The organism is Alkalimarinus alittae, from assembly GCF_026016465.1.
Lineage (GTDB): Bacteria > Pseudomonadota > Gammaproteobacteria > Pseudomonadales > Oleiphilaceae > Alkalimarinus > Alkalimarinus alittae.
In genome coordinates this window covers 2,830,172-3,060,857 of record NZ_CP100390.1, presented here as the reverse complement: position 1 = coordinate 3,060,857, position 230,686 = coordinate 2,830,172, and the positions used below count along the sequence as shown (strand labels likewise).

Annotated in this window: 197 protein-coding genes, 3 tRNA genes, 4 pseudogenes and 1 riboswitch (2 of these 205 cut by a window edge); of the genes and pseudogenes, 136 read left to right on the top strand and 68 right to left on the bottom strand. The window is 42.9% G+C overall.

Going from position 1 to position 230,686, the window contains the following annotated elements; all coding sequences use genetic code 11:
• A protein-coding gene (rfbD, locus tag NKI27_RS13855) for a dTDP-4-dehydrorhamnose reductase (protein ID WP_265046629.1) crosses the window boundary here: on the top strand, positions 1–291 show its end. Its footprint begins 594 nt before the window's first position; the window shows 291 of its 885 coding nt (coding positions 595–885); the start codon falls outside the window, past its left edge; the stop codon is at positions 289–291.
• A gap of 45 nt (positions 292–336) precedes the next feature.
• On the opposite strand, the gene NKI27_RS13850 is transcribed toward rfbD, so the two are convergent.
• From NKI27_RS13850 to NKI27_RS13810, 9 genes are all read right to left on the bottom strand, one after another.
• Entirely contained in the window at positions 337–1,734 is a 1,398-nt protein-coding gene (locus NKI27_RS13850; RefSeq protein ID WP_265046628.1) for a TolC family protein, read from the bottom strand.
• Positions 1,735–3,285 (bottom strand): HlyD family type I secretion periplasmic adaptor subunit, encoded by a 1,551-nt coding sequence (locus tag NKI27_RS13845; RefSeq protein ID WP_265046627.1) that lies wholly within the window; start codon positions 3,283–3,285, stop codon positions 1,735–1,737.
• A 100-nt stretch (positions 3,286–3,385) separates the two neighbouring features.
• The gene (locus NKI27_RS13840) at positions 3,386–5,107 is read right to left on the bottom strand and encodes a type I secretion system permease/ATPase (RefSeq protein WP_265046626.1); all 1,722 of its coding nucleotides are present in this window, start codon (positions 5,105–5,107) and stop codon (positions 3,386–3,388) included.
• 171 nt (positions 5,108–5,278) lie between these two features.
• Positions 5,279–6,100 carry a SapC family protein gene (locus NKI27_RS13835; protein ID WP_265046625.1) on the bottom strand — a complete coding sequence of 274 codons (822 nt, stop codon included), beginning with the start codon at positions 6,098–6,100 and terminating at the stop codon, positions 5,279–5,281.
• A 194-nt stretch (positions 6,101–6,294) separates the two neighbouring features.
• The gene (locus NKI27_RS13830; RefSeq protein WP_265046624.1) at positions 6,295–6,576 is read right to left on the bottom strand and encodes a DUF6447 family protein; all 282 of its coding nucleotides are present in this window, start codon (positions 6,574–6,576) and stop codon (positions 6,295–6,297) included.
• Positions 6,577–6,738: 162 nt separating this feature from the next.
• Complete coding sequence (locus NKI27_RS13825; RefSeq protein WP_265046623.1) at positions 6,739–10,044, bottom strand: beta strand repeat-containing protein; 3,306 nt, start codon at positions 10,042–10,044, stop codon at positions 6,739–6,741.
• Between the two features lie 452 nt (positions 10,045–10,496).
• Positions 10,497–11,486 (bottom strand): PIG-L deacetylase family protein, encoded by a 990-nt coding sequence (locus NKI27_RS13820; protein ID WP_265046622.1) that lies wholly within the window; start codon positions 11,484–11,486, stop codon positions 10,497–10,499.
• Positions 11,483–13,864 carry an ATP-binding cassette domain-containing protein gene (locus NKI27_RS13815; protein ID WP_265046621.1) on the bottom strand — a complete coding sequence of 794 codons (2,382 nt, stop codon included), beginning with the start codon at positions 13,862–13,864 and terminating at the stop codon, positions 11,483–11,485. Before NKI27_RS13815 ends, NKI27_RS13820 begins: the two co-directional genes overlap by 4 nt.
• Positions 13,854–14,669, bottom strand: a complete 816-nt coding sequence (locus NKI27_RS13810; protein WP_265046620.1) for an ABC transporter permease — start codon at positions 14,667–14,669, stop codon at positions 13,854–13,856. The genes NKI27_RS13815 and NKI27_RS13810 overlap by 11 nt, the downstream gene beginning before the upstream one ends.
• 359 nt (positions 14,670–15,028) lie before the next feature.
• Between NKI27_RS13810 and NKI27_RS13805 the strand changes: the two genes are divergently transcribed.
• The 4 genes from NKI27_RS13805 to NKI27_RS13790 all read left to right on the top strand — a co-directional run bounded on the left by NKI27_RS13805 (position 15,029) and on the right by NKI27_RS13790 (position 21,275).
• Positions 15,029–16,069, top strand: coding sequence for a glycosyltransferase family 2 protein (locus tag NKI27_RS13805; protein WP_265046619.1), 1,041 nt, complete (start codon positions 15,029–15,031; stop codon positions 16,067–16,069).
• A gap of 14 nt (positions 16,070–16,083) precedes the next feature.
• Positions 16,084–17,694 (top strand): hypothetical protein, encoded by a 1,611-nt coding sequence (locus NKI27_RS13800; RefSeq protein WP_265046618.1) that lies wholly within the window; start codon positions 16,084–16,086, stop codon positions 17,692–17,694.
• A gap of 129 nt (positions 17,695–17,823) precedes the next feature.
• Entirely contained in the window at positions 17,824–19,089 is a 1,266-nt protein-coding gene (locus NKI27_RS13795) for a glycosyltransferase (RefSeq protein ID WP_265046617.1), read from the top strand.
• 17 nt (positions 19,090–19,106) lie between these two features.
• A complete protein-coding gene (locus NKI27_RS13790) occupies positions 19,107–21,275 on the top strand; it encodes a glycosyltransferase (RefSeq protein WP_265046616.1) in 2,169 nt (722 codons plus the stop codon).
• 160 nt (positions 21,276–21,435) lie between these two features.
• Here NKI27_RS13790 and NKI27_RS13785 read toward each other — a convergent pair whose 3' ends face one another.
• Entirely contained in the window at positions 21,436–23,331 is a 1,896-nt protein-coding gene (locus NKI27_RS13785; RefSeq protein WP_265046615.1) for a beta-galactosidase, read from the bottom strand.
• A gap of 431 nt (positions 23,332–23,762) precedes the next feature.
• On the opposite strand from NKI27_RS13785, the gene NKI27_RS13780 reads away from it, so the two are divergent.
• Positions 23,763–24,143 (top strand): GtrA family protein, encoded by a 381-nt coding sequence (locus tag NKI27_RS13780; RefSeq protein ID WP_265046614.1) that lies wholly within the window; start codon positions 23,763–23,765, stop codon positions 24,141–24,143.
• Positions 24,144–24,198: 55 nt separating this feature from the next.
• Here the strand turns inward: NKI27_RS13780 and NKI27_RS13775 are convergent, their stop codons facing one another.
• The 3 genes and pseudogenes from NKI27_RS13775 to NKI27_RS19470 all read right to left on the bottom strand — a co-directional run bounded on the left by NKI27_RS13775 (position 24,199) and on the right by NKI27_RS19470 (position 25,298).
• Entirely contained in the window at positions 24,199–24,399 is a 201-nt protein-coding gene (locus tag NKI27_RS13775) for a hypothetical protein (protein WP_265046613.1), read from the bottom strand.
• A gap of 56 nt (positions 24,400–24,455) precedes the next feature.
• Positions 24,456–25,115: pseudogene (locus tag NKI27_RS13770) on the bottom strand (ISAs1 family transposase); the annotation flags it as partial.
• Positions 25,116–25,136: 21 nt separating this feature from the next.
• Positions 25,137–25,298, bottom strand: coding sequence for a transposase family protein (locus tag NKI27_RS19470; RefSeq protein ID WP_406802471.1), 162 nt, complete (start codon positions 25,296–25,298; stop codon positions 25,137–25,139).
• 245 nt (positions 25,299–25,543) lie between these two features.
• On the opposite strand from NKI27_RS19470, the gene NKI27_RS13765 reads away from it, so the two are divergent.
• The 23 genes from NKI27_RS13765 (at position 25,544) to tssH (ending at position 52,635) form a co-directional block, all read left to right on the top strand.
• Positions 25,544–26,353 (top strand): glycosyltransferase family 2 protein, encoded by an 810-nt coding sequence (locus tag NKI27_RS13765; protein ID WP_265046611.1) that lies wholly within the window; start codon positions 25,544–25,546, stop codon positions 26,351–26,353.
• Between the two features lie 47 nt (positions 26,354–26,400).
• Positions 26,401–27,084: a hypothetical protein gene (locus NKI27_RS13760; RefSeq protein WP_265046610.1), complete on the top strand. Its 684-nt coding sequence runs from the start codon at positions 26,401–26,403 to the stop codon at positions 27,082–27,084.
• Between the two features lie 81 nt (positions 27,085–27,165).
• On the top strand, positions 27,166–27,738 hold the full coding sequence (locus NKI27_RS13755; protein ID WP_265046609.1) for an acyltransferase: 573 nt from the start codon (positions 27,166–27,168) through the stop codon (positions 27,736–27,738).
• Complete coding sequence (gene rffA / locus NKI27_RS13750; protein WP_265046608.1) at positions 27,725–28,864, top strand: dTDP-4-amino-4,6-dideoxygalactose transaminase; 1,140 nt, start codon at positions 27,725–27,727, stop codon at positions 28,862–28,864. Before NKI27_RS13755 ends, rffA begins: the two co-directional genes overlap by 14 nt.
• Before the next feature lie 28 nt (positions 28,865–28,892).
• On the top strand, positions 28,893–30,140 hold the full coding sequence (locus NKI27_RS13745; RefSeq protein ID WP_265046607.1) for an O-antigen translocase: 1,248 nt from the start codon (positions 28,893–28,895) through the stop codon (positions 30,138–30,140).
• Complete coding sequence (locus NKI27_RS13740; RefSeq protein ID WP_265046606.1) at positions 30,140–31,246, top strand: EpsG family protein; 1,107 nt, start codon at positions 30,140–30,142, stop codon at positions 31,244–31,246. Before NKI27_RS13745 ends, NKI27_RS13740 begins: the two co-directional genes overlap by 1 nt.
• A 16-nt stretch (positions 31,247–31,262) precedes the next feature.
• Complete coding sequence (locus tag NKI27_RS13735; protein ID WP_265046605.1) at positions 31,263–32,483, top strand: glycosyltransferase family 4 protein; 1,221 nt, start codon at positions 31,263–31,265, stop codon at positions 32,481–32,483.
• 126 nt (positions 32,484–32,609) lie between these two features.
• Positions 32,610–33,647, top strand: a complete 1,038-nt coding sequence (locus NKI27_RS13730) for a polysaccharide biosynthesis protein (protein ID WP_265046604.1) — start codon at positions 32,610–32,612, stop codon at positions 33,645–33,647.
• Positions 33,648–34,520, top strand: a complete 873-nt coding sequence (locus NKI27_RS13725; RefSeq protein WP_265046603.1) for a dTDP-4-dehydrorhamnose reductase family protein — start codon at positions 33,648–33,650, stop codon at positions 34,518–34,520.
• Complete coding sequence (gene wecB / locus NKI27_RS13720; protein WP_265046602.1) at positions 34,517–35,647, top strand: non-hydrolyzing UDP-N-acetylglucosamine 2-epimerase; 1,131 nt, start codon at positions 34,517–34,519, stop codon at positions 35,645–35,647. The genes NKI27_RS13725 and wecB overlap by 4 nt, the downstream gene beginning before the upstream one ends.
• Entirely contained in the window at positions 35,647–36,867 is a 1,221-nt protein-coding gene (locus tag NKI27_RS13715) for a glycosyltransferase family 4 protein (protein ID WP_265046601.1), read from the top strand. Before wecB ends, NKI27_RS13715 begins: the two co-directional genes overlap by 1 nt.
• Positions 36,864–37,808, top strand: a complete 945-nt coding sequence (locus NKI27_RS13710; protein ID WP_265046600.1) for a UDP-glucose 4-epimerase family protein — start codon at positions 36,864–36,866, stop codon at positions 37,806–37,808. The genes NKI27_RS13715 and NKI27_RS13710 overlap by 4 nt, the downstream gene beginning before the upstream one ends.
• 33 nt (positions 37,809–37,841) lie before the next feature.
• The gene (locus NKI27_RS13705; RefSeq protein WP_265046599.1) at positions 37,842–38,402 is read left to right on the top strand and encodes a sugar transferase; all 561 of its coding nucleotides are present in this window, start codon (positions 37,842–37,844) and stop codon (positions 38,400–38,402) included.
• 134 nt (positions 38,403–38,536) lie between these two features.
• A complete protein-coding gene (locus tag NKI27_RS13700; protein ID WP_265046598.1) occupies positions 38,537–40,492 on the top strand; it encodes a nucleoside-diphosphate sugar epimerase/dehydratase in 1,956 nt (651 codons plus the stop codon).
• 82 nt (positions 40,493–40,574) lie between these two features.
• Positions 40,575–41,981, top strand: coding sequence for a mannose-1-phosphate guanylyltransferase/mannose-6-phosphate isomerase (locus NKI27_RS13695; protein ID WP_265049524.1), 1,407 nt, complete (start codon positions 40,575–40,577; stop codon positions 41,979–41,981).
• 186 nt (positions 41,982–42,167) lie between these two features.
• Entirely contained in the window at positions 42,168–42,455 is a 288-nt protein-coding gene (locus tag NKI27_RS13690) for a PAAR domain-containing protein (RefSeq protein WP_265046597.1), read from the top strand.
• A 257-nt stretch (positions 42,456–42,712) separates the two neighbouring features.
• On the top strand, positions 42,713–44,428 hold the full coding sequence (gene tssA, locus NKI27_RS13685; protein WP_265046596.1) for a type VI secretion system protein TssA: 1,716 nt from the start codon (positions 42,713–42,715) through the stop codon (positions 44,426–44,428).
• A 55-nt stretch (positions 44,429–44,483) separates the two neighbouring features.
• A complete protein-coding gene (gene tssB, locus NKI27_RS13680; protein ID WP_265046595.1) occupies positions 44,484–44,963 on the top strand; it encodes a type VI secretion system contractile sheath small subunit in 480 nt (159 codons plus the stop codon).
• 209 nt (positions 44,964–45,172) lie between these two features.
• Positions 45,173–46,660 carry a type VI secretion system contractile sheath large subunit gene (tssC, locus tag NKI27_RS13675; RefSeq protein ID WP_265046594.1) on the top strand — a complete coding sequence of 496 codons (1,488 nt, stop codon included), beginning with the start codon at positions 45,173–45,175 and terminating at the stop codon, positions 46,658–46,660.
• 20 nt (positions 46,661–46,680) lie between these two features.
• A complete protein-coding gene (tssE, locus tag NKI27_RS13670) occupies positions 46,681–47,100 on the top strand; it encodes a type VI secretion system baseplate subunit TssE (protein ID WP_265046593.1) in 420 nt (139 codons plus the stop codon).
• A 23-nt stretch (positions 47,101–47,123) separates the two neighbouring features.
• On the top strand, positions 47,124–48,944 hold the full coding sequence (tssF, locus tag NKI27_RS13665) for a type VI secretion system baseplate subunit TssF (protein WP_265046592.1): 1,821 nt from the start codon (positions 47,124–47,126) through the stop codon (positions 48,942–48,944).
• A complete protein-coding gene (tssG, locus tag NKI27_RS13660) occupies positions 48,929–49,954 on the top strand; it encodes a type VI secretion system baseplate subunit TssG (protein WP_265046591.1) in 1,026 nt (341 codons plus the stop codon). The genes tssF and tssG overlap by 16 nt, the downstream gene beginning before the upstream one ends.
• Positions 49,955–50,004: 50 nt before the next feature.
• Positions 50,005–52,635, top strand: a complete 2,631-nt coding sequence (tssH, locus tag NKI27_RS13655) for a type VI secretion system ATPase TssH (protein WP_265046590.1) — start codon at positions 50,005–50,007, stop codon at positions 52,633–52,635.
• A 77-nt stretch (positions 52,636–52,712) separates the two neighbouring features.
• On the opposite strand, the gene NKI27_RS13650 is transcribed toward tssH, so the two are convergent.
• Complete coding sequence (locus NKI27_RS13650) at positions 52,713–52,919, bottom strand: SlyX family protein (protein ID WP_265046589.1); 207 nt, start codon at positions 52,917–52,919, stop codon at positions 52,713–52,715.
• A gap of 763 nt (positions 52,920–53,682) precedes the next feature.
• Here NKI27_RS13650 and NKI27_RS13645 point away from each other — a divergent pair.
• Positions 53,683–53,877, top strand: a pseudogene (locus NKI27_RS13645) (cold-shock protein); the annotation flags it as partial.
• Between the two features lie 112 nt (positions 53,878–53,989).
• On the opposite strand, the gene NKI27_RS13640 reads toward NKI27_RS13645, so the two are convergent.
• The 9 genes from NKI27_RS13640 to map all read right to left on the bottom strand — a co-directional run bounded on the left by NKI27_RS13640 (position 53,990) and on the right by map (position 63,218).
• Complete coding sequence (locus tag NKI27_RS13640) at positions 53,990–54,400, bottom strand: hypothetical protein (RefSeq protein ID WP_265046588.1); 411 nt, start codon at positions 54,398–54,400, stop codon at positions 53,990–53,992.
• A gap of 14 nt (positions 54,401–54,414) precedes the next feature.
• A complete protein-coding gene (locus tag NKI27_RS13635; protein ID WP_265046587.1) occupies positions 54,415–54,687 on the bottom strand; it encodes a hypothetical protein in 273 nt (90 codons plus the stop codon).
• On the bottom strand, positions 54,678–55,562 hold the full coding sequence (locus NKI27_RS13630; RefSeq protein ID WP_265046586.1) for a putative RNA methyltransferase: 885 nt from the start codon (positions 55,560–55,562) through the stop codon (positions 54,678–54,680). The genes NKI27_RS13635 and NKI27_RS13630 overlap by 10 nt, the downstream gene beginning before the upstream one ends.
• Positions 55,559–56,704: a succinyl-diaminopimelate desuccinylase gene (gene dapE, locus NKI27_RS13625; protein ID WP_265046585.1), complete on the bottom strand. Its 1,146-nt coding sequence runs from the start codon at positions 56,702–56,704 to the stop codon at positions 55,559–55,561. Before dapE ends, NKI27_RS13630 begins: the two co-directional genes overlap by 4 nt.
• A 112-nt stretch (positions 56,705–56,816) precedes the next feature.
• On the bottom strand, positions 56,817–57,845 hold the full coding sequence (gene dapD, locus NKI27_RS13620) for a 2,3,4,5-tetrahydropyridine-2,6-dicarboxylate N-succinyltransferase (protein ID WP_265046584.1): 1,029 nt from the start codon (positions 57,843–57,845) through the stop codon (positions 56,817–56,819).
• Between the two features lie 181 nt (positions 57,846–58,026).
• Positions 58,027–58,362, bottom strand: coding sequence for an ArsC family reductase (locus NKI27_RS13615; RefSeq protein WP_406803163.1), 336 nt, complete (start codon positions 58,360–58,362; stop codon positions 58,027–58,029).
• A gap of 30 nt (positions 58,363–58,392) precedes the next feature.
• Positions 58,393–59,619: a succinyldiaminopimelate transaminase gene (gene dapC / locus NKI27_RS13610; protein WP_265046582.1), complete on the bottom strand. Its 1,227-nt coding sequence runs from the start codon at positions 59,617–59,619 to the stop codon at positions 58,393–58,395.
• Positions 59,620–59,658: 39 nt separating this feature from the next.
• Positions 59,659–62,361 carry a [protein-PII] uridylyltransferase gene (locus NKI27_RS13605; protein WP_265046581.1) on the bottom strand — a complete coding sequence of 901 codons (2,703 nt, stop codon included), beginning with the start codon at positions 62,359–62,361 and terminating at the stop codon, positions 59,659–59,661.
• A 38-nt stretch (positions 62,362–62,399) separates the two neighbouring features.
• On the bottom strand, positions 62,400–63,218 hold the full coding sequence (gene map, locus NKI27_RS13600) for a type I methionyl aminopeptidase (RefSeq protein WP_265049523.1): 819 nt from the start codon (positions 63,216–63,218) through the stop codon (positions 62,400–62,402).
• Positions 63,219–63,640: 422 nt separating this feature from the next.
• Between map and rpsB the strand changes: the two genes are divergently transcribed.
• The 15 genes from rpsB to rnhB all read left to right on the top strand — a co-directional run bounded on the left by rpsB (position 63,641) and on the right by rnhB (position 78,966).
• Positions 63,641–64,390 carry a 30S ribosomal protein S2 gene (gene rpsB, locus NKI27_RS13595; RefSeq protein ID WP_265046580.1) on the top strand — a complete coding sequence of 250 codons (750 nt, stop codon included), beginning with the start codon at positions 63,641–63,643 and terminating at the stop codon, positions 64,388–64,390.
• A gap of 171 nt (positions 64,391–64,561) precedes the next feature.
• Entirely contained in the window at positions 64,562–65,437 is an 876-nt protein-coding gene (gene tsf / locus NKI27_RS13590; protein WP_265046579.1) for a translation elongation factor Ts, read from the top strand.
• Positions 65,438–65,705: 268 nt separating this feature from the next.
• The gene (gene pyrH, locus NKI27_RS13585; protein ID WP_265046578.1) at positions 65,706–66,440 is read left to right on the top strand and encodes a UMP kinase; all 735 of its coding nucleotides are present in this window, start codon (positions 65,706–65,708) and stop codon (positions 66,438–66,440) included.
• A 154-nt stretch (positions 66,441–66,594) separates the two neighbouring features.
• On the top strand, positions 66,595–67,152 hold the full coding sequence (frr, locus tag NKI27_RS13580; protein WP_265046577.1) for a ribosome recycling factor: 558 nt from the start codon (positions 66,595–66,597) through the stop codon (positions 67,150–67,152).
• A gap of 135 nt (positions 67,153–67,287) precedes the next feature.
• Positions 67,288–68,046 (top strand): polyprenyl diphosphate synthase, encoded by a 759-nt coding sequence (gene uppS / locus NKI27_RS13575; RefSeq protein WP_265046576.1) that lies wholly within the window; start codon positions 67,288–67,290, stop codon positions 68,044–68,046.
• Positions 68,047–68,145: 99 nt separating this feature from the next.
• Positions 68,146–68,976: a phosphatidate cytidylyltransferase gene (locus NKI27_RS13570; RefSeq protein WP_265046575.1), complete on the top strand. Its 831-nt coding sequence runs from the start codon at positions 68,146–68,148 to the stop codon at positions 68,974–68,976.
• A 37-nt stretch (positions 68,977–69,013) separates the two neighbouring features.
• Positions 69,014–70,192 carry a 1-deoxy-D-xylulose-5-phosphate reductoisomerase gene (gene ispC / locus NKI27_RS13565; protein ID WP_265046574.1) on the top strand — a complete coding sequence of 393 codons (1,179 nt, stop codon included), beginning with the start codon at positions 69,014–69,016 and terminating at the stop codon, positions 70,190–70,192.
• Positions 70,193–70,195: 3 nt separating this feature from the next.
• Positions 70,196–71,551: an RIP metalloprotease RseP gene (gene rseP / locus NKI27_RS13560; RefSeq protein WP_265046573.1), complete on the top strand. Its 1,356-nt coding sequence runs from the start codon at positions 70,196–70,198 to the stop codon at positions 71,549–71,551.
• Positions 71,552–71,764: 213 nt separating this feature from the next.
• Entirely contained in the window at positions 71,765–74,026 is a 2,262-nt protein-coding gene (bamA, locus tag NKI27_RS13555; RefSeq protein ID WP_265046572.1) for an outer membrane protein assembly factor BamA, read from the top strand.
• A gap of 98 nt (positions 74,027–74,124) precedes the next feature.
• Positions 74,125–74,628 carry an OmpH family outer membrane protein gene (locus NKI27_RS13550; protein WP_265046571.1) on the top strand — a complete coding sequence of 168 codons (504 nt, stop codon included), beginning with the start codon at positions 74,125–74,127 and terminating at the stop codon, positions 74,626–74,628.
• A gap of 150 nt (positions 74,629–74,778) precedes the next feature.
• Positions 74,779–75,810 carry a UDP-3-O-(3-hydroxymyristoyl)glucosamine N-acyltransferase gene (gene lpxD / locus NKI27_RS13545; protein ID WP_265046570.1) on the top strand — a complete coding sequence of 344 codons (1,032 nt, stop codon included), beginning with the start codon at positions 74,779–74,781 and terminating at the stop codon, positions 75,808–75,810.
• 63 nt (positions 75,811–75,873) lie between these two features.
• Positions 75,874–76,311, top strand: coding sequence for a 3-hydroxyacyl-ACP dehydratase FabZ (gene fabZ / locus NKI27_RS13540; protein WP_265046569.1), 438 nt, complete (start codon positions 75,874–75,876; stop codon positions 76,309–76,311).
• Entirely contained in the window at positions 76,311–77,084 is a 774-nt protein-coding gene (gene lpxA, locus NKI27_RS13535; RefSeq protein WP_265046568.1) for an acyl-ACP--UDP-N-acetylglucosamine O-acyltransferase, read from the top strand. The genes fabZ and lpxA overlap by 1 nt, the downstream gene beginning before the upstream one ends.
• An 87-nt stretch (positions 77,085–77,171) precedes the next feature.
• The gene (gene lpxB, locus NKI27_RS13530; protein WP_265049522.1) at positions 77,172–78,344 is read left to right on the top strand and encodes a lipid-A-disaccharide synthase; all 1,173 of its coding nucleotides are present in this window, start codon (positions 77,172–77,174) and stop codon (positions 78,342–78,344) included.
• Positions 78,331–78,966, top strand: coding sequence for a ribonuclease HII (rnhB, locus tag NKI27_RS13525; RefSeq protein ID WP_265046567.1), 636 nt, complete (start codon positions 78,331–78,333; stop codon positions 78,964–78,966). The genes lpxB and rnhB overlap by 14 nt, the downstream gene beginning before the upstream one ends.
• A gap of 114 nt (positions 78,967–79,080) precedes the next feature.
• Here the strand turns inward: rnhB and fdxA are convergent, their stop codons facing one another.
• Together fdxA and mutS are read right to left on the bottom strand one after the other, a co-directional pair.
• Complete coding sequence (gene fdxA, locus NKI27_RS13520) at positions 79,081–79,404, bottom strand: ferredoxin FdxA (RefSeq protein ID WP_250657446.1); 324 nt, start codon at positions 79,402–79,404, stop codon at positions 79,081–79,083.
• A gap of 139 nt (positions 79,405–79,543) precedes the next feature.
• Positions 79,544–82,162: a DNA mismatch repair protein MutS gene (gene mutS / locus NKI27_RS13515; RefSeq protein ID WP_406803161.1), complete on the bottom strand. Its 2,619-nt coding sequence runs from the start codon at positions 82,160–82,162 to the stop codon at positions 79,544–79,546.
• A 197-nt stretch (positions 82,163–82,359) separates the two neighbouring features.
• Between mutS and recA the strand changes: the two genes are divergently transcribed.
• Both recA and NKI27_RS13505 read left to right on the top strand, forming a co-directional pair.
• Positions 82,360–83,397 carry a recombinase RecA gene (recA, locus tag NKI27_RS13510; protein WP_265046565.1) on the top strand — a complete coding sequence of 346 codons (1,038 nt, stop codon included), beginning with the start codon at positions 82,360–82,362 and terminating at the stop codon, positions 83,395–83,397.
• Between the two features lie 257 nt (positions 83,398–83,654).
• Positions 83,655–83,837 (top strand): hypothetical protein, encoded by a 183-nt coding sequence (locus tag NKI27_RS13505; protein WP_265046564.1) that lies wholly within the window; start codon positions 83,655–83,657, stop codon positions 83,835–83,837.
• Between the two features lie 18 nt (positions 83,838–83,855).
• Here the strand turns inward: NKI27_RS13505 and NKI27_RS13500 are convergent, their stop codons facing one another.
• Positions 83,856–85,061, bottom strand: coding sequence for a 1-acyl-sn-glycerol-3-phosphate acyltransferase (locus NKI27_RS13500; RefSeq protein ID WP_265046563.1), 1,206 nt, complete (start codon positions 85,059–85,061; stop codon positions 83,856–83,858).
• A gap of 360 nt (positions 85,062–85,421) precedes the next feature.
• Between NKI27_RS13500 and fabA the strand changes: the two genes are divergently transcribed.
• The 5 genes from fabA to NKI27_RS13475 all read left to right on the top strand — a co-directional run bounded on the left by fabA (position 85,422) and on the right by NKI27_RS13475 (position 93,382).
• Positions 85,422–85,940 carry a bifunctional 3-hydroxydecanoyl-ACP dehydratase/trans-2-decenoyl-ACP isomerase gene (gene fabA, locus NKI27_RS13495; RefSeq protein WP_265046562.1) on the top strand — a complete coding sequence of 173 codons (519 nt, stop codon included), beginning with the start codon at positions 85,422–85,424 and terminating at the stop codon, positions 85,938–85,940.
• 65 nt (positions 85,941–86,005) lie between these two features.
• Positions 86,006–87,217 (top strand): beta-ketoacyl synthase N-terminal-like domain-containing protein, encoded by a 1,212-nt coding sequence (locus NKI27_RS13490; protein WP_265046561.1) that lies wholly within the window; start codon positions 86,006–86,008, stop codon positions 87,215–87,217.
• Between the two features lie 57 nt (positions 87,218–87,274).
• On the top strand, positions 87,275–88,477 hold the full coding sequence (gene fabV, locus NKI27_RS13485; protein WP_265046560.1) for an enoyl-ACP reductase FabV: 1,203 nt from the start codon (positions 87,275–87,277) through the stop codon (positions 88,475–88,477).
• Positions 88,478–88,482: 5 nt separating this feature from the next.
• A complete protein-coding gene (locus tag NKI27_RS13480) occupies positions 88,483–93,057 on the top strand; it encodes an ATP-binding protein (RefSeq protein WP_265046559.1) in 4,575 nt (1,524 codons plus the stop codon).
• Between the two features lie 85 nt (positions 93,058–93,142).
• Positions 93,143–93,382 (top strand): acyl carrier protein, encoded by a 240-nt coding sequence (locus NKI27_RS13475; RefSeq protein WP_265046558.1) that lies wholly within the window; start codon positions 93,143–93,145, stop codon positions 93,380–93,382.
• A gap of 87 nt (positions 93,383–93,469) precedes the next feature.
• Here NKI27_RS13475 and NKI27_RS13470 read toward each other — a convergent pair whose 3' ends face one another.
• Positions 93,470–94,150: a Crp/Fnr family transcriptional regulator gene (locus tag NKI27_RS13470; RefSeq protein ID WP_265046557.1), complete on the bottom strand. Its 681-nt coding sequence runs from the start codon at positions 94,148–94,150 to the stop codon at positions 93,470–93,472.
• Between the two features lie 130 nt (positions 94,151–94,280).
• Positions 94,281–94,772 carry a ubiquinone anaerobic biosynthesis accessory factor UbiT gene (ubiT, locus tag NKI27_RS13465; RefSeq protein WP_265046556.1) on the bottom strand — a complete coding sequence of 164 codons (492 nt, stop codon included), beginning with the start codon at positions 94,770–94,772 and terminating at the stop codon, positions 94,281–94,283.
• 208 nt (positions 94,773–94,980) lie between these two features.
• Here ubiT and NKI27_RS13460 point away from each other — a divergent pair, with 208 nt between their 5' ends.
• From NKI27_RS13460 to NKI27_RS13450, 3 genes are read left to right on the top strand one after another with little or no spacing between them, the layout of a single operon-like run.
• Positions 94,981–95,880, top strand: a complete 900-nt coding sequence (locus tag NKI27_RS13460; protein ID WP_265046555.1) for a TIGR01212 family radical SAM protein — start codon at positions 94,981–94,983, stop codon at positions 95,878–95,880.
• A gap of 58 nt (positions 95,881–95,938) precedes the next feature.
• Positions 95,939–96,934, top strand: a complete 996-nt coding sequence (gene ubiU / locus NKI27_RS13455; RefSeq protein WP_265046554.1) for a ubiquinone anaerobic biosynthesis protein UbiU — start codon at positions 95,939–95,941, stop codon at positions 96,932–96,934.
• A 34-nt stretch (positions 96,935–96,968) separates the two neighbouring features.
• On the top strand, positions 96,969–97,859 hold the full coding sequence (locus NKI27_RS13450; RefSeq protein WP_265046553.1) for a U32 family peptidase: 891 nt from the start codon (positions 96,969–96,971) through the stop codon (positions 97,857–97,859).
• 7 nt (positions 97,860–97,866) lie between these two features.
• Here NKI27_RS13450 and NKI27_RS13445 read toward each other — a convergent pair whose 3' ends face one another.
• Complete coding sequence (locus tag NKI27_RS13445; RefSeq protein WP_265046552.1) at positions 97,867–98,244, bottom strand: SirB2 family protein; 378 nt, start codon at positions 98,242–98,244, stop codon at positions 97,867–97,869.
• Positions 98,245–98,704: 460 nt separating this feature from the next.
• Here NKI27_RS13445 and cas1f point away from each other — a divergent pair.
• A pseudogene (gene cas1f / locus NKI27_RS13440) lies at positions 98,705–99,479 on the top strand (type I-F CRISPR-associated endonuclease Cas1f); the annotation flags it as partial.
• Entirely contained in the window at positions 99,476–99,712 is a 237-nt protein-coding gene (locus NKI27_RS13435) for a hypothetical protein (RefSeq protein ID WP_406802458.1), read from the top strand. The pseudogene cas1f and the gene NKI27_RS13435, both read left to right, overlap by 4 nt.
• Positions 99,713–99,995: 283 nt before the next feature.
• Here NKI27_RS13435 and NKI27_RS13430 read toward each other — a convergent pair whose 3' ends face one another.
• Both NKI27_RS13430 and NKI27_RS13425 read right to left on the bottom strand, forming a co-directional pair.
• A complete protein-coding gene (locus NKI27_RS13430) occupies positions 99,996–100,403 on the bottom strand; it encodes a hypothetical protein (protein ID WP_265046551.1) in 408 nt (135 codons plus the stop codon).
• 132 nt (positions 100,404–100,535) lie between these two features.
• The gene (locus NKI27_RS13425) at positions 100,536–100,826 is read right to left on the bottom strand and encodes a hypothetical protein (protein ID WP_265046550.1); all 291 of its coding nucleotides are present in this window, start codon (positions 100,824–100,826) and stop codon (positions 100,536–100,538) included.
• Between the two features lie 273 nt (positions 100,827–101,099).
• On the opposite strand from NKI27_RS13425, the gene NKI27_RS13420 reads away from it, so the two are divergent.
• Positions 101,100–103,514, top strand: coding sequence for a Lon protease family protein (locus tag NKI27_RS13420; protein WP_265046549.1), 2,415 nt, complete (start codon positions 101,100–101,102; stop codon positions 103,512–103,514).
• Between the two features lie 85 nt (positions 103,515–103,599).
• Here the strand turns inward: NKI27_RS13420 and NKI27_RS13415 are convergent, their stop codons facing one another.
• Both NKI27_RS13415 and NKI27_RS13410 read right to left on the bottom strand, forming a co-directional pair.
• Positions 103,600–103,995 carry an RICIN domain-containing protein gene (locus NKI27_RS13415; RefSeq protein ID WP_265049521.1) on the bottom strand — a complete coding sequence of 132 codons (396 nt, stop codon included), beginning with the start codon at positions 103,993–103,995 and terminating at the stop codon, positions 103,600–103,602.
• Positions 103,996–104,136: 141 nt separating this feature from the next.
• Positions 104,137–106,545: pseudogene (locus NKI27_RS13410) on the bottom strand (ImpA family metalloprotease); the annotation flags it as partial.
• Between the two features lie 172 nt (positions 106,546–106,717).
• Positions 106,718–106,800, bottom strand: a riboswitch (cyclic di-GMP riboswitch).
• 204 nt (positions 106,801–107,004) lie between these two features.
• On the opposite strand from NKI27_RS13410, the gene NKI27_RS13405 reads away from it, so the two are divergent.
• From NKI27_RS13405 to NKI27_RS13395, 3 genes are all read left to right on the top strand, one after another.
• A complete protein-coding gene (locus tag NKI27_RS13405) occupies positions 107,005–107,850 on the top strand; it encodes a M23 family metallopeptidase (RefSeq protein WP_265046548.1) in 846 nt (281 codons plus the stop codon).
• 69 nt (positions 107,851–107,919) lie between these two features.
• Positions 107,920–108,531, top strand: a complete 612-nt coding sequence (locus tag NKI27_RS13400; RefSeq protein WP_265046547.1) for a response regulator transcription factor — start codon at positions 107,920–107,922, stop codon at positions 108,529–108,531.
• The gene (locus NKI27_RS13395) at positions 108,532–109,737 is read left to right on the top strand and encodes a sensor histidine kinase (protein ID WP_265046546.1); all 1,206 of its coding nucleotides are present in this window, start codon (positions 108,532–108,534) and stop codon (positions 109,735–109,737) included. It abuts the gene before it with no gap.
• Here NKI27_RS13395 and NKI27_RS13390 read toward each other — a convergent pair.
• Positions 109,717–110,733, bottom strand: a complete 1,017-nt coding sequence (locus NKI27_RS13390) for a nucleoside recognition domain-containing protein (protein ID WP_265046545.1) — start codon at positions 110,731–110,733, stop codon at positions 109,717–109,719. The genes NKI27_RS13395 and NKI27_RS13390 overlap by 21 nt on opposite strands.
• Before the next feature lie 139 nt (positions 110,734–110,872).
• On the opposite strand from NKI27_RS13390, the gene NKI27_RS13385 reads away from it, so the two are divergent.
• Positions 110,873–111,370 (top strand): L,D-transpeptidase family protein, encoded by a 498-nt coding sequence (locus NKI27_RS13385; RefSeq protein WP_265046544.1) that lies wholly within the window; start codon positions 110,873–110,875, stop codon positions 111,368–111,370.
• 64 nt (positions 111,371–111,434) lie between these two features.
• On the opposite strand, the gene NKI27_RS13380 is transcribed toward NKI27_RS13385, so the two are convergent.
• Positions 111,435–112,310 (bottom strand): MaoC/PaaZ C-terminal domain-containing protein, encoded by an 876-nt coding sequence (locus NKI27_RS13380; RefSeq protein ID WP_265046543.1) that lies wholly within the window; start codon positions 112,308–112,310, stop codon positions 111,435–111,437.
• Between the two features lie 284 nt (positions 112,311–112,594).
• Here NKI27_RS13380 and NKI27_RS13375 point away from each other — a divergent pair, with 284 nt between their 5' ends.
• Positions 112,595–113,599, top strand: coding sequence for an AraC family transcriptional regulator (locus tag NKI27_RS13375; RefSeq protein WP_265046542.1), 1,005 nt, complete (start codon positions 112,595–112,597; stop codon positions 113,597–113,599).
• A gap of 14 nt (positions 113,600–113,613) precedes the next feature.
• On the top strand, positions 113,614–114,288 hold the full coding sequence (locus NKI27_RS13370; protein ID WP_265046541.1) for a glutathione S-transferase: 675 nt from the start codon (positions 113,614–113,616) through the stop codon (positions 114,286–114,288).
• A 19-nt stretch (positions 114,289–114,307) separates the two neighbouring features.
• On the opposite strand, the gene NKI27_RS13365 is transcribed toward NKI27_RS13370, so the two are convergent.
• Positions 114,308–116,581: a peptidase U32 family protein gene (locus NKI27_RS13365; RefSeq protein ID WP_265046540.1), complete on the bottom strand. Its 2,274-nt coding sequence runs from the start codon at positions 116,579–116,581 to the stop codon at positions 114,308–114,310.
• A gap of 347 nt (positions 116,582–116,928) precedes the next feature.
• On the opposite strand from NKI27_RS13365, the gene NKI27_RS13360 reads away from it, so the two are divergent.
• The 6 genes from NKI27_RS13360 to NKI27_RS13335 all read left to right on the top strand — a co-directional run bounded on the left by NKI27_RS13360 (position 116,929) and on the right by NKI27_RS13335 (position 125,219).
• Positions 116,929–117,603 carry a GntR family transcriptional regulator gene (locus NKI27_RS13360; RefSeq protein WP_265046539.1) on the top strand — a complete coding sequence of 225 codons (675 nt, stop codon included), beginning with the start codon at positions 116,929–116,931 and terminating at the stop codon, positions 117,601–117,603.
• 36 nt (positions 117,604–117,639) lie between these two features.
• The gene (gene prpB, locus NKI27_RS13355; RefSeq protein ID WP_265046538.1) at positions 117,640–118,518 is read left to right on the top strand and encodes a methylisocitrate lyase; all 879 of its coding nucleotides are present in this window, start codon (positions 117,640–117,642) and stop codon (positions 118,516–118,518) included.
• Positions 118,519–118,586: 68 nt separating this feature from the next.
• A complete protein-coding gene (prpC, locus tag NKI27_RS13350; protein WP_265046537.1) occupies positions 118,587–119,711 on the top strand; it encodes a bifunctional 2-methylcitrate synthase/citrate synthase in 1,125 nt (374 codons plus the stop codon).
• A gap of 27 nt (positions 119,712–119,738) precedes the next feature.
• Positions 119,739–122,327 carry a Fe/S-dependent 2-methylisocitrate dehydratase AcnD gene (gene acnD, locus NKI27_RS13345; protein WP_265046536.1) on the top strand — a complete coding sequence of 863 codons (2,589 nt, stop codon included), beginning with the start codon at positions 119,739–119,741 and terminating at the stop codon, positions 122,325–122,327.
• Positions 122,328–122,404: 77 nt separating this feature from the next.
• Complete coding sequence (gene prpF / locus NKI27_RS13340; RefSeq protein WP_265046535.1) at positions 122,405–123,583, top strand: 2-methylaconitate cis-trans isomerase PrpF; 1,179 nt, start codon at positions 122,405–122,407, stop codon at positions 123,581–123,583.
• Positions 123,584–123,671: 88 nt separating this feature from the next.
• The gene (locus NKI27_RS13335; RefSeq protein WP_265046534.1) at positions 123,672–125,219 is read left to right on the top strand and encodes a bifunctional GNAT family N-acetyltransferase/carbon-nitrogen hydrolase family protein; all 1,548 of its coding nucleotides are present in this window, start codon (positions 123,672–123,674) and stop codon (positions 125,217–125,219) included.
• Between the two features lie 70 nt (positions 125,220–125,289).
• Here NKI27_RS13335 and NKI27_RS13330 read toward each other — a convergent pair whose 3' ends face one another.
• Entirely contained in the window at positions 125,290–125,685 is a 396-nt protein-coding gene (locus NKI27_RS13330; protein ID WP_265046533.1) for a hypothetical protein, read from the bottom strand.
• A 356-nt stretch (positions 125,686–126,041) separates the two neighbouring features.
• Between NKI27_RS13330 and NKI27_RS13325 the strand changes: the two genes are divergently transcribed.
• A complete protein-coding gene (locus NKI27_RS13325; RefSeq protein ID WP_265046532.1) occupies positions 126,042–127,163 on the top strand; it encodes a DUF6160 family protein in 1,122 nt (373 codons plus the stop codon).
• A gap of 96 nt (positions 127,164–127,259) precedes the next feature.
• On the opposite strand, the gene NKI27_RS13320 is transcribed toward NKI27_RS13325, so the two are convergent.
• Positions 127,260–128,675, bottom strand: coding sequence for a 3-oxoacyl-ACP reductase (locus NKI27_RS13320; RefSeq protein ID WP_265046531.1), 1,416 nt, complete (start codon positions 128,673–128,675; stop codon positions 127,260–127,262).
• A 281-nt stretch (positions 128,676–128,956) separates the two neighbouring features.
• Between NKI27_RS13320 and NKI27_RS13315 the strand changes: the two genes are divergently transcribed.
• The 4 genes from NKI27_RS13315 (at position 128,957) to NKI27_RS13300 (ending at position 132,944) form a co-directional block, all read left to right on the top strand.
• The gene (locus NKI27_RS13315) at positions 128,957–130,237 is read left to right on the top strand and encodes an acetyl-CoA C-acetyltransferase (RefSeq protein ID WP_265046530.1); all 1,281 of its coding nucleotides are present in this window, start codon (positions 128,957–128,959) and stop codon (positions 130,235–130,237) included.
• A 114-nt stretch (positions 130,238–130,351) separates the two neighbouring features.
• Positions 130,352–130,939 carry a uracil-DNA glycosylase family protein gene (locus tag NKI27_RS13310; RefSeq protein WP_265046529.1) on the top strand — a complete coding sequence of 196 codons (588 nt, stop codon included), beginning with the start codon at positions 130,352–130,354 and terminating at the stop codon, positions 130,937–130,939.
• Between the two features lie 124 nt (positions 130,940–131,063).
• A complete protein-coding gene (locus tag NKI27_RS13305) occupies positions 131,064–132,167 on the top strand; it encodes a hypothetical protein (RefSeq protein WP_265046528.1) in 1,104 nt (367 codons plus the stop codon).
• Positions 132,168–132,200: 33 nt separating this feature from the next.
• Positions 132,201–132,944, top strand: coding sequence for an SDR family oxidoreductase (locus tag NKI27_RS13300; protein WP_265046527.1), 744 nt, complete (start codon positions 132,201–132,203; stop codon positions 132,942–132,944).
• Here the strand turns inward: NKI27_RS13300 and NKI27_RS13295 are convergent.
• The 4 genes from NKI27_RS13295 to NKI27_RS13280 form a co-directional block, all read right to left on the bottom strand.
• The gene (locus NKI27_RS13295) at positions 132,941–134,962 is read right to left on the bottom strand and encodes a putative bifunctional diguanylate cyclase/phosphodiesterase (RefSeq protein WP_265046526.1); all 2,022 of its coding nucleotides are present in this window, start codon (positions 134,960–134,962) and stop codon (positions 132,941–132,943) included. The two genes, NKI27_RS13300 and NKI27_RS13295, sit on opposite strands and share 4 nt — an antisense overlap.
• Positions 134,963–134,969: 7 nt before the next feature.
• A complete protein-coding gene (locus NKI27_RS13290) occupies positions 134,970–135,521 on the bottom strand; it encodes a YfiR family protein (protein WP_265046525.1) in 552 nt (183 codons plus the stop codon).
• A 34-nt stretch (positions 135,522–135,555) separates the two neighbouring features.
• Positions 135,556–136,317 (bottom strand): PEP-CTERM/exosortase system-associated acyltransferase, encoded by a 762-nt coding sequence (locus NKI27_RS13285; RefSeq protein WP_265046524.1) that lies wholly within the window; start codon positions 136,315–136,317, stop codon positions 135,556–135,558.
• Between the two features lie 77 nt (positions 136,318–136,394).
• Positions 136,395–138,431 (bottom strand): TonB-dependent receptor plug domain-containing protein, encoded by a 2,037-nt coding sequence (locus NKI27_RS13280; protein ID WP_265046523.1) that lies wholly within the window; start codon positions 138,429–138,431, stop codon positions 136,395–136,397.
• Positions 138,432–138,777: 346 nt separating this feature from the next.
• Between NKI27_RS13280 and NKI27_RS13275 the strand changes: the two genes are divergently transcribed.
• The 8 genes from NKI27_RS13275 to brnQ all read left to right on the top strand — a co-directional run bounded on the left by NKI27_RS13275 (position 138,778) and on the right by brnQ (position 147,534).
• A complete protein-coding gene (locus NKI27_RS13275; protein ID WP_265046522.1) occupies positions 138,778–139,086 on the top strand; it encodes a DUF6172 family protein in 309 nt (102 codons plus the stop codon).
• A gap of 67 nt (positions 139,087–139,153) precedes the next feature.
• Entirely contained in the window at positions 139,154–139,801 is a 648-nt protein-coding gene (locus NKI27_RS13270; protein ID WP_265046521.1) for a hypothetical protein, read from the top strand.
• A 48-nt stretch (positions 139,802–139,849) separates the two neighbouring features.
• Positions 139,850–140,263, top strand: coding sequence for a nucleoside diphosphate kinase regulator (gene rnk, locus NKI27_RS13265; RefSeq protein ID WP_265046520.1), 414 nt, complete (start codon positions 139,850–139,852; stop codon positions 140,261–140,263).
• A 113-nt stretch (positions 140,264–140,376) separates the two neighbouring features.
• Positions 140,377–140,664 (top strand): hypothetical protein, encoded by a 288-nt coding sequence (locus NKI27_RS13260; RefSeq protein ID WP_265046519.1) that lies wholly within the window; start codon positions 140,377–140,379, stop codon positions 140,662–140,664.
• A 49-nt stretch (positions 140,665–140,713) separates the two neighbouring features.
• The gene (locus NKI27_RS13255) at positions 140,714–140,929 is read left to right on the top strand and encodes a DUF6500 family protein (RefSeq protein ID WP_265046518.1); all 216 of its coding nucleotides are present in this window, start codon (positions 140,714–140,716) and stop codon (positions 140,927–140,929) included.
• Positions 140,930–141,269: 340 nt separating this feature from the next.
• Entirely contained in the window at positions 141,270–143,444 is a 2,175-nt protein-coding gene (locus NKI27_RS13250) for a glutamine synthetase III family protein (protein WP_265046517.1), read from the top strand.
• A gap of 314 nt (positions 143,445–143,758) precedes the next feature.
• On the top strand, positions 143,759–145,927 hold the full coding sequence (locus NKI27_RS13245) for a transporter substrate-binding domain-containing diguanylate cyclase (RefSeq protein ID WP_265046516.1): 2,169 nt from the start codon (positions 143,759–143,761) through the stop codon (positions 145,925–145,927).
• Positions 145,928–146,211: 284 nt separating this feature from the next.
• Positions 146,212–147,534: a branched-chain amino acid transport system II carrier protein gene (brnQ, locus tag NKI27_RS13240; protein ID WP_265046515.1), complete on the top strand. Its 1,323-nt coding sequence runs from the start codon at positions 146,212–146,214 to the stop codon at positions 147,532–147,534.
• 245 nt (positions 147,535–147,779) lie between these two features.
• Here the strand turns inward: brnQ and NKI27_RS13235 are convergent, their stop codons facing one another.
• Positions 147,780–148,091: a hypothetical protein gene (locus NKI27_RS13235; protein WP_265046514.1), complete on the bottom strand. Its 312-nt coding sequence runs from the start codon at positions 148,089–148,091 to the stop codon at positions 147,780–147,782.
• Positions 148,092–148,236: 145 nt separating this feature from the next.
• Here NKI27_RS13235 and NKI27_RS13230 point away from each other — a divergent pair, with 145 nt between their 5' ends.
• The 3 genes from NKI27_RS13230 to NKI27_RS13220 all read left to right on the top strand — a co-directional run bounded on the left by NKI27_RS13230 (position 148,237) and on the right by NKI27_RS13220 (position 151,050).
• A complete protein-coding gene (locus tag NKI27_RS13230; RefSeq protein ID WP_265046513.1) occupies positions 148,237–149,886 on the top strand; it encodes an alkaline phosphatase in 1,650 nt (549 codons plus the stop codon).
• A 61-nt stretch (positions 149,887–149,947) separates the two neighbouring features.
• The gene (locus NKI27_RS13225; protein ID WP_265046512.1) at positions 149,948–150,679 is read left to right on the top strand and encodes a hypothetical protein; all 732 of its coding nucleotides are present in this window, start codon (positions 149,948–149,950) and stop codon (positions 150,677–150,679) included.
• A gap of 65 nt (positions 150,680–150,744) precedes the next feature.
• Positions 150,745–151,050 carry a DUF962 domain-containing protein gene (locus NKI27_RS13220; protein WP_265046511.1) on the top strand — a complete coding sequence of 102 codons (306 nt, stop codon included), beginning with the start codon at positions 150,745–150,747 and terminating at the stop codon, positions 151,048–151,050.
• A gap of 26 nt (positions 151,051–151,076) precedes the next feature.
• Here the strand turns inward: NKI27_RS13220 and NKI27_RS13215 are convergent, their stop codons facing one another.
• The gene (locus NKI27_RS13215; protein WP_265046510.1) at positions 151,077–152,015 is read right to left on the bottom strand and encodes a YbgA family protein; all 939 of its coding nucleotides are present in this window, start codon (positions 152,013–152,015) and stop codon (positions 151,077–151,079) included.
• A 175-nt stretch (positions 152,016–152,190) separates the two neighbouring features.
• On the opposite strand from NKI27_RS13215, the gene NKI27_RS13210 reads away from it, so the two are divergent.
• Complete coding sequence (locus NKI27_RS13210) at positions 152,191–153,099, top strand: DMT family transporter (RefSeq protein WP_265046509.1); 909 nt, start codon at positions 152,191–152,193, stop codon at positions 153,097–153,099.
• Between the two features lie 35 nt (positions 153,100–153,134).
• Here the strand turns inward: NKI27_RS13210 and NKI27_RS13205 are convergent, their stop codons facing one another.
• Positions 153,135–153,908: a substrate-binding periplasmic protein gene (locus NKI27_RS13205; protein ID WP_265046508.1), complete on the bottom strand. Its 774-nt coding sequence runs from the start codon at positions 153,906–153,908 to the stop codon at positions 153,135–153,137.
• 378 nt (positions 153,909–154,286) lie between these two features.
• Between NKI27_RS13205 and NKI27_RS13200 the strand changes: the two genes are divergently transcribed.
• Positions 154,287–155,183, top strand: a complete 897-nt coding sequence (locus NKI27_RS13200) for an acyltransferase (protein WP_265046507.1) — start codon at positions 154,287–154,289, stop codon at positions 155,181–155,183.
• A 93-nt stretch (positions 155,184–155,276) separates the two neighbouring features.
• Here NKI27_RS13200 and NKI27_RS13195 read toward each other — a convergent pair whose 3' ends face one another.
• A complete protein-coding gene (locus NKI27_RS13195) occupies positions 155,277–155,495 on the bottom strand; it encodes a hypothetical protein (protein WP_265046506.1) in 219 nt (72 codons plus the stop codon).
• Positions 155,496–155,645: 150 nt separating this feature from the next.
• Here NKI27_RS13195 and NKI27_RS13190 point away from each other — a divergent pair, with 150 nt between their 5' ends.
• Genes NKI27_RS13190 through NKI27_RS13180 form a run of 3 tightly spaced genes read left to right on the top strand, consistent with a single transcriptional unit; the run spans position 155,646 to position 158,225 of the window.
• Positions 155,646–156,521, top strand: a complete 876-nt coding sequence (locus NKI27_RS13190) for a hypothetical protein (protein ID WP_265046505.1) — start codon at positions 155,646–155,648, stop codon at positions 156,519–156,521.
• 15 nt (positions 156,522–156,536) lie between these two features.
• On the top strand, positions 156,537–157,538 hold the full coding sequence (locus NKI27_RS13185) for an ion transporter (protein ID WP_265046504.1): 1,002 nt from the start codon (positions 156,537–156,539) through the stop codon (positions 157,536–157,538).
• A gap of 51 nt (positions 157,539–157,589) precedes the next feature.
• Complete coding sequence (locus NKI27_RS13180; RefSeq protein WP_265046503.1) at positions 157,590–158,225, top strand: DUF502 domain-containing protein; 636 nt, start codon at positions 157,590–157,592, stop codon at positions 158,223–158,225.
• Positions 158,226–158,249: 24 nt separating this feature from the next.
• Here NKI27_RS13180 and NKI27_RS13175 read toward each other — a convergent pair whose 3' ends face one another.
• Together NKI27_RS13175 and NKI27_RS13170 are read right to left on the bottom strand one after the other, a co-directional pair.
• The gene (locus NKI27_RS13175) at positions 158,250–158,528 is read right to left on the bottom strand and encodes a peptidylprolyl isomerase (protein WP_265046502.1); all 279 of its coding nucleotides are present in this window, start codon (positions 158,526–158,528) and stop codon (positions 158,250–158,252) included.
• A 54-nt stretch (positions 158,529–158,582) separates the two neighbouring features.
• Positions 158,583–159,425: a CvfB family protein gene (locus NKI27_RS13170; RefSeq protein WP_265046501.1), complete on the bottom strand. Its 843-nt coding sequence runs from the start codon at positions 159,423–159,425 to the stop codon at positions 158,583–158,585.
• Between the two features lie 146 nt (positions 159,426–159,571).
• Between NKI27_RS13170 and NKI27_RS13165 the strand changes: the two genes are divergently transcribed.
• Together NKI27_RS13165 and hrpB are read left to right on the top strand one after the other, a co-directional pair.
• The gene (locus NKI27_RS13165) at positions 159,572–160,186 is read left to right on the top strand and encodes a hypothetical protein (protein WP_265046500.1); all 615 of its coding nucleotides are present in this window, start codon (positions 159,572–159,574) and stop codon (positions 160,184–160,186) included.
• A 6-nt stretch (positions 160,187–160,192) separates the two neighbouring features.
• On the top strand, positions 160,193–162,742 hold the full coding sequence (hrpB, locus tag NKI27_RS13160; protein ID WP_265046499.1) for an ATP-dependent helicase HrpB: 2,550 nt from the start codon (positions 160,193–160,195) through the stop codon (positions 162,740–162,742).
• Between the two features lie 10 nt (positions 162,743–162,752).
• Here the strand turns inward: hrpB and NKI27_RS13155 are convergent, their stop codons facing one another.
• From NKI27_RS13155 to purM, 3 genes are all read right to left on the bottom strand, one after another.
• The gene (locus NKI27_RS13155) at positions 162,753–163,469 is read right to left on the bottom strand and encodes a DUF3108 domain-containing protein (RefSeq protein ID WP_265046498.1); all 717 of its coding nucleotides are present in this window, start codon (positions 163,467–163,469) and stop codon (positions 162,753–162,755) included.
• A 186-nt stretch (positions 163,470–163,655) separates the two neighbouring features.
• Positions 163,656–164,321 (bottom strand): phosphoribosylglycinamide formyltransferase, encoded by a 666-nt coding sequence (gene purN / locus NKI27_RS13150; RefSeq protein ID WP_265046497.1) that lies wholly within the window; start codon positions 164,319–164,321, stop codon positions 163,656–163,658.
• A complete protein-coding gene (gene purM / locus NKI27_RS13145) occupies positions 164,321–165,379 on the bottom strand; it encodes a phosphoribosylformylglycinamidine cyclo-ligase (RefSeq protein WP_265046496.1) in 1,059 nt (352 codons plus the stop codon). Before purM ends, purN begins: the two co-directional genes overlap by 1 nt.
• A 144-nt stretch (positions 165,380–165,523) precedes the next feature.
• Here purM and NKI27_RS13140 point away from each other — a divergent pair, with 144 nt between their 5' ends.
• The 4 genes from NKI27_RS13140 to NKI27_RS13125 all read left to right on the top strand — a co-directional run bounded on the left by NKI27_RS13140 (position 165,524) and on the right by NKI27_RS13125 (position 168,981).
• The gene (locus NKI27_RS13140) at positions 165,524–166,675 is read left to right on the top strand and encodes a DUF2066 domain-containing protein (protein WP_265046495.1); all 1,152 of its coding nucleotides are present in this window, start codon (positions 165,524–165,526) and stop codon (positions 166,673–166,675) included.
• A 42-nt stretch (positions 166,676–166,717) separates the two neighbouring features.
• Positions 166,718–167,284, top strand: a complete 567-nt coding sequence (locus NKI27_RS13135) for a CDP-alcohol phosphatidyltransferase family protein (RefSeq protein ID WP_265046494.1) — start codon at positions 166,718–166,720, stop codon at positions 167,282–167,284.
• A 9-nt stretch (positions 167,285–167,293) separates the two neighbouring features.
• On the top strand, positions 167,294–168,007 hold the full coding sequence (gene hda / locus NKI27_RS13130; protein ID WP_265046493.1) for a DnaA regulatory inactivator Hda: 714 nt from the start codon (positions 167,294–167,296) through the stop codon (positions 168,005–168,007).
• A 182-nt stretch (positions 168,008–168,189) separates the two neighbouring features.
• Complete coding sequence (locus tag NKI27_RS13125) at positions 168,190–168,981, top strand: ParA family protein (RefSeq protein WP_265046492.1); 792 nt, start codon at positions 168,190–168,192, stop codon at positions 168,979–168,981.
• A 73-nt stretch (positions 168,982–169,054) separates the two neighbouring features.
• Here NKI27_RS13125 and NKI27_RS13120 read toward each other — a convergent pair whose 3' ends face one another.
• Positions 169,055–170,101 carry a DUF3549 family protein gene (locus NKI27_RS13120; protein WP_265046491.1) on the bottom strand — a complete coding sequence of 349 codons (1,047 nt, stop codon included), beginning with the start codon at positions 170,099–170,101 and terminating at the stop codon, positions 169,055–169,057.
• A 202-nt stretch (positions 170,102–170,303) separates the two neighbouring features.
• Between NKI27_RS13120 and NKI27_RS13115 the strand changes: the two genes are divergently transcribed.
• Positions 170,304–170,621, top strand: a complete 318-nt coding sequence (locus NKI27_RS13115) for a YqcC family protein (RefSeq protein ID WP_265046490.1) — start codon at positions 170,304–170,306, stop codon at positions 170,619–170,621.
• Between the two features lie 40 nt (positions 170,622–170,661).
• Here the strand turns inward: NKI27_RS13115 and NKI27_RS13110 are convergent, their stop codons facing one another.
• From NKI27_RS13110 to NKI27_RS13100, 3 genes are all read right to left on the bottom strand, one after another.
• Positions 170,662–173,415: a bifunctional diguanylate cyclase/phosphodiesterase gene (locus NKI27_RS13110; RefSeq protein ID WP_265046489.1), complete on the bottom strand. Its 2,754-nt coding sequence runs from the start codon at positions 173,413–173,415 to the stop codon at positions 170,662–170,664.
• A 192-nt stretch (positions 173,416–173,607) separates the two neighbouring features.
• The gene (gene nadC, locus NKI27_RS13105; protein ID WP_265046488.1) at positions 173,608–174,444 is read right to left on the bottom strand and encodes a carboxylating nicotinate-nucleotide diphosphorylase; all 837 of its coding nucleotides are present in this window, start codon (positions 174,442–174,444) and stop codon (positions 173,608–173,610) included.
• A 45-nt stretch (positions 174,445–174,489) separates the two neighbouring features.
• Positions 174,490–175,029, bottom strand: a complete 540-nt coding sequence (locus tag NKI27_RS13100) for a retropepsin-like aspartic protease family protein (protein ID WP_265046487.1) — start codon at positions 175,027–175,029, stop codon at positions 174,490–174,492.
• Between the two features lie 381 nt (positions 175,030–175,410).
• Here NKI27_RS13100 and NKI27_RS13095 point away from each other — a divergent pair, with 381 nt between their 5' ends.
• The 3 genes from NKI27_RS13095 (at position 175,411) to ampE (ending at position 179,699) form a co-directional block, all read left to right on the top strand.
• On the top strand, positions 175,411–178,011 hold the full coding sequence (locus NKI27_RS13095) for a DUF1631 domain-containing protein (RefSeq protein WP_265046486.1): 2,601 nt from the start codon (positions 175,411–175,413) through the stop codon (positions 178,009–178,011).
• 152 nt (positions 178,012–178,163) lie between these two features.
• Positions 178,164–178,778, top strand: a complete 615-nt coding sequence (gene ampD / locus NKI27_RS13090; protein WP_265046485.1) for a 1,6-anhydro-N-acetylmuramyl-L-alanine amidase AmpD — start codon at positions 178,164–178,166, stop codon at positions 178,776–178,778.
• A gap of 36 nt (positions 178,779–178,814) precedes the next feature.
• Positions 178,815–179,699, top strand: a complete 885-nt coding sequence (ampE, locus tag NKI27_RS13085; RefSeq protein WP_265046484.1) for a regulatory signaling modulator protein AmpE — start codon at positions 178,815–178,817, stop codon at positions 179,697–179,699.
• 23 nt (positions 179,700–179,722) lie between these two features.
• Here the strand turns inward: ampE and syd are convergent, their stop codons facing one another.
• Entirely contained in the window at positions 179,723–180,355 is a 633-nt protein-coding gene (gene syd, locus NKI27_RS13080; protein ID WP_265046483.1) for a SecY-interacting protein, read from the bottom strand.
• A 49-nt stretch (positions 180,356–180,404) separates the two neighbouring features.
• On the bottom strand, positions 180,405–181,304 hold the full coding sequence (locus NKI27_RS13075; protein ID WP_265046482.1) for an ROK family protein: 900 nt from the start codon (positions 181,302–181,304) through the stop codon (positions 180,405–180,407).
• Between the two features lie 425 nt (positions 181,305–181,729).
• On the opposite strand from NKI27_RS13075, the gene NKI27_RS13070 reads away from it, so the two are divergent.
• On the top strand, positions 181,730–183,760 hold the full coding sequence (locus tag NKI27_RS13070) for a methyl-accepting chemotaxis protein (RefSeq protein WP_265046481.1): 2,031 nt from the start codon (positions 181,730–181,732) through the stop codon (positions 183,758–183,760).
• On the opposite strand, the gene NKI27_RS13065 is transcribed toward NKI27_RS13070, so the two are convergent.
• The 8 genes from NKI27_RS13065 to NKI27_RS13030 all read right to left on the bottom strand — a co-directional run bounded on the left by NKI27_RS13065 (position 183,757) and on the right by NKI27_RS13030 (position 191,763).
• Positions 183,757–184,206 carry a polyamine aminopropyltransferase gene (locus NKI27_RS13065; RefSeq protein WP_265046480.1) on the bottom strand — a complete coding sequence of 150 codons (450 nt, stop codon included), beginning with the start codon at positions 184,204–184,206 and terminating at the stop codon, positions 183,757–183,759. The genes NKI27_RS13070 and NKI27_RS13065 overlap by 4 nt on opposite strands.
• Positions 184,207–184,253: 47 nt before the next feature.
• Positions 184,254–184,484, bottom strand: coding sequence for a hypothetical protein (locus NKI27_RS13060; protein ID WP_265046479.1), 231 nt, complete (start codon positions 184,482–184,484; stop codon positions 184,254–184,256).
• Between the two features lie 66 nt (positions 184,485–184,550).
• Complete coding sequence (locus NKI27_RS13055; RefSeq protein WP_265046478.1) at positions 184,551–185,030, bottom strand: hypothetical protein; 480 nt, start codon at positions 185,028–185,030, stop codon at positions 184,551–184,553.
• A gap of 74 nt (positions 185,031–185,104) precedes the next feature.
• The gene (locus tag NKI27_RS13050) at positions 185,105–186,040 is read right to left on the bottom strand and encodes a 2-dehydropantoate 2-reductase (RefSeq protein ID WP_265046477.1); all 936 of its coding nucleotides are present in this window, start codon (positions 186,038–186,040) and stop codon (positions 185,105–185,107) included.
• Between the two features lie 164 nt (positions 186,041–186,204).
• Positions 186,205–189,036 (bottom strand): valine--tRNA ligase, encoded by a 2,832-nt coding sequence (locus tag NKI27_RS13045; RefSeq protein WP_265046476.1) that lies wholly within the window; start codon positions 189,034–189,036, stop codon positions 186,205–186,207.
• 158 nt (positions 189,037–189,194) lie between these two features.
• A complete protein-coding gene (locus NKI27_RS13040; protein ID WP_265046475.1) occupies positions 189,195–189,683 on the bottom strand; it encodes a hypothetical protein in 489 nt (162 codons plus the stop codon).
• 72 nt (positions 189,684–189,755) lie between these two features.
• On the bottom strand, positions 189,756–190,205 hold the full coding sequence (locus NKI27_RS13035; RefSeq protein WP_265046474.1) for a DNA polymerase III subunit chi: 450 nt from the start codon (positions 190,203–190,205) through the stop codon (positions 189,756–189,758).
• A 70-nt stretch (positions 190,206–190,275) separates the two neighbouring features.
• Positions 190,276–191,763 (bottom strand): leucyl aminopeptidase, encoded by a 1,488-nt coding sequence (locus NKI27_RS13030; RefSeq protein ID WP_265046473.1) that lies wholly within the window; start codon positions 191,761–191,763, stop codon positions 190,276–190,278.
• A 297-nt stretch (positions 191,764–192,060) separates the two neighbouring features.
• Here NKI27_RS13030 and lptF point away from each other — a divergent pair, with 297 nt between their 5' ends.
• Both lptF and lptG read left to right on the top strand, forming a co-directional pair.
• A complete protein-coding gene (gene lptF / locus NKI27_RS13025) occupies positions 192,061–193,152 on the top strand; it encodes an LPS export ABC transporter permease LptF (RefSeq protein WP_265046472.1) in 1,092 nt (363 codons plus the stop codon).
• On the top strand, positions 193,145–194,206 hold the full coding sequence (gene lptG, locus NKI27_RS13020) for an LPS export ABC transporter permease LptG (protein WP_265046471.1): 1,062 nt from the start codon (positions 193,145–193,147) through the stop codon (positions 194,204–194,206). The genes lptF and lptG overlap by 8 nt, the downstream gene beginning before the upstream one ends.
• Positions 194,207–194,339: 133 nt before the next feature.
• Here the strand turns inward: lptG and NKI27_RS13015 are convergent, their stop codons facing one another.
• Together NKI27_RS13015 and NKI27_RS13010 are read right to left on the bottom strand one after the other, a co-directional pair.
• Positions 194,340–194,831, bottom strand: coding sequence for an RDD family protein (locus NKI27_RS13015; protein ID WP_265046470.1), 492 nt, complete (start codon positions 194,829–194,831; stop codon positions 194,340–194,342).
• 106 nt (positions 194,832–194,937) lie between these two features.
• Entirely contained in the window at positions 194,938–195,864 is a 927-nt protein-coding gene (locus tag NKI27_RS13010) for a prenyltransferase (RefSeq protein ID WP_265046469.1), read from the bottom strand.
• A 163-nt stretch (positions 195,865–196,027) separates the two neighbouring features.
• Here NKI27_RS13010 and NKI27_RS13005 point away from each other — a divergent pair, with 163 nt between their 5' ends.
• The 10 genes from NKI27_RS13005 (at position 196,028) to NKI27_RS12960 (ending at position 206,468) form a co-directional block, all read left to right on the top strand.
• The gene (locus NKI27_RS13005) at positions 196,028–197,446 is read left to right on the top strand and encodes a DUF5610 domain-containing protein (protein ID WP_265046468.1); all 1,419 of its coding nucleotides are present in this window, start codon (positions 196,028–196,030) and stop codon (positions 197,444–197,446) included.
• A gap of 368 nt (positions 197,447–197,814) precedes the next feature.
• A complete protein-coding gene (gene alaS / locus NKI27_RS13000) occupies positions 197,815–200,439 on the top strand; it encodes an alanine--tRNA ligase (RefSeq protein ID WP_265046467.1) in 2,625 nt (874 codons plus the stop codon).
• Between the two features lie 79 nt (positions 200,440–200,518).
• The gene (locus NKI27_RS12995; protein ID WP_265046466.1) at positions 200,519–201,751 is read left to right on the top strand and encodes an aspartate kinase; all 1,233 of its coding nucleotides are present in this window, start codon (positions 200,519–200,521) and stop codon (positions 201,749–201,751) included.
• Between the two features lie 278 nt (positions 201,752–202,029).
• A complete protein-coding gene (gene csrA / locus NKI27_RS12990) occupies positions 202,030–202,221 on the top strand; it encodes a carbon storage regulator CsrA (RefSeq protein WP_265046465.1) in 192 nt (63 codons plus the stop codon).
• A gap of 120 nt (positions 202,222–202,341) precedes the next feature.
• Positions 202,342–202,431 (top strand) — tRNA-Ser (locus tag NKI27_RS12985).
• A gap of 19 nt (positions 202,432–202,450) precedes the next feature.
• Positions 202,451–202,527 (top strand) — tRNA-Arg (locus NKI27_RS12980).
• 81 nt (positions 202,528–202,608) lie between these two features.
• Positions 202,609–202,685: transfer RNA gene (locus NKI27_RS12975), tRNA-Arg, on the top strand.
• A 356-nt stretch (positions 202,686–203,041) separates the two neighbouring features.
• Positions 203,042–203,281 (top strand): OadG family protein, encoded by a 240-nt coding sequence (locus NKI27_RS12970; RefSeq protein WP_265046464.1) that lies wholly within the window; start codon positions 203,042–203,044, stop codon positions 203,279–203,281.
• Positions 203,282–203,332: 51 nt separating this feature from the next.
• Positions 203,333–205,111, top strand: coding sequence for a sodium-extruding oxaloacetate decarboxylase subunit alpha (gene oadA, locus NKI27_RS12965; RefSeq protein WP_265046463.1), 1,779 nt, complete (start codon positions 203,333–203,335; stop codon positions 205,109–205,111).
• A 13-nt stretch (positions 205,112–205,124) separates the two neighbouring features.
• Complete coding sequence (locus tag NKI27_RS12960) at positions 205,125–206,468, top strand: sodium ion-translocating decarboxylase subunit beta (RefSeq protein WP_265046462.1); 1,344 nt, start codon at positions 205,125–205,127, stop codon at positions 206,466–206,468.
• Positions 206,469–206,553: 85 nt separating this feature from the next.
• Here the strand turns inward: NKI27_RS12960 and NKI27_RS12955 are convergent, their stop codons facing one another.
• A complete protein-coding gene (locus NKI27_RS12955) occupies positions 206,554–207,633 on the bottom strand; it encodes a mechanosensitive ion channel family protein (RefSeq protein WP_265046461.1) in 1,080 nt (359 codons plus the stop codon).
• 155 nt (positions 207,634–207,788) lie between these two features.
• On the opposite strand from NKI27_RS12955, the gene NKI27_RS12950 reads away from it, so the two are divergent.
• From NKI27_RS12950 to NKI27_RS12845, 22 genes are all read left to right on the top strand, one after another.
• Positions 207,789–208,097, top strand: a complete 309-nt coding sequence (locus tag NKI27_RS12950; protein ID WP_265046460.1) for a flagellar protein FliT — start codon at positions 207,789–207,791, stop codon at positions 208,095–208,097.
• A 314-nt stretch (positions 208,098–208,411) separates the two neighbouring features.
• Positions 208,412–209,848, top strand: coding sequence for a sigma-54-dependent transcriptional regulator (locus NKI27_RS12945; protein WP_455168455.1), 1,437 nt, complete (start codon positions 208,412–208,414; stop codon positions 209,846–209,848).
• A gap of 445 nt (positions 209,849–210,293) precedes the next feature.
• Positions 210,294–211,655, top strand: a complete 1,362-nt coding sequence (locus NKI27_RS12940) for a sensor histidine kinase (RefSeq protein ID WP_265046458.1) — start codon at positions 210,294–210,296, stop codon at positions 211,653–211,655.
• 12 nt (positions 211,656–211,667) lie between these two features.
• On the top strand, positions 211,668–213,113 hold the full coding sequence (locus NKI27_RS12935) for a sigma-54-dependent transcriptional regulator (RefSeq protein WP_265046457.1): 1,446 nt from the start codon (positions 211,668–211,670) through the stop codon (positions 213,111–213,113).
• A 208-nt stretch (positions 213,114–213,321) separates the two neighbouring features.
• The gene (gene fliE, locus NKI27_RS12930; RefSeq protein ID WP_265046456.1) at positions 213,322–213,696 is read left to right on the top strand and encodes a flagellar hook-basal body complex protein FliE; all 375 of its coding nucleotides are present in this window, start codon (positions 213,322–213,324) and stop codon (positions 213,694–213,696) included.
• Between the two features lie 71 nt (positions 213,697–213,767).
• Complete coding sequence (fliF, locus tag NKI27_RS12925; protein WP_265046455.1) at positions 213,768–215,492, top strand: flagellar basal-body MS-ring/collar protein FliF; 1,725 nt, start codon at positions 213,768–213,770, stop codon at positions 215,490–215,492.
• The gene (gene fliG / locus NKI27_RS12920) at positions 215,485–216,513 is read left to right on the top strand and encodes a flagellar motor switch protein FliG (protein WP_265046454.1); all 1,029 of its coding nucleotides are present in this window, start codon (positions 215,485–215,487) and stop codon (positions 216,511–216,513) included. The genes fliF and fliG overlap by 8 nt, the downstream gene beginning before the upstream one ends.
• Positions 216,514–216,537: 24 nt before the next feature.
• A complete protein-coding gene (locus tag NKI27_RS12915; protein ID WP_265046453.1) occupies positions 216,538–217,461 on the top strand; it encodes a flagellar assembly protein FliH in 924 nt (307 codons plus the stop codon).
• Positions 217,448–218,821, top strand: coding sequence for a flagellar protein export ATPase FliI (gene fliI / locus NKI27_RS12910; RefSeq protein ID WP_265046452.1), 1,374 nt, complete (start codon positions 217,448–217,450; stop codon positions 218,819–218,821). The genes NKI27_RS12915 and fliI overlap by 14 nt, the downstream gene beginning before the upstream one ends.
• Positions 218,822–218,959: 138 nt before the next feature.
• Positions 218,960–219,391, top strand: a complete 432-nt coding sequence (gene fliJ, locus NKI27_RS12905) for a flagellar export protein FliJ (protein ID WP_265046451.1) — start codon at positions 218,960–218,962, stop codon at positions 219,389–219,391.
• 269 nt (positions 219,392–219,660) lie between these two features.
• Positions 219,661–219,936: an STAS domain-containing protein gene (locus NKI27_RS12900; RefSeq protein ID WP_265046450.1), complete on the top strand. Its 276-nt coding sequence runs from the start codon at positions 219,661–219,663 to the stop codon at positions 219,934–219,936.
• 66 nt (positions 219,937–220,002) lie between these two features.
• Positions 220,003–220,365: a response regulator gene (locus NKI27_RS12895; protein WP_265046449.1), complete on the top strand. Its 363-nt coding sequence runs from the start codon at positions 220,003–220,005 to the stop codon at positions 220,363–220,365.
• A gap of 75 nt (positions 220,366–220,440) precedes the next feature.
• The gene (locus NKI27_RS12890; RefSeq protein WP_265046448.1) at positions 220,441–222,474 is read left to right on the top strand and encodes a chemotaxis protein CheA; all 2,034 of its coding nucleotides are present in this window, start codon (positions 220,441–220,443) and stop codon (positions 222,472–222,474) included.
• A gap of 49 nt (positions 222,475–222,523) precedes the next feature.
• The gene (locus NKI27_RS12885) at positions 222,524–223,072 is read left to right on the top strand and encodes a chemotaxis protein CheW (protein WP_265046447.1); all 549 of its coding nucleotides are present in this window, start codon (positions 222,524–222,526) and stop codon (positions 223,070–223,072) included.
• 139 nt (positions 223,073–223,211) lie between these two features.
• Positions 223,212–224,018 carry a CheR family methyltransferase gene (locus NKI27_RS12880; RefSeq protein WP_265049520.1) on the top strand — a complete coding sequence of 269 codons (807 nt, stop codon included), beginning with the start codon at positions 223,212–223,214 and terminating at the stop codon, positions 224,016–224,018.
• A 64-nt stretch (positions 224,019–224,082) separates the two neighbouring features.
• A complete protein-coding gene (gene cheD / locus NKI27_RS12875; RefSeq protein ID WP_265046446.1) occupies positions 224,083–224,718 on the top strand; it encodes a chemoreceptor glutamine deamidase CheD in 636 nt (211 codons plus the stop codon).
• A gap of 79 nt (positions 224,719–224,797) precedes the next feature.
• Positions 224,798–225,853, top strand: coding sequence for a protein-glutamate methylesterase/protein-glutamine glutaminase (locus NKI27_RS12870; RefSeq protein WP_265046445.1), 1,056 nt, complete (start codon positions 224,798–224,800; stop codon positions 225,851–225,853).
• 205 nt (positions 225,854–226,058) lie between these two features.
• Positions 226,059–226,361 carry an STAS domain-containing protein gene (locus NKI27_RS12865; RefSeq protein ID WP_265046444.1) on the top strand — a complete coding sequence of 101 codons (303 nt, stop codon included), beginning with the start codon at positions 226,059–226,061 and terminating at the stop codon, positions 226,359–226,361.
• A gap of 27 nt (positions 226,362–226,388) precedes the next feature.
• The gene (locus NKI27_RS12860; RefSeq protein ID WP_265046443.1) at positions 226,389–228,113 is read left to right on the top strand and encodes an ATP-binding SpoIIE family protein phosphatase; all 1,725 of its coding nucleotides are present in this window, start codon (positions 226,389–226,391) and stop codon (positions 228,111–228,113) included.
• Positions 228,114–228,180: 67 nt separating this feature from the next.
• The gene (locus NKI27_RS12855) at positions 228,181–228,522 is read left to right on the top strand and encodes an Hpt domain-containing protein (protein WP_265046442.1); all 342 of its coding nucleotides are present in this window, start codon (positions 228,181–228,183) and stop codon (positions 228,520–228,522) included.
• A 211-nt stretch (positions 228,523–228,733) separates the two neighbouring features.
• Positions 228,734–229,909, top strand: a complete 1,176-nt coding sequence (locus tag NKI27_RS12850) for a flagellar hook-length control protein FliK (RefSeq protein WP_265046441.1) — start codon at positions 228,734–228,736, stop codon at positions 229,907–229,909.
• A gap of 297 nt (positions 229,910–230,206) precedes the next feature.
• Positions 230,207–230,686 carry the 5' portion of a flagellar basal body-associated FliL family protein gene (locus tag NKI27_RS12845; protein WP_265046440.1) on the top strand. The gene runs 30 nt beyond the window's last position, so only the first 480 of its 510 coding nucleotides appear in the window; its start codon is at positions 230,207–230,209; the stop codon falls past the right edge of the window.

Here is a 230,686-nt window from a genome sequence, read left to right as displayed (position 1 = left end):
GTTGAGTGTGAGGGGTTTGGTGAGGCTGACTATCCTTGGGGGCTTTATCATTATCAAAGTGAGCCTGGTGTAACTTGGTATGACTTTGCTAATGAAATATTTTTGCAGGCAAATGCTTTGGGTAAATTGAGCAAACAAATGAGTGTAGCGCCTATTACTTCTGAGCAATTTCCGACGCCAGTGGCGCGCCCTGAAAACTCTAAGCTTGATGGTGAGCAACTTAAACAGGTCTTTGGTATACAGGCAGGTGACTGGAAGCGTCAGTTATCAGAAATGCTTAAGGCTATTTGAAAGTCGATGCAGCCCCCTTTGTTAAGGGGGCGTTGAACATCGCTATTAATTAGAACGGCTTTCTATGGCAGCGTTGAATAAATTATCGTAGTGTCTTAAATAGTCTTTATCGAGTTGACCTGCTTCAAGTCTGAGTAGCAGGTCTGACAGCAAGTACTCTTTTAGGGTTTCAGTGATTTTAAGCAGGGTATCGACCAGTGCCGTTTGGGCATCCAGTACATTGACCTGATCACTTAGGTTAAGGGCTACCTGACGTTCTGCTGCTTCTAAATAAACCTTGCCAGACTCTCTTGACTCAGCCAATGCAATCAGACGCTCTCTATAAGACAGCATACGGTTGTAGTTAAGCTTTATCTGCTGCTTTTTTTCGGTAATGGTATATTCTAGCTCGGCCTGACTTGCCTGTACCTTGGCGCGTGCTCTACGGGTCTTAGACTGAGTTTGACCGCCGGTATAGAGCGGAATGCTTAACTCAAGGGCTGCTACGGTATCTTTGCGTGTGCGGAAGTCATCGTCCGAATCGCGGTCAAGATAATGTAAGTTTAAGTCGAGAACAGGGTAGTGCTCTGCTTTACTGGCAGACAAGCCGTGTTGCTCTTGCTTAATTTGTGATCGTGCTACCCTAACGGCATAGTTGCTGTTAACACTGTTGAGCCAATCGGCTTGAGTGCCAGTGAGTAGGTTGGGGGTGATTGTTCTACTGCTACCAATCCAGCGCTCAGGAAACTGAACATCAAAGCCTGTTAGGTTGCTTAATAAGGTTCTAGCGTCTGCTAAATCACTTTTAGCTTGCAATAAGTCGACGTTTGCGAGGTCTCGTTCAGACTTAACGTAAAGCGTCTCAATTTTGTCACCTATGCCAAGCTCAAGTGCTCTTTCGACTTGGGTTTTTTTAAGGTTTAACGCGTCTAGTTTTTGTTGAGTCAAAAACACTCGCTGAGCCGACAATAATACCGTGACGTATCGCTCAGTGACTCGATAAATAAGTTCTTGTTCAGCGCGCTGATAACGATATTCAGCCGTTTGAGCGACCGACTTGCCTCTTTGATAGTTTTGGTAAGAGGCGTAGTTAATGAGTGGCTGTCTTAAACTGGCCCGCCAGTATGTATCGGTCAGTTCACCTGTAGAGCGTTTTTGCGAGGGGTCATAGAAGCCGCTACCGTCGTCGGTGTAAACGTTATCTGAGTCTTCATATTGGTGCCCCGCGTTTAAGCGAATATTAGGGAGTAAATTGCCAAAAGCGATATTCTCTTCTTCTTTTTCGGCTTGATAGCTCCAGTACGCCCTTTTTAATTGTGGGTCAAAGGCGAAAGCGGCTTCGAGTGTGTCGGCGAAGCCCAACTCTTTGTCTTGTATTACCGTGTCGTCATTAGCCTGAGCTGAATGTAGCCCCAGAGTGAGGCAAAAAATCAGGCTTGTTAGCGTGTAAATATTAGGGGTCATTTATTTCTCCTGTAGACTGCGTGCAAAGCTATCTGCAATGGGTTTAAGCAGGTAACTGAACAAGGTTCGTTCACCACGGAGGATCATGACTTCTGCGGGCATACCAGGCTTAAGCTCCATATCGCCTGTCATATCTTTTGCGCCTTGCTCTGTTATTCGAATGCGAGCCAGGTAATAGGGGGTGTCATCGCGTTTATTGAGTAGTCGGTCGGCAGAAATATTAATCACCTCACCTTCAATGACTTTGGTGATGTGAGAATTAAAGGCCGAAAAGCGAATATCGACTTTTTGCCCTATCGATACTTCGTTAATGTCTTGTGTCATTAACTTGCTTTCGATCACAAAGGTGTCATGTTCAGGCACGAGGTCAAGCAGGGTTTGCCCAGAAGGAGCTACGCTGCCAATTGTGTGAATTTGTAGATCGACTACGACACCCGCTTCGGGGGAACGAATGGTTGAGCGGTCAATGCGGTCAGTGGCTATTTGTAGAATTTCTTGATAGTCGTAGTAATCGTTTTGCGTTTTGCGTATTCGCTCACCCACTTCTTGTAGGTAGTCTTGTTTGCGAGTGGCAATTTGAAGGTCGGTTTCAGTAATTTGAATTTTTAAACGCGACACTTCAGATTCTAAACGAGCGCTTTCATTTTGAGTGGAATAAATAGATCGATCAAGCTCTCTTGCTCTTTGGCCATCGCCTAGGCCTTCTTTAAATAAAGTTGAGAAGGCGAGCTGTTCATTTTGCAGTGATGATATTTGTTTTTTGATTATATCAATCTGCTTATTAAGCCCCGTGATTTGTTGATTGATTTGTTGAATGCGTGATTTTAACGCATCGCGCTCCTGAAAAAAGGCTTTTAGTCTTGCGCTATGCAGTTGAAGCTGTCTATCGAGTGCGTTTTGTATGTCGATATCTTGTGCAGCTTCTGCAATTAAATTATCGCTGAAGATGAGTGCTTCTTCGAAATTTTGTTCGGTAAGCAGGCGTTCTAATTCAGCCTGAGCCGTTAATAGTCGTTTTTTGTTGCTGATTCTTTTGGCTTCAAATTGTACTGTGTCTAGCTGTATGAGAGGGTCGCCTTTAGAGACTTTATCGCCATTTTTAACAAATATATCTTTAACGACACCACCTTCGAAGTGCTGAATAGACTTACGATAGCTGTCTACCATCACTTCACCCGACGAAATCACCGCACTGCTTAATGGCGCAAAAAACGCCCAGAAAGAAAAGCCGCCTAAGGTGATCAGCAGGAATATAAACCCAAAGCGCACATAGCGGCCATCGTCTGTCGATACGGTTGACTGGAGAGGCGCAGGTACAGGTGAAGGGATGTCTTCGAGTGCCTGGGCGGAGTCAGATGCTGGTTCATTTTCATCTGCTGTTTCTTCTGTTACGCCTTCTTCTGTGTCTGTAGAGGTGCCTGTTTCTACTTCAGTGTTAGAAGTCTCTACCGGGTCTTCTGCGGTGTTGTGTTCTGCAGAGGTTAGTTCTTCAGGGTTGTTTAATTTAGGGCTTTCATCTAGAGCGCCTTGGGTATCTTTATCTATGCTCATTATTTATCTCAACTTCCCTAAGATGCAGTGTTGCGTAGCATCTTAGGGGTAAACGAATTAAAAAGTTAACGGTTTAACGTGTTTAGGGTGGCTCGCTTGTTTAAGCGCTCGCGCTCGCGTTCGCTATTTTGGCAAGCTCGGCTTTGACGGCGGCTAACTGTTTCATGACTTCATCGCGAGGGCCAAAGTGCTGCACCTTACCGTCTTTCATGACCAGTAATTTATCAATATGTCGCAAAATAGAGGTGCGATGGCTAATCACAAATACCGTGGCACCTTCTTGTTTTAAGATATCCATGGTATGGGTTAACGCTTGCTCGCCTTGTTCATCAAGGTTTGAGTTGGGTTCATCGAGCACCACAATTTTTGGTGAATCATACAATGCTCGCGCTAAGCCAATGCGCTGGCGTTGACCGCCCGATAGTGAGCCTATGTCTGCGCCAATCGGGGTGTCATAAGCTTCTGGTAAGCGTAGGATTAATTCATGTACGCCGGCTTTTTTAGCAGCAGCGACTACTTTTCCTGGATCGATTTCACCAAAGCGGGCGATGTTTTCACTGACGGTGCCGTTAAATAGCTCTATGTCTTGAGGTAAGTAACCAATATGAGGGCCTAGCTCGTCTGCGTTATAGTGCTGTATTTCAGCGCCATCAATGCGAACCGCACCAGCATAGGAGGGCCAAATACCCAGCATGGCTCGGGCCAGAGTTGATTTACCTGCAGCACTGGGGCCTACAATGCCGACATGCTGACCAGGCAGCACATTAATATTAATACCGCTGAGGGCGGGAGTTTTAGACCCAGGGGGGACCACTACCAAGTTTTCTATATTGACCTGCCCGGTAGGTGCAGGTAATTGCATGTTTCTTTCGTCTGCGGGGATGGCAGTTAACACCTCGGTTAAGCGGCCTCTTGCTGCGCGAGCGTTGTTGAAGCCAGACCAGCTGTTAATGAGCAGGTCGAGTGGGGCGAGTGCACGACCCATTAGGATTGAACCTGCGATCATCATACCGGGTGACATTTCATTAAGAACTACATAATAAGCACCTAAGCCGAGTATTAGCGACTGGAAAATCATGCGTAATACTTTACTTAAATTTGAATAAATACCTGCTTTGTCACTGGCTTGAGTTTGTTTCTCTAAAAAGGTTTGGTGCTGTTTAAACCAACGCCCCATGATGCTGGGTAACATGCCCATCGCGTGTAAGACTTCGGCGTTGCGTAAGTTACTGGTTGCTAGGTTTTGGGCTTTAATGTTCTCGCCATTCGCTTCGGAAAGTAGTTTTTTGGTGCTGCGCTCATTGAGCACAGCAACGCAGAATAAGATCACAGCTGCGGCCGTCGCAAACCAACCAAAAGCAGGGTGGAAGACAAACAATAAACCGATATAGATAGGCATCCAGGGTACGTCGAAAAAGGCAAACAAACCATTGCCTGTCATAAACTGGCGTATGCTGGTGAGGTCGCTTAGGGGTTGCGAGGTACGCTGATTGGGTGAACGAATACCAAGCTCAAACATCGCTGAATATACCCGCTGGCTAAGGCGCTGGTCTAACTGGTTGCCAATGCGCACTAAGATGCGTGACCTGACCCATTCAAGCACCCCGACAACGCCAAACATAAATATCATAATGAGTGTTAAGAATAGAAGGGTTTCGAGACTTCTAGAGGCTACCACCCGGTCGTAAACCTGAAGCATGTAGAGTGGGCCGGTTAGCATTAGCAAGTTGATAAACATGCTGAAAAAACCCGCAGCAAAAAAACCTTTTTTGCTGTACTTAAGCGCTGCTTTTATATCGTCGGTGGTGTGGACTGTGCTCATGGTTGTCTCATTAAGTCTAAAGAAAAGCAGCCAAAGGTTTGCAGTGTATTGCTCTAATGAGCTCAGTTGGCTGACTTAACTCTAAGGTAAAAATTTAGGTTGCTGGTTAAATGGGGTTTTAATTGTGAAAAACAAGCGTCTTGTTAAGATTAATTTGGCTTTATGGTTTGTTTAGTCAAAAGAGAATAGGTCGTCCTTATCGCCAAATAAGTCATCTAGGTCGGGTTCTGTTTGATCATTGGTTTCTGCCATTTGGTTCGCTAGTGTTTGTTGGGCTGTTTCAATTTCAGTGAGTGCTTTTAATCGCGACTCAGAGTGAAGTTGCCCGTAGGCCATACCAAGGGCACCACTACTGTTAAGTTCAGCTAGCTGTTCTGGAGGTAGGTTTTTAAGTGCTTCAAGATCGATATGATAAAGCCCTTGAAGTACTTTTTCTTGAGGTTGGCCGTTTTCAACTGCAATGTTGAAGTGAATATCCCAAGGCACGATTAAGTTGGCTTCATTGAGGGCTTTACACATGGCTAGTGTTGCTTGCCTGTTTTTCATGGACTCTGCCAAAAAATTGGATATTTCTTGTAAGCGTGGCGTTAAAGATTGGTCACTTTCAAAAAAGCGAGTGTCTTGCTCGGTCGGGGTGTCATTGATTGCACTACTGTGAATGCTGAGCTGCAATTGTTGTTTTTCGCTATTGGGTAATAAGGCAAATGGATACGCGCGATAAAATGCAGGCATGTAACCGCCTACCCAGAGTCCATCTGGCATAAGAAATGCGTTTTTTCCAGGTGATAGCGACTGTAAACCCACAAGATTAAATGTTTCACTTGAGCCTTGAGGTGTTATTTGGAAGGCAATGGGCATTTGTGCTATTGCATTGGGTATTTCGGCTTGTAGTAGCGGTACGGTTGCAATCGAGGTGGCGAAGCTGTAGTTGGATGATGGTGTGAAGCCTGCAGCTCGATGTAGTGAGCGTTGAATCGCTACGTAGTTTGTCATTATTTATCTCCAGTACGACTTTAAAATGGAGGGCATTATAGCATGAAAAGCTAATTTTGAGGTTGGTTTTCAGTGATATTTATAGTATCTATTTGTAGAGTGTGGGTGTTGGTTTGGTGTGTTTTGTGGGGATTTTAGTGCACCCTAGTCATTGGTTGATGTTATGAATAGGGTGAGTTTTTTCAGTTTAATGCTTAATTAATGGTGGTTTTAGACTTGCGAATTGCTGCCTTTTTAGGCATAGATGCAGGTTTTTTATTAGTCTTGTTTGCGGAGCTTGATGAAAGTGCGTCATCAGTCAGTAGTGAGGGTAGTGATTGTAGATAGGCTGCGCGCGCAGTGCGGGCTATTGCAATTTCTGCTTCTAGTTGTTCGATTTTTTGCTCGCAAAAACGTGCGGAATCTAATTTAGCTTTAGCCTCTGGGGGTAGCTTGTCAATCTCGTATTGTTTGTCGTCGATAGTTAGCTTGGCCATTATTTCTCCAATGGGTGTGCATATTACGTTTTGAGTGTTGATTTTAGCGTAAATTATAGGTTTTTTGTAGTTAGGTGTAAAACTAAAAAACCCCACTACCAAGGTAGTGGGGTTTTTAAAACTTAACTGATAAGCGGGCTTATCAGTTATAAGCCAGTTAGCTTAAGCGAAGTTTGTTCCAACAAGTGCTGTTGCATCAGAGCCTAGATCGATGGTGCCTAGTAATGAAACAGTAGCGAATTCCGCGCCAGTGTTATCATCAGTTAGGTGGAATACTTTGTATTCGCCAGCGTTCAGGTCATTCTCAATCATCACTATGTGGTCACGAGTGCTTCCAACTAAGTCTGCGTTAGCCCCAGTTGTATTTAGTGTAGCGTCTACGATGTTAGCGTGAGCAACGGTACCAGTTGTCTTAATTGCATCTTTAAGTGCAGAAGCAGTTAAGTTTGCAAACGTCTTGGTACCAGACTGAGCAAAATCATTAATAACAGTAATTGAGTTTCCGTCAAGTACTGCGCCGCCAGCTACACTTTCTATTCCAAACGTACCTGTAATAGCTACCTGTGACTCGCTGCTACCTGTTACGCTTTCTAGGTTATCAAGGTATGCAGTAAAGTCTAGGATGTCGCCGTTAAGTGCACCAGTAGTGAAGTTAGCGATGGTATTGCTGCCGATGTTTGTTTCTGTAAATACAATTGTTTCTACAGAGAGAGCAACAGTAGACAAAGCAATTACGTCATCGCCAGAGCCAACATTAATAATGTTGTCGTTTTGACCTTGATTGCTATCTGTACCAACTTCACCTGCTGATATAGTAACATCAACTGCAGCATTTGCAGCAATTACTGAATTGTCAAGAGTAGTTTGATCGATAACTGCTGTAGAGTCAGCAGCTAATGTTCTTCCGGCAGATATAACTCCAGCTTGCTCAGAGGCAGATAAATCTGCGAAACTTGCAGCGGTTATGCTTACATCTACGTCAGTTGATGCGTACACACCATCAACAAGAGATTTGATAACTAAAGAGTGATTCGGTCCATCTTCAGCTAACAAGAACTTGCTCAACACTGAGTCATTGTTAATTGCATCTTTAATGGCTTGGTTGATTGAAGCATCGTTACCCACGTAGTTTGTGGTTGGGATGGTTACAGTTGACTCAAAACCGTTTAAACCAGCTGCTGCAGCGGCAGTCGTGACACCACCACCTAAACCAACAGAACCAGCAGAGTAAGTTACAGTCAGCTGAGCTTTGTATAGCAATTGTGGTGCACCTGCACCGCTACCTTGGATATTCGTTTCATCTGTGTTGTCTGCATTAAATAACCAGATAGCTTTATCACCAGAGTTATCTGAATAAACAGTATCGTTACCAGTGCCTGTAGTGATAGTTGCTACACCATTACCTATAGTTCTTACAGTATCGTCACCTGCACCTGTAGAAATAACAATATTGTTTAAGGCTGCTTGGTCAGCTAACATTTCTGATGTTGCCGCGTCTACATTGATAGTAACCTGGTCATTACCTGCACCTGTATTTACCAATAGTTTAAAGTCTTCGTGAGCTGCAGCTTTTTCTGAAACTGTAAGGTTTATAGTGTCATCAGATGCCGCGGTAGTGTATTCAAACACAATGTTGTCAGATGCTACGTTGCTAGCTACGTCTTTTAGGTTGAAGTACTTAGTAATAACATTATCAGATAAATCTGCAGTTACAGCTACGCTATTCTTCATTCCTGTTGCGTCGAACACACGTACATCTTGAAGTGCGTCGATGCGGATGCTGCCTTCTGCACCAATGCTTTCAACGTACACTTCTTCTAACGTGTTGTTAGTTGAACGAATCTCGTTCACCCAGCTGTTACGGTCAACATCGATGTTGAACTGCTGAATGCCTCTTGAGTTAGATTCTAATCCAACGCTTGCATTCTGAGAGATGTTACCCGCAACAAAGTCTGCAGACTTAGAGCCACGACCTACGTTATCAAGAATTACATCAACCTGGGTTAATGTAGTTGATGTTAATGGTGCAGTGTCATCGATATCGGTGTGTACGTTGCTTGAAGCTGGTACGGTGCCGTTTGTGGTCCAGCCAATGCCTTCAAGAACTTCTGGGCCGCTGTTGGTTAATACGATGGTTGTTCCTTCGTATGTGACACCGTCAGTAGAGTTGATAGCGCCAAAGTCGCTACCCAAAGCAGCAGTTATTGCTGTGTAACCTTGTTCGATAAGTAGAGCGTTGATGCCGTCTGCAAGTTCTTGGTAAGTTGCACTTGGGCCACTCACGGGATTCTCTGCAGAAACAGTGATGACAGTTTCTGTACCGTCAGCTGCTTTCATCTTAAAAGAAACACCCGTGTAAGGGTTGTCTCGTAATGGTTCGTCATAGTTTTTCATGCCTGCCAAGTCTAACACTTCTAAGAAAAGCTGAGAGTTAGCTGTTGTTGCACCAGGCTTAGTGATGTGCTGAGTGTCGAAGTAAACTTCGTAGTTTACATTACCGGCGTCTGCACTTCTCCAGCCTAGAGTTGTCTCGTGGCTGTTGTTGCGAACGTCTTCGATGTGAAGGTTTGCACGGCTTTCAGTAGACCAGAACTGAGTTGTTCCGTTCATGTCTTGAGCGTCAACCTGTGCGAACTTGTCGATACCGCCAGCGCTGTTGTCGTTATCGCCGTTTGCGTCAACATTATTTGATGCTTGTGCACGGAAGTGAGCGACTTCTACAGAGTAAGTCTTAAGTGCGATAGCGAAACCTGCAGAGTTGCCAAGTTCAGCTACTAATGTATCTGTACCTTCGCCGCCATTGATCATGTCGCCAGATTGTGCAGAGTTTGAGTTGTTGAATATCCACGCTGCAAAAGAGTCATTACCAGCGGTGCCAGTAAGGTTATCTTGACCAGTTGTTAGCATCTGATCGAAATCTGCAGTGCTTGTTACACCTAAGTCGATTAGTGCTTTAACGTCGTCAACTGATTGTTGAGTTGCGTTTACGCTTGCAAGAACCGCTTGTAGGCTTGCTAGTGAAGAGTCGGCGTTAAGTAGTTGAGTTGCGTGATACGTTGCAACTTCAGTTTTGTTTTGTAATGCAAGACCTGCTTGACCGAAAACAACGTCAGTTGCATCGACAGCCATTAGGAAGTCAGTTGCAATTTTTGCTGTTTCGCCTTGAGAATAACCTGCGTTTAGTAGAGCAAGTACTTCGCTAGTGGCTACTGCTAGGCCTGCTGCGTCGGTATTGCCGTCCATGATAGTTTTAGTGAACTTGCTGGCAAAATCTTCGTTTGTGAACCAAGTTGGATACATTGACTGAAAAACTTCAGTGTCATCCAAGTTGTTAGCGATATCTGTAATTGAATCGCCCGCTTCGAAGTATGCAACAAATTCAGTTAAGATTTCTGCAGAGGGTGCTGCATCGAACATGCCTACAAGTAATGAGACAAGTTCTGTGCGTTGGATAGCTGTTATAGCCATTTAAAAACTCCTTGATCAAAGGTTATCTTCTTAAGTATTTATTAACTCACTAATGTGAACTAAAAAATTTTGGTGTTCTTTTCACGCTCTATTCGCTCTGTTTTTATTGCTGCGTTTTATAGTAGCTGTGAAATATTACGATTTGGTTACATACACAGATGCAAAACATGCCCTATCGTCAAATAGATGATAATTGGTGATTTAAGTATCGTCAATAGTTAATTTCTGTGAAATAAGGGCCTGTGTGCTTTGTTTAGTTGGATATGATATTTACATTGATTGTTTACATCCTTGTTAATTTTATAATGGTTTTAATTAACGTTTTAGTAGTGAGTGACTTTGTTGGAGGCATACTAGCCTCTATCTGCCAGCTTAGTATACATCTTTTTGTATATAATAAGGTTATTTTTTGTAAAATAAGTGTAATAATTTCAAGTCTGTGGGTTGACATTTTATTTTTCGCTATAATTTAGGTGGCGATAAAGTATTTTTAATGCGCGCAGGGGGGCGGTGATGCGCCAACTTAGTGTGTTTTGTAATGCAGTTGTGTGCTGTTGTGCTTGAATTAGTGCTTTTCGTAGCGCCTCTATTTCTGTTTTATCTTCTTTGTGTTTTTTGGGTTGCCTAGTCATGCTCGACACTTCAGCGGGTCGGGCTTTGAGGTTTTGTATTGTTTGCTCTGCTTCTATTAAGGCGAGTGTGCATTGGCTGGGTGCGTGCAGGGTTGCAAATAGTGTGGTGTGGCTATTAGAAACTAAGTGAAACGCTTCAGCAGTGGTTACGTCTGGCCCTAGGGTGTAGCTGCGAAACCGGTTTAGTCCGCGTATTTGATCGGCATATGCCTGTGTGGTTAGCTGTGACTGAAAGTGCTGCATGGCCTCATTTTTTTGAGGTTGGCTGTTACTTATATCGACCATGTAATTGGGGAGGAGGGGAACACCAACTTCGTAAAATGCAAGCTGGCAGTTATGGGGGGCTTCTTTTATAAGGGTGAGGGCGGCTTGTGCTACGGCCCGGTGGTCGCGGTGCATCTCCCATATTGATGGGGCTAATAGTAGGTCGTAAGGGGTGTTTGCCAGGTGTTTTTTGATGTCGTTTGCGAGATTACCGTTTTGTAATAGTTCGCCATCTTGCAGCCCTAAAAAAATAGGCGCTGGGTAATTAAGTGTTTTAGCCGCTTTTATTGACTCGTCATGGCGCTTTTTTGCTTGTGCTTTAAATTCGGCTATGGCGGCTGGTGTGTTTTGATGGGTGTGTTCACTGCGGAGCACGCCGTCGGTAACGATGAGTACGGTAATGTCTGCGCCTGCGTTGGCCATTTGGTTAAGCGTGCCACCACAGCCAAAGACTTCGTCGTCTGGGTGGGGGGCCAAAACGACTACTTTTTTGCCGGGTAGGGTATGGTGACTGTTATAGGGGGTTATGAGTTGTTCAAAGTTCATCGAAAGTCGCTGTCGCCTCCTAATAGCCACCATCGATCTTTTACGCGAAGCGCGTGTTGAGGGCTGTTTATGTTGCAGCCCGGTATAACGACTTCGGTTTTATGACTTTGGTAATCACTGCCTTTAAACCAGCTTAGTGCGCTGGGTGTGGCCCACGCAAATAGATGGGATGCTTTATAGTGGGCGGTGATTTGTCTGGCGGCTTCTATTAAGGTTAAGGCTGAGTCGCGTGAGCCGACGATATCGAGTAGCTCCATGGTGCCGTTTATATGGTGGTTTAATACTAATAGGCCCAGCGGCTGGTTGGGCTGTTCGCTATTGGCGACCATTGCAAGTAAGTAGTCGGCACCTGGTTTGTTGATGTAGCGGTGTTTAACCCACTGGCTGTCTCGGCAGCCGATGGCGACATCGTTAGTGTCTTGTTGCATGGCTTGCCAGAGTGTATCAACTTGTTGTTCCCATTGGTTGTTTTGGTGTGGGTCAATCATTTGTATTTGGGTGTTTGTGTGGTTGGCTTCTGTTAGAGGGGGCCAATGAGGCTCGACTATTTTATCGACGATGTTGTAGATGCCGCGTATAACGCCTACTTTACCTGCGCGTTCGTTGGGGAAGCCAAATGCTAATGAGTATTGTAACCCCGGGCCTACTCGAGGGCTTAGGTAGTGTTGTGAGGCTAGATAAAAAGGGCCTTTTTTGCCAAGTATGCCGCGCACGCCTTTGGTTACCATGACATCCCCCATTTGAATCATGCTTTCTGGCTGACCAAAGACCAGCCCTTTACGGGGGATACCGCCAGTGAATGCGACGATTTGTTTGTTTTCTAGCACTACTGAGCCGGGCGTGTCTGCAAAGCGGTATTTCCAGCGCCAAACTTGAGGGTCGAGTGTGTGCCCGAATACTTGCTCAAATAGCGCCAGTAAGGAGGTTTGAGAAACGTCATTTGCATTGATGGCCTGCCAGCGTTGTGTGGCGATGGCTTTTTTGGGCGCCTCTGGATTGGGTTGCTCTGGATTGGGTTGCTCAGGGTTAGATTGCGAGGCTAGCTGCCATTTATGAGGCAGGTAAACGAGGCCTCGTTCTTGATTGGGCTGGCTTATGTGCAATGTAATGGCGGGGTCTGCTTCGTCATGCAAGAAAATACCGCGCCGGCAAAATAGTAGTACCCCTAAATAGTAGGTGCCTTTAAGTAGAGGCAGTTGAGGGTGTATTAACTGAATACGGCCGTTACCTTCTGCGTCTATTTCTGGGCTTATGTTGTCTACCCAGCTGCCGCAACTGGTGATTAGCTGGCCGCCTGCGCTGTGAATGGCGATGGCGACCTGGGGTGTTTCATCTTTTAGTGTGCTATGAAACTCAATGTCTAAATGCAGGTTACTGCTTCGGCTTATTAAGTGTAGGGTGTTGCTGGTTACGCCATCTGCGGTGGCGGTTATGCGTGTTAAGCGGGCGCCAGTGTGTGAGTTTGCTTGAGTGAGCTCGGTGGTTGTGGGGGTGTCGGTTGGGGTGGCGTCAGTGGTAGCGCTGTCGTTTGCTGTGTCAGTTTGTCCAGCATCGCCTGGGGGGGGCGTGTTAGTTTGTGTTGTGCTGTCTTGAGGTGCATCCGGCTGAGGTGATCGGTTGTCAAGCTGATCTAAAAAACTCTGGTAGACGGGAATGACCGTGCTGGGCTTGCCTGTTGCTTTAATTTGCCCTTTTTCTAACCATAAGGCCTGAGTGCACAAGGCTTCTACCTGATACAGGGAGTGAGAGCAGAAGAGGATGGTTTTTCCTGCTTCTTTCATGGTCATGATGCGCTCAAATGAGCGTCTGGCGAAGTCACCGTCGCCGACTGAGAGGGCTTCGTCTATGATTAAAATATCGGGCTCGACACTGGTGGCAACCGAGAATGCCAGGCGGACGTACATGCCACTGGAGTAGGTGGTGACGGGTTGATCTATAAAGGGGCGAACGCCTGAAAAATCAATAATGTCTTCTATTTTCTTGTCGATATCTTTTTTGCTAATACCCATCACGGTGGCGGAAAGATAAATGTTTTCTCGCCCGGTAAATTGTGGGTTAAACCCTGCGCCTAGCTCTAACAGTGCGGCGATACGGCCATTAATGGTTAGCTTGCCCGATGTAGGTGTGAGTGTGCTGCAAAGCAGTTGTAGCAGGGTCGATTTACCCGCGCCATTGCGACCTACAACGCCGAGTACTTCTCCTTTTGGGAGTTGAAAGCTGACGTTGTTAAGGGCTGAGTACTCTTTAAAGTAGGTGCGTTTTCGGCCAAATAGTAGTTGTTTTAGCCGGTCTGACGGTGCGTTGTATAAATGGTACACCTTGCTGAGTTCGCTTGCCTCTATTGCATAATCGGTGTGAGCGTTGTTTTCAGAGGACATCGGCAAACCCTTTGCGTGTTTTGTGGAAGCATGCAGCACCCATTACGGCTATGGTGATAGAAAACATTAAATAAAGCCCTAGTGCATAAAAATTTGGCCATTCTGCATGGAGTACGACCAGCCTAACTGAATCGATAATGAGGGCTAAGGGGTTCCATATCATAAGCTCTTGTACTAAATCGGGCAGGGCAGTGATGGGGTAAAATATAGGGGATAAAAACATTAAAGGCGTCAGAATTAAGCCGACTATGTGGCCTAAGTCTCGCAGGTAAACCCCCAGGGATGATAACAACCAGCTAAGACCGAGCAAAATAGGGGCAAAAGCTATAACAATAAGTGGTAAGGCAGCTAGGTGGATGGTGAGTTCACCACGCGTGATCCATGAGGCGGCTATTAATACCAGTAAGCTGAGTAGTGCAAAAAAAGCGGATGCACTCACACTGACCCAGGGGAGGATGGGTAGGGGGAAGATTACTTTTTTGACCATATTGGGTTGATCAGAAATAAGCGTTGGAGCTCTGCCAATGACCTCGCTGAACAGTGTAAACACTAATAGGCCCGAGAATAGCTGTAGGGCAAACTCTGCATCAGAGTCGGTTGCGCTGCCGGGCCACTTCGCCTTGAGTACTGAGCGGAAGACAAAGGTGTAAACACCGAGCATGGCTATTGGGGTGAGTATTGCCCACCCTAGACCTAACCAAGAGCCTTGGAATTTTTGTTTGATCTCACGTTTTACAAGTTGGTAGAGCAACCCTTTTTGTTGAGAGGGAAAAAAATAACCTTTTAGCCATTTGATGCTAACCATGCAGCTCCCTTAATTTGCAGTAAATAAATCGGGCTCACCATACCATTAAGGCTTTTTTCACGCAATGTGCATTAATGGGTCAGTTTGACGGTTGCTTTAAGGTTGGGGGTGGTTTTTTAATTAAAGGGGGGTGGTGAGAGAGCGTGTAAGCCAGGTTAGATTGGCTCTAATTGTTTATATAAGGCAGTTTATACAGTAAAATAACCTGTTACAGATATATACCCTCTGACTGGATCTGTGCGTGTAACAAACGTAAGCAGGTTTACTGTAGTTTTTATAGCTTTTTGGCATTCATTACTTGCCATGATAAAGGTGCTTTTAGGGTTATATTGGTTTGGTTTTTCACGTTGGATTATATAATGGCGCTTACGGGTTCAAAACGGTGTATTTCTTTGGTGGTTCCTTGTTTTAATGAAGGGGGCAGCCTTGATGCGTTTTTCTTTAGATTAGAAACAACCCTAAATGCCCTTACTGAGTATGATTACGAAATACTTTGTATTGATGACGGAAGCCAGGATGATACGTTAACAAAGCTGCTTTGCCATGCAGAGCGTAACCCTTGTATTTCAGTGATTGAGTTGTCTAGGAATTTTGGAAAAGAAGCGGCTTTAACCGCCGGCATTGATGCGGCTAAAGGGCATGCTGTTATCCCTATGGATGCAGATCTTCAACACCCCCCTGAATTGATTGATGAGATGCTCAGCCATTGGGAGGCAGGTAGCGATGTTGTTTTAGCTCGGCGTTTATCGAGAGATACCGACCATTCGTTGCAGCGACTGGTGACGGGTTGGTTTTACCTTTTACATAACCGCATATCAGATTGCGAAATCCCGAGGGATGTGGGTGATTTTCGTTTAATGGATCGATGCGTTGTTGACGCGCTTAAAGCGCTGCCTGAAAGAAGGCGCTTTATGAAAGGGCTTTTTGCATGGGTGGGCTTTCGCCAAACGGTTGTTGAGTTTGAGGTTGAGTCGCGTCATTCAGGTGTTTCATCTTTTAATACTAAAAAACTTTGGGGGCTGGCGATTGAAGGTATAACCAGCTTTAGTGCTGTGCCCCTCTCTGTTTGGGTTTATGCGGGTGTCGTTATTTCTTTGGTCGCATTGGTTAGCGGTAGTTGGATTATTGTTAAAACGCTGGCGTTTGGTGTTGATGTACCTGGGTATGCCTCTATTTTGGTCGCGGTACTCTTTTTGGGCGGTGTTCAATTGATGGGGATTGGGGTGCTAGGCGCATATATTGGAAGAATTTATAGCGAAAGCAAGCAAAGGCCTATCTATATTGTTAGAAACCATCATACCTGTGTTAAAAGTGGCCCTGCTCATGAAATACCTGCTCATGAAATACCTGCTCATGCAGCAAGTGACCATTCCCCCGCTAGAAACAAAAATACCCGCTAAGAGTCTATAAATACATGCTATTAAAGCCCTTTAGGTTTTTAAATTACCCGCTGATCCATTTTGTAGTTATTAGCTTTGCTCTGCTGGGCGGTTTGTACTTGTTGCTGGGGTGGTCGTCTTTTTCTGAAGATGATGCTCACATCTTAGAAGTGGCTGCCAGGTATGGCTGGTTTGAGGTTTATTACAAGCCTGAAATTTATCAGCAACTCTCTGCGGCTCATTATACGCCTGTCGCGTTGAGCATTTATAAGTTTTTATGGATCTTTACAGGGCTAAACCCCAGTAGTTTTTTGGTTTTTCAGTTGTTATGTTTTGGGGTTGTGTCTGCGCTGTGTGCCCAGCTGTGTTTTAAAATCACAAAGGACTATTGGGCGTCTATTTTTGTGGTTGTTTTAATGTTTTCAAGTGAGGCAATACTCACTTTGATCTCGCGTTTTTATACCACACATTATCTGGTGGGGGGTATATTTAGTCTCATTGCTTTTTTGCTGTATTTTGGGGAGTGGGAGTGGGAGTGGGAAAGGGAGAGGGAGACTCAGTGGGTTAGGTTGTTATTTGTTGCTATTGCGCTGTTCTTATCTTTGCAGTCAAAAGAGGTTTACATTATCTCTGCCTTGGTACTGATGCTGTATGCTTTGAAGAAGCGTGACCTTTACGCACTCGGCGCTTTTGTGTTGACGGTGGCGCTGCATATTGCTTTACGTTGGCATGTTATCGGCCTTTCTCAAGACGGGCGTTCTGGTGATGGTTATGCAGTTGAGATTCTTGGCGTGAACGGGGCTCAATGGGGGGCGTTTTTTCTTTGGTATCTTAATGCAAAGTTTTTAATCATAGTCTTTGCTGTGATTGCAATGGTACTAGACCCTAAAAAATTCTTGAGTTTTTTTGCTGTGGCGCTGTTATTTTCGCTGCCTGCATTGGGGGCTGTTCATGGAATTATATATTCTGACCAGCATGCGGATAGAATATTCTTCGCTTTTGACTGTGCTTTAATTGTGGCTATATGTGTAGTGCTTTTTAATAAGGCTTCTGAGCACGTTAAGGTGGGTGTTATTGTCTGTGCTTTCTTTGTTTCTCTTTTTCTGCAATATCAAGCGGCCCAAAAGCTTAAGGCTATCGAAACTAAGAAAGTAGATTATATTATTACGCAATTTGTTTTATCTGAGTTAGGTGAGGGTTCTTCTTTATTATCGTTGCTGTTGCCCCTTAATTTTAAGCAGGGCGCATTGATGAATGTCATTAATTTAATGGGCGAACGTCCTGTATTCTTCACCCTAAATTGCCTGCAAGCACTGAATTCGGCTTCTACGTATGTATTATTTGACTCTGAAGGTAATAGAATAGAGCTGAGTACGCTAAAAGCTCGCTGTAAGGCTATGAATGCCTCGTTGACTTTACATAAACCTGTTCAGTTTAACCGCGGGGTATTGGAGTGGGATGTTAATGTGTCGCCTTCGTATAGCGCAGGCATACTTTTTGTGGAGCGTGCTTTTTCGGTGGCGACAACCCAGTTTTCAGAACGATTTGTTAGGCCTCGAGATAATGAAAAGTATCAAGTATATGCCACCGACGGCACTCATTGGTGGTTTTCAGAAACACTGGAGGTTTTGATCAATTCAGAGTGATGTCCTATCGCCATTATGTGTTGAACTGTACTGTTGGCTCAGGCTCGTTATTGTATGGGGTTGGGGAGTATTGTAAACTGTGCGGTTTTTTGTTTAGGTGTTTAAACTATTATTCTCGGGAGTAAATAAATGCCTGTGCTACGGCCTCTGGTAAGCGTTATCGTTAGAACTAAAGACAGGCCGGAGACATTAAGGGTTTGCCTTGAGTCTATTATTTTACAAGATTATCGACCTGTTCATGTCGTGATTGTGAATGATGGCGGCGTAGATGTTAGTGATGTTGTTAGCAGTTTAGATGATAGCAAAAACAGCGCAGAGGTAAAGGATAATCTGGTGCTTGAGCTGCTTCAACTAGAGACAAATGTAGGGCGCACAGCGGCGGCCAACCAAGGGTTAGAAGGCGCGAAGGGCGATTATATTTGTTTTCTGGATGATGATGATTATTGGCTACCTACTCATCTTTCATCGTTGGTTTCACATTTGTGTGCTTCGGATCTGGAGAGGGTTGATACAGGGTATCCTGAGTGTGCAGTTTACTCTGCCACAAAAGCGGTTTTGGTGGGTGTTGGCGAAAACAGTGAAGGTGCAGAGATTGAGCAGGAAATAAAAGTATATAATACTGCCTTTGATAGGAATCATCTGTTTTATAGTAACTATTTACCTATCATGAGTGTGCTTTTTAGCCGAGCTGTGGTCGATGCCGGGGTTCGCTTTGATACTGCTCTTGATCTTTTTGAAGATTGGGATTTTTGGTTGCAGGTCAGTGAGAAGATTCCTTTTATAGCGACTTCTGATGTGACTAGCGTTTATCGTTTGCACGATAATGCATCGGGCGTGCATGATGCAGTGCAGGTTGAGGGTGCTTACTTGGCTATTTATAATAAGTGGCTGAGTCATTATTCCTCAGTTGATTTTTATGAGCTACTTAGAAAAACCCACCAATGGCGTGACCAGACAACTGACGAATTGCAGCGTGTTAATCAAGAAAAACTGAACGTCATTGGTGAGCAGCACACACATGCGGTTGAGACTATTAAAGCAAAAGATGCCAATATTATGGCTCTAGAAGAGGCTCATTCTTATGCGCTGAGCGTGGTTACTGAAAAAGAAGAAGACGTTAAGCGGGTGTCAAAGGAGTATGAGCACGCTGTTTCTGTGATTCAGGAAAAAGACCAGGCCTCCGAAGGGCTAGTTCGAGAGTACGAGCATGCTATTGAGGTCATTAAAGAGAAGGATTTAGTTATCAAACAGTTAGCCTTAGATTTACAGAAAAAGAGTGAAACAATCACTTTTCTTGAGCAGGAAAACGCTGCTTTGGCTGACAGAATTAGTGTGTTAGAGAGGTTAAGGAATACTTCTTTGGTTGGTCGTGTTAAGCGTGTATTGGGTCGATAAAGGCATTGAGTAAGTTTATGAATATGATAGATGTAATTGTGCCGGTATATCGGGGCTTGGAAGAGACAAAAGAATGCATAGAGTCTGCGCTTAGGACGTTACCTTCTGGAGCTTCGCAGTTAGTGGTTATTAATGATTGCTCGCCAGAAATAGAAGTGACGGAGTATCTGAGAGCGCGCGCTAAAACAGGCGGCTTTCAGTTGTTAGAAAATGCAGAAAATTTGGGCTTTGTGGCTACGGTCAATAAGGGGATGTCATTAAACCCTTTGCATGATGTGTTGTTATTGAACAGTGATGTTGAAGTTGAAAACGACTGGTTAGAACGTATTGCAGTGGCTGCTTATAGTGAACCTAATATTGGTTCTGTGACACCTTTTTCTAATAATGCGACTATTTGTAGTTTTCCTAACTTTTGTGAAGATAATGCGTTGTTTAACGGTTTAAGCGTGAAAAAGCTTGATGCTATTTGCGCTTCATCTAACCCTGAAGGAAGTGTTGTTGATATTCCGACAGGCGTTGGCTTTTGTATGTTTATAAGGCGCGATTGCCTGAATAAGGTAGGCCTTTTTGATGTGGATACATTTGGCAAGGGTTACGGTGAAGAAAATGATTGGTGTCAGCGGGCTATTAAAGCAGGTTGGCGGAATGTTCATTTAATGAATGTGTTTGTTTACCACAAAGGAGGGGTTAGTTTTGCTGACGAACAAGACCCTCGTAAAGATCGAGCGCTTGAATTACTCAATGGTCTTCACCCTAATTACCAAGGTGATGTTCATGCTTTCATCAATAAGGATCCAGCTAAACCCTATAGACTGAAGTTTTTATTGTCGCTACTGGCGAATGATCAACGGCCTAAAATACTTTCAATTGATCACGGCTTGGGCGGCGGCGTGGTGCAGCATGTTGAAGAGCTGGCAGCGCATGTTGAGTCGAGGGCAATTACATTACGGCTTTACCCTTGTAGTGAGGGTGTTGTAAAACTGTCTTTTTCGTTGACTGAGCACATTAAGGATTCACTAGAGTTTAACATTGCCAGCCAATATGACGACTTGTTACTGTTGTGCAGGTATCTTGGGGTGGGGTTTGTACATTTTCATCATGTTATGGGGCTGCCTACACGTTTATGGGCGATTGCTGCAGATTTGGACTGTGAATATGATGTTACTGTTCATGATTATTACTTTATAAATGGAAACCCTACACTAACAGATAAGCATGGTGTGTATTGTGAAGATCGTGCTTCACGAGATGAACGTTGTATTGAGCATTACCCCATCCCTGTTTCTGCTGAAACATGGCGAGGTAATCAGGTTGGTTTGTTGGTGGGGGCAAGTCGCGTTATTTTTCCATCTTACGATACGCGTAATCGGTTTTTAAGGGATTTTGCTTTAGATAATACGGTTGTGGCATGGCATCCGGATTCTAAGAATTCGACTCAGCATCCTGCGCCTTTGTTTGGGTTTGGTAGCCAGTCAAAAAGAAAGCTGCGTGTTTTGGTTTTGGGTGCAATTAGTCGCGAAAAAGGGGCTGATGTTTTAGAGCAGGTGGCAGATAGCCTCAATGGACGTTCTGTAGAATTTCATTTGCTAGGCTATGCTTATCGACCTTTGTCAAGTAATGTGACGACTCATGGGCCATACTTGTTAGATGAGTTGGACGCTAAAATTGCGGCTATTAACCCTGATGTTATGTGGTTTCCTGCTCAGTGGCCAGAAACCTATAGTTATACCCTTAGTACCGCGTTAGAGAAAGGTTTTCCTGTGGTCGTGCCTAACATTGGCGCATTCTCAGAGAGGGTGGCGGGTCGTGCTTTTAGTGCCGTTAAAAACTGGGATATGTCTGTGAATGGGTGGAAAAGCTTTTGGTTAAATGTGGCTGCTGAAGGTGCTATAGAAACTAGTAATCTTCAGGCTGAGGGATGCAGTTGTTTATTTTATGATGATCGGTACATTAAGGGTAACTGGTCAAGAAAAAGTGATGAGACGGTTTCAATTGAGACGTTATGCCTTTGGCTTGATGTTGTTACAAGCAATAACCTTTGCAGAAGAGAGCGGGTGCTGAAGCGGTTATGGAAAATTAGAGAACATTCTATTTTTGGTAAATTTTCTGCCCTTATTCCCTTTAAAATGCAGCGCTATATTAAGCGTAAGTTATCTCAAAAACCTATTCATGAAATTCTTAAATAAAGTATTTTTATATAAAGCTGAAAGTTAGGCAGCTTTCGAAGGTCGGGACTTATTAGAAAAACCGACCTGCACTTTAAATTTTTAAGTTTGGTCGGGTTTTGTAAGGTACTTACTTTTGCCAACCCGCCCCAGGCTTTTAATTTACGATGCTGTTAGACTGTTAATCGCGAGCGATTTCTTGTATTGCTTTATATAGATACTCAGAGCCATAGTTTGCATTCCCTTCTTTAATTAAAAACTTTTTATGGGCTTCATCTCCTTGGTGTATGTCATCAGGAACGACTGACATATAGTAAGGTGAAACAAAATCGGCATTTCCATAATAGTGAGTCATGAGTGCGTTGTATGATGGCTCGTATGACTTGTATTGTTGAGAGTGATATTCAGGAACGCCGTATTTTCTGCTCTTCATGGCGGGGTATATCTGCTTTGTTATATCGCCGTCAGCGCCTCCACCATATAAGGTAATGCCTGGAAGGTATTTAGACTCAGTTCTCATTGACTGACCTGTTGCAAATAAAACGGTATTCCACGATGAGTTTAAATATGTGGGGATTTGATGTGAATAGAGCTTTTCTTGCTCAGCTCCAAGTGCTAATGCTTCTTTCCAGGTGTACGTTATAAAACGTTCAACTTGCGACTCACGGTAAAGATGCCACTGCTTAGCTAGTGGATTATAATATACGTCTATCAATGGCTTAGGGTGGTCAACGTAATATCTGACTGAGTCTAGTGAGCTTGCTGGTGCTAGCGATTTGATCTTATTAACAGGCTTGATTTTTTTAGGTTGATCTTGCTCTCTGTTTATATATGCAAATTTTTGACGAGCCATTTCATACTCGCCTTCGGTAGTATCTGCCACTACTTGAATGTCATGAATACCTGGCTCAAGTGCACTAAAGTCTAGTTCATATCGAAACCCTACATTAGGCGTATCCAGATCACTAATAGCTTGGTAAACATCTAATCTGTTTAAATTCTGATCTGCATTGCCTAGATATTCGCCATTAAGGTAAATTTTGATGTTTCTTACATTGTTTGAGTTTTTATCCCATAACCAGCCAAAAATTGGAAGCATACCGTGAGAGTAGCTATCAACATGTTGATAAAACCCGTCTAATGCTTCTGTTCTAATGTTTTTACTAGGAGGTTCTACGGCTTCCCAAGAAGGGAATGCTGTGAGTAATTCGCTATTTAGATGATCTAGCGTCGCATACTTTTCTGCTAACCAATATCGAAACTCTTGTTTGCTATGCTTGCTATAATCAGTCAGTTTGATGTCATCAAACTTGCCCATTCCCCCCTGAAAGTCTTCAAACATGTGGTGTATTTCGCCGGCCAGTGTAAAACTATGTATTAACTTTTGTTGCTCTTCAGGTAGGGTTGAGTAGTGACTTATTAATGCACGAAGCGCCTCAAACCTATACTTATTAACAGGAATTGTTTCATCGACAGATAAAGTATAAGGGATGATGGGTGCTTGAAAATAAACCTCTATCGGCGGTTCACCGTTAGCCAGCTGCATTAAGTTTTGTTTATCGTTACTGAGCTCTTTGCTTAACTCGCTAGCAGTATCAAAATGGTTCATCAGAAAATAAACGACGGTAGGCCGGCCGACCAGCTGTATATTATTAAAAATTCGCGTTATTTTGTCTTTGTTTAGTGTCCAACCATCTGGCGTTTTGTCATACAAACCTAGTACAGCAATACCGTAGGTGTATCCTACTTGAACCTTACCTTCGGGGCCATTTGGCTCTAGGCTGTTTAAAAGATCTTTAAGTTGTTTGATCATGCTAAACTCGTTGTTAGCACAATATTTATAATGTGGGGTTTCTTTGTTTACACCCACTAGATGTTGGGGGGCGTCACAATAGTGAATGCCCTCAATCATGGGTGCTATTAGCAGTGGTTCATTTATGCGGTTAAGTGTCGGCGATCTGTTTTCAAAATCTGTTTTTTTTACCTGCTCTACGCTTGAATTTTTATTTTCAGCACAAGCAGTTAAGGCCAGCACTATAAGCGTTATCAGTAACAGCTTTAGTTCTTTTATTAACACGAAAAACTCCATTTTTTAAAAATTATCGCAAGAAAATAGCACAAGAAAGATCAGTCTAATTTAAGGCCTAATAAGAATTTAAGCAACTGAATCATAATGCCCAGTAAGGGCTTTCAAAGTTTCGCCATTAGTTAGCTGGCCTTCAAGTCGCTTTTAGGGGGCTGCCGTGCTTAATATATCGCAGCATATTAATGGTTTAAATGACGTTAATTTATCAATGACAATTACCCGTACAGGGCTTCTTAATCATTTGATCTTCAAATTGTTCGAGGTTAGTATGTTAACTTGTAGGAAAAGTGATGCTGTAGGCTAGTTCTCTTGTTGCTTATATTTTCCGATAGCGATATTTCCCAGTGTCGTGCTGTTGTCTTTTTTAGTTGTGGTATAGGTAATCCTCCAAGTGAGACGTTACGCACTAAGCTTCACATAAAATGAAAAACCAATTTATCATTTTTTTAATGGTTGGCGGTACCCAGTATTTATTGGATGTTACTGCGTTTTCGTTATTTATTTTATTTTTAACGACCGAAGTTTCCAATATCCTGTCGAGAATGTTGGGCGCATGCGCAGGATATGTGTTGAATGGCGCTTTTACCTTTAAGCGGGGGGGGGGGGCGAATATAGCGTTTTCTAGCTTGCTGCGTTTTATTCTGGTCTGGTGTTTCATGACCTTAATAAGTACATTGGCCATAAAAGGAATTATGTCCGCCTTTTCAGGCGGCTGGGTCTACTCTGTAGTCATTAAGGTTTTCGTAGAAATGGTGCTTGTTACGCTCAGCTTTGGTCTGCAAAAATTCTTTGTTTATCGGTGATGGTCAATTTAGATTTGTGCTGAATACGCTAGAACACAGGGCCACCTAACAATAATTAACCAGAAAACAATATTTGAGTCCCGTAGTCATCATCAATACCGGCTGCCATTACCTTATGTTTCATGCGTCGCTTACTCGTGTCCTTCACTGTCAATAAATTCATGCAAAAGCGCTTAATAATGGCCATTGTCATCGCTCCAGATTGAAGCTGGCACTCGTCTTCTTTAAAAATCACATCCAAACGCCAATGAAGCATATTTTCGACTTCCCAATGTCCTCGTACTGCAAGGGCTGCATGCTTAGCATTTATATTTAGTGAACTTTTAAATACCAGGCAACTTCTGTTGATTCTCCTTTGGCTGTGCTGCGGCTTCGTTCAACCCGCACAACTGATTGCGCACCGCTCCATGCGTCTTTACAAGACACCCAGTCACTGAGTTCAAAGTGTTGATACCCCCGAATTTCTAGGCGACCATGCCCTTTATCGATCTCCTCAAATTGCTCATATTTTGTATTCGCATACCCCTCGCGCTCAAGTTTGTGATGGTAAGCTTTAATTTCTTTGAGTAAATTCTCTTGATTGTTTTTTAGCTGTAAAACATAGTCGTCTTGACCGTCACGAATTTTGGCCACTATCGCACGCTGGCAACCCATCGCATCCGTGGTGATTGTGGCACCTTTCACATCAATAAGTTCCAGTAATTCTGGCACTGTTTTTATCTCATTAGACTTGCCTTTCGATTCAAGTGCAGCCAGGGTGATACCTTGATTTTTTGACCAGGCACTAACCACATGAAGTGCATCAAATACCCCATGACGTGTACCTCTCATGGTTTTTCCATCGATTGCAATAACATCGCCTTCAGCCGCAGAGTTAAGGGGATTTACGAACGCTTCGAAGCCTTTTATTAATTCGTTAGGCTTGATGCATGCGATGAAAAACCTCAAGGTTTCGGCGCAAGGCACTGTTTTTAATTCAACGTGCTGACGTAATCAGCTCAATTTAAGCTTCGCAAATTCAACCATGCTATCGGGAGTGTCATAGCCACTGATAACCGACGAGAAAGTGATGAGTATTAAGTTCGATAATAAATATTTTTGATTTTTAGGGTTTCGTGGATCCGTGATGTGGAGGCTACAAGCTTCAATATCCAAAACATTCTCGCTCTTGATGTCATGTCAAAGCGAGATACGCTATAGAATTGTTTGAGTATTACTAATGAAATTGATCAATTATTGATAGGAGGCCCTGCGCTAGAACAGATATATCTTAAAAAACCTTAAACTTTCCCCTGCCTTTTCTGTACAATCTACATTTTTATTAGCTGTTTTAATAACGGTCTAGAGGTTGGTTTTGGAAGTACTGATGGTGGGTGTTGTTTATCACGGATAAAAAAAATATGTTGACCGCTTCCTGCGTGTTATATAACCCTGACAAGAAGATGTTGGCACAAACGTTAGATTCACTCGACGCGGCGGTGCGTGTCTTAAATACCGATAATGCGGGGCATCTCCTTCCCCCTCTATATATGATAAACAACGCAGATACTGAATTTAGTGATTATTATGATTTCAAGCAGCTTTCAAACTGCCGTGTAGTGGCGCGCTCTAAACATGGAAATGTGGGTTATGGAGCAGGTCATAATATTGCGATTAAAGAAGTCGAGTCTAAGTATCACCTCGTGATTAACCCTGATGTTATTCTGCATGAAGATTCTTTGTTAAACGCTATTCAGTACATGGATGATAATCCTGATGTTGCTTTACTCTCTCCTTTTTCAACTGATCCTCAGACAGGACAGTTACAGTATTTATGTAAGAAGTTCCCCAGTATTGCGGTGTTAGCATTGCGCTTTATTGATAATACCGTGCTTAATAATTTATTCAGAACTATTCTTGCTCGTTATGAAGAACGGCAGTGCATAATGGCTAACGAGCTATTTGATGCAGAGATCGTAAGTGGTTGTTTTATGCTATATCGAACTGATGTGCTTAAGCGCTTGGGTGGGTTTGATGAACGCTATTTTTTATATTTTGAAGACTTTGACTTATCGATTAGAACAGGTCAGTTAGGTAAAATTGTATGTCACCCTGGTGTACGGATAATGCATCATGGAGGCGGTGCGGGGCGTAAGGGGAGGGAGCACTTCCATTTATTTATGCGCTCAGCTAAATTATTCTTCGATCAGTACGGCTGGCGCTGGTTTTAGATTAAGTTTCTTTTATCCCTTCAAATAAAAAATAAGGTAGGAAGATAATGCAGCCTGAATTTGAAATAGAGGTTCAATTAGTCGATATTATTCATTTTTTTGTGGAAAGGGGCGCGCGGCTGTTAGTTGTAATGGTTGCGGTGTCTATCCTTTTTTTTTGTGGAGTTATAGTCAAGAAGGTTATCGCACAAAATGTATTAGTAAATGAATCTGAAGTAGCGAGTGATGCTGCTGACCAAAATACCCCTTATAAAGCGATGGCGTTGATTGAGCTTGCTCAGATTCTTTTGCATGGGGGTGAGGCAAGACCTATCATGGCGCCTAACCTATTGATCGGAATTTATAAAAGTGATCAGGTTATGTTGTCCGTTTATGATGTAGGGGTAGGGGGTAATCCATCTAATAGTCTTTGGGTTTCGGCAGAAAACGATAGTAGTATTGATGCTGAGACGCTTGTTAAAAATACGGCTGAAGCGATAGTTGCTGATGCTCGGCTGAAAGAGCAAGCAGCAGGAGAGAATGCGAACAAGGCATACTCTGTGATTGGCACGACCCGCATTGTAAGGTATCAACTAATTGAGCCGCTAGAAGTCGATGAGCCAAAATTCGAAATAAAGGTGTTGTTTAAAACAGCATTTTTAAGTTTGATTGTTGGGATATTTGCGTCACTGCTTTACGCTGGTTTTTGTAAGGTCGTTCTAGACTACCGTAAAAAGTATTCTTCTACTTAATTTTATTGATCTACTCTGCGTAAACCCTCTCGATTTGAATCCTTCATAGTATGATTAAAAATGAACTAAGGAGCTTATTTTATGGCTTACTTATCTAGATATGAACTTGAACTCATGAAGTTCAAGAAGCTTGGAAGTAACGTTAAAATAAGCGATAAGGCGAGCATATATAATGCGGATCAAATAGAAATTGGAGATAACTCCCGTATTGATGATTTTTGTGTGGTTTCCGGAAAGGTCAAGATAGGGAGGTTTGTGCATATAGCAACGATGAGCTTAGTTGCAGGCGGTGACCCCGGAATTTATTTCGAAGATTTTAGTGGTCTTGCATATGGGGTAAAGCTATTTGCTCAGTCAGATGACTATAGTGGTAAAACACTAACTAACCCGACTGTGAGCAAAAAGTATAAAAGCGAGACGCTGTCGAGTATTCGCCTTGGACGGCATGTAATAGTTGGAACAAATTCAGTGGTTTTTCCTGGGGTAGATCTTGCCGATGGCTGTTCTGTAGGGGCTATGACAGTGGTGAGTCGCAGCACAGAGCCTTGGGGGATTTATGCAGGCAATCCAGCCAAGCGAGTAAAAGAACGAAAAAAAGATTTGCTTGCGCTCGAGAAGGAATTTCTGAAGGAGCTTGACGTTGATTCCATTTAATAAACCACCTTACACCGGAGATGAGGAACAGCATGTCTTGACGGCTATGCGGAGTTCGAAAATATCTGGTGATGGCGAGTACGGCATGCGTTGCCAACAATGGTTTGAAGAAAAAGTCGGGTGCAAAAAAGCACTGTTGACACCATCTTGTACACATGCGCTTGAGATGGGCGCACTGCTAATTAATGTGCAGCCAGGTGACGAGATTATCATGCCTAGTTACACGTTCGTTAGCACTGCCAATGCATTCGTACTTCGAGGTGCGAAAATTGTTTTTGTGGATATTCGACCAGATACAATGAATATAGATGAAAAACTCATAGAAGCTGCGATTAATGAAAAGACCAAGGCCATTGTTCCTGTCCATTATGCAGGTGTTGCTTGCGAAATGGATATCATAATGGATATTGCCTCTCGCTACGGCTTGTTTGTAATTGAGGATGCCGCTCAAGGTATGATGTCAACATATAAAGGGCGCCCGCTTGGCAGTATTGGCCACATGGGCACCTACAGTTTTCATGAAACTAAAAACTACACTAGTGGTGGCGAGGGAGGGTTGCTACTTATAAACGATGAGAACTTCGTGGCTCGCGCTGAAATAATTAGAGAGAAAGGAACTAACCGAAGTCAGTTTTTTAGGGGGATGGTCGATAAGTATTCATGGGTAGATATAGGCAGTAGTTACCTACCTTCTGAATTACAAGCAGCATATTTATACGGACAGCTTCAAAACGTTGCTGAAATAAATACCGCACGCCTAAAAACTTGGAACTTTTATGCTCAACAACTTAGTGACTTGAAATTACTGGGTGATATTGATTTCCCTCAAATCCCTGATGGGTGTGCTCACAACGGGCATATGTTTTATTTAAAAGTTAAGAATGTTGAACAGCGAGGCGAAGTAATTCGAATGTTGAACGAAGGTGGTGTAATGGGTGTGTTTCACTACGTCCCTTTGCATAGTTCCTCAGCAGGTTATCAACTGGGCCGCTTTAATGGCAGCGACAGCTATACCACAAGGGAAAGCGAGCGATTGATTCGACTTCCTTTGTGGTACGGAATAACCTCTCAAGAGCAAGAACAGGTTGTTCAGGTAGTACGCTCAGTAATAACGCATGTTTTGTGATGGTGTCTTTTGCGGACGTGTACGTTAAGTGAACGGATTATATAGCGCATTGCTTACAGGTGTTGCACACCTTTCGAAGGTGCTATCTGGGTTTATTCTCCTTAAACTTATTGCTTACTATCTAGGGGCTGAAGGCTTGGGTGCTCTAGGGCACTTTATGAGTTTAGTGGCAATACTGTCAATGCTTGCCGGTGGGGGGGTGGTTAACGGCGTTATTAAGTATGTCTCCGAGTTTAAGTCTACACCTCGTAAAATGATGATTTTTATCACAGCATCGACAAAGTACTCGTTAGTGTTTTCCTTTTCGGTACTTTTGATCGGTACTGTTTTTTCGGGCTTCATATCAACGTTTATTTTCGGGTCACCTGATTTTTATTTGGTTATTGTATGTCTGGCGCTAGCTCAGGTCGGTTTTGCTTTTTCCAACTTAGTCATCGGAGTGATCAATGGTCTCAGAGAAACTAAAATATACGCCAAATTACAGATTATTGGTAACCTAATAAGCTTGCCATTAGCATATTTATTTATAATAAACTACGGATTCACAGGCGCTGCATTTGGAATAGTGGCTATTTACGTGGCGTACAGCATTCCAGCTTTTTACTATTTCTATAAGTCTCCTTTTTATGGGAGAGTATTTAAATATAAACCTGCCGCTATTAATTATAAAAAGCTATCTTTATTTACTGCAATGCTTGTCTCTAGTGCCGTTGCTTTTCCAGTTGTAGAAATATTTATTAGGGAGTATTTAATTGATGCCTCTGGATATAAAGAAGCAGGTTTATGGCAGGGAGCAATTAAGTTATCAAGCGCTTATCTTGGCTTTTTTGGAGTATTTCTTGCCTACTATTTTATGCCGCTTATTTCAGCAACAGAGAATAAAAGTGATATTACTCAGTATGTAGTACGTTTCTCGGCTTTAATTATGGGCTTGTTTCTTATTGGGGCAGGAACTCTCTACGGGTTTAGAGGCTTCTTTATTCCTCTTTTGTTATCAAATGATTTTGTTGTCCTGCAAAACTATATTATTTTTCAGTTGATTGGTGATTTTTTTAGAATTTCTGCCTATGTAATCGGTTTTGTTGGGGTCGCAAAGGCCGCAACAAAAATTTATATCTTCGCCGAGCTTTTTCAAAGTGTTTGCTTCTTCAGTTTAGCTTTATTCCTGAGTAAATATTATCTTCCGCTTGAAGGGGTTTTTGTTGGGTACATGTTGACTTACATACTCTATTTTTTGATAGCTGTGTGCGGTTTTATGTGGTGGGGGCGGAGGTGATGGACTACGCTATCTTCTACTTGGTTATTGCTTTTATCTTCGTTATTGGCTGTGTAGAGAACTCATCACAATTATCTATTCGAAAAAGCCTGTACTTTTGGCCTATTCTAATTGTATTGGTTGCGTTGGTTGCATTTAGGAGTGCTGGAGTAGGTAGTGACGACCGTGCTTATATCGAGATTTTTTCCAAAGTACCGCCACTTACAGAGTGTGAAGGCATTCTTTGTGGATATGATTACTCAAAAATAAATATTGAGTATGGTTTTTATTTCCTGCTTTCCATTATGGGTATGCTAGGAAGCAACGCTATTATTCTTTTTGGTATAACGGGTCTACTGTCCATTTACTTGAACCTGAAATCAATTAAGTATTTTTCTCCTTATTTTAGCGCCGGTATCTTGATTTACTTCAGTCATTTTTTTCTGGCTAAAGAGCTAAATGCAATTCGTATGGGTCTTGCTACGGCCCTTATTTTTTACGCAGCCACTTTTTTCACTAGAAAAATGTTCACCTTTTTTTGGTTGATTATGCTACTTGCTGTATCAATACATGTAACGTCTGCTCTAGCGCTTATCCCTTTTTTACTCTATACAATCTCCCCTGGACGTCAAATTTTAGCTGCTTTAAGCGTCATCATGGTCTTATTTAGTGTTGTTTTTGACCTTTCTCAGCTGATTGTATTTTTTAAGTATTTTAGTTTTCTTGAGCAAAAGATAGAACTTTATCTTAATTCTCAGATGTACAACTACTCGATACCCCTGCTTAATGTTGTTAATGTCAGAAACCTCATAATTGTTTTGTTGTGTTTGCTATTTTGGGCACCCCTTTGTTCTGCTAATAAGTATTTCAAAATCGCCTTTTATTTCTTTTTTTGTGCTACGTTTTTTAGGATTCTATTTGGAGATTTTGCTATTCTTGCTGGCCGTGGATATGCAGTTATTTCTATGTTTGAATACATATTGATACCAATGCTTGCTGTTTACTTTGTTGGGCGTTGGCCTGGTTATTTAGTTGTGTTTATTTATGCATTACTGACTTTGAGCCTCAACCTTTCTATCAATACGGGCTGGAGTGGTGGTATTGGCTATCTTCATGACATTTTATAAAATCTAGAGAAAATTGATGGATAAAAGAGTTCTTTTCGTACTGGGTGGTCTTGCTATGGGGGGGGTTGAAACCTATATAGTCCGATTGGCTGACGCATTAGTGAAAAAAGGTTGCCGAGTCGATGTCTACCTCCTATCTAATAACTATAACGAGAGGCTTATGTCGGAGCTCTCAGAAAAGGCGGATGTCTCGATATTTGAAAAGGCTTCATTTCTTGGGGCATCTAGCTGGGTTAATGCTTTTCTCCCAGTAAAGTCGAGAGTGGCTGATACTGAGTATGATGTTGTACATGTTGTAGATCTATTAATGTTAGGTTTTGTTTTTTTAAATAGAGACTGCATTCATTTTAAGGCTCTCAGTATTGGAATTTATCATTCATTGGAACTCAGTTGGTGGCGAGATAGAAATGTTTACTTTCGGCGCAAACTTATCGAACTGTATGATCGAAATATCCACTTGACCTTATTTCCAAACGAAAGCACTGCTGAGTGTGCAAGCCAGTTAGCGGGCGTGACCACCGAGAAACTAAAATTACTTCCTTTAGGTGTTAGTTTATCTAAATACTCCGGCAGCTCACCCCTGAAAGAGTCAAAGCGAATTGTATCTGTTGGTCGTTTGGTTGATTTTAAAGTTTACAATCAGCACATGATACGACAGTTGGCGGCTGTGCGGGAGTTTGGTGATTTTGAATATTATATTTATGGCGAGGGGCCTGAGAAGGAGGCTTTGAAGAAACTTGCAAATGATAGTGGTGTATCCAAATATGTACACTTTATGGGGCAGGTGGATTATGACGATCTTCCTCAGGTACTGAATGGCGCATTTTGCTTTATTGGTTCAGGGACGACCATTATTGAAGCATCAGCAGCAGGAATTCCCTCTATTGTGGGAATAGAGTCAATAGAAACGCCAGATACATGTGGCTTTTTCTCAGAAGTGGTTGGCTACTCATACAACGAAGCATCTGCTACTACAAACCGTATTTCATTTTCTACGGCCCTTGAGTGGCTTAATGGGCTTACAGATTGTGCCTACGACAACCTATCTAACGCTCACCGTAAGAAATCGGCTGAGTTCGATTTAAAAAATACATCTTTAGATTTTATAGAGTTATCGAATGAAAGCCCTGATTTTAATTTTTCATTTAATCGCTGGAAAGCGATGTTTTCATTTTTCATATCAATTATACGCTTTGGCCCAAGTGCTTTAAAAAATAGGTTTGATAATAAGTCTTAAAAATAAGTAGGGCGAACTTAATAGGCAGGGTAGCTAATTGCTGTAAAATGATTTATGTGATTTTATAGCTTTGTGATTTTTTATTAATATGCACAAAACATTGTTTTTGTTTGGGTAGTGAGTGTTATGTTTGATAATAAAGTATTGTTAATCACCGGTGGTACAGGGTCATTCGGTAATGCCGTTTTGAGGCGATTTTTAAATACAGATATTGCTGAAATTCGTATCTTCAGCCGTGATGAAAAGAAACAAGATGATATGCGTAAACAGTATAATCATCCAAAGCTCAAATTTTATATCGGTGATGTTCGGGACTTTCAAAGTGTCTCAAATGCAATGCGTGGGGTTGACTATGTTTACCATGCTGCAGCGTTGAAGCAGGTTCCTTCATGTGAGTTTTATCCCTTGGAAGCGGTGAAAACAAATGTAATCGGTACAGAAAACGTTCTTGAAGCGTCAATATCTCATGGTGTTAAACGTGTTGTTTGCTTAAGTACCGATAAGGCGGTTTACCCAATCAATGCAATGGGTATTTCGAAAGCAATGATGGAAAAAGTTATTGTCGCAAAAAGCCGTAATTTGCAAAGTACAAATACTACTATTTGCTGTACTCGTTACGGTAATGTAATGGCATCACGAGGGTCGGTTATTCCGTTGTTTATCAGACAGGTTGTAAATGGAGACCCCATTACGATTACTGACCCATTGATGACTCGATTTATGATGACATTAGATGATGCGGTGGATCTAGTGCTACATGCGTTTGAGCATGGAGAAAATGGTGACATTTTTGTACAAAAGGCGCCCGCAGCGACAATCGATGTACTGGTAAAATCATTACTTGAAATATTAGATGAAAAGGGTCACTCGGTTAATGTTATTGGTACTCGGCATGGCGAAAAGTTATTCGAAGCCCTATGTAGTAGAGAGGAAATGTTTGTAGCTCAGGAGCAGGGTGAGTATTATCGTATTCCTGCAGATAAACGAGATCTAAATTATTCGAAGTTTTTCGAGGATGGAGAGTCTGACTTATCTGTAGTCGAAGATTATAACTCTCACAACACTGAGCGGTTAGATATTGAAGGGATGAAGACGCTGTTGAGGAAACTCGATTTTATTCGAGAAATAGAAAGTGGAAATGTTTTTGTACCAGAGGGTGTTTAAATGCGCATTTTAATTTTAGGCGCCACTGGCATGCTAGGCTATAGCCTGTTTTCAAATTTACGTGATTATCCTGAATTTGAAGTGTTTGGTACGGTTAGAAATATCAAAGGCAAAGAAGCTTTTTTTGATAACTCACTTTCCTCATTAGTGTTTGGTGTTGATGTCACTGACGTTACTCAGTTAGAACATGCTATTCAGTCAATCAATCCAGCGGTGGTTATCAATTGTATTGGGCTAATAAAGCAGCATGATGTATCTAAGCAGCATGTTAATGCGATTGAAATTAATGCACTTCTACCGCATCAGATCGCTAGAGCATGCAGCCAAAATGGGGCAAAATTAATTCATTTTTCAACAGATTGTGTGTTTTCCGGTAAAACAGGTGGCTACAGTGAAGAAAGTTTACCTGATGCTATCGATTTATATGGGCGATCTAAGTGCCTAGGAGAGGTAGTTTATCCGCCCCATTTAACCCTGAGAACATCTATTATCGGGCATGAGCTAAATTCCTCGGTAAGCTTGATTGACTGGTTTTTATCTCAGGCAGGAGAAGTAAAAGGGTTCTCAAAGGCGATATTTTCTGGGTTGCCAACCTGCTATATCGCAAAGTTGTTGGCTGAGTCTGTCCTCAAAGCGCCGGATCTTACAGGGTTGTATCATTTGTCTGTGACACCTATCGATAAATATACCTTATTAACGCAAGTTGCCGAAATCTACGGTAAACGAATCGTTATTAATGAATCTTTAGAGTTGGTGATTGACCGCTCATTAAACTCTCAGCGACTTAAAGAGCAATTAACGCTACCCTTACCATCATGGCCTGAATTAATTAACTTTATGCATAAAGATTTCAACAAAAGGTATCAGCAGTGAAAAAACTAAAAGTCGTTACTGTGGTAGGTACTAGGCCCGAGATTATTCGTCTTTCTAGAACTATAGCCAAACTAGATCAGTACTGTGAGCATATTTTAGTGCATACAGGGCAAAATTATGACTATGAACTAAATCAGATCTTTTTTGAAGATATGGGGATTCGTGCTCCAGATATTTTTCTTGAGTGTGCGGGTGAAACGCCCGCAGACACCATGGCGCAAGTCATTAGCAAGTCAGATAAGATGTTTGCTGATATATCCCCTGAGGCATTACTTATATTAGGTGATACCAATAGTGCGCTTTCTGCGATATCTGCAAAGAGAAGAAAGATCCCTATTTTCCACATGGAAGCTGGGAATCGATGCTTTGATTTACGTGTACCTGAGGAGATAAACCGCAAAATTGTCGATCATATATCTGACGTAAATATGCCTTACAGTGATATTGCTCGGGAATACTTGTTAAGCGAAGGTGTTAAGCCTGATCTTATTGTAAAAACCGGTAGCCCGATGGATGAGGTATTGTCTTTTTATAAAGAAAAAATAGATTCATCTACTGTACTGAATACACTTGAGCTTAAAAAAGGTCAGTACTTTGTTGTTAGTGTGCATCGTGAAGAGAATGTTGACTCTGAAAAAAATATACACAGCTATGTTGATGTGTTAAGTACGTTAGCTGATAAGTATGGGTTGCCGGTTATCGTGTCTACCCACCCTCGTACACGTAAGAAGATCGACTCCCTTAATCTAAAATTCCACCCTTTGGTGCGCTTAATGAAACCACTAGGGTTTAGCGATTATGTACGGTTACAGATGGACTCTAAGTTGGTTTTAAGCGATAGCGGAACCATCACAGAAGAGTCTTCAATTTTAAATTTTGCAGCCATAAATATTAGAGACGCCCAAGAAAGACCTGAGGGTTTTGAAGAAGGGGCTGTCATGTTTACTGGTATGAGTGTTGAGCGAATATTACAAGCGGTAAGTATTCTAGAATGCCAGTCAACGGGTGATCAACGCTTGATTAACGTAGTACAAAACTATATTGCACCGAATGTATCTGAAAAAGTGGTACGTACAATTATCAGCTACACAGATTATGTAAATCGAGTTGTGTGGAAAAAGCATTAATGAGAATTGCATTATTGCCTGACGACTATCTACCAGATAGCACTTTAGTGCATGCTAAGATGTTTCATGAGTTAGCCTTAGAGTTTAAACGACTTGGCCATGAACCTATCATTATTACGCCTGGATCAGCCTCTCAATCGAAGAGGTTGGTTATTGATAAGATCGATGAGATCGAAATCTGGCGATTTAGAACAGGAAAAACACGAGGAGTCGGTAAGGTAAAACGAGCCATTAACGAAAGCTTATTATCTTTAAATGCTTGGTTAGCTGTGCGAGACAGCGTTAAATTAAACCCTTTTGATTTGGTTGTGAATTATGCGCCTACTATTTTTTTTGGGCCATTGGTAAATAGAATAAAGAAGGTTAATCCCAAAAGCCTCTCTTATTTAATTTTACGAGATATGTTTCCGCAATGGGTTATTGATGAAGGTATGATTTCGGAGGGGTCACTAATAGCCCGTTACTTCAGGTTTTTTGAGGAGTATAACTACCGAAGTTCGGATGTTATCGGGTTGATGTCTGAGGCAAACGAAAAATACTTTAATTCAATGCATCCTCAGTTTAGACCGTTAGAGGTATTGCGAAACTGGTCTCAGGTTGAGCCGATTTCAGTTGATTCAAATGCGTTAGATGTTCGCTCTTCTTGTGATCTTCATGGCAAGGTGGTTTTTTTTTATGGTGGTAATATTGGTCATGCTCAAGACATGGCTAATATTATGCGGTTAGCTAGAAGTCTACTTAAATTCCCTAATGCCCATTTCTTACTGGTAGGGCAGGGAGATGAAATAGACCTAGTTCACCGTTTAAAAGCTGACTGGAAACTTCAAAATGTCACTATTTTGCCTTCAGTCGACCAAGGTTCGTATAAGCAGCTTTTGAAGCAGGTTGATATAGGGCTTTTCTCGTTAGCTAAAAGCCATAAAGCCCATAACTTCCCGGGAAAGCTTCTTGGTTATATGTTGGAGTCTTTACCCATTCTAGGAAGTTTAAACCCAGGCAACGACTTGGTTGAGTTTATAAATAATCAGCAGGCTGGCTTTGCATTTATTAATGGTGAAGATGAAGCGCTCCTTGGGGCTGCGTTAGAACTACTTAATGCTGAAGAGTTACGAAGTAGACAAGGGAAAAATGCCTTTCGAGTGTTAGCTGAGTATTTCTCTGTTGAGTCTGCAGCAGCACAAATTATAAAGTCAGTAAAAGGGATGGGTAAAATAGAATGAGTTTTCTTTTAACTGGATATACAGGCTTTCTGGGCTCACAACTTAGGGAAGAGCTTCCAAAACACACGGTATTACTGGGTAGAGCTCCTATTAAGGGGGCCGAACATTATCATGCTTCATTTGTAGAGGGTGAAGATTATAGTGCGGCGCTTAATGGGGTAGAGTGTGTGATTCATTGTGCCGCTAGAGTCCATGTAATGGATGACTCAGCAACTGACCCTTTATCTATATTTAGAGCCGTAAATACAGAGGGCACTCTTAATTTAGCCGAACAAGCCGCTAAAGTTGGCGTTAAACGCTTCATTTTTATTAGTTCCATTAAAGTAAATGGCGAACAGACTTTAGCTGGAAACCCTTTTAAACCAGATGATGAAAATGTGCCCGACGATCCATATGCGCTGAGTAAGTATGAAGCTGAAATAGGCTTGCGGGAATTATCTCAAAAAACAGGGATGGAAGTCGTTATCATTCGTCCACCCTTAGTGTATGGTCCAGGCGTAAAAGGTAATTTTACTAGCATGATGCGTTGGCTAGAAAATGGCGTTCCACTTCCGCTTGGTGCGATTAACAACCTGCGAAGTTTAGTATCATTAGATAACTTGGTCGACCTTATTAAGGTTTGTATTGAACACCCCCAAGCAGCTAATGAAACATTTTTGGTTTCAGATGATAACGACCTATCAACGACACAGTTGTTATCAAAGCTTGTGGGAGGATTGGGTGCTCCTAAGAGGCTTTTTCCCGTACCTACCCCTATGTTAAATACTTGTGCATACTTGTTAGGTAAAAAGGATATCGCACAGCGTTTATTGAGTTCGCTACAAGTAGATATTTCAAAAACCAAATCACTTTTAAAGTGGTCGCCTCCACATACAGTTAATGAAAGTTTGAACAAAACAGCACGTTATTTTTTAAATCATAAGAAAAGTTGCATTTACTAACATTACCAAGTTGCTTAACATAAAGTAATTATTATGAATTCGTTATTATTTAGACTATTAGATTTTACTGCTGCATTTTTCGGTTTATTTCTGACTGCACCTATGCTATTGATTGTTGTCATTTTAGGCTACTTTGACACAGGGTCTCCTATATTCATGCAGCAGCGAGTAGGTAAAAATAAGAAACCATTTACTTTGATTAAATTTCGGACTATGAGCGTTGGAACTCAGTCGGTTGCCAGCCATTTAACGAGTACCGCTTCGGTTACAAAAATGGGTGGTTTTCTTCGTAAAACGAAGATTGATGAGCTGCCACAGCTAATTAATGTATTAAGAGGCGAAATGAGCTTAGTTGGGCCAAGACCTTGTCTATATAATCAAGAAGAGTTAATCGAGGCACGAGAGTTTCGTGGTGTGTTTGATGTTTTGCCCGGGATTACCGGACTTGCTCAAGTGAATGAAATTGATATGTCTACGCCTGAACTTCTAGCTGAGTGGGATGTAAAGATGATTAAGTCATTTTCTTTAGGTGCTTATTTTCGCTATATTTTGATGACTGCAACTGGCAAAGGCTCTGGTGATAGAGTATCTTAATATGGCTTTTAGAGAAGCTAAAGACCTGAATTTTTGCTTTACCCTCTGATAGGCATTAGAATACTCAATCACTTCTAGACCGGTTAAGTAGACCTTTTACTTAAAATCTCTTTTGCATTTTAGGTGTACACAATTTGTTCGATTATTTTTTAAATCTTCCTCGCTATCAAAAACGAATATTTTCAGTTTTAGTTGATGCGATGTGTGTTCCTCTAGCACTTTGGTTGTCTATTTGTATTCGTTTAGAGAAGTTATACATACCTGATAATTATTTAGTACTGTTCTCTTTTGCTATAACATTAATCATTACTATTACCGTATTCATCCGTTTAGGCCTATATCGAGCAGTCATTCGGTATCTATCTAACCATGCTCTTATTGCGGTTGTTTCTGGTGTTTCTGTTTCGGCGTTAATCTTTTCGGCATCTAGCTTCTTACTAAAAGCGCCTGTTCCACGATCAGCCCCATTTATTTATTGGGGACTAGCCCTTTTGTTCGTAGGTGGTTCTAGAATGCTTGTCCGATCCTATGTACATCGCGCAAAACGAATTCTTAAAGAAAAAGTTGTAATATACGGTGCAGGAATCTCAGGAATTCAACTTGCCAATGCCTTGTTTCAGGGGGAGGAGTTTCAACCTGTCGCGTATGTTGACGACAATAAGGCTCGTCAAGGTAATATTTTTCAAGGGTTACGTGTATACAGTCCTGCCGATTTGCCTAGGTTGATAGAAAAGTATGGAGTTAATAAGCTTTTATTAGCAATAGGAAGCGCACCTCACTCTCAACGTTCGTTGATATTAAGATATTTAGAGCCTTTACCAATACAGGTCCAGACTATTCCTAACATGGCTGATGTGATTAGTGGTCGGGCAAAAATTGAAGAAATTAAAGATATAGAAATTGAAGACTTATTAGGGCGAGACCCTATTAATCCCAATAATAAACTGTTGGATAATTACATAAGAAATAAAGTCGTTATGGTTACAGGGGCGGGTGGCTCTATAGGCTCGGAGCTATGCAGACAAATTCTTAATCATCAGCCAAAATCACTTGTATTGTTTGAATTATCTGAATTTAACCTTTATGCAACTCATAAAGAACTTATGACTTTAGTGAAGGAGTGCAGGCTGAACGTTGATATTAAACCCGTCATGGGCTCGGTTCAGAGAGAGCACCGCCTTGAAGTGATTATGAAGTCATTTGGGGTACAAACGGTTTATCATGCTGCAGCCTATAAACATGTGCCGCTGGTAGAGCATAATGTGGTTGAAGGCGTTAGAAATAATGTCTTTGGTACTTGGTATGCTGCAGAAGCGGCGATTAAGGCTAACGTTGAGACGTTTGTGCTTATCTCAACAGATAAAGCGGTAAGGCCCACTAATGTTATGGGCGCGAGTAAGCGTATGGCTGAGCTTGTGCTGCAAGGGTTGGCTGAGCGGCAGACCGATACTCGGTTTTGCATGGTGCGTTTTGGTAATGTATTGGGCTCTTCTGGTTCGGTTGTTCCGTTGTTTAGGGAACAAATTAAAAAAGGTGGCCCGCTCACCGTCACGCACCCTGATATTATTCGTTACTTTATGACTATCCCTGAGGCGGCACAGCTTGTTTTGCAAGCCGGTAATATGGGGCAGGGGGGCGACGTCTTCGTCTTAGACATGGGTGAGCAAGTTAAAATTGCTGACTTAGCTCGTAAGATGGTTCACCTAATGGGTCTTGAGGTTAAGGATGACAAAAATCCAGAAGGTAATATTGAAATTGCTTATACCGGCTTACGTCCAGGCGAAAAGCTTTATGAGGAGTTGCTAATTGGTGATGATCCGCAGGGTACTGATCACCCACGCATTATGAAAGCACGTGAAATTTCACTTAAATGGGCAGAAGTTGAAGAGATTCTAGGGCGGCTAGATCGAGCATGCCACGTATTTGACTGTGATAAGGTGCGCGCCATATTAGAAGCTACACCGCTAGGCTTTACACCTAATAATGAGCTCGAAGACTTGGTCTGGAAGCAAGACCAATGTGGAATGGCTCTGCCAGATAATGTCCTCAAAATAGAACGTGTAGAGTTAGGTAAGACTGCCGCAGATTAATATACAAGTGCTATCGGCTTGGCTAACTTCCCTTAAGTCTCTACAATAATCAGCCTATTCAGTATTCGGAGAAATAGATTTGATCACCCCCGTCATTCTTTCAGGTGGTTCTGGTACACGCCTTTGGCCTCTTTCTCGAGAGGCATACCCTAAGCAGTTTATTAACCTCGTTAGTGATAATAGCCTTCTCGGTGACACTGTTGAGCGTGTTGAAACGCTTGGTGACATACAACATTTGATAGTGGTGTCTAACGAAGATCATCGTTTTATGGTCGCGGGATGTTTACAAACTCATCATAACTTGGAACGAAGTTCTATTATTCTGGAGCCGGTTGGCCGAAATACAGCTCCGGCCATTGCGTTAGCGGCCCTTAAAGCAATGGACGTTAATGCAGACGCTGTCTTGCTTATAATGCCGGCGGACCATGTTATTGTTGATAACGCTAAATTTTCAGAAGCGGTTTTAAAAGGCAAAAAAGCAGCGATGGAAGGAAAGTTGGCTACTTTCGGCATTGTTCCAGACTCACCGCATACGGGGTATGGTTATATTCAATCAGGTAAGCAACAAGGTGACTGGGCGGATGTTGATCACTTTGTAGAAAAGCCGGATGAAGAAACGGCTAAAAAATATATCAGTTCCGGTGATTACTACTGGAATAGTGGCATGTTTATGTTCCGAGCAGATCGTTATCTTGAAGAGCTAGAGAAATTTAACCCTGAAATGGTCTCGGTCTGTAAACGAGCACTTGAAAAGAGTGCAGATGATTTGGATTTTATACGTGTAGATCCAGAAACATTCGCTACCAGTCCAGATGACTCCATCGATTATGCCGTGATGGAAAAAACAGACTCTGCAGTTGTTGTGCCTTTAGATGCGGGCTGGAGCGATGTAGGTTCTTGGTCTGCTCTTTGGGATATTCATCAGCAAGACAAGCATGGTAATGTTTGTAAAGGCGATGTAATTACTGAAGATGTGAATAACTCTTACATTCACTCAGAGTCACGTTTGGTTGCTGCTATTGGTGTTGATAACTACGTCATTGTTGAAACCGATGATGTTATTTTAGTCGCTGATAAATCTCGCGTTCAAGATGTGAAAAAACTCGTTGCTCAAGTAAAAGAACAGGGCCGAAACGAGCACCGCTTCCACAAAAAGGTTCATCGACCTTGGGGCACATACGAAGGCATTACTAACAGTAAGCGCTTTCAGGTAAAACGAATCATGGTTAAGCCTGGTTCTAAGTTGTCGCTGCAAAAACACCACCACAGAGCAGAGCATTGGGTGGTCGTGCAGGGCACTGCACTGATTACGCGGGGTGACGAGCAAATCCTATTAACTGAAGACCAGTCTACTTATATACCATTGGGGACGGTCCATCGATTAGAAAACCCAGGTGTTATTCCGCTAGAAATAATCGAGGTCCAGACGGGCAGTTATTTAGGTGAAGACGATATCGTGCGACTGGAGGATACTTACGGAAGGGTATAAGTACATTGTAGCCGTGATGCAAGGAGGCACGACTGGAATCAAGGAAAGGGCTCGGTGTAGTACTCAGCCAAACCCTGATTCCGCTTCGCTGCATCAAGGCGACAAGGTCTATATTGTCATCCTCGCGAAGGTGGGGATCCAATAAATGCTAATAAAATCAAATTAAACAACGTTCAAGGAAGAACTATGAAACCTATAGCACTTGTCGGTGACTATCACCAATGCCCCGCTTTTTTCGGTCCAGTCCCTCACTCCGGAGGCCCAATCATTAAAGGTGCTTCCACTGTACTCATTAATGGCCGCCCGATTGCCAGAATGGGTGACCAAGCTGCATGCAATGGCCCTTTAGACGTTATTATCGAAGGCTCATCTACCGTGTTGGTTGAAGGGGTACCTGCCGCAAGGATGGGGGATAGAACGGCTCATGGCGGGGTGATTGTTGTGGGTGATCCGTCAGTGACTGCGGGTAACTAAGTGTTTCGCTTCTAACAATAAGTACAAAAATAACTCAAAATGCTAATAATGGGTTAACAATTGGCTAACGACACTATATAATTCTCGCGCTTTTTAATTCCAAAGGATTTGGAATATTACATTCAGACGACGTCAAGGAGTGACAGTGTCGATTTCTTTTTTGCATGCTATGCGAGTGCACGGCAATGCTGCAACTAATGGTTTAATCCCGATATATTCAAACGAGAACGGTGCCTGTCTGTTGATTGGAGCGCACCATGATTAGTTTGAGTAACTGGCGTAATGCCGTGCTAAGCCCGATTGATAAAACCTGTGCTGTAGGTGTTAGTGTTCGTCTAGACGAGCGGTTTGATGCGCTTCAGTTGGAAGTTAGTCATGACTTGGCGTTAGAAGGTGCGTCGACTGATTGGCGCAAAGTGCTGACACTCTCCCATGAAATCCTATCGTCTGAGTCTAAAGACTTATTAGTACTGGTTTATAGTGTTCGGGCGGTTATTGATGCTTATCGTTATGAAGGCTTTGCTGAGGCTTTATCGACTGTTAATCGCTATGTTGAACTGTATTGGATTGATAGTTTTCCGGCTCTAAAAAGAAAACGTGCGCGAATGTCTGCATTAGAATGGCTTGCCCAACAGCTTGAAGTCTGGGTGGAGAGTCATCCCCCAGACCCAGAAGAAAAAGGCTCTGTAGAGTCGGTGCTGGTCAATATCAAAGCGCTCAATCAATCGTTATCTGAGTTAGGCGGTGACTGGCATCTTGACCTGTTCTCAGCGACTCGGAATATCAATGAGTACCTCCCTAATTTACCCGTTCAACCAATTAAATCAGTCGTTGAAGATAAACCGAAGACGAGCACCGACCAACCGCAAGCTGAAATTGTACCGATCAATACAAACAGTAAAGACGTAAGTCATACGGTTATAGCATCGTCCAAACCTAATGTAGCGGCTATAGCGGTGCAAGAAAGTGCTAACCCGCAACCGAGCATTACAGATGACAGGTCATACAACCAATGCATTCGCGAAACACAATCATTATTAAAACGTCTCGGTAAGTATCGCCTCAGTAAAGACCTCGCAGACTCTAGTGCCTATGAAATCAATAGGTTTAGTGTTTGGTTACCTGTTTCAGAATTACCCCTTCATCAAAACGGACTGACTCCGTTGCGCTCGATCCCCGCAGATAAAAGGCACTTTTTTGAAACACTTTTACAGCAGCGTCAGTATGAAATACTTATCATAGAATTAGAAAATAGTTTATCTAATGCACCGTTCTGGTTAGATGGGCATCGAATGGTGGTTGAGTCACTAAAAGCGCTAGATATGGCCCGCGTGAATAACACGCTTGCTGGCGCATACCAAAACGCCATTGACGTTATTGCAACGTTAACTAAATCATTTGTTGATCGATTAAGTGGTATTGAGCATCTGACGTTTTCAGATGGCTCACCCTTTGCGGATGATGAAACGCAGGCCTGGCTCGTGAGTATCGACACTTTACGTTCGGGCACTGCTGAAAGTCCAAACCATGATTTTAGACTGAAGTGTACTTCAGAAACCTACCCATCAAGCCAAATGGATGATAGCTGCGTTCAGAACGCGTCTAACGCTATCAACGCTTCAAACCAAGCCTATAAAGACTCAGGGTTTTCTCAAGGTTTATTACTGCTTGATCAATACTGCAATGAGCAAATGAATAAAAAAGCTTGGTATAAAGCTCGACTGCTGACGGTTGATTATTGTTTTAAGGCTAAAGAATTCATCTTTGCTGAGCAACTATTGATAGAACTAGATGAGCTTGCCCTTAGTCATAATCTTGATGTATGGGAGCCAGAAATGGTGGGTAGCATGTTATCTATGATGTTGATATGCAAAGCAAAATTAAAGCGTAAACAGTCAAGTGATTGCTACTATCAGCGTTTGGTGCGGGTTAATCCACAACAAGGCTATGAGATGAAGTCATTCGCGAGTTGATAATGAACATTCAACTCAAGTGTGTTTTATACATTCACTAAATTAGGAGAAAAATATGTCCAAGGAAGGATCAGTCGCCCCACGCGAGAGAATTAATATTCAGTACAAATCTGACAAAGGTTCTGCTCAAGAAAGCGTAGAGCTTCCGCTAAAAATGCTTGTGGCGGGAGACTTTACCTCTCAGCTAGACGAACGGCCTGTTGAAGACAGGAAGCCAATTAATATTGATAAAGATAATTTCAACGATGTCTTAAAAAATCAAAATATAGCGCTTCATATAGATATACCGAATCGCTTAGTCGATGCTGAAGATGAAGAAACCTCGGTAACGTTAAAACTAGAATCAATTAAGGATTTCTCACCAGAAAGCATCGCGAAACAAGTACCAGAGTTGAACGAACTCCTTAAATTAAGAGAAGCACTTGTGGCGTTGAAAGGGCCGTTAGGCAATATGCCTGCGTTTCGTAAGATGATTGAAAACAGTTTGCAGGATGACGAGTTAAAACAGCAAATTTTAAGTGAGCTTAGTGTATAGCGCCTAAACCCTGATTCCGCTGCGCTGCATCAAGGCTACAAGGGCGTATAGAATATACGGAGATACGCTGAGGTTTTGCAGCCGTGATGAAAGGAGGCTCGACTGGAATCAAGGAAGGGTAATTGTGGAATGCAGAGCCCAAGGGCGGGTGTGTTAATACACCCACATAATAAAATTATATTAAAGTGTAAAAACTAAAAGGAATTAGTATGTCTAACTACGAAAGGATGTTAGCCACTGGCAATCGTGCCGTGTCGTTAGAAGAAAGCTCGCTGCTCGATCAAATCGTGCAGCAGACAAAAATGAAACCGCAGGATGATGGCTATGATGTTGCTAAGCGTGGCGTAGGCGCTTTTATCGCTGAACTTTTAAGTGATGATAGCCGAGAAGCGCGGGTTAATAAAAACCTAATCGATCGAATGATTGCTGAGTTGGACTCTAAGTTGAGTCAGCAGGTTGATGAGGTGTTACATCACAAAGCGTTTCAGAAATTAGAATCTGCTTGGCGCGGGTTAAAGTTACTCGTGGATCGTACTGACTTTACCCAGAACATTAAAATATCGTTGTTAAATGTATCCAAAGAAGATTTATACGATGACTTCGAAGATGCTCCTGATGTAACGCGTTCGGGGTTATATAAGTTGGTGTATAGCAGTGAATATGGGCAGTTTGGGGGTGAGCCGGTAGGAGGGATTATTGCTAATTATGACCTTGGTCCGGGTGCCGTCGATATGAAAGTGATGCAGAATTGTGCTGCCGTGGCGTCTATGTCTCATGCGCCTTTTATTGCGGCGGCTGCCCCTAAGTTTTTCGGTATTGATAGCTATGAAGAATTACCGAATTTAAAAGAGTTACATTCAATATTTGAAGGGCCTCAGTATGCCAAATGGCAGAGCTTTAGAGAGTCTGAAGACGCTAAGTATGTAGGGCTTACAGCACCAAGGTTTTTGCTAAGAGCACCCTATGATGCTGAAAATAATCCCGTAAAAGCATTTGAATACAATGAGAATATTGATGGTAAGCACACAAATTATTTATGGGGTAATACTGCATTTTCGTTTGCGACTCGGCTAACAGATAGCTTTGCTAAATATCGCTGGTGCCCGAATATTGTTGGTCCGCGAAGTGGTGGTGCTGTTGATGACTTGCCTGTTCATCACTTTGAATCTTTGGGCGAAATTGAATCTAAAATTCCGACTGAGATTCTTATTTCTGACAGGCGCGAGTTTGAATTAGCAGAAGAAGGATTCATTCCTCTAACGATGCGTAAAGGCAGTGATAATGCTGCGTTTTTCTCAGCAAACTCAACCATGAAGGTTAAGTATTTTGGTAATAATGAAGAGGCGAAACGAAGTGAGCTAAATCATCGTTTAAGTACACAGCTGCCTTACATGTTTATCATTAACCGCTTAGCGCATTACCTCAAGGTACTCCAGCGAGAGAATATCGGTAGTTGGAAAGAGCGAACAGACATAGAAAATGAGCTTAATGTGTGGATAAGCAACTATATTGCAGATCAAGAAAACCCCAGTGCTGAAGTAAGAAGTCAACGCCCGCTGCGTGCTGCGAAAGTAACGGTTAATGAAGTTGAAGGTCAGCCAGGTATTTATAAAGTAGGGTTAAGTGTGAGGCCTCATTTTAAGTATATGGGCGCAGATTTCGAGTTGTCGTTAGTGGGCAAGCTTGAAAAGTCTTAAAGTAAACATGGAGCGTTAATATGATTAATGAGCGTTCGCTATTTGAGCGGTTAGAGCAAACAAAATCGACCGCCTACTCAACGGATATTGATCTTCGGTCCATGATTAAATCGGTCACGTTTAATTTACAGCAGATGCTTAATGTTAGAGAGGGTAGCGTCTCATCGTTACCTGATTACGGTATGCCTGACTTTAATGATCTGGTATATGAGTTTCCGGATGCTATTTATCAGCTACAGGTGGCGATAAGACGGTTTCTGTTGAAATATGAACCGCGTATTAGCGATGTACTGGTGAGGTATATACCCGATAGTACTCAGCCGTTACAACTTAAATATTATGTTGAGGTCAGCTTAAAACATGCGCCGATGGAATCCGGTGCTTTTCAATTTGAAACGGTCATTACAGGCTCAGGTCAGGCATTTGTAAAAGCCGCGTAGACACTAATATGGCAAGGATGCCAATGCAGTATAGTCAATATTTTCAATCGGAACTTTCCGCGCTAAGGGATTTAGGTAAAGAGTTTTCTGAACAAAACCCCCGTCTGGCGCCATTTTTGTCTGTAGAGGGGCAAGACCCCGATGTCGAGCGTTTACTTGAAGGCTTTGCGTTCCTCACAGGCAGAATTAGGCAGAAGTTAGATGATGACTTACCTGAGTTTGCCTGGTCGCTGATCAAGTTGGTGTGGCCGCACTTTTTACAGTCGATCCCTTCGATTACCACTGTTGAGCTTAGGCCGATGGATATTTTATCGGGCTGCCAGCCGTTAGCAAAAGGTGCCGAGCTCAAATCGATTCCCGTTGATGGTACCGCTTGTATTTTTCAGACCTCTTTTGATGTGGATGTTCATCCTATGAGTGTAAAATCAGTTGAGGTGACAGAGTCAGGAGGTGTATCAAAGATAGCGTTAAATCTGGCATTGCACCAGCAAACAAATGTGAAAGATATCGCTCTGGATAATTTGAATCTTCACCTGCATGGGGCTTTTCCTAAGACCAGTTTATGGTATTACTTGCTCAGACAGCGTCTAGCTTGTGTTGAACTTTGGGGGACTAATGAAGGCCAAAAAGTTAAGTTAGGAAATATGCCAAGTTCTGCAATAGCGTCTGCAGGTTTAGCGTCTAATCAACGGTTGTTTTCTGCCTCTGGTCAGCAGTTTTCTGGGCATCGGTTATTGTTTGAGTATTTCTGCTTTCCAGAGAAGTTTCTGTACTTGGACCTTGAGGGGGTTGGAAAGCTGATCCGCAATACGAGTCAGTATCAAGGTGATATCAGTTCAATTGTTGTTGAATTCACATTGGACCATATACTGCCTCCTTCAGATCATCCAACAGCGGATAATATTCGTTTGTTTTGTTCGCCTGCGGTTAATCAGTTTCAGGCGTCAGCTAGGCCCTTTCTACTAGATCAAACCCGAGCCGAGCACCGGATGCGTGTTGAAGCGCCAAGCCCTGATCACTATGAAATTATGACAGTTGATCGTGTCGAGGGTTGGAGTCCAGAGTCGCGCCAGATCACTCAATATTCTTCACTAGAGTCATTTTGCCCTAGTCACATGGCTGGCTCGACTCAGACAATTGAGCCTAAAACCTATTGGAGTCAACAGAGACCGTCGATTAACGGAAAAGGGCAAGAAACCTATCTATCGTTTGTGTCTGTGTTGAAGAGTAAACCGAATAGGCGACTAGAAAGGGCTGGCCGTAGTCAGGATACATTAAAGAGCGAAACGATAAGCGGGCAAGTCACCTGTAGTAATCGCCATTTGCCGAGCATGTTAAGAGTGGGGGATATTTGTAGTGAAACATCGTCAATCCCTGAATATCTTAACTGCACCAATATATCATCGGTCACCCCCTCTTATTCTCCCGCGACAAAGATGAACTGGATTTGGCGGCTTATCGCTCATTCGGCATTAAATATTAATAAACTTCATGATTTAGATTCCCTAAAGGCACTGATCAGTCAGTTTGATCTGCGAGGGTTATTTGATAAACAGCAGCAAGCGGCCACAAAATTGAAAGTTGAAGGCTTAGAAGCGCTTACTATTAATGCGTCAAATCGGTTGTTTAAAGGAGTTCCTGTAAAGGGGAATGAAATTGAACTCTTGGTGAATGGCCAGAACTTTTCAGGGTTAGGTGATATATTTTTATTAGGTGAAATTTTAAATGAGTTCTTTGCAGCGAGCGCAGCGGTCAATAGTTTTCATCGATTAACCGTAAAAACCATACCCGATGGTGACGTCATGCAATGGAAAGCGAGGGTTGGAGATTGCCAACTGAATTAGAGCACCCATGGCTGGATTCACCGCAAAGCTTTAGTTTTATCGCTTTTCGGCAATATTTACAGCGTAACGGATTTGACTCAAACGCTATACGCTATCGCTCAACCGCTAGCTTAGCGCACCCGTCGAGTGAAGTTTCGGCTGCTTGGTTAAATGTTTTCAAAGGCCAACCTAAGCTCACGGTAGATGTTAGTTTGATGGGGTTGTACGGCACCACGTCGCCGTTGCCCGCATTTTATACCGAGCGAATCCTTGGACTCGATCTAAATAGTCGCGATGATTTTGGGTCGTCCAGTGCATTAGCGGGGAGTGAATATCAAGAAAGCCAAGATTTAAAACAGTTTTATGACCTGTTTAACCATCAGGCAATTTCACTTTTTTATGATGCTTGGGCCAAGTATCGGATTTCTAGTAGGTTGATCGAGTCACCGCAAAACAACTTAGATAACCGTGACGATCAAGCGCCCGCTAACGAGTTCTCAACGGCATTAATGGCACTTTGGGGTATTGATAGCGTGCGTTTAGATGCTTTCTCGCACTTGACCCTGCCACGATTAATGCCGCTAGCGGGGTTATTGGCCAGCCGATGTGCCTCTATTGATGTTCTTGATCAAGCACTGAACCTATTCTTTGATGATACAGAAATAAAGTCCCATGCCTTAGTTTCCGGCCAAATAGCGGTGCCAGAAGATCAGCTCAACTGTTTAGGCCGCGATAATGTCACGTTAGGTGAGTCATTGGTTCTAGGGCAACGGGTGGCTGACTGTAGCGGAATGGCTGTGACGGTAAGACTAACGTCACTAAGACAGATTGATGATTGGTTACCTGGAGGTGTTCTAAATGAAACCGCTCGCGAATTAATCGCGTTAATAATAGATGCACCTAATGATTATCAACTGGAACTCGATATAGGCGATACACTTGATGATCTATCTGAAATAGGCGATATGGCAAAAGGGTTAGGTTGGGGTGTTGGGCTTGGCGCTGTCAAATGTGCAAAGATCAATGTTTGACGAGCGTGACTAGCTTTTAAAAGATAAAACAGGATGTAAGGAATAGACCAATGGAATTGGCAAAACTAATAGAAACACTGAATACAGAAACCAAACAAGCCGTAGAAAGATCTGCGTTTGCTTGCATTGAACGAAAAGGCATTGAAATTACGCTAGAAGATTTGTTGCTCGCACTGTTAGATGAACAGACCGAGCTGACCCACGTGTTGGCTCAGTTTGATATTGACATAGACAGGTTCAGAGCGGCTTTACACTTTGAACTAGACACTCGTACTACGGTTTCATCAAAGCCGGTTTTTTCTGATTCACTACTACACACGCTTAAAAATGCTTGGCTATTGAGTTCCCTTGAATTATCGCTGCCTTTCATTAGTGCCGGCAGTATTGTGCTTGCGTTGCTTAATGATCAATTAAGGTATGGTCGTAGACGCTATATTGAGATGCTGAGTGTTGTTTCATTTGATCAGTTAAAGGTGTTGATTCAAGGGCGGTATGCTGGTGATAGCCTGCAGGAGTCAGGAGACACAAGCAAAGAGGGATTATGTACTGCGCCTCCTCAACAAGACAAATCCGTTATGGGCGAAGGTATTTTAAGTAAAGTGACGACTAGCCTTACCGACTTAGCCCGCAACTCAGCGCTAGACCCTGTTATTGGACGCGATACAGAAATACGTCAGGCCATTGATATTCTATGTCGACGCAGAAAAAATAACCCGATTCTATTAGGGGAAGCAGGCGTAGGTAAGACGGCGATTGTAGAGGGGTTGGCTCAAAAAATAGTCGACGGAAAAGTCCCTCAAGCACTAAAGGATGTTGATCTGAGATTGCTCGACATAGCCGCGTTGCAAGCGGGCGCTAGTGTAAAAGGTGAGTTTGAACGCCGAATCACAGCGCTAATTGAGGCAATTCAAACTTCATTGAGCCCCATTGTTTTATTTATAGACGAAGCGCATCTTATGGTGGGGGCGGGCGCTAATGAAGGCGGTGGCGATGTGGCCAACCTGATAAAACCGGCACTCGCCAGAGGGGCGCTTCGTACAATTGCGGCGACCACGCTGGTGGAGTATAAACGCTATATAGAGAAGGACCCGGCATTAGTCAGGCGTTTTCAGTCAGTTAAGGTCGCTGAGCCGAGCGTAGAAGAGACTGTCACCTTACTGCGGGGGCTGAGGGAGCGTTATGCCGCTCAACATGGTGTCTATATCCGCGATGATGCGCTGATTTCAGCGGCATCTCTTTCTTCACGCTATTTAACAGGCAGACAGCTACCGGATAAAGCCATCGATTTAATCGATACCGCGTGCGCAAGCGTGAAAGTAGGGCTGGCAGGTAAGCCTGCTTCTGTCGAACTACTGGAACAAAAGATAGAAACGGTAAAGCGTAAAATAGAGGCCATAGAAAGAGACGCTCTGAATGATGGGTATGACAGCCAAGATAAACATAGTCAGCTAAAAACTCACTACGAAACAGTTGATTCACTCAAGCTGCAGTTGGTTGCAACTGAGTCTATCTGGCAACAAGAACGAGACATGGTCAATTCGATTCTTATCTGCCGTGACGGCAAGGCTGATAAACAGAACGAAAGACGAGGTCAACCAGATGCTCAAATAATGAGGGAGCTTAGGGAGGATTTGACTCATATTCAGGGTGAATCACCGCTGGTTCATTATGAAGTATCTGCGCAACAAGTAAGTGAGGTTTTAGCCGCTTGGACAGGTATTCCGGCAGGTAAAATGCTGATGGATGAAGCCCAAAAGTTAGGTGAGTTATCGACTCAGCTAGAAACAAGAGTAAAAGGGCAGGGCGATGCAACGACACGGATTGGCGAACTACTTTGTCAAGCTAGAGTAGGCTTGAATGACCCGAATAAGCCGCTTGGTGTATTCCTATTAGTTGGCCCTAGTGGTGTCGGAAAAACAGAAACAGCGCTAACCATTGCAGATACATTGTTTGGTGGTGAAAAATATCTGACCACTATCAATATGTCAGAGTTTCAGGAAAAGCATACCATTTCTCGACTAATTGGTTCGCCACCAGGTTATGTAGGGTATGGTGAGGGAGGCGTGCTGACTGAGGCGGTACGGCAAAAACCTTTTTCTGTTGTGTTGTTGGATGAAGTTGAAAAAGCTGATCCTAATGTACTGAATATTTTTTATCAGGTGTTTGATAAGGGCGTGATGAATGACGGCGAAGGTAGGCTGATTGATTTTCGAAATACGGTAGTGGTCTTAACGAGTAACCTAGCGTCTGACCAAATTGAGACGCTGTGTTCTTCTGACACTGATAGCACTTCAGATATCGACTCTGAAGTATTGTTAGAAAAAATAAGACCTACATTAAATGACTTCTTTAAACCTGCGCTTTTAGCTCGTATGGAGGTATTAACGTATCGTCCACTTGAGCAATGCACGTTGAGATTGTTGGTGGAAAGTAAACTCGAACAGCTGGTTAAGCGGTTGCGGACACACGGTACTGAATTAACTATTACAGGTTCGGTATTGGATGCGATAACGAATCGGTGTGTTTTGGTTGAAGCGGGTGCGAGGCATATCGATAGACTGATTAATCAGCATATAACCTCTAAATTGTCTAAGTTGATTTTATTTTCGGTGGCACAGCAGACTGAGTTGAGTGAAATCTATTTAAGTTATGAGGAAGGCGTGTTTACCGTGTCGGGATAAATCCCGACCTACAGGGGGAATATAGAACACCTTAGTATGTTGGCTAATGTAGTATGTTGGCTAATGTAGTATGTTGGTTAATAATGCGGAGGAGGGGCTTCGTGGGAGGCCTCTCCAGGAGCGCTATTAACTGAATCTAACTGGCTTTTTAACATTTTATTCGCTTGCCAGAGTTTATCGAGCTGTTGCTCTTGTCGGGCTACGACATCATTCAAATCTTGTAAAAGATCTTCTTGGAAGGCCATTTTTGTTTCTAGTTCGGTAAGTCGATCTTCTGTGTTCATTTTAAAAACCCAATAAGAAAAGTGTCTGATATAGAGCGCGTTATCGGCTAATGAAATACAAAATATTCACACTAAAAAAAGGAGAAGATCATTACTTTGTTTGAATTTCATACATCCATTTTATTTTTTTGCTATCATTGTTCTGTAAGCCGACATAATTATAAGGAATCATAATTCCAAACACTAATCTTTTGAGGCTTACCGTCCGCAATTTCATACAGATTATTCTGAATTGCAGCTCATAGCTTAATAGACAATTTCAATGTGAGTTTATTCACGCTGAGGTTATTTATGGGTGTGTTGTTGGGTGCATTTTGAGTGGCTATGTTTGATATTAGTTTGCCGGACACTACAAGGGTACCTGATTTGATTGGACTTTTTGCGTTATTCAGAGTTAAGCGCATGAAGAAAGATCCAGGACGTTTTAATATTTTTAATAGTTATTGAGATACTTTACATGAACAACCAAACTGTAAAAGCGATTGTAACCGGACTTATATTCGCGATTCCCACCCCATTTGTATTGGGTTTTCTTATTCTTGCTGTAACAGGTAATGCAATTAATTTCGTTGGCGTTAGCGCTGAAGCAACAGCTGTATCTAAGCTGATGGGCTTTTTAGGTACTCAAGCAGGTATTACCGCTTATCTTCTGTCTGCTGTTGTTATTGGTCTAGTGGCTGCGTTAGGTGTTCTGACATCAAGTTCTAGTGCTAATGCTTACTACGGCGATGACGATGATGATTCACCAGAAGGTGATGAGCAAGGAACCGTTAAATGGTTCAACGTTAATAAAGGCTTCGGTTTTATTACGCGTGATGCGGGAGATGACGTATTTGTTCATTTTCGTTCTATTCGCGGCCACGGTCGTCGTTCTTTACGTCAAGGACAGCAAGTTCGTTTCAATGTTACTCAAGGCGATAAAGGCTTACAGGCTGAGAACGTATCGGTTGTTAGATAGCATTTAATTTTTAAGCTATCACAACGTTAAAAACCACCGAAAATTAATTCTCGGTGGTTTTTTTGTATTAGAAACCCTAATTCCGCTTCGATGCATCAAGGCTACAGGCTTATTACTTCCAATTTACTGTGGTTTGGCCTTCTTTGGTGACTTTCCACCACTCGTTTTCTGAATCTGCTGACTCTTCCCAACTGTTGGTGGCACATCTAACTTCTGTGTCTAATGCATTGGCTATTGCGAGAGCACAGTCTAAATCCGTTTTCCATGGCGTCTTTTCTGATTGAAACCATAGGCTGGTATAAAGCTTTCCGGCTGCGCCTGTGTAAACGGTGAGCGGGATGCTATTGTCTCCGTTTGTGCAGGTTAGGGTGATAGATTTTTTATCTAATGGGCCTAGTGTTTTAACATCTTCAAATACACTGTTAAGCCAAGTGATGATTTCATCGATTGAGCATTCTTTGATATAGACTTCTATGTCTGGCTGACGCTGATGATCGCTTGATTGTTCAGTTTGGTTGGTCATGACGGTTGCTCAATCTATGAACGGTTAATAAAGTGGTTAATTCTGCTTAGCAGAAGTTTTATATATCCAGTGATGGCCATTATCGCGCCAAAGAATGCAATTACCAACGAAATTAGCGTGATTATTTCTTGTTTTAATGAAGGGGGAATATAAAAATGTGCGGCCAGGACCATGCTGAGCCCCCCTAATAATAGTAATGCACCGATAGCAAATAGCTTAAAGCTTCTTTGCTGAGGCGTGAGCTCAGTTTTAGACGTCTTTAAAAAACCAGGAATCATTATTGGCATAGCCGATAACCTGTCAGCATAATATCAATGCTAACAGTGAGTGATTCTAGGGTGTTTAATGTGGCTTTTGCAGATTCTGTTGCACGCCAGTAGTGTGGGGTCATGAGTAAAAGATCATTTATCGCTTGATGGCTATTGATGTCTATTTTATAGCGTATTGTTGAACTTAATTCCTGCTCTAGCGGTGTAAATTTTTCTGCCAGTGTTGATGTTGGGTTGTAGGCAAGTTGCTTAACATCTTGGTAAAGTTTGTTGCGTAATTCGATTAAGTGATTAGGCCCTGTCGAGGCAACATATAAAATGCCATCTTGCTTGAGAATGCGGCTAAACTCATCAGGTACAATTCTTGAAAAAAGACTCAGTACAGCGTCTTGAGAGTGACTTTTAACGGGGATATGGCTAGATGTTGCAGTGACCCATTGGATTGATTTACTGCGACGACATGACGCTTTTACGGCTTTTTGCGATATATCAAAACCAATAATTTGTGGGTTTACAGGCTGACCTGTTAAGCCGGTTTGAGTATCTAAACAATGGTGTAATCGCTGCGTATAATAACCTTCGCCACTGCCTGCATCTGTAATTTTATAGGCCTGACTCGACTCCGCTTTTGAGAGATAATCTTTCAGAATTAATTCATTGAGTGTGTCGGATATTGTTTGGTAAAAATTGCCATCTAGAAAGCGAAAACGTGCCTCAACCATCTCTTGGCTATCACCTGGCTGTTTACTTTTCTTATGCTGAGGTTGTAATAGGTTGACGTAGCCCTGTTTAGCTACGTCAAACTGATGGTTGTTTTCGCACGAGAACTGTTTGTCGGTTCGATTAAGCGAGTGACTGCAAACAGGGCAGATGAGCGAATTGTTTACTGTCATGCAGCAGGCCCTAATAATCGTTCTAAAATACCTTCATAGATAGTCGAGAGTTTATCGAGGTCGCTTACACTCACGCATTCGTTCACTTTATGAATTGTGGCATTGAGAGGGCCAAGCTCAAGTACTTGAGCACCCGTAGGCGCAATAAAGCGCCCATCTGAAGTGCCGCCAGAGGTTGAAAGTTCAGTATCAATGCCGGTGACATCACGAATAGCTGCTACAGACGCCTCAACCAGAGGGCCTGCAGCGGTTAGAAAAGGAAGGCCGCTCAGGTTCCATTCGAGTTCATAGTTAAAGCTATGCTTATCCAGAATAGCGTGAACACGTTCTTTGATCATATCGACAGATAGTTCTGTTGAGAAACGAAAGTTAAATATGATCTCTTTTTCACCTGGGATAACATTCGTTGCGCCAGTGCCAGCCTTAAGGTTGGTGATCTGGAAGGATGTAGCTGGGAAGAACTCATTACCTTCATCCCATACTTCGGTTGAGAGGTCTAGTAATGCTGGGATGGCCGTATGTACTGGGTTTTCAGCTAAATGAGGGTAGGCCACGTGACCTTGAGTCCCTTTTACAATCAGGTCCCCATGCAGTGAACCGCGACGTCCATTTTTAATAACGTCGCCAAGGGTGTTGGTACTAGAGGGTTCACCAATAAGGCACCAATCTATTTTCTCGCCACGGCTTTCAAGTGTTTCTATGACCTTAACAGTGCCGTTTTTAGCTGGGCCTTCTTCGTCACTGGTAATAAGAAATGCAATAGAACCGGTATGTTTAGGGTTGTCGTTGATAAAACGCTCACAAGCGGTCACAAAAGCTGCAATACTGCCTTTCATATCGGCGGCACCACGGCCATAAAGCATATCGCCAATAATAGTAGGTTCGAAGGGAGGGTAGTCCCACTGCTCAAGAGGGCCGGTTGGAACTACATCGGTATGCCCCGCAAATGCTAAAACAGGCCCTTCACTGCCTCGCCTTGCCCAAAAGTTTAATACTTCACCAAATTGAAGTGTTTCGACGACAAAGCCAAGCTTCTCAAGACGCTCACAGATTAATGCCTGGCATCCTGCATCTTCAGGGGTAACCGAGTGTTTGCTGATGAGTTCTTTGGCTAGTTCAATAGTGGGCGTTATTTGAGACATGTATAAGCTTCTTTTTTAAAAGTTCGTTGCCGTCCTAAAAGAATGGCGATTGTTTCTGAAGAATTAAGCTTTTTGTAGATCGGGTTAAACCCCGACCTACATGTGCAAAAAATTAATTGTTTGCGTGTAACTCAGCATTAAGCTCAATAGCGGTTTTGTTAGTCTTACACTCAACCTGACCATTAACAGAATTACGACGGAATAATAAATCTGACTTACCCGCCAAATCACGTGCCTTAACTGTTTCTACGGCTTTGTTTTGGTCGTCAAGCATCATCACTTTTGTGCCAGCAGTGATATAAAGGCCTGCTTCGACCGTACAACGGTCACCTAGTGGAATACCGATACCAGCGTTAGCGCCGAGTAAGCAGTTTGCGCCTACAGAAATAACCATGTTACCGCCACCAGAAAGTGTACCCATCGTAGAGCAGCCGCCACCAAGGTCTGAGCCTTCGCCAATCATTACGCCTGCAGAAATACGGCCTTCAATCATCGAGGTGCCTTCTGTGCCTGCATTAAAGTTTACGAAACCTTCATGCATGATGGTGGTGCCTTCGCCGATGTAAGCACCTAAACGTACGCGTGAAGTTGCAGCAATGCGCACGCCTGATGGCACAACGTAGTCAGTCATAGGAGGGAACTTATCGACTGATTTAACGGCCAGTAACTCGCCATTGAGTCGCGCTTCAAGCTGCTTTGCATTAAGCTCAGTTAAGTCGATAGCGCCTTTGTTAGTCCATGCTACGTTAGGTAGCAAGCCAAACATGCCGTTCAGGTTGATGCCATGAGGCTTAACTAAACGGTGAGAAAGTAAGTGAAGCTTTAAGTAAACTTCTGGCGTGGTAGATGATTGAACATCTTCTTCAAGAATAGTGATAACCACAGGGCTCTTGCTTGTTTTTGCTGCGCTGGCGATAGCAGCCTGCTCAGTTTCACCGTTATTGCTTAGTGCCGATGCCAGTGCGTCTAAAGTATCGCTAGACGCTTCAATAGCCTGGTTCCCACCTTTATAGCCTAGAGCCTCTTTGGCTGCTGATAGCAGCGAGTCTGATGGCTGGTGAACGGGCTGAGCGTAGAATACTTCTAACCATTCACTTTTCTGATTTTTAGTTCCTACACCGATTGCAAACGCTAAGCTCATTTTGATTTCCTGTTTGATATTTAATTAATCTATGTTCTTTAATTCGCTAGCCTACACTCGAAAGAAACTGTATTTACACATTATTGTTATTCCCGCCTACGCGAGGATGACTAACATGTAATCTGTTGGTATCAGGGTGAGAGCTAGCGCTTGTCAAATTATTGCTTTAGTGCCAATTTCGTTACTTAAATATATTCTCGTACTCGTCTGCTTTAAACCCCAACGTCTTCTTGCCATCATGAACAAGTAATGGTCGCTTGATAATAGAGGGGTTTTCTAACATGGCGGCGAGAGCTGAGGTGTTATCCATATTGGCTCTTTGCTCTTCAGGTAATTTACGCCAGGTCGTGCCTCTTCGGTTTATGACAGGCTCCCAACCTAGCGACGAAAGCCACTCTTTAAAGAGAGCTTCATCTGTGCCGTCTTTTTTATAGTCGTGAAAGCGATATTCAATATTTTCTGCGTCTAACCACTTGCGCGCTTTTTTAATGGTATCGCAGTTTTTAATACCGTACATAATAGTCACAGTCATTATCCTTATAAACGGTTATTTTTCTAGGCCTTTAACAAAATCACGAATTCTTTCTGCTGCCTCGATGCATTCTTCTAACGGTGCCACTAATGCAAGCCTTACACGATTCTCGCCTGGGTTAATGCCGTTAACCGTTCTGGATAGGTATCGACCTGGTAAGACGGTTACATGTTTTTCTTGAAATAGTTTTTGTGCAAACAGGTCGTCTTGAATCGGTGTTTTCAACCAAAGGTAAAAGCTAGCATCGGTTTGTGCAACGTCCATCACTTCGCCTAGTATTGGCATGACGGTAGCAAACTTCTCTCGGTAGAATGATCTATTTTCTTTGACGTGAGTCTCGTCATTCCAAGCAGCAATACTGGCTAATTGGTGTTGAATAGGCATTGCGGAACCATGATAGGTTCGGTAGCGTAAAAACTGTTCCATAATACTTGCATCGCCTGCGACAAAACCGGATCGAAGGCCGGGTAAATTTGAGCGCTTTGATAGGCTATGAAAAACCACGCAGCGTTTATAGTCGTTGCGATTCATCTCGGCGCAAGCTTGCAATAGACCAATCGGCGCACGTGACTCATCGCAGTAAATTTCAGAGTAACATTCGTCTGAGGCGATAATAAAATCGTACTGATCGGCTAATGCAATCAATCGTTGTAATGTACTGGATGGAATCACGGCACCGGTTGGGTTACCAGGGCTACATAAAAAAAGTAGCTGACAGCGTTGCCATACATCGGGCGATACGGCTTCAAAGTCTGGGATGTAATTGTTTACTTCAAGGCACGGTAAAAAGTGTGGTTCGGCACCTGATAAGAACGCAGCCCCTTCGTAAATCTGATAAAAGGGGTTGGGGCATACGACTAAGGGTGTCGCGTCAGATTGACTCATGTTGTTAACTGGCCGGTCAATCAATGCTTGAGTTAATGAAAAAATGGCTTCTCTTGTGCCGTTAACAGGCAATACGTGCTGCTCGGGGTCAAGTGATGCCGGTGTTAACTTAAAGCGTTGAGTTAACCAATTACAGATACTTTCACGTAACTCAGGAATGCCCTTGGTTGAAGGGTAAATGGATAGCTTGCCAAGTTGTTTCGTGAGTTCATCTAACACAAATCGAGGGGATGCGTGCTTCGGTTCGCCAATGGAGAGCGCAATATGCGAATAGTCAGAGCTTGGAGTCACTTCACTTTTGAGTTGATTAAGCTTCTCAAACGGGTAAGGTTGTAGTTTGTTTAAATCTGAATTCATCCTGCGATGCTCTTCCTGTTATTGTGTTGACTGTTTGCGCTAGCTAGCTTGAACATGTTCATCTAATTGATCACAAATGCTTTTCTGCAATCGCTGGCACAGTTGCGGATCACTGATGGGTTGACCGTTTTCTTGAGTAATGAAGAATACATCCTCAACTCGTTCGCCTAATGTGGCGATTTTAGCATTGACTAATGACACCTTATTCTCCACGAGGATACACCCTATGCGTGCCAGAAGGCCGGGTCGGTCTGGTGTGATCACTTCCATAACGGTGCGCTGGCTGATCATCGTATTACTGAAGGTGACTTCTGTCGGGAATGAAAAGTGCTTTAGTTGCCGGGGTGTACGACGATGAATAATCTCGGGGTAATCGTCAGGGTCGTCAAGTTCATCTATTAGCCGATGGTGCACTTTTGCTTTGCGCTCTGGGTCACGTGCTAGGGACTGGTTGTTTTCATCTAACACCACAAATGTACTTAAGCTATAAGGCCCTTTTGCTGAGTGAATTCTTGCGCTGGCAATGTTTAGGTTTAGCTGTTCTAACACGGCCGTTGTGGCTGCAAAAAGTGCTTCTCCGTGACGAAGATAGATCATTATTTGGGTGTAGCCTTCTCCCTGATGATCTTCAACATCTTTAATAAGTATTAATGGTTCACTGCTTTCGCCGTGTTCGATAATTGAGGAGGTCTGCCAAGCCATTTCCATGGTTGAGTCCTGAAGAAAGTAATCATCTTCTAGGGTGTTCCATATTGCCTCAATTTTACTGCTGCTAATACCTTGATCGTGCAGCATATCTTGAACCTCTGCTTGAGTGGCAGATATCCATTTATCTTTGTCGAGCGGGTTTTCAATACCGCGTCTTAAGGCACGACGTGCTTCAAGGTAAAGTTGTCTAAGTAGGGTTGCACGCCAGGTGTTCCATAGAATGGGGTTGGTCGCATCAATATCAGTTACGGTTAGAACATAGAGGTAGTCGAGGTGAGCCTGACTCGGTAACTCAACCGCAAAACTATGAATAACATCGGGGTCTTGAATATCTTTTTTCTGTGCCGTCATAGACATTAGCAGGTGGTTTTCAACTAACCAGCAAACAAGCTGTGTATCGCGCGTACTTAAATGATGGCGAGCACAGAATTTTTCTGCATCGATTGCGCCAAGGTCAGAATGGTTTCCGCCACGGCCTTTGGCAATGTCATGAAAAAGGCCTGCAATATACAGGAGTTCTAGCTTGGGTAATCGGTATACCAAGCGTGAAGCCAGTGGGTACATTGTACGAGCCGAATGCTCCTTTAGGTTGACCATGTTCCTTATCACCCTAAGGGTGTGAGCATCGACCGTGTAGGCATGGAATAAGTCGTGCTGCATTTGGCCAATAATATTACCAAACTCAGGTAAATAGCGGCCAAGCACATGATAGCGCTTCATGCTTGAAAGTGTTTTATGGAAGTCGTGGGGGGTGCGCATCAACTCCATAAAAAGGGATGTAACTGCAATGTCCTTTCTAAATGAATCATCAATCAAATGCTTGTGGGCTCGTAACGCACGGATAGTGGTTGCCCTGATACCTTTGATGTCTGGGTTCTGCGCCATCAGCAAGAAAATCTCCATGATGGCGTAAGGGGCATAGGCAAAGATTTGATTGTTGACGGCTTCGATGTACTGGTTTTTAATCTGAAAGCGTTTGTTTAACGGCACAACGACTTCTTTCTCGTGACTACGAACAATAGCTTCATCAAAGTGCTGTAAGATAACGTCTGTTAATTCTGCTAGGTCCAGTACCACTCGGTAGTACTGCTGCATCATTATCTCAACACCGAGTTTCTTTTCGGTGTCTTCGAACCCTAACATGCGGGTTAATTTACGCTGGTGATCAAACAGTAATCTGTTTTCATTTCGTTTGGCAATAATTTGAAGGCCGTAGCGCATTCGCCATAAAAAGCGCTCACCTTCGAGCAGATTTTGATACTCTTCGTTGGTCAGAAATTCGTATCGAGTTAGCTCAGAGGTACAGCTTAGGCCAAAGTGACGTTTGGTAATCCAGCCAATAGTTTGAATATCGCGTAAAGTGCCAGGAGACGATTTTAAATTTGGCTCTAGGTTGTATTCCGTGTCGCTATACTTTTCATGACGGAGTCGCTGCTCTTCTTTTTTTGCTAAGAAGTAGGCACGATCTGAGCATACTTCGTCAGAATAGGCGCGGGTGCTAAGTAGTTCACGTAAAATATCGTTGCCGGCTACTGTTCGAGTTTCTAATAAATTGGTGGCAATGGTGATGTCATTAGACGCGGAATCAATGCATTCTTCAGCGGTTCTGACGCTATGGCCAATGTCTAGTTTTAAGTCCCAAAGCAGCGTGACAAACTGGCTGATAGCGTCTTCATATTCAGGACTTAATTCACTCTGAACAAGAATTAGTATATCGATGTCGGAGTGAGGGTGTAGCTCCCCACGACCATATCCACCGACCGCAATCAAACTAATGTCATCTTTGCCTTTCCAATCATATCGCTCCCACAGAAGTTTGAGAATTTGATCTACAAACCAAGCGCGGGCTTCGACAAGTTGTTTGATATCGCAGTTACTCATAAAAAAGGTATCCATGATTTCAGATGCTTTTTTAAGTGCGTGGCGGGCTGCGATAGCAGGAGAGAGTGATTGCTCTATTGTTGACTTTAAATAGTCATACGATAGTTCATCACTCTCGGTCAGCGCTTCAATGACTGGGCTGTTGGCGATCATCTTACGCTATTGCTCCATTTAAGAGGGGAACGCCAAAGTTAAGAAAAATGAGCACGCTCTTCTTCTCTTAATGTAAGGATCTCATAACCGTCTGCAGTGACGAGAATAGTGTGTTCCCACTGAGCAGAAAGTTTTCGGTCTTTAGTAATAACCGTCCACTCATCAGGTAGGAGTTTGCTGTGGCGTTTACCTTGATTGATCATAGGCTCGATTGTGAAGATCATACCTTCTTTTAAGGTTAGGCCAGTGCCTTTTGTTCCGTAATGCATGACTTGAGGCTCTTCATGGAATACTTTGCCGATACCGTGGCCACAGTATTCTCTTACCACAGAGTAGTAGTTAGACTCGGCGTGCTGTTGAATAACGTGACCAATATCACCTAAACGGGCGCCAGGCTTAACGAGGTCGATACCTTTATACAAACACTCTTGTGTGATTCTTACTAATCGTTCTACTGCACTTGTAGGCTGACCGATAAAGAACATTTTGCTCGTGTCACCATGATACTCATCTTTGATAACGGTGATATCTATATTAATAATGTCGCCGTTTTTCAATATTTTTTTGTCGCTAGGGATGCCGTGGCAAATAACATGATTGACAGATGTACAGATTGATTTTGGGAAGCCGCGATAGTTAAGAGGTGCCGGAATCGCGTTTTGCTTTTCGGTAATATATTTGTGGCAGATATCATTCAGCTCACCCGTCGACACGCCTGCCTTTACGAATGGCTCTATCATCTCAAGTACTTCAGCCGCTAGACGACCGGCTATCCGCATTTTTTCGATTTCTTCAGGCGTTTTAATGGTTACTTTCATTTCTGTCTCTAAATGTTTGGGTCGTGAGTGTGCCCGAATAGGGTGTTGATCTAATTCGGATTTTTACTATCTGGTCGAGCAAATATAAGTGCTTAAGCTAATTAAAGCGGCACCTTTTATTGAGTTATGAGGGTATTTTACCTTGTTGTGTACAATATGAGAAATGATCTCATTTATTAGTTGTATAATTCATCTTTATCTTCTGTTTAGTTGCTCAATATGGTATAAAGCGCCCGCTCTATTCAATAACTGTGCGAAAATTCGTTTTTGAAGTGATGAAAATCACCTTTCTTTAACATTCAATCAGTATTGTTAGCGCAAAATTCGCACACGTGCCGACACGTTGTTCTGGGTGCTCATAGTGATTGAAATACTGGTATCTGCTAAGTATTTGGTCCTTAAGAGAGTTGAACGATGGGGCATGTGGAGGTCTAACCCAATTAATAGTTAAGGATTTTACAATGGCTGCAGTTTCTATGCGCGACCTGCTTAAAGCAGGTGTACACTTTGGTCACCAAACTCGTTACTGGAACCCTAAAATGGGTAAGTACATATTTGGTGCACGTAACAAAATTCATATAATTAACCTTGAGCACACTGTTCCTGCTTTCAACCAGTCCCTTAATATCATTAAGAGCTTGGCTGAGAACAAAAACAAGGTTCTTATTGTTGGCACTAAGCGTGCTGCTAGCAAGATAGTTAAAGAAGAAGCTATCCGTGCAGGCATGCCTTACGTAAATCACCGCTGGTTGGGTGGTATGCTGACTAACTACAAGACTATTCGTCAGTCTATCCGTCGTTATAGAGATCTTGCTACTCAAAGCCAAGATGGCACATTTGAGAAGATCACTAAGAAAGAAGCATTGATGCTTACTCGTGAAATGGAAAAGCTTGAGCGTAGTATTGGCGGTATTAAAGATATGGGTGGTTTACCCGATGCGTTGTTCGTAATCGATGTTGACCATGAGCGTATCGCTATTAAAGAAGCTAACAAGTTAGGTATTCCTGTAATCGGTATCGTTGATACTAACAGTGATCCAGATGGCGTTGACTACATCATTCCTGGTAATGATGATGCGATTCGCGCAATTCAGGTTTATGCAAAAGCGGTTGCTGATGCGTGTCTTGAAGGAACAACTGGCGCTGCAGTAAGTGCTGATGAGTTCGTAGAAGTAAGCGAAGAAGCAAGCGAGCAACCTGCAGCAGAGTAATCTGTTGACTGTTACTGCTTTTTTGTACTGTCCGACGGTCTTGCAGTGTAGACGTTTGATGTAGATGACTCACGTTTATATTGCGAGACAGCAAAAAAGGGGCGATGCCCCTTTTTTTGTAAAACTAATTTAATTTGATGCTTTAGGGCATTAAAATCAAGAGGAATTAACATGGCTTCTATTTCTGCCTCTTTGGTGAAAGAGCTTCGTGATCGCACTGGTTTAGGAATGATGGAGTGTAAAAAAGCACTCAAAGAATCAGGTGGCGATATTGATGCTGCGATTGAAGAAATGCGTAAAAACAGTGGCATGAAGGCTGCTAAAAAAGCAGGCCGTACTGCTGCTGACGGTGTTGTAAAAGCAAAAGTTGCTGATGACGGTTCATTTGGTGTTCTCGTTGAAGTTAACAGTGAAACTGACTTTGCAGCGCGAGATGAAGGTTTCTTAGGTTTTGTTAATGCTGTTGTTGATAAAGCATTTGAAACACGTGAAACTGACGTTGCAAAACTAATGGAAGGCGAGCTAGAGGTAGCACGTGAAGCATTGGTTCAAAAGATTGGTGAAAACATCGGTGTTCGTCGTGTTGTAACGACTGAAAACGCAGTGGTTGGTCAATACGTTCACGGTACTAACCGTATTGGTGTTTTGATTGGTTTGTCTGCAGGTGATAGTGAGTTGGCGAAAGATATCGCTATGCACACAGCTGCTGTAAACCCTCAGTTTATCAGACAGTCTGATGTTCCAGCTGAGTTAGTAGAAAAAGAGAAGTCTATTTTTACTGCACAAGCTGAGCAGAGCGGAAAGCCTGCTGAAATCATCGAAAAAATGATCGGCGGCCGTATTAGCAAGTTCCTTGCTGAAATCAGCTTGGTTGATCAGCCATTCGTTAAAGACCCAGACGTTAAAATCGGTGCTCTAGCTAAGAAAGCAGGCGCTGAAGTTGAGTTTATGGTTCGTTACGAAGTGGGTGAAGGAATCGAAAAAGAAGAAGTTGATTTTGCTACAGAGGTAGCTCAGCAAGCTGCTGCAGCTGCAAACAAGTCTTAATTTTTCTTTAGCGTGTAGTAGTGAAATATTGCTTTACATGTTTGATTAACCGCATATCGGCTTTAGCTGTGTGCGGTTGATTTGTATAAGGGGTATGGAAATTTAATATTCCACCTTCTCTTATATTAATGCTATAGACTATTATTGATTGGCATTACTCGATATGTAGTAAATGTTATTAATGTCAGTCAGAGGCTTAACTGGTGCCTTGAAACTAGTTTGTTGATTTTTTAAAAGCCCATTGCCGATTTTAAAAGAGAGTTAACATATGCCTACACCAACAAAAGCCCAGCCAAGATATAAGCGAGTACTACTGAAACTCAGTGGGGAAGCGTTAATGGGGGATGGGGAATTTGGAATCGATCCAAAGGTTCTTGACAGAATGGCCCTCGAAATCGGTCAGCTCATTGGTATTGGTGTTCAGGTCGGTTTGGTTGTCGGTGGTGGCAATCTATTTCGTGGCGCAGCGTTACAAGAAGCAGGCATGGATCGAGTAACAGGCGATCACATGGGGATGCTAGCAACGGTTATGAATGCGTTGGCAATGCGAGATGCCTTAGAGCGTTCAAATATTTCAACACGAGTGATGTCTGCAATACCTATGAGTGGTGTGGTAGAGCATTATGATCGTCGTAGAGCGATTAGACACTTAAAAGACGGTGATGTGGTTATATTTAGTGCCGGTACTGGAAACCCGTTCTTCACCACCGATTCTGCAGCGTGCCTAAGAGGTATAGAAATAGAAGCAGATGTCGTATTGAAAGCGACAAAAGTTGATGGCGTGTATAATGCTGACCCAATGAAAGATTCAACTGCCGTCAAATATGACCGACTAACCTATGATGAAGTGTTAGATCGAAAGCTAGGCGTAATGGACTTAACCGCTATTTGCTTGTGCAGAGACCATAATATGCCTGTGCGCGTATTTAACATGAACAAAGTGGGTTCAGTCGCCAGTATTCTAGTAGGTGAAAACGAAGGTACCATTATTGAGCCGGCTTAAAGGTATTTTTGCTAAGTAAGCTTAAATAGTATGGGATAAATTGAATAGCCTAAGTCGAGTCCGATATAGCGGCACTGAACGATCCAGTGGTTTGCTATTTCAAGACATCTATTGCTTGTTTTAGGTAAGTATTAGCTAAAGATAGGGGATTAACGTGCTTAACGATATTAAAAAAGAAACCGAACAACGTATGAAAAAGAGCCTAGAGGCTTTAAATACAGCGTTCAACAAAATTAGAACAGGGCGAGCGCACCCGAGTATTCTTGATGGTGTGATGGTTCCTTACTACGGTAGTGATACACCTCTAAATCAGGTGGCGAATATTTCAGTTGAAGATGGCCGAACGCTGTCGGTAACTGCATGGGAAAAGCCTCTTATACCAGTCATAGAAAAAGCCATTATGAAGGCTGATTTAGGTCTAAACCCAGCTACCACAGGTGATACTATCCGTTTGCCTATGCCTGCACTTACAGAAGAAACACGTAAGAATATGGTTAAGTTGGCGCGTGGTGATGCAGAAAGTGGTAGGGTTTCAGTGCGAGGCGCGCGTCGCGATGCATTGTCTGACGCTAAAGACTTACTAAAAGAAAAAGAGATATCGGAAGATGAAGATCGTCGTTTTTCTGATGATATTCAAAAGTTAACAGATAAGTATGTCGCTGAAATTGAGAAGATGCTTCAAGCTAAAGAAGTTGACTTGATGGAAGTGTAAGGCATTCATAAAAACTCCATTTATTGTATTTTTTCACTCAGTCTATAGCTGAATATTAATACGGTAAATGGAGGGCCTTAATGAGTATTGATATTAGCCCGCGATAGATTGCAGGTAGTTTTTGAAGAGATGGATATGACCGAAAGTGTAACAGCGGATATACCAATTACGGCTGCCGAGAAGCCACGCCATGTCGCCATTATTATGGATGGCAATAATCGCTGGGCTAAAAAGAAAAGCCTATTAGGTGTTTCTGGCCATAAAGCGGGTGTTGATGCGGTTAGAGCGGTTGTCGAAACTTGTGTTGAAGAAGGTATCGGGACGCTTACATTATTCGCGTTCAGCAGTGAAAACTGGCGTAGACCGGCAGAAGAAGTTTCGGCGTTAATGAAACTCTTTCTTTTAGCGTTGCAGCGAGAAGTTAAAAAGTTACACAAGAACAATATTCGTCTAAGAATTATTGGCGATAGACGTAAGTTTAGCCCGCTTCTGCAAGAGCATATGGAGCGAGCCGAAACGTTAACAGCAAAAAATACGCGACTTAATTTGGTTATCGCAGCTAACTATGGCGGACACTGGGATATTACTCAGGCCACACAAAAAATAGCTGGAATGGTTGAAACCGGTGAGATTAAAGCATCGGACGTTAATGATGACCTTATTCAACAGCATTTATGCTTGGGTGAGTTACCCATGCCTGACTTGTGTATCAGAACAGCTGGCGAACAACGAATTAGTAATTTTATGCTCTGGCAATTTGCATACACTGAACTGTATTTTTCAGACGTGTATTGGCCTGACTTTAAACATGAAGAGATGCGCAAGGCGCTAGTAGCTTACTCTGCTCGTCAACGACGGTTTGGTCAAACGGATGATCAGATCAAAAAGTCATAAGTGTTTCGGGGGTGCTCAAGTATGATTAATGCTAGGCATCCTCAGAATAAAAAAATTTACCCCAATAGCGATGCTATTGAAAAAAAAGTGACCTGAATTGTGCTTAAACAACGGATTATTACCGGATTAATTCTTGCGCCTATCGCCATTGGTGGGATTTTCTTTTTACCTCCCTTTGAATTCTCATTGTTCATTGGCTTTGTTATTGCCGTTGGTGGTTGGGAGTGGGCTAACCTTGCAGGTTTTAGTAAGCAGATTGAACGAGTGGCGTTTGCCGCTTTTATTGCGCTTCTACTTTATCTTTCAACGTTATTAAGCTCAACCGCTGTTTTGGGGGCAAGTGTATTGGGCTGGGTCGCAGCGCTTTATTTGATCACACAATACCCAGGTAAGAAACTGCTATGGGAGTGCCGCTTTAGACGACTATTAATGGGTGTTTTTGTACTTGTACCTGCTTGGGTGGGCTTGGTTGCAATAAGGGAAACTGACGTTTTAGCCTATAATGGTCAGCTTGTGGATGTTCGCTACCTGATTATTTATATCATGTTCATTGTATGGGGTGCAGATGTCGGTGCTTATTTTGCGGGTAAAACTTGGGGAAATAAAAAGTTGGCGCCTAATGTATCACCCGGTAAGTCTTGGGCAGGGGTTTATGGCGGATTAGCAACGACGGTTTTGTTTGCTGTAATCGCATCTGTCATGTTGGCAATGCCGATTGTAGACACCTTGTTATTGATTGTGATTACGCTGATTACGGCTATCTTTTCTGTTGTAGGTGATCTATTTGAAAGTATGCTCAAGCGACATAGAGGCATAAAAGATAGTAGCCAGCTGTTGCCGGGTCATGGTGGAGTGTTGGATAGAGTGGATAGTCTTACTGCTGCAGTTCCCGTTTTAACTTTTCTTTTAATACTTGCAGGCTGGTTTTAGTCTTGATGAGTATTAAACGCTTTCAGTATTGTAAATCATGAAACAGATTACCATTCTTGGTGCGACAGGTTCGATAGGCTTGAGCACGCTGGATGTTATTTCCAGTCATCCCGATAAATATACGGTATTCGCGCTAACGGCGAATGTTAATGTCGAAGAAATGTACCGGCAGTGCTGTGTTTTTAACCCTCGTTATGCCGTTATGGGGTGTACTGATTCAGCTCAGGCATTGCGGGAACTTATTAAGAAACATGAGCTGCAGACGGACGTTATATCGGGCGAAGAGGGATTAAAGCAAGTATCCGAACACCCTGTAGTTGATATGGTGATGGCGGCTATTGTGGGTGCAGCTGGACTAAAGCCTACATTGGCGGCTGTTCATGCTGGTAAAAGAATCTTGCTGGCAAATAAAGAAGCCTTAGTGATGACCGGCAGCTTATTTATGGCGGCGGCCAAAAAAGCCGGTGCTGAAATTTTACCCATTGATAGTGAGCATAATGCCATTTATCAATGTATGCCTGCTGACTATCGAAGTGGCATGGCGCTTAAGCACATCAGAAGGATTCTATTAACCGCTTCAGGTGGTCCATTCCGAAATACACCTTTATCAGAATTAAAACATGTGACGCCTGATCAAGCGTGCAAGCACCCTAATTGGTCTATGGGGCGTAAGATATCTGTTGATTCTGCAACCATGATGAATAAAGGACTTGAGTTAATTGAAGCCTGTTGGTTGTTTGATACGACGCCAGATAATGTACAGGTGCATGTTCATCCTGAAAGTATTATTCATTCAATGGTTGAATATGATGATGGCTCTGTCTTGGCGCAAATGGGCAGCCCAGATATGAGAACGCCCATTGCTTATGGCCTTGGTTGGCCTGAACGTATAGAGTCTGGCGTGTCTTCTTTAGATTTGTTTAAAATTGGCCAGCTTAATTTTGAGCAACCCGATGAAGAGCGTTTCCCGTGCTTAAGGTTGGCTGCCGAAGCCTACCGAAAAGGCGGAACTGCATGTGCAATTCTTAATGCCGCAAATGAACAAGCGGTTGAAGCGTTTCTTAATAAGCAAATCCGGTTTGATCAAATTGCGGTGTTGATTGAACGAGTAATGGCGATGGTAGAGCCACGACAGCAGGCAGATTTTGATATGATCTTTGAAGATGATTTGGCTGCTCGAGAAATGGCGGCTAAATTGATTGAACAAGGGTTATAGCAAATGGAAGTTTTACAATCTGTTTTATCGCTCATTATAACCCTAGGCATTCTAGTAACCATTCACGAATATGGTCATTTTTGGGTTGCGCGTCGTTGTGGTGTTAAGGTTCTTCGTTTTTCTGTTGGCTTTGGTAAGCCCATCTTTAGTTGGTATGACAAAAAAGGAACTGAGTTTGCCATAGCGTCTATTCCTTTAGGCGGCTATGTGAAAATGCTTGATGAAAGGGAAGGGGACGTTCCTTCTGATCAGCTTCATCTGGCATTTAATCGACAGAGTGTGTCTAAACGAATTGCGATTGTTGCTGCAGGCCCTATTGCGAACTTTCTTTTTGCGATTTTTGCCTATTGGTTAATGTTTATTCTTGGCTTTACTGTTATCGCGCCAGTGATTGGTGATGTGGATGATCAGTCTATAGCGGCTAATGCTGGCGTTGTTTCTCAACAAGAGATTGTGGCTGTAGATGGGAATGCTACAAACAGTTGGCAAAGTGTTAACCTAGGTTTGTTAAATAGACTCGGTGACACTGGGAAGGTGGAGTTATCACTTAAAGGTGCTAATCAAGACTCTCCAACAACCATTGTCATTAATATTAATGAATGGCTTTCTGATCAGGAAATGCCGAATCCCATTGGTGAAATTGGCATTCACCCCTATAGACCGCAAATACCGCCATTAATTGGAGTTGTCTCGGAAGGTGGAAGTGCTTCTGCTGCAGGTGTTCAGCCGGGTGATCGTATTGTTGCTGTCAATGGAAATGCAGTTGATGATTGGATGGATTTTGTAGCGGTAGTAAGGGCTTCAGCGGGTGCTACATTAACAGTTGAGCTTTTACGTGAAACGGCCGTTGTAACCGTTGACTTGGTACCTCAAGAAAAAGCCATTGCAGAAGGACAGGTTGTTGGTTTTATTGGTGCGGGCGTTCAGCAACCTCAATGGCCAGATCATATGATGCGTGAAGTGCATTATGGCCCTATAGATGCTCTGACCGCTGCCCTCGATAAAACCTGGGGTGATACAGTCATGACGTTGAGCTCGATCAAAAAGATGATCGAAGGGCTTATTTCCGTAAAGAATTTGAGTGGCCCCATTACGATTGCTAGAATTGCCAACTCAACTATACAGTCGGGGCTTGAAACCTTTCTAAGTTTTCTGGCATTGTTAAGCGTGAGTCTCGGAGTGCTGAATCTATTACCAATTCCAGTATTAGATGGCGGCCATTTGCTGTATTATTTTGTCGAACTTATCAGAGGCAAGCCGCTTTCTGAAAAGACTCAGTTGTTTGGCTTAAAAGTAGGCATATCGTTAGTGGTCATGTTAATGTTCGTTGCTTTCTATAATGATTTGTTGAGGCTTTAACAAGGCGACCATTAGACAGAAAGCCTTATAGGCTGCTAGCTAGGAATACATTACACTAAACTGTACGAACCATATTGTACGAAACTTTTAAATTATAGGCATAGCCTCGTAGAAGGCATTGTTGGTAGCTATTTTTTCATGATAAATCGCAGTAAGTTTCTATCCGTTAAGTGGTTGTTTTTAATTTGTTTTAGTTCCGCTATAACGACCTCTGTGACATTCGCAGATGAGTTTGAAGTTAAAGATATTCGTGTTGACGGACTGCAAAGGGTTTCTGCAGGCACCGTATTTAGCGCATTTCCTGTGAACGTAGGGGATGAAGTCGACTCTGTTCGCTTAGTTGAAGCGTCAAAGAACTTATTTAAAAGCGGCTTATTCACTGATATTCAACTGGGTCGAGAAGATGGCGACTTATTAATAACAGTTGCAGAAAGACCTTCTATCAGCAAGATAGAAATCGATGGAAACAAAGCGATCTCGACAGACGATCTAATGGATGGTCTTAAGTCTGCAGGCATGTACGAAGGACAGGTATTTCAACGGGTCACGCTAGAACGGCTAGAGCTTGAAATTCTACGTTCTTATGTGGCTCAGGGGCGTTATAATGCATCAGTCGAGGCTGAGGTAGAAAATCAGCCTCGAAATAGGGTCGCAATTAAACTTAACATCAATGAAGGCGATGTAGCGTCTATTCAGCATATAAATGTTGTCGGAAATAACGCCTTCTCAGATGAGATGTTGCTAGACCTCATGGAATTGAAAACGCCTGGCATGTTTTCGATGTTTACCAGTGATGATAAGTATGCCAAAGAAAAGCTAAGTGGAGACTTAGAAAGAATACGCTCTTTCTATCTTGATCGCGGTTACATCAAGTTTAATATCGAATCGACTCAAGTTGCGATCTCTCCAAATAAAGAAGATGTGTTCATCACCTTGAATATTACAGAAGGTCCGCTATACACCATTAGCGATATACAGCTAAAAGGCGAACTTATTGTTGATGAAGAGGAAATACGACGTCTTGTGCTAGTTAAAGAGGGTGATACGTTCTCACGTCGGCTTTTAACCACAACGTCTGATGTTATCTCTCGTCGTCTTGGTACAGAAGGTTATACCTTTGCGAACGTGAACGCGATACCAGAGCCTCATGATGATAACACCGCCACGATCACCTTCTTTGTTGATCCTGGCCGACGAACCTATGTTAGGCGCATTAACTTTAGAGGCAATGTAAATACAGCCGATGAAGTGCTTCGCCAAGAAATGCGTCAAATGGAAGGCGCTTCCGCTTCTACAAACCTGATAGAAACTTCAAAAAGCCGACTAGAAAGGCTGGGGTTCTTCAAAACTGTTTCGGTAGAAACACCTGCAGTACCAGGTAACGCAGACCAAGTTGATGTTAACTACAGTGTAGAAGAACAGGCGTCGGGTAGTTTGTCAGCCAGTCTTGGCTTCTCACAGGATAGTGGTTTTATTCTAGGCTTGAATGTTTCAGAGAATAACTTTTTTGGAACAGGGCGACGCGTTTCAATGGGGCTTAATACCAGTCGATCAGTTAAGAGTGCACGTTTCTCATACTTAAATCCTTATTATACGGTTGACGGGGTAAGCCGCGGCTTCAGCGTGTTTGCTAAAGAAACAGATTTTGATGACCTGAATACGTCGGCTTATATTCTCGACACCATCGGGGGGGCAGTCACCTTTGGTTATCCTATTAATAACTACTCGCGTCTAAATTTTGGGTTAACAGCAACCAACGATAAGTTAGAAGCCGGTGATGAGTCTGCGTTAGAGATTGTCGATTTTGTTGAAGAAAACGGTAATGATTTTGATAACTTAACAGTGGATTTAAGCTGGACCCGCAATACCCTTAATAGGGGAATATTTGCGACTAAAGGTCTTTCTCAAAGCTTATCAGCCAATATCACAACGCCTGAAATCAGTGACCTTCAGTTCTTTAAGGTAAATTATAGAACTAATTTTTATCAGCCTATTGATCGTTTTCATACTTGGGTGTTACGTTTACGCTCAGACCTAGGGTATGGTGATGGCTATGGCGATACTTCTGAGCTACCGTTTTATGAAAACTATTTTGCGGGTGGCATGGGGTCTGTTAGGGGGTATGAGTCTAATACATTAGGCTTAATGGGAACCCAAAGCCCAACTGATGCATCAAGGCCGAGAGCTTTCGGTGGTAATATACTGGTAGAGGGTTCAGCTGAACTTATCTTCCCGATACCGTTTATTGACGACCAGAGTTCAATGCGAACTGCGCTGTTTTTTGATGCCGGTAACGTATTTGATTCTAGTAGAGATTATGACCCTGAATTCTCAGAGCTGCGAATGTCAACAGGCGTAAGCTTTCAGTGGATAACGGCTATAGGGCCGCTTGGGTTTGCATTAGCTAAACCGCTTAATAAGCAAGAAGGCGATGAGACGCAGGTGTTCCAGTTCACCTTAGGGCAGAATTTTTAAGAGTACGTCTTATTTTAAGGCTATAAATACACCGTAATTAACACTAAAACGATTATTAAATATCGATGACTATATAATAATATTAGGAGATTCCCTTTATGAAATTGCTTAGAAACTTACTTTTGGCAAGCTGCGTTATGGCCTCTTTTTCTGCCTTTGCAGACACTAAAATTGGTGTAGTTGATATAAGAGCGGCGCTTTTCTCTTCTGATGCTGCCAAAGCGTTTAGTGAGTCAATGGCGGGCGAATTCAAAACTCAAGAGATGGAAGTTCGTGCAGTTCAAGAGTCAGGTCAAAAGTTACAAGAGCGTATTAAAAAAGACGCAGCAATAATGAGTGACACGGAGCGTACTAAGTTAGCGCTTGAGCTCGAAGAAAAAGCGAAAGAGTTTAAATACCTTAAAGGCAAGCTAGACAGCGCAGTTTCAACTAAGAAACAAGCGTTTATTCAAGAGTCAAAGCCAAAAGTTGATCAAGTGCTAAAAGATTTAGTTGATTCTGAAAAGTTTGACTTAATTATGCCAAGAGAGGCAGTTGTATATAGCGGCCAATCGCTTGATATTACAGCAAAAGTGATCGAAAAACTTAACGCTCTTAAGTAATTAGACAAAGATCGTACTCACAGTTGCATAGTGAATACTGACCTTCAGCGCCCTCTTATTTTTTAAATGAGAGGGCGTAATTCGTTTTGGATAGAGTGTTCAGGGCGTTAACAGTAGCAGATTTATAACGATGATTGAGAGGAACGCGTAGTGTCTTCAGAGCTAGAAAAACAGTTCACACTTTCTCAGTTGGCTGAAATCGTAGACGCTGAGGTTGTTGGCGACAGCAACACGTTAGTGACGGGTATTTCTACCTTGCAAACAGCTAAAAAGGGTGACCTCTCTTTTTTGGCTAACCCCGCTTACGAAAAGTTCTTAAAAGAAACCAACGCCTCAGTGGTGATCTTGTCACAGAGTAGTGCTGAAAGCTGCCCTTGTGCTGCGCTTGTAGTTAAGAACCCTTACTTGGCTTATGCAACACTCAGTCATTATTTTGCTCATACACTCACTGAGTCAAAGGGTACTCATAGCACCGCAGTCGTTCATGAAACGGCAGTTGTTGATGCTAGTGCGGTTATTGCAGCAAATGCAGTTATTGAGAAAGGTGCGGTAATTGGTGCTAATGTTGTTATAGGGGCAGGGTGTTTTATTGGCGAGAATGCGGTCGTGGCAGAACAGACGCGTCTCTATGCCAATGTGTCGGTGTACCATGGTGTGTCGATTGGTAAACGATGCATTATTCACAGTGGTGCGGTGTTAGGGGCTGATGGATTTGGCATAGCGCCAGGGTCGGATGGCTGGAATAAAATAGCACAAATTGGCGGTGTTGTTGTAGGTGACGATGTCGAGATAGGTGCAAATACGACGATTGACCGCGGGGCACTTGATAACACGGTTATTGAGTGTGGTGCGAAGCTAGATAATCAAATTCAAATTGCCCATAACGTGGTTGTAGGCGAAAATACGGCTATCGCGGCCTGTTCGGGTATCGCAGGTAGTACGCGTATAGGTAAAAACTGCATCCTAGGTGGTGGTTGTGGTATCGCAGGGCATTTAGATATTACAGATAATGTCCACTTAACCGGCATGACGCTGGTCACTAAGAGTATTAAAAAACCAGGTGTGTATTCATCTGGTACCGCCGTAGAGCCAAATGCTCAGTGGCGAAGAAATGTCGTTCGTTTTAGACAGTTAGATGAACTAGCGAACCGCGTTAAAAAATTAGAAAAAGATACTAAATAGTAATCTTATAAATTGTTATTGATTGCTAGGCAGATTAACTAAGTTTATTGAGGCAATATCTAAATGATGGACATTGATCAGATACTTGAGTACCTACCTCATCGGTACCCGTTTTTGTTGGTCGATAGGGTAACGGAAATAATCCCAGGTTCGAGTATTGTAGGGTATAAGAATGTCACGATTAATGAGCCATTCTTTACTGGGCACTTCCCAGGAAAGCCTATCATGCCTGGGGTATTGATTTTGGAAGCGATGGCGCAAGTGTCTGGGATTCTAGGATTTGTTACCAATGGCACAAAGCCAACGGATGGCCGTATACAGTATTTTGCGGGCTCTAATAGAGTCCGCTTTAAGCGTCCGGTTATCCCAGGAGATCAACTGGTAATGGAATCCAGCCTTGTTGCTAATAAGCATGGTATCTGGAAATTTGATTGCCGGGCACTGGTCAACGGTGAAGTGGCTTGTGTTGGTGAAGTAATGACAGCTGAGAGAGAAAGTTAATGAGTATTCATCCCCAGGCAATTGTCGATCCGTCCGCTATTATTGCGGAGGATGTAACCGTAGGGCCATGGAGCTACATTGGGCCCAACGTAGAAATCGGGGCTGGTACGGAAATTATGTCCCACGTAGTGGTGAAAGGCCCTACTAAAATTGGAAAAAACAATCGTATTTTTCAGTTCTCAAGTGTTGGTGAAGAGTGCCAAGATAAAAAGTATGCAGGGGAGCCTACGCGACTTGAAATTGGCGATAATAATATTATTCGTGAAAACTGCACCATTCACCGTGGCACGATTCAGGATCAAAGCTTAACTAAAATTGGCAGTAATAATCTGATCATGGCCTATGTGCATGTCGCTCATGATTGCGTACTGGGGGATAATATTATCCTTGCTAATAATGCGACTTTAGCCGGTCACGTTCATGTGGGTGACTGGGCTATTTTAGGTGGCGGCACTATGGTTCATCAGTTCTGCAAAGTGGGTTGCCACAGTATGAGTGCAGGCGGCAGTATTGTATTAAAAGATATCCCTGCATTTATTATGGCGAGTGGTCAGTCAGCGTCTGCGTTTGGCCTGAACTCTGAGGGTCTTAAGCGTCGAGGTTTCTCTAAAGAGGCGATGCTTGAGCTTAAACGAGCGTATAAGACGATTTTTAGGCAAGGACTAACGCTCAAGCAGGCCATTGAAGCACTAGAGGACGTGGCGACAAAGGTGCCTGAAGTTGATGTACTGCTGCAATCACTTAAACATTCAGATCGTGGTATTTTGCGCTAAGGAAAGAATGTGAGTCAGGAGGTCATGAGTAACGAGAATTCACCCCAAACGGCCAATGCTGAAGATACTGCTAATACGTCAGTTATTATTAGTGAGCGGCCTGTTCGTATCGGTATGGTTGCGGGTGAAATATCCGGTGATATCTTAGGTGTTGGTTTAATAAAAGAACTCCGACGACGCTATCCTAATGCCATTTTTGAAGGTATTGGTGGGCCTCTGATGATCGAAGAGGGCTTTAAAACGCACGTACCTATGGAACGACTTTCGGTAATGGGGTTGGTCGAAGTGTTGGGTCGGTTGTTTGAGCTGATTGGTATTCGCAGAAAGATTCGCCAGTACTTTTTGGAAAATCGGCCAGATGTCTTTATCGGTATTGATGCGCCTGACTTTACTTTGGGGCTCGAAGAATCATTGCGCAAATCTGGGATCAAAACTGCACACTATGTGAGCCCGTCAGTGTGGGCCTGGCGACAAAAAAGAGTGTTCAAGATTGCGCGCGCCGTCGACTTGATGCTGACACTTTTTCCCTTTGAAGCTCGGTTTTATAAAGATCATAAAGTGCCGGTTGCTTTTGTAGGGCACCCACTTGCCGATATGATCCCGCTCGAGTCTCCTCAGGTGCTTGCCCGAGAAAAGCTAGGGTTATTATCTACGCCTATAGGGCCCAGCCAAAATGTGGTGGCTTTATTGCCAGGAAGTCGCTCTGGTGAGATTCACTATTTAGGTGAAATATTTATTGAGACGGCTAAGTTTATGCTGTCTCAGAACCCAGATGTTAAGTTCCTTTTGCCTTATGTTAATGAAGATCGAAAGCAGCAAATAGAGGAGATTATGCAGCGGTTGGGGCCCGAATTACCCATCACTTTGATTAAAGGACAGTCTAGAGATGTGATGGCCGCGAGTAATGTAATTTTACTGGCATCAGGTACCGCAACGCTTGAAGCTATGCTGCTTAAACGGCCTATGGTTGTTGCTTATCGCATGAGTGCGATTACGTTTTTTATTATGAAGCGACTCATGAAGGCACCGTATATTGCGCTCCCCAACTTATTAGCCAATAAAGCATTAGTGCCTGAGTTGATTCAAGCTCAAGCCTCGCCACAAAATTTAGGTAAATCATTATTGCAGCGTTTAGCTAAAAATAGTGAGAATGAAGCATTAAACAACGAATTTATTCAAATTCATCAGACGCTAAAGCAAGATGCTAGCGATAAAGCGGCAATAGCTGTATCGAGGTTGATTGATCATGATGCCAACTGATGATTTTGAGTGTCTGTATCAAGGGCATCTATTAGCGGGTGTTGATGAAGTAGGGCGCGGACCGTTGGCTGGGGACGTTGTTGCTGCCGCTGTAATATTAGACCCTAATGCGCCTATTGAAGGGCTTAATGACTCGAAGAAATTGACTGAAAAAAAACGAGAACGCTTATTTGATGAGATTAAAGAAAAAGCGCTGTCGTGGGCATTAGGTCGAGCTTCGGTTGCAGAGATAGATGATATAAATATTCTGCAGGCATCATTATTAGCCATGAAGCGTGCAGTAGAAAGCTTGCCTGTAACGCCTGAGTACGCGCTCATAGATGGTAATAAGAGCCCCGCTCTTAGTATTCCAAATGAGACTGTTGTTAAGGGTGATAGCCGTGTTGCGGCTATTAGTGCGGCTTCAATTCTGGCAAAAGTTACGCGAGATAGGGAGATGGTCGCGCTCGATAAAACGTATCCTGAATATGGCTTTGCAGGTCATAAAGGTTATCCCACCGCGGTTCATATGAAAGCGATTAAAGAGCATGGCGTGACGGCTATTCACCGAAGAAGTTTTCGGCCTGTGCGAGAGTGTTTAATGTTGAATCGGACAAACGTGGGGTTAAAAGATCTGATTTAAGGTACTTGAGTGGGGTTTTGAGGTCAAAATCAGGCCAAAGTGGCGCTCCTACAGAAATGATGCCGGTTCATTGCGCATTTGTAGGAGCTGCTCTAAGTCGCGATTGATGGGTACTTATCGCTCTAAATATTGCAATTTGTTCTCAACACCATCCCATTCAGCTGCATCAGGAAGCGGGTCTTTCTGCTCAGTGATGTTAGGCCAGGTTTGGCAAAGCTCTGCGTTGATTTCTACGTACTGCACTTGATCTGCCGGCAATTCATCTTCAGAAAAAATGGCGTTTGCAGGGCACTCTGGCTCACATAGCGCACAGTCAATACACTCATCAGGATCAATGACGAGGAAGTTTGGCCCTTCATAAAAACAATCGACTGGGCATACTTCAACGCAATCAGTGTACTTACATTTCACACAGTTATCGGTAACAATAAATGTCATTATTTGCTCCCCAGCTTGGTCAATTCTTGAGCTTAATGGTTAAATCTATTTCGGATTCAAAAAATTAGGGGCATATTGTATGGCTTGACCGGTAAGCAGGCAAGTCAATATGTCGTTGCCTGCCAAAAACTGCACTAAATTAGCTCAATAAACCTTTTAAACGATACAATTCTTCCAACGCCTGCCTAGGTGTTAGGCTATCGGGGTCAATATCTTTTACCGCGGCATCTACTGCGCTGGGTTCCATCACGGCAAACATATCAGACTGAAGAGATGTATCTGGAGCATACTGGTTACCCCCAATAGCATCAGACGTATTAAGTGTTGGCGCAACAGGTGTTTTGCTGTCTGACGCCTCTAGCATACTGAGTTGTTGTCTTGCATTTTGGATAACTGAGTGGGGTACGCCTGCGAGTTTAGCAACCTGTAGTCCATAGCTCTGGCTTGCAGGGCCTTCGTGGACAGTATGTAAGAAAACGATAGAATCGTCGTGCTCGGTGGCCGTGAGGTGAACATTCACCGCGTTATCTAACTGATCGGGTAATGTTGTAAGTTCAAAATAATGCGTAGCAAACAAGGTGTAGGCTTTTATTCTTTTCGCTAAATGCTCTGCACTAGCCCATGCTAATGATAAACCATCAAAAGTACTGGTTCCTCGGCCGACTTCATCCATCAGTACTAAACTATTTTCTGTTGCGTTATGAAGAATATTGGCCGTTTCTGTCATTTCGACCATAAAGGTTGAGCGACCACCGGCGATATCATCCGAAGAACCCATACGGGTAAATATTCGATCGACCGGGCCTATAACTGCGCGGTTAGCGGGCACAAAGCTGCCGGTGCCAGAGAGCAGTACGATTAATGCAACTTGACGCATATAGGTAGACTTACCGCCCATATTTGGGCCTGTGATAATCAACATGCGCCGCTCGGTATCTAAATGAAGATCATTGGGTACAAAAGGCGCATCAAGTAGCTGCTCTATAACGGGATGGCGGCCATCTTCAATTAACAGGCCGGGTTTAGCACTAATCTCGGGTGCGGTGAGGTTTAGTGTTTGTGCTCGTTCGGCAAAGTTGGCCAGTACGTCTAACTCTGAAATAGCTTGAGCGGTAATCTGCAGAGGCATCAACTGTTCTGCTAATTGCGTAATCAATGCTTCGTATAATGCCTTCTCTCGGCTTAGTGCACGGCTCTTACTACTGAGTGCTTTATCTTCAAACTCTTTTAGCTCAGGCGTAATAAAACGTTCGGCATTTTTAAGTGTTTGCCGCCTGATATACTCAGTGGGAGCCTGGTCAGATTGGGCTTTGCTAATTTCAATAAAGTAACCATGTACGCGGTTGTAACCCACTTTTAGTGTTGAAATACCAGTACGTTCTTTTTCTCTATTTTCTAGATCGACCAGAAACTGTCCCGCATTTTCGCTGAGTGAACGTAGTTCATCTAACTCTGTATCGTAGCCATCTTTAATAACGCCGCCGTCACGAATGATGACCGGCGGGTTTTCGATAATGGCGCGCTCAAGTAAGTCGGCTAAGTCTGGATACTCTCGAATCTCTTTTGATAAGCGTTTAATTTGAGTTGAATTGATATCAGCCAGCGTGGATTGCAAATCAGGCAATATGGCAAAAGTGTCTCTTAGACGGGCAAAATCCCGAGGGCGTGCTGACCCTAGTGCAACGCGCGAAAGAATGCGCTCAATATCACCAATTTTCTTAAGCTGATCTTGAACATTTTCGTAATAGTATTCATTTAGCAGTGCTTTAACGGCATCTTGTCGGTCATTAATCTGCCCTTGGTCGCGCAGAGGACGGTTTAACCATCGTCTTAGCAGGCGGCTTCCCATTGCGGTGGATGTTTTATCCATAACCCATGCTAGGGTATGGAGGTGGCCACCCATGATGTTAGTGTCTATTTCAAGGTTACGATGACTGGTGGCATCTAGAATCACGCTTTCTTCACGTCGTTCGCGGTTTAACTGCCTAATATGTGGCAGGTTATTACGCTGAGTTTCACGCGCATATTGCAACAAACAACCGGCGGCTTGAATGGCAAGTGTTAAATCATCACAGCCAAAGCCGGTAAGATCTTTTGTTTGCAACTGCTTGGTTAAGACGCGTTGTGCTGTTTCTAGTTCAAAGTTCCATGGTGGCTGACGTCTTAGACCTTTAATGTTTGCAATCACGTGTGAGTAGGGGAACTCTTCACTGACTAATAGCTCGGCGGGTTGAAGTCGCTGAAGTTCGCCTTGTAATGCTTCAAGGCTATCGACCTCAAGTACATTAAAGCGGCCACAACTAATGTCTAGCGTGGCAATACCAAATGACTCTTCTGCAAAGTGAACGGCCGTCAGTAGGTTGTCTTTTCGTTCTTCAAGAAATGCTTCATCGGTGAGTGTGCCTGGGGTTACCACGCGAACGACTTTTCTTTCAACGGGGCCCTTGCTAGTCGCAGGGTCACCCACTTGCTCACAAATCGCTACCGATATGCCTGCTTTTACGATGCGGGCAATATAGCCTTCTGCAGCATGGTAAGGGATGCCGGACATAGGTATCGGCTGACCGGCTGATTGTCCTCTGGCTGTCAGCGTAATGTCCAAAAGTTCAGAGGCTCTTTTGGCATCATCATAAAATAACTCGTAAAAATCCCCCATACGATAAAACAGCAACTCATTAGGATGGTCTGCTTTAAGTCGATGGTATTGTTGCATCATTGGGGTGTGTTGTTGTGTTGTACCTTTCGAGTTAGCCATGATGTAAGCGTATTACCCTGTATAAAAAAACGAACGGCAATTTTACGTGAAATCATAGAGATATAAAGAGAAGAAGGGTGGATAAATTAAACTTCAGTTAAAAGGCTTTGCAGATAAAAAAAATTGTGGAATAATACTGACCAAATATACAGTGTTTTACAGATTCAGTGTTTTACTTAAACCGTTTTTAGAGGTCACCAATGGACGATAACAAAAAGAAGGCGCTTACCGCAGCATTATCACAAATTGAAAGACAGTTTGGTAAAGGCGCTGTCATGAAAATGGGGGATCAACCCCGTGAAGCGATGCCTGCTGTTTCTACAGGTTCTTTGGGGCTTGATGTCGCGTTAGGCATTGGTGGGCTTCCTTATGGTCGTATTGTTGAAATCTACGGCCCTGAAAGTTCAGGTAAAACAACACTAACCTTGCAAGTCGTGGCTGAAGCCCAAAAGCAAGGTAAGACCTGTGCGTTTATTGATGCTGAGCACGCGCTTGACCCAGACTATGCTGAAAAGCTAGGCGTTAACGTTGATGAGCTTTTGGTTTCTCAACCAGATACTGGTGAGCAAGCACTTGAAATAGCTGACATGTTAGTACGTTCTGGTGCGGTTGAAGTAATTATAGTTGACTCTGTTGCCGCATTAACCCCTAAAGCTGAAATAGAAGGCGAAATGGGAGACCATCACGTTGGCTTGCAGGCACGTTTAATGTCACAAGCGCTGCGTAAGATTACGGGTAATATCAAAAATGCTAATTGCCTGTGTATCTTCATTAACCAAATTCGTATGAAAATTGGTGTGATGTTTGGTAACCCTGAAACCACAACCGGTGGTAATGCACTTAAATTTTACTCATCTGTTCGCTTGGATATTCGTCGTACGGGTGCCGTTAAAGTAGGTGACGAGATTGTAGGTAACGAAACTCGAGTTAAAGTGGTTAAGAACAAGGTTGCACCTCCTTTCAAACAGGCTGAATTCCAGATTATGTATGGTAAAGGTATCTACCATATGGGTGAAGTGATCGATATGGGCGTTAAGTGTGGGCTTGTTGATAAGGCCGGCGCTTGGTACTCATATAAAGGCGATAAAATTGGTCAAGGTAAAGCAAACTCAGCTGTTTATTTAGAAGAGCATCCTGAAATCGCCACTGAAATTGAAGGGCTTATTCGTGAGCAGTTGATGCCAAAGCCTGCTACAGCAGCAGAAAAAGAAGAAGCGATGGAGCAAATAGAAATCTAAAACTTTAGAAATCTAAAGTATTTGGTTTTAAGTACCGTATGTGGGTTTAAGCGCCGGATTAGATGCTTAAGTCCTCTATATACTTGTACCTATATCGTACCAATGTTAGAACCCCTAAAATGCGCATAAGTCCAAAAGACTTTAGCGCATTTTTTGTTTTAGGCTAACCTTTAGTTTTAATGAGGTTAAACGGCCTGCTGACTATTGTTGCTTGGTGTGAGTAGTAAAAGTAGGCGCGAGTATATTTAGGAGGCAGTATGCTTAAGTGGTTATTATTGTTAGTGGTAGGAGCTGCATTTGTTTTTTGGTTAAAGCGAGGCAAGAAGGGGCATGATATAACTGACCCTGAGGTGAAAGAAATCGATCAGCAGCGCTACTATGTTAATCCGCCAGATAAAAATACCAGTAGACCTAAAGATAATCAGGGTAATGACCTTTAGGTGAAACGTTTTCTTAGTCTAGTCTACCGAGTGGGCTGCATAATTTAGAAGTACTCTTCGACGTACTTCTGGCGTGCAGTCCTTTAATCTTCGTTCTAATTCCCTTGCAGCTTCATCAATATCTTCGCTAGAAAAGCGTGTCTTCATAGCGAGAGGTTGAAATGTTGGGGTGTTTATCGCTAATGTTGAAAGTGCACCTTTAGCGGCATAATTAACGGGGAATGTTAACCGATTTTGAAGAATCGATTTGTCGATACAATCGGCAATTTCAGTATGATTGAGTTCTTTTAATTTTCCCCCTAAAAGTTCACTTCCAAAGTGGACATGCACACGCCCTTTTGAGCCAAATAACCCTTTTTTAACCGCGGTTAAATCTTCTATCGCTTGCTTTTGGTAGTGGCCTTGGCGCTCTGTTATTTCTAGCTCTGTAGCTTTATCTATATCGCAAGGGTCCCACTCGTAAGAGAAACTGACGGGGACAATTTTTAGTTGGTCAATATACTCACCAAAAGGGGTTTCTTTTGGTTTTGCTAATCCAAGCATTTTAATAAGCGCTGGGTTAGTTTTATCTAAGTTGTCTTTTGAACGACCTTCCTTTTGAGCAATCCAGATATTTGACGCGCGATTAAAACTGAGGTGTCGAATATAAGCCGACTGGAGTTTCATCGCCTTAAGTATTTCTCTTGGCGATGTGATAGACCGTAAGATCTTAAAACACTTATTAAGTAATGCGAACTCAAGTGCAATATTATTCTTTAGCAAATTGTCGCCGATCGCACAGTGGGCTGTGTTGTGCTGGTGTTTATGCAATAAAACGTTTAAGAGTAATGGGTCCATCAAAATATCTCGGTGATTAGAGATAAACAGATAATGACTGTCGGTTGAAAGATGGTCTAGCCCACTAAAACTTAGGTGCGTAATGGAGTTTTCAATAATAGGTGAGGCAATTTTGTTGGCTAACAGCTGAAGCTCTTTAATGCTGCTCACTTTATTAAGGTCACGTAATGTTTGTCGCAAGGTGGCGCTTAAACTGTCGAGGCCTGGGTTTGTCTGAGCCTGCGTGAAAAACTCAGTGAGCAAATTCAAGAATGAATTATCTGAGCAAAGCCTTTGCACTGATGAATGAACTTCTTCGTCAAAGAATTCTCTTATTTGATCAAATTCCTCAAGCCATGGCTGCATTAAGGATGATTCTAGAGACGTTTCATTAGATGTTGTGGTCATAAATGCAGAAGTGTCCAAGCTGTCTTATATTTGTGAACGATAACTATTTAATGAGATTTTTCAAAAACCAAAACGTTAGGCGTACTTTTGTAGAGGGTATTCCAACAAATGTTAAGTAAGAGCACCTTTGTCGGGTTGAAGCCCGACCTACATTGCAATAGTAATCGGAAAGGGGTTACCGAGTCCATTTGCTTTCTCATACTTTGGTGTTAGCTGATACAAGATGTCAAATGATTGGGACAATGGGTCAAGAGAATTAAAAATTTGAGCCCTATAGTGTGTGTCGTAAAAACGTAACACTGTTTAGTGTTAATGGTTGTTATTCATTAGAAACGAAGAAACGCTATAGGACGTTGTGTCATGTTACAACAAACGAGTTACTCTCAACCTGAATTAGATGCCATGTTTAATCTGGCTAATCCACCCGCTATGCAGTTACCTCAAGGTAAAATGAGGATGATTGATCGTATTGTTTATGTCTCGTCAACAGGTGGAAAATATAACAAGGGTGAGCTGATAGCAGAATTTGATGTGTTACCAGATTTGTGGTTTTTTAAATGTCACTTTCCGGGTGACCCTATAATGCCAGGCTGTTTAGGTGTTGATGCACTTTGTCAAGGGTTAGGGTTTTATTTAGCATGGGCCGGATACGAAGGTAAGGGGCGAGCTTTAGGTATAGGTGGTGTGCGTTTTTTTGGTGAGGTGCTCCCTGAAGCCTCGTCCATTCGCTACCACATTCATATTCGCCGAGTATTTAGGAAGGATATTGTAATGGGAATTGCAGATGGCTCAGTGTATGTTGATGGCACCGAAATTTATAGCGCAGAAAATATAAGAACGGGGCTGATTCCTGTTGTTGGTATGAATGCCGTTAGCTAATGCGTTTGTTGTCGTTACTATTAGACGGTAATGGCTATTAAGTAATACTACTTGAGGAAGAGTCAATGAAACGTGCTGTGATCACAGGGATAGGGATTATTTCAAGTTTGGGTAATAATTGCTCAGATGTTTCCAAATCTTTAAAGCAAGGTCTAAGCGGAATTACGCGTGATCAGGTTTTTGTAGAAAAAGCGCTTCGCTCACAGGTGAGTGGGCAAATTTCTTTGTGCCCAAAAGAGATGATCGACCGAAAGCTTTACCGTTTTATGACTGAGTCTTCTGGTTATGGGTATCTGGCAATGGCGCAAGCCATCGCTGATGCTAAGTTAGATGACTGTTTAGTGAAGAATGATATGACGGGGCTCGTGATGGGCACAGGGGGGACTTCTACGGCCGACATCATAGACTCAGTTGAGGCCTATTATAAAGGGGGGGTTAGAAAAGTAGGCCCTTATAGAGTCACTAGAGGGATGAACAGCGCGTTGTCTTCGGTGCTCGCAACTGCGTTTGGTATTCGCGGCATTAATTATTCTGTAACGTCCGCTTGTGCCACCAGTGCTCATTGTATTGGCAATGCAGTAGAGCAAATACAGTTAGGTAAACAAAATATAGTTTTTGCCGGCGGTGCAGATAGTGGACATTGGACACTCGCATTGCAGTTCGATGCGATGGGCGCTCTCTCTACTCACTATAATGACACGCCAGAGAGTGCCTCGCGGCCCTATGATAAAGGCCGAGACGGATTTGTTATTGCAAGTGGTGCAGGAGTCGTTGTGGTTGAAGAGCTCGAGCATGCGCTTGCTCGTGGTGCACATATTTATGGAGAGGTGATTGGGTATGCGGCCACATCAGATGGTAAAGATATGGTTCAACCTTCAGGAGAAGGTGCTGAACGTTGCATGAAACTCGCTATCAGCCAAGCGGGTGATCGTCGGGTTCAATATATTAATACTCATGGTACTAGCACCCCTATGGGGGATTTGACCGAACTAAAAGCAATCAAAGCGGTGTTTGGCGAGCAGATACCAAAAATAAGCGCGACTAAATCACTCAGTGGGCACTCTTTAGGTGCTGCGGGCGTACATGAGGCGATTTATAGTTTAATCATGATGCAAGAAGGCTTTATTGCAGGCACTGCAAATTTGAATGATCCAGAAGATGAAGCCATTACCATGCCCATTGTTTCGCAAGCAGAAGAGGTAGACCTAGGTGTTGTGATGAGTAATAGTTTTGGTTTTGGCGGCACCAACGCCTCATTAATTTTTGCCGCCTATTAACGCGCTAACAGGCCATTAATAAGCTGAAGGTCTAGCAAACGACGTAGAGAATTGGATATGGTTATTAAGCCTAAAGTTAAAGGATTTATCTGTGTTAACGCTCACCCTGCTGGGTGTCATGAGTATGTAGATCAGCAAGTGAGCTATGCCTCTGAATGTTCACTGAATGGGCCGAAGCGTGCGTTAATTATCGGTTCTTCATCAGGCTATGGCTTGGCTTCACGCATCGCGTTAGCAATGTCAGGTGGTGCAGATACTATTGGTGTTCACTTTGATCGAGCGCCGTCTGAGCGTAAAACCGCAGGCGCTGGCTGGTATAACAATCAACGGTTTGAAAGGCTAGCTAAGGCACGAGGGTTGATGGCGGAAAGTTTAAATGTTGATGCGTTTCAGGATGATGCAAAAGCGGCTGTAATAGAAAAAATCAAGCAAACCGTTAAGGCGGTTGATTTGATTGTTTATAGTGTCGCAGCTCCGCGACGTTATGTTGCAAGTGAAGATAAATGGTATAGTTCTGTACTTAAGCCTATTGGACGCGGGTTTAAGGGTAAGACCATCGATACTGACAAAGGCGAGATCAAAACGGTCGAGCTGAAAGAGGCTGACCAAGAAGAAATTGATGCCACGGTAAAAGTGATGGGCGGTGAAGATTGGCTACAATGGATTGAGGCGTTAAATGACGCCGATGTTTTAGCCGATGGCTGCAAAACTATTGCCTATACTTATATCGGTGATGAAATTACTTGGCCAATATACGGTGATGCTACTATTGGCCAGGCAAAGAAAGACCTTGATAAAACGGTAACAAGAATTAATACTCTTTTGCACAGCAACAGGGGCCGTTTACAGACAGGTCGATCAGAAGAAAGAAGTGCGTATATTGGTGTTCTAAAAGCGCTTGTGACGCAGTCGAGTGCCGCGATACCGGTCATGCCACTCTATATATCACTGCTGTATAAAGTGATGAAAGAGCAGGGTAGTCATGAAGGGTGTATTGAACAGATTTTAAGAATTTTAACCACCGGTCTTTACGGAGATAATTGCCAGAAAGATAGTGCTGGACGTTTAAGGGTCGACGAACATGAGCTAACCGAAGAGGTTCAATCTGAGGTGAAGCGTCGATGGGAGCGTATTAGCAATGAAAACCTACGACAACTGTCAGACTTTGAAGGGTATAGACATGATTTTTTAAAGTTGTTTGGGTTTGGTTTTCAGGGTATCGATTATGAGGCAGATGTAGAGGCTGTGCCGTCGGAGTAAATAGGATGAGTGAAGTACAACGCAACAAAAACATCAAAAAAGAGTCTGCATCAGCATTACTGTTAAGTCTTGAGGAATATGCAAGAGAAACAGACTTACTCAGAAAAGCGGCAGAAAAAGAATCTGGCGCAAAAGGCGTCATCAACACTACGCCAGCACGCTTAAACCAATATGATATTGGCTATGGTGTATTAGAGGGAAAAACCTTTATTGCAGGCGAAGACTTAATTCGTCAGGCTAATGCATTACGTCAGACGACGGGTGAATTATATCAGCAGCAGGTGCTTATTCCTGCTGAGAGCAGTGATAGAAGCTCGGTTATCAAATTGATCGCTGAAATTTCTGAGCGAATCATCTCTGAAACTAAAGAGGGTCCGCTGTATATTGCTGAGGTTGAATTAAGTTACGGTGCGCAAACCGTACGCTTAGGTATTGTGGCTCAGAACCGTCAAATCAATAATGGTGTGTGGAAACCTAAACACCACCGAAAGGCTGGCCAATGGGTTAGAAAACTTGAACGCCGCCAGATACCTATCGTGACGTTTATTGATACACCTGGGGCTGATGCGGGTGCCGATGCTAATCTGCGTAACCAAGCGCACAGTATCTCTGAGTTAATCGCTACAATGGCAGACCTTAACGTGCCAACGATTGGTATTGTATGGGGCTTTGGCTATTCGGGGGGGGCTATTCCCTTAGCGGCGACTAACCTGTTGTTATCGGTTAGGGATGGCATATTCAGCACGATTCAGCCCAAAGGGTTAGCATCAATAGCCAGAAAACAAAAACTTGATTGGCAGACCTGTGCACGCTTGGTGGGCGTTTCGGCCCCAGAGCTTTTTCAGGAAGGCATTATTGATGGCGTCATTGATTACTCTCCGTTAGAGGGAAGTCAAAATAGAGATCGTATCAAAGCCGCGATTTTTACCTCATTAGCGCAAATAGAAAATCAGTCTCTAGCGGCGGTTAAAAAGATTACATCGCTAAGCCAGCATTATATAGACGTTAGTAGGTTAATTTCAGCCGGTAACGAAGAGCTACTGAATAAGCGACTGGCGCCACATGATGTTAAAGGGTTTCCCTCAATATTTGGTTTTGCCTACAGTGCGATACGATCATTGAAGTTAAGGGCTCGCTTAAAAACGCAGTCTGTCAAACTTAAAGAAAGCAGTAGCGATGTTTGTGAACTGCCTATTTCACCTGACGAGCAGCAGCGGATATTAAGTGATTCACGGTTTAGTGAGTGGCTAAAGCGAAGCGATAAACTGATTTATGAAGACGGGCTGTTCAAAAGCTGGTCACGTTATCGAGAAAGTGAGCAACATCGCGGGGATGAGCGAGGCTATATTGCATCATTATTTTTGGGTAATCCTAAAGGTAATTTTGAAAAAGCCTTACATGAGTTATCCGCAGAAATTGCATTCTATCTTTACAATGGTTGGCAGCAAGAGTCGCAACACCACCTGAATGCACTGATCAAAAACCTCGAAGGGTTAGAGCATGAAGTTGATTGTAATGTCCTTGCTAATGAACAGTTGAGTTTTATCGACCTGATTCAGGATAGCCGCTTTAAGCCTGTTACGATCAATCACTGTAAACAATTGATTCGTTTTGATTGTCTCTATGAAAACTTACTGACTAATCTCACCGAGATTGTGTCTGAGTTTAGTGATCACAAAAAAATATCAGAAGCCTTACTACAATCTATGTTGCATAAGTCTGGGATTGAAACCGAAGAACAGGTTGAATCATTTAGTGGATGGTTGATGAGTATTCGCAATACCAGTAACTTTGGTGAGTTTTTGAGAACAGCAGAGCAGTGGAAGAAAGTTCAGCACCCTCGATCATCTGATGTGGTATTTGTAGTTGCCAGTTACTTCTTTGAAAAGTTATTTCCTGAGTTGTTTGAATCACAGAAAGATAATAAAACCTTTTCAGGGCAATTTAACCCCGTATTTATCGGTCGCCGAAAAGATTTTTGGAATCGCTTAAACCAGGCGATTAAAGACCTGCGAATACAATCAATTTTAAATGATATTAAACCCGGTGATAGCTTTACACCAGAAGCGCTAATCGACACGTTGTTCCAAGACTTTATGGAGCTAGATAGTCGTATTACAACGGCGAACCCTAAGCGTTTTCCTGGTTTTGGTGAAGCGATTATTCGTCAGCAAGTAAAATCGAAGTCTGCATCAGGACTTATAACGGGGGTAGCTGAATTTTCAGTAGGCGATGATTTAGAGCCTGTGGGCTTGTTTGTGTCTAACCATTCGTTTCAGGCGGGGGCCTTTGATATGTCTTCGGCAGAGCGCTTCTGTCGTTTGCTCGCCTATTGCGGTGAGTACGCTATACCGGTTATTGGTTTTATCAGTTCGGGTGGAATGCAAACAAAAGAAGGTGCGTCGGCACTGTTTTCTATGGCAGTAGTGAATGATCAAATCAACCGATTTGTGGGTGATCTTGGGTTGCCTATTTTAATGTTTGGTTATGGCGATTGCACTGGCGGCGCGCAGGCTAGCTTGGTTACTCACCCGTTAGTTGAAACGTATTATTTCTCTGGTACAAATATGCCGTTTGCAGGGCGTATCGTGGTTCCTGAGTATTTGCCTGTAACGGCGACGTTGGCTAACTATTTGGTAGCAGAAGCTAAAAGTATGCAAGGGTTAGTGAAACATCCGATGTTCGAAGGTTTGGATGAACGCTTAAATGCTATAGATCCTGCAATTACGTCAGCTGTTATTAGCGTTTCAGAATTAATTAATCGATGGTTAACCCATAAAGACCTACCTGGGCGAAAAGATGAACGTAAGAAAAAAATAGCCGTTCAGAAATTCGAGCCGTATGAAAAGGTATTGGTACACGCGAGAGGGTGTACTGCGGTTAAGTTGATACGAGAAGCACATGCTATGGACCTTCAGGTGGTCTTAGTGCAGTCTGACCCCGATATGGATTCAGTAGCCGCAGATATGCTTAAAGAAGGTGATAACCTAGTATGTTTAGGAGGTTATACCTCAGACGAAAGTTATTTAAATGGCGATAGCGTGCTGCGTATTGCTGAGATGTATGGTGCAGAGGCGCTGCATCCGGGCATTGGTTTTCTGTCAGAAAATAGCCAGTTTGCATACCAATGTATCGCTCAAGGTTTAAACTTTATAGGCCCTTCGCCTGAGAGCATGGAAGCCATGGGTGATAAGTCTAAAGCGATACATACGTCCATCGAATTGGGTGTTCCTGTTGTACCAGGCAGTCATGGTTTGTTGAAAAACATCGGTCATGCAGAAAAAATAGCCAGTGAGATTGGTTTCCCTATTATTCTTAAAGCCGCTCATGGCGGTGGTGGTAAAGGGATTGTTGTTGTAGAGAAAGCAGAGCAGCTTAAAGAGCTTTTTTACATGATCAAAGCTGAAGCACGAAACAGCTTTGGGAGTGGAGATATCTACCTGGAGCGGCTAGTTACTCGCTTCAGACATATCGAAGTTCAGCTTTTGAGAGATCGTTTTGGTTGTACGCGTATTATTGGATTGCGTGATTGTAGTATTCAGCGAAATAAACAAAAGATTATAGAAGAGTCTATATCAACGGCGCTTCCCCCAGAACAAGAAAAAATAGCTAAAGACTCTGCCTATAAATTAGCAGAGGCCTGTAATTATCATGGTGCAGGTACGGTTGAATTTATTTATGATCTCGATCGTGAATCACTTTACTTTATGGAGATGAATACTCGCCTACAAGTAGAGCATCCTGTCACTGAACTGGTCAGCGGTATTGATATTGTAAGAGAGCAGTATCGCATTGCTATGGGTGAATCCATTGAGGCTATACCGCTAAAAGAAACAGGCTACGCCATAGAAGTACGTATCAACGCAGAGAGTGTCTCGGTTGAGAAGGGTGAACTAAAAGTTGTACCAACCCCTGGATTGGTGAGTAAGTGCTTGTTCCCGAAAGTGGAAGGCGTGACGCATATTGTGACGGTCGATAACGGAAAAACTATCCCTCCGTTCTATGACAACTTAATCGCTCAAGTGATTGTTCATGGCGATTCGCGAGAAGATGCCACGCAGAAAATGTCAGAGTATCTTGCTCAAGTCATTATTGAGGGTGTTGATACCAATATCGCACTCTTACAGGTCATCTTGAAAGACCCTGTGTTTGTTTCAGGCGAATATGACACCGGCTACTTACTCGACTTAGTCGCCAGAGGCCCTGAAGAACTGAGTGCGTTGCAAGGTGCAGTAACGGTTAAAGACGCTGCGGCAGAAGACTTTTCGATTGTTGTTGATGGCTCAGACGAGCTTAAAGTATTAGCGCCTTCGACGAGTATCATGTATCGCTCTGCTTCGCCCGATCAGCCTGCGTATATTGAAGAGGGCGACACGGTCACGGTTGATCAGACCCTTTGTTTGTTAGAAGCGATGAAAATGTTTCAACCATTATCGCTGTCGAGCTTTAATAAAAAAGGTAAAGACGTGTACCCCGCTGATCAAAAGTACAAAATTACGCATATAAAAGGGGTGGCCGGACAGCAAGTTAACCGAGGTGACCTGTTATTTGTAATTAAACCTGTAAAGGTCGAAGCCTGACCTTTACATTCAATCTCAACACTAGAACTTTGAATCTAGAACTTAACACTTATAGAACGATTTGAAACTAAATGGAGAAGACTCAATGTCTGATATTCAAGAACGTATTATAAAAGTAATTTGTGATCAGCTCGATGTAGAAGCCGATAAAGTAACCGCTGAAGCACACTTTATTGATGATCTGGGTGCAGATTCATTAGACACTGTTGAACTCGTCATGGCGTTTGAAGAAGAGTTTGATGTAGAAATACCAGACGATATGGCTGAGCAGATAAAAACGGTGAATGATGTGGTTGCTTTGGTTTCAGACAAGGTAAGCGCATAGCGTTTAGGTGACAGTTAGCGCGCTAAGTCATTTAACCCGCTAACTGCCGACTGAGTAAGCCTTGAATTCAACATCTGAACCTAAGGCTTACTCAAACGATTTTAGTTTATCAACATCTTTGATAATGATGACTTTACCCTGAGTCTCTAATATTTCACGCTCTTTTAGCGTGTTAAATATCCGGGAAAGTGTTTCGGGCTTAATCGATAGACGTGACGCGATCAACTGCTTTTGAATGGATAGCTCAACTCGACTATTGGTTTCACCTTGCTTTTCAAGCTCATTTAAGAAAAATCTGACCACTCTATAAGTGGCGTTTTTCATGGTGAGATTCTCAATTTCGTTCAGTCTGCCCCTGAGTCGTAGCGCTAGATCACCTAATAAACTTAAGCAGGTTTTTGGGTTTTCTTCCAAAATAGAAAGGAAGTGCTTACTGTTGAAAGAAAGCACTTTTGAGCTTGAAATTGCGGTCGCGGTTACAGGGTAATCATCTTTATTCATAAACATGACGGCTTCGGCAAACGTCTGCCCAGGCATAAGAATTTCGATAACTTTTTCATTACCATCTGGTGTTAATCGAGTGAGCTTTATTTGCCCCGACAGTATCAGGTAAAAATGGTCAGCCTGTTCACCTTGAAAGAATAAGTGCTGGTCAGGTTCAACTTCACATAACTTAGTTGTGCGGGCGACTTCGACCAAGGCTTTCTCTGATAAACCAGAGAATAGGTAGTGTTTCTTAATTTGTTCTAGCTTCAATTCATCTAACATGGGCATCACACTTAAATTTGGGTTTGGGTTATGTTACCACCAGCCTTTCCAGATTTGGCATGCCTATAAAGGAGTAATTGATATAAAGTCGTTAGAATGTTGACCTAGAACAACCTAATTTTGCATCAGACTACGAGGCAAAAATACTAACAAACTCGCCCGCGCTACTTAAAAGAAAGCGTAACTCATTTGATAGCTCATTGGTATCTAGGGCATCGATAAGATTCTTTACTTCTAACCCTAACTCAGTATCGCCCTCAATTAGCAACCGCCTTTGAAAGAATAACGTATCTGGGTCTTCTTTTCTTGCTGCTAGCAAAATAAATTCATTTAAATTACCGCTAATGCTTACATCGTGCATGCCAAATGGCTGCAATGCAATTTTGCCGTCATGCCCAAGGCTAAAATACCAATTAATATTAAGGTCGTTTATTTTAACTAATAACCAACGGTTTCTTAGAAACTCACACTCGCCAGACTCGAGGGCTTCTTTAAATACTTGCTGTAGCACTTTAGTCATTGCCAGTCTCTGAGCCCCAAAAGGTACATGCGTCAGTGGCTTAGCTAAGATTCTAGGGAGTTGCGCATAAAATTTTGCAGGTGAAGGGGGTCTTGGAAACAAAATAAACTCCTAATAGTGGGGGGCGATTCGGAGACAATAGTGTGTTAGCTGTATGGGGTGCCTTGATGATCATCAACTCGCTTTTTAAAAACCTCTGTTAGCCTCTTCAAAATTTGCGCAACTCATTGAAAAGGCATTCACATTTTATGCAGTGTTTATGGTCATCTTCAGCCTTTAAACAAAATTCATCCACTAAGGCTGTTTGACAATGGATTTAACAAAACACGCCACGACGCTAGGCCGTCACCTAAAACAAAAGTGGGGCGAGCGCGTTCATAAGGTTTCTATCAACGCGGCATTCACTTGTCCAAACCGAGATGGCTCGAAAGGTATTGGGGGTTGTACCTTTTGTAATAACGCATCGTTTTCACCCTCTGACAAAAAGATTGTCACGCCAATTTCTGAGCAGGTGTTAGCAGGGCAAAAAGTGATTGTTAAACGCACTGGGGCGAAAAAGTATTTGGCTTATTTTCAGTCATATACCAACACATACGCCGAAATTGATTACTTAAAAACGTTATATGAAAGTGCGTTAAATAGCCCCAATGTGGTGGGTATATCCGTAGGCACAAGGCCAGACTGTGTACCTGATGCAGTGCTTGATCTACTGCAGTCGTATCAACAGAAAGGCCATGAGGTATGGCTTGAATTAGGCCTGCAATCTTCATTTGATGCTTCATTGCAGCGCGTTAATCGAGGTCACGGTTTTGCGGAGTATGTTGACGCGGTTCAGCGTGCGAGAAGTCGAGGCTTACAGGTTTGTACTCACCTTATCGCAGGAATGCCAAGCGAGAAACCAGAAGACACTCTAGTGTCACTCGAAAAGGTATTAGCATTGGGTACAGATGGCTTAAAGATACACCCTCTGCATGTGGTTAAAGGGACTCAACTAGCGCGTGAGTGGAAGCGGGGAGAGTACCAGCCTATGACTCAGGCGGACTATGTTCAGTTGGTCGCAGAGATTATTAGGCGAACGCCGAAGTCGATTATTTTTCATCGATTTACCGGTACCGCATCAGAAGAGTTGCTGCTCGCGCCAGCGTGGTGTAGTAAAAAATGGATCGTACTAAATGATATCTGTAACGCCCTAGAACCTGAACGTGCTTAATCACAAACAATGAATACTTTATATAACGCCAATTAAATTTGGATAAAAGGAGAAATACGTGGAACTGGTCTGTCCAGCAGGTAGTCTTTCTGCTCTAAAAATCGCGGTCGATAATGGTGCTGATGCGGTATATATCGGTTTTAAAGATGATACAAATGCGAGGCATTTTGCCGGACTTAATTTTGCCGATAAAAAAGCACAAGATGGCTTAGCTTATGCCCGAGAAAAAGGCGTAAAGGTGTTTGTGGCTATTAACACTTACTCTCAGGCTGCAGGTTGGTCACGCTGGCAGAGAGCCGTAGATGCTTCGAACGAATTAGGCGTTAATGCCTTAATTTGTGCTGATATGGCGGTTATGGATTACGCTGCAGAACGGTATCCTGAGCTGCCATTGCACCTATCGGTTCAGGGCTCCGCAACTAATTATGAAACCTTAACGTTTTATAAAAATAATTTTGGTATCCGTCGAGCGGTTCTGCCTCGTGTATTGTCGCTCAAACAAGTTGAAACCGTTGCCCAATATTCGCCTGTTGAGCTTGAAGTATTTGCCTTTGGTAGCTTGTGTATCATGGCCGAGGGTCGCTGTTATCTCTCTTCTTATTTAACCGACGAATCACCCAATACCTGTGGTGCCTGCTCCCCAGCAAAAGATGTTCGCTGGGAGCAAACTGAATCGGGTCTTGAAGCTCGGCTCAATGATGTCTTGATCGACCGGTTTGAAGAAGGCGAAAACGCAGGCTACCCAACACTGTGTAAAGGTCGTTTTAAAGTAGGGGATAAAACCTTTCACGCTATCGAAGAACCCACCAGTCTTAACACAATAGAGCTGATACCTCAGCTGCAAGCCGCTGGTATTAAAGCGGTTAAGATTGAAGGGCGACAACGAAGCCCCGCCTACGTTGAAAACGTGGTTAGAACGTGGCGAAGAGCGATCGATCTATACAACACAAACCCCGAGCAGTTCAGAGTTAAAAAGCAGTGGAAAGAAGATCTAGCAAAAGTGTCTGAGGGCACACAAACCACATTGGGTGCATATACCCGCGCATGGCAATAATCTGGACTACAGGTGAGAAAAGAAAGGTAAAAATATGAAGTTATCTCTCGGTCCGATTCTTTACTATTGGACAAAACAGCAAACCTTAGCGTTTTATGAACAAGCGGCTGACGCTGATGTTGATATCATCTATCTAGGTGAGACCGTCTGCTCCAAACGGCGTGAGTTAAGTGCGCAAGACTGGATAGACTTAGCGAAGTCACTCTCAGAAACAGGTAAGCAGGTGGTGTTATCAACACTCACATTATTAGCCGCAGAATCAGAGTTAAAAACATTACGTAAACTCTGTAATAACGGCGATATTATGGTTGAAGCTAATGATATGGCCGGTGTTCAATTAATGAGCGAGCATGGCGTACCATTTGTATCAGGGCCTGCCATCAATATCTATAATGCCCGAGCTTTAAATGTAATGAAAAAGCAGGGCGTAACCCGTTGGGTAATGCCTGTCGAGCTTGGCCGTGAAACATTGCAAGAACTGCTCGCAGATGCAGAAAACATGGGTATTAAAGACGGTATTGAAACAGAGGTCTATGCTTATGGCCGACTACCCCTCGCATATTCTGCCCGCTGCTTTACAGCCCGATATTATGATCTGCCTAAAGATAACTGCCAACTAAAGTGCATAGAGCACCCAGAAGGTATTGCCGTTCATAGCCAAGAAGATGATGAACTATTCAATTTGAATGGTATTCAAACAATGTCAGGCAGAACTTACAACCTTGAAAGTGAGCTATCTAATATGCAGAAAATAGGGGTCGATATCGCCCGTATTAGTCCGCAAGTGGATGTTACCTTTGATAAGGTTAATCAGTTCAGAAAAGCGCTGTCCGGGGAGTCAAAAACCATTGCATTATCAGAAGCCGAGTGCAATGGTTATTGGTTTAAGTCACCTGGAATGGACCAGGTTATAAGTGCAGATTAACCTGTTATTAGAATAACGTTGCTGACTTTGTTATCGCCACTTTAACGATATAAGCAAACGTCAGTAACGCCACCACAAAAGCAGTGGATCGTACTGCTTTTGTTTTCCCTCTTTTTAGCGCTACCGTCCCCAATAGAATATAAACCACCAACCCCACAATTTTAGCCATTAACCAGCCATGAACGAAGGGGGAAATCTGTAGAATAACCGCAAGCGATATCGCACTGAGTAATAAGCAGGTATCCACTACATGAGGTGCAATTTTTACCCACTTCAACTGAAGCTTACTTGAGCCCGTCAGCATCCAAAAACCACGAATAGAAAATAAAATAAAGGTGAGCAGAATGCAGGTGAGGTGAATATGTTTAAGGGCGATATAACTCATGATGGTATGACAACTCCAGAGAATAGACACGAATAACGACGGCGCTCAGGTTAACGGTTATCAACCAGAAATTCCACCATTCCGAAGTTAAAGAGTGAGGGCAAACACGCAGGTCTCCCCTAAAAACTGCAATATTCATGTGGCATATTGCGTTATAAAAAAATATAGCTGCTACAGCAATACTGCAATCGCTTCTATTTATTATTTAATTGAATACAATCAGAGATTAAATGAAGAAAAATTTAGACGTTTTGTGTATGCCAATAGAGAGCACCGACCTTGTATAGGCATATTTATAAAAGCATGTGCTGTACTTGACCAGTGGGATGGCAAGCTGACAGCAAGTATGTTGCAAAACTACTTCTCGCTATCACGTGCAACGGCACAAAAACTGATAACCCGTTATCAAGCAACCTTCCCTGAAAATGCTTTTAATTACAATAAATCAACTAAGCGGCATACGTCCATTACGCAAGCTACGATGAGAATGCTTGCTCAAGCAGGTGTGCTTATTGGTTTTGTGGCGGTGGTGGAACACCACTACTAATGGCAAATGAAGTAGAGTGGATGACGTCACAAAGTGAATACAGACCAACGGAATACCTGAAAGGTTGGTTGGGTTTTTGGTTTGAAGAAGACAAACGGTTTTCCGCAGGTGTTAAAATTCAACAGTCTCGAATAGTTTATCCCGAAAAAGTTTGGAGCAAAGACCGAGACTTACACAATGAAGGTATTAGCCTTCAGCATCCAGACCTGCAAAGTGCTCTTAACCGCTATCAAGAGCGCCTGCTAACAGCAGAAAAACATGCCGACTTGCTCCTCACAGAAGCACAACTAACCAAGTCTCTTTACAAATATATTGTTCGCGCAACCGATATTGGTGACTTTAAACGTGATCGAGAAGGCGCTGATAAAGCCAATGCTTTTCTTAATCATGGCAACTATCTCGCCTATGGCCTAGCAGCAACCACACTTTGGGTGTTAGGCATACCTCACGGGTTTCAGTAATGCACGGTAAAACCCGACGAGGTGCACTGGTATTTGATGTTGCCGACCTAATCAAAGATGCCATCGTGCTTCCATGGGCATTTATTTGTGCCAAAGAAGGCGCAGCGGAGCAGGAGTTTCGCCAGCAATGTTTGCAAGCCTTTACCGATCATAAAGCACTCGAATATATGTTTAATGAGGTGAAGGCTATCGCTTTGAATGTTGGAACAGAGGAAGCAAAACCATGATGGTCACTTTTGTTTCTCAGTGTGAAAAAAACGCCCTCAAAAAAACTCGAAGAGTACTTGATGCCTTTGCTGATCGCATCGGCGATAACACCTGGCAAACGTTGATTACCCAAGAGGGGCTATTGGCGGTTAAGAAATTGTTAAGGAAGACTGCCAGTAAAAGCACTGCGGTGAGTTGTTATGGGTTGTGGGGAAAAGGGATAAGTTTGATGAAGTGGGTAGGGTGTCGGTGAATAGCACAAAGCGAAATTTACTTAATTCAGAAATTGAGAATGATTGGCACTATTTGCCATTAATTAACGTACTTGTGGGCTTGTCTGCGCTATTTCATGACAGGGGGAAAGAGCTTCATTATTTCAAAAGAAGCTAAATCTTGTGAATTGTTCACTGCCGCATAGGCAGCTTAGAAACAAGCCGAGAACTATAGCTGGTAAAACGCTGGGTTCACTACCGCTTAGGCGCTTAGTTATTGTGTTGTAGGTTGAGAATAATAGAGCAGACCTAGCCCGCCCCTAATCAACTAGCTTGCCTTTGTATGCTATATCGTTCGTTATAAAGTCGTTCGATACGAGAAAGCGCATTATCTATTTTTCTTGAATATTGACTGTTACAGGTTGAATAACTAAACGTGATTCCTAGGCGGTATATATCTTCGTACTTTTCACTACTGGTGACGACTGCAAGAATATTAGATTCAATAATGTATTTACCCTTAAAATCGAGTGTGATTTTATCTTTGGGTTTGAAGTAACAGGGGGATTCAACCGCCATTCCATAACGATTGATATCGATGCACTGTACTTCAACTGTGCGTCGAAACCATTTGAGAAGGCCAGATGGGCGGATGGTGACTTGGAGGCAAGGCGCTGAGTGCCTCTCTTTAATTCGCCTATCTTGCTTGTTATTAGGTATTCCGTCTTTCATAAATCTTAGTGCTTCGAGAATTATATTTATTTTTAATAATAAATATTCTATCTCTTATTAGTGTGATTACTCAATAGCTGTTTTTATTTGGGTACAGTCATTAACGTTCGTTTAAAAAAATGTTAGGGGGAGTTAAGCTGTGGTATTGATGCTTGAGCCTTTACGCGAATAAAGTTGTTCGGGTTTGGCTGAATGGGCGTTAAGCAGTAATGGACTACGGCGGTCATTGACGCGTCTTTTTTCATTGCCTGTTACAGGGTCTTGCTTTCTTCGTCTGTCAGGCATGCGACGTCTTTCTGCGGTATTCTCTCTGCGAATAGACTGTGTGGTTTCTGAATGATCTACATGACGGACATCTTTAGACGTGGCGGATGTAGACTTGTTTTTGTAGTCTACTCTATGTTCGATAGGTAATGTGATCATGGTTGAGTTGCGCTCCTTTATAAATCTTGTTCTCCATAAACCGAGTACTCGTTAACGGCTAGTACATCTGCTTTATCCTTTATTATGCTTTTTATCGGCATTTATTTGCAAAACTTTAATTTTATGCTTGTCGTTAAAATATGGCTCAATAAGGAAATTGTTTGTCAGGTGTATTTGGTAAACGCTACACTAAAAGCATATTGAGTTTAAAACTAGTATAGTTATCTACATGACCTCTTTTCTACATCCATCTCTCAATTTACGGAATCCACTTTGAAGCCTCTAGCGATTGAAAAATTGTACCGAGTTGCAAAACCCCAAGACTTACCCTTTAGGTCAACTAAAGCACTAAAACCGTTAACCGATATCGTGGGTCAGGAGCGTGCACAAGAAGCCGTTAGATTCGCGATGTCGATGGAAGACAGTGGCTATAACGTTTATGCCGTCGGTCGAAACGGGCTAGGTAAACGTACTATGATGTTGCGTTATCTGAATCGCCACTTGGGTGATGGTGGCCATACGTTTGACTGGTGCTATGTAGCTAATTTTGACGAGCCTCGTTCACCTCGCGTTTTGAAACTACCAGCGGGTATTGGGCATCAGCTTAAAAAAGATGTTGAGAAGTTGATGGAGCGACTGGTTAAAACTATCCCGGTTGCATTCGATAATGACTCTTATTTTGAGCGCTCTGAAAAGCTTAAAAATGAGTTGGCTGAAAAGCAAGAAGTGATGCTGGCAAAACTGGCTAAGCAAGCGAAGCGGCAGAAAATTAGTTTGACGATATCTACGCCTGGTGGTTATCGATTGGCAGCGCTTAATGGCGATGTACCCCATACGCCTGATAGTTTTGCTGCATTGACGAAAGAAGAGCAGACTGTTTTTGAAGAAGTCATCGGTAAGATGGAGCTTAAATTAAGAGCGACTCTTCGTAAAATGTCGAACTGGGAGCAGGATTACGCCGATAATCAGGCTAAGTTAAACGAAGAAGTGACATTGGGGGTTTCAAGCCATCTTATTGGTGCCTTAAAAGAGAAGTATGAAACGCATCAAAATGTGGTTGAGTATCTAGCCGCATTACAAAAAGATATTATCGATAACTTAGATATTTTTCTAGAAGATAGCGAAGAGCAGGCGGCTTTTGCCTATGCTGCACTAGATAAGAAAATGCCTAGACGTTATCAGGTAAATGTTTTGGTTCATCACAAAGACCAGTCGGCCCCCATCGTCGTTGAAGAAAGTCCAAATTATCATGCGTTGTTTGGGTACGTAGAAAACGTGACCTATAAAGGGACTGTCTTTACCGATTTTTCGTTGATTCGTCCCGGAAGCCTGCATAAGGCTAATGGCGGTTTCTTGTTGATGGATGCCAATAAAGTGTTAGAGCAGCCGTATGTATGGGATGGTCTAAAAAGAGCATTAAGAGCCAAAGCGCTTAATGTGAGCTCGTTAGAACGAGAGGTGACATTGTCGGGTACGATCTCTATTGAGCCTGAGCCGGTGCCTATGGATTTGAAAATAATCTTGTTCGGAGATCGTGAAACTCACCTGCTGCTGCAGCATTATGACCCAGAGTTTAAAGAGTTGTTTAAAGTCACCGCTGACTTTGAAAGCGAAATGCCTCGTACCGCGCATACAGAATTACAATACGCTAAGTTTATATCGAGCCTCGTTCACGAAAAGGGGTTGTTGCACTGTGACCAGAAAGCCGTAGCGAGGATTATTGAATACAGCTCTCGTCAAGCTGAAGACCAAACGAAGCTTTCACTGCATGCTGCAGATATTGCTAATTTACTACGAGAATCAAATTATTGGGCAAAGCAGGCAAATGCCAATATGATTCGACTAGGGCATATCGAAAAGGCGTTGGATAGCGAAGAACATCGTAATAGCCGAATTAAAGACAGTTTGTTTGAGTCGATAGAAAATCGAACCACCTTATTAGATACGTCTGGTTCAGTGATAGGGCAGATTAACGCGTTATCCGTTCTTTCAACCGGTGGACATGAGTTTGGAATGCCAAACCGTATTACCGCGACCTGCCGCTACGGTGATGGAAGTATTATAGATATTGAACATGACGCTAAACTTGGCGGAACCATCCACTCTAAAGGAGTGTTGATATTATCTGCTTATTTAGCGTCGGTGTTTGCAAAAAGAGAGCCCATGCTTTTATCTGCCAGTATTACTTTTGAGCAATCATACGGTGAAGTTGATGGGGATAGCGCATCGTTGGCTGAGCTTTGTGCGTTGATATCGTCTCTGTCTGAAGTGCCGATTCGCCAAGACCTTGCGATGACCGGCTCGGTGAATCAATTCGGTGAAGTTCAACCTGTAGGGGGGTTAAACGAAAAAATTGAAGGGTTTCATAAGACCTGTGAAATGCATGGCTTTACGGGGACTCAAGGTGTCGTCATACCGCCTACTAATATACATAACCTAATGCTAAGTAAACAGGTTTTGGCATCGGTTAAGAAAGGTGAGTTTCGTATCTATGCTGTTAAAAATGTGTCTGAAGCACTGGCGCTACTAACCGGCATGAAGAGTGGGGTGATGGATAGCGATGGCTACTTCCCTGCTGATACTATCTACGGAAAAATCCAAACCTTACTTGATGAACTAAGGGAAGAGGAAGAAGAGGATGAAGAGGAGGGTGTTAATGCCTCGATCGAGATTAAAGAACTTAAGTAAGCATTAGAGCGATCTATAAATAACGTCAGCTAGCCAGTTAATATTAGCCAGCTGACGTTACTGTTTTTATTTCTATTGGACGTTGTTAGGGTGCTGTAATGACCCACTGTTGATTAGCGCCACCATGAAAGCCCCATATATTGATATTGCTGTTAGAGAACCGATCAAATGCAGCCCTTGCATTAAGACGGTTGCGAATACTATATTCAGCTACATCATAAGACCATTTTTGGGTGTCGTTATTGCTACAGCTTTGCAGTGTTAACTGAGCGCTATTTCCGTATCCAGTTGACTGAATGCATAACGAAGGGTCTGCTTGCGCATGTATCCGGCCATCGTTTCCCCAACTCCATAAGCTATTACTATCTTGGCTACAAGCCACCTCTATTATTTGTTGGCCTAGCGGGGCTGTTGAGCTGTCAATCCCCATGCATTGGGAGGTGCTGCTCGCTCGTTGAACCTCAACGTTGTGGTAGTCCATTTCTACAGGATTAAGATCATAGCTATTATCTGCATTATCACCGAGGCCGTCACCATCGGCATCTGCATGTTCAGTAGGGTCGTCGGGGAAGGCGTCAAAAGCATCGATATAACCATCCCCATCTCTGTCATTGATGACTACAGATGGTTTATCGAGGCCTTCGCAGTAGTCATTCCCTGATGTTTGGTAGAATTTCAAAGGCATTTCAGGATAGCCTTGGCTAAGAATAAAATTCTGTATTGACGTGCTGATGTCTAGCCCCCACATGGTTAAAAATTTGCTGTAGTTATAGCCTGTAACGTATGAAATACTGATGGCGAGCCAGTCATTATTATTCAGGCTTCTTGCGGTTGCTAAGTCCATTCCGCTAAAGCCTAATTTGCTGCGCCTAGCTAACCACTCATCATCGTTATTATCGGCTTTGTCGTATTCATGTAAGAGTAGGTGCAAACGCGCTAACAAATGCCACCCTTCGATGAGAGCGCCTTGATCTTGAGCTGCCATCATCATTTGAATATAAATGGCTGCGCCGTGATTCCAACCATTTAGATTGGCCGCTTGCATATATGCGAAAGGGTCATCTTGGCGCAGGCTTAAATGTAAGGTTTCAAACATGTCTGATGAGGGCAGGCTTTGACATGAAGACGGCGTACTGGTTGCGGCTGCATATTTGCTTTTAGAGTAATATGAATAAGGGTTGGTGCTTGCATGGCCATCCCAACCCGAAAAACGAAACTTTCCTTTTTCTAAACCGTGTCCCAGCTCGTGTATATCTCCATGCCCAGTAGGACCAAATGCCCAGTATGCATCATAAGGGTTACCCGAGCAGCCTGCCCCACAAGTCGCTTGGTCTGCATTCATATGTTTGACTAAATCTAATATGGGGACTTCCCATCCATTGATAGCTGCAAAGTCGTGAATCTCATCGACCTTATCGATGCCGGGTCCTTGAAACCCTGCTAGAACATGCGGGTAGTTATGTGTGTATGTTTCTGTTGCTTGGGCTAAGTCTGCAGCGGTAGCCCAAGTGCTGCCAATAGAGCTGCGCATTTTGTTTAACTGAGAATGTACTTCAAAACTGGCTGTTGCGATTTCTGCCCAGTCAAAGTCACCCGCCTGCAATTGGGCCGTAAAGCGATCATTATCGGCGGCAGTTGCCCAATAAGCATGTTCACCCACATTGCTGAATGTCAGTTCCACGTCTTTGTCGTTAGTGTTGTAGCCCAACTGGATAGGGCCGCCATAAGGAGATGTTAATGTGATGGTTTGCCCAGGGCTTATAGCGACCCAAGATGATTGTAAAAACTTGGGGCGAGAATACCCGTTATTATCAAATTCATGGGTCGAACCAGAGCGCTGAGTATTAATAAACACCGACACATTAACGTCGCTATTATCATGGCGAGTCACGGTGAAGGTCTGACCAGGGATTGCGTACACGCCTGCAGACCGGAAGTTGCGTTTACTCTTTAGCTGTAAGGTTTGAGTTGTCGGTGTAATATGGCTGAAATCACTGCGACTGAAGTTACCTAAGTCTGCTTGAGTGGCGTTTACTTTTCGGCTGTTATACACCATATAGTCCGCAAAATAAGCGTGCATGAATGTTTGAGTGTCAGTATGTGGTCCCATGGGGTAGCGGATGTTTTGACGGTAAACATCGGCTAACAATATTAATTGTTTTTCTAGTGTGTAGTTATTCTTTTCAAAGATATCGACATTGTTGATATCTAATTGTTTGATCTTCTCTTTTAGGGCATTGGCTGCGTTAGAAAACTCTGATTTAAACGCGTTACAGTTTGCCGTGCAGCTTGTCAGATCAAAACTGAAACTATTATTGCTCAGCGCAGACACCATCTTATTAACATTATTAATAGGGCTGTTACTTGCTAACATTTGCGGGTAGTTATCCCAGTTTGCAGCGTCATCAGAAAAATAATTACCCGCCCCACCAGGAGACTGCATAGATAGGTTCATTAGGTTGGCAATAGGGTGGCTAAGGCTACTGGTATTCCAGCTGTGTAAATGGATATACAGTAATGCAGCACCTTTAGATTGAGCAGATTGTAGGGTTGATGTTAATGAGGATATAAAGTTCTCAGAAACAGGGCTGCTATAACTTGAGCCCGTAATGATCAAGTCGGCATTGCTAGTACACGTAGATAATTGTGATGTGTCAGAACAATATGTCACATCCCAAAGCGGAAAATGTCGCGCCAGCCAGTTTGTTGTTTTGAGAGCTGTGTTGCTATCCATTAAGCTTAACTTGATTGAGGCAGGCTCAGCTGTTGTGAGGTTATCCCGTTTTAATAACCAACGTAATAAACGTTTAAATTGCGGTGCATAATCAACATAGCCTCCGTTTTCAATGTTACTTATTATGTTGCTACCGAATGCAGCATTCCGTTGGTTGTTTTGCTCGGTGGCTGCGGCCAATACTGTGCCCGCGTTTCCTTGTATCAGTGGATAAGAATCTGCTAGCTGCTGAAATATAAAAAACTGGGAATGTTTGCCTGGCACATAGCTGATAGCCTCTTGAGCATAAATTTGAGTAAAAAAACGTTCTGTAGCTTTTTAAGGTGAGCTGTAGCAGAAATAAGATAGCTAACTTTAGATACTGATAACGCAATTGGTAATACTCCAGAGACTATTTAAATAGACTTAACTGGAAAGGCATGGTGCGCATAAAACAAAAGACAGCAATGGGACTTAATTACTACTGTTGTTCGGTAACCCCGCTGTCATAGATATCCTTAGACCGGTGGCTTTGCGTGCCTAAGTTTTCACTCAGGTTGGCCTTTATCGTTATGTCATGATGCTTTTAATGCTTAGATAAAATTTGTGCGCATAATAATGAAGTACCATGGCTGAATCAATATCTGATCTTATCCAGCTTGTTAAATTGAGACGTTGTTCGTCAGTTAGTGTTCTCAGCAAGTGATTCCTCTTTTACACAAGTGCCTATAGCGTTTATGCTAGCAAGATGACAATCAATTGGAGTTATTGATAATTATGCGTTTTTTAGCCAACCTTTTATTTGCTTTATTATTAATATCTGCATCCAGTGTGTTTGCTGTTGATGCCATAAAGCCTATTAGTTTGATAGGTGATAAAACTCAAGGAAGCTTGATAGTTGGGCAAGTCGCCTCTGGTGCAAAAGTATTTTTGGATGGTGTGCCGTTAAAGGTGGCCGATAATGGGGTTGTGGTGTTTGGCTTTGGTCGTGACGCTGCATTAGATCACTCGCTTACCATTGTTTCTGCAAACGGAGAGAAACATATTGAAACGATTACGTTGATAAAGCGTGATTATAAGGTTCAGCGGGTTAATGGTATCTCTAAAAAAATAATGAATCCCAATAAAAAGAACCAAACCCGCTCAAGTAGTGAAGCAAAAATGGTTCGTAAGGCAAGGGCAACGGACTCAACCCGTCAGGATTTTATGGCGGGTTTTATTCAGCCGGTGCAGGGCCCTGTGACGGGTGTATATGGAAGTCAGCGATTTTACAATGGCCAGCCAAAAAGACCGCACTTTGGGGTCGACTATGCAGCGCCTGTGGGGACGCCGGTGATTGCTCCGGCCTCTGGCGTTGTGACTTTAGCGCATGATGATATGTTTTACTCGGGTGGTACATTGTTGGTTGATCATGGGTTTGGTGTATCGTCTACGTTTATGCACCTTAGTAAAATTCTAGTTAAAGATGGGCAAGAAATTAAGCAGGGTGATGTGATTGCTGAAGTGGGTAAAAGTGGCCGAGCCACGGGGGCGCATCTAGATTGGCGGATAAATTGGTATGAGCATCGGTTAGACCCTCAGCTGGTCATGAACGCTATGCCAAGCAAGGTTGTATTTAAATAACCGTGATTTGAAGCATTTCACGTAACATTAAAAAAGTAAGGTTTACCTTAATAGAGGGAGTCATAGGTAATGACGGATAGTCAGCAAATAGTGTATATCGTAGAAGACGATGAGGCCGTTAGAGACTCATTAGAAATGATGTTAGTTTCAATGGCCTATAAAGTAGAAACGTTTCCTACGGCCAATGCATTTTTAGATAGTTATAACGAGGCAATGGCTGGTTGTATTGTACTTGATATCCGTATGCCTGGTATGGACGGAATGGAGCTTCAAAAAGAACTGAATAATAAAAACTCGATTCTGCCGATCATATTTGTAACTGGGCATGGCGATGTACCTATGGCGGTTGAAGCGATGCAGTTAGGTGCGATCGATTTTATACAAAAGCCTTACCGCGAGCAGGAGTTGTTAGAAAAAATAAAAGCGGCCTTAGAGCTTGATGCAGAGCAGCGAGAATCATTAACTGAGAAAAAAGAGATTATTCGTCGTTTAGAAGAACTCACGCCTCGTGAAAAAGAAATTATGGATATGATGATTGAGGGGCATGCCAATAAGGTTATAGCGATTGATTTGGATATTAGTCAGAGAACCGTTGAAATACATCGTTCTCGTGTTATGCATAAAATGGGTACGCACTCTTTGGCGCACCTCGTTAGAATGGTTTTAATGGTGAAAGAATAGATGGTGTTTTCTGAACCCCGCTCACAGGTTTTATTGGTTGATGATAATCCTCAGAACCTAAAGGTATTGTTCGATACGCTTGAGGGTAGCGACTACCGTTTATTGTTAGCGAACAACGGTAAGAAAGCACTGGCGATTGCTGAAAAGTTAAAGCCAGATTTAATATTACTCGATATTATGATGCCAGAAATGGATGGTTATGAGGTCTGTGATACGCTGAAATCTAACCCATCTCTGAGAGATATTCCTGTTATTTTTCTGTCGGCATTAGATGATGTAGAGTCTAAAGTTAAGGGCTTTGAAAAAGGTGGTATTGATTATATTGCCAAGCCCTTTCAACCTAAAGAAGTGGTGTCGAGGGTTGCGACACAAATAAAGTTGCGTAGGTTAGAGCAGCAACTTAAAGAAAAAAATCGAGAGCTAAGTGCTGATAATATCGAAATGCAGTTGAAGCTTGAGGCGCAGCGCGAGCATTTAGCTCATTTCTCTCGGCTAAGCACGATGGGTGAAATGGCGGCGGGGTTTGCACACGAAGTTAATCAGCCACTTACCGCTATTACCAATTACGCTAGAGTGGCCCTTCGTCTGTTGGGCGAAGACCTTGATGACAATACGGTGGTTAATAAGAAGATGCTGGCCACGACATTGAACAAACTTGAAGCTCAATCACATCGGGCAAGTGACGTCATCCAACGTATTAGAGGGTTCGTAAAAAAACCACAATCAGGTAAAACAATAGTAGATGTTAGGTCTCTGTTATCAGATGTTGTGCAGTTTGCTGAAGTGGATGTAAAGAACAATAAGGGGCAGGTGGTATTGAAGCTGCCTGATGAACTGCCCACAGTAGAAGCTGATGCCATACAGGTTCAGCAAGTGGCGTTAAATCTAATTCGAAATGCACTTGAAGCGACATCTGCTTGCCCTCAAGAGACTGACGGTGCTGGAGACCCTTTGCATGTGTCGGTTAGCGCTTATGCTGATAAACAAATGATATGGGTTGAAGTGAAGGACCAAGGTTGCGGCTTTACCGAAGATGCAGAGCAAAAGCTATTTCACCCTTTTTTCACCACAAAAGGTGATGGAATGGGGATTGGGCTAAGTCTCTGTCAATCTCTCATTCAGGCACAGGGTGGAAAAATAGGGTTTAGGCGAAACCCAGACAAAGGCATAACTTTCTATTTCTCATTACCTATCTGCGCTCGCTGAAATAGCTTTTTTTGTTGCGGTATATAAATAACGCTCTTTGAACGCAGAAGAGCGACTAAGAAACCAGCGAGACAGTAGTGATATAGCAATAAGCGCAAACGCGACCCGAAGCCAAAGCGCACCTGAAATATGAGCGCCCAGTAGCATTACCAGTAGCGTGTCTTCAATGATGCTATGGCAGAGGGCCAATAAGCCCATAGATGTAAATACATCCTGCTTAGCGATATGGCCTGCATTGACTTCTTTGATCAATAAGCCCCCTCCAAACGCAAGCCCTAACGTTATACCGACCATGGTGATAGTGGTGGCTTCTTTGCCTATCTTTAATAATTGTAAGAGCGGCGATAGCAGCCAATTGATTAAGCGTTCAAAGCCAATAATTCGTAGCAGTTTTAATGTGGTTAAGAGTAAGCAAATAACAATAAAGACGGCTAATAGCCCTTGTGCTTGTTCAAACGCCCAGACACCGAGTGATTTTGATGCAACTGTCGTCGCAGTGATGTTCTCCGGTTGCCAGATAAGCTGGTGGGGGTGCTGAAGCCAATCACCCGCACTGTAAATAATATTGAGTAAGAAACCGTAGACTAAGGCTCCACCTATTCTAAGGATTAATGTTACGCCTAGTCGAATGCCTGTTTTTTGTGCAATGCGGGCTTCAACGGGTAAGCCGTGAGCCATCAGCATCATACCGCTCAGTACTGTTATTTGGGCAACGGTTAAACTGTTATCAATGGGTTGAGTGAAAAAAATGAGCATACCCGTGTAGATATTAGTGAGTATGGTGGTTGCCCATACAATACCCATGGATTCAGGCAGGCCTACCCATCCCATTACAGGCTCTAGTATTTGCCCTAAGAGCGTAATACCGCCCACTTCTTCTAATAATTTTATGATGATAAGAGCAGGGATCATGATCTTAAATAGCGTGGTTGAAACCTCGTAGATCTCAATCACTAGCTCGCGTACAATCTGAAATACGGCTTGTTTATTCAGCATAGGGGTCAACTTAGACTCATTTGAATGTTGTCGTCACGACGCAAAAAATGGGATGTTAATAACGTTGTTCAAAATATGCTATAAACTAAGCATTGTATAGTATCGTGTGAATATCTCTAATAATAAGAGTTGTGGTTCGATGATTAGACTTATCTCTATCGTAATATTGGCTTGTATTTCGCTCAGTCTGAAAAGTATGGAGCTGCCAAAAGCTGACCTCGTTTTGGTTAAAAAATCTGAACGGAAGTTAGTGTTGGTTAAGGATGGAGAGGTCTTTCGGCGCTATGATATTGCCCTAGGTGATAGTCCTAAAGGGCATAAGCAATTTGAAGGGGATGAAAAAACACCAGAAGGGACTTACATCTTAGATTGGCGAAACGAAAATAGTAAATTTTACCGTTCAATTCATATATCTTACCCTAATGAACAAGATCAACAGTTTGCACTAGAGCAGGGGCGTGATCCTGGCGGTATGATTATGATTCATGGTCGGCCGAATAAAAAGCGTGACCCTGTCAGTGCATGGATTTTGGATAAAATGGACTGGACTGATGGGTGTATCGCTGTCAAAAATGAAGAAATGGATGAGATTTGGGCGGCTATTGATAACGGAACCCCTATTGAAATTCATCCTTGAATAGAATGAGTTAGAGCGGGAATAAAAAAAGCAGGCCTTAAAGACCTGCAAATGGACTGAATATTTATAATAGGGTTATTTTCCCGCTAAGATGCGGTTTGGTTCGGTTTTTATCTAGCAGTTGAAAGTTAATAGTGTCATTGGCTTTCTGCCAGTTAAATAACACTGAACTAGGCAGAAAAATGGGTAATTTAAAGTTCACATCAACCTTAAATGCCTTATCGCCAAGCGTTTCGGTAAGCGCTGCAATACAGCGTGTTTTAGACCACATGCCATGCACTATTGCTCTATTAAATCCAAATGCTTTGGCAGACCAAGCGAAAAGGTGGATTAGGTTAAAGTCATTTGAAACTTTCGCGTACTGGCGACCGAGCGATGCGGCAAGTTTCCATGACTCGGTATTGTCGTAGTGAGGGAGTGTTTTACGCGTTTTCTGGCTATTTACAGTCTTTTTCTTAGAACGGTGTAGGAATGTTGATGTTTCTTCCCAGACGACTTTCTTGCCTACTGTTACAGTGCTGACAATATCAAACTTGATACCCATATCCGTCTTATGGCTATTGGTAAGTTGGCATTGCATATCAAAGACTTCATTGATGTTGAGCGGCCGATGTTGGGTAATACTATTTTTGTAATGAACAAGGCCAAGTAAAGGGAGTGGGAACTTATTGTTCGTTAGTAGCTTCATATGCAGCGGGAATGCCATGATATGAGGCAGTGTTGATGGTAGGCGAGGTTTTAATTTAAACCCACAAACACGGCTATACTCTTTTAGTAGGGTGGGGTCTGTCTTTATCCCTTTTAGGTCAACTGAAAGCTCAGGGATCGCTATTGTGTCCGATGGCTTTTTGGGCAAAGCTGCTCGCGATAGTAATGCGAATATATTGGGGCTTTCTGATAAATGCATTGTGGTGGTCTGATTCATAGTTTGGCTCATCATCTTGCCTGTCTCGTTTTGATGTAACTTTTAGAACGTGTTCTATCGTTATAAAATGAGTCTAGAGCAATTACAGGTTGCAAGGATTGGCACTGAACACGAATATATGCAGGCATAAAGGTCAATCTATTCACTCTATTACGGCGTGAACATGACAAGATACTGGAGAATTGTGGGAGGGGCAGGTATGCTATCAATTAATGATTTGTTGCCAGTGAAGACTAAACATTCAGGTTCGTTTTAAGATGATGTGGGCGTTGGGTGTATATGGATAGAGTTGAGCGTTTATGAGTGAATTGAAAGATGCGGGAGTCATGATTCGACTGGCTGTTCAGGCAATGGTTAAAGCAGGGGTGGATATCCCTCTTTTGCTGAGTAAATTAGGTATTGATGAGACTTATTTGCAGACAGCTCATTTACGAACACCACATAATGCTCAGCCACTTTTTTGGTCATTACTCGAAGAGCAAACAGGTGACCCCGATATAGGTTTACACCTTGGGGAGCACTTGCCTACATTTAAAGGGCAGGTTATTGAATACTTATTTTTAAGCAGCCCAACCTTTGGTGAAGGCCTGCATCGAGCGTTAAATTACCAACGTCTTATCAGTGATGTCGCCGCGTCTAATTTGGTGGTTGAATCTGACATTTGCTATATTCAACTGATTACAGCATCGGTTGGCTCCAAGTCTATTCGCCATTTCAATGAATGCTTTGCTCAAGCTACGATCGACTTCTTCAAATCTATCACCGATGATGTATTCACGCCTGCGTATTTTGAGTTTGACCATGAAGAGCCGAAAAACGTGGATGAAGTTAAACGGGTGTTGGGCTGTGATGTAAAGTTTGACTGTGCTGAAAATCGCCTATATTTTGATACGGCGATGCTTGAAATACGCTCTCCACATGCAGAGCCGGAGTTGTTGGCACTGCATGAGCAATTTGCCAGTGAACAAGTGGCTCGAATTGCTAAAGAAGATATTGTTGTACAGGTTAATAAAATTATAGCTGAACTGTTAGACTCGGGCGAGGTAACGCTAGAATCGGTTGCCGAGCGAATGGAGATAAAGCCTCGTAGTCTTCGAACAAAACTGTCTGATATTGATACCAACTTTAACCAGATATTGGCTGACTTTAGATATAAACTGTCTCGACGGTTATTGGCTAACACCAACGAGACTATTGATGAAATTGTTTATTTGACGGGATTTTCAGAACCCAGCACGTTTTATCGTGCATTTAAGCGTTGGTCTGGTATGACGCCTATTGAGTATAGAAAAAGTAAACAATAGGTTTCTGAGGGGCAATGACCGATCCAATACTCTACTCACTACAAAACTGCCCCTATGCCATTCGTGCAAGACTCGGCCTATTCCATGCCCGACAACCGTTTAAGTTGCGTGCCGTCGTTCTAAAAAACATCCCTACTGAAATGCTCGCTGCATCTGCAAAGGCGACTGTGCCTGTTTTGGTATTAGGTGACGCGGATAATGGACGGCTTGATGGCGTGAAGGTGATAGATGAGAGTCTGGATATTATGTTCTGGGCGCTTAAAAACAACGACCCGCAGAACTTACTGTATTCTAATAGCCCTAAAGCGGTGGAAGATATTCAGGGGGTAATAGCGCGTAATGATCATGAGTTTATTGCTAATCTAGAAAACTACAAATACTCTAAAAGGTATCATGATTTTGCTCAGCTTTATTATCGTGACCAGTGCGAGCAGTTTGTGGCTGATTTAGAACAAAGATTAAGCAAGCACGACTTTTTTGTAGGTGATCGGCCAAGCGTCGCTGATTATGCGATCTTACCGTTTATTCGCCAGTTTGCCCGTGTTGACCGTAAGTGGTACTTGCAAGCACCTTATCCAAATCTGAGACGCTGGCTTGATTGGCAATTGCAGCAGCCAATGTTTACCAAGGTTATGGCCAAATATCCACCTTGGCTGAACCAAGGTGAAGAATTTTTGCTGGGTACTTAGCTGATAGTGAAATACAGCGCTACAGCCCTTGCTGATATTGCGCGTTTGTTGATAGCTTAACCATCTCGTTTAACTCTGATTGAGCCTCAACGACGCCATTTAAAACCTTCTCGAAGTGCTGAATCAGTTGTGCCTTGTTGAGTTCTTCTTTTGAGCCTGCGCCGATATTCGTTAAATCAATAAAGAACTCATCAAATAAACCCGAGTAATCGTTTACGGCATCTAAATTTAAAAACTGCTCATTGTTATAGATGCTTGGGTAACCCCCTTTTTGTTTATCTACCGCAAACGAAACCCCTTTAACATTAGTAATGGTGGTGGCCTTTTCACACTTCAGCATACAGCCATCTTCAATACTCGGTTTTTTACAGCCTACCGTTTGCTGGAAAAAGCACTGACGACTGGTCATCATTAAAATGGGGTGATAAATGCTGTAAAGCAGTTTGAAGTTTTCTGGGCGGGCAATATTTCTGATCTGCAGTTTGTTGATCTCGTTAGAAATAAACGCCCCTTTACAGTTAAGTTCTTCTTGCAGGGTTAAGAGTGCGTATGAATTGGTGGTATTCAGGAATGGGCCTGCGATCCAATCGATATTCATTTCAAACGCTTTGAAGGCAATACCGGTATTGTTACTGACGATACGTGTTGGCTTAACGTGCTCCAAAAAGCGGATGGCTTCTAAGTAATCTTTACCGATAAGCACCGCAGGGAACCACGGAATCAGGCGAGGGTTTTTCAAGAATAAGTCGATGAACTTATTATCACCGACTTTAAAGCTTTCAGGTAACTTAAAATAAACGTCCGCTTCGGTTATATCGCAAAGAGAAAGGTCTTTCTTATCGGCAATTAATATTGATAGAGTAGGTTGCTCATTGACTTTAGGGTGTTTGTCTAATGCCGGCACTTTAACGGCTTGAATGACTTGGTTAGTGCCATTTAATTGCATAGCCAGTTTGTTTTTGAGTGCGGTTACTTCTTTAAACGGTATGCTCAAATCCTCATCTAGTCTGTCAAAGTTAAATCCTTCAACCGTAACGCTCGCATTCGGAAAACGCTTGAAACGTTTTTCAATTGCGGTGTGATCAAGCGGTGATTTACCGACAGATATTAGGGGTAGATCGGTACTTAAAACCAATGACTTTTGTGGTTGCTTGAACGCAATATCTGTCGAATCGTATAGTCGTGCGGTCACTTTTAAAGGCTTATTAATCTGGCCAGAAAACTCAAGCGTTAAGCGTTGCTTGGCAATGCTCAGATACTTGATTTTTTCGTTTACTAACGTGCCGATTTCTTTTTTCTCAGCAGCAAACTCGTCTTTAACTTCCTGAATCTGAACCACTGATATGGCGTTACTCTTTTCGGTGATGTGGTTAAAACTGTGGTCTTTAGGGTTGTCTATAAACATCGATTTTGTCATATCACCTTTTAGGAATAAATTGGTGAAATCACGGTTAAAGACTTTATAGAGGTTTGAATTATCGTCTAGCAGTTGCCCCGTTTCTACAAATTGGTCAATCTGTTTACGCCAGCTATCAACCACTGTATGTACATAGTTAGCCCCTTTAATACGGCCTTCTATTTTTAACGAGTCTACTTCTGCATCCACCAATTCGGGTAAATCAAAATAGGCAGAATTATCTTTAAGGTTAAGTGGGAATTTATTACCCGTGGCTGTCGGCTCGTACTCGTCACGGCAGGCTTGACTACAGCGACCTCGATTACCTGAATTACCGACACTTACAGAACTGGAGTAACACTGACCAGAAAATGCGATACAAAGCGCGCCATGCACAAAGACTTCGGTTAATACGTTCACGTCATGAGCAACAGCGGTTAAGGTTTTTATTTCTTGAAGGTTGAGTTCGCGAGATAAGTTGACTCGTGATGCGCCAATTTTAGATAAAAAGCGTATTTGGCCTTCATTATGTGTCGTTAACTGAGTAGAGGCGTGAATATCTAACGTCGGGAAGTATTTTTTGACTAGGTTGAACATCCCTAGATCCTGAACAATAATGCCATCAATGCCACTATTGACCAGCTTGTTGAGTAGATTAATCATACTGGTGATCTCATGCTCCAAGATCACAATATTCAGCGTTAGAAAGACTTCACAGCCGTATTCGTGGGCAAGCCTTAAAATGCCACTAAGGTCATCAAATGAAATATTCGCAGCGCGATTACGTGCATTGAACGTGTCTAGGCCGCAATAAACAGCATTTGCACCCGCCACAATCGCCGCTTTAATTGCATCAACATCACCGCCCGGTGCCAGTAACTCTAACTTTCTACTCATGCGTATAACCTGTTTAATCTAATGGCACTCATTCAGGGGGGCGATTTTAACGGTATCTAGTCAGCAATGAAACAGGAAGTGCAATTTGTTAGGCACCCGAGGTTGAAATCTTAATCAGCTAATCACATTCCCGCCCTTGTAGTCTTGATGCAGCGAAGCGGAATCAGGGGTTGGCTCTGCATTCCACCGGAACCTTTCCTTGATTCCAGTCGTGTCTCCTTGCATCACGGCTACGTGTAGGGTGAAAAGTGATATTTTGTCGACAATATATAGTCTTTTGGTTTGACGGTAACTATATATTGCACTATATTGTCGACACTTTAGTTAATCGGCTAATATAGAATTCTATGAGTTATTTCACCGAACAACCCGTTACATCAGCAGATAAAACGTTCTTTCAGCTAAGAAAAGACATCGTTGAGGGTGATATTCAGGCTGGTTCAAAGCTGAGCGAGACTGAATTGTCGACAAAATATGCGGTTAGCCGGTCGGTGATACGCGAAGCAATCAATCGGTTGGTTTCATGTCATATTGTTGAGCGCAAAGCCAACGTCGGGGCGAGAGTGGTTGCGTTAACCGCTGAAGGTATCATCGACCTGTATCAAATCCGAGAGTCATTAGAAGGCATGGCGGCGCGGTTGGCGGCTAAGAATATGACTGATGAAGAGATTGCCGATCTGAATACGCTGTTAAATTCTCACTTCCAAGACGTCAAAAACGACGAGTCTTATTATCAAGAAGCCGGTGACGTTGATTTCCACTATCGAATTATCCTAGGCAGTAAAAATAATCATCTTATATCAATGCTGTTTGATGGTCTTTATCACCTCGTCCGTATGTACCGGGTTCAATTAGGGATGGCGGGGCCACGGGTATCGGCGGCATTTGATGAGCATAAACATATCGTACAAGCCATTTCGAATCGTGATGAGGAGTTAGCCGAGATGCTAATGCGGCGGCATATTACGTATTCACGTAACAATATTGAGCAAAAGTTAATTGGATTGAACAAGAACAGTTAAACGAATCTAATATTAAGGTCACAGGAGATATCAAACATGAGTGCAGGTAAAAAGTTCCGTCAGGCATTGGCTGACCATAAACCATTGCAAATCGTGGGTACTATTAATGCGTACTCTGCCATGATGGCTAAACAAATCGGTCATCAGGCGATTTACTTGTCGGGTGGCGGTGTAGCTAATGCTTCTTATGGTCTGCCAGATTTGGGTATGACGTCTTTGAACGATGTGATTGTTGATGTTCAGCGAATCACAGCAGCCTGTGATTTGCCGTTGTTGGTTGATATCGATACGGGTTGGGGCGGGGCATTCAACATAGCCAAAACTATTCGCGATATGGAGAAAGCAGGCGCGGCGGCGGTTCATATTGAAGATCAGGTCGCTCAAAAGCGATGTGGTCATCGTCCTAATAAAGAGATTGTCAGTGTTGAAGAAATGGTCGACCGTATTAAAGCAGCCGTTGATGCGCGTAGGGACCCTGACTTTTTCATCATGGCACGTACTGATTCATTCGCCCAAGAGGGACTAGAGGCGGCTATCGCTCGGGCAAAAGCGTATGTGGCGGCGGGTGCAGATGGTATTTTTGCAGAGGCAGTGAAAACAGAAGAGCATTATCGTGCGTTTGCTGAGGCATTAGATGTGCCTATTTTGGCGAACATTACCGAGTTTGGCCAGACAGAGCTATGGAACAAAGAGCAGTTAGGCGAGTGGGGTGCCGCGATGGTGCTTTACCCATTGAGTGCATTTAGAGCCATGAACAAAGCGGCAGAAAACGTATATCGATCTATCCTTGAAACAGGTGATCAAAAAGCCGTTGTCGACACCATGCAAACTCGCATGGACCTATATGATTACTTGGGTTATCACGATTACGAACAAAAGCTCGATAAGCTATTCAGTGAAGGCAAAAATAAGTAACGATTAATGAAACTGAGTAAAGGCTTAACAACAGTTAGAACGCTAATAACGAGAATTAAGGGGATATCATGACAGGTAAAAAACTAAGCGGTGCAGGCCTACGGGGCCAAAGCGCAGGCGAAACTAAGTTATGTACAGTCGGTAAGTCAGGGTCTGGTTTAACCTATTGTGGCTACGACGTGGCGGACTTAACAGAAAACGCAACGTTTGAAGAAGTGGCGTACCTTCTATTTAACGGTGAATTACCTAACGTTGATCAATTAGCTGCTTATAAAGCTGAGTTGAAATCAATGCGTGACTTACCTAATGAATTGAAAGATGCGTTAAAGCATATCCCTGCCGATGCTCACCCGATGGATGTGATGCGAACGGGTTGTTCTTTTTTGGGTAACTTAGAGCCAGAAGTCGATTTTACACAGCAAAACAAAGCGGCTAATCGGTTGTTGGCCGCATTCCCCGCCATTATGTGTTACTGGTATCGTTTCAGTCATGAGGGCGTTGAGATTGACTGTAATACCGATGAAGACTCTATGGGGGGACATTTCCTAAAACTTCTTAGCGGTGAAACGCCCTCTGAACTGCATCGTAAAGTGATGGACGTTTCGCTTATTCTTTATGCTGAGCATGAGTTTAACGCCTCTACATTTACTGCGCGTGTATGTGCGTCGACATTGTCTGATATGTTCTCATGCGTGACAGGCGCTATTGGCACATTGCGTGGCCCTTTACATGGTGGTGCTAACGAAGCCGCGATGGACATGATTCAGACGTTTAAATCGCCAGCAGATGCTAAAGAAAAAATGGCGGGTATGTTAGCGCGTAAAGAAAAAATTATGGGGTTTGGGCATGCCATTTACAGCGAATCTGACCCTCGAAATGTGATCATCAAAGCGTGGTCAGAAAAGCTGGCTAAAGAATATGGTGATAGCTCTCTTTATGATATCTCAGTCGCTTGTGAAGAGTTTATGTGGGATACCAAAAAGCTGTTTTGTAACGCGGATTTCTTCCATGCTTCAGCTTATTACTTTATGGGCATTCCAACCAAACTATTTACGCCGATATTTGTGTGCTCACGGGTTACTGGCTGGGCTGCGCATGTGATGGAGCAGCGTGTTAATAATCGCATTATTCGTCCAAGTGCTGATTATATTGGCGCTGAGCCAAGAGCTGTTCAGCCTATTAGCGAGCGATAAACACCAACATATTTTGTGGAAGACGTTATGAACACTTTACATCGTAAACCACTGCCGGACACCTCGTTAGATTATTACGATACCCGAGCAGCGATAGAAGAGATTAAACCAGGTGCTTACGCTAAGTTGCCTTACACATCGCGCGTATTGGCTGAGCAGTTGGTACGTCGTTGTGACCCTGAAACACTGACGGATTCATTAAATCAGATTATTGAGCGTAAGCAAGATCTAGATTTTCCGTGGTATCCCGCACGCGTGGTATGTCACGATATTCTCGGTCAGACTGCATTGGTTGATTTAGCCGGTTTGCGTGATGCTATTGCAGAGCAGGGCGGCGACCCCGCTAAAGTTAACCCTGTGGTGCCAACGCAGTTGATTGTTGACCACTCATTAGCCGTTGAGCATGGTGGCTTTGAGCCTGACGCCTTTGAAAAGAACCGCGCCATTGAAGATCGCCGTAATGAAGATCGTTTTCACTTTATCGAGTGGACAAAAACAGCCTTTGAAAATGTCGATGTCATTCCTGCGGGTAACGGCATCATGCACCAGATTAACCTAGAGAAAATGTCTCCGGTGGTTCAGGCGCGTGATGGAGTGGCGTATCCTGATACGTGTGTCGGCACCGACAGCCACACCCCACATGTTGATGCGTTAGGGGTTATAGCCATTGGCGTGGGGGGGCTTGAGGCGGAAACTGTAATGTTAGGTCGCCCTTCAATGATGCGTTTGCCCGATATTATTGGGGTGAAGTTAACCGGTAAGCGTCAGCCAGGTATTACTGCGACTGATATCGTTTTAGCCATAACCGAGTTTCTGCGTAATCAAAAAGTGGTTTCGTCGTATTTGGAGTTTTTCGGCGAAGGTGCCGCGGCGTTAACCATTGGAGATCGTGCCACTATCTCTAATATGACACCTGAGTTTGGTGCCTCGGCGGGTATGTTCTATATCGATGAACAGACGATTGATTATCTTAAGTTAACAGGGCGCGAGCCTGAGCAAGTTAAGTTAGTTGAAGCCTACGCAAAAGAAACCGGCCTTTGGGCTGATGATCTAAAAGAAGCAGAATACGAACGCGTATTAACGTTTGATCTGTCATCTGTTTGCCGAAACATGGCGGGGCCTTCTAACCCACATCGACGTCTACCCACCGCAGACCTCGCGTCTCGTGGTGTGGCAGGCGCGTGGGAAGAGAAGCAAGGCGAAATGCCTGATGGCGCGGTTATTATCGCCGCAATCACCAGTTGTACCAACACCAGTAACCCGCGCAATGTTGTTGCAGCAGGGTTAATTGCACGTAAAGCGAATGAGCTAGGGTTGGTTCGTAAACCTTGGGTTAAATCATCATTCGCGCCAGGCTCGAAAGTGGCCAAACTTTACCTAGAAGAAGCCGGCTTACTGACTGAAATGGAGAAGTTGGGCTTCGGTATTGTGGCGTATGCCTGTACTACTTGTAATGGTATGAGTGGTGCACTAGACCCTAAAATTCAGCAAGAAATCATTGACCGTGACTTGTACGCGACAGCCGTATTATCAGGTAACCGAAATTTCGATGGTCGTATTCATCCTTATGCAAAACAAGCGTTCTTGGCCTCACCGCCATTAGTTGTCGCGTATGCGATTGCCGGTACGATTCGTTTTGATATCGAAAAAGATATTCTGGGCACTGATAAAGACGGTAATCAGATAACCTTAAAAGATATCTGGCCAAGCGATGAAGAAATCGATGAGATTGTTGCCACGTGCGTGAAGCCTGAGCAGTTTAATCAGATATATATACCGATGTTCGATATGGATAAAGGTGAGCAAGCCGAGAGTCCATTATACGAATGGCGTCCTCAGAGCACCTATATTCGTCGTCCTCCTTATTGGGAAGGCGCTTTAGCGGGTGAGCGCACCATGAAGGGGATGCGCCCTCTTGCGGTGTTAGGCGATAACATCACCACCGATCATCTATCACCTTCAAACGCGATCATGCTAGAAAGTGCTGCGGGTGCTTACCTTCATAAGATGGGGCTACCAGAAGAAGATTTTAACTCCTACGCGACTCACCGTGGTGACCACCTAACGGCACAGCGCGCGACATTTGCCAACCCTAAGTTGCTAAACGAAATGTGCCTTGATGAACATGGTGCAGTGAAGCAAGGCTCGTTAGCGCGTATTGAGCCAGAAGGGAAAGAAAGCCGCATGTGGGAAGCCATAGAAACCTACATGGAGCGCAAGCAACCGCTTATTATTGTAGCGGGTGCAGATTACGGCCAGGGTTCGTCTCGTGACTGGGCTGCCAAAGGCGTTCGCTTAGCGGGTGTTGAGGTCATTGTGGCTGAAGGGTTTGAACGTATTCACCGGACTAACTTAGTGGGTATGGGGGTTTTGCCGGTTGAGTTTAAAGCAGGCGAGAACCGTAAAACCTATGGTATTGATGGGACTGAAACCTTTGATGTTATTGGAGAGCCAACGCCTCGTAATACGTTAACCTTAGTGATTAATCGTAAAAATGGCGAGCGAGTTGAAGTGCCGGTTACATGCCGTCTTGATACTGCAGAAGAGGTTTATGTGTATGAAGCAGGTGGTGTATTGCAACGGTTTGCTCAGGACTTTTTAGAGTCTACGGTTTAAGCAAGCTTATTTCTGACCCCCTATGGATTCCCGCCTGCGCGGGAATCCATGGCTTTTATTCTTCATAGGGTAACACTATGTCCAACATCCCTCAGATCAAAATACCCGCCACCTACATACGCGGCGGTACCAGCAAAGGTGTATTTTTTAGACAGCAAGACCTACCCGAAGCCGCACAAGTGCCCGGTGCCGCACGCGACGCACTATTATTGCGTGTTATCGGCAGCCCAGACCCCTACGGCAAGCAAACCGATGGCATGGGTGGTGCAACCTCAAGTACCAGTAAAACGGTTATTCTGTCAAAAAGCAGTCAACCCGATCATGATGTTGATTATCTTTTTGGTCAGATCTCTATCGATAAACCATTTGTCGACTGGAGCGGCAACTGCGGTAACTTATCAGCCGCGGTAGGCTCGTTCGCAGTCAGTGGTGGCTTAGTTGAAGCAAGCCGAATCCCTCAAAATGGCACCGTTGTTGTTCGTATATGGCAGGCTAATATATCTAAAACCATTATCGCCCATGTACCGATTACTAATGGAGAAGTACAAGAGACAGGCGATTTTGAGCTTGATGGAGTGACCTTTCCCGCAGCAGAAGTACAAGTGGAATTTATGGACCCCGCAGATGGAGAGGGTGCAATGTTCCCAACCGGCAACTTAGTCGATGATCTAGACGTTCCGGGTGTAGGCACACTCAAAGTGACTATGATCAATGCGGGTATCCCAACCATCTTCGTCAATGCAGAGGCTATTGGTTACACTGGCACAGAATTGCAAGACGCCATTAATAACGATGACAAAGCACTCGCCATGTTCGAAACCATTCGTGCTCACGGTGCTGTTCGTATGGGGTTGATTGACAATATAGAAGAAGCGGCACAACGCCAACATACCCCAAAAATCGCATTTTTAGCGCCTCCAGCCGAGTACACTTCTTCAAGCGGTAAGCAAGTTACGACGGATGATATTGATTTATTAGTCCGCGCGCTTTCAATGGGTAAGTTACATCACGCGATGATGGGTACTGCAGCGGTTGCAATAGGCACTGCCGCAGCAATACCGGGTACGCTGGTCAATCTCGCTGCAGGTGGCGGTGAACGCACAGCAGTACGCTTTGGTCATCCTTCAGGGACACTGCGTGTCGGTGCAGAAGCGACTGAGAATAATGGCGAATGGAGTGTTGTGAAAGCCGTAATGAGCCGAAGTGCTCGAGTGTTAATGGAAGGGTGGGTTCGTGTACCTGGTGACTCTTTTTAACGCATTAAATATAAAGATTGCAAGCCGCTTTTTATGGGTATATAAAGCGATTTAACAGATTGCTGTTATCTTGCTAAGGAATAACTCAATGACCGACGATATTTTAATTGATGACCCAGAACATACGCTTAAACTTCGACATCTGAAAATTGACGATTTTTCCGATTTGAAGACCCTGATGGATCGGGTTTATCCTGGTTTAGGCGGTAGCTGGCCCGAGAAAAAGTTCAAATCTCAATTAAACGTTTTTCCTGATGGGCAGATTTGTATCGAAGACCACGGTGTCGTGGTGGCTGCGGCGTTTACCGTTATTGTTGATTACGATAAATTTGGCGATCAGCATACCTATGATGAAATAACCGGCAATGCCTATTTGACTACCCATGACCCTTTAGGGGATGTGTTATACGGTGTGGATATTTTTGTTTCGCCAGATTATCGCGGAATGCGGTTGGGTCGCCGCTTGTATGAGGCGCGAAAAGAATTGTGTCAGAACCTAAATCTGAAAGCTATTATCGCGGGTGGACGAATTCCGAATTATAAAAATCATGCAGATACATTGACTCCTCAGGCGTATATCGAGCAAGTAAAAAGAAAAGATATTTATGACCCGATATTAACGTTTCAACTGTCTAATGAGTTTGATGTGAAGCGCGTTATTAAGGGGTACTTGCCCGAAGACAAAGAGTCGCATGGATACGCTACGTTATTAGAGTGGTGTAACCTGTACTATGACCCTGAAAAGTCTCCTCTAATAGGCGCAGCGCGAACGACGGCTCGTATTGGTTGTATCCAGTGGCAAATGCGAACCTTTAATTCTGTTGAAGAGCTTATTCAGCAGGTTGAGTTCTTCATTGATGCATTATCTGATTATCAGTGTGATATGGCGCTTTTTCCTGAGTTTTTTAACGCACCGTTAATGGGGATCGATAATCACCAAAGCTCGATTGATTCTATAAAAGCCTTGGCAGAGTACAGTGTTGAAATTGTGGAAGCGATTTCTAAGTTAGCGGTTTCATATAACATTAATATTATTGCAGGCTCGATTCCGATCATAGAAGATGACGAGTTATTAAATATAGCGTACTTATGTCGTCGTGACGGGACAGTTGATTCTCAGTATAAGCTTCACCCTACGCCTTATGAAAAGCGTGCTTGGATTATGCAGGGTGGCAATGATCTTAAAGTGTTTGATACTGACTTCGGTAAAATAGGCATATTGATTTGTTACGATGTGGAGTTCCCAGAGTTGGCGCGTCTTCAGTCAGAGCAAGGTATGCAGATCCTTTTCGTCCCATTTTGGACGGATACTAAGAATGGTTATCTTAGAGTACGGTGTTGTGCTCAGGCGCGTGCCATTGAAAATGAGTGTTATGTTGCTATAGCAGGTAGTGTGGGTAACTTGCCTAAAGTGGATGGGGCTGATATTCAGTATGCACAGTCAGCGGTATTCTCACCATCGGACTTTTCGTTCCCTCATGATGCTATTATGGCCGAGACGACGCCAAATACAGAAATGACGTTAATTGTAGATTTAGATTTAGAGATCTTGAATAAATTAAAGAATGAAGGATCTGTAAGGAATTTTCTTGATCGAAGAAGGGATCTGTACAAAATAGATTGGCTAGGTAAATAGAACGTAAGAATGTTCGTGGGTTAAACATACATCGCGACCCGTAGATCGCGATGTATGTTTGAACTAAATATTAAGCAGTGGCTGCTTCAGCCTTTTCTACTAAATCTTTAGCTACTTTAGTTGTTTTCTTCTTAGCGGTAGTCGCTTTCTTCTTAGCAGTGGTAGCTGCTTTCTTAGCTGTTGTTTTAGCCGCAGTTTTTGCCTTAGCTGTCTTTGTTTCTGGCTTTTCAAACTTAAGAATGATTTCGCCAGCTTTTTCGCCGATAAGCTTGTTTACTTCACGTGCTTTGTTAACCGCTAGGTCTGCAACTTCGTCGTGCTTGCTTTTAACAGCATCAACGTTAGTGAGCTTTTCTACGTAAGTGAACGTCGTTGCAGCAAGCTCTTTGTATTGTTCTTCAACAGTTGCGATTGCTTTTTCAACTACGTCTTGAACTTGCTCTTGGTAAGATTTGATTGTACGCATTGGTAAATCCTCATAATGAATGGTTGTAAGCGTTAAATGGCCTACAGGAATAAGCTTAAGGAGGATGTTACGGGATTAAATTAGAGTGTTCATACTAGGAAAGAGAATTTCTTAAATTAATCGCAGCCACTATTGAGTCTGTCAGCGCTAATACTGTGACCTGGCCCACATTGTGAGGCTGAAAAAAGTACAAAGAGAATCTGTTTATTATTTGACCATATGTGATTTAGTTCACATACTGAGATGGTTGGAAAAATAGAATAAAAATTGATCAATTGGTGAGGGCAATAATAAATCGGTTGATTAAACCTTACAAAGATAACAAAAATAATACTGTATTCTTCAAGGAGAATAATATGAAAGGTCTGAATAAAGTTGTATTAGTATCTGCAATCACTGCATTATCAAGTAGTGCGCACGCAGAGCTAACTGTGTTGGACGATACACAGATGGGACAAATGACGGGGCAGTCTGGTTTGTCTATCGACTTAGAAGCGCACGTATCTATTGGTGAAGTCGCTTATAAAGATGGCGGTTTCATCACAATGGAAGGCATCAAGTTAGGCGGTGCCGGAATCGTGGGGGTTCCGGGCGCAGGAACAGCCTTAGATAACATTACTATTGAAATCGATGTTGCGGATGCCGGTGGTACTGGTGTTTCAGCTAACTACGGTATTGCGGGTATTGTTAACCAGTTGGTTGCTGACTTTGATGCGGGAGAAGGAACTACCGGTTCAACAGTTGCGGATGTGGTTGCTGCATTGCAAGCGAGCCCACAAGTAGCGTTAAACGCACAAACAATTTCCGTACTTATGGCTCACCAAGCGATTACTGGCGCAGGTGGGTCAAATGAAGTGTCTTCAATAGCGTCTTTACTGGAGTCTTCTTTAGGTGCTGGTGATGGCGTAATTGAAGATGGTGACTTGGTTATACATGTTACAGGCACAGACACTTGGGACGAAACGCTTGCGATGAAGAGCGGCGTCGACTTTGGTTTGCAGGTGGGGAAAGTTGCCCTTCGTACGTCTAGCTATGCAGTAGGTACTGGCGGTGCTGCTAATACGGTGTTGGTGTCTGGGATCAATATGGCAGGTAAGCTAGGACCGGTTGATATTATTATTGATGAAAGTACATCAAAGCTTGCGATAAATGCCTACTTTGCTGTTGCTGGGGGGAATAATATAGATGGTGGATCATTAGGCGCTAGTGAATTAAATGCAATGACGTTTGATTTCATGGGTGTTTCCATCGGTCGATTTGCGATGAACAACTCTCGTGGCGCAAATGCAGGTGCTAACCTTGGCTTTGCACATGCGGCTGCCGTCGTTTCTGCAAGTTCAAAAGGCTTGTTGATCGATGTTAAAGATTTTTCGGCTGATATGGACATGCAAGGCATCACTATTGGTGCTAACTCAATCGGTGATATGTATATTTCTGATCTCGAAGTTACTGCGACTATGGATGTTTACGGGCATTAATCAGCACGTATCTCCCCCCTATCTAGGTTAGTAAAACGAATAAAGGCCCTTAAAAGGGCCTTTATTCGTTAAGATTACCAATGGTTAGACCAAACCTTACTTACCAATCAAGCTTTGACCACAAACTCTTAAAATATTGCCATTAACACCCTGAGATGCTGGGCTAGAAAAGAAGGCGATGGCTTCTGCCACATCTTCAGGTTGGCCCCCCTGATTAAGAGAGTTCATTCGTCTACCTGCTTCTCTGATAACAAACGGTATGGCTGCGGTCATTTGGGTTTCAATAAAGCCAGGCGCAACGGCGTTGATGGTCACGCCACCTTTTAATTGCTTGCTTAGTGATTCAACGTAACCAATAACACCTGATTTTGATGCGGCATAATTACTTTGGCCTACGTTACCTGCGATACCACTAATGGAGGATACACAAACAATACGCGCGTTCTTGTTGAATACTTCATCAGCAAATAATGCATCGTTGATGCGCTCTTCAGAAGATAGATTAATGTCGATGAGTAGATCCCAGAAATGCTCTGGCATTCTGCCTAATGTCTTATCGCGAGTAATACCGGCGTTATGAACAATAATATCGAGCCCATCAAATTCTTTTTGGAAGTGTGCTGAAATAATTTGTGGAGCATCTGTTGCGGTTATGTCCAACGCGAGTGCGGTGCCACCGATACTAGCGGCAACTGACTCAAGCGCATCTTTTGCCTGAGGGACATCAAGGCACACGACTTGTGCGCCATCTCGTGCCAGTGTTTTAGCAATGGCTTCGCCGATGCCACGTGAAGCGCCGGTCACTAATGCGACTTTATCTTTTAATGGTGTATTCCAGTCAAATGCTGCTTTTGACTTAGTGGCTTTAGATACTGATAAGGTTTGACCCGATACGTAAGCCGAACGAGCAGATAGGCAAAAACGAAGAGGGGATTCAATATGGCTTTCTGCCCCTTTTGTTGTGTAAATCACCTGTGCGGTGATGCCTTTTTTGCCTGTTTCTTTTGCCACGCTACGAATAAAACCTTCTAATGCTTTTTGCGATGCCGCCATCGCGGGGGTTGTGCAGGCTGAAGGTTCAATACCCACGATAACGATCCGTCCACACTTGGCAACGTTGCGAATGATTGGGTGAAAAAACGTATAAACAGCTTTTAAGTCTTCAGTGGTGGTAATGCCGGTAGCATCAAACACGAGTGCTTTAAAGCGTCTTTTTGCATCAATCGCATCAGCTTTTATGGCTGATACCTTCGTTTTAGATTTGATGTCTTTCGCAGCGATTAACGAGGTTGTATCGAGTGCGAATAAGCTGGCAGTACTAGCGCCTAGTACCCCGCAGATAGTTTCTAATGCAGTGCCACCAGGTGCGCCGCTAATGAGTGCTTCACCTTCGAGAAATGGCGCATTAGACCGACTATGTCTTTCCAGAATGACAGGAGCAGGTAGATTAAGCGCACTGACAACAGAGCGGCCTACTGGAGAATTTGAAACCTTATGATATAAGTCGGACATGATGTATCCCTTAAGTTAAATGCGATATGACGGCCCCTAAATCAAATTTAATACTGATTCAGGATCGAAAAAATTGAATTTGTGCTTCCATTGTGCCGCCTATCTAATCAAAATAAAACAGTTGTTTGATTGACCAACTGCAAACTGCTTATTGTCAGTTGCGCCAATGCCAAAGATCTAAACAGATGTAGAGTGTCTATCGATTTACCATTGTGATAACGCTAAGGATTAAACGACTAATACCTCAGCGTCACATTTTATTTGTAATAAGGATTATTTTAATGACTGCGCAAACCATACGTAAAGTCGCCATTATTGGCGGAAACCGAATTCCTTTTGCTCGCTCCAATACTGTTTATTCAAAGTTAGGCAACCAAGAGCTTCTTACTGCTGCATTACGTGGTTTGGTTGATCGTTATAACTTGCAAGGTGTAAGGCTTGGAGAAGTAGCAGCAGGCGCGGTTGTTAAGCATTCAAGAGATTTTAACTTAGCGCGTGAATGTACGCTAAGCTCAGGTTTGTCGCCTGAGACGCCTGCATACGATGTTCAGCAAGCCTGTGGAACGGGCCTAGAAGCAGCCGTATTAGTGGCTAATAAAATTGCTTTAGGCCAGATTGACTGCGGTATTGCGGGTGGTTCAGATACAACATCAGATGCGCCTATCGTATTAAGTGACGGGTTACGTGAAATATTACTAGATCTAAATCGTGCCAAAACCAATGGCGATCGTTTAAAAATCATTTCGCGCTTCCGTCCAAGCTTTTTAGCACCATTAGTACCAGAGAACGGTGAGCCACGCACGGGTTTATCTATGGGTGATCATTGCCAGATTACTGCTCATGAGTGGCAGGTACCGCGCGCAGAGCAAGATGAATTGGCTTGGAATAGCCACCAAAATCTAAACAAAGCCTACGAAGAAGGTTTCTTCGATGATTTGATTACGCCTCTTGCGGGTCTTGAAAAAGATAACGTCTTGCGTGCAGATACCACGTTAGAAAAGCTTGCATCATTAAAGCCTTGTTTTGACCGTGAGAAAGGTACAATGACGGCAGGCAATAGCACCAACTTAACAGATGGCGCTTCATGTGTTTTGCTAGCAAGTGAAGAGTGGGCGAAAGAGCGTGGACTGCCTATTCGCGCTTATCTAACATTCTCTGAAGTTGCAGCTGTTGACTTTGTTGATAAGAAAGAAGGCTTGTTGATGGCTCCGGCTTATGCGGTTCCTAGAATGCTTGAAAGAGCAGGGCTTACATTGCAAGATTTTGATTTCTATGAGATCCATGAAGCGTTCGCAGCACAAGTGTTGTCGACGTTAAAGGCATGGGAAGATGAAAGCTTCTGTAAAGAAAGGTTAGGCCTTAAAAAAGCGTTAGGCGCAATTGATCGTAGTAAAATGAACGTAAAAGGTAGCAGTTTGGCGACTGGTCACCCTTTTGCAGCAACCGGTGGGCGTATTATTTCTACCCTTGCAAAGCTGCTTGAGGAGAAAGGTTCTGGTCGCGGCTTGATTTCTATCTGCGCTGCTGGCGGTCAAGGTATTACCGCTATCATTGAGCGATAAATTAGCAATGTAGTCTGATAGCTCAGGCAACTACACCCTATATTTAATATAGGGTGTATCTTTATTATGAACTATTATTCCCTATGAGGCGTTTGTCCAATTAGGAGTAAGGTCATGGCATCAATAGATGAATTAGCAGCAAGCGTTAGAGCTTGCACCATCTGCAAAGAATACCTCCCTTTAGGCCCTCGGCCCATTATCCAGCTATCTGCAGAGTCTCGTATCCTTATTGCAGGCCAAGCACCCGGTAAAAAGGTTCACGAAACAGGCGTGCCATTTGATGATGCAAGCGGAAAACGGTTGCGGGAATGGTTAGGGGTTTCAAGTGATACGTTTTATGACGAAAAACAGTTTGCAATCTTACCAATGGGATTTTGTTACCCCGGTACAGGTAAGTCGGGAGACTTAGCACCTCGCCCAGAGTGTGCTGAAAAGTGGCGGGAAACATTACTTTCGTCTTTAAAAAATATTCAGTTAACGTTGGTGATAGGGCAGTATGCGATGGCTTACCATCTTCCGAATGAAGGTAAAAAGTTAACGGATACGGTCGAAAATTGGCAGGCATATTGGCCAAATATAGTCCCTCTTCCTCATCCAAGCCCTAGAAATAACATTTGGCTAAAGCGTAATCCATGGTTTCAACGAGAGTTACTACCTATGTTACATAAGAGGGTATCTGATGTGCTTTCAATGAGTCTTTAATGAGTCTACATTAGATGCAATTCACGAATCGTTATTAAATTCTCTTATTAGCGCTCATCTTTGCTATAGTTCAGAATAAGAATCCTCCGTAACTTACTGACATTTAATACAAGCTAATATTATTATGCAGCCAGATTTACCAGAATCTTTCGATCAAAACCACTCAGTTTCACGCGCCGAACCTGAGTTCTCACGAGATAGCCAATATTACGCACAACAATTGATAGATGTATTGCAAAAACGTAATCGGTTCATGAGCGGGATGTTAGCGCTGATGTTAATCGTCACGATTGCAGCGGCATTTAGTGCGTTTAAGTTTTACCTAGATTATCAGGCTGCGGTTCAAAATTTGAGTAATGTGCAGAGTGAAGAGGGGGAATTACAGCTAACAGCTGAAACACTTCAACAGCAGTTGGCTGCATTACAATTAAAGTATGATGAATTAACCGAGACGGCTACGCTTGCGCAGGAACAGTTGGTGGCGTCTTCATCTAAATTAGAAACAACCGATCAAATGGTTGAGGCGCTTAAAACTAACCTCGATTTAGTTAAGGCTCAAAATGAGCAACTTCAACACGAAAATGTCATTATTCGCTCAGCCCTTGATACAACAGCCTCAGGAAAAGAAACAACGCTTGCTTTAATAGATGAAAAAGAAAAGGCGATGAAAAAACAGATGGCGCAGTTGAAGCTTAATCAGGAACAAAATGCCCAGTTGAAAAATGAAGTCGCTAACCGGACAAACGCCTTTGAAGCACTGACTAAACGTTATCAAAATATCAAAGGGGATATTTTTTCATTAGAGCAAACACTCAACCAATCTAATGAACAGCTGGTTAATAAGAATAAAGAATTAAAGCGGCTTAAGGCGCTAACTGTGGAACAAAAAAATGAAATTAACCGACTAAAACAAGCGTATGAGTCCTTAACTTCTAGCCTTAAAAGTGCTACTCAGCCAGTGACTTCGCCCGATGTTTCACCTAGTGCACCGGCGGCCTCGAATACCTCAGTCAGTCCAAAAGCAGCGGCTACACCAAAAGCAGCGGCTACACCAAAAGCAATGGCCACAGCCAAAACAACGATATCACCTAATACCGTAATATCGCCGAATGCTATAGCGCCTAATGATGACGATGCTGATGAGAAGAAACGAAAAGTGGCGCCATTAACAACTGGGGATAGCAATACGCTTGATGTTCCAGATCAGATTATTCTTGACCTTAATTAACACCAACCTAAATGAGAGCATTGGAGTATGAACGTGGCCAAAACAGTATTGATTACAGGTGCAAGCTCGGGTATTGGTGAAGGCATGGCAAAAGAGTTTGCCAAAAGGGGGTATAACCTTGTATTAGCTGCACGCCGAAAAGAGTCGATTGATCAGCTATCAGCAACGATTACTAAGCACTATCCGGCATTGGTTATAGAGACTGTTAAGCTAGATGTAACCGATGTCGCTGCTGTACAAAAGGTTATTCCAGCATTAGCTAAGTTGATGGGGACGATTGATATTGTGGTTGCTAATGCGGGTGTTGGCGGCGGTGGTGAAATCGGCAGTGATCGATTTAGTGAAGATGCTGCTATTATTCAAACTAATATTTTAGGTGCGATGGCAACAATTGATGCAGCGGTTAAACTCTTTAAACAGCAGGGCAGCGGTCAAATTGTAGGTATTGCGTCTGTGGCTGCATTCAGAGGGTTGCCGGGAGCCAGTGTTTACTGTGCATCTAAAGCGGCCATTTCGACTTATATGGATGCCTTGCAGCTTGAACTTCATAAGTCGCCTATTGATGTGACTTGCCTTTACCCTGGCTATATTGATACCCCGATTAATAATAAGATGAAGAGTCGGCCGTTTTTAATTGACGTGGAGAAGGGATCACAAATTCTGGTTGAGCTTATTGAGAAAAAAGTGAAAAAATCGACCGTACCTGTTTACCCTTGGAATGTTGTTGGACGACTTTTAAAGGTATTACCTCAATTTATGTTGGCGGGGCGTGTTTAGTGCCGGTTATATTTATTCAAAAACGTCATGAAGGATGCGTCGGGTCTTGACGGGCTTACTAAAAACCCTTGTATATATTCGCAACTACAATGTTGAAGAAACAAGCGTTGCTCCTGATTCTCGACACCTTCTGCAATCACCTTAAGTTTTAGGCTTTGAGCCAGTGAGATAATAGCAAGTGTGATTGCAGTATCATTGGTATCGTGCACGATATCATCAATAAATGAGCGGTCAATTTTTAGGTTATCGACAGGCAGCTTACTCAAGTACGAGAGCGAAGAGTAACCCGTGCCAAAATCATCAATAGAGACTCGTGAACCTAGCTGTTTGAGCGCGTTAAGCGTCTGAATACAGCGCTCCATTTCATTCATTAGTGTATTTTCAGTGACTTCGAAGCAGATGGATTTTGCGGGCACCTGATATTGATGCAGAAACCCTTTTATGTTCTCTAATAAAAATTTCTGCTTTAAAATAACGGGGGATAAATTCAGGGCTACAGAGAAGTCATCATTAAATTGGTGGCGTGATTTGGATACAAAACGACAAACTGATTCGATGACAAATAAGCTAAGAGGGAAAATAAGCCCGGTACTTTCAGCGATAGGGATAAACTCAGCAGGGGATACTTTGCCCAGCTCTGGGTGATTCCATCTTATTAATGCTTCTGCTCCGACAATTTGGTCAGTTTTCAAGTCTACGACAGGTTGATACTCAACATGAAGCTGGTTTTCTTTAAGTGCGTATCTTAATGCATTCGCTAATGTATGTTTTCTTGCAACAACGGCGTTGATTCGCTCTTCGTAAAAATAGTACGCATTTTTACCTCTGCTTTTTGCTTGGTACATCGCGCTATCAGCCGCTTTTAATAGTTCTACTGATGTTTTTGCATCGTCTGGGTAAACCGCAATACCAATGCTAGCAGACGCGGTGACGATGTTATCCATAATGCTAAATTCTCGTGCAACCGCCGTTATACATTTATCTGCGACTTTGGCGAGGTCTGTTTTTGAATCAAAATCGGTGAGTAAAACGACAAACTCATCACCGCCTAGGCGAGCTAATGTGTCGCCCTCTCGAAGGGCTTTTTCGAGGTTTTTGCTCACCTCTATCAATAAAATATCCCCTGCGTTATGCCCGAGAAAATCATTAACGTCTTTAAAATTATCGAGATCAATAAACATTAATGCCACCTTGTGATCTCGCCGGCCCTCTTTTGCAATTGCTTGGGTTAAACGATCGAGACAGAGTGCGCGATTCGGGAGCCGAGTGAGTGAATCGTAGTTGGCTAGAACATGCATTTCTTTGATTGCATTATTTCGTTCAATTAGGCGCTGCTCCATCGCTTCGAGCATCTGATTAAATGAGTGACTGAGACTACCAATTTCATCTTGTGTTCTTACGGGGACTCGAAAGTCATAACTTTCGGCATTGCATACTTGTTTAGTCGCCGCCTCAAGTTCCACTATTGGGCTAGAGATAAACCTTTGTAAGTGTTTGGCAAGAAAATAACTTAGGGCAATAGAGAGCAATGTAAAAACCAACGCCCAATAAACAAATGCTTGAACGCCTTGGTAGAATGGCGCTGTTGAAATTTTAAAGACCACAACGCCCATCTCTTCACCTGCAACATCAAGCATGGGGTGAGTGATCCAAAGCCACTGGTTTTGCCATAAACTGCCTGATTGTTGGCAGACGCTTGAATCGTTGATCTCACCGCCTCCTGCGTCTACTTGAATAATTTGAGGAGGGTCAAAGTCGCAAATTGCACTCGTGTGCGCAGTTGGAATGAGGACGTCATCTAGAATACGTTTTAGGTCGTCATGAAAATTAAGCGCAACAGGAACTTGACTATAACTAGCCACCAACCGAGCTTCTTTTTCAACACTTTCGATTAGATTACTTTTGTTTTCGTTATAGTACGATAACGTAATGCCGGCAAAACCGAACATCAACGTAACCGTTGTGACCAAGGTCATAATAAGTGTTAACTTGTTTTTTATGGACAGTTTTCTAAACATCACTTATTTACTTCACTATTTTTGCGTAACGAAAGAGTTGGGGGCTAACTTCAAAACCTGCGCTGTCTAAAGTCTGCTTATTTAGTTCAAATGCGATATTTTCGCCCCGCTCAAAAAAATTAATATGGATACCTTTCTCGCCAAAACCTGTGTTCGAACTAATGGTCAATACGCCTAATGCTTGTGCGTTTTCAAGGAGAGGTTGAATAGAGTCGTCTGAGAATTCACCTATATAGGCAAGGTCACAATCGCTTAAATCTGGAGAGTCTATATTGGTGATAGTGGTGGTTTTACCTTTGATGGTCTTACCCGAAAAGATATCTTCAAGTTGGGGTAATAGGTCGCTGGATTTGTAAATGCAAATCTTAAATTGGCTACCTGAAACCCATTCATGACTTTTTGGCCAATTGATTAAGTGAGTGAAGTTTTTGATTAAGGCGGCTTGAACATTAATGGGCGTGACGGCAGATTTAGCAAAGGTAAACGAACTGCATATTATGACCCCAGCAATCGCTATGAGTCCGTGCTGTCTAAAACTAAGGGTGCGATTAAGTATCATCTTTATCATCCTTAGGCCTTTATCATCACCAACTTTAGGTGATTTGCCGCTGGATGTAATGGAAAAAACCATTCAATAATGTTGGCATTGCTTCTATATCCTCTTTAATTGATTGGCGGCTAAAGTAATAGACCGCACGCTTTCCATGATACTCGGTGAGCTCGCTGACTTGATTAAATCGCACCCCTAGCATCGATAGACTTTTGACTAAACGTGGTTCTGTAGCGACAAAAATTTGCTTTTTTTGACCTGATAAAAATAGTGCGCCTGCGGCTAGGTATAAGCTAGGCGCTATATAAGGAAATCGTCTAGTTTGCTCGATCTCTTCATTGCTCACTTTGAGGTTGCCGGTTAACCCGTCTTTGGATGACTTTTCCCCAGGGCGGCGTCTAAACTCAGAAACCACGGCGACTCTTGATATTTCACAAATCTCGGTAGGATTAATCGTACTAGGGTCTATTTGATCGCGGTAAAGTGAGTTGGCGCAGTGGGTGATGAAAGGGAGTTCCATTCTCTTGTCAGCTTCGGGCAGTGAAATAACCCGAATACATCCGACCTTTTTGCCAGATTCCTTATGAGTGAGTAAGCAGTGACTGGAATAACGATCAAATTCATCTCGTTCTTGGCCATGGTGGCTTGGCAAGTCAAAACCAAATTCTTTACAGTAGACGCCGTAGCGTATTCGATAGACATCTCTTAGCGTTTCTGGGCTTTCTGCACGCTGAATATCAAAGTATTGCTTAAACCCTTGTATTAGAACGTTGTTTGAATCGTTACGCTGGATAGCTAAACCCATAAGTCTGTCTCCATGTTCGATGGGGCTGATGTTATGTTTTTTCAAACCTGTTGTTTAAGGTTTACTGTTGACGTTAATTAGTGCTTGTAACGCACGGTCATAGCAGCGTCGAATTCAATATCCGGTACCCCGTTGTAGCTATTTGCAAGAGATGGCAAGACATTATCTCTATCAAATATATTTCTTAAAGCTAAGCCAATCTCCCAGTCCTCTTTAAACGTTTTATTAATGGTTAGATCTGTTCTGAAATAGGCAGGGGCGTCGGTTTTCGAAAAAGGAGGAAGCGCCTGATCGCCGGTATAAACATTGTCGTGATAGCGATTAGAAACAAATAGTTCGACTTGTTGAGCAGGCCAGCTGTAGCCAACACCAAAATTCACGATCAATTTAGGAAAGACGCTGTTCCACTGGTTAGTCTCTTTGTTTTCACTATAAACATATGAGGCGCTTGTTTCGAACAACCATCGGTTTAGTTGATTTCTGAGTGTGACTTCACTGCCGCTCGATTGGCTTTCGCCTGAATTTGCATACCTAGAGGTGAAGCCTGATTTAACAAACGGAACCAATACAATTCGGTCTTTCCATTGGTTATGAAAGAGTGTCCATTCTAGCTCCCAAAGGTCGGCGCTTTTGACTAAACCTAATTCAATATTTTGCATTACTTCAGGTTTTAGTTCAGTGGAACCCTGAGCAAAGGACGAGCCTTTTAACTCAATGGCAGAAGGGGCTCTAAACGCCTCGCTATAAATCAGTTTTAGTGCAATGTCTTCTACCGGCTGAAAAATCATACCTGCTCGAGGGCTAAACTCACTACCAAAGGTGTTATAGTGGTCGTATCGACCACCCCATATGGCATTCCACTGCGTTGCGAGCTCGGTATTGGCATCAAAAGATAGGCCGAATACGGACTGGTCAGCGCCGCTATAATCCACCGTTCTAGACGGCACGATAACGCCGCTATTCAAACTGATTCGTTTTTGCTTGCTGCTATCGACATCTGCTTCTTCATAGCTAGCCTCTAGCGACCAACGTGTTGCAATACTTGTTGCGTCTTGGCGAAGTATTGCGGAAATGCCGCCTCTATTCTCATCGTACTCAGTGGTGTCTAATAGGGTGTCAGTTAAGACGGGGATTTGAACTTCTTGTTTATGTTCCATTTTCCAATAGTATACTTTTGCCTCAAACCCGATATCGTAGGCTAATGGTTGTTTATAACCTACACGGGCCATGCTGAGACGGCCGTCGTGTCCACCTCGATCACGATCATACGATGTGAATGACGCATTACCGCCTCCCTGAAAGTCATCCGCATCGTTACCCGAATAATAAAGACTGGCGTTAAAGCCTTGCTCTTCGGCAGCCTCTTGAATGAGATGCAAAATAGCCGTTTGAGAATCCCACGTTAACTGCCGTTCATCTGATTGAATTGAGCCGTCAATGGGGGATTGGTAGTCAAACGCGCTATCTTGATCGCCTTCTTGCGAGGCTGAAAGTGAAAGACCCAAAAGCCATTCGTCGCTTAATGAGTAACTGGACTGCACGCTGCCGTGAAGGTAATCGTTCTGTCCGGCAGAAAACTGTGATTGTTCTGTACCACTGCTAGGCTGCCACGTTTTATAGGATACAGCAGAGTGGAATGCGTCACTTCCGTATAAAATAGAGCTAGGACCTCTTACTAGTTCAATCCTATCGAGAGCGGCTAGCTCAATGTTATCAACAGAAAACATATCTGAGCCGAATATAAAGCTATTAATGGGGACATCATCCAGTAGGGTGGCTTTTCCCTTAACCGTGCCCGTTCCATAGCCTCTTACTTGAATGCTATTTCCCCCAGCGGGCACAGGTAATATCATGACGCCTGAAAGTGACTGAAAGGCATCCGAAGTTCGTCGAGCAGCCCGTTTCTCCCAATCTTCTCGCTTAATAACGCTGACACTGCTTGGGGTGGTGAGGGTTGATTCAGAAAAGCGAGAAGCAGAGGTGATTTGAACTTTAAGGAGTTGCTCGATATCCATAGACCAAAGGTCTTCTTCGTTCGAAGGGTCATTTGCGTAAGCAAACGATACAGTCAAACTGAATAGGCAGGTAACGGCACCAATATATCGGTTTTTCATAACAAAACCATCACTTAAATCCCTTGTAGTTGTGCACCAACAAATCATAGCCCTGATGTGAAATAAGCTTAGTAGTGTTTTGATAATTCACAAGGGATTCGGTGTGTAGAGGGCAGTGAATGAATATAAGAAAGAATAATCGTTAACTGGCGATTTTAATTAGTGGAAAGTATAACTGTTTTACTCATTTTAGCGTAAAGGCGTGAGGTGAATCGTAATGGGATTGCTTATACTATGATCTTACCGATAAGATGTATGCCTTCTGTATGTAATTAAGTAGAATGGTAGATTGCACCCATTGTTTGATGGGTGAAGCCTATTTGAAATTCAAAGTTCCAGGGTCAACATGAAAAAAACATTTGTAATAAGTCATCCCAAAATTAAAACCGCGCGTTTATTTGAAGCGGCTAAGCATGACGCTAAAAAATACATCAAAAGGGAGCGCAATAAAAAGTTACCCGATGGTGCAGACTTTTGGGATTTTGATTGCAAGTATGGTCACACAGAGCAAGACGCTAAAGTGATCCATATGGGGGATATTGGTAAATGTATTGATGAGGCAGAAAAGCTGAATCTTGAGTCATTTTATTTAGAAATAATGGCAAAGCCAGGTATTCGTGGTGCTCATTCGGATAATATCGAAGACGAAGATTAATTTAGGCAGCTCCTGATAGGGGGTTATAAATTGCTTTTCTGCTAACCATTGAATACAGGCAAACCTAATGAGTTCAAGTAACAACAGTGCTGATGATATCGGCTTTCAAACCTATGTCGCCAATCGCTTATCGCCTTTGAGTGATGTTGAATTTGAAGTTTTACGGTCATTGATTTGGGGAAGTACGTATAAAGAATACTTTGACCCCAAGGAGTTCAGCGAACAAAAATATACGACTGTATTTGCTAAGTTACAGTCAATGGTGAATGAGGCTGACCCTGCGCTATTTTTAGATGCTGCTTATAGACATGGCTTAGTGCTAAGGTCACCGACATCAGCAGTATCTATTCTTTGGCCATTATTTACATCAATGGAAGAAGATAAAGTAGAAGATGGGCTATATCTATGGTCAGTCTATGAAGTTTTTCAGACGATGCAGAATGAATTGACTGACTATTTAGCCCAGGATGAAGAAGCTCAAAAAGTAATGTTAAATGCGAGTCAAAACAGTCAGGCATTAATGATGTTTTCACTAGAATTAACGGCGTTAAATACTGAAAATAAGCAACAAATATCATCACTTGAAGAGCTGGGAGATAATGGATTGTCGTTATTCTTAAAGCGCCGAATTGAAGATCATTTGAATGTAGATATGAGCACCACAGAAGGAACTGAAGCAAAAGAACAGTTACAAGTGTTAGTTAATGGTTTTTAATTTCCGGTTTTTCAAAAAAAGTATTTACAACAGTATTGAGGATATGTGATGAACACTAGGCCAGAAATAACGATCTCATCATTAGATGCTGATAGATTGTACAAATTATTAGAGTCATTGCCCGCCGGTAGTTTTGCCGGCATTAATGAGCTAGAAGATGAACTTGATCGCGCAAACGTTGTTGCGCCTGAGGATGTACCGCCAACAATCGTGACGATGAACTCAACGGTTAAATTTCTTGTTGAATCTTCAAAAGAAGAAATTTTGTTGACGTTGGTTTATCCTAAAGATGTTGACGCAAGTGGTAAAAAGATATCTATTCTTGCGCCTGTAGGCAGTGCATTGCTAGGGTTATCTCAAGGCGATCAAATTGAGTGGCCTAAACCAGGTGGCGGCTTGATAAAAGTAACAATCAAAGAAGTGACTTATCAGCCTGAAAGAGCCGGTGAGCTTCACCGATAATTTGTTAAAAGTTAACTGAGACGATACCGCGTAGCTAAGTAGATTATAGAAATAGGGTCATTAACAAATAGAAAATGACCCTATTTGGCTATTATTAAAGGGGTGCAATGCCTATGAATAGTTGGTTTACTGTCGATTTAGGTGATGCGCTGTTATCTCACTCAAGACTGGATGAGCTCCAGAGCACCTTATCAGAGATGTATGAGCAAGCAGGAAGGCCCGCCAATATGGTGGCTTTCTATCGGCATCAATCAACAGGTCTTCACTGCCATCTAATCCTCTTTTTAACTTCTGAATTTCAACGTATTGCCATGCTTGATCACGCAGTGCAATGTTATGCACCTAATGCATCGGGTCTTAGTTATTTAGCAGGGGATCGCGACGGGTTGATTGAGCCGTAGTGTTCAATGTATGGCGTTTAGTGTTATCTCAATTTGGAGTGCTTAATCAGTGAGAGAAAGCCTTAAAAAGAAAATTATTGAAGTTTGCGATAAAAAAATTACAAGTAAAGGCACTAACGTAGGGCTTTCGTTCTATGCATTTTTTGCCAATAAAAATGACGATCCAGAATTGTTAATGGAGGCAGCTGAGTGGTGGATTAAGACGCAACAACTTGATCACTTTGAAAAAGCCGTAAAAATAAAAGGGTTGGTTGGCAGTATTTAAGCACGAATACCTCTCCCGATGATGAATGTTGATTTAGATATCTATTCCTAGCGTTAGTGTGAATGCACTTTTATGGTGCGTTTTTTAAATTCGAACCAATTTGGTGCGCATTTATAGGGTGTGTGAAAGAAGAGTACCTCGCTTAAATTCCTTTGAAAAATATTATTCTCAATAAATTCAATTATATAAAAATAATTTAATCTTCTTTGTTCGGGTTTGGTGCAGAAATTGCTCAGTATATAGGTATTGATATAGTTTGAGTATTCGCATACTTATAAGCCCTAATATGGGGCAATACCATTAAGTACGATTTTTTTATTAGTAAATTTTAGGAACGATTATGAGTGGAAATGCCTCTAGGTTAGCTGCGATTAATGCAATTACAGGCGCAAAACCTACCAGTACTGAAATGCCAGCTCCATTAAGTGAAATCTGGGCTAGTGATGTTTTTAATCTTGCTAGAATGGAAGAGTCGCTGTCCAAGAATGCTTTTAAAGCGATTAAAAAAACCGTTGATACCGGTGCTTTATTAGATGGCGCAACGGCTGATATTGTCGCTGCAGCGATGAAAGACTGGGCATTATCTAAGGGTGCAAAGTTCTTTTCACATATTTTCTACCCGATGACTAACGCGACGGCCGAAAAGCATGACGGCTTTATTATTACAAGTCCTGAAGGTAATGCGATAACCGAGTTCACTGGAAGCTTATTGATTAAAGGTGAGCCAGATGGATCATCGTTCCCTAATGGTAGCTTGCGTATGACTAACGCTGCGCGTGGCTATACTGCATGGGATCCAACAAGCCCTGCGTATATTATGAATACGCCAAACGGTGCTACGTTGATGATTCCTAGTGTTTTTATGTCTTGGACCGGTGAAGCACTCGATAAAAAAATTCCATTATTGCGTTCGATTGCTGCAATAAACAAAGAAGCTAAAAAAGTACTGACTCTAATGGGTGAGACTGAGATTGCGCCACTAAACTCAAGCTGTGGTGCAGAGCAAGAGTATTTCTTAGTTGATGAGAAGTTTGCTGCTAGTCGTCCAGATTTATTATTAGCAGGCCGTACATTATTTGGTGCATCACCTGCAAAAGGCCAGCAGTTTGATGACCACTATTTTGGTGCGATCCCTGAGCGTGTCCAAGTCTTTATGCAAGACTTCGAAGACCAGTTATACAAGCTAGGCATTCCAGCTAAAACGCATCACAATGAAGTAGCGCCAGGGCAGTTTGAAATTGCGCCTTATTATGAAGCGGCAAACGTTGCCGCCGATCATCAGCAGTTATTGATGACCGTGTTAAAGAATACTGCGAAGAAGCATGGTTTTCTTGCTTTGTTGCACGAGAAGCCATTTGCGGGTGTTAATGGATCAGGTAAACACGTTAACTGGTCTGTGGGTAACGCTACACAAGGCAACCTATTAGATCCAGGCAATACACCTGAAAAGAACCTTAACTTCTTGTTGTTCTGTGGTGCTGTGATTCGAGGTGTGCATAAGTACGGTCCATTGTTACGTGCGACTATTGCATCGGCAGCTAATGACCACCGATTAGGGGCTAACGAAGCACCTCCAGCAATTCTATCTGTCTACCTAGGAGACCAATTAGAGAAAGTCTTTAAAGACATTCAAAATGGCAGCCTTGAGCCAAGTGTTTGTGGTGGTGTTATGGATCTAGGTCTGTCACAAATTCTTGCTTTTACCCGCGACCCAGGTGACCGTAACCGCACATCTCCATTTGCATTTACAGGTAACCGTTTTGAGTTTCGTGCAGTAGGTTCGTCACAATCAGTATCTGGGCCACTTGTTGCCATGAATACAATGCTTGCAGACTCGCTAAACTGGATTGGTACTAAGCTTGAAGCAGAGCTAGCAAAAGACTCTGACCATACTTCTGCTGTTTTTGCTGTATTAAAAGAGCTAATGGAACTGCATGGAAATGTCATCTTTGGTGGTGATGGGTATTCTGAAGAGTGGCATAAGAAAGCGGTAGAAGAGCGTGGTTTGCAAAACACACCTACTACGGCTGATGCTTTACCTGCTTTTAAAGATGAAGCGGTAAGAGCGCTATTTGAAAAGAATGATGTGTTATCGCCAGTTGAATTAGAAAGCCGCTACGAAGTGTACTCTGAGCAGTATATTTTGGCGATTGAGGTTGAAGCTAAGTTAACAATCGATATGGCTACCACAAGTATATACCCTGCAGCCATGAGTTACCTTGCAGACCTTACAACGACAATCAATAGTGCTTCAAGTGCTGGTATATCGTTAGATAACAGTGTTGCTAATTCGGTTGCGACTAATGCAGATGCAATGATGAAGGCAGTAGCGGCGCTTTCGAAAGCGATACAAGTACATGAGTTTGAGTGTGTTGAAGGGCATATGAGATATTGTGCTGACACCATTTGCGGGTTAATGAACGATGTTCGAGGTTATGCTGATACCTTGGAAACTATCGTGACTGACTCTGAGTGGCCTTTCCCGAAATACGCTGAAATGCTTTTTATTAAGTAAGGCACTTTAAACTTGAGCTTGCATGCCTTTGTACATATCAATGGCGTGCAAGTTCAAGCGTTTTTTCCTATTCATTGTTTTCTATTTTTTTACCTGCCTTTAGCCAGAAGAAAGTCTCTAATTTCTGTCCGATTTTGCGTTAAGCGTCTATGCTTAAAATAGCCATTTATGAACTAAAAATAGTTGTCTGATTAAATTGGTCAAGCGGTTCTATAACACCTTGAAATAAATATAAAAATTGATGTAAGTGCATATTTTTGATGATACCTCTTTTGAAATTCAATAAATTATTCCAATGCATAAGCACTTTAAAGATGCGAAGGCGTCAAGGCGTCCAGCTTTTTGGGCTCATTTTGGGAGTGTTTTTTTTATGTGCGAATGCGGTTAGCGTAGAAAGCCACAATCTCAATGCGGATTTATCGTTGAGCCAAGAAGAAATCAAGTTTCTTCAGACTCACCCCGTGATAAGAGTCCAGTCTGAGGCTAACTGGCCCCCTTTTAATTTTATCGAATATGGCCAACCTAAGGGGTTTGTTAACGATTACATTCGGCTTTTAAGTGAGGTATCAGGGCTTAAATTTCAATTTGTCGCGGGCTACAGTTGGGATGAATATGTTGAGATGCTCAAGAATCATGAAATTGATTTAATTTCTAATATGACCATCACGCCAGAGAGAGAAAAAGCTTTTTTGTTTTCAGCGCTAGGGGTGGTAGATGTTGCTGTCGGATTGCTGACCTTAAAAGACGATATTCAGGCTAGTGATTTAGATAGTATTAGTAATAGTGGTCGGGTGCTTGGCGTTGTTAAAGGGTTTTATCATGAAGAATTGCTGAAACGTCACTACCCTGAAATGACAATGCTATTAGCAAATGACACACTCGACCTAATTAAGCTTGTTGAGCATGGCAAAGCGGATGCAGGGTTAACGAGCTACGCACCCTTGTCATACTATTTAGCAAGGGAAAAAAACACCTCACTAAAGAACAAGATCATCTTAAAGCATTCGCTGTTTTTCCCATCTACAGAGCATATCGGTATACATATTGAGGATAAACCACTAAAGGGTATTTTGGATAAGGCGATGAAACTCATTACCGCTGATCAACTGGCGGTTTTGAAAAATAGCTGGCCTGTTGCGATTGAGCAAACTGAGATAAATAGTGACAAGTACAAGTCTTGGAGTGAAGCGGAGAAAGCTTATTTTGCAAACAAAAAAGTTATCAACATGTGTGTAGATCCAGCTTGGATGCCTTTTGAGGGGATTGAGAATGGTAAGCATGTAGGGATGGCTGCTGACTTAATGCCGCTAATACAACAGCAGTTAGGTGTACCTATTCAATTAGTGAGCACTGAAAACTGGGTGCAGACCATTGAGTTCGCCAAGAGCAGGCAATGCGATATTTTATCGATGGCAATGGATACGCCTGAGCGCCGTTCATATCTATCGTTCACCGACCCCTACTTAATAACGCCTTTGGTCATAGCGGCTAGTAGAGAGGATTTTTATATAGCGGATATAGCGAGTGCGACTAATAAACGTTTTGGGATAGTAAAAGGCTATGCTTTTTCAGAGTTGCTAAAGAAGAGTTACCCTCAATTAACGTTTGTTGATGTTGAGTCTGTCAAGGCAGGGCTCAATCAAGTAGAGCAGGGTGAAATTTTTGGAATTATTGATTCTTTGAATATCCTCGGTTATGAAATACAGCGAAATCATCCTGAGCTGAAAATTGTCGGGAAGTTTGAAGAACAATGGTATTTGGGGGTTGCTGTCAGAAATGATGCCCCTGTGCTTTTAAATGCCATGAATAATGCAATTAGGGCGATTCCAAAACAGACATTGCAGGATATTACGAACAAATGGATTTCCGTTCGCTATGAAAAAGCCGCTAACTTTTCAGATGTTTGGAAATACATACCTTTTATCTTGTTGGTGTTAGGTATTGTTGTTTATCGGCAGTACATACTAAAAAAATATAACAAGAAGTTAGAGCGGCTATCGTATATCGATACGTTAACTCGATGCGCTAATCGTCAAAAAATTGATGAGGTGTTGCAATATCAGGTTAATGATTTTATGCGCCATGAATCGCCCTTTAGTGTTTTGCTGTGCGATATTGATAACTTTAAGCAGGTTAACGACTTGCATGGCCACTTGGTCGGTGATCAAGTGTTAAGGCGTTTTTCAACACTATTGAAAAATAACATTAGAGCTAATGATTTAATTGGTCGATGGGGAGGGGAGGAGTTTTTGATTGTTTGCCCTAATACAGAAAGCGAGGGGGCTAAGCAGGTTGCCTTGCACTTAAAGCGTTGCTTATCGGCTTACTTATTTGAAGAGGTGGGTCATGTGACGGCTAGCTTCGGTGTAGCTGAATATAATACTCAAACCATGTCGATAAAAGATGTATTAAATCATGCTGATAAAGCGCTTTATGAATCAAAACACGCGGGACGAAATAGGGTTAGCGTATATAAAGCGTGATACTTGAGTCAGTGTTTTAGTTTGATTTTGATTCATATCCATTCGCTAATATTTTAAATTATAGTTACGCACACTATCTGTGGATAACTTACTGAGTATCTTCTTTACAATTCCCTGTAAGCCGCTAAATGACTCGCTTTAAAACAACTGTTTAAATATTACACATAAGGATTATGAGGATCGTTTTGTGGGTTTATAAAGCGCTCTATTACGGCAATTACGTATATTGAATTTAAAATATGCACATATAATGGATCCATTTTTTTAAGGCACTGTGAGGATCCATGGATAAATCACTTAGACCATTAGATGTTGTTGCCTTGGGTTTTATGACATTTGCTTTTTTTTTAGGCGCGGGCAATATGATTTTTCCGCCGCTGGCGGGTTTTTATGCGGGGGACAATTTATTACCCGCTATTATTGGCTTTTTATTAACCGCGGTAGGTCTTCCTTTATTAGGGTTGTTAGCGATCGCTAAAGCCTCTGGTGGGTTACCTACTCTGGGGCGGTTTCTACCGAAAAAAGCCAGTACTTTGCTCGGTCTTACTATTTACCTTATTTTAGTTCCTGCATTCGGTATTCCTCGAACTGCGCTTGTTGCCTATGAAATGGCTGTTGTTCCCTTTGCTGATTCTCCTGGTGTTATTACTTTAGCCTTATTCACATTGGTTTATTTTTCTATCGCGCTCTTTTTTGCCCTTCAAGAAGGCAAACTGATTGATAACGTCGGTAAAATTATTGCGCCTATTTTATTGCTGCTATTGATCATAGTGGGTGTGGGTGTACTTGTAGCGCCGCAAGGTGAAATTGGTGTTGCGCAAGTTGAATATGCAAACACTCCTTTTACTAAGGGAGTGTTAGATGGTTATATGACAATGGATGCGCTGGCGGCATTGATGTTTGGTTTGCTCATCATTCATGCTTTACGCAATAAGGGGGTTAATAGTTCAAGTAAGCAGTTTAAATATTTATCGATTGCAGGTTTGATTGCGGGCACAGGCTTAGCGCTAGTTTATATTGCTTTGTTTTATCTAGGCGCTACGAGTCATCTCGTAACACCGAACCCCGATAACGGCGGTCAGATTTTTACTGAGTATGTTGCCGCAATTTTTGGATCTGCAGGTCAAGTTGTATTGGCTGCAGTTGTTTCTCTAGCGTGTTTAACCACCGCTATCGGAGGCATCAGCGCGTTTGGTGAGTACATTAACGACCTGAACCCTAAGCTAAACTATCGCTGGGTTGTAATGACGGCTGCCAGTGTATGTTTGGTGGTAGCCAACATCGGGTTGTCGGAGTTAATCTCAATTTCTACACCTATTCTGATGGCTGTTTATCCGGTAGCCATGGCGTTGGTGCTTCTTACGTTGGTGTCTGATCGTCTACGTAACCCACAGCTCACTTATGCGGTTACACTCTCTGTTGCATTAATATTCGGGGTTTTTGATGGTATATCAACAGTAGGAGTAGATCTTGCATTTTTAGACGTCATGCCGATGTTTGATGAGGGGTTGGCATGGGTGCTACCGACACTCATTGCGTTTGTGGTGAGTGCATGTAAGCCTGTGAGTGAACTGGGTGGGGGTGTTGAAGTTACAAAAGCATCATGACAAATTAAGTGCGCTAGTTACACACATATTCTGTGGATAAGTTACTGAATATCTTCTTTGTAAACCTCTGAAAGGCCTTGTTATCAAGGGGTGTCATAGAAATGTTTAAATATTACACACTGATTAAAAACTTGATTAAATAAATAACAAATGGGGCATTTAATAGAAATCAATGAGGCAGAATGTTTGCTTTTTCTGCCTCTTTAGTTATAGCCGCATTAGCCCAGGTAATCGTTTAACGATCATTATTTTACCGAAATATTATGGGCTTTAATGTCATTACCTTTGCCATTATTCACGAGAGTAATATTCTTAGTTTTTAGAAAGCCGGAAGGTTCCATGCTTTCGTCTTCATCTTCTGTAATCCATTGTTCGGCTTTAATACCGTACTTTGAACTACCGCTTACAGTTACTTTGTTTAAGTATCCACCGATGCTACCTTCACCTAACTCAGTAAATTGTATGCCATCATCAAATGAATCTGCATTGTCATCAACATGTAGCCATGGCGGATTGAAGCGATATATCATCATGTACGGCTGTCGCTTTGTTTGCATGAGCAGAAATCGATAGGGCGCTGATGGTTAGTGAAACGATTAATTTATTCATTTAATTGCAATGTTTTAGCCATTTTTTTGAAACATAACAAAGGTAATTTGATGATTGCTTTCTTTACTACTCAAATCATCAGGAACGGCAATAATGAAAAAGAAACTTTTACTGACGGCCATGGCATTGGCTGCTGCGGCAAATGCAAATAGTGGTCATCATGGGAATTCGAGTGTTGATGCAATTCCAGATCATCAAAAGCAGAACCCTTGGTTTACAGCTGGTGAAGATAAGATTAACGAAAAGGTATTTTCTCGTTTCCCTAAAGCAAAAAATGTCATCCTGTTTGTCGGTGATGGAATGGGTGTTTCTACTGTAACGGCAGCGCGTATTCTAGAGGGACAACTTAAGGGGATGTCCGGTGAAGAAAATAATCTTAGTTTTGATACGTTTCCCTTTACGGGCATGGCAAAAACCTACAATGTTGACGCTCAAACCCCAGACTCTGCTGGGACTATGACGGCTATGATGTCGGGAGTTAAAACAGATGTGGGTGTGATTGGTGTAGATGAGAACATTGAGCGGGGTAAATGCTCAACTGTTGCGGGTAATGAATTAGTTACAGCGCTCGAGTTAGCTGAAATAGCCGGTAAATCAACAGGTATTGTTTCAACCGCACGAATAACTCATGCGACGCCCGCAGCTACATACGCTAAGTCTGCAGATCGAAACTGGGAAGATATTTCAGATATGCCATCCTCAGCAGTTGAAGAAGGTTGTGAAGATATTGCCTCACAGTTGGTTGGTTTCGAGAAAAATCTTGAAAAGCGCTTTCCAGATGCCAAATTGATCAATGGATTAGAAGTGGTTATGGGGGGAGGTCGTCGCCATTTTTTGCCAAAAAATTCTGAGTTTAATAGCCCTGATGCTGTCAGTTCTACAGAAGGTGATCGTACCGATGGTCGAGATTTAACGGCAGAGTGGAAAAACGCTTACCCTCAAGGTACTTACGTTTATGACCAGTTTGGCTTCGATGATATTGACCCTGAGAGAACAGAGCGTGTGTTTGGTTTATTTAACGAATCGCACATGCAATATGAAGCCGACCGTGAAAATGATATCGCAGGTGAGCCATCAATAGTCGAAATGACTCAGAAGTCTATTAATATTCTAGATAACAATAAAAAAGGGTTCTTCTTGATGGTTGAGTCAGGTCGTATTGACCATGCTCACCATGCGGGTAGCGCCTATAATGCATTAACAGAAACAATTGCTTTTTCCAGTGCGGTACAAGCCGCTGTTGAGTCTGTTGATATGAGTGAAACACTTATTATTGTAACGGCAGATCACAGTCATGTATTCACAATTGCTGGTTATCCTAAACGAGGTAATCCAATATTGGGTAAAGTGATTTCAGTCGGGGCAGAAGAACCTGCGCTAGCTTCTGATGGCATGCCTTATACTACAGTAGGGTATATGAATGGCCTTGGTTATCGTGACTTGGGTAATGAAACGGATGCCGATGCTTCTTACGGTTTCGAGCCTCAATTGGGCCGTGTGGATTTAAGTTCTGTTGACACTCAAGCAAGTGGTTACCATCAGGAAGCATTAGTCCCTCTTGGGTCAGAAACCCATGCAGGCGAAGACGTAACGGTCTATGGCAAAGGCCCAGGTGGCCATTTAGTGAGCGGAACTAACGAACAAAGCATGATCTTTCACGTAATGAACAGAAGTGCGAAGCTTGAGAGATCTGCTAAAGATCAATTGAATAAGCGTCGTTGGTTGCCTTGGTGGAGACGATAAATCACCAGAAATGCTAAGGGGCACTTATTGCCCCTTTTTGTTATTGTCACAGGGAAAATTCATGTTTATTCGTGCTATCGTTAGTTTTATTTTAGGTTTCATTGCGATGTTTTCTTATGCGGATTGTGATATTCAAGATCAGGTGCTAGGTGCTCATTATCGTATTATTACGACGGATCATTTGACAGGAAGGCAATTGACTCGTGATTTTACGCTTTGGCGAGATGGGCATCGAGTTGCGCACCAATATCACACGAAAGGGGTTACAGAGCTGTGGGAAAAAATGAGCAATGGTAAGCTTAGGACGGTGCATTATTATGACCTTTATCATCGCGGTATTGAGTATGAACCATACGAAATTAACATATCCCATAGTGAGAATGATTGGCAATTGAAGTATCAACTGCTGAGCGAAAGCTATATTAAGACCCTAACAAAGCGTGCGACAGAGGGAAGCGTTTGTGAGGGTAAAACAGAGTATTCTCATGCATTCAAGACACTGTCAGTGCAGTTGGAGTGGCTAGATCAATTGCAATTGGCGAAAATATATACAGAAGAAAGCTCTACTAAGACGGTCAAATGGGAATTGGTTGACGTTATTAATGATAAGGCAACAATAAAGGCCGCATTTTCTCTCAGAGAAGACTTTAAAACGACGGATTACACTGATGTGGGTGATAATGAGTCAGATCCATTTTTAATGAGAATGATAAACCTAGGGCATATATCTCATGGCGCATCAGGCTTTTATGATCAAAGTGGTAAGGCCATTGGCCTAGGACATAAACATTGAGAATCATAGGGCGCTAGGGTTATTATCTGATCGCTATTCAGCACATAATAATGCGGGTGTATTTAGTGACTAAAGAATTCAAAACCTTTGCTGATTTTTATCCATTTTATCTAAGTGAGCACAGCAACCAAACGTGTCGAAGATTACACTTCGTGGGCTCTTCGTTGGTGATATCGGTATTGCTGTATGCGCTTATTTCCGAGCGCTTTGCTTTGTTGTTCTTGTTGCCGGTTATTGGTTACGGGTTTGCTTGGATAGGACATTTTGTGTTTGAAAAAAACAGACCTGCTACGTTTCAACACCCGCTATACAGTCTAGCGGGTGATTGGGTGATGTTTAAAGATATGCTGGTAGGAAAGATTAAGTTTTAGTGTCTAGTAAGCCTTTAGATTCGAACTTATAGCGTATTGAGAAGCTTCAGTTCCTTCGGGTGTGGATTCATATAATATGATTCGTTAATATACTCATCGGGCGCCTTTCTAAAATGGTGTTTTAGTAGCGTTATCGGCACTATTAAGGGTAGCTCTTCTAGTCTGTACCGTTCAATCACTTCTGTCAGTTCGGCTTTATCATCTAAATCAAGCGTACGCTTCAGGTAGCCTTGAATATGTTGTAGAACATTAACGTGGTTCTTTCTGGTTGCAACGGTTTTGAGTGTGGTCATTAAATTTAAAAGATATTGGTCGGCTACCTGGCCGAGGTTTTCTTTGTTCGCTGTTGCTATGAGTTTGCCCAAGTCTCGGTACTCTTGTTGGTGATGACTCATAATGATCAGTTTATGACGGCTATGAAATTGGATGAGTTTGTGTAGTGTGAGACCGTCCTGTAGAAGTTGGCGCCATCGGTGCAAAACGTAAACTCGCTGTATAAAGTTTTCTCGCAGGCGCGAGTCACCCAATCGACCTTCTTCTTCAATGGGTAAATAAGGTAAGTTTTCCATGGTTCGTTTTGCGAAGAGGCCGCTGCCTTTTCGTATAGGTTGTCCATTGGTAAAGACTTTTACTCTCTCCATCCCACAGCTAGGAGAGTCTTTTTTGAAAATATAGCCACAAAGTGCATTTTGCAGGTCAAATTGGCTGTCGGCGCACTCTGTGAGTTGTTCTGTTACATTTATCGTGTCATCTGTAACGCCGACGCACTGAATATCCTGATCGACCTGGACTAATCGAATGGGTTTTCTGGGGACCCCCATACCAATGGACATTTCGGGGCAAAAAGGCTTGAACTCGAAGTATTCACTTAACGTTCCGCTGATGTATGAATGGTTTTTATGGCCACCATCGTAGCGAACCTTCTCGCCTAGTAAACAACTGCTTATACCAATAGGAATTTTCATATTGTTGGCTACTTTATCGGTTTTATTGGGGTAGCATTAAGATAATGCTGCTCGTTTAACTTTAGCAGTGGATGAGCTTGTTGTGGACGTTAGGTAATTATTTTTTCTGTTTAATTCAAGGCAGTCTCTGTTTGACTTACAGGTCATCGGTACAAGCGCAAAGTACTAAGGTACAATGCCCGCCTCAAATTTTGAATGGGTAGTGGTCGTAATGAATGCTTCTATTAATGGTCTTATTTCTTTGTATGCAGCTATATTTTTGCTGGCCGGCAATGGCTATTTTGCTAAAGGTATTTCAATTGATGTGCTAGATATAACGGTCTATCGCTCAATATTAGCCGCTGTGGCGCTATTTTTATTTCTATCTATTAAGCGTGAAAAAATAAGACTTGTTTCTCCGCTGCATTATCCACTTTCCATTGGGTTGGGGCTGTTATTAGGCATTCATTGGGTGACGTTCTTTTATTCAATGCGAATATCAACTGTCGCGTTAGGCATGACTGTACTGTACACCTATCCGGTTATTACTGTGTTTCTTGAAAAGTTATTTTTTAATAAGGCTATTCGCTTATATGATGTTGTCGTCGCTATTGCAGTGCTAATCGGTGTCGGGTTAATGGCAACGGCGGGGGATGGTCTTGAAGGCGGTAATATTGAGGGGGTGCTATTTGGGCTGCTTTCTGCATTTTGCTTTGCTGCGCGCAATGTTACCCAGCAACGTTATATGAGAGGTTATCCTGCTTACCTTACAATTTTTTATCAAGTGATTGTGGTAGGCGTTGTGTTTTTACCGTTCGTTGATGTAAGTGCAGCAGAGCTACTTGAAGAGCCTTCGGGCGATGCACTAAAACTGTTGCTTTTGGGGGTGTTTTTTACGGCGCTGCCACATTCTTTACTCGCCAATAGTTTACGTACCATAAGCGCAAAATCGGTTGCGTTAATAGGTTGTTTGCAACCCGTAATTGGTACGGCTATCGCCTTTATACTTATTCGGGATCAACCGACGGCTCAAGTAGTGGTAGGCGCTATTATTGTATTGTTGGGGGCTGTTTCTGAAACAATAAGACCTCAGCGAGTAGCGTAAACAGGCTAGTTTGACGACGTGTTTAGGCATAATGCCTAATTTAAATAACTAGTGATGATTTCTTGAAGGCGACCGGATGATTTCAGCTGCTGTAGCCCTTTGTTAAAAAGATCTCTTAGAGATTGCTCATGAAAAGCAATATATCGAGGTGATGGCGGTAAAATGTTATAAAACAGCGTGTCTTGATTAAAACCAGCGCCATCCTCTTGGTAGTGTTTAAGATAAAAATTGAATATTCTTTGATCGATCACTATGGCGTCGCAACGTTTTTGAAAAAGCATGTTTATCTGAGCGAATTGATTAACGACCTCGGTATAATGTTTGTTGGTTTGGCTCATTGTGTTGAAGTTACGCCCAAAGTAATTAGAGGCGTTCTGAAAACCCACTACACGCAATGGTTGTAAGTCTGAAACCTGTTCGAGTTTGAGATTGCGGCTTTTGAGCGCCACCACACCATTTAAAAATTCAATGAGTGGTTCAGAATAATAAAGACCAGGTATACCCTCGGGGGCGTTAATCATTCCATCAGCGTAATGCGTCTTTAAAAGATCAAGACCTCGATTATTGGATGCATATATGACTTTAAGTGTTAAACCTGCGCTAATGAGTGATTCCCTAACGATATCGAGTTGAATGCCGGTATCTGAACCTGAAAAGACATAAGGTGGAATAGATATAGGGCTGGCGATGGTTACTTGGTTAGATAGCGATTGTCCAGAGGCGAGTGAGCAGTAAAATATTATTGCTACTTGAAAAGCCTGCACCTGTCTTCGAATAGTGATGCTTGTTTTGAAAAATCTTGTCTGCACAGCGCACAATAATGCTAAGTATCGATAGTGAAATATTGTCATTGGTTAGTTATAGCATAAAGGTAGTCTGAGTTTTGAGCTTTATTTTAGGCTTGCTGGTGTTAAGTAAAGAAATCAGTTGATGGGTGCGTATAACGTTTGACCAGAAATAAAATCGCTTTATTATAGTGGCGCGCAACACCCTAGGGCGTAATGCAGTGTCCGTTTTTTGAAAGTAGCAGTGCTTATATGCTGTTATTTTTACGCAGGCGTTAAACTATTACTATAGAAATAGGTACTTCAGTCACAGCGTGCCACAATAATATTATTGTAAACTGTACTTATGCAAGTATATGCATATTAAATAGTTACGCGCTTTAAATTGTATTTGGTGGATTTATGTTCAACTTTTTACCTGCACCGCTTATTGGTGTTCTTTGCTCGTTATTTTTAGCTGTTAATACGATTGTGCTTTGTACAGCTGTGTATATACCAACCATTATAAAAATCATTATTCCTCTAAAGTTTGTACAAGTGTTTTGTACCAAAGCGATTATTATGATATCTGAGCTTTGGATTAGTATTAATAGCGGATGGATGAAGTTATTTCAGCGCACGGAATGGGATGTTGAGGGGCTTGATGGTTTGAGTCATCAGGGGTGGTATATGGTGACGAGTAATCATCAAAGCTGGGTGGATATTTTTGCATTGCAGCATATTTTTAATAGACGTATTCCTTTTTTGAAGTTTTTTATCAAAAAAGAATTGATCTGGGTACCATTCATTGGTGTGGCTTGGTGGGCGATGGACTTTCCGTTTATGAAGCGCTACAGCAAAGAGTTTTTAGAAAAACACCCTGAAATGCGGGGAAAAGATGTTGAAACAACACGTAAAGCCTGTGAAAAATTCCGCTATACTCCGGTCAGTGTTATTAACTTTGCAGAAGGAACTCGTTTCACAGAGCAAAAAAGAGATCGTCAGGCGTCACCGTATAAGAATTTATTGAAGCCTAAAGTGGGCGGAACAGCGCTAGTGTTAGATGCAATGGGCGACTGTATCTCTACCTTGCTCGATATCACCATTGTGTATCCTGATGGGATACCCGGCTTTTGGGATTTTATGTGTGGCAAGGTTAAGCGAGTGTCTATACGTATTAATAAAATTGAGATTCCGCAAGAGCTAAGGGTTAGAAATAATGACGAGAGTGATCGGCAGAGGTTAAACATTAAAGAGTGGGTTGATGACTTATGGGTGAGTAAAGATCAGTATATTTCTGATTTTAATCAGCCCAAATAAGACCTTAACGTCAAGATGAAAAAGGAGCCCATTTAAGGCTCCTTTTTTGTATCTGGGTGAGTTGTATTTGACTATATGTGCTAAATGCTGACGTTAAGCGGCTTTATGAGTGCGAGTTGTTTTTGTTTCTGTTATTGGCGTTGTGGGGGTAAAGCCTCTCGCGAGTAATGCTTGGTCCATTCGGATAAATGCGTCTAACAACTCTTGAGATCGGTCGCTATAGTCGAAATTTCGGCCGCACATTTCTTGTAGCAGCATTAATTCATGGTCGGAAAGTGAGTCAAAGGCAGGTGCTGGATTTTGTGATGGCATGGATTATCCCTCCTGGATAGCTTTGCGTGTTATTCTGCAGTTCTATTATTATGTTTATTAGTAAGCGTAAAAGGTACAACGCCTGAATATATATAGTACCTGTAAGCTATTCTGGCAATATATCGATTTAAATAACGATCATAGAGATAGATGAAAGACACTGTAGATCACAAAATAGCACTAGAAGCTATAATTACTAGACATTTTTCTGAGGCGAGGGAAAGAGTCGATAAGGTCTGCGCTGCGCAGTTTTTCTCTGCTACAGCCGTCGTTCAGCGACACTGGGAAAACAGAAAAGATATTCCTCAAGATATTGCAGCCGTGCCAAGGGCAGGTTGGGGGCTAGCTAAAAAACTAGCCGGCAAAGGTCATGCGAGTACTCGTGTACCTAGTGGCAAAGAACAGGCGCTTTTGACTATTGTTACGCAAGATTTATTGCAGTTAGACAGTCTTTCGTCAAAACTTAATGACTATCTTGAGTTTCAGGTTGAAGATGCAGGGTTAACCACTCAAACGCTGTCTAGCTTGTTGGATAAGCGAAATGCACCATTGGTTGAAACCTGGCTTAAACATAGAATAGAAACACACTCTGTCGCCCAAGAAGGGGTTCGGGAGTCACTGGTGTTTATTGCTACAGGTTTGGTCGGGCGAGCCATTTCAGATAAAGCTGTGTTTGGTAGTTCGATGGGGTTAGGGTCGATGGCAGCAACGTCAATTTATTTGAGTCAGCAGGGTTGGTGGTCGGGGTTAATGGTACAAATATTTGGGGTGCCTGGCTGGGTTTCTGTAGCCGGAATGATGGGCGGGGTGGTTGCTACTTTGGCTGTTATGCCGGTACTATCGCCTCTTGTAGAAACGGGTGTCAATCGCTTTAGGGCTCAGCGAATGCTGACAAGAATTGTAGACTCAGTTGAACGAGATATGATGAAAGAAAGCCCTGAGGTTGCAGGCATAGCCGGTCGGTTAGCAACGTTTATTGGGTTGCTGCCAGACTTATTACACATTGCAGCTAAACTCAGGAATTAAGGATGTTAAATATTGATGCTTAAATTTAATCGTGAGAAATTACGTGAAAGTCACGAGGGGTTTTGGCTGGTAATAGACTTTATAATGCTAGGGCTGTTGATAATTAATCTGGTTTTTATATTGTTTGATGCGCTTTATATGACGGATTATTTCAGAGCAACGCTCGACTTTATATCACCTTCTATTGCAGACGTTTATCAGCCGCTAAATAATAATTTTATTCTGATAGATCTGACGTTTGTTTCGATATTTTTTACTGAATTTTGTGTGCGTTGGTTGGTTTCTATTAAGCGTCAAGAGTACCTTCGATGGTACTTTTTTCCATTTATACATTGGTACGACCTTATCGGCTGTATTCCGTTGGGTGCTACTCGAATGTTCCGGTTTTTACGTATCTTCTCGATCATATATCGGCTGCATAAATACAAAATTGTCGACTTAACACATTCAAAAATATTTCAATTTATAGCATTTTACTATGATGTATTTATTGAAGAATTGAGTGATAGAATTGTTGTTAAAGTGTTGTCTGATGCACAAAAAGATTTGCGGCAAGGCTCGCCCTTGGTCGAAGAAATTGCCACCAGAGTGATTGCTACACGGAAAGACACAGTCAGCTTGTGGCTTTCATCAGTGTTAACTCATGCAGGCCACTCTATTGAAGATGAAAAATCTGGCATGATGATTCGAGATCATGTTAAAGAGAGCGTATCCAAGGCTGTGCGTGAGAATGCAGAGGTATCACGTTTAAAGATTGTGCCTGTATTAGGTAGCACTATTGAGCAGACTCTTGAAAGTGCAGTGGCGGACATTGTTATCCAATCGGTTATTCATTTACTCAAAGATATGAGCCCGCAAAAAATAAATTATTTTATGACCTATGGCGTAACCGCTTCTCTGTTTTCTGAAGAAAATGCGTTGGATAAAGAAATCTTAGCAATCGTTGATGAATGCATTGAACTGTTGAAAAGCCATGTATCAACACAACGATGGAAGACACACTTTGATCAAGTTTGATATTTTATATCTTGTAGATACTATTTTGAGAGATGTTAGGAAAGCATGGTTATGGATCGAATAAAACGTTTTATTAAAACATCGTTTGTTGGGGGTATCTTAGTGCTACTTCCTATTGTGATATTAGTGTTTTTGTTTAATTGGGCCTTTCAAGTCGTTACAAACCTTATTCAACCACTTACTCATTTGATTATTAAAAATAACGGTATGCCTGAGATACTGGGTGATATGTTAGCGATAGTGGTTATTTTTCTGGTTTGTTTTATCGTAGGCAGTGTGGCATCTACGGGTTTCGGCGTATTAATGCATAGCCATTTTGATAAGTATCTAGCGCGTATTGCTCCAGGGTATCGCTTAATTAAAGAAATTGTTGGGCAGTTTTTTGGTGATAAATCATCTTCACCATTTGCCAATGGAGAGGTTGCTCGTGCGAGCATTTTTGGGCTAGGTTGCGGTACTACGGTGACAGCTATTGTGACGTCTAGGCATGCTGATGGTTCTTTCACTGTGTTTGTACCCACAGGGCCGAACCCTACGTCCGGTAATATGTTTCACTTACCACCTGAGTTGGTTGAAATATGCCCAGATGTAAAAGTCGAAGATATGATGCGAACGATTATAGCCTGCGGAGCGGGCAGTGGTAATTTATTCACTTCTCAAGTGATCTTAAATGAAAAAGCCCGCTAAGCGGGCTTTTTTGAGTCGCAACGATTAAGAGCGGCTAGTTACTTCTAATAGATGATATCCGAACTGAGTCTTAACAGGGCCTAGTACCTTATTAAGCTCGCCGTTGAAAACGACTTCATCAAACTCTTTAACCATTTGGCCTGGGCCGAATTCACCCAACGCACCACCTTGCTGGCCAGATGGGCAGCTAGAGAAGTTACGTGCAATTTCTGCGAAGTCACTACCGCCTTCAATCTTTGCTTTAAGCTCGTTACATTTTTCTTCGCTATCTACCAAAATATGTCTTGCGCTGGCACGTGCCATAATTTTCTCCAACTGACGCTCAGGCCTAATAGGTAGGCTAAGCAAATAAATTAATTAACCGTTTTCTTTTATGAGGGTGATCCCTTCTTTTTCAATGGTTATCTGGCGATTTTTATAGAGTGCGCCGATGGCCATTTTGTATGCTTTCTTACTTGCACCAAACTTCTTATAGATTGCTTCAGGGGCACTTTTATCAGATAAAGGCAGATAACCACCTTGTTTTTGAAGCTCTTCAAGCACTCTATCTGAAAGTGTGGTCACTTTTTTATAGCCTGGCTGTTGCAAGCATAAGTCTATTTTTCCATCTTCTCGAATACGTTTGATATAGCCTTTAATTTTTTGGCCATACTTGAGAGGGCGGTAGACTTCGCTATCAAATAACACGCCCCAATGCTGGTTGTTGATCACTGCATTGTAGCCAATGTCTGAGTGGTCGCATATGAGAAGGTCAACTTCAAGCCCGTTATGGTAACGGCCTGGCTGCAGGTCTAAATACTTATTCAGTTTGGCAGAAGCTGCAATTCGGTTGGTTTCTTTGTCATAGAAAATAGCGACCACATAAGACTGGCCTTCTATCATCGGTTGTTTTTGTTCGCTAAAGGGAACTAGTAAGTCTTTAGGCAGCCCCCAATCAAGAAATGCGCCGACCTGATTAACCGCAACGGCTTTCAAACAAGCAAAGTCACCGACCATGGCTTTAGGCTTATCGGTGGTGGCAATGATTCGATCTTCTGAATCAAAATAAATAAACACCTCAACTCGATCACCTGCCTTTTTACCTGGCGGAACATACCTGAAGGGCATGAATACCTGGCCTAATGAGTCACCGTCTAGGTAAACGCCGATATCGGACTCTTTAAGAATTTCGAGTTCGTTGATTTGACCCACTGTAGCCATATGTCGTGTCCTGAAAAGAGGTGGATAATCTGCTGAGTATAACATTGATCTTTTATAACGCGCAGTGAAAGACTATCTTACAGATAGATTAGCAATAGAGTTTCGATTATGATGCCGTTATTGATAGAAACTAAGAAGATATCGCCATGAATTTAGAAAAAGCTATAGAATTAATTAACAGCTTTAGCCAGGCTCGACAGATCAATGTCGTTAACGATAGCCTTTCGGTCAGCGAGGCATTAGAAAACGAAAAAAGGGTTACATTCCCTCCTGAACTTAAAGCGTACATTGATACGGTTTGTCCTTCAGAAAAGCTCGCGTTTGAGGGAGTAGGCTACCCCGTTGATATTATTTCAAAAGATAAAATATCGTGGGAAATGCCGGGCTTCAATGTCAACGCTGTAACAGGTAAAGAAATAACTAGCTGGAATGATTCGTGGTTCCTAATTGCCAATGAAGGCGGTGAGCCGATTATTGTTAAGCTGGATGAGCAAAACAGCTCATCTAAAGTATACAGTGCGTTGCAAGGTGCTGGCCCTTGGGATTTCTGTCCTATCGCGGATTCAATCGGTCAGTTTCTTCTCTGTGCCGCTGCCGTCGAGCATGCATTGAATTTTCCAGGTGTTGAAGAACCATTAGATGATGATTTTAATCTTGCGCCTGAAGCTGCGCAGTGGCTTTTCCCGTTTATTAAAAAATATGCTAGGGATTACTACGACGAGTGGTTGTCGGTATTTGAGAATTACATGGATGCTATATAGTTAAACGTGTTGCCTATAACTCAATTTTTACCCCAAGTCTCAGATTACTTTTCACACAATAGTAACCTTGTGCTTCAAGCAGAGCCGGGGGCTGGAAAATCAACGGCCTTGCCCTTGAGCCTTATAGGGGCTGAGTGGTTGGGCGATAAGAAAATTGTGATGCTTGAGCCTCGGCGTGTAGCGGCTAAGTCTATTGCTTACTATATCGCTAAGCAGTTAGGTGAAAAGGTCGGGGGGCGCGTTGGTTATCAAGTCAAAAATGATCGAAAAATATCCGAGAATACTCAGCTCGAAATTGTAACAGAGGGCATTCTTACTCAAAGGCTCCAAAGCGACCCGGAGCTGGCCGATGTAGGCCTTATTATTTTTGACGAAGTGCATGAACGGTCTATTCATACTGATTTGGCCTTGATGCTATCGCTAGAAGTGCAGCAGACGATTCGCGAAGACTTAAAGCTATTGGTCATGTCTGCAACCATTGATACGGGTGTTATTTCAGCTTACCTCGGTGGTGCTGAGGTGATTGCATGTCCTGGACGCGCTTACCCTGTCAGCGTGGAGTATGTTCAGGCTGAAAACCCACAAAAAGCCAATATAAAAAAAGACAAAGGCTATCTTAGCGCTAAAGTTATCACGGCATTAAAACCTGTTTTGGCCTCAGTAAATAAGGGCGATACCCTTGTATTTCTGCCAGGACAAGCCGATATTAACAGAACCTTATCTGAAGCAGAGCGTGAATTTAAAGCGCAATCGAACATTGTCTTTTTGCCGCTATATGGCGGCTTGTCTATTGATCAGCAAGAGCGAGCACTATCACCTGACCCTACCGCTAAGCGACGTGTTATTTTTACCACAAACATAGCAGAAACCAGCTTAACGATAGAGGGTGTAACTTGTGTTGTTGATAGCGGTTTAGAGAAAGTCTCAATTTATGACCCTGCTAGCGGTATGACGCGATTGGATACAGTCTATATCTCTCAGGCGTCAGCAGAGCAGCGAAAGGGTCGTGCAGGCCGTGTACAGAAAGGGCAATGTATTCGTTTGTGGAGTGAACTTAAGCAACGCTCTTTGAGCGAGTATCAAGGCGAAGAGATTCTCACGGCTGATCTGGCGAGTTTAGTTCTTGACTTGATGCTTTGGGGGCTCACCGAATATCACGACATTAACTGGCTAACACCGCCTCCACCCGCTCATTTTGAGACAGCTCAACAGTTGTTGTCGTCTTTAGGTTTGGTAAATGGAGTGGGCGGTATAACGCCTTTAGGGACTCAAGCATCGATGCTAGGTGTTCATCCACGACTAGCGGCTATGTTATTGAAAGCAAAAAGTGTTACTGAGAAAGGTGTAGCCTGTGAGCTAGTGGCATTGTTATCTGAAAATGATATTTTTTATACTCGACGGGGCGTCGATGTTATTGAGCGTTTGGTTGCCGTCCAAGATTACAAAATGAATAAAAGTAGCGCACAACAGACGTGGCCGTTAAAAGTTGCAACGGTTGAGCAGGCGCTAAAAACAGCTAGGTCGATTAAGGGGCGTTTAGGCATACCTGCTAAAGCGGTTACTTATTCGCTGGCGCAATTGCAAGATTGTGTAGGCAAGCTTCTTTTAATTGCTTACCCTGATCGCTTAGCGAAAAGGCGCTCGGCTAATGATGGTCGTTATCAGCTAGCCAACGGCAAAGGGGTGCGTTTATTTGATGATGACGCACTGTTTGGCACTGACTGGCTGGTTGTGAGTGACTGTAATGCACTCAAAAAAGACGGCCAAATATTTAGTGCTTGTGCTATCGAGCTAGCAGATATACATGACAGCATTGGTCACTTGGTTCATGAAGAAAATACTTATCAGTTGGATGATAAAAAACAAAATATAGTCGGCCGGCGTCTGACTTCTTATCACGCTATCACACTCAATTCACAGCCATTATCGAATATTCCGCCAGACGCATTTCAGCAATGTATTAAAGGTCTTTTGAGTACAGAAGGATTAACGATACTTAATTGGACGGCTAAGTGTGAAGATTGGTTAGCGAGGGCAGTATGGTTAGGGGAGGTCATTGAGGGCTTTCCTATTTTATCTCAGGATTGGCTGGTTGAAGGCATAGAAAATTGGTTGTTACCTTATATATCAAACGTCACAAGTCTTTCACAACTTAAAAAAGTCAATGTGTTCGAGTTGATGGTAGGCGCATTAACATGGGAGCAGCAACAGTTATTAGAGCAGGAAGCACCGTTAGTGTATGTGACACCAAGTGATAAAAAAATCCCAATTATCTATGACAAAAATCAGGGGCCAACGGTATCTGTAAGGCTTCAAGAAATGTTTGGAGAGGTTGAATCTCCAGAGATTGGAGGGAATAGCGTTCCTTTGAGGTTTGAATTACTGTCTCCAGCGCAAAGACCTATTCAAACCACGAGCGACTTGGCGAACTTTTGGAACACGTCGTATTTTGAGGTGGCTAAAGACATGCGGGGTAAATATCCAAGGCATCGATGGCCCGAGAAACCTTTATTAGAGAAAGCGGGTCACTCGATTAAGCATCGACGGCGATCTTAAATGACGGCGCTCAGTTGTCTGTTACGCTCTTTATATTTATTTCATAGCGCTCTCCGTCAGCTTCTATTTGAATCAGCTTAACTAATAGATAATCTAACTCTTTGGCAAACCATAATGTGCTATCGCGGTTATCTGATTCTGAGCGTACCTTTTTAACCACGACTGCTGTGACTTTACCGAGTTCAGTCTTTATTGTTTCTTCACCCTCGATGCTAAAGTGAAACTCTTTAAGGTAGCCGCCATCGGCCACCTGATAAACTAAGTCCTCTTTGCCAGCCATGAGGTCGAGCTTTATTTGCAATTGGTAGCCTAGCTTGTCAACGGCGTTATCAGGAATACCCATTGACCAAGGAATGCCTTGCACATCATTTAAGACTTTATGCTCATTCCAGTTAAATTCTAACGTTGCTCTTCGGTCATTGACGGCCCATCCATTCCGCTCGTAGTGGTATGTGATAGGTACTACTTTGCCGTCAGTGTACTGAAAATAAACGAATTCATTAACATCGGCAAAAAAAGAGTCAACGTTAAATTGATAGCGCCAAATGTTGTTTGATAGCTTGATGAGTGTATGGGTGGCTGTTCCGTTAATCGGGATACCACTTTTGAAGGATGCGCTGTATTTAGCTTTGCTGGGTTTTAATTCGAACGCATAAAGCGTTGTTGAATTTAGCAACAACGGTGTCGAGAAAAGAGATATAAGAATAGCGATGACTAACTGTCTCATTTCGTGATATCCGCACCTAGTAGGTTAGCTTTTGTCGAATATGAGTATAGCTCTTTCAACTTAATCGATTTTCGGGCGGAAGGTCAAGCTTTGAGTCGGGAGTAGATAAGGGGAGAAGAGGTTAGACCTCCGAAAGACAAAATTCAGAGGTCTAAAGCTATACCTTAGATATTATGCATAATATAGCTAATCGCAGGCACCATCTTGATGTTGCTCGCCGCACTCTGGGAGCGTTTTTTCATCAAGCATTGCTTGGTTGTTGTTCATTTTTAGTCGACCTTGAGCAAACCACTTTACTGCCCTCGGGTAGATTTGGTGTTCTTGTCGTAATACTTTTTTGGCTAACGATTCCGTTGACTCATCCGTGCTGATGGGGACTCTGGCTTGGAGCACATTGGGCCCACCATCGAGTTCTTCAGTCACGAAATGAACGGTTACACCATGTTCAGATTCACCTGCTTCAATGGCCCTTTGATGGGTATTGAGGCCACGATACTTAGGCAGTAACGAGGGATGAATATTGAGCATGCGGCCGCTGTAATGTTTTACAAATTCGGGGGTGAGAATTCGCATAAACCCGGCAAGCACCACTAGATCTGGCGAATATTGATCAATCACTTTCTTAAGTGCTTGGTCAAAGTGTTCTCGGCTGTCATAGTTTTTATGAGAAATAACTTCGGTAACAAGGCCTGCATTAGCAGCCCTTGTTAGCCCAAAGGCATCTTCTTTATTACATATAACCGCTTCGATACGTGCCGGAATAGTTCCGCTTTGGGTGGCATCTATAATTGCTTGTAGATTTGACCCACTACCGGAAATAAGTATGACTATCGAGATTTCCGGTTGGCTCATTAAGCGCTTAATCCTTTTAATTCAACTTGCTCTTCGTCTGCTTGTGAAGGTGCGATTGAACCAATAACCCAAGGTGATTCACCCTCAGCCTCAAGCAATGCGATAGCTGCTGGTGCACTATCGGCAGGTACAACAACGACCATGCCAACACCGCAGTTTAGTGTGCGGTACATTTCACGGGTTTCAACGTTGCCTTTTTCTTGTAGCCACTTAAATACAGGTGGCATATCCCAGCTTGCGGTATCGATGATGGCTTTGGTGCCTTCAGGTAATACACGCGGAATATTTTCTAATAAGCCGCCGCCTGTAATGTGAGAGAGTGCATGAACGGGGCTGCTTTTTATTAACGTAAGCAACGATTTAACGTAAATGCGAGTAGGCTCCATTAATGCTGTCGAAAGGGGTTTGCCTCCTACCACTTCATTTAGATCGGCGTTTGATACTTCAATAATCTTACGGATTAGTGAGTAGCCATTAGAGTGTGGGCCTGATGATGGAAGCGCTAGTAATGTGTCGCCAGCGGCCACTTTGCTGCCATCAATTATTTCTGATTTTTCAGCGATACCTACGCAGAACCCTGCTAGGTCATAATCGCCGCCTTCATACATACCAGGCATTTCAGCGGTTTCACCACCGACAAGCGAAGCACCTGAAAGCTCACAACCAGCGCCTATACCTTCTACAACTTGAGCTGCAACATCGACATCTAACTTGCCGGTAGCATAATAATCAAGGAAAAATAGTGGTTCAGCACCCGCGACAATGAGGTCGTTGACACACATTGCAACGAGATCGATACCAATAGTGTCGTGTTGCTTTAGGTCCATTGCTAAACGTAATTTTGTCCCTACGCCGTCTGTGCCTGAAATAAGCACAGGCTGCGTGTAACCTGTAGGCAGTTCGAATAGAGCACCGAAACCACCTAGCCCAGCCATTACTTCAGGGCGGCGTGTTCTTTTAGCAACGCCTTTTATGCGCTCCACCAGTGCGTTTCCGGCATCAATATCAACACCGGCATCTTTGTAACTTATGGACTGAGTTTCTGGCTTATCTGTCATCGGTTTCTCGGCAATAGTATTGGGGCAATTCTGAAAACGCGCTATTTTAGCAGGAGACGAATAGAACAGCCAACGTAGGAACAAATGTTTTATTGGTGTATTATCCCTATTCTATTGCTTTGTGCTCATTTTACGGATACTGATTTGAAAACTTTTTTTAGCGAAAATTCAATTAAAACATTAGCTAAGCTAGCTTTTTTAACATTTATTTTATCTTTTTCAGGCTTATTGACCGCAGCGCAAATAAGTGGGCTTTATCAGTCAGATGTTTTGGTCAGCTCTCAAAGTGCAGCTGAAAGGCAAGAAGCGTTCAATTTAGCACTAAACGAAGTGTTGGTAAGAGTGTCTGGTAAGACGTCGGTACTCGATAACGCTCAATTAATGGATGTTGCCAAGCAGCCTGATCAATTTGTTCAAAAATTTAGCTACGAAATAACGGACAACAGAAATAGTCTTGTCACCTTAGCCACAGAAACTGCACAAAAAGGGCGCGTTGGTAGCAGTTTTTACCGAATAAATGTTGTGTTTTCACGCTTAGCGGTCAGCCAGGCACTCAAAAAATATGGTGAACCGGTTTGGGGGAGTAATCGACCTTCTGTTCTAATATGGCTTGCTTCTGACAATCAAGGTAAGCGTACTGTATTAAGCGCTGGTGAAGAAACACCTTTATCGCAAGCTATTAAGCGTGCAGCCAAAGTAAGAGGGGTTCCGATTTACTTGCCCGTGATGGATTTAGATGATGAGGCTGCTGTTAGCTCGTCGGATGTTTGGGGGTTGTTTATTGACTCATTAAAAAGCCCTTCTGATCGCTATGCAGCTGATTCGCTTGTAGTGAGTCGTTTAGGGCAAAGCCGTGGTGATCTCTGGTCGGGTCAGTGGGTTTTTGAACTTAAAGGGATTGTTTATCGTGGTGAGATTAAAGATCAAAATTTAGATGAAGGCGCGATGTCGATGATAGCGAGCATTGCAGAAAGCCTTGCCGAGCGCTATGCCATTTTAGGCGGTGAAAGCTCTCTTAATAGTGAGGTGGAGCTAGAGGTAAGTGATATCGTCACGATGGAAGACTATGTTGCTGTCACACGCTATATAAATACTTTGCCTCCGGTTAATAATGCTCAATTGACCTGGGCGAAAGGGGAAAAAGTTCGCTTTATCATCAGTTTGAATGGTTATTTAGAACAGCTTTTGCAACACATTGAGTTAGATACAAAATTAACTGAAGAAATATCTCAGTCGTTTAATGCAGATGATAGTGCCAAGCTTTATTATCGTTGGTCGAAACTCAACGCTTTATAGCGTGGTAAACGTGGGGAATTAATACAGCGGAATGGATTACATATGTTCTTAGAGTGGCGTCACCTTCCAAACCTGTTAACGTTTTTACGGATCATACTGGTGATTCCATTTGCTGCGTGCCTTTATTTTGAATATTTTAAGCAAGCATTGATTTTGTTTTTTATTGCAGGGCTCTCTGATGGTGTCGATGGGTTTCTAGCGAGACAATTTCACTGGAAGTCTCGTTTTGGCGAAATTGCAGATCCGCTTGCAGATAAACTGTTACTTGTGACGGCGTATGTCATGCTGACCATTGCAGGGCATTTACCTATTTGGTTAACCGCGGTGGTATTTGGCAGAGATATTATTATAGTTAGTTGCGCGCTGATTTATCACTACTGGATCGGTGCTTATGAAATGAAGCCCTCAATGATTAGTAAGCTCAATACGTTTGTTCAAATTGTTTATGTATTGGCTATCGTGGTTTCATTATCTGGTTTTGATATGCCGCTATCTTTTCTATATTACGGAGTTTGGGCAGTCGCTGCGCTTGCAGTGTTGAGTTGTGTCCAATATGCCTATGTGTGGGGCCGAAAAGCCTATATTTACCGTAAATCTATTAAGGCCTGATTGTTTGTTATGAAAAGTACTGTTCAGGCTGATAACCCTCAGCAGCTGACTCTGTCCGTCAAGCTTCGTCAAGACGCCTCTTTCGAAAATTTTTTAGGCGCGGCGAATCAAAAAAATAGTCATATTTTACTGCATGCCCTCAATTCCGCTGAGCTATTTGTTTACCTTTGTGGTGATCAGTCGAGTGGTAAAACGCATTTATTGAATGCTTCTTGTAATGCGTTAGAAGCACAGGGTAAGCGAGTAATGTTTCTCTCGCTGAAAGATATCGGGGTGTTTGATAAGCAGCTATTTGATGGGTTGGAATCTTTTGATGCAGTTATGCTCGACGACATTGACCTACTATTTGATGATCTTGAGCGTGAAGAAGCGCTTTTTGACCTCTATAATCGCTTACGTAGCAACGGTAAAATGTTAACGGTTACTGCTTCTCAACCCGTGGCGAATCAAACATTAAAGCTGGCTGACTTACGGTCAAGATTAGGTGCAGGCTTGCTATTGCAGCTATTTAAACTGACCGATGAAGAGAAAGCAGTCGCGCTTAAATCGAAAGCTAAAGACAAGGGGTTGATTTTAGGCGATGAAACCGCTGCCTATATCATGAAGCGAAGTGACCGTAGCCTTGATGAACTATTTGCTTTGTTAGACCAACTTGATGATGCCTCATTAAGTGCTCAGCGCCGACTGACGGTCCCATTTGTGAAGTCGGTCTTAGGTTGGTAAGCCGTGTTAGTGTAGGTCGTAAAACATATTTATGTAACTGTAAAAACTAAGTGGCATAGATTTTTAGATTGTATTAGAGAAACGTGTTACAAGTCGCGAAGAACTTGATTAAAATATAGTCTGCAGAAAATCGAATTTGCATTCGATTGCTGACAACAAGGATTTTAAAACCTGGGGGAAACATGAAGCGTGTCATATTTAATTTAAAAGGTGGAGTAGGTAAGTCTAGTATTACCTCGAATTTGGCGGCGATTAGTGCTGCTGAGGGCTTGAGAACGCTGGTTGTTGACCTAGACCCGCAGGGCAATTCTAGTCATTATTTACTGGGTAAGCCAACCGCTGACTTGAAAGACACCATTGGTGACATGTTCGAGCAAACCGTTGCGTTTAATATTTTTAACAAGAAACCAGAAGATTTTGTTCATGCAACGCCGTTTGATAACCTTTATGTGTTGCCGTCTAGCCCAGAGCTCGATTATCTTGAGCGAAAGCTCGAAGCTAAGCATAAAATTTACAAATTAAGAGACGCGTTGAACAAACTGGGTGAAACCTTCGATCGTATCTATATTGATACGGCTCCAGCCCTTAACTTTTACACTCGATCAGCGTTGATTGCAGCAGATCGTTGCTTGATTCCATTTGATTGTGATGACTTTTCCCGTCAGGCGCTTTATCAAATTATGGGTGAGATTCAAGATTTACAAGAAGACCATAACCAAGGGCTATCGGTAGAAGGCATTATTGCCAACCAATTTTTACCAAGAGCGAGCTTGCCACGTCAGTTAATTAGCGAACTGTTAGAAGAGCAGCTACCTGTATTACCTGTTCGACTTTCTTCATCTGTTAAGATGAAAGAATCTCACCAAGCTAAGAGTCCGTTAATACACTTCGCCCCTAAGCACCCGTTAACCAAGCAGTTTATCGATTTACATAAAGTGCTCAACGGTGAAAAAGTCGCGTTAGAAGCGCTTTAGGCGATCATAATTAAGACCGCCACCCTTGGCGTTAGCAAGGGTGGCAATAGTTACTGTACTAGCCCTTTCAGTATTAACCTCTAACACCACTCATTAAACGTCCTATTGCAACACCTAGGCTTTCTGACCGCTCTGGATTTCTGAATTGAGTGAGCACCTCAGGGCGCATATCAGGTACAAACATTAAATCTGTGACTAGCTGAATAAAGATCGGTTTCTCATCTTCAATCTGAGATAAGTTGTCGAGATATTGCGTCATCAGCTTTTTATCTTTCAGGTGCTGCCAACAGTAAAGGCTTAAACTATGAAGCACTTCTATATTTTGTCCTGCAGGTGATGCCAGTATAGCGCTAATGCATTCTGTCACCTTACTGTCTTTATCTGCTTGGGAAAATGCGCGTATGGCGCTGTCATAGAAGCTAACCGGTAGGGGCTCTTGATTAGCGTTTGATAGCGACGCATTGACTCGGCTGATTATAGCTGTGATTAACATAACCGGTGCTTTTTTATTCTGAATAAAACGGCAAAGTGCTTCAAATGCAGGGGCGTCGACCCAGCCCATTGCACTTGATAATGTGCTTGAAATTTTATCCTCTGACACGCGTTCAACGATGTCTGCAAACCCCTGAAGCCCTAGGTTGCTCCAGAGAATGCCTGAATCTTTACTTGATAGGTAGTCTTGTACCGGCTGAAACCATGCTGAAGGGGGCTCGGCTAATATCTTGCTGACTTTAGCGTGAATAGCGGCCTTTTGTTCATCATCAGGCTCAAAGGTATAGACAGACGACTCGTTTTTATTTTGCTGTTGAGAGGATGTGATGCCAAGCATGGCTAACAGTTCTAAAATTAAGGCATCTCGCGCCTGAGGGATAATCAACCCTTGCTCATCTAACGGAAGCTTAAAGAACCAGATGGTATGTTGTTGATCTTGGCCTGGATTCCAGACAATGAGAGCGAATTGAGCTTGGTAGGCTACAGGCCAAGGGTAAGCTGATTGGCAGGATTCAAACGAGTCAAATTGCGTTTGGCTGATGTTTCTAATGCCTCTACCGATGTTAACCCAGCGGAACTTTAGCTTGGTTGATGCTAAAAGTGCGTTTAGAGACGTAGGGTATTCCATGATTATCCTTAATAGTGTGTGCTAGGTTAGTAAACTATAGTAGGTTTGCTTGGTGGGTTATTTTAAAACCTTTATCATAAGGATCAAAGTGTGAAATGACCTGTATTTAAAAGTCTAACGCATCAGTGACTAGTGTTTGCAGGGTTTTTATTGTTAATAGCGTCGATTGCCAACGATCGTTACTATATTTTGAGGTTAGAACATGCATTCGAAGATAGCTAATTTGCTTCGAGAAATTGAAATTGAATTACGGCAATTAGGGCTTTGGTCTGATAAGCCTTTAGAGCCCCAACAGTTAATGAGTGTAGAGCCTTTTTGTATAGACACCATGACCTTTCCTGAATGGGTACAGTTTGTGTTTATTGCACGATTAAAATTCATCATAGCGCAAGGGGCTGAATTGCCGAAAACAAGTGATATAGCGCCAATGGCGGAAGAGTTTTTTAAGGTGAATAACGTGAATGCTGAACCTCTGATCAGTTTGATCAAGGCGTTTGATCAGTTGATTACGGAGCAGTAATGGTTTTCTGTTATGAGAGAAATATTTGTAAGGTTTTAGCTTATAGGCTAAAAGACTGACTGCCTTCGTTAAGGCGTAAACCGTTTCTGATTTCTTGAAAAAGTTGCGGCAAAAGCTCGCTCGGAAGCGGGTTGGAATACAGATAACCTTGTACATATTGGCAGCCGTTTATCTTCAAAAAAGCTTCTTGCTCTCGGGTTTCAATACCTGCTGCAAAGGTTCTAAGGTTCATCTGGTGGGCGATATTAATGAGTGTTTCTGTAATAATCATATCGTTTTCATCACTTGGAATACCCTTGATGAACGTGCGATCAATTTTGATGATATCAATGGGTAGTTTTTTGAGATGGCTTAGCGACGAAATTCCGCTGCCAAAGCTGTCGATAGTGAGCGTTAACCCCAGCTCTTTCAGCTTATTCAGTGTTATGACCGATTCTTCTAACTTGTTGGTAATGGTATTTTCTTCAATTTCTAGCACTAAAAAGCGGGGATTAAATCGGGTTTCCATCAATACTCGCGCTATTGTTTTTACGAGTTGAGGGTGGCTGTATTGTCGATTAGACACGTTTAAAGTGATTTTAACCGGGGTTTTACTCATTGCCTGTACTGCTTTACCCTGAAGGCAAGCGTTTTGCAGTGTCCACTCGCCAATAGCTAGAAGCTGTCCCGTTTGTTCTGCGACTTTTAGAAACTTGTCAGGTGATAATAACCCTTTAGTAGGATGCTGCCATCTAAGCAGTGTTTCAAGTGCAATTATTTGCCCAGACTCAATATCGATAATAGGTTGGTAATACAGCTTAAGCTCGTTGTTAGTGATTGCGTGACGTAGTTCTTGCTCAATCGAAAGTTGCTGAAGCATGTCTTCATTCATTTTTGGGTCAAAAAACTGAATATTATTTCGGCCAGAACTTTTTGCTTGGTACATGGCCATATCTGCATTTTTTAATAGCTCAGCATAAACGGCTGCGTCATCAGGGGCTAAAGAAACACCAATGCTAGACGTGATAACTAATTCACCGCTAGGGAGTGGAATCGGTGTTGTTATGGCATCCAGAATGTTTCTGGCAACTAGTTCTGCGCCTTCTACACCACTTACGTCTGCCAATAATACAGAGAATTCGTCTCCGCCTAGGCGTGCAACAGTATCTTCATTTCGGACGCAGGCGGTTAATCGATTGACGATTACTTTTAATAGCTCATCGCCGGCGTCATGGCCGAATGTATCATTGATGCGCTTGAAAAAGTCGATGTCTAAGGTAATGATTGCAATCGAATGTTGGTGTCTAAGTGATTGTTTTAGTGCTTGATTACACCTGTCTTCAAATAGTCGCCTGTTAGCCGCACCTGTAAGAATATCAAAATGGGCAAGGTGGTGAAGTTGATCTTGTGTTGTTTGAATTTCAGTAATGTCTTGGCCGATCAGAATGACTTGGGTTGGCTCATCATCTGAATTAGAAATACGGTTGATATTCCAAAGCATAGCGTGCTCGACACCATCGAATGCAATGGCTTCGCTGTTGAGGTTTTCTTTGCCTACGCCACTTTCAATGACCTTTGTAATCTTCCAAGCTGTCTCATCTTGCTGCTGTTGAGGTACAAAACAATCAATATAATTTTTGCCAATGACGTCATCTCGGCTGTAGCCAAAAAGAGATTCTGCAGCACTATTCCACTGCTTAATCAGGTAGCGGTCATCGATGACTATAATGGGGCTACCTGCTGTTTCAATCAGTGCTTTGTATCGCCGCGATGATCGTCGAAAAGACTTTTCTGCCTGCTTTCTTATATAAACTTCATCACTCAGTTCTTGGTTGGTTTTTTGTAATTGTTCTGTTCGTTGCAATACGATGTCTTCGAGCTTACTGGCTACTTTTTGTCGCTCTTCCAGTAGTGCGCTGACATAAAGTGTTGTGGTAATGATAATGGCTAACAGGATCTCCAAAATAATGAGATCATATAGGTTGTTAGGTGTGGAGTTGATGGGGTCAATATAGATAAGCGCTAGAAATGCTAGAGATAACGTTATTGAAACGGCGGCAGCGCATCCTGCTTGGCTAAATCGTGTAGCAGCCCAAATGGTCAGGGGTAGTACTAGGAACACACTTTGTATGCCTTGGTAAAAAGACAAATATGAGACTATACCTAAGCCAACAAACCATGCACTCCATTCTAATAGTTTATCGGATATATATCGAAAACCGCGAAACTGATGATGAGCAAGTATTAAGGGTGTCAGAAACAATATGCCTAAAAAGTCTGCCAGGGTAAACACCAGCAGCCTCAGCGTGTAATTAATGTTAATGCCGCTATCAGGTTGAGTGATACTCGAGAGCATAGCGAAGATTGAGGATGTAAAAACAATAACTAAGATGGCACCTAGGTAAAATGCTAACAGACTTCGGTCTCGGTCGAACGGATAATCAGCGCCTGTAACGTTGATGAAAAACCGATAGATAAGATAAGGCTGTAGCGTATTGAGTAAGCCGAATGAAGCTACGAGCGCTACAGTGCTAAGCACATTATTGTTGCTGAAGAGAAAGTCTGAAGCCGCACTCGCTAGGGCGGCCATGAACAGCACAGGTAAAACAGATTCTTTGTAAATATAGACAATCGCTAACGCAAATCCAGAGGGTAACCAAACGGGTGAAATCGGTGAATCGGGAAGCGTTATAGAAACTGAGGTCTGAGCTAACACCATGTAGGTGAGAAATAGCGCTATTGATCTAACGGGGTGATCTTTAATCGGTGATAGCCATTTGATTAGATTAAACTCTTTGAGTTTATTGGGTGTCATCCCTTGCATCCTTGCTGGCAGCGAATTCAGTCATTTGGCGCGTGGCTGTTCGTCGTATTTAATAATGTATTGTTGTTTCTAAAGAGAGTTCTCAGTGTAATCTGAAAACTCTCTTTTAGTGTGAAACAAAATGTGTTGTTATGTAATTTAATGTAGCAAGCAGTGAAGTGACTTTCTTACTCCATTTTTGGGTTAAAGTGAGAATCTCATAGATAGATCAATAGCTTTACAGTCTTTAGTGAGCGCACCAATTGAAATGTAATCTACACCCGTCTCAGCAATGGCGGTAAGTGTCGTTTTATTGATACCACCAGACGCTTCTAATTTCGCAATGCCTGCTGCCATATCAACAGACCTAACTAACGCGTCGTTATCAAAGTTGTCGAGCATGATAATGTCTGCTTTAGCGTTTAATGCTTCTTCAAGCTCCTTTAGGCTTTCGACTTCGACTTCTACTGGTTTACCTGGCGCTATAGTGTGAGCCATTTCAACAGCTCGCTTGATTGAGCCGCAAGCCATAATGTGATTTTCTTTAATAAGAAATGCATCATACAGCCCAATTCTGTGGTTGTAACAACCGCCAAACGTCACTGCGTATTTTTGTGCCTGCCTGAGCCCAGGAATGGTCTTCCGCGTATCGAGTAATTTCACTGATGTATGAGAAACCATTGAGGCATACTCTTTACAGATAGTGGCTGTGCCTGAAAGGGTTTGTAAAAAATTAAGTGCCGCTCGCTCGCCTGTTAATAAGCCTCTTGCAGGGCCTGCTAAAGAAAATAGGCGGGTATTGGGTTGAACGGTATCACCTTCTGAGACATGCCATTCTATGTGAATATTTTTATCTACTTGTTTAAAAACTTCATTAACCCAGTCAATACCACAAACAACACAACGTTCTCGCGTAATAACATGCGCTTTAGCTTGAGCGTCTTCTGCAATTAATTGCGCGGTAATATCACCGCTTCCAATATCTTCTTCTAAGGCAGTTTTGACGTTTTGTAAAATAGCAGAATGCAGAGTATGGGTCATAATGGGTGTCTAATTTGTTAAGTGTTGATTCGGGTTGACGCTATGTTAATGCTGGGAGAGTGTAAGAGTTGTATTTTTTTGACGCAGTTCTAGCTGTTTTAAGGCACTCATCCCCATCAATACTTCGTCTTCTGATGTCATGGCCGGATTGATACTGGCTGAGACATTATAAAGAGTTATTGGCCCAATGCTAACCCTTTTAAGCGATGTCTTAAAAACGGTAATAATGCCGTTTGCGGTTGACGCTTGTGACTGTCCGTAGTGTTTTAAGCCAATTTTATCGGCAAGCGCCTGAGGAATGACTACATCGGTTGCGCCGGTATCAATCATAAACGTAGCGTCGTGACCATTAATTTGGCCGTTAAAAACATAATGCCCATAACGATTCCTCTCTAGTGCTACCGAGGTTTTTGATACATCATCTGAAATAGTGGCTAAGTTTTGATTAGGGTTGTGCTGCTTATCCTCCCAAACGCCCAAGAAACGAGTGAGTAAGATCATTCCGATGACCCATGCAATGATCGCCATGTTTCGCCCTGTTTTTTTTGAAACGGGCGTATCTTGGGTGTTATTGGGTGCGGGCATTGAGTGTTGGCGGCTCCAAAAATGATGTCTTTTGCTGAAATAGGTTTGATTCTGCTCACTATACAAGAGAGCTTGGGGTGGGTGAATTAATTTTTTGTACTAGTCAGAATGCGCCGAAAACATGCTTTTGGTAAGAGTGCTATGCTGTTGATAGCGTTTTCAACTTATCAGTGTTATTAGTTTGGCAATCTAAAGTCTTAATTTGTGAACCACTTCTCGAAGTGACATTTCGTGACATTTGTTGACACAGATGATCTATAAAAGATTGATAGTAGATGGAAAAATGAAATGTAAATTAACGTGAAATGAAAAGACTTCCTTACCCTGTTTGCAACGTAAACCGGTAAGGGTCAGATGATAGCTACTTATAGTGAAATCAATATGACGCAGAATCATAATGTAGTTGACCTCGATAAACTGAGGACCGTGCCAGATGGCAAAGCCTCTTCAGGCTCCCTCCCAGCACCTCTTTCAAAAGTGCGGGATTTAGCTATAGGCCAATTGAAAACGTTGTTGCGCCAGCTTTTTGATAATGCCGATGATGCGCTGTTTGAACTGGCTGATAAAGCGGGGTCAAACGGTGAGCAGGCGAAATATTTTGATGCTATGAGAGAAGTCAGATTGCAGCGTAAGCAAATTGCGCTGTTAATGCTGCAGTCTGTCGTTAGATCGTTTAATCAAGTAGGTCGTTATAAGCTGCAAGGGATTACAGCCACAGAAGCCCCGTCCAGTTTAGAATCATTAAGCCTTGTTCAAAATGATGAGCTTGAAGAACGTGTTGCCATAGAGGGGATGGTCAGTAAAACACGAGGGACTTGCGGACAGTCGATTGATCACTACCAAATCAGAGTTGAGTCGCTTTTACCTAATGCGAGTCTTGATCAAGCCCATATCCCAGCAAGTCCAGAAATACTTGTTCACAGCTTTGTGGATGGCTGCAAAGACCTTCAGGTTGATATCGAATCAAAACTTATTGTATTCAAATTATTTGAAAAGTACGTGTTAACGAATATTGCCGACATGTACCAGAAATCTAACCAACAACTGATAGATGACGGCGTAATGCCAGACCTTAAACAAGTGAGGTCTGCGGATAAAAGAGTGCCGGGCCAGTCTGCGTCCGCCGGGCACTCTACTTCAAGACAGTCTTCTTCAGATGGCAACGCATATTCAGACGGCAGTTCATATACGGATAGGTATTCGCACTCAGGTAATCACTTAATGGACGGTGAAACGGGTGAAATTATTGAAGAAGATGCAGGCCTGTTTGAAAGTCTAAGGCATATGCTCCACGCCCAAGGTAACGCTCAGCAAACCAACAACGGCTTTGTGGGCGGTAGTGTAGGCGGCGCTAGTGGCTTTACAGAAGTGAGTCGTGACCAAGTTGTATCGGTGTTGTCAAATGCTCAGCAGGGGCTCCCACTTGCTCCAAACAATGGCGAAATTGGGGTGATGGACTTTAGATCGCTTCTTATTGGTCAGATGAGTGAGTCGGGAATTGAAGCCCCAAAATTTAAGAAGGTTGATGATGATGTTATCAACTTAGTATCGATGTTATTCGAGTTTATTCTTGATGACAGGCAGCTACAGCCTACGATGAAAGCGTTGATCGCGCGTTTACAGATCCCTATGTTAAAAGTGGCGATGCTTGATCGAAACTTTTTTAACAAAGGTGGTCATCCGGCTCGTAAGTTACTTAATGAAATTGCGACAGCTGCGATTGGTTGGAATGAAAAACCAGAAGGCCAGCGAGACCCGTTAAAAGATAAGGTTGAGTATGTTGTTCAGAGCTTGCTTGAAAACTTTGATAGTAACTTTGATGTATTTGAATCGCTATTGTCGGAATTTACCCGCTTTCTAGATGTTGAAAGCAGACGCGGCCAGCTAATAGAGCAGCGTACTCGTGATGCCGAAGAGGGTATGGCGAGAAATGAGACCGCTAAAAGTGTTGTTCAGCACAGTATTGAGCGCATTGTAGGCAATAAAACACTACCTGAGTCAGCCAAGGCGTTATTACAGGATGCTTGGGGTCAGTATATGTCCCTGACGTACTTAAAGCATGGCGAACAAAGTGCCGAGTGGGGGGGGGTGCTAACAGTAGCAGAAAATTTAGTGTGGAGTGTCTGCCCAGATAAGGCTAAGCCCGATGCAAGGAATCATTTACTCTCATTGATTCCGGGGCTGCTTAAAAACTTAAGAGCAGGTTTAAATGAGGCTTCTTATGATCAGTTCAAGTCAAGTGAATTACTTAAGTCATTAGAAGGCCTGCATATAGATGCATTGCAGATGTTAGCAACAGCAAGCCTTGATATTGACACGCTAAAGGCTGAAAACGCCCCCCATGCTAACCAGACGTTTGCTGACTTAATTGACCCTAAAACTGTCGAAAAAGATTTAGGGATAGATGACGACCTAGAAGAGAGGAATGAAGGTCTTTCCCTAGAAGATGACTCGTCTGATATTTCGAACTCGATGGACTCACTTCTTGATGATGTTGACTTGATACTTGACGGTGTAAGTGACTCAGACATAAGCGGTGAAGGTGTAGCGGTAAATGAAACGGAGGCTGTGCGCGAACAAACTATATGTGAAGAAACTATACGCAAAGAACCTAAAAGCGCCGAGCTACCTGAGGCTATAACGATTGAGTCGGCCATAAATATACCTGAGGTTGTTAAGCGCAACACCTCTGTTATTTCAGATGCGGCTAGCGCAGAAATGATTGAATCTTTAAGAGTGGGCTCTTGGTTAGAGTTCCAAGAAAACGGAAAAATCATTCGGTGCAAATTAGCGGCACTTATTCGAGTCACGGGAAAGTACATTTTTGTCGATCGGAGTGGCATTAAGGTAGCCGATAAGAATAAACCTGAGTTGTTAGACATGGCTCAGCAGGGGCTCATTAGTGTTCTTAATGACGGCTTGCTTTTTGATCGAGCGCTTGAATCGGTTATTGGAAATCTTAGAAATAATAGAAAGGACTAATTGAAAATCAAATAAAAAATCATAAAGCACCGTTTATAATTTTATTAGCTTGTAATACTCTTATCCTTTAGTACTGTATAGCTACAGTACTCTTGGCTTATATGCTAGGGTAGATACTGTATTAGACGCTAAAGGAGGATTGGGCTGTCGTTATGATTTATAATGGAATTCAACGTATTACTCATGTAAGCAATGATGGCGTGCTGGACGGCTGGCTTAAAGGTGTCAGACGGGTGGTGTCTCCTAACTGTAACGCTCGCCCTGCTGACGCAGAAATCAACCTACTCGTTATTCATAATATAAGCTTACCGCCCGGCCGGTATGGTGGCGATCACATTGAGCGTTTCTTTACCAATCGACTAGATCATTCACTGCATCCATTCTATAAAGAAATCGAAGGTGTAGAGGTTTCGTCTCACTTGTTGATAAAACGGACGGGTGAAGTTGTTCAGTTTGTACCCTTCAGTGAGAGAGCCTGGCACGCAGGTGCTTCAACGTTTCAAACCCAAGAAAATTGTAATGATTTTTCAATTGGTATTGAACTAGAAGGTGAAGATGAAGTGCCTTACACCGATGCTCAGTATGAAGTGTTGGTGAAAATTACACGGTGTTTAATGAGAGAGTATCCTGGGATTGATATGGGGCGAATAGTGGGCCATCAAGATATTGCACCAGGCAGAAAAACAGACCCAGGAAGAGCATTTGATTGGGCAAATTATTTTGGCCTCGTGGGTGGGAATGCCAGTTTGGATGCTAAAGTTGTCTAAGGTGGTGCTAAATAGCCATGTAAAAAGGCATTAAACATGAGCCTTATTGCACTGCTGATTAGTTACTTTTTACAGCAAAAGATGGATCTTCCATTAAGCTCTCAGTTTGATCGTATAACCCTTAAAATATTGAGGCCTGATCATTTCTCGATTATGGCAAAGCGCAATAGTGCTGCATTCTTACTCTTGCTGCTGATTCTACTCGCTTATTTTTCTTTTTCTTATGTGCTGTTTTTTTTAGTTGAAGGTACGTTGTGGGGCTTTACGACTTTGCTGCTTGAAATAGCAGTGCTGCTATTCACTTTGGGTAAAAAAGGGTTTAAAGACAGTTTAGCGAGCTATTTAAGTGCCTGGACACGAGGGGATTTTGACGCGGCTAGTTTTAAACAGCAGGAACTATCAGGTGTTAATGCTCGTTTGCTACGTAATCCAGCCATGATGCAAAATGAAGTATCAAGTGCATTTCTTTATCATAACTTCAATCGTTTTTTCGTCATAACGTTCTGGTTTGTGGTTGGAGGTCCAGCTATGGCTGTTGTGGCAAGGGTGGCAGACCTTGTCGCGCAACACTCATCTCACCAATTAAGGCGTGTAGCGATAAAGGTTAATAGGGCGTTAGAGTGGTTACCCGCAAGGTTGCTTGGTGTAACGTTTACCCTAGTGGGAAACTTTAAAGGATCTATCTCAGTATGTGTTAAGTATTTGGGAGATGTCTCAACCGATACACCAACTGTATTAAGAGATGTTGCCGCCTGTGCGATTGATAGCTTTTACATCGACGACGTTACTGGCGCTAACAAAGACCCGGGTAGATTGATAGTCAGAGGGGTTGATAGTATTAGTGGTGTTAGAGGGCTGTTGAGTAGAAGCATGGCTTTTTGGCTAGGTGTTTTTGCCCTCATTGTTATCGTAAGCTACTAATAAACTGATTTTTTGTCGTACACCTAGCCATTATAGGGTTTAAGTGTAGGTGTTAAGTGGTTGAGAAATTCGCTCATACTGTTGGCAATGACCTTATGTGCTGAAAATCCTGCCTTTTCGAGCACAATTTGCCCTGTGCTGTTATCGATAGCGATGACTTCATCATCAAGCGTACAGCCGATAAATAGCGTGAGTGGTAGTTTATTTTTCTTTTTAGCAAAGGCATGCCCTAATAAATTCTGCTTTAGCATCTCTTCGTCTTCTGTATTCCAAATCTGAATGAGGCTCATTTCTCCTAAATCATGAGATACCACAATGCCATCAGACCAATAGTATCCATAAAAATTCAACACATCAGGGTGAAATTTAACGTCTAGTGCGCTTTCTAAATGGGAAAATATATTGTCGGCTTGGCGAATGGTTGGTTTCCACTCTATCAATCCATTTTCATTAGGCGACGCGTCAACTATGCACTTAGAGGTCCAGTCCTTATCGTATTCAATTTTAGGTAGGCTAAGGTCTAGTTTATGGGACAGGTCAACAAATCGAGTAAGGAGCCTTTCAAGTGCCTCTATGGTTAAGGTCGGCTCATTTGAGGGCGTTTCGCCATGGGATGAGGTAGAGTGGCTGCACGAAGATGGGTCAATTTTTGTCATAAAAATGTCTTCAATAAAGGCTGTAGTCATTTGTTTTAAAGGATTGCTATTATTCGTCTTCGCCCCATAACCATGCAGCGCCTCTTACGCCGCTAGAATCACCATGTTGGGCTTTTACCAGTCGAGTGTTGACCTTATCGGAAAAAACATACGAGAGCCACTGCTTTTCAACTTGCGGGTAAATAGCGTCAATATTGGACATGCCTCCGCCTAGTGCAATCACGTCAGGGTCTAGTATGTTGATAACGGTGGCTAAAGAGCGGGCTAGTCTATCAGTGTAATAACTAAAGGCGAGTGTTGCATGAGGGTCTTGATTATATCTGGACATGATTTCAACCGGAGATAAACTATTACCGCTTAACGCCTGGTAGCTATGTTTGAAACCAGGGCCAGATAAGTATGTTTCAATGCAGCCTTGCTTACCGCAATAACAGGGAGGCAATGGACGATCATGAGTTTGTGGCCAAGGAAGTGGGTTATGCCCCCATTCACCGGTAATAGCATTTGGGCCATGTAATAGCGATTTATTAATCGTGATTCCGCCACCAACGCCTGTCCCTAGAATAACCCCAAATACTATGTTATCAGCCGAAGCCGCACCATCACAGGCTTCAGATAGTGTAAAACAGTCTGCATCATTGGCGATTCTAACTTCTCTAGAAAGTCTAACCTGTAAGTCTTCCTTTAATTTTTGTCCAATTAAACAAGTGGAGTTAGCATTTTTAACGAGACCATGATCAGGAGAGAGTGTACCGGGTATACCTATGCCCAGTGAGCCTGTAACTGATAGTGTTGATTCCGCGTCCGCGACTAATTGCGTTATCGTATTTAATGTTTCTACGTAAGCGTTTTTGGGGGTTGGCAATCGTTTCCGATAAACTTCTTGGTTGTTATTTGCTAAAGCGATTAGCTCAATTTTGGTACCGCCTAGGTCAATGCCGAAACGCATACTTATCACTCCTTTGTGACGCTGATTAAACAGAACATTAAGCCCGCTTGGCTAGAAAGTACGGCGCTTCGGATGTTAGGTTTTTGTGAAGTGCATAATTTACAAATTGAAATAAATAAAACATAAATTATGACAAGATGATGCCGATAAGATAATTAGCGATATAAAGGTTACTTTTTGAGCGTTTTGCACGAAGCATAAATTTTATGCGTATCATTATACACTTTGTGTTTTATCCCTTCCCCGTTATAAGCTTGGGTTCATGCAAAGGTCTCTTTTTAATGAAGATAAATATTCAAAAAATGTTTATAAGTGCAGCACTTTTCAATATTTAAGCTAGAATTATTAAAAATATCAAACGTTAATAAGAATAAACCGATAAAACGATTGAAGAGGCCTTTCTGTTCATTTGTTGGAGAATGTGTGTGAAAAATCTGTTGTTGCCAGCAATGGCGTTGATGAACAGACTGACCTATGTTTACAAATTTACCTTAATTAGTATTCTGTGGTTGATTCCTATCGGGGGGCTTACCTATATGCTGGTAAGTCAGTTAAATGACTCAATTGATCGTGTGGCAAGCGAAGTTGACGGGCTGAAAGTCTATCAGACGTCTTACCACTTGGTTCAAGAAGCCATTAACTACCGTGATTACCGAACAATGGCCAAATTACGAGGGGTTGAATCCGCCATCCAAAAGTCGTCTAAATCACGTAAAAAAATATCAGAAATGGTCGCTGAGTTAGAAGGGGCAGAATTTGCGTTTGATGTTAATGGTGATTTAAACAATCAAATTGTAGCATTAGCAAAAGCTTGGAAGCAGATTGCATCTGAAGATAGTTTTCAGAACGATTATGGTAATCAATTTAAATACTATGGGGCTTTTGTAGAGCAAACACAAAACCTTGTATCAGCCACTATCCAGGTGTCTGGTCTAGCTCAAGATTCATCAAGAGAAATTCAATTACTTCTAGAGTTATCAAACGGCTCGATCATCAGTGCAATTGAAAGCCTTGGTCAAGCGCGTAGTGTGGGTATTTTCGCGCTCAATGAAGGGACGGTTAACTACACATTAAGTGATTTGCTAAATGAGATCTTTGACAGTCTAACCAGTGCGAATAATGCATTGGTACCAAGTCTTGATGTTGCAATGAAGTCGAGTGATGAAGTGATACGTCAATTAGGCTCTCACTCAGAGATGCTTAAAGGAAGTATTCTCATTGCTCAGGATAGCGTTGATCGAGATATTATTACCCCGATGAGGCTCGAAAAGCCTTGGGATGAGTTTGATAATTTGGTGTCAGCTGAAATAAATAAATTTGCCGACTTTAATGATCGGCTTATGGGCTATGTTGATAAAACCCTAGAAACTCGTTTAGCGGCTGAAACAAGAGCTCGAATGATGTTGTTTGTTGTTTTAAGTATATTGCTGGCTGTTATTGTTTATCTGTATATGGGTTTTTCGGTTTCAGTGAGAACCACTATTGCCAGTTTTACCAGTGCTGCGCGTAAAGTCGCAAACGGTGATCTTACGGTGACACTAGAAAAATATACCTATGATGAAATGGGCGAACTGACGACTGAATTCAATAATATGACAGATAAGATGCGTCAGTTAATTCAGGTTGTCAGTGGGACTACTGCCGACGTTGATCATCAGGCTCAGCGTGTAAATGGCACCGCCATTTCAAATAGTACCGCGGTTGAAAAACAAATGCATGAGACCGGTCAGATATCTGAAGCGATGCACCAGATGGTCGAGACGGTTCAAGAGGTTGCTTCCGCGTCTCAGACTGTCTCAGATGCAGCAATGGGTGCTGATAAAGAGGCAAACAATGGTAAATTGGTCTTAGAGGACGCATTGAAGTCAATCGATGACCTTGCTAATGAAATCCAAGAATCTGTTAAAACGATTAACCGAGTCAGTAAAGACAGTGAAGATATTAGCTTGGTCATGGTTGAGATTAGATCAATCGCCGAACAGACTAACTTGTTAGCCCTTAATGCGGCTATTGAAGCAGCAAGAGCAGGGGAGCACGGAAGAGGGTTTGCTGTTGTAGCTGATGAGGTACGAACGTTATCTCAGCGTACGCAAAAATCGACTGAAGAAATTGAATCGATGATTGAGCGTTTACAAAAAGGGGTTCGAGACGCCGTAAGCTCTATGCAGAGCAGTCACACGACGACTACAGTGACGGTAGATCAGTCGCGTAAAGTATCTGAAGCATTAACCAGTATTGCTGCTAGCATTTCTTCAATCGTAGATATGAGTCACCAGATTGCCAGTGCCGCAGAAGAGCAGAGTGCTGTCGCGACAAATATCGATAATAACGTGACCCTTATTTCAGATTTAGGGCAGGAAACAGCAGATAATGCGAACGAAACCTTAAGCGCAAGTAAAGAAATGTCGAATTTGACAGGTTCACTACAAGATGTAGTGGGTACGTTTACTATTTAAGATTCACCTTTTACACAAACATACACTGAATTCGTAGATTCATTACCTTGAAATGGATTTAAAAATGAAATTACATGCGAATCGACACGCTCGAACACTGTTTTTAATAAGGTCTCAAAGCTTTCTTCGGGTAAGTTCTGAGACCACATAGCAAATATACCCTTGGGATTAAGTTGCTCTGCCATGAGCGTTAGGTTTTCGGTGGTATAAAAACTAGCGTTAGCGGGGTTTAGAAACTCAGTGGGAGAGTGGTCAATATCCAAAAGAATGGCGTCAAATTTTCTACCTGAGCTATTTGGATCAAAGCCGGTGCTAGGGGTTGTGGCTAGGTCGAAGAAGCTGCCAAGTATATAGCGGTTTCGCCTATCTGCGTTGAGTATTTTCCCTAGCGGCACGCGCTCATCTTGATGCCAGCCTATAACGCTCTCTAATGCATCTACTACCAATAATTCTGAAATTCGTTCATCCTTTAATGCTTCTACAGCGGTATAACCTAGCCCAAGCCCCCCGACGACAACGTTAACTTATCGCCTTCCAACGCGGCTAGCCCAAGACGTGACAACGCCTCTTCTGCTTCAACAAACATGCTCGACATTAAAAATTCGTCGCCTAGTTTAACTTCATAAATATCCCTGTCACCCAATACCGGTATACGGCGTTGGCGGAGGGATATTTGACCTAGAGGTGAGGCCTGGCTATCAATTTCTTTAAATAATGGCGACATGTTTGTTTGGTCCAAGATGAGTATACCGATAACGGCTTATAGGTTAGATATGCCAATAGCTATAGATCAATGATGGTGCTCTACTTTCTTAGGTTCATCGGATAGATTAGGAAATTTGTGTTTCGCATACTCACTATGACAACCAATACATGACTCCAGCATTCTTGAGTAATAGAACCCAACTAATTCGATGTGTTTTTTATGGCTAACATGTTCAAGCATTCCGGCATATTTATGGAATTGTTGATCTTTTTGTATGAACCCCAGCGGTAGTTTTTCATGGAGTTCGTGCTTTTGCGACTCAGTGATCTTTTGCTTGAGAATAAAACTGTTGTTAATCTTACCTGCAATCTCGGAGACCGCGTTTAGGTCGCCAGAAGCAAAGGCAGGTACAATATTTTTCATCCCGACCTGAATGGCTAGCATTTCTTGCTTAAGCAATGCTCTCAGCTCAGGCGATAGACTCTCAACGCCGCTTGCTGAATAACTGTTGGGCGAAATCGCAATCAATAAAGCGATTAGTGCAGAACTGATGGCTTTTGTCATTTTAATGATTCTCTTTTATCGTTATTGGGAACCCCTGAAGGTCATAGAATATTATTCCTCAACGAAGAGAAATGCTATGCGTCTTCTCTCAATCTTTTGACCTTTTCAAGTAAACTGAAGTTTACTGGAAAGTACTGGTTGTTCTGTTGGGCAATTGATTCAATATAGCCATTAATATACTCAATTTCGGTTTGTTTTGTCGCTCTTACGTCTTGCAGCATTGATGATACATTGTTTGCTGTTCTTTTGATGACATCTTCTACAATAGATTGAAGCTCTGCTGGGCTTGCTTCAATGTTGTTTAGCTTCATCGCGTGTGAAAGCTCATGACAGAGTGGGGTGATATGGGTGTCAAAGAGTGGTTGCCCGATGAGTTCGCCATTTTTACAGTTGAGTAGGGCGGTAAAGGGGTTTATAGCGCAATTTACGGCGAGTTTAAACCATAACTTCTGCCAGATATTTTGAGTATGAAAGACTTTAAGTCCGGAACTTGAAAGAAGGCTTAATATCTTCTTTGGCTCATCAAGTGAGTGGGCGGTTGATATTGCACCAAACCATGTCTCGCCTTCACCAGCATAGATAACCGTTTGCGGGTCTGGGCGGTTAGCGCCTTCGGTGGTAGAGGCAGCATAGAGGGAGGTTTGAGGCAGCAACTGGGCGATAGCTTGCTGGCTACCCATACCATTTTGAAACAGTACGATTCGGGTTGAAGGTGAGATTCTGTTCTTTAACTGCTGTATTGCACTGAGGGTGTCATAGCTTTTCGTGAACACCAAAAGAATGTCTATTGGTGGATTACTTTCTGACGAGGATACTGAGGGTTCGCAAGGAAATGTAAGTGTCGTAGATTGCTCTTGGTCTATAAATTGAAATTGGTGCGTCTTATTGCTAGTGCTTAGCTTGCTGCCTTTGATTAGCAATATTACGTTATTGTTGCGCGATAGCTTTGTCGCCCATAAACTGCCGAGTGCGCCAGACCCTAATATATGAATGGTGGGTTTGTCTGCCATAGTTTTGACCTACACTGATCGTTTGACCTGCAGTGATAGCTTAGACCTACGCTGATCATATATAAACGTCGGAATGATCAATAGGGCTCAAGTGTAAAAGAGGAGAGAGTATTAGTTAGATTTTTAAAAAAGCGATCAGGGAGGGTAACCCCTCCCTGATAGCGTTAGATTGCTTTTATCTTCTCTAACTGTTCGTTGAGTCTGTCAAATGTGCCTTGCGCATCGCTGAGCTTAGCTTTTTCTTTTTCAACAACCTCTTCAGGTGCTTTGCTAATGAACTTCTCGTTTGAAAGTTTGCCTTTCAGGCGTTGAAGCTCTTTAGATACCTTCTCGACTTCTTTGCTTAAGCGCGCAATTTCAGCATCTTTATCGATGAGCCCTGCCATTGGCACAAGCACTTCCATTTCACCGACTAATTGTGTCGCAGCTAATGGCGCTTCTTCGTCGTTAGTTAACCAAGTGATAGCTTCAATTTTAGCCAATGACTTCAAGAATGTTTCATTCTGATCTAGTCGGCGTTGATCTTCAGCGGCACCATTTTTAAGCATAAGAGTAATAGGCTTTGCAGGCGAAATATTCATTTCACCTCGAATGTTTCTAACGCCGATAATGACGCCTTTCAACCATTCAATATCACCGTCTGCTTTTTCATCTATCCGGCTTTCGTCTGCAATAGGGTAAGGCTGGGTCATGATAGTTTCGCCAGTCTTTCCTGCTAACGGTGCAACGCGCTGCCAAATTTCTTCGGTGATATAAGGCATCACTGGATGTGCAAGGCGAAGTATCGTTTCTAGCACTCTAACCAGTGTTTGCCGAGTGCCCCTTAATGTTTCTGCGCTTGCATTGTCATCCCATAGTACAGGTTTAGATAGTTCAAGGTACCAATCACAATACTCATTCCATACAAACTCATATATCGCCTGAGCTACATGGTCAAGCCGATAGCTGTCCATGGCTTTAGCTACTTGCAGCTCGGTTTGTTGTAATCTAGAAACAATCCAACGATCAGCCAGACTGAGATTAATGTCCCCGCCGTTTTGTCCGCAATCTTGATCTTCTGTGTTCATTAAAACATAGCGAGCGGCATTCCAGATTTTGTTACAGAAATTACGATAACCTTCAACGCGCCCCATATCGAACTTGATATCGCGGCCTGTAGAGGCTAGCGAGCAGAATGTGAAGCGTAAAGCATCTGTACCATAGGCAGAAATACCCTCAGGGAATTCATCTTTGGTCTGCTTAACTATCTTTTTGGCCATTTTGGGCTGCATCATGCCTGTCGTACGCTTATCTAACAGCGTATCTAGGTCGATACCATCAATAATGTCTAATGGGTCAAGGACATTACCTTTAGATTTAGACATTTTTGCGCCTTGCGAGTCTCTCACTAGGCCGTGAACGTAAACGGTTTTAAAGGGGACTTGAGGTTTACCGTTTTCATCTTTTATGAAATGCGTTGTCATCATAATCATTCTGGCAACCCAGAAGAAAATAATGTCAAAACCGGTTACCAGTACATCGGTTGAGTGGAATGTTTTAAGTTCTTCAGTTTCTTCTGGCCAACCCAGTGTTGAGAAGGTCCAAAGTGCAGAGCTGAACCACGTATCCAGTACATCTTCGTCTTGGTGGATGTCGGTGCTGGCATCGAGGTTGTACTTGCTTCTCACTTCCTCTTCGTTTCGGCCAACAAAAATATTACCACTGTTGTCGTACCAAGCAGGTATTCTATGTCCCCACCAGAGTTGGCGAGAGATGCACCAGTCTTGAATGTCACGCATCCAAGAGAAGTACATGTTTTCGTATTGCTTAGGAACAAACTGAATGTCTCCGTCTTCAACCACTTTGATGGCTTCTTTGGCGAGAGGCTCAGTTTTTACATACCACTGATCGGTTAGCCAAGGCTCGATGACGACACCTGAGCGATCTCCACGGGGTACCTTTAATGTGTGCGGTTCGATTTTTTCTAAGCAACCGAGTGAGTCTAGCGCTTCAACAATTTTCTTTCGCGCTTCAAAGCGCTCTAGACCTGCGTAGGCTTCAGGTGCTTTTTCACCGTGCTGGGTTTCATAGTTATCAAAGGTAATAACGGTAAACTCAGACAAAATATTAGCATCACGGTCAAGCACGTTAATCAGTGCTAGGTTGTGTCGCTTGCCGACTTCGTAGTCATTAAAGTCGTGAGCAGGGGTGATTTTTACGCAACCGGTACCAAATTCACGGTCGACATAATCATCTGCCACAATTGGGATCAGTCTGTTGGTGATAGGTAAGCGTATATTTTTACCCACTAAGTCGGCATAGCGTTCGTCTTTAGGGTGAACCGCAACGGCTGTATCGCCTAACATGGTCTCGGGTCGAGTGGTCGCTACGACTAGGTGCCCAGAACCATCTTCTAGTGGGTAACGGAAGTGCCACATTGAGCCGTTTTCTTCTTCTGAAAGTACTTCAAGGTCAGAAATCGCGGTGTGTAATTTGGGGTCCCAGTTAACAAGACGTTTGCCGCGGTAGATGAGCCCGTCATCATAAAGGCGAACAAACACTTCTTGTACGGCTGCCGATAGGCCAGGATCCATGGTGAAACGCTCACGGCTCCAGTCTACTGATGAGCCTAGACGTCGTATTTGACGTGTAATGTTGCCGCCTGATTGCTCTTTCCATTCCCAGACTTTATCTAGGAATTTATCTCTACCTAGATCGTGACGGGTTACGCCTTCAGCGGCGAGTTGGCGTTCTACTACCATTTGAGTGGCAATGCCCGCGTGGTCGGTGCCAGGCTGCCAAAGAGTATTACGCCCCTGCATACGATGATAACGAATTAAGGTATCCATTACGGTGTTATTAAACCCGTGCCCCATATGAAGGTTACCGGTTACATTAGGTGGCGGGATCATGATTGAATATGACTCACCTTCACCGGAAGGTTTAAAGTGACCGGCTTGTTCCCACGTATTGTACCAGTTTTGTTCTATCTCGCTTGGCTGGTAAGTTTTTTCCATAATATCATCTGCAACAGCGTTAATTAGTTCGTAAGAATGGGCTACCCCATTGAAAGGGGTGAAATCGGATTATTATACATATCTCTAGTAGCAACGGGTAGCATTTGGCTGACTGCATTGTTATGAATGTATCAGCCGGGGGGAATATTAAACGTGTGCTAGTCGTTGTCTACGATATCGTCAAAATAAAGACTGAGTTCTGTGGCTATTTGCTCTTCTATCATCGGCTTTAATTGGTTCAAAACTTTGTTTGTAATAGCTTGAACAATTGCATCATTCTTGTTTGGTGTGCGGTTATTGTAGGTGCTTGATACCCGGTTATTGTAGGTGCTTGATACCCGGTTGTTGTAAGTGTTGGGTGTCTGGTCACGGGTTGTTCTTTCATGCTTAAGGTTTTCAGTAAAGGCTTCAAGGCTTTGTGTAAATTGTTCTCGCTCTTGTGCTAATTTGGCCAAATGCTCATAAGGAAGGAATGGGTTTTCTTTACGTTCACTCTTGGTGCTTTCCTTTAATGTTGGTTGAGGCTGAGAGCGGTTTAAAGGGCTGTTAGTGGTATTATTGTTTCGGCTTTCAGTTACGATATCGTTAAGAATCGGTATATCTTCCATAAAAAGCGTGTCGTCCATGTCTTGATCTTGCTTGTCCATTATTACTCTTTCTATAGTCTGTATTGGTTGTGAGTGTCTAGACAGTTGTCTGTCAGTGTTTAGTGAGCGTGATTACTTTGGCTTTCTAAAGTCATGTATCAGTGCTTCAGTGCCATCTTTCTTGATTTGCCGGTAATGGTCGCGAAGTGTTTTGAGTACACTCTCGTTTTGAATCACTATTTCTGCTATTCGGTCGAACTTTTTATAAAACGGGGGGAGCTCGTTCGCTAAGTTAATTAAGAGGTCATTATGGCTTCCGCAGTCTTCGCTGAACCCTATTGTTATGGGGGCGGATGTGATGGGTACAGATGATACGTCTGCGCTATTTAGCTCATGAGGTAAAAAGCTCTCAATTTTGTATGTCCATAAGTAATCATCAATTTCAGTTGCTTGTTGAGAGTGGCTGGTGTGGATATAAATGTTGTGACCCAGCCTTGTCGCCTTTTCTATTAGGCGTGCAAGAAATGAAAGTCGATCGCTATGATCACGCTTATTAAGAATATAGAAGTCTGCTTTGGCCATAATTGAGAGTAGCACGTTAAGGGGTGTTTAGGGGGGGGTTAACCAATCGTCTGATTAACCCCAACCTGACTTAGTTTACCTTATTAAGAATATACTGAGTGAGCATGGGTACAGGTCTGCCTGTGGCACCTTTGCTTTTTCCAGAAACCCAAGCTGTGCCTGCTATATCGAGATGTGCCCATTTCATCTTTTTGGCAAAGCGCGATAAGAAGCAAGCTGCTGTAATGGTGCCAGCAGGACGGCCACCAATATTTTGCAAGTCAGCAAAATTACTGTCTAACTGTGGCTGGTATTCATCCCAAAGCGGCAAGCGCCATGCCTTGTCGGCGGCTTTAGTACCGGCCGCGAGTAGTTCTTCCGCTAAGCTGTCATCGTTGCCTAACAGGCCTGTCGCATGATGGCCGAGTGCAATAATGCATGCACCTGTTAATGTTGCTACATCAACAATTGTCGCAGGGTTGTGGTGTTGCTCTGCGTAAGTGAGTGCATCGCATAATACTAGGCGGCCTTCTGCGTCTGTATTGAGTATTTCTACTGTTAAGCCAGACAGCGTCGATACGATGTCACCAGGCTTAGTGGCTTTGCCGTCGGGCATGTTCTCTGCTGCAGCTACTATCGCTGTAACATTGATGTTTGGCTTTAGTTCGGTGATCGCATTCATGGTGCCAAATACGCTAGCCGCTCCGCACATATCATATTTCATTTCATCCATCGCCTCGCCAGGCTTTAGGCTGATGCCGCCGCTATCAAATGTAATACCTTTACCCACCAGTACATGAGCTTGATCTGATGGGTTGCCACCTTTGTATTCCATAATGATAAGTTGCGCTGGCTCTTCGCTGCCTGCAGAAACAGAAAGGAGTGAGTGCATCCCTAAAGAAGCCATTTTCTTCTCATCAAGAATAGTTGTGGTCACACTGCTGTTTTTCTTGGCAAGCTCTCTAGCAGCGGTTGCTAAATAGGTAGGGGTGCAGATGTTGCCAGGTAGATTACCTAATGTTTTAGCCACTGAAACGCCTGTTGCTATGGCCTTACCTTCAGCAATGGCCTTTTCGGCTTCTGCAGTATCGATACTATCACCACAATAGAATGCAACCTCACTAAGCGTTGTTTTATCGGCTTTAGTGGTTTTGAAATCATCAAATACATAAAGTGCTTCATTGATGGCTTCAAGGGCAAAACGCAAAAGCCATGACTGACTGTAATCTTTTAGGCTTAATCCATCAAAAGACACTAATGCTTTTTGGCTTTGTGTTTTTTTGATTACTTCGGTTGCTGCGAGCATTGATTTCTTTAATATTGCTGGGTTGAACGCATCTTGCTTGCCAAGTCCAGCTAGCATTATTCGAGTATGCGATGTGTTGTCGCCACCAATTAGCATCGTAGAGCCTGGTTTTGCATCAAAATCTTTGCGCTCTAGAAGCTTTGTAATGTTTTGGTTGCTTGCTTGGTCTACAAATGAAGCTTCGGTCGATAGCTGGAAATCCTCAAACAATGGAAGAACAATACAGTCTGACTGTTGTTTTTCGGGGCTGCGCGTATCTAAAGAGTATTTCATTAGTGCTCCTGAGTGCTGAAATAATCGCGTGAAGGTTTATCTAAAACGACGAGATGGTTTCTTCTATTTTGCGATTATTTAAAATTGTTTGATGTGTTTAGTCAAAGTTTACGTTAATCACAGGTATTTTTCATAATTCATTCAAGCTAAAATGTGTCTATTCTTGATAATGCTACAAAGGGATCTGTCCAACCTGCAAGGTAGGTGAAACAAACGCATTGAGCTAGGCTTAATAAAAATAAAGAATTGAGTGACGCAACTAATTTGAACTCAATAACTTCTCTAGGGAATATTTGATTGTTTATTATCTTTCGCTATTTAGCAAAGCAGCTATTAATTAGCATGTTTGCGGTTTCAGGTATTTTGCTGCTTATTTTTATGAGTGGTCGATTTATCAAATATTTATCTCAAGCTGCATCGGGTGGAATATCAGCTGATGTTCTATTTACGCTAATGGGCTACAGAATGCCTGGATTTCTTGAGCTGATTCTGCCTTTAGGCTTGTTTATAGGCATTTTATTAGCGTATGGAAGAATGTACCTTGAAAGTGAAATGACTGTACTTTTTGCGTGTGGCATGAGTGAGCGACGACTCGTTTTTTTGACGATGGGGACGTCGCTAATTGTTATGTTCTTGGTGGGCTCGTTGAGTTTGATTGTCTCGCCGTGGGGTATGCAAAATGTTGAGAAAATATTTCGTGATCAATCTAAGTTAACAGAATTTGAAATGTTAGCTCCCGGCCGGTTTCAGGAATTAAAAACGGGACAGAGAGTGACGTATACCGAAGCGCTTAGTGATGATAAAAAAGAGCTACAAGGTGTATTTATCTCTGAAAAAGCAACCGATGGACAATCGTTGATACTAACAACGGCAGAGACGGGGACTCAATTTGTTGACCCTGCAACCGGTAGTCGGTTTTTAGTGTTGCATAATGGTAAGCGCTTTCAAGGTATGCCAGGTGCGTTAGACTTTAATGTAATTGAGTTTGAGTCTTATGGTTTAAAAATTGCGGAACCACCTGAGGAGCGACGAGGACGAAAAGAAGAGGCTATCAGTACTCAGGAGCTTTGGGCGTCTGATAACCCTAAGTACGCTGCATTGCTTCAGTGGCGTATATCTCTACCGATGTTAGTGCCGGTTGTTACTTTGCTAGCCATATCGTTAAGTCGTGTTAATCCACGGCAGGGGCGGTTCTTCCATTTATTTCCCGCAATGCTGATTTATATAACCTATTTAGGGTTGTTAATCGTTGCACGAAATGCCCTCGGTAAAGAGAAAATTCCGTCTTGGGTTGGTGTATGGTGGGTGCATTTATTGTTCTTTACTATTGCCATGGGGTTGCTGAGTAAAGGGGCGATTATACGACGCTGGAGGTCCAGAAATGCGTAAGCTTGACCGTTATATTATTGCTAACGTATCGGCCGCCATGTTGTTAGTTTTGCTGGTGGTGCTTTCACTTGATGTGGTCTTTAGCTTTATTGCTGAGTTAGAAGAATTAAAGAACGAATATCAGGTGTCAGAAGCCATTATGTTTGTGCTGACGACCTTACCTCGAAGGATATATGACTACCTGCCATTGGCTGCGTTTATAGGTTCACTGATCGGCTTAGGTGCGCTAGCAAACAATAGCGAATTAACCGTTATTCGAGCAGCAGGTGTGTCGACTCGAAGGATTGTTTGGTCGGCCATGAAGCCTGCTATTGCTATCGTTATTGTAGGCCTGCTGCTAGGCGAATATGTTGCCCCCTATACTGAAAAGATTGCTCAAAGCCAAAGGGCTGTAGCTCAAGGAACAGGAGAAAGTTTGGCGTCTAAACGGGGGGTTTGGCACCGTGAGGGTGAAACGTTTATGCACTTTAATGCAGTTGAGCCAAATGGTGAATTACATGGAGTTTCGTTGTTTGAATATTCAGAGTCGGGTTGGCTAGCGCGCTCTCGATTTGCTAAAAGAGCCATATATCAGCGTGGGGAGTGGCTGTTAGAAGATGTTACAGAAACCATTCTCACGGCAGATAAGACCTCGACAGTTAAAACACATCTCCTGCAATGGAAAACAGAGCTGTCACCTCAAGTATTGGGGGTGTTGGTCATAAAGCCGGATAATTTATCTATATCAGGGCTTTATACCTACTCAAACTACCTGCTTGAGCAGGGGCTCAATGCGAGCGTGTATTTGATGTCATTCTGGAAGAAGGTATTAAGGCCTCTCACTACTGCGGTTCTTGTATTGGTCGCCATTTCGTTTGTATTTGGCCCGTTGCGCTCAGTAACAATGGGATTTAGGGTATTTACTGGCATTATTGTTGGTTTGTTCTTTAAGTATATGCAAGATTTGTTAGGTCCATCTAGCCTTGTGTTTGGCTTTGACCCCATCATTGCAACCCTTGCACCTATTTTGGTGAGTTCAGCTTTGGGGTTTTATCTATTGCGGCGGGCAAGGTAGGGGGTTCTGGTTGGTAGGGGGGGATTCGTTAAGCGCTAAAGGGCGTTGTATCAGATGCGTGATCAACTAGGCGTCAGTGGAGAGAAAGAGCCTGAAGAGAAAGTGACTCTTTTCAGGCGTTAAAAAAATAGTATTAGTCTCTCGCTTTCTTGGGTATTCGAACAACGACACTTTCTGAAAAACGGTCGTGCCACGTCATCCCTTCTTTATCTACTAACATCCATAAAAAACCTAAGCCAAAGCTTAATAGCGATATTATCGCCATCATAAAACGCAATAATGCCTGAAGCCAGCTGATGGATACTGCGTTTTTGTTTTGAATGCGTATATTCCAAACCTGCATGCCTAGGGTTTGGCCTGTTCGCGTCCAAAAATATCCAAAAAAGCCGTATAGCGTAATAAATAAAATCGATGATAATAAGGGGTCGCTTGAGGTTGCTCCAGACGCTAGCATTTTGTCATAGTTTTCTGAACCGATAATGCCAGCGCTTATTGCCATATACATTCCAGTGGTAACCAGCATTAAGGCGGCGCATATTAGCGTATCGTAAAGCATGGCAACAAGTCGTCTAGTGAGGGGAGCCTTTGTAATAAGATTGCTGTCTTCAGGAAATACTTTTGCCATAACGTTACATTAAATCCGATATTTATATGAAAAATAGCGATACTTTGCTGAGTAGCGCAACTATATCATGCGATTTGGTTTGACTCATAATGGAATAACGCAAAGCTCATATCATTAGCAATACTATTTCGCTAATACCGAATACAAGGTAAAGGCGGCCTGTTGTTGGGGGGAGCCCTTGAAGGTCAGGTTTTGTCACTGTTGTGTGGGTTGCAACAATAGATAGCATAAATGCAGGAATAAAAATAAGGATTGCGGCCCATGTCGGCTGATCAGAGTCGATGAGCAGTAGCGATACAAAGCTAAAGAATATCAGAACCCAATAAAGAATCTTGCCTGTTTTTAAGCCGAGTCTAACCGTGAGTGTTTTGAGCCCCTCTTTTCTATCACTTGTGTAATCCCTAAGCTCATTGGCAAGGAGAAGTGCGGACGTTAAAAAGCTTACTGGAATAGAAATGCTAATGGCTTCTGTATAATGTTGCCCGGTTACTGCAAAACAGGCGCCGTACACCATAAATACACCCATTAAAAAAAATACCAACACTACGCCCAAGCCTCTGCGTTTATAGTGAATGGGTTCCGTGGTGTAAAAAAGTGCGCCTAGGCCACCAATAAACGCTAGAGCGAGTAAAAACAAGCTAGTCTGGTAGGTTAAGTATAGGCCAATTACAGCGCAAATAATGAAACATAACCAACCCAGTTTATAGTTATAAATAATTCTAGATGTATCCGTAGGGCTTAATAGTGCTAGGGTGATGGGGTTTTTTATATCGGCATGATCGTTAATAAGGTTAACACCGGCCTGTAAAAGAATGCCCGCTATCAAGACAAGTATTGTCGATAGTGGGTTGATGGGTTGTAATGTGTGTCCTGCCACAATCCCTAAGCTACAAGTAATAAGTGCTACAGGCAGGGAGAAAGGTCTTAGTGCTTTTGAAAGTCGGTATTTTGGGTTTATGCCGTTGTTTTTAAGCTTGTTTTTCTGGTTTTTAGGGCTATTGTTTTGAGTTGTAGAGGCGATGTCTGATTCCATTTTGTTTTAGTAGATATATTTTTAACAATAAAGGGTTCCTAAAGTTTTACCAGATGTTGACGCTAAGCTCCATAAGAAGAGTTTGCTTATTTTGTTTTTGAGCGGCTTCAACCCACTCTGAGTAGAATGTAAGTGTAAAGCTCATGAAATTGAGGAAAAAACGATGAATTCAGTTTCAGCGTTATTTGGACAGTTTAACGAACTGTCGAGCCAGTTGACAACTCAGCAGAATCAAAACCAAGGTAAGCATTTGGGTGGTCAGGTAGGGCAAATGGGGCATCACAACGGCGGACAAGGTTCGTCGCAGATGTCGCTTTACGAAGTTTCACTAAGTTTTTCTAGTTCATCGTATTCTAATCATGAAAAAGGTGTGAAGATTCTTGAACAAGAACTTGAGGTTCGTTTTACTGGGGCTAGAACGTCTCAGGAGGCGCCTGCCTCAGCTTTTGTGCCGACGTTCCAACCTCCGTCAGTTGATGACGTGGCGAATAAGGTGTTGGGGTTTGTCGAAAATAGAATTAAGCAAGAGGCTGCGAACGGGGCGTCGATGGAACGCCTTGATAATTTACTCAGCCAAGCAAGAGAAGGGGTTGAAAAAGGGTTCGGGCAAGCAAGGGAGCAAATCGAAAGCTATGGTTTGATGACCGATAAATTGGATGATGAAATTGATCAGAGCTTTGAAAAAATTAACACTGGGCTTGATGGGCTGAAAGAGAATTATGTGAATAGCGGTGCTATCGCTAATGAACGTGATAACGACCAAGACTTAGATAACACTGATGACCAGGTAGAAGATAGAGCAGAGCAAGTGGTAGCTGCGCCTAATAATAGGGGCGCCGATAAGGCAGATGAGCAACGAAATGTTGCAGGGCAGTCAGATTCAAATGATAGAGGTTTTTCTAATCGCAGTACCGGTATCAATGCTGGGTATAGTGCATATAGTTCGTTATCCGAAAAGGCTGCTATTCAGATAACGACGCAGGACGGAGATGTTGTTTCGTTTAGCTTGGAGCAGATTCAGGCATCATTTGAACGTAGGGATATGTCAGCAGGTCGTTATGGCTTTGAATCCAGCGAGATGGTGGGGCAATATCAGAGCGGTCAATATAGCTACTCGGTAGATGGCGACCTTGATGAAGGAGAAATTCAGGCGCTAAATGATTTGATGGTTCAAATTGAAAGCATGTCCGATCAGTTTTTCTCGGGTGATTTTCAGGGCGCATTTCAAAGCGCGTTAGAGTTAGGTTTTGATGGCGAAGAAATCGCAGGATTTTCGGTTAACCTATCTCAAACGTCTGTTCAGCAAGTGTCTGCTTACCAGCAGGTTGCAGACTTAGGCCAGGAGGGGGAGGTATCAGGTTCAGATTATGGTGGACGCTTTGATCCGTTGTCTGACTTTTTTGATAGCCTTCAAGCTGCTTATGATAAGGCTAGTCAGTTTTCGCAGCCAGCTAAGTTGATAGAAGACCTTTTTGATAGGGTAGTGGGCGATCGTATTGAGTCAGAGCAGAGCCAGCTCCCTGAGACCACACCTTTTGAGCAAATACAGTCGTACATGGCTGCGTTACTCGAAAGGTTGTAGTGCTTAAAGCTGCAGGCTTTTAATGCCCGGCGTTGTCGTCGGGCTTTTTTTTGTCTAAAAAACGTGAGACTGGCCGATAAAAGGGTGCGCTAAGACCCGCGTATAGTGTGAATTTAAACGTAAAATTATTTCAATTGGCAATTTTTTACTCAGTACTTTATATGGTAGAGTACGCAGTTCTTAAAATTCTCGTGGTAGTCTCGTGCCGATAATACTAATTAAAGGGCATTGGGTAGTTAATATCGCTGGGTTTAAGTAAATAAAATATAAGACTTATACAGATTTTTAGGCTTGTTAATTCGTGCGCTTTAAATCTTTATGAATTTGGACTCTAAATTATAACTAAAAGTTCGCAGACGGTTCTATCTATGAAAACAGCAGCGGTACGTAAAGCGTTTCTTGACTACTTTAACCAGCATGGGCACGAGGTAGTGTCTAGCAGTTCTTTGGTTCCGGCAGACGATCCAACGTTACTCTTTACTAATGCGGGTATGAACCAATTTAAAGATACGTTTTTGGGTCGAGAACAGCGCTCATACGTAAGAGCGACAAGCTCGCAGCGTTGCGTTCGTGCGGGTGGAAAACATAATGATCTTGAGAACGTAGGGTACACGGCTCGCCATCATACCTTTTTTGAAATGTTGGGTAACTTCAGTTTTGGTGATTACTTTAAAAAAGAGGCGATTCGCTTTGCTTGGGAGTTTTTGACGTCTGAGTCATGGATGAATATCCCGAAAGACAAACTTTATGTGACTATTTATGCCACAGATGATGAGGCGTTTGATGTTTGGACTAAAGATATGGGTGTCCCGGCTGAACGTGTTATTCGCATAGGAGACAATAAAGGTGCTCAGTATGCGTCTGATAACTTCTGGCAGATGGGTGATACTGGCCCGTGTGGCCCTTGTACTGAAATTTTTTACGATCATGGTGCGGATATAGAAGGTGGTTTGCCCGGTACGCCAGAAGAAGATGGTGACCGCTATATTGAAATCTGGAACGTGGTATTTATGCAGTTTAACCGCACCGCTAGTGGTGAAATGCAACCGCTACCTAAGCCTTCTGTTGATACCGGTATGGGGTTAGAGCGGATTTCAGCGGTTATGCAGAATGTTCATAGTAATTACGAGATAGACCTGTTTCAAACGTTGTTAAGTGGTGCGTCAGATGTATTGGGTGGGGTAGCGACCACTGAGGCGTCCTTACGCGTTATTGCTGATCATATTAGATCCTGTTCATTTCTTATCTCTGATGGCGTAATGCCTTCTAATGAAGGGCGAGGAAATGTGCTTCGCCGTATCATCCGTCGAGCCGTACGGCATGGGAATAAGCTAGGCGCTAAAGGTGCATTTTTCTATAAGTTGGTTGCACACTTAGTCCGCATTATGGGTGAAGCATATCCTGAGCTGGTAAAGGGTCAGTCTCAAATTGAGCGTGTTTTATTGCAAGAAGAAGAGCAGTTTGCAAAAACACTCGATAAAGGCCTGGCACTTTTAGAGCAAGATATTGACGCATTAACCGGAAAGACTATTCCAGGCGAAACCGTATTCACACTTTATGACACATATGGGTTTCCGGTTGACTTAACGAACGATATTGCGCGCGAGCGTGGCTTGACGCTTGATCTTGACGGTTATGAGAAGGCAATGGACGCTCAGCGTGAAAGAGCAAGGGCTTCAAGCAAGTTTGGCGTTGATTACAACGAAGGGCTAGTCATCGAAGGTAAAACTGAATTTACGGGTTACGAACTGTTTGAAGCTGAAGAAACCGTCAAGTCTGTTTTTGTAGAGGGTAAAAGTGCAATCGCCAATGTCGGTCAGGATGCTGTGGTTGTGCTTAACGAGACGCCTTTTTATGCGGAGTCAGGTGGGCAGGTTGGAGATCGTGGTGTTCTGCGATGGGATGGGGGTGAGTTTGTCGTCACTGATACTCAGAAAGAAGGACAAAACCACCTGCATATCGGTCGCGTGATTGCAGGTTCGCTTGCAGAAGGACAATCAGTGGTTGCTGAGGTCGATAAGGTTAAGCGTAAAGCAACGGCCTTGAATCACTCTGCTACTCACCTGATACATGCTGCGTTGCAAAAAGTGCTAGGTGAACATGTTGCTCAAAAAGGGTCTCAGGTTAATGAGGAGCGTTTACGCTTTGATTTTTCACACTTTGAAGCAGTCACGCCGGCTGAGTTAAAAGAGGTTGAGCAAATGGTTAATCAGCAGGTGCGTGAAAATACACCTGTTGAAACCGATGTGACGGATATGGATAGTGCGCGCGAAAAAGGCGCAATGGCACTATTTGGTGAAAAGTACGGTGATTCGGTTCGAGTGCTGAGTATGGGGGTTGACGCTTTCTCTGTAGAATTGTGTGGTGGTACGCATGCTGATCGAACGGGAGATATTGGCAATATTATTATTGTTTCAGAATCCGGTGTTGCCTCAGGTGTTCGTCGAATAGAAGCATTAACGGGCTCAGCAGCCGAAGAGTGGATTGCAGATAACGAACGTAACCTAAGAGAAGTGGCTGCACTGGTCAAGAGTGGTCGAGAAAACGTAGTTGAGAAGGTTAAAGTTGCGCTAGATAAAAGTAAGGCGCTCGAAAAAGAGGTTGAGCAACTAAAAGCGAAACTGGCGAACTCAGCGGGTGATGATTTGGCTGGGCAGGCTGTCGATGTTAAAGGTGTGAATGTGTTGGCGGCTAGCTTAGAAGGTGCTGATCGAAAAACGCTGATGGATACAGCTGATCAGCTTAAAAACAAGCTCGGGTCTGCCGTGGTATTACTGGCCTCAGCTGAAGGCGGTAAGGTGACGTTGGTATCAAGCGTAACCAAAGATATCTCGGGTAAGTTAAAGGCGGGTGATTTAATGCGTCAAGCTGCTGCAGCTGTTGGCGGTAAAGGTGGTGGTCGACCTGACATGGCTCAGGGTGGCGGAACAGATGTTGATAAAATTCAGGATGCTCTGGGTTTGGTAAAAGGTTGGGTTGAAGGTTTAGTGTAGGCAGCCCTCTGTAGTGGAGTTGTAGCGTCGATTAAGGTATTCAAATCGACGCATCATTGATTAGGAAGTGGATCAGGTAATGGCATTATATGTTCAAAAGTTTGGCGGTACATCAGTAGGTACTGTTGAGCGTATTGCAGCGGTAGCAGATAAGGTTAAGTCTTTTAGGGATGCAGGCCATGATGTTGTTGTGGTGGTGTCTGCCATGAGTGGAGAAACAAACCGGTTATTAGGTTTGGCAAACGCTGTTATGGAAGATCCAACCCCTCGTGAAATGGATGTGCTGGTCTCTACTGGTGAGCAGGTCACTATTGCGCTTTTAAGTATGGCGTTAAATAAACGAGGTTGCCCAGCAAAATCATATACGGGTAGTCAGGTACGAATTACAACAGATGAAACGCATACTAAGGCGCGAATTCAAGCCATTGATGAGCAGAATATGCGAGAAGACCTTAAGCAAGGTCGAGTTGTTGTTGTTGCAGGTTTTCAGGGTGTTGATGGTCAAGGTAATATTACAACGCTAGGTCGAGGTGGTTCCGACACAACAGCTGTTGCATTGGCTGCAACGCTGAAAGCTGATGAATGTCAGATTTATACTGATGTAGATGGTGTTTATACAACTGACCCGCGTGTGGTTGATACGGCTCGAAGAATGGAGCGTATTACGTTTGAAGAAATGATCGAGATGGCGAGTTTGGGGTCAAAAATACTACAGATTCGTTCAGTTGAGTTTGCTGGAAAATATAATGTACCACTCAGGGTGCTCTCTAGTTTTGAGGATGGCCCAGGCACTTTGATTACCATAGAGGATGACGAAACAATGGAACAACCGGTTATATCAGGCATAGCGTTTAATCGTGATGAAGCTAAATTAACGGTTCAGGGTGTACCTGATATTCCAGGTATCGCTTCTAAAATTTTGCGCCCAATAAGTGATGCAAATATAGAAGTTGATATGATTGTGCAGAATATAGGCGCTGACAACTTCACAGACTTTACCTTTACTGTCCATCGCAACGATTACAATAAGGCAAAAGCTATTCTGGAAAAAGTTTCAGAGGAGTTGGGTGCAAGAAAAGTATCGGGTGATGATAAGATTGCCAAAGTTTCAATTGTTGGTGTTGGTATGCGATCTCATGCGGGTGTTGCGACTCAAATGTTTGATGCACTATCGGCTGAGGGTATCAATATTCAGATGATTTCAACGTCTGAAATTAAGATTTCTGTGGTTATTGCAGAAAAGTATCTAGAGCTTTCTGTTCGGTCTCTCCATAGCTCATTTGGGTTGGGTGACGATAAAGAAGAAGCTTAAGGTAGTTCAAGTCTAGCAGTTGTTTTTACATAACGAAAAAACAACTGCTATAGTTGATTGTGTGAGGGTGAGGGGTTTCTCTCATTGGTACAAAAAAAGGAACTTGTTATTTTTGTCGGTGGCAAGCTGTCAGAAACAGTGGTTTAAGCTGGTGCTGGCTTTTCCTTTATGGGGATTTTGGTCAATAAAAATGATTACGCTGAACCCCTTATTAACTGGAGCGGTATGAATGCTTCAACTTTGGAACAGGTCTAATTTTTAGGTTAAGGAGATAAGCGATGCTTATATTGACCCGTCGTGTGGGAGAAACACTGATGGTTGGGGATGACGTTACAGTAACAGTGCTGGGCGTTAAAGGTAATCAGGTCCGAATTGGCGTTAATGCGCCAAAAGAGGTGGCAGTACACCGCGAGGAAATTTATCAACGGATTCAGAAAGAGAAAGAGAATCCTCAGTTCGACGACGAGTAAAATGAATGGCCGTCTTCAATGGAGGAGGCGGTTTTTCAAAACAAATTTAAGATTAAGTAAATTAAAATAAAATAGCACTTTGAATTTATACTGATTGTGGTATTATGCTCCGCGTTCTACGGAGAGGTGGCCGAGTGGCTGAAGGCGCGCCCCTGCTAAGGGCGTATGGGTTTACGCCCATCGAGGGTTCGAATCCCTCCCTCTCCGCCATTTGTTTTTAAGATTGCATGCGGCTGTAGCTCAGCTGGATAGAGTACCTGGCTACGAACCAGGCGGTCGCAGGTTCGACTCCTGCCAGCCGCACCATTATTCTAATGCCTTCGGGTATAGATTAGAGATGGTATTGCAATTAACGAAATAAGCGGTAACTCAGTAGATAAAGATTTTGCGGCTGTAGCTCAGCTGGATAGAGTACCTGGCTACGAACCAGGCGGTCGCAGGTTCGACTCCTGCCAGCCGCACCATAATTAAAAAGCTACCCTTTCGGGTAGCTTTTTTTTTGCCTGAAATTTAATTATTGCTAGTCGCTCATGTTGTATTGTTTCTTAGGTTGAAGGGTTTGAAATTATGCCTGGGATTGCTGATTTTTAATTACAGTGAACTTGTCGTGGTTAGAGTAAAAAATAACCATTATTCATGAGGTGTATATTCAATTAAAACAACAAGATAACAATTAAAAGGGCCCTTTAGAGTGCTCTTTCTGTTGCTTCAATCTTTGAATCTAGGTACATTACCCAAGATTTTTCACGTGAAATGGGTCTTCTACTATGAAGTCCGGTTTTACCGTAAAAATGGAAACTCAACGACAGGTTACATAATAATGACAGAATCATTGATGTCTCAAGCGCTTGATTTAATGATTGCCGGAATGGGATTTGTATTCGTATTCTTGGTTATCTTGATCGGTGCTACAACGCTTATGTCGAAGTTGGCGATGAAACTTGAGCCACCAGCACCGGAAGCTCCGGCTGCACCCGCTCAACCCGCCTCTCCGATGAATGACCCTCGACTGATGGCTGTTATCACAGCTGCAGTTGCTAAGTATCGCTCACGCCCATAAGCAGTGAGTTTGATAGAACGGAATAAACCTTTAACAGAAGGCTTGAATGCAATGACAGATGCTAAAAAACCGTTAGGTATTACCGACGTTGTTTTACGTGACGCTCACCAGTCACTATTTGCAACGCGTATGCGTATCGACGATATGCTGCCAATCGCAGAAAAACTAGATAAAGTAGGCTACTGGTCCCTTGAATCTTGGGGTGGCGCTACTTTTGATACTTGTATTCGTTTTCTTGGGGAAGACCCTTGGGATAGAATTCGCGAATTCAAAAAAGCGATGCCTAACACAAAGCATCAAATGTTATTGCGTGGACAAAACCTATTAGGTTACCGCCACTATGCTGACGATGTAGTAGAAAAGTTTGTAGAACGTGCCGCTGTAAACGGCGTAGATGTGTTCCGTGTATTTGATGCGATGAATGACCCGCGTAACCTTGAAACAGCGCTTAAAGCGGTTAAGAAGCAAGGTAAGCACGCACAAGGCACGTTGTCTTACACTACAAGCCCTGTTCACAATACGCAGGCATGGATTTCGTTAGCCAAGCAAATTGAAGATATGGGTGCAGACTCTATCGCGATTAAAGATATGGCGGGCATTATTTCACCATATGAATGTTTTGAACTGGTTTCACGCCTTAAGCAAGAGACTGACCTTGAAGTTCAATTGCATTGCCACGCAACAGCCGGCATGTCAGATATGGCTATCTTAAAAGCGATCGAAGCGGGCGTTGACCGTGTAGATACAGCTATCTCTTCAATGTCGATGACATACGGACACTCAGCAACAGAAACCGTAGTGGCTGCACTTAAAGGTACAGACCGCGATACCGGTCTTGACTTGTTGTTACTAGAAGAAATCGCAGCTTACTTCCGTGAAATTCGTAAAAAGTACGCGAAATTTGAAGGTGCTTTACGCGGAACAGACTCTCGTATCTTGGTTGCACAGGTTCCTGGTGGCATGTTGACTAACATGGAAAATCAGTTGAAAGAGCAGGGTGCTGCCGATAAGTTTGACGCTGTTTTAGAAGAAATTCCAAGAGTGCGAGAAGACTTAGGTCATATTCCATTGGTTACACCTACGTCACAAATTGTAGGGACTCAAGCGGTTATCAATGTATTAACCGGTGAGCGTTACAAGTCTATCTCTAAAGAAACTCAAGGCATCCTTAAAGGCGAATATGGCGCAGCACCTGCACCATTTAACAAAGCGCTTCAAGATAGAGTGCTTGACGGCGCAGAAGTGATTACCTGTCGTCCTGCCGATTTGTTAGACAATGAACTAGATAAAATTGTTGCAGATGTTGAAGCACTTGCTAAAACAAAAGGCTTTAAGTTAGCTGATAATGTTATAGATGATGCGCTTAGCTACGCCTTATTCCCTCAGGTAGCTGAAAAGTTCCTAGAAAATCGTGGTAACGCTGATGCATTTGAGCCTGTCCCCACAGGTAACGAAGTTAAAGTATCTTCTGGTCCAGAGACATACACTATTAATGTTGAAGGTCAGAATTATGTTGTCCAAGTTGAAGAAGGCGGCGACATTTCAGCTGTAGCACCTGCTGGTGGTGTAGCTGCTCCGACTGCTGGCGCTCCTGCTGCGGCAATGCCTGCAGGTGGTGGCGACCCTGTTCCTGCTCCTTTGGCGGGTACTATCTTCAAAGTAATCGTTTCTGCGGGTCAAGCAGTACAAGAAGGTGATGTATTGGTGATTCTTGAAGCGATGAAGATGGAAACCGAAGTTCGAGCAGCTAAAGCTGGTACGATCGGAAGCATAAATGTGGCGGTGGGTGATGCTGTTACCGTCGGCGATACTTTGCTCACACTAGGTTAATAGGTTTTTCTCGATGGATAAGATTCTAAATCTTTGGACAGGCAGTGGCCTGTATAATATGGGCATTGGACAGCTAGTCATGATAGTTGTTTGTCTTTTGCTCCTCTTTCTAGCCATTCGAAAAGGCTTTGAGCCTTTACTGCTAATCCCAATTGGGTTTGGTGGGATAATGGCTAACATACCAGAAGCGGGCTTAGCCGCTTCTGCTGTAGAAAATGCAATTCACTTTGCTAACCCTGAGGTAATGGCTAAGTTAGCTGTTGCGTTAAGCGTGCCATTTCAAGCTGTTGATCCGGCAACGGGTGTCTTTGCACCAGACTTTATTCATGCACTGAAAGAAGCCTATACGGCTGCATACAGTGGTGATCATAGTGCTTATGTTGCTGCTGTACATGTGGCGCAAGATGCCGGTTATAACAACGGAATGCTTAAAAACTTTTATGAAGTTGCGATTGCGAGTGGTGTTGCCCCTTTGCTTATCTTTATGGGCGTAGGTGCTATGACCGATTTTGGGCCGCTACTTGCGAACCCTAAAACATTGCTATTGGGCGCCGCAGCTCAGTTTGGTATTTTTGGTACTGTGTTGGGCGCAGCTCTAATGACGAAGTATGGCCTCATGGATTTCACGATTTATGAAGCGGCGGCAATTGGTATTATTGGTGGTGCTGATGGCCCTACCTCTATATATGTTGCTAGCTTACTTTCACCTCACCTATTAGGTGCGATTGCAGTTGCTGCTTATTCATACATGGCGTTGGTTCCGATGATTCAGCCACCCATTATGAAAGCTTTAACGACAAAGGAAGAGCGTAAAATAGCAATGGTTCAGCTTCGCCAAATTGGCAAGCTTGAGAAGATTATGTTCCCAGTTGTACTGTTGATACTGGTTGCTCTTTTCTTACCTGATGCGGCGCCACTATTGGGAATGTTCTGCTTTGGTAATTTAATGCGTGAGTGTGGTGTTGTTGATCGTTTGAGCGATACCTCTCAAAATGCATTGATAAACATTGTGACGATTTTCCTTGGTCTTTCAGTGGGCTCAAAATTAAGTGCCGATAAGTTTTTGGACTTCCAGACCCTGGGTATCTTGATTCTTGGCTTGGCTGCATTCTGTGTAGGTACTGCGACTGGCGTATTGATGGCTAAGTTGATGAACCTTTTAAGCAAAGATAAGATTAACCCTCTTATTGGATCTGCAGGCGTTTCTGCGGTACCAATGGCTGCACGGGTATCAAACAAGGTTGGACTTGAAGCTAACCCTCAAAACTTCTTGCTGATGCACGCTATGGGCCCGAACGTTGCGGGTGTTATCGGTTCAGCGGTAGCCGCAGGTGTTATGATTAAGTTCCTTGGATAAACACTAATGAGAGCAATAGAACGTAACGTCTATTGCTCGATTTGGTATGAAAATAAAACCTCCTTCCTTTCTAAGGTTGGGGGTTTTATTTTTTAGACTTCTTGTCTTTAGCTAGCTCAGATTTAAAGCTCGCCAATTTTAACTCTATCGCTTCTAAGTGTTCTATTCGGTGCTGCAGCTTAGCAGCGTCCTCATCGTTTTCTGTATTGGCTAATAGCGCGGTTAGTTTTTCTTTGCCTATAGTAATTCGTTTTAACTTCTTGGATATATAACTAAGCGTTTCAGCTTGCTCTGCTTTATCGAATAATATGCTTTCTATTTCAACTTCTTTGGGCTCTTCAGTTTCATTTTCTGGTGATTTTATAGGTGCAATAAAGCTATGATTAGGGTTGAATGCGCGAGTGTTCATAAATGTGGGGGATACAATTTCAATACCGTTGCCCTGGAGTGTATCTAGTATGTGTTTATGCAGTTCGGACCGAGCTGTAATGATTTTTTTAACCTCTACTAAAAGGCCTGAAACGCGGTATAACACAGAGAAATCACCCAATGATATTACTTGTACAAAAGGAGACTCTAAACCAATTATGTTGGCAGCTTCTAATAGATGAGTTTCAATTTGTTTACGGCTAATATCGTAGCCAAGGCTGACTTCTGCTGAAATGATAGTGCCTTCTGCATGTATAACTTTGGTTGGATTCGTCACTAAAAAAAGATTGGGGAGTGTTGTTAAATCACGATCTTCTGTTTGAATTTCTACGTGTAATAACCCCCGTTCGGATACTCGACCAAAATGATCGCCTACTCGAACAAAATCACCTATTTTAAATACTTTGACACCGGTCAGCATTAAACCAGCCATGGCATTACCGACAAATGTAGTGGATGACAGTGCGATCGCAGCACTCACGACAATGCCTAATAAGCTAAAAATTTGCCCCTTAATAGAGTCACTGACCGGGAGTGATATGAGTATGGCAATAATGCCTACAAATGTGACTACAATCATAAACAGCTGCTGACGTAGCAGGCGTCCTTGATTTTTAGAGAGTCTTTTTAGTGTTATTTGGTTAATGGCAGTCAGTAATAAAACGATTATTGAGATAGTTATTACTGATGGGATGTACTGAGAAAGCTCTGATACCCAGTTGCTAAATAAATCCATATAGTTGTATCCGTTTGAGAAAAAACGTAATCATTAAAGAGGTTAGTGGAATATAACCATTTATCGAATTAAACTTAAAGCATTGATTGAAGCTATATCCACAGGGTCTATGCTACTTTTTATTATGTGTTGAAAACCGTTTACTGAGGGTTGTTATGAATCACCCGTTTGAAAAACTTGCCGGTTTTATTAGTGCTTTAGAGCTTGCACTAGAAAAGGACGACTGGGAAGAGGTCGCACAACTAGATTTGTCGGTGAGGCCGATTGTAAATGAATGTACATCGTTATCCCTAAAGAAGGGTGAAAAAGCTACGCTTAGCGAGCTTCTACAACGTTTACAGTCACTATACGACCAACTTAGCGCTGAAAATATAGGCCGAAGAAGTGTGCTTGGAGCAGAATTAAAAAAGCTTCATAAGGAGCGCAAGGCCATCAGTCAATATATTCAGTCGTCAGGATACTAGGCGTCTGATCCTTTCTTTTGTCGTATTTCCAATGCCAAAAAAACGTTATTTTCGTGTCGGTGACACAATATTGATGTAATTCACGTCATTAATTTGACCAAACTTGTTTTACCGACTTTACTGTTCATATAAGTAATAAGAACGTGCTATAGGCTACTGATTTTTCGGAGTTTAGCCAGTTGTAATAAAGCGTTTTCGGTGGGGTTAGCCTCCAGATTAACGGCTTTATAATCGCTATATTTATATGAAAGGCGACTATAGCTGCGCGTATATTGATAACGACTAAAAGGGTTTGCTGTCCCATGCGGAAGGAAATGAAGATTTTATTGGTTCATGACGATCAACAACAGCGTCGTGAATTAAAGGTCATTCTTGAGTTTTTAGGTGAAAATGTAGTCGAATGCGGCACAGAAGAATGGCAGGAGTGTGTTGAAACACAGTTTGACTCAACAGAAGATCTTTCATTAATTTTTGTCGAGTGTAAATCTGAAAAGATGCCTCTATTTTTAGAGACCCTCGATGGCCTTGATGCCGGCATACCGGTACTTGTCTCAGGCGATGCGTCTTTAGACAATGTAGATGAAGAACTGCGTAAAAAAGTGATTGCAAAATTAGATTTTCCGCTTAATTATAATAAAACCATAGATAGCATTTACCGTGGACAGGTATATAGAGAGCAGTTTTCTAGCAGTCGAGTAAGAGGGCCTCAGCGCCAAGTCCAACTATTTAGAAGTCTAGTGGGAACCAGTCGTGGTACTCAGAATGTTCGAGAGTTAATGTCTCAAGTAGCCGACAAAGACGTAAGTGTGCTTATTACGGGTGAATCAGGTACGGGAAAAGAGGTTGTTGCACGCAATCTTCATTACAACTCCCACCGAAGAAATAATCCTTTTGTACCGGTTAATTGTGGTGCTATTCCGGCAGAACTTTTAGAAAGTGAGTTGTTTGGGCATGAGAAGGGGGCATTTACGGGGGCTATTACAGCTCGGGCAGGCCGCTTTGAACTGGCAGAAGGCGGTACACTGTTTTTAGATGAAATAGGCGATATGCCGCTTAGCATGCAGGTTAAAATTTTAAGGGTGTTGCAAGAAAGAACCTTCGAAAGAGTCGGTGGCAATAAGACGCTAAAGACTGATGTAAGGGTTATTGCAGCGACACACAAAAACTTAGAAGAGATGATTGAAGAAGGGTCGTTTCGAGAAGATCTATATTATCGACTAAATGTTTTTCCTATAGAAATGCCTTCGTTAAAAGAGCGCGTAGAAGATATTCCTTTGTTGATGAATGAGCTTATTTCAAGGATGGAAAAAGAGAAGCGAGGCTCAATTCGCTTTAACTCAGCCGCCATCATGAGTTTATGTCGTCATGATTGGCCCGGAAATGTTCGGGAACTTGCGAACTTAGTTGAACGGTTATCAATTACCCATCCGTATGACGTGATTGGTGTGCAGGAGCTCCCCAGTAAATACCGCCATATTGATGACGGCGATGAAAACTTAGCTGCGTTTGAAGGCGCAATGCCTGTTGCATCACCTGAATTAGGCGTGGATACACCAGCTTTATTACCTGTGAATGGTGTAGATCTCAAAGAGTATCTTGCCAACCTAGAAAAAACACTCATTCAGCAAGCCTTAGATGAAGCATCGGGCGTTGTCGCGCGTGCGGCTGAAAAGCTTCGGATCAGAAGAACGACCTTGGTTGAGAAGGTTCGAAAATACGGGCTAAACAACAAGGAAGATGATCAGGAATAAATCTATACGAAGCTGTTGGGCCTACTGGCAGCTTCAGAATAGTAACCTCAACTTGAGGGTTCTTACAGAGGCGCTACTTTGCCATGATCTATTCAAGCCAATCGTCACTAAACCCCATTTAAGCTGTCTATGTCGCCATTGGGTTAACGAACAGCAGGTCTATTTTACCGTTCTAGAAACATCAAAATCGCGGCAAAGAGCCGTTTCTGCACAAAAAATTATACCTCCTTTTATTTTAATAGCCTGGTAGATAGGCCTAATATCAAACGCCGTAATTTTGACTCCTATATTTACTGTATTTGAATAACTTATTGAATAATATGGTAAAGTTTTAAGTGGCATAGTAAGTGCTTTGTATGGGGTATATCAAACAAAGTGACGTTTTATCACTCACAGGTTTTCTTCAGTGTCATGTATTGATCATGGCATACGAAAGGGGAGCAGGATGAATTATCAGGAACCAATAATGCTAGCCAATGTAGCAGGCCTTCCAAAAGGCGGTCTGGTTGAGTCGTTTGGTGACGCATTCAAAAGCGAAGACAGACGATCAAGTGGTCATAACATCGAACCTCTTTTTTCGGAAGGTAGTCTTGCAGATGCAATGCTAGCAGAGTCTGAATTATCGTCTGATGATGTTTCAGGTAGTGGTGAGACGGCACCTGTTGAGCAAGCGCTAGAGTTATTTAGTCGGATGTCTGTACAGTTAACAGACTCTTATAGAACTCTCGAAAAGCGGGTGAGTCAGTTAAATGGCGAGCTAACTACTGAGGTTGAGCAACGTAGACAAGAGCTTGAAGAAAAAGAGCGTATTGCTGATCGACTATCAACATTGCTCGATGTGCTCCCCGCAGGCGTCGTTGTTTTAGACGGTCAAGGGGTCGTTAATGAGTGTAATCCTGCCGCGTTAGGGTTGTTAGGCGAACCATTACTCGGCGAAAGTTGGGTTAATATCATAAAACGTTGCTTTGCGCCTCGGCATGATGATGGGCATGAAGTCTCTCTTAAAGACGGTCGTAGAGTTCGCATAGAGACACGTTCGATGACAGAAGGACCTGGCCAGTTAGTACTATTAACAGATTTAACTGAGACTCGTGAGCTTCAAGCAAAAGTCAGTCGCACTGAGCGCCTGTCTTCTCTTGGTCGAATGGTTGCTTCGTTAGCGCATCAGATAAGAACGCCATTATCCACTGCCATGTTATATGCAGGGCACCTTAATCAGCCTGAAATAAGCGATGAAATGCGTCAGAAGTGTGCCGAAAAAATTATGTCACGGTTGACTCACTTAGAGCACCAGATCAGGGATATGCTGGTATTTGCTAAGGGTGATACTCGACTAGCTGAAAGCGTTAAAGCGTCTGACTTATTTGAACAGCTAAAGCAGGCTGCAGATACACCTATTCAAAATGCACAAGCGGAAGTTGAATGGACAGACTGTTCAGAAAATACATCACTCCTGTGTAATCGAGATACGTTGGTAGGCGCGTGTTTAAATCTGATTAATAACAGTATTGAAGCAAAGCCTGAAGGGGCTAAATTAAGCGTTAAAGTAGTGTCACCCGGTCGCGGCTATATCAATATTGAAGTGTCTGATAATGGCCCTGGCTTTTCACCAGAACAAAAAAATAAAATTCTAGATGCTTTTTATACCACTAAATCTCACGGAACAGGGTTAGGTTTGGCGGTGGTTCAGGCGGTTGTTAAAGCGCATCATGGTCGATTTTATATTACATCGAATGATGACGGTACAAAGGCGGTTATTACACTGCCAGTGTATGAGCAGCAAAGCAAAGCAAAGCATAGCGGATAGTGGAGAATTAAAATGGCTAAAACAACGATTTTAATTGTAGAAGATGACCGAGAATTACGGGAGGCACTCAGCACTACTCTTGAGATTGCCGGCTATAATTGCGTGACAGCTGACTCAGCTGAATCTGCTATTCCGATACTTGAAAAAAGAGTCGTTGAGTTGGTTGTTAGCGATGTAAATATGCCGGGTATGAATGGCCATGAATTATTGGAATACATACATCGTCAATTTCCTGGCATTCCTGCTATGTTAATTACCGCTTATGGTCAAATAAGTGATGCGGTATCTGCTATGCAATCGGGTGCGGTCGATTACATTGTTAAGCCCTTTGAGCCGAATGTCTTAATTGAATCTGTTAAGCGTGTATTAGGGGCTGTTAACCCCTCAACGGAAGGGCAGCCGATTGCTGAAGATCCATTTAGTCGACAGCTATTTCAGTTGGCGAGAAAGGTCGCAGTATCTGATTCTACGGTCATGATTGCAGGTGAGAGTGGTACCGGTAAAGAAGTGCTTGCTCGATATATTCATGCCAGTTCGCCAAGAAAAAACCAACCGTTTATCGCGCTTAACTGTGCAGCAATACCTGAGAATATGTTAGAAGCTATTCTATTTGGACACGAAAAAGGTGCTTATACTGGTGCCTACAACAGTGCTCCGGGTAAGTTTGAGCAAGCAAATGGCGGCACCATATTATTAGATGAAATTTCTGAAATGGAGCTAGGCCTGCAAGCTAAGTTATTGCGAGTGATTCAAGAACGAGAAGTTGAGCGGGTGGGAGGTCGAAAGACTATCTCATTGGATGTTCGTGTTCTTGCAACCACTAACAGAGATCTTAAAGAGTATGTTGCTGAGGGCAAGTTTAGAGAAGATTTGTATTATCGATTAAGTGTTTTCCCTATGCAGTGGAAGCCACTTAGAGAGAGACCTTTAGATATTGTACCGCTTGCTGAAAGGCTGTTGGGTGACCATATTGCCAAGATGAAGCTGCCGCCCATTTCACTTGATCAGTCAGCTAAGTTAGCCATGCAACAATATAGTTGGCCGGGTAATGTTCGGGAGTTAGACAACGCCGTGCAGCGAGCGTTGATTCTTCAGCAAGGTAATGTTATTTCAGCGTCTGATTTATGTCTCGAATCTAATGTCGGTCAGAATTTTGGGCGAGATACAGTTGGGCTTAATCCGCCTACGGCTATGTTTGAGCAGGCTTTTGATAGTGTTGATGGCGCGTCTAATGTTGACGGGGCTAGTCAGTTACTTGAAGCAGAAGGGGCGAGTGTACTTGGCGAAGACCTTAAGCAGCGAGAATTCCAAATTATTATTGATATGCTTCGCAAAGAAAACGGCCGCAAAAAACAGACCGCCGAAAAGCTCGGTATTAGCCCAAGAACATTAAGATATAAAATGGCGCGCATGAGAGAGTGTGGCATTGATCTAGACGCTGAAATGTCGGCGGCTTAATTATTTTATTATCTATACCTGTTCAGTCTGGGGGCCTTTGGGCCCTTTTTTTATCTTCGAAATTAAGTTGGCCTACTTTATGCAATTGATAACGTAATGTTATTTTATTGGTTAATCCCGACAGAATATTGGCGCAATGCACCGCGCTAAAAACCTATAAAGGTTCAAGATCGTTATTAAGTCGGGATTTTGACGTAAGGAGGTAAGCATGTCTGGTATAGGTCAAGTTTCAGGCAGAGCTGATATTAATCAGGTGTTGGCAGAGATGCGTAATCTAAAGGCTCAGGTTCAACGACCTGAAGCGCTGCAGGAACCCTCGCTAACGACGAATGTTACGTCTGTTAAGCCTACTGATCCTACTCAAAGCTTTGGTTCATTGCTTTCTCGAGCAGTCGATAGTGTTAATGACACTCAGCAAAATGCGTCAGCGCTAAGAACTGCGTATGAACAGGGTGATCCGACAGTCGATATTACTCGGGTGATGGTTGAAGCTCAAAAGTCGACCGTTTCATTTCAAGCCTTAACTCAAGTTAGAAATAAAGTTGTTCAGGCGTACGAAGATATTATGAAGATGCCAATTTAAGTGATCCCTTTGGGTTTTAAACTTCATATTAGTAATCGCATTAGATAGAACAAAACAATAGGTGTAAGGTCATGGCGAACGTTCCTGCAGAAACCAATAACAATGTCCCCGCGACTACAGGGTCAACTGCTCAAGGCTCGGTAACAACGACAAGTGAGCCAGATAGCGAAATGTTTATGGGCTTTAATAAGCTCAACCTAATACGCCAAGTAGGGTTGATGGTGGGGCTTGCGGCTAGCGTTGCTTTAGGGCTATCTGTTGTTTTATGGGCGCAGGAACCTAACTATCAGCCGATCATGAGCAATATCAACAATATGGATATTAATGAAGTGTCCACATTGCTCAATCAAAATGATATTACGTATAAAATTGACCCCTCTTCAGGTGTGTTGCTCGTTGAGTCTAGCGAAGTTCACCGCGCAAAGTTGAAATTGGCTGCTGCAGGTATTACAGAGCAAAAGCCAGTTGGTTTTGAATTGTTAGATCAAGAACAAGGGTTAGGCACCAGTCAGTTTATGGAGTCAACTCGATTCAAGCGAGGCCTAGAAGGTGAACTGTCAAAAACGATTTCTAGCCTTAGAAACGTGAGAAGTGCACGGGTTCATTTGGCTGTTCCTAAACGCTCTGTCTTTGTACGTGATGCGCGAAAGCCAACCGCATCGGTATTTGTTGAAGTGTTCAGTGGACGGCCATTAGCTAGAGGTCAAGTTGACTCTATCGTTAATCTGGTTGCTGGTAGCGTACCAGAAATGAATAAAGACGATGTAACTGTCGTTGATCAAAAAGGGAACTTACTATCGCAAAAGGATGAAAGCTCTGAAGATCGTATGGCTTCACGAGAGTTTGATTACTCTAGAAAAATGGAAAAAGTGCTTAACGGTCGTGTATCGAGTATCTTGGAGCCCATTTTAGGAAGTGGTCGATTTAGATCAGAGGTATCTGCTGAAGTTGACTTCACTTCCGTGGAGCAGGCAGAAGAAATATTTAATCCAGACATGAAAGCGGTTCGCAGCGAACAAACATTGAATGAGCAGCGGGTCGCCGGAAACCAAGGCGGGATTCCAGGCGCGTTATCAAATCAACCTCCGGGTGCTGCAACTGTACCTGAAGTAGCAGGCGGTGCGGGTGAAGGAGGGGCAGGGGGTATGTCTGATCTTCGTAAGCAGACCACGCGAAATTATGAGGTTGATCGTACGGTCAGCTATACCAAGCAACAACCAGGGCGTATAAAAAGACTGACAGTCGCCGTAGCCATTGATGATATTCGAAAGGTAAATCCAGAAAATGGCGAAGTGAGCTTTGTGCCTTGGACAGAAAATGAATTGCAGCGTTTAACGTTACTCGTGCGCAGTGCCGTTGGATACTCTGCATCCAGAGGGGATAGTGTTAATGTGATTAATACACCTTTTGCAGCAGAAGAAATTGTCGCTTTTGAAGAAACACCTATTTGGCAGCAGCCATGGCTACTGGATTTAGTAAAGCCTATTATGGCGGGTCTTGTAATACTTATACTGGTTCTAGGTTTGGTTAGACCTACACTGAAAAGCTTAGCTCAAAGCGGTAATCAGGCTAAAGAACTTGCGTTAGCCGGTGACGAAGATGGACTTGCAGAACTCGATCAATTGGGCGAAGGTTCGGCCGACGGACAAGTCACTCTCAGTGCAACGGATGATTTCCTTTTACCTGGCGCGTCTGAAGGGTATGATAAAAAACTAAATGCCCTTAAAGGGCTGGTTGTTGAAGATCCAGCAAGAGTGGCGCAAGTAGTAAGACAATGGGTGAATTCAGATGAGTGATGAGCAGGGCGAAGGCGAAAAAAAAGCCCCTAAAGTTGGGCGTATAGACGCTGCCGCAATACTGTTAATGTCTTTAGGTGAAGCAGAGGCAGCACAGATTCTAAAGCACATGGGTCCAAAAGAGGTTCAGCGTGTAGGTACCGCAATGACTCAACTTGCAGATGTGACGCAAGAGCAAGTAGAGGCTGTTACGGGGCAGTTTTTAGAGGCTGTTGGGCACCAAACAGGAATGGGTATTGGTGCCGATGACTACATCAGAACGATGCTGACTCAAGCGTTGGGTGAAGATAAAGCATCCAGTTTAATCGATCGAATTTTGATCGGTGGTAATACTACCGGGCTTGATACACTAAAGTGGATGGAGTCACGATCAGTAGCGGATATTATTCGTCATGAGCACCCGCAAATACAGGCTATTGTGGTGTCTTATCTTGACCCTGACCAATCGGCTGAAGTATTGACCAACTTTGATGAGAAAGTCAGGTTGGATATTGTTATGCGAGTGGCAGCCTTAGACACCGTGCACCCTCAAGCATTACAAGAACTAAACTCAATATTAGAGAAACAATTCTCTGGTGGTTCGGCAGCTAAGACCAGTAAAATTGGTGGGGTTAAGCGGGCTGCAGATATTATGAACTTCCTCGATGGCACCGTTGAAGGCGCGTTGATGGATAGCATCAAAGAAATGGATGCAGATTTAGGCAGTGAAATAGAAGACTTGATGTTTGTGTTTGAGAATCTTAAAGAGGTGGATGATCGCGGTATTCAGGCATTGCTACGAGAGGTGTCGTCAGACGTACTGATTATTGCGTTAAAAGGCTCAGACGACGAGATGAAAGAAAAGATCTTCAAGAATATGTCTAAACGTGCGGCTGAACTATTGAAGGATGATTTAGAAGCGAAAGGGCCTGTTAAGCTCAGTGATGTTGAAGGCTCTCAAAAAGACATTTTGACGATTGCGCGCAGAATGGCTGACGCAGGCGAGATTTCATTAGGTGGCGCTGGCGAAGAGATGGTATAACCATGAGCCGTTGTGAGGTTCGATATGACCGATAAAAAAGCTAATCGCATACCTGCTGACCAGTTAACAGCTTATGAAAGGTGGGAGCTTCCCACCATGCAGCCTGGCGGGAACGATGTCATTCGTTCTCATGTCTCATCAGCTGAACTCCCTGTAAAACCATTAACCGCTTCTGACCTTGAAACGATACGGCTCGAAGCTTACGAGGCCGGTTTTGCTGAAGGTAAAGAAGAAGGTACTAAACAAGGCCATAAAGAAGGGCTTGAGAAAGGTTTACAAGAAGGGATAGAAAAAGGGACTCAGCAAGGAATTCAAGAAGGTCAGGTAACAGGGCAGCAGCAGAAACAGGCAGAAATTGATGACGTTAACGCCAGATTGAACGGCGTTTTGGCTCAACTGCTCGACCCTATTAAACAGCATGATGACGAAGTCGAAGAAGCATTACTAAACCTAGTATTAACGGTCAGTCGTGCCGTTATCATGAGAGAGATTTCCTTAAATAGCCATCAAATTCAGCGCACGGTTAAAGATGCCTTAGCCTCTCTACCGTCACCTTCCTCAAATGTGAAAATTTGGGTTAATAGTGTTGATTATGACAGTGTACACTCAATAGCAGAGTCGATTGCTGATGACGTACAGGTTATTAAGTCTGATGATATTTTGCCTGGTGGCTGTAAGGTCGAAACATTACATAGTCAAATTGATGCGACGGTTGAAAAGCGATTCCAAAAAACAGTTCAGCAGATGCTCGATAGGCATGCGTCTAGTGTGCCTATTGATGAGGCGCCTGATTTAACAGACTCGATGGAAGATATGACGGATTTTCATCGTGACGTGCTTGAAGGTTCCCAATACGAAGATTCAGAGACTGAGACTCAAACTGCTCAGCCTTCTACTGAGACACTTAACCCCACTCAACCTTTCGAAAATACTGATGAAACTTCCTGAAAGAATTAAACAGTATCAGAAGGTGATCCCTGATGACGTCACGCCGGTGGTCACAGGTCGTTTAACCCGCATGGTTGGCTTGACGCTTGAGGCGGTAGGTTGTCCTATGGTGGTGGGTGAGCGTTGCTTAATCGCGGGCAGTGGTTTGCACCCAGTAGAGGCAGAGGTGGTTGGATTTGATGGCGATCGGATGTTCTTGATGCCCTTAACCGCCATTGATGGCCTAAAGCCCGGTGCGCGTGTAATACCGATAGAAAGTGCAGGTCAGATTCCTGTTGGGTTTAACCTATTAGGGCGAGTGATAAATGGCGCAGCAGAGCCGCTTGATAACTTAGGCCCGCTTGAGCCTAGTGCGCACATTTCATATAACGGCGAAACCATTAACCCTCTAGATCGAGCGCCCATAAGAGAGTCTATGGATGTGGGAATTCGCGCTATCAATAGCATGCTGACCGTGGGAACAGGTCAGCGATTAGGCTTATTTGCGGGGAGTGGTGTTGGTAAAAGTATGCTGCTAGGGATGATGACAAAATTCACGTCTGCAGATATTACAATTGTTGGGTTGATTGGTGAACGTGGACGAGAAGTTAAAGAGTTTATAGAAGATATTCTAGGACCGGAGGGGTTAGCAAGGTCTGTTGTTATTGCCGCGCCAGCTGATGACTCACCCTTAATGCGGCTAAGAGCTGCAATGCTGACAACACGCGTCGCAGAGTATTTTAGAGATCAAGGGAAGAGCGTATTATTGTTAATGGATTCATTAACGCGTTATGCGCAAGCGCAGCGTGAAATAGCATTAGCGGTAGGTGAGCCGCCTGCAACTAAAGGGTATCCACCCTCCGTGTTTGCTAAATTGCCGCAGCTGGTTGAGCGTGCAGGTAATGGGCTTCCGGGAGGTGGTTCTATTACGGCTTTTTATACCGTATTAACCGAAGGTGACGATCAGCAAGACCCTATCGCAGATGCATCAAGAGCGATACTCGATGGTCATATTGTGTTATCTAGACGGTTAGCCGAAGAAGGGCATTATCCGGCTATTGATGTGGAGGCTTCGATAAGTCGAGTGATGCCGCATATTGTTAGCCCTGAGCATATGAAATCGGCCCAGAAATTTAAGCAAGTTTATGCGCGCTATCAGCAAGCCAGAGATTTGATCAGTGTAGGGGCTTATGTGCCAGGTTCTGACCCAGAAACTGATTTCGCCATTGAGCGGATCGAGTCAATGAAAAGCTTTTTACAGCAAAACTTACAAGATAAATCACCGTACGCCGAAAGTGTCGAGCAGTTGGCTCAAGTAATGGGCATGGGAAGCGAGTCTGGTGTTGATGTCGAACCCAATGCGGCAGAAATCCCCTCGTAGCAAAAACACGTGTCGTAGGAATGATGTCGTGCTGAGCGAGCGTTGTAGGCGTGCTGTATGTTTTTGTCTTGTGGGTTAATCGTGTCGGGTATAAAACGTGCGGTATTTAAATGATTAGGGTTGTTAGGTTGAAACAGTATGAGGCGATCTAAAAGACTACAAGTGGTTTTAGAACTAGCAAAAAGAAAAGAAGATGAAGCACTTAAAGCGATGCAGTCATCGCAAAATAACCTCAATCAGCAGCATCAACAGTTGCAGGAACTGACGCGTTATCAGCAGGAGTATCAGCAGGCACTCAGAGATGCGTTTTCCACTGGCGCTACGGCCGCTAACTGCGCAACCTATCAGCATTTTTTATCCCAAGTAGGCAGTGCTATCGAACAACAGCAGAGGGTTGTGACGTTAGCAGAAGAACAGTTTAATAAAGCAAGGCTACACTGGCAGTCGCTTTATGAAAAACAGAAAGGCATGGGCGGATTAATAGACCGGTTTCGTGATGAAGAAGATCGAGCGCTTGATAAAAAAGAACAACAGATGATAGATGAACTATCTCAACGGAAAAGAACATAGGTATTACCGCCTGTTCTATCTGCGCCACCACCCCCTCCTCAAAAAAGAAACAGCTAGCACCTCATAATATTATTCCTATACGCGTAGTAGCTTTTAGTAGCTCAAGCACTGTTTTTTAGAACTTGGCAATGCGGTGAATGGACTGATTTGAATTGTTTTTAGCAAATTACAAAAATCAGACTAGAGTTAAATATGAGGTAGTGTATGGCGCTAGGGGGTTTTGTAGCCGTCAGCATGGTTAGGTATTAATACTGTGAGTGTTTTTTAAAATGAGTGATATAGCAGAAGTCGTGCTTGAGAGTAACTGTGGCATAGCACAAGCGGAATCTCTAAGAGTTCAGTTGGAAGAATTATTTCAGAATCGTTATCAAATTGTTATTGATGGTTCTGCTGTAAAACGAATCGATACTGCTGCACTTCAGTTGTTGGGCGCTTTTTTTACTGCAATGAGTCATGCAGAAACTGATGTTACATGGACAGCGCCCTCTGAACTATTGTCGCAATCGGCCAATACGCTAGGGTTAAAAGAAATTCTTAAGCTCTAAGCAGAAGATAATTTAGCGTAAAGCGATTAATTTAATTAGACATGATTAAAATATATGGATTCACAAATGGCAAGAATTTTGGCTGTGGATGACTCAGCATCAATGCGGCAAATGGTGAGTTATACCTTAAAGGTTGCAGGACATGATGTTGTTGAGGCAGCAGATGGACAGCAAGCGCTAGAACTCGCAAAAGGCACTCAAGTTGATCTAGTCCTTTCTGATGTGAATATGCCTGTTATGGATGGGCTGACACTAGTGAAAGAGTTGCGAGCGTTACCAGAATATAAATTCACCCCCATCTTGATGCTTACAACAGAGTCTACTTTGGATAAAAAAATGGAAGGTAAGAAGGCGGGGGCAACGGGTTGGTTAGTAAAACCCTTTAACCCTGATCAACTACTTGCGACCATTAAAAAAGTATTAGACTAGTTCTCGCAGCATTAGCAAATGTAATGCTACAAGTGGTACTTCTAACAACATTCATTAACGCGTTGGATCAGGACGATGAGTATTGATCTTAGTCAGTTTCACCAAGTGTTCTTCGAAGAGAGCTACGAAGGCCTTGATGTTATGGAGTCTGCGCTGCTAAATTTGCAGCCGGATAAAGTCGACTCAGACACTATTAACGAAATATTTCGTGCCGCTCACTCCATAAAGGGAGGAAGTGGTACTTTTGGCTTTACCGATGTTGCAGATTTTACCCATGTTGTAGAAACACTCCTTGACGAAATTCGTGGCGAGGTAAGGGATATTACTTCAGACACAGTGGAGTTGTTTCTAAAGTCTGTTGATTGCATACGCAAAATGATTCAACAGCATGACGTTGGCGATCCTTATGACGCCACCGACGCGAACGCTATAAAAGCACAGTTTGAAACGATTCTTTCAAATGACCTACCTACCCAAGCAGGAGAATCACTCGCTATAACGCCTGTCACTGCGTCGCATGAAATTCAAAACGATAGCCCAGCGCCGCATGGTTGGAAGATCTATTTTAAACCTCATCAAGATATACTCAGAACAGGTAATGACCCCTTAAGAATGTTCAGGGAATTAGAATCTTTAGGGCCGCTTATTGTCGCTGTAGATGTATCAGCGTTGCCTCATATTAGTTTGATTGATCCTGAGGCATGTTATCTTGCCTGGTCATTAGAGCTAAAGGCTGATGTACCAAAGGCGGTTATAGATGAGGCGTTTGAATGGGTTGCTGATGAAAGTGAACTATCGATAACACCCGTGGTAGTGGAGGATGATCAGGTATCGGCGCCTGAACAATTGACACCATATCGGCCGGCAGTCAAAGGTAGTGACCTTTCTAAAGTTGAAGTTACTTCGATTAGGGTCGGAATTGATAAAGTTGATGATCTCATTAACATGGTGGGTGAGCTTGTGATTACTCAGTCTATGTTGGGAGAGTTAGGGCTCGACTTTACAATGAAAAGTCTACCAAAGTTACTAGAAGGAATAGAGCAGCTTAGTCAGAATACGCGGGAGTTACAGGAAAGTGTGATGCGCATTCGAATGCTGCCTATCAGCTTTACGTTTAGTCGTTTTCCTCGTTTGGTTCACGACCTTGGGAGGGCAATGGGTAAAAAAATCGAATTGAAATTATCAGGTGAGCAAACAGAGCTCGATAAAACCGTCATGGAGAAAATCGGTGACCCACTGGTTCATCTGGTTCGAAACTCATTAGATCATGGCATTGAAACCCCTCAAGAACGCTTAACGTTGGGTAAACCAGAAACAGGGACTATCACACTTAACGCGTTTCATCAGGGGGGGAAAATTGTTATTCAGATAATTGATGATGGTGCAGGGCTTAACAAGGCAAAAATATTAGAAAAAGCTAAGCAAAATGGCATGGTGTCTGACACGGACGTGTTATCAGATGACCAAATACATGACCTTATTTTTAAACCAGGGTTTTCAACGGCTGACCAAGTATCTGATATCTCGGGTAGAGGGGTCGGGATGGACGTAGTTCGGCGAAATATTATCGAATTAAATGGTTCGGTAGAAGTAGAGTCTACAGAAGGAGAAGGCAGTGTATTTACTATTCGTCTGCCGCTTACGCTTGCCACTTTAGAAGGTCAATTAATTCGTGTAGGCCGGCAAACCTACATATTGCCGCTTATTTCGATTGTTGAGTCAATTCAGTCATTTCAGGGGATGCTGCATCGCGTTGTGGGTGGGTGTGACTTACTGCGTCTGCGTGATGAATACGTTCCGATAATTCAGCTCTCATCACTTTTCAATATACCGTCAGACTCAAAAGATATGGAAGATGGTTTGCTAGTGGTGGTTGAAGGCGACAACATGAAAGTTGCGATATTTATTGATGACCTCGAAGCCCAGCAACAGGTCGTTATTAAAAGCCTTGAAGAAAACTACAAAAAAGTCGAAGGTGTGTCGGGCGCAACGATTCTTGGGGATGGCACTGTCTCATTAATATTGGATATCGCAGGTTTAATAAAGCTGGCTGGTGTACAGCGTCACGAATACAAAGCAGTGCATAAAGGTGATGACTATGCAGCATGATCGCTTTTCGCAAGTAACGGCTAACAATAGTATTGGTCAGGACGAATAAATGGTCGATAAGCAAGGCGATAATGCTAGCGAGGTGAACATTAATGAAGAAGTCGGGGAGGGTAATACGTATGAGCCTTCTGAGCAGTATTTGACATTTTTTATTGAAGATGAAGAGTACGGGATCGATATTTTGGCAGTTAAAGAGATAAGGGGGTGGGAGCCCGCAACCGAAATTCCTAACTCCCCCGAATATTTAAAAGGGGTTATCAATCTTAGAGGAACCATCATTCCGTTAACGGATCTCAGGCTTAGGTTTGGCATTAAACAGTTTGAGTATAGCCCTACCACCGTCGTTATAGTGGTTAAAGTAATAGCGGGAGAAGGTGAAAAAATTATGGGGATTGTTGTCGATGCGGTGTCTGACGTGAGTGACTTTTCAAAAGCAGATATTCACCCAGCACCTGAATTGGCCGCGAATAAGAATGCTGCTTTTGTAAAGGGATTGGGCAGTAGTGAAAACAAAATGGTCATTCTATTGGATATTAATGAGTTACTAAACGCACCTGATGATGCAGATTTGACAGTTGTGAGTCGAGCAACATTCTGATGTGCATGTTAAGTAATGCAAGGATATATACCGCTAGGCCTAAGAATATCAAGGGTGTATTACTAAAGTGACCAATAATAAACAGGCATCTGAGATTAATAAATCTCCGCATAAACCGACTGGGAGTCGCGAATTCCTTATGACGAGTGAGGATTTCGAAACGATTAGCCTGCTGGCGCATAACTATACAGGTATTGTTTTAGGTGCCCATAAGCGCGATATGATTTATGGCCGGTTGGCGCGACGCATTAGGTCATTGGGTCTCTCTAATTTTAACCAGTACTGTGCGTTAATATCGAGCCCATCTTCGCCTGAAATTAGTTTTTTTATCAATGCAATAACGACAAACCTAACGTCATTTTTTCGTGAACCACACCACTTTGATTTCTTGAAAGAGACCGTTCTACCCGAAATAAAACGCAAAAATGATCGTTATAAACGCATTAGAATTTGGTCCGCTGGTTGCTCTACCGGAGAAGAGCCTTACAGTCTCTCTATAACCGTTAATGAAACGCTAAATATGGCGCAATGGGATTGCAAAATATTAGCGACTGACCTTGATTCTAATGTGGTCAATCATGGTCGGGAAGGTGTTTATGATATTACTAGAATTGATGCGTTGACAGAACAGAGTAAAAAGCAATGGTTTTATAAAGACAGCCGAAACCCTGAAGTGGTAAAAGTAAAGCCGGCACTGCAGCAATGTACACGTTTTAAACGACTTAATTTATTAGAGTCTTGGCCTATGAAAGGGCCGTTCGATATCATTTTTTGCCGCAATGTCGTTATTTATTTTAATAAAGAAACCCAGAGACAGTTGTTTGACCGTTTTGCAAATATTTTGGGCGATGGAGGGTATTTGTTTATAGGGCACTCTGAGTCTTTGCATAAGGTTAGTGAGCGCTTTGAGTCGTTAGGAAAAAACATCTACCGAAAAAAATTCTAATTGACGAGTAACGTTATGATCTTTGGCTCTAGCAATGTATCCCGGCAGGTTGTTAACAACGAATATGGATAACAGTGTTAGCTTACCCAAAGCCCTGCCAGGTTTTGAGCATATAAACCGCTACTGGGATAAGCGCATGAATTTGGCTGCAGCCAAAATTTTGCCTGGCGAATTCTATGTAAGCTTGCATGGTGAAATGATAGCAACGGTGCTAGGGTCTTGTATTTCTGCGTGCATTAGAGATCGTGTTCATGGCATTGGAGGAATGAATCATTTTATGCTGCCCTCTCAAGGTGAATATTCATCGGTACAGTGGGGGAGCAGTCATGCAAGCTCTGCTTCTCGTTACGGTAATTGGGCGATGGAGTTTTTGATTAATGAAATTTTAAAAGCGGGTGGGGAACGTAAAAATCTTGAAGTCAAAGTGTTTGGTGGTGGGAATGTATTATCCAATATGACCCGTGTTGGGTTAAGAAACATAGAGTTTGTTAAAACATATTTAGCTCAAGAAGGGTTACGGGTAGAAGCGTCTGATGTCGGCGACCTTTTTCCAAGAAAAGTGCTTTATTTTCCTGATACCGGTGCGGTAAAGGTTCGAAAGCTTAAACAAACCAGAAACGATACTGTGCTACAGCGTGAAAAAGCTTATATTGAAGATATTAATAAGCAGCCAAAGTCTGGCGATATTGAGTTATTTTGATATGAGGAACGATCTTGTTGTTAATTTACGCTTGGATCGACTATGAGTATTTGAAAATTGCTCAAAGAGAGGGATGGTCATGCATAAAATAAAAGTATTAGTGGTTGACGACTCAGAGCTTATTCGCCAAATGCTGAGGCAGATTATTGATTCAGCTGACGACATGGAAGTGGTTGGTGTTGCTGTTGATCCTTATGATGCGCGCGAGAAAATTAAACAGTTAAACCCTGATGTTTTGACCTTAGATATTGAAATGCCAAAAATGGATGGCATTTCCTTTTTGCGTAACTTGATGAAGTTAAGGCCAATGCCTGTGGTGATGATATCAACACAGACAGAAAAGGGGGCTCCAGCGACCCTTGAGGCACTAGAACTGGGTGCTGTAGATTATTTGCCTAAACCAAAACTAGAGCAGGAGATTGGCCTTAAGCATTATGCGCATGACGTTGTCGAAAAAGTACGAGCCGCCGCAACCGCGAATATACATCCGATAGAAAGAATGAAAAGCACACATGCTAATATTTCCTTAGCTCGTAAAGAGGCCAAACCTTATGCTTTCTCTCCGGGATGTGTTATTGCTGTGGGTGCTTCTACCGGCGGAACTGAGGCGATCAAAGATGTTTTGCTAGGTATGCCTACTAACTGTCCGCCAGTGGTATTGGCACAGCATATTCCACCGGTATTTAGTACCACTTATGCTGAACGGCTGAATCGGATTTGTGGTATCACGGTATTTGAAGCAACAGCGGGTATGAAGTTAGAGTGTGGCTGTGCTTATCTCGCGCCGGGCGACCAACACCTTACAATAATAAAAAGACTCAATGCGTATTATACGCAGTTAGATCAATCTGAACCGGTAAACCGGCACCGGCCATCAGTAGATGTGTTGTTTGATTCTGTGCTAGACGCTGCAGGGGCTAAGGCTGTTGGTATTTTACTGACTGGAATGGGGAGGGATGGCTCTGAAGCGCTTTTGAAAATGAAGCAATTAGGCTGTAAAACAATCGCGCAAGATCAAGAAAGTAGTATAGTGTGGGGGATGCCCGGTGCCGCTGTTGCTATTGGTGCCGCCGTTGACGTATTACCACTGGAAAAGATTTTCTCTAAAGCGCTTAGTTATTGTGAAAAACGGTAAGTTTTTTCACCAAGATACAATATATAATTTACCTTTTGGGTGTTTAGTGTTTATTATTTCCTATAGTTATTAGCTTGTTATAGGGTGATTCGCCGTGTTTAACTTAACCGTTTTGTTATTCTGGTGTGGCAAATTAAACTAAACTTCAGTATAAATAGTCTTTCAGTGCTGCATAGAAACAGCGTTTTATTGATTAGGGGGCGAGATGTCTATTACAACGAACAAATCAGCGGATGGTAGTGAGCTGACTATAAGGATTCAGGGGCGTTTTGACTTTAGCTCACACCAAGAGTTTAGAGACGCTTACGAAAATAATGACAGTGTTAAAGAGTACCTCATTGATATGAGAGAGACGACTTATTTAGACAGCTCTGCACTGGGTATGCTGCTCTTATTAAGAGACTTCGCAGGTGGTGATCATGCTAACGTATCGATTAGCAACTGTAATAGTGACGTGAAGAAAATACTGACTATTTCAAATTTTGAGCAGTTATTTGCCATCAAATAGTCATAACCGGCTTTTATAGGTAGGTTTATGGACTCAGAACCGCTGAAAATATTGATTGCAGATGATAACGATTCGGATCGCATGATTTTGCAGGCTATTGTCCGTAAACAAGGGCATGAGGTGGTGACGGCAAGCGATGGCATAGAGGCAGTAGAAAAATTTAAAGATACATCCCCTCAACTAGTACTGATGGATGCTTTAATGCCCAGAATGGATGGCTTTGAAGCAGCTAGGCTAATCAAACAGTTGGCCGGTGAAGAGCTAGTCCCCATCATATTTTTAACATCCCTTACAGATGCCGCATCATTGGTCAAATGTCTTGATGCCGGGGGGGATGACTTTATATCCAAACCTTATAATCGTATTATTCTACAGGCAAAAATAAACGCCTTTAATCGCATGAGAACCATGCATAGAACAGTGCAATTTCAGCGTGATCAAATTGCTGCTAACAATGAACTTCTCCTACAAGAACAAAATGTAGCCAAGACAGTCTTTGATAATGTCGCGCACCTAGGTTGTCTTAACGCCAAAAATATTAAGCATCTGTTATCACCACTTTCTGTATTTAATGGCGATGTATTATTGGCATGTCAGAAACCTTCTGGTGGAATGCATGTTCTGTTAGGCGATTTTACCGGGCATGGGCTTCCAGCGGCGATTGGCGCAATGCCAATTGCCGAAATATTTTATGGCATGACCAGTAAGGGGTTTGCCATGACCGACGTACTCAGAGAGATTAACCAAAAGCTGAAACAGATTTTACCCGTTGGTTTTTTTTGCTGTGCCTCTATGATTGATATGAGTTTTGCGAGGGGAGATGTGGAGATATGGGTGGGGGGGGTGCCTGATGCTATTTTATATCGAACCGATGGGGAACTTATTAATATTTCCTCGAATCATCTTCCTCTTGGGGTCCTAGAAGCCAGTCGGTTTACAACAGAAACGTACAAATATGATATGTCGCCTGGTGATCGCTTGTTTATGTGGTCTGACGGCATTATAGAAGCTCGAAATGTTAACGGCGATATGTTTGGCGAAGAGCGCTTATATGAAGTCTATCAAGAGGAGCGTGATCCATCTCGGCTATTCTCAAGTATTAAACAAAAAGTCCACAGTTTTATAGGGGAAGGCGAGCGTGATGACGACCTCACTATGGTAGAGGTCGAAATGGTCAGAGAAGATCAGGTTGGGAGTGACGCTGGACCTCTTCTATTGAAAAGTGCATTAAGTGGCCCTGTTGATTGGGCATTAAGCTATGAATTAAGAGCGCAAACGCTTAAAAACTTTAACCCACTTCCACTTCTGCTGCATATTATTATGGAAGTGCCAGGGTTACGTCAGTTAAGTGGACAGATTTATACTATTTTAGCGGAGTTGACATCAAATGCGCTTGAGCATGGCGTTTTGGGGCTCGACTCTAAGCTAAAAGCAACACCGGAAGGGTTTACCAAATATTATGAATTAAGGGCCGAGCGATTAGAAAAACTTGAGGACCAATGGGTTCGAATTTCTATTGATCACTTACCTGAAGGCTCCGGTGGGCTGTTGTCTATGAAGATTGAAGATAGCGGTCAGGGGTTTGATTACAGTAATTTTAAACAAGCTAAAATGAATAATAACCTGTATTCGGGGCGCGGAATTCCTTTGCTGATATCACTCTGTCAGCATTTTGAGTATATCGGCACGGGGAATACAGTTGAGGCTGAGTTCGCTTGGCAACCAGAGACAAAGGCTCTACCCGCCATATAAAGGCTTTGCGGCTTATTATGTTGGTAACCCATGTCTAAAGATCAGACCAACTAAAATAGGTTGACCTATGAATGACCATATCGACTTCTCAGCGCTAGCTGAACTTAGAGAGGTAATGGAAGAAGAGTTTGATGTGTTGTTAGAAACATTTCTTCATGACTCGGCAGAACGTGTTGTTCAAATCAAAGAGGCGGCTAAAGCGCAAAATGCAGAGGCACTTTCGAGAGCTGCGCACAGCTTTAAAGGAAGTTGCACAAATGTCGGTGTTCCGATTCTCGCGAGCTTATGTATGGAAGCTGAATTAAAAGGGAAACGAGGCGAACTTGACGATATCGACGTACTTGTGGATAAAATAGAGGCAGAGTTTACGAATATCTCGGAGCTGTTAAAAGAACAACTATCGTACTAGTTCATAGCTAGGCGCCTTCCTGCTTTTCAATGCTGGTCTACATTTTGCTAACTACTAATATAACGTATGTGCAAATAGCCGAAAGGGCTAAACGTGCAGAGTGGTTAGCCGCCATTAATCTAATATTTTTCATTCTAGCGTGTTTCATGTCTGGGGACTGATATACCGCTAAAGTGAATTTGTTGATCAATTGTTTATTACAGAGCAGCTTATGAATTCATTACCGGTATCTCTTGATTTAACGAGCAATTCAACCAGTAAGCCATCGACAAAGGCGTCGGCTAGTAATGACAGCGATGTAGATAGCTTTAAAAATGAATTAAATAAACAAGAAAAAAACACAAAACATAACGATGTAGCCAGCACATCTACAGCCGACAAGAACGCTCAAGGTAGTGAGACTAACAAAAAGCAAGAAGCGGCAACTGTTGCCGCTGAAGAGACTTCAAACGGCGAAGCGTTGCCTCAGTCCGTCGATGATGAGGCGTCAAGATTAGACGGTAATTTGGAGAAAATGGTAGACCCAGACTATACAGGTGAGCTTGAAATACCGTCTGAATTTTCGCTTTTAAACCATGTCGAAGACCCACTAGTGGATGATGAGTTAACTGCTCCGCCGATGGGGGTACTGGGTTATGAGATGTTAGCAGCCGAAGACGGAGATTATGCAGCGTATGGACAAGCACGTTCTGCTGCAGGCTCATTGAATGCAGGAGTCTTAAATACCGCTGCGGCAAATGCATCTATAGGTGATGATGCCCTATTAGAGCAGCCATTAGAAAAACTGATGACGCTAGAACAAATTAAACTCTCGTTAGAAAAGGGGGTTGAAGCGCTTGCTGAACTAGAAATTGATGTGGATACAGGTGCTGAAGGCAGTGTTCGCGAGGTGTTCCGATTTAATGATCTTCAGTTAAAGGAGGGTCAATCAACCTTAAAAACCTATACGACGTCGGTTGATTTGCCTGTTGCGCCAGGCGCTTGGACCGATAAGGTTAACGATAAAATTATCTGGTTAGCTAACCAGAAAATACAATTTGCCGAAATTCATCTAAACCCACAAGACCTTGGACCAATGGAGGTCAAGATAAATGTTCAAAATGAACAGGCAATGGTGACCTTTACTAGTCATAACCAAGGCGTTCGGGAGTTACTGGAACAAAACGTTAACCGACTTCGAGAGATGATGAACGAAAATGGTGTTGATTTAGCCCATGTAGATGTATCCGACCAATCTTCACAGCAACAAGCGAATGAAGACCAAGACCAAGAGCAAGGTGTAGGAGGGCGATCGGCAGAAGGTGATAACGACCTATTAAGTCAGGATGGAGCTCATGGCATCACTGAAGCGATAACGCTGGATAATTTAGTTGATTATTATGCATAGGCGTATCGTTAAACCACAGTATCTAGCAATGCTAACCGTCTAAAACTAAACAGCACGATAACCTTCTTGTAGGCGCGCCGCATTGGCGCGTCTTTTTTCTTCGTCTATATTTTATTGCCTTCCTCAATACAAAACTTAGTTTCTTCTTAGTAATCAGATTTATCTCCGCGTTTATTAGGCTACAATGAATATTAGAAATAGGTTATAACTGATTGAATAGTTGAAAATTATTGGCACAAGGATTGCTCTTAACTTAAGTATGAATGGTGTCGGTAGCAATAATGACGAGAATTTGACATGGCAGATGACGATAATAAAGACGTTAACGAAGAAGAAACAGGCGGTAAATCCAGTAAAAAGTTAATCATTATTGTTGCAATAGTGGTCATACTGGCTGTAGGGCTTGCTGTTGGCGCTACGCTTTTTTTCTTAAAAGGCGATAGTTCGGCCAGCGATGCAGCAGAGGTGCCTGTAGAAGAGGTTAAAAAGCCAGCGATTTATTTTGATATTAAGCCTCCCTTTGTTGTTACCTTTGATGTAGAGGGACGACAGCGTTATATGCAGGTGTTTGTTTCAGCTCAAAGTCGTGATCAGGCGTCACTAGACGCACTAGAATTACACATGCCTCTGATCCGCAACAAGCTGATTATGTTGTTTAGCAGTCAAGATTTTCAAGGGTTACAAACGGCAGAGGGTAAAGCGTCATTGAGATTGGCGTCGTTGAACTTGATTAATGAAATACTTGAAAAAGAGGCGAGTGGTTCGTCGATTGAGCAA

Bases quoted from the DNA above. Each gene is read 5' to 3' on its own strand.
- NKI27_RS13850 (WP_265046628.1), bottom strand. From the start codon at position 1,734: ATGACCCCTAATATTTACACGCTAACAAGCCTGATTTTTTGCCTCACT.
- NKI27_RS13845 (WP_265046627.1), bottom strand. From the start codon at position 3,285: ATGAGCATAGATAAAGATACCCAAGGCGCTCTAGATGAAAGCCCTAAA.
- NKI27_RS13840 (WP_265046626.1), bottom strand. From the start codon at position 5,107: ATGAGCACAGTCCACACCACCGACGATATAAAAGCAGCGCTTAAGTAC.
- NKI27_RS13835 (WP_265046625.1), bottom strand. From the start codon at position 6,100: ATGACAAACTACGTAGCGATTCAACGCTCACTACATCGAGCTGCAGGC.
- NKI27_RS13830 (WP_265046624.1), bottom strand. From the start codon at position 6,576: ATGGCCAAGCTAACTATCGACGACAAACAATACGAGATTGACAAGCTA.
- NKI27_RS13825 (WP_265046623.1), bottom strand. From the start codon at position 10,044: ATGGCTATAACAGCTATCCAACGCACAGAACTTGTCTCATTACTTGTA.
- NKI27_RS13820 (WP_265046622.1), bottom strand. From the start codon at position 11,486: ATGAACTTTGAACAACTCATAACCCCCTATAACAGTCACCATACCCTA.
- NKI27_RS13815 (WP_265046621.1), bottom strand. From the start codon at position 13,864: ATGTCCTCTGAAAACAACGCTCACACCGATTATGCAATAGAGGCAAGC.
- NKI27_RS13810 (WP_265046620.1), bottom strand. From the start codon at position 14,669: ATGGTTAGCATCAAATGGCTAAAAGGTTATTTTTTTCCCTCTCAACAA.
- NKI27_RS13805 (WP_265046619.1), top strand. From the start codon at position 15,029: ATGGCGCTTACGGGTTCAAAACGGTGTATTTCTTTGGTGGTTCCTTGT.
- NKI27_RS13800 (WP_265046618.1), top strand. From the start codon at position 16,084: ATGCTATTAAAGCCCTTTAGGTTTTTAAATTACCCGCTGATCCATTTT.
- NKI27_RS13795 (WP_265046617.1), top strand. From the start codon at position 17,824: ATGCCTGTGCTACGGCCTCTGGTAAGCGTTATCGTTAGAACTAAAGAC.
- NKI27_RS13790 (WP_265046616.1), top strand. From the start codon at position 19,107: ATGAATATGATAGATGTAATTGTGCCGGTATATCGGGGCTTGGAAGAG.
- NKI27_RS13780 (WP_265046614.1), top strand. From the start codon at position 23,763: ATGAAAAACCAATTTATCATTTTTTTAATGGTTGGCGGTACCCAGTAT.
- NKI27_RS13775 (WP_265046613.1), bottom strand. From the start codon at position 24,399: ATGCTTCATTGGCGTTTGGATGTGATTTTTAAAGAAGACGAGTGCCAG.
- NKI27_RS13765 (WP_265046611.1), top strand. From the start codon at position 25,544: ATGTTGACCGCTTCCTGCGTGTTATATAACCCTGACAAGAAGATGTTG.
- NKI27_RS13760 (WP_265046610.1), top strand. From the start codon at position 26,401: ATGCAGCCTGAATTTGAAATAGAGGTTCAATTAGTCGATATTATTCAT.
- NKI27_RS13755 (WP_265046609.1), top strand. From the start codon at position 27,166: ATGGCTTACTTATCTAGATATGAACTTGAACTCATGAAGTTCAAGAAG.
- NKI27_RS13740 (WP_265046606.1), top strand. From the start codon at position 30,140: ATGGACTACGCTATCTTCTACTTGGTTATTGCTTTTATCTTCGTTATT.
- NKI27_RS13735 (WP_265046605.1), top strand. From the start codon at position 31,263: ATGGATAAAAGAGTTCTTTTCGTACTGGGTGGTCTTGCTATGGGGGGG.
- NKI27_RS13730 (WP_265046604.1), top strand. From the start codon at position 32,610: ATGTTTGATAATAAAGTATTGTTAATCACCGGTGGTACAGGGTCATTC.
- NKI27_RS13725 (WP_265046603.1), top strand. From the start codon at position 33,648: ATGCGCATTTTAATTTTAGGCGCCACTGGCATGCTAGGCTATAGCCTG.
- NKI27_RS13715 (WP_265046601.1), top strand. From the start codon at position 35,647: ATGAGAATTGCATTATTGCCTGACGACTATCTACCAGATAGCACTTTA.
- NKI27_RS13710 (WP_265046600.1), top strand. From the start codon at position 36,864: ATGAGTTTTCTTTTAACTGGATATACAGGCTTTCTGGGCTCACAACTT.
- NKI27_RS13705 (WP_265046599.1), top strand. From the start codon at position 37,842: ATGAATTCGTTATTATTTAGACTATTAGATTTTACTGCTGCATTTTTC.
- NKI27_RS13690 (WP_265046597.1), top strand. From the start codon at position 42,168: ATGAAACCTATAGCACTTGTCGGTGACTATCACCAATGCCCCGCTTTT.
- tssA (WP_265046596.1), top strand. From the start codon at position 42,713: ATGATTAGTTTGAGTAACTGGCGTAATGCCGTGCTAAGCCCGATTGAT.
- tssB (WP_265046595.1), top strand. From the start codon at position 44,484: ATGTCCAAGGAAGGATCAGTCGCCCCACGCGAGAGAATTAATATTCAG.
- tssC (WP_265046594.1), top strand. From the start codon at position 45,173: ATGTCTAACTACGAAAGGATGTTAGCCACTGGCAATCGTGCCGTGTCG.
- tssE (WP_265046593.1), top strand. From the start codon at position 46,681: ATGATTAATGAGCGTTCGCTATTTGAGCGGTTAGAGCAAACAAAATCG.
- tssF (WP_265046592.1), top strand. From the start codon at position 47,124: ATGCAGTATAGTCAATATTTTCAATCGGAACTTTCCGCGCTAAGGGAT.
- tssH (WP_265046590.1), top strand. From the start codon at position 50,005: ATGGAATTGGCAAAACTAATAGAAACACTGAATACAGAAACCAAACAA.
- NKI27_RS13650 (WP_265046589.1), bottom strand. From the start codon at position 52,919: ATGAACACAGAAGATCGACTTACCGAACTAGAAACAAAAATGGCCTTC.
- NKI27_RS13640 (WP_265046588.1), bottom strand. From the start codon at position 54,400: ATGACCAACCAAACTGAACAATCAAGCGATCATCAGCGTCAGCCAGAC.
- NKI27_RS13635 (WP_265046587.1), bottom strand. From the start codon at position 54,687: ATGCCAATAATGATTCCTGGTTTTTTAAAGACGTCTAAAACTGAGCTC.
- NKI27_RS13630 (WP_265046586.1), bottom strand. From the start codon at position 55,562: ATGACAGTAAACAATTCGCTCATCTGCCCTGTTTGCAGTCACTCGCTT.
- dapE (WP_265046585.1), bottom strand. From the start codon at position 56,704: ATGTCTCAAATAACGCCCACTATTGAACTAGCCAAAGAACTCATCAGC.
- dapD (WP_265046584.1), bottom strand. From the start codon at position 57,845: ATGAGCTTAGCGTTTGCAATCGGTGTAGGAACTAAAAATCAGAAAAGT.
- NKI27_RS13615 (WP_406803163.1), bottom strand. From the start codon at position 58,362: ATGTACGGTATTAAAAACTGCGATACCATTAAAAAAGCGCGCAAGTGG.
- dapC (WP_265046582.1), bottom strand. From the start codon at position 59,619: ATGAATTCAGATTTAAACAAACTACAACCTTACCCGTTTGAGAAGCTT.
- NKI27_RS13605 (WP_265046581.1), bottom strand. From the start codon at position 62,361: ATGATCGCCAACAGCCCAGTCATTGAAGCGCTGACCGAGAGTGATGAA.
- rpsB (WP_265046580.1), top strand. From the start codon at position 63,641: ATGGCTGCAGTTTCTATGCGCGACCTGCTTAAAGCAGGTGTACACTTT.
- tsf (WP_265046579.1), top strand. From the start codon at position 64,562: ATGGCTTCTATTTCTGCCTCTTTGGTGAAAGAGCTTCGTGATCGCACT.
- pyrH (WP_265046578.1), top strand. From the start codon at position 65,706: ATGCCTACACCAACAAAAGCCCAGCCAAGATATAAGCGAGTACTACTG.
- uppS (WP_265046576.1), top strand. From the start codon at position 67,288: ATGACCGAAAGTGTAACAGCGGATATACCAATTACGGCTGCCGAGAAG.
- ispC (WP_265046574.1), top strand. From the start codon at position 69,014: ATGAAACAGATTACCATTCTTGGTGCGACAGGTTCGATAGGCTTGAGC.
- rseP (WP_265046573.1), top strand. From the start codon at position 70,196: ATGGAAGTTTTACAATCTGTTTTATCGCTCATTATAACCCTAGGCATT.
- NKI27_RS13550 (WP_265046571.1), top strand. From the start codon at position 74,125: ATGAAATTGCTTAGAAACTTACTTTTGGCAAGCTGCGTTATGGCCTCT.
- fabZ (WP_265046569.1), top strand. From the start codon at position 75,874: ATGATGGACATTGATCAGATACTTGAGTACCTACCTCATCGGTACCCG.
- lpxA (WP_265046568.1), top strand. From the start codon at position 76,311: ATGAGTATTCATCCCCAGGCAATTGTCGATCCGTCCGCTATTATTGCG.
- rnhB (WP_265046567.1), top strand. From the start codon at position 78,331: ATGATGCCAACTGATGATTTTGAGTGTCTGTATCAAGGGCATCTATTA.
- fdxA (WP_250657446.1), bottom strand. From the start codon at position 79,404: ATGACATTTATTGTTACCGATAACTGTGTGAAATGTAAGTACACTGAT.
- recA (WP_265046565.1), top strand. From the start codon at position 82,360: ATGGACGATAACAAAAAGAAGGCGCTTACCGCAGCATTATCACAAATT.
- NKI27_RS13505 (WP_265046564.1), top strand. From the start codon at position 83,655: ATGCTTAAGTGGTTATTATTGTTAGTGGTAGGAGCTGCATTTGTTTTT.
- NKI27_RS13500 (WP_265046563.1), bottom strand. From the start codon at position 85,061: ATGACCACAACATCTAATGAAACGTCTCTAGAATCATCCTTAATGCAG.
- fabA (WP_265046562.1), top strand. From the start codon at position 85,422: ATGTTACAACAAACGAGTTACTCTCAACCTGAATTAGATGCCATGTTT.
- NKI27_RS13490 (WP_265046561.1), top strand. From the start codon at position 86,006: ATGAAACGTGCTGTGATCACAGGGATAGGGATTATTTCAAGTTTGGGT.
- fabV (WP_265046560.1), top strand. From the start codon at position 87,275: ATGGTTATTAAGCCTAAAGTTAAAGGATTTATCTGTGTTAACGCTCAC.
- NKI27_RS13480 (WP_265046559.1), top strand. From the start codon at position 88,483: ATGAGTGAAGTACAACGCAACAAAAACATCAAAAAAGAGTCTGCATCA.
- NKI27_RS13475 (WP_265046558.1), top strand. From the start codon at position 93,143: ATGTCTGATATTCAAGAACGTATTATAAAAGTAATTTGTGATCAGCTC.
- NKI27_RS13470 (WP_265046557.1), bottom strand. From the start codon at position 94,150: ATGTTAGATGAATTGAAGCTAGAACAAATTAAGAAACACTACCTATTC.
- NKI27_RS13460 (WP_265046555.1), top strand. From the start codon at position 94,981: ATGGATTTAACAAAACACGCCACGACGCTAGGCCGTCACCTAAAACAA.
- NKI27_RS13450 (WP_265046553.1), top strand. From the start codon at position 96,969: ATGAAGTTATCTCTCGGTCCGATTCTTTACTATTGGACAAAACAGCAA.
- NKI27_RS13445 (WP_265046552.1), bottom strand. From the start codon at position 98,244: ATGAGTTATATCGCCCTTAAACATATTCACCTCACCTGCATTCTGCTC.
- NKI27_RS13435 (WP_406802458.1), top strand. From the start codon at position 99,476: ATGATGGTCACTTTTGTTTCTCAGTGTGAAAAAAACGCCCTCAAAAAA.
- NKI27_RS13430 (WP_265046551.1), bottom strand. From the start codon at position 100,403: ATGAAAGACGGAATACCTAATAACAAGCAAGATAGGCGAATTAAAGAG.
- NKI27_RS13425 (WP_265046550.1), bottom strand. From the start codon at position 100,826: ATGATCACATTACCTATCGAACATAGAGTAGACTACAAAAACAAGTCT.
- NKI27_RS13415 (WP_265049521.1), bottom strand. From the start codon at position 103,995: ATGGACTACCACAACGTTGAGGTTCAACGAGCGAGCAGCACCTCCCAA.
- NKI27_RS13405 (WP_265046548.1), top strand. From the start codon at position 107,005: ATGCGTTTTTTAGCCAACCTTTTATTTGCTTTATTATTAATATCTGCA.
- NKI27_RS13400 (WP_265046547.1), top strand. From the start codon at position 107,920: ATGACGGATAGTCAGCAAATAGTGTATATCGTAGAAGACGATGAGGCC.
- NKI27_RS13395 (WP_265046546.1), top strand. From the start codon at position 108,532: ATGGTGTTTTCTGAACCCCGCTCACAGGTTTTATTGGTTGATGATAAT.
- NKI27_RS13390 (WP_265046545.1), bottom strand. From the start codon at position 110,733: ATGCTGAATAAACAAGCCGTATTTCAGATTGTACGCGAGCTAGTGATT.
- NKI27_RS13385 (WP_265046544.1), top strand. From the start codon at position 110,873: ATGATTAGACTTATCTCTATCGTAATATTGGCTTGTATTTCGCTCAGT.
- NKI27_RS13380 (WP_265046543.1), bottom strand. From the start codon at position 112,310: ATGATGAGCCAAACTATGAATCAGACCACCACAATGCATTTATCAGAA.
- NKI27_RS13375 (WP_265046542.1), top strand. From the start codon at position 112,595: ATGAGTGAATTGAAAGATGCGGGAGTCATGATTCGACTGGCTGTTCAG.
- NKI27_RS13370 (WP_265046541.1), top strand. From the start codon at position 113,614: ATGACCGATCCAATACTCTACTCACTACAAAACTGCCCCTATGCCATT.
- NKI27_RS13365 (WP_265046540.1), bottom strand. From the start codon at position 116,581: ATGAGTAGAAAGTTAGAGTTACTGGCACCGGGCGGTGATGTTGATGCA.
- NKI27_RS13360 (WP_265046539.1), top strand. From the start codon at position 116,929: ATGAGTTATTTCACCGAACAACCCGTTACATCAGCAGATAAAACGTTC.
- prpB (WP_265046538.1), top strand. From the start codon at position 117,640: ATGAGTGCAGGTAAAAAGTTCCGTCAGGCATTGGCTGACCATAAACCA.
- prpC (WP_265046537.1), top strand. From the start codon at position 118,587: ATGACAGGTAAAAAACTAAGCGGTGCAGGCCTACGGGGCCAAAGCGCA.
- acnD (WP_265046536.1), top strand. From the start codon at position 119,739: ATGAACACTTTACATCGTAAACCACTGCCGGACACCTCGTTAGATTAT.
- prpF (WP_265046535.1), top strand. From the start codon at position 122,405: ATGTCCAACATCCCTCAGATCAAAATACCCGCCACCTACATACGCGGC.
- NKI27_RS13335 (WP_265046534.1), top strand. From the start codon at position 123,672: ATGACCGACGATATTTTAATTGATGACCCAGAACATACGCTTAAACTT.
- NKI27_RS13330 (WP_265046533.1), bottom strand. From the start codon at position 125,685: ATGCGTACAATCAAATCTTACCAAGAGCAAGTTCAAGACGTAGTTGAA.
- NKI27_RS13325 (WP_265046532.1), top strand. From the start codon at position 126,042: ATGAAAGGTCTGAATAAAGTTGTATTAGTATCTGCAATCACTGCATTA.
- NKI27_RS13320 (WP_265046531.1), bottom strand. From the start codon at position 128,675: ATGTCCGACTTATATCATAAGGTTTCAAATTCTCCAGTAGGCCGCTCT.
- NKI27_RS13315 (WP_265046530.1), top strand. From the start codon at position 128,957: ATGACTGCGCAAACCATACGTAAAGTCGCCATTATTGGCGGAAACCGA.
- NKI27_RS13310 (WP_265046529.1), top strand. From the start codon at position 130,352: ATGGCATCAATAGATGAATTAGCAGCAAGCGTTAGAGCTTGCACCATC.
- NKI27_RS13305 (WP_265046528.1), top strand. From the start codon at position 131,064: ATGCAGCCAGATTTACCAGAATCTTTCGATCAAAACCACTCAGTTTCA.
- NKI27_RS13295 (WP_265046526.1), bottom strand. From the start codon at position 134,962: ATGTTTAGAAAACTGTCCATAAAAAACAAGTTAACACTTATTATGACC.
- NKI27_RS13290 (WP_265046525.1), bottom strand. From the start codon at position 135,521: ATGATACTTAATCGCACCCTTAGTTTTAGACAGCACGGACTCATAGCG.
- NKI27_RS13285 (WP_265046524.1), bottom strand. From the start codon at position 136,317: ATGGGTTTAGCTATCCAGCGTAACGATTCAAACAACGTTCTAATACAA.
- NKI27_RS13280 (WP_265046523.1), bottom strand. From the start codon at position 138,431: ATGAAAAACCGATATATTGGTGCCGTTACCTGCCTATTCAGTTTGACT.
- NKI27_RS13275 (WP_265046522.1), top strand. From the start codon at position 138,778: ATGAAAAAAACATTTGTAATAAGTCATCCCAAAATTAAAACCGCGCGT.
- NKI27_RS13270 (WP_265046521.1), top strand. From the start codon at position 139,154: ATGAGTTCAAGTAACAACAGTGCTGATGATATCGGCTTTCAAACCTAT.
- rnk (WP_265046520.1), top strand. From the start codon at position 139,850: ATGAACACTAGGCCAGAAATAACGATCTCATCATTAGATGCTGATAGA.
- NKI27_RS13260 (WP_265046519.1), top strand. From the start codon at position 140,377: ATGAATAGTTGGTTTACTGTCGATTTAGGTGATGCGCTGTTATCTCAC.
- NKI27_RS13250 (WP_265046517.1), top strand. From the start codon at position 141,270: ATGAGTGGAAATGCCTCTAGGTTAGCTGCGATTAATGCAATTACAGGC.
- NKI27_RS13245 (WP_265046516.1), top strand. From the start codon at position 143,759: ATGCGAAGGCGTCAAGGCGTCCAGCTTTTTGGGCTCATTTTGGGAGTG.
- brnQ (WP_265046515.1), top strand. From the start codon at position 146,212: ATGGATAAATCACTTAGACCATTAGATGTTGTTGCCTTGGGTTTTATG.
- NKI27_RS13235 (WP_265046514.1), bottom strand. From the start codon at position 148,091: ATGCAAACAAAGCGACAGCCGTACATGATGATATATCGCTTCAATCCG.
- NKI27_RS13230 (WP_265046513.1), top strand. From the start codon at position 148,237: ATGAAAAAGAAACTTTTACTGACGGCCATGGCATTGGCTGCTGCGGCA.
- NKI27_RS13225 (WP_265046512.1), top strand. From the start codon at position 149,948: ATGTTTATTCGTGCTATCGTTAGTTTTATTTTAGGTTTCATTGCGATG.
- NKI27_RS13215 (WP_265046510.1), bottom strand. From the start codon at position 152,015: ATGAAAATTCCTATTGGTATAAGCAGTTGTTTACTAGGCGAGAAGGTT.
- NKI27_RS13210 (WP_265046509.1), top strand. From the start codon at position 152,191: ATGCCCGCCTCAAATTTTGAATGGGTAGTGGTCGTAATGAATGCTTCT.
- NKI27_RS13200 (WP_265046507.1), top strand. From the start codon at position 154,287: ATGTTCAACTTTTTACCTGCACCGCTTATTGGTGTTCTTTGCTCGTTA.
- NKI27_RS13195 (WP_265046506.1), bottom strand. From the start codon at position 155,495: ATGCCATCACAAAATCCAGCACCTGCCTTTGACTCACTTTCCGACCAT.
- NKI27_RS13190 (WP_265046505.1), top strand. From the start codon at position 155,646: ATGAAAGACACTGTAGATCACAAAATAGCACTAGAAGCTATAATTACT.
- NKI27_RS13185 (WP_265046504.1), top strand. From the start codon at position 156,537: ATGCTTAAATTTAATCGTGAGAAATTACGTGAAAGTCACGAGGGGTTT.
- NKI27_RS13180 (WP_265046503.1), top strand. From the start codon at position 157,590: ATGGATCGAATAAAACGTTTTATTAAAACATCGTTTGTTGGGGGTATC.
- NKI27_RS13175 (WP_265046502.1), bottom strand. From the start codon at position 158,528: ATGGCACGTGCCAGCGCAAGACATATTTTGGTAGATAGCGAAGAAAAA.
- NKI27_RS13170 (WP_265046501.1), bottom strand. From the start codon at position 159,425: ATGGCTACAGTGGGTCAAATCAACGAACTCGAAATTCTTAAAGAGTCC.
- NKI27_RS13165 (WP_265046500.1), top strand. From the start codon at position 159,572: ATGAATTTAGAAAAAGCTATAGAATTAATTAACAGCTTTAGCCAGGCT.
- NKI27_RS13155 (WP_265046498.1), bottom strand. From the start codon at position 163,469: ATGAGACAGTTAGTCATCGCTATTCTTATATCTCTTTTCTCGACACCG.
- purN (WP_265046497.1), bottom strand. From the start codon at position 164,321: ATGAGCCAACCGGAAATCTCGATAGTCATACTTATTTCCGGTAGTGGG.
- purM (WP_265046496.1), bottom strand. From the start codon at position 165,379: ATGACAGATAAGCCAGAAACTCAGTCCATAAGTTACAAAGATGCCGGT.
- NKI27_RS13135 (WP_265046494.1), top strand. From the start codon at position 166,718: ATGTTCTTAGAGTGGCGTCACCTTCCAAACCTGTTAACGTTTTTACGG.
- hda (WP_265046493.1), top strand. From the start codon at position 167,294: ATGAAAAGTACTGTTCAGGCTGATAACCCTCAGCAGCTGACTCTGTCC.
- NKI27_RS13125 (WP_265046492.1), top strand. From the start codon at position 168,190: ATGAAGCGTGTCATATTTAATTTAAAAGGTGGAGTAGGTAAGTCTAGT.
- NKI27_RS13120 (WP_265046491.1), bottom strand. From the start codon at position 170,101: ATGGAATACCCTACGTCTCTAAACGCACTTTTAGCATCAACCAAGCTA.
- NKI27_RS13115 (WP_265046490.1), top strand. From the start codon at position 170,304: ATGCATTCGAAGATAGCTAATTTGCTTCGAGAAATTGAAATTGAATTA.
- NKI27_RS13110 (WP_265046489.1), bottom strand. From the start codon at position 173,415: ATGACACCCAATAAACTCAAAGAGTTTAATCTAATCAAATGGCTATCA.
- nadC (WP_265046488.1), bottom strand. From the start codon at position 174,444: ATGACCCATACTCTGCATTCTGCTATTTTACAAAACGTCAAAACTGCC.
- NKI27_RS13100 (WP_265046487.1), bottom strand. From the start codon at position 175,029: ATGCCCGCACCCAATAACACCCAAGATACGCCCGTTTCAAAAAAAACA.
- NKI27_RS13095 (WP_265046486.1), top strand. From the start codon at position 175,411: ATGACGCAGAATCATAATGTAGTTGACCTCGATAAACTGAGGACCGTG.
- ampD (WP_265046485.1), top strand. From the start codon at position 178,164: ATGATTTATAATGGAATTCAACGTATTACTCATGTAAGCAATGATGGC.
- ampE (WP_265046484.1), top strand. From the start codon at position 178,815: ATGAGCCTTATTGCACTGCTGATTAGTTACTTTTTACAGCAAAAGATG.
- syd (WP_265046483.1), bottom strand. From the start codon at position 180,355: ATGACAAAAATTGACCCATCTTCGTGCAGCCACTCTACCTCATCCCAT.
- NKI27_RS13075 (WP_265046482.1), bottom strand. From the start codon at position 181,304: ATGCGTTTCGGCATTGACCTAGGCGGTACCAAAATTGAGCTAATCGCT.
- NKI27_RS13060 (WP_265046479.1), bottom strand. From the start codon at position 184,484: ATGTCGCCATTATTTAAAGAAATTGATAGCCAGGCCTCACCTCTAGGT.
- NKI27_RS13055 (WP_265046478.1), bottom strand. From the start codon at position 185,030: ATGACAAAAGCCATCAGTTCTGCACTAATCGCTTTATTGATTGCGATT.
- NKI27_RS13050 (WP_265046477.1), bottom strand. From the start codon at position 186,040: ATGGCAGACAAACCCACCATTCATATATTAGGGTCTGGCGCACTCGGC.
- NKI27_RS13045 (WP_265046476.1), bottom strand. From the start codon at position 189,036: ATGGAAAAAACTTACCAGCCAAGCGAGATAGAACAAAACTGGTACAAT.
- NKI27_RS13040 (WP_265046475.1), bottom strand. From the start codon at position 189,683: ATGGACAAGCAAGATCAAGACATGGACGACACGCTTTTTATGGAAGAT.
- NKI27_RS13035 (WP_265046474.1), bottom strand. From the start codon at position 190,205: ATGGCCAAAGCAGACTTCTATATTCTTAATAAGCGTGATCATAGCGAT.
- NKI27_RS13030 (WP_265046473.1), bottom strand. From the start codon at position 191,763: ATGAAATACTCTTTAGATACGCGCAGCCCCGAAAAACAACAGTCAGAC.
- lptG (WP_265046471.1), top strand. From the start codon at position 193,145: ATGCGTAAGCTTGACCGTTATATTATTGCTAACGTATCGGCCGCCATG.
- NKI27_RS13015 (WP_265046470.1), bottom strand. From the start codon at position 194,831: ATGGCAAAAGTATTTCCTGAAGACAGCAATCTTATTACAAAGGCTCCC.
- NKI27_RS13010 (WP_265046469.1), bottom strand. From the start codon at position 195,864: ATGGAATCAGACATCGCCTCTACAACTCAAAACAATAGCCCTAAAAAC.
- NKI27_RS13005 (WP_265046468.1), top strand. From the start codon at position 196,028: ATGAATTCAGTTTCAGCGTTATTTGGACAGTTTAACGAACTGTCGAGC.
- alaS (WP_265046467.1), top strand. From the start codon at position 197,815: ATGAAAACAGCAGCGGTACGTAAAGCGTTTCTTGACTACTTTAACCAG.
- NKI27_RS12995 (WP_265046466.1), top strand. From the start codon at position 200,519: ATGGCATTATATGTTCAAAAGTTTGGCGGTACATCAGTAGGTACTGTT.
- csrA (WP_265046465.1), top strand. From the start codon at position 202,030: ATGCTTATATTGACCCGTCGTGTGGGAGAAACACTGATGGTTGGGGAT.
- NKI27_RS12970 (WP_265046464.1), top strand. From the start codon at position 203,042: ATGACAGAATCATTGATGTCTCAAGCGCTTGATTTAATGATTGCCGGA.
- oadA (WP_265046463.1), top strand. From the start codon at position 203,333: ATGACAGATGCTAAAAAACCGTTAGGTATTACCGACGTTGTTTTACGT.
- NKI27_RS12960 (WP_265046462.1), top strand. From the start codon at position 205,125: ATGGATAAGATTCTAAATCTTTGGACAGGCAGTGGCCTGTATAATATG.
- NKI27_RS12955 (WP_265046461.1), bottom strand. From the start codon at position 207,633: ATGGATTTATTTAGCAACTGGGTATCAGAGCTTTCTCAGTACATCCCA.
- NKI27_RS12950 (WP_265046460.1), top strand. From the start codon at position 207,789: ATGAATCACCCGTTTGAAAAACTTGCCGGTTTTATTAGTGCTTTAGAG.
- NKI27_RS12945 (WP_455168455.1), top strand. From the start codon at position 208,412: ATGAAGATTTTATTGGTTCATGACGATCAACAACAGCGTCGTGAATTA.
- NKI27_RS12940 (WP_265046458.1), top strand. From the start codon at position 210,294: ATGAATTATCAGGAACCAATAATGCTAGCCAATGTAGCAGGCCTTCCA.
- NKI27_RS12935 (WP_265046457.1), top strand. From the start codon at position 211,668: ATGGCTAAAACAACGATTTTAATTGTAGAAGATGACCGAGAATTACGG.
- fliE (WP_265046456.1), top strand. From the start codon at position 213,322: ATGTCTGGTATAGGTCAAGTTTCAGGCAGAGCTGATATTAATCAGGTG.
- fliF (WP_265046455.1), top strand. From the start codon at position 213,768: ATGGCGAACGTTCCTGCAGAAACCAATAACAATGTCCCCGCGACTACA.
- fliG (WP_265046454.1), top strand. From the start codon at position 215,485: ATGAGTGATGAGCAGGGCGAAGGCGAAAAAAAAGCCCCTAAAGTTGGG.
- NKI27_RS12915 (WP_265046453.1), top strand. From the start codon at position 216,538: ATGACCGATAAAAAAGCTAATCGCATACCTGCTGACCAGTTAACAGCT.
- fliI (WP_265046452.1), top strand. From the start codon at position 217,448: ATGAAACTTCCTGAAAGAATTAAACAGTATCAGAAGGTGATCCCTGAT.
- fliJ (WP_265046451.1), top strand. From the start codon at position 218,960: ATGAGGCGATCTAAAAGACTACAAGTGGTTTTAGAACTAGCAAAAAGA.
- NKI27_RS12900 (WP_265046450.1), top strand. From the start codon at position 219,661: ATGAGTGATATAGCAGAAGTCGTGCTTGAGAGTAACTGTGGCATAGCA.
- NKI27_RS12895 (WP_265046449.1), top strand. From the start codon at position 220,003: ATGGCAAGAATTTTGGCTGTGGATGACTCAGCATCAATGCGGCAAATG.
- NKI27_RS12890 (WP_265046448.1), top strand. From the start codon at position 220,441: ATGAGTATTGATCTTAGTCAGTTTCACCAAGTGTTCTTCGAAGAGAGC.
- NKI27_RS12885 (WP_265046447.1), top strand. From the start codon at position 222,524: ATGGTCGATAAGCAAGGCGATAATGCTAGCGAGGTGAACATTAATGAA.
- NKI27_RS12880 (WP_265049520.1), top strand. From the start codon at position 223,212: ATGACGAGTGAGGATTTCGAAACGATTAGCCTGCTGGCGCATAACTAT.
- cheD (WP_265046446.1), top strand. From the start codon at position 224,083: ATGGATAACAGTGTTAGCTTACCCAAAGCCCTGCCAGGTTTTGAGCAT.
- NKI27_RS12870 (WP_265046445.1), top strand. From the start codon at position 224,798: ATGCATAAAATAAAAGTATTAGTGGTTGACGACTCAGAGCTTATTCGC.
- NKI27_RS12865 (WP_265046444.1), top strand. From the start codon at position 226,059: ATGTCTATTACAACGAACAAATCAGCGGATGGTAGTGAGCTGACTATA.
- NKI27_RS12860 (WP_265046443.1), top strand. From the start codon at position 226,389: ATGGACTCAGAACCGCTGAAAATATTGATTGCAGATGATAACGATTCG.
- NKI27_RS12855 (WP_265046442.1), top strand. From the start codon at position 228,181: ATGAATGACCATATCGACTTCTCAGCGCTAGCTGAACTTAGAGAGGTA.
- NKI27_RS12850 (WP_265046441.1), top strand. From the start codon at position 228,734: ATGAATTCATTACCGGTATCTCTTGATTTAACGAGCAATTCAACCAGT.